The sequence below is a fragment of the Streptomyces broussonetiae genome (assembly GCF_009796285.1).
Classification (GTDB): Bacteria; Actinomycetota; Actinomycetes; order Streptomycetales; family Streptomycetaceae; genus Streptomyces; species Streptomyces broussonetiae.
This window is the reverse complement of the sequence record NZ_CP047020.1, coordinates 8,944,278-9,171,845: the sequence shown is the minus strand read 5'-3', so window position 1 is coordinate 9,171,845 and position 227,568 is coordinate 8,944,278. Positions and strand designations below refer to the sequence as shown.

General features: G+C 71.2%; 198 protein-coding genes, 19 pseudogenes and 1 riboswitch (2 of these 218 running past the window's edge). Of the genes and pseudogenes, 102 read left to right on the top strand and 115 right to left on the bottom strand.

Going from position 1 to position 227,568, the window contains the following annotated elements; translation table 11 throughout:
* From GQF42_RS41780 to GQF42_RS41765, 4 genes are all read left to right on the top strand, one after another.
* Nucleotides 1-749: the 3' portion of an ROK family transcriptional regulator gene (locus GQF42_RS41780; protein WP_199272981.1), read on the top strand. The gene continues 433 nt to the left of window position 1, outside the view; only the last 749 of its 1,182 coding nucleotides appear in the window; the start codon falls outside the window, past its left edge; it ends in the stop codon at nt 747-749.
* Nucleotides 750-1,006: 257 nt separating this feature from the next.
* Nucleotides 1,007-2,884 carry an alpha-galactosidase D gene (locus tag GQF42_RS41775; RefSeq protein ID WP_158928789.1) on the top strand — a complete coding sequence of 626 codons (1,878 nt, stop codon included), beginning with the start codon at nt 1,007-1,009 and terminating at the stop codon, nt 2,882-2,884.
* Between the two features lie 108 nt (nt 2,885-2,992).
* Nucleotides 2,993-5,410 (top strand): glycosyl hydrolase family 95 catalytic domain-containing protein, encoded by a 2,418-nt coding sequence (locus GQF42_RS41770; RefSeq protein WP_158928787.1) that lies wholly within the window; start codon nt 2,993-2,995, stop codon nt 5,408-5,410.
* Nucleotides 5,411-5,606: 196 nt separating this feature from the next.
* Entirely contained in the window at nt 5,607-6,818 is a 1,212-nt protein-coding gene (locus GQF42_RS41765; RefSeq protein ID WP_233273669.1) for an SGNH/GDSL hydrolase family protein, read from the top strand.
* Nucleotides 6,819-6,894: 76 nt separating this feature from the next.
* On the opposite strand, the gene GQF42_RS41760 is transcribed toward GQF42_RS41765, so the two are convergent.
* The 9 genes and pseudogenes from GQF42_RS41760 to GQF42_RS41720 all read right to left on the bottom strand — a co-directional run bounded on the left by GQF42_RS41760 (nt 6,895) and on the right by GQF42_RS41720 (nt 13,637).
* A complete protein-coding gene (locus GQF42_RS41760) occupies nt 6,895-7,893 on the bottom strand; it encodes a sugar kinase (protein ID WP_158928783.1) in 999 nt (332 codons plus the stop codon).
* A pseudogene (locus GQF42_RS41755) lies at nt 7,890-8,737 on the bottom strand (SMP-30/gluconolactonase/LRE family protein). The gene GQF42_RS41760 and the pseudogene GQF42_RS41755 overlap by 4 nt, the downstream one beginning before the upstream one ends.
* A complete protein-coding gene (locus GQF42_RS41750) occupies nt 8,734-9,366 on the bottom strand; it encodes a bifunctional 4-hydroxy-2-oxoglutarate aldolase/2-dehydro-3-deoxy-phosphogluconate aldolase (protein ID WP_158931231.1) in 633 nt (210 codons plus the stop codon). Before GQF42_RS41750 ends, GQF42_RS41755 begins: the two are co-directional and overlap by 4 nt.
* An 86-nt stretch (nt 9,367-9,452) precedes the next feature.
* Nucleotides 9,453-10,205: a hypothetical protein gene (locus GQF42_RS41745; protein ID WP_325100399.1), complete on the bottom strand. Its 753-nt coding sequence runs from the start codon at nt 10,203-10,205 to the stop codon at nt 9,453-9,455.
* A 1-nt stretch (nt 10,206) separates the two neighbouring features.
* Nucleotides 10,207-11,352: a galactonate dehydratase gene (dgoD, locus tag GQF42_RS41740; protein WP_158928781.1), complete on the bottom strand. Its 1,146-nt coding sequence runs from the start codon at nt 11,350-11,352 to the stop codon at nt 10,207-10,209.
* Nucleotides 11,349-11,570, bottom strand: a pseudogene (locus tag GQF42_RS41735) (FCD domain-containing protein); the annotation flags it as partial. The gene dgoD and the pseudogene GQF42_RS41735, both read right to left, overlap by 4 nt.
* Nucleotides 11,571-11,582: 12 nt before the next feature.
* Complete coding sequence (locus GQF42_RS41730; protein ID WP_158928779.1) at nt 11,583-11,993, bottom strand: nuclear transport factor 2 family protein; 411 nt, start codon at nt 11,991-11,993, stop codon at nt 11,583-11,585.
* 196 nt (nt 11,994-12,189) lie between these two features.
* Nucleotides 12,190-12,651: a winged helix-turn-helix transcriptional regulator gene (locus GQF42_RS41725; protein WP_158928777.1), complete on the bottom strand. Its 462-nt coding sequence runs from the start codon at nt 12,649-12,651 to the stop codon at nt 12,190-12,192.
* A 455-nt stretch (nt 12,652-13,106) separates the two neighbouring features.
* Complete coding sequence (locus GQF42_RS41720; protein ID WP_158928775.1) at nt 13,107-13,637, bottom strand: winged helix-turn-helix transcriptional regulator; 531 nt, start codon at nt 13,635-13,637, stop codon at nt 13,107-13,109.
* Between the two features lie 118 nt (nt 13,638-13,755).
* On the opposite strand from GQF42_RS41720, the gene GQF42_RS41715 reads away from it, so the two are divergent.
* From GQF42_RS41715 to GQF42_RS46510, 5 genes and pseudogenes are all read left to right on the top strand, one after another.
* Nucleotides 13,756-14,268, top strand: coding sequence for an SRPBCC family protein (locus GQF42_RS41715; protein ID WP_158928773.1), 513 nt, complete (start codon nt 13,756-13,758; stop codon nt 14,266-14,268).
* A complete protein-coding gene (locus GQF42_RS41710) occupies nt 14,268-15,314 on the top strand; it encodes an LLM class flavin-dependent oxidoreductase (protein WP_158928771.1) in 1,047 nt (348 codons plus the stop codon). Before GQF42_RS41715 ends, GQF42_RS41710 begins: the two co-directional genes overlap by 1 nt.
* 301 nt (nt 15,315-15,615) lie before the next feature.
* Nucleotides 15,616-16,338 (top strand): hypothetical protein, encoded by a 723-nt coding sequence (locus tag GQF42_RS41705; protein ID WP_158928769.1) that lies wholly within the window; start codon nt 15,616-15,618, stop codon nt 16,336-16,338.
* 83 nt (nt 16,339-16,421) lie between these two features.
* Nucleotides 16,422-16,645 (top strand): annotated as a pseudogene (locus tag GQF42_RS41700) (NAD(P)-binding domain-containing protein); the annotation flags it as partial.
* 382 nt (nt 16,646-17,027) lie between these two features.
* A complete protein-coding gene (locus tag GQF42_RS46510) occupies nt 17,028-17,201 on the top strand; it encodes a hypothetical protein (RefSeq protein WP_233273668.1) in 174 nt (57 codons plus the stop codon).
* A gap of 21 nt (nt 17,202-17,222) precedes the next feature.
* Here GQF42_RS46510 and GQF42_RS41685 read toward each other — a convergent pair whose 3' ends face one another.
* Nucleotides 17,223-18,590, bottom strand: coding sequence for a YhgE/Pip domain-containing protein (locus GQF42_RS41685; RefSeq protein WP_158928765.1), 1,368 nt, complete (start codon nt 18,588-18,590; stop codon nt 17,223-17,225).
* Between the two features lie 262 nt (nt 18,591-18,852).
* On the opposite strand from GQF42_RS41685, the gene GQF42_RS41680 reads away from it, so the two are divergent.
* Entirely contained in the window at nt 18,853-19,554 is a 702-nt protein-coding gene (locus GQF42_RS41680; protein WP_158928763.1) for an SDR family oxidoreductase, read from the top strand.
* A gap of 33 nt (nt 19,555-19,587) precedes the next feature.
* On the top strand, nt 19,588-20,985 hold the full coding sequence (gene lpdA, locus GQF42_RS41675) for a dihydrolipoyl dehydrogenase (RefSeq protein WP_158928761.1): 1,398 nt from the start codon (nt 19,588-19,590) through the stop codon (nt 20,983-20,985).
* A gap of 183 nt (nt 20,986-21,168) precedes the next feature.
* Here lpdA and GQF42_RS41670 read toward each other — a convergent pair whose 3' ends face one another.
* Nucleotides 21,169-21,834 carry a GntR family transcriptional regulator gene (locus GQF42_RS41670; protein ID WP_158931229.1) on the bottom strand — a complete coding sequence of 222 codons (666 nt, stop codon included), beginning with the start codon at nt 21,832-21,834 and terminating at the stop codon, nt 21,169-21,171.
* A gap of 96 nt (nt 21,835-21,930) precedes the next feature.
* Between GQF42_RS41670 and glyA the strand changes: the two genes are divergently transcribed.
* The 6 genes and pseudogenes from glyA to GQF42_RS41635 all read left to right on the top strand — a co-directional run.
* On the top strand, nt 21,931-23,247 hold the full coding sequence (gene glyA / locus GQF42_RS41665; protein WP_158928760.1) for a serine hydroxymethyltransferase: 1,317 nt from the start codon (nt 21,931-21,933) through the stop codon (nt 23,245-23,247).
* Nucleotides 23,244-24,464, top strand: coding sequence for a sarcosine oxidase subunit beta family protein (locus GQF42_RS41660; RefSeq protein WP_158928759.1), 1,221 nt, complete (start codon nt 23,244-23,246; stop codon nt 24,462-24,464). The genes glyA and GQF42_RS41660 overlap by 4 nt, the downstream gene beginning before the upstream one ends.
* Before the next feature lie 23 nt (nt 24,465-24,487).
* Nucleotides 24,488-24,784, top strand: coding sequence for a sarcosine oxidase subunit delta (locus GQF42_RS41655; protein WP_158928757.1), 297 nt, complete (start codon nt 24,488-24,490; stop codon nt 24,782-24,784).
* Nucleotides 24,781-27,678 (top strand): sarcosine oxidase subunit alpha family protein, encoded by a 2,898-nt coding sequence (locus GQF42_RS41650; protein WP_158928755.1) that lies wholly within the window; start codon nt 24,781-24,783, stop codon nt 27,676-27,678. The genes GQF42_RS41655 and GQF42_RS41650 overlap by 4 nt, the downstream gene beginning before the upstream one ends.
* Complete coding sequence (locus tag GQF42_RS41645; protein ID WP_158928753.1) at nt 27,671-28,330, top strand: sarcosine oxidase subunit gamma; 660 nt, start codon at nt 27,671-27,673, stop codon at nt 28,328-28,330. Before GQF42_RS41650 ends, GQF42_RS41645 begins: the two co-directional genes overlap by 8 nt.
* Nucleotides 28,331-28,488: 158 nt before the next feature.
* Nucleotides 28,489-29,373: pseudogene (locus GQF42_RS41635) on the top strand (MFS transporter); the annotation flags it as partial.
* Nucleotides 29,374-29,464: 91 nt separating this feature from the next.
* Here GQF42_RS41635 and denD read toward each other — a convergent pair.
* Together denD and GQF42_RS41625 are read right to left on the bottom strand one after the other, a co-directional pair.
* Entirely contained in the window at nt 29,465-30,505 is a 1,041-nt protein-coding gene (gene denD / locus GQF42_RS41630) for a D-erythronate dehydrogenase (protein ID WP_158928751.1), read from the bottom strand.
* 294 nt (nt 30,506-30,799) lie between these two features.
* Entirely contained in the window at nt 30,800-31,888 is a 1,089-nt protein-coding gene (locus GQF42_RS41625; RefSeq protein WP_158928749.1) for a protein phosphatase 2C domain-containing protein, read from the bottom strand.
* A gap of 224 nt (nt 31,889-32,112) precedes the next feature.
* On the opposite strand from GQF42_RS41625, the gene GQF42_RS41620 reads away from it, so the two are divergent.
* Both GQF42_RS41620 and GQF42_RS41615 read left to right on the top strand, forming a co-directional pair.
* Complete coding sequence (locus tag GQF42_RS41620; RefSeq protein ID WP_158928747.1) at nt 32,113-33,066, top strand: GNAT family N-acetyltransferase; 954 nt, start codon at nt 32,113-32,115, stop codon at nt 33,064-33,066.
* A 174-nt stretch (nt 33,067-33,240) separates the two neighbouring features.
* Nucleotides 33,241-35,763, top strand: a complete 2,523-nt coding sequence (locus GQF42_RS41615; RefSeq protein WP_158928745.1) for a DEAD/DEAH box helicase — start codon at nt 33,241-33,243, stop codon at nt 35,761-35,763.
* A 1-nt stretch (nt 35,764) separates the two neighbouring features.
* On the opposite strand, the gene GQF42_RS41610 is transcribed toward GQF42_RS41615, so the two are convergent.
* From GQF42_RS41610 to GQF42_RS41600, 3 genes are all read right to left on the bottom strand, one after another.
* The gene (locus tag GQF42_RS41610) at nt 35,765-36,715 is read right to left on the bottom strand and encodes a RimK family alpha-L-glutamate ligase (protein ID WP_233273667.1); all 951 of its coding nucleotides are present in this window, start codon (nt 36,713-36,715) and stop codon (nt 35,765-35,767) included.
* A 165-nt stretch (nt 36,716-36,880) separates the two neighbouring features.
* On the bottom strand, nt 36,881-38,002 hold the full coding sequence (locus GQF42_RS41605; RefSeq protein ID WP_158928743.1) for an acyl-CoA dehydrogenase family protein: 1,122 nt from the start codon (nt 38,000-38,002) through the stop codon (nt 36,881-36,883).
* Nucleotides 38,003-38,356: 354 nt separating this feature from the next.
* Nucleotides 38,357-38,944 carry a TetR/AcrR family transcriptional regulator gene (locus GQF42_RS41600; RefSeq protein WP_158928741.1) on the bottom strand — a complete coding sequence of 196 codons (588 nt, stop codon included), beginning with the start codon at nt 38,942-38,944 and terminating at the stop codon, nt 38,357-38,359.
* Nucleotides 38,945-39,044: 100 nt separating this feature from the next.
* On the opposite strand from GQF42_RS41600, the gene GQF42_RS41595 reads away from it, so the two are divergent.
* The 7 genes from GQF42_RS41595 (at nt 39,045) to GQF42_RS41565 (ending at nt 46,846) form a co-directional block, all read left to right on the top strand.
* Complete coding sequence (locus tag GQF42_RS41595) at nt 39,045-40,028, top strand: aldo/keto reductase (RefSeq protein WP_158931225.1); 984 nt, start codon at nt 39,045-39,047, stop codon at nt 40,026-40,028.
* A gap of 350 nt (nt 40,029-40,378) precedes the next feature.
* On the top strand, nt 40,379-41,356 hold the full coding sequence (locus GQF42_RS41590) for an SDR family NAD(P)-dependent oxidoreductase (RefSeq protein ID WP_158928739.1): 978 nt from the start codon (nt 40,379-40,381) through the stop codon (nt 41,354-41,356).
* Between the two features lie 427 nt (nt 41,357-41,783).
* Nucleotides 41,784-42,362, top strand: a complete 579-nt coding sequence (locus tag GQF42_RS41585; RefSeq protein ID WP_158928737.1) for a bacilysin biosynthesis protein BacA — start codon at nt 41,784-41,786, stop codon at nt 42,360-42,362.
* Nucleotides 42,359-43,657 (top strand): DUF6421 family protein, encoded by a 1,299-nt coding sequence (locus GQF42_RS41580; protein WP_233273666.1) that lies wholly within the window; start codon nt 42,359-42,361, stop codon nt 43,655-43,657. The genes GQF42_RS41585 and GQF42_RS41580 overlap by 4 nt, the downstream gene beginning before the upstream one ends.
* On the top strand, nt 43,651-44,658 hold the full coding sequence (locus tag GQF42_RS46500; protein ID WP_158928735.1) for a DMT family transporter: 1,008 nt from the start codon (nt 43,651-43,653) through the stop codon (nt 44,656-44,658). Before GQF42_RS41580 ends, GQF42_RS46500 begins: the two co-directional genes overlap by 7 nt.
* Nucleotides 44,659-44,675: 17 nt before the next feature.
* The gene (locus GQF42_RS41570; RefSeq protein ID WP_233273665.1) at nt 44,676-45,965 is read left to right on the top strand and encodes an ATP-grasp domain-containing protein; all 1,290 of its coding nucleotides are present in this window, start codon (nt 44,676-44,678) and stop codon (nt 45,963-45,965) included.
* Nucleotides 45,962-46,846, top strand: a complete 885-nt coding sequence (locus GQF42_RS41565) for a branched-chain amino acid aminotransferase (RefSeq protein WP_158928731.1) — start codon at nt 45,962-45,964, stop codon at nt 46,844-46,846. The genes GQF42_RS41570 and GQF42_RS41565 overlap by 4 nt, the downstream gene beginning before the upstream one ends.
* Before the next feature lie 56 nt (nt 46,847-46,902).
* Here the strand turns inward: GQF42_RS41565 and GQF42_RS41560 are convergent, their stop codons facing one another.
* Nucleotides 46,903-47,775 carry an oxidoreductase gene (locus GQF42_RS41560; protein WP_158928729.1) on the bottom strand — a complete coding sequence of 291 codons (873 nt, stop codon included), beginning with the start codon at nt 47,773-47,775 and terminating at the stop codon, nt 46,903-46,905.
* 155 nt (nt 47,776-47,930) lie between these two features.
* On the opposite strand from GQF42_RS41560, the gene GQF42_RS41555 reads away from it, so the two are divergent.
* Entirely contained in the window at nt 47,931-48,803 is an 873-nt protein-coding gene (locus tag GQF42_RS41555) for a helix-turn-helix transcriptional regulator (RefSeq protein ID WP_199272979.1), read from the top strand.
* Nucleotides 48,804-48,896: 93 nt separating this feature from the next.
* On the opposite strand, the gene GQF42_RS41550 is transcribed toward GQF42_RS41555, so the two are convergent.
* The 7 genes from GQF42_RS41550 to GQF42_RS46495 all read right to left on the bottom strand — a co-directional run bounded on the left by GQF42_RS41550 (nt 48,897) and on the right by GQF42_RS46495 (nt 55,345).
* Nucleotides 48,897-50,060: a DSD1 family PLP-dependent enzyme gene (locus tag GQF42_RS41550; RefSeq protein ID WP_158928727.1), complete on the bottom strand. Its 1,164-nt coding sequence runs from the start codon at nt 50,058-50,060 to the stop codon at nt 48,897-48,899.
* Between the two features lie 48 nt (nt 50,061-50,108).
* A complete protein-coding gene (locus GQF42_RS41545) occupies nt 50,109-50,795 on the bottom strand; it encodes a helix-turn-helix transcriptional regulator (RefSeq protein WP_233273664.1) in 687 nt (228 codons plus the stop codon).
* Nucleotides 50,796-50,896: 101 nt separating this feature from the next.
* On the bottom strand, nt 50,897-51,604 hold the full coding sequence (locus GQF42_RS41540) for a GNAT family N-acetyltransferase (protein ID WP_158928725.1): 708 nt from the start codon (nt 51,602-51,604) through the stop codon (nt 50,897-50,899).
* A 266-nt stretch (nt 51,605-51,870) separates the two neighbouring features.
* A complete protein-coding gene (locus GQF42_RS41535) occupies nt 51,871-52,473 on the bottom strand; it encodes a ClpP family protease (protein WP_158928723.1) in 603 nt (200 codons plus the stop codon).
* Nucleotide 52,474: 1 nt separating this feature from the next.
* Complete coding sequence (locus GQF42_RS41530) at nt 52,475-53,113, bottom strand: ClpP family protease (RefSeq protein WP_158928721.1); 639 nt, start codon at nt 53,111-53,113, stop codon at nt 52,475-52,477.
* Nucleotides 53,114-53,369: 256 nt separating this feature from the next.
* Nucleotides 53,370-54,269 carry a DUF998 domain-containing protein gene (locus GQF42_RS41525; RefSeq protein WP_233273663.1) on the bottom strand — a complete coding sequence of 300 codons (900 nt, stop codon included), beginning with the start codon at nt 54,267-54,269 and terminating at the stop codon, nt 53,370-53,372.
* A gap of 125 nt (nt 54,270-54,394) precedes the next feature.
* Nucleotides 54,395-55,345 (bottom strand): SMI1/KNR4 family protein, encoded by a 951-nt coding sequence (locus tag GQF42_RS46495; protein WP_233273662.1) that lies wholly within the window; start codon nt 55,343-55,345, stop codon nt 54,395-54,397.
* Nucleotides 55,346-55,547: 202 nt separating this feature from the next.
* Here GQF42_RS46495 and GQF42_RS41515 point away from each other — a divergent pair, with 202 nt between their 5' ends.
* Both GQF42_RS41515 and GQF42_RS41510 read left to right on the top strand, forming a co-directional pair.
* Complete coding sequence (locus GQF42_RS41515) at nt 55,548-56,792, top strand: LmeA family phospholipid-binding protein (protein WP_158928719.1); 1,245 nt, start codon at nt 55,548-55,550, stop codon at nt 56,790-56,792.
* Nucleotides 56,793-57,215: 423 nt separating this feature from the next.
* Nucleotides 57,216-58,808: a glycoside hydrolase family 30 protein gene (locus GQF42_RS41510; RefSeq protein ID WP_158928717.1), complete on the top strand. Its 1,593-nt coding sequence runs from the start codon at nt 57,216-57,218 to the stop codon at nt 58,806-58,808.
* Nucleotides 58,809-58,994: 186 nt separating this feature from the next.
* Here GQF42_RS41510 and GQF42_RS46490 read toward each other — a convergent pair.
* Nucleotides 58,995-59,075: pseudogene (locus GQF42_RS46490) on the bottom strand (SAM-dependent methyltransferase); the annotation flags it as partial.
* Nucleotides 59,076-59,168: 93 nt separating this feature from the next.
* The gene (locus GQF42_RS41500) at nt 59,169-60,386 is read right to left on the bottom strand and encodes a PucR family transcriptional regulator (protein WP_199272978.1); all 1,218 of its coding nucleotides are present in this window, start codon (nt 60,384-60,386) and stop codon (nt 59,169-59,171) included.
* Between the two features lie 142 nt (nt 60,387-60,528).
* Here GQF42_RS41500 and GQF42_RS41495 point away from each other — a divergent pair, with 142 nt between their 5' ends.
* The 6 genes and pseudogenes from GQF42_RS41495 (at nt 60,529) to GQF42_RS41465 (ending at nt 66,546) form a co-directional block, all read left to right on the top strand.
* Nucleotides 60,529-62,052 (top strand): flavin-containing monooxygenase, encoded by a 1,524-nt coding sequence (locus tag GQF42_RS41495; protein WP_158928713.1) that lies wholly within the window; start codon nt 60,529-60,531, stop codon nt 62,050-62,052.
* A 109-nt stretch (nt 62,053-62,161) separates the two neighbouring features.
* Entirely contained in the window at nt 62,162-63,178 is a 1,017-nt protein-coding gene (locus tag GQF42_RS41490; RefSeq protein WP_158928711.1) for an alpha/beta hydrolase, read from the top strand.
* A gap of 71 nt (nt 63,179-63,249) precedes the next feature.
* Nucleotides 63,250-63,497 (top strand): annotated as a pseudogene (locus tag GQF42_RS47865) (FAD-dependent oxidoreductase); the annotation flags it as partial.
* Nucleotides 63,498-63,526: 29 nt separating this feature from the next.
* Nucleotides 63,527-63,637, top strand: a pseudogene (locus tag GQF42_RS41480) (sigma factor); the annotation flags it as partial.
* Between the two features lie 42 nt (nt 63,638-63,679).
* Nucleotides 63,680-65,863, top strand: a complete 2,184-nt coding sequence (locus tag GQF42_RS46485; RefSeq protein WP_233273661.1) for a hypothetical protein — start codon at nt 63,680-63,682, stop codon at nt 65,861-65,863.
* 206 nt (nt 65,864-66,069) lie between these two features.
* A complete protein-coding gene (locus GQF42_RS41465) occupies nt 66,070-66,546 on the top strand; it encodes a hypothetical protein (RefSeq protein WP_158928709.1) in 477 nt (158 codons plus the stop codon).
* A gap of 199 nt (nt 66,547-66,745) precedes the next feature.
* Here the strand turns inward: GQF42_RS41465 and GQF42_RS41460 are convergent, their stop codons facing one another.
* Genes GQF42_RS41460 through GQF42_RS41450 form a run of 3 tightly spaced genes read right to left on the bottom strand, consistent with a single transcriptional unit; the run spans nt 66,746 to nt 69,145 of the window.
* Entirely contained in the window at nt 66,746-67,963 is a 1,218-nt protein-coding gene (locus GQF42_RS41460; protein WP_158928707.1) for an alpha/beta hydrolase, read from the bottom strand.
* Nucleotides 67,953-68,840, bottom strand: coding sequence for a hypothetical protein (locus GQF42_RS41455; protein ID WP_158928705.1), 888 nt, complete (start codon nt 68,838-68,840; stop codon nt 67,953-67,955). The genes GQF42_RS41460 and GQF42_RS41455 overlap by 11 nt, the downstream gene beginning before the upstream one ends.
* Complete coding sequence (locus tag GQF42_RS41450; protein WP_158928703.1) at nt 68,837-69,145, bottom strand: PadR family transcriptional regulator; 309 nt, start codon at nt 69,143-69,145, stop codon at nt 68,837-68,839. The genes GQF42_RS41455 and GQF42_RS41450 overlap by 4 nt, the downstream gene beginning before the upstream one ends.
* 113 nt (nt 69,146-69,258) lie before the next feature.
* On the opposite strand from GQF42_RS41450, the gene GQF42_RS41445 reads away from it, so the two are divergent.
* The gene (locus GQF42_RS41445; protein ID WP_158928701.1) at nt 69,259-69,417 is read left to right on the top strand and encodes a hypothetical protein; all 159 of its coding nucleotides are present in this window, start codon (nt 69,259-69,261) and stop codon (nt 69,415-69,417) included.
* 55 nt (nt 69,418-69,472) lie between these two features.
* On the opposite strand, the gene GQF42_RS41440 is transcribed toward GQF42_RS41445, so the two are convergent.
* Entirely contained in the window at nt 69,473-69,910 is a 438-nt protein-coding gene (locus tag GQF42_RS41440; protein ID WP_158928699.1) for a DUF3307 domain-containing protein, read from the bottom strand.
* Between the two features lie 159 nt (nt 69,911-70,069).
* Here GQF42_RS41440 and GQF42_RS41435 point away from each other — a divergent pair.
* Nucleotides 70,070-70,947 (top strand): annotated as a pseudogene (locus GQF42_RS41435) (sigma factor-like helix-turn-helix DNA-binding protein); the annotation flags it as partial.
* Between the two features lie 69 nt (nt 70,948-71,016).
* Here GQF42_RS41435 and GQF42_RS41430 read toward each other — a convergent pair.
* From GQF42_RS41430 to GQF42_RS41410, 6 genes are all read right to left on the bottom strand, one after another.
* On the bottom strand, nt 71,017-71,604 hold the full coding sequence (locus tag GQF42_RS41430) for a TetR/AcrR family transcriptional regulator (protein ID WP_158928697.1): 588 nt from the start codon (nt 71,602-71,604) through the stop codon (nt 71,017-71,019).
* 254 nt (nt 71,605-71,858) lie between these two features.
* Complete coding sequence (locus GQF42_RS41425; RefSeq protein WP_158931212.1) at nt 71,859-73,004, bottom strand: RNA polymerase sigma factor; 1,146 nt, start codon at nt 73,002-73,004, stop codon at nt 71,859-71,861.
* Between the two features lie 5 nt (nt 73,005-73,009).
* Nucleotides 73,010-73,429 (bottom strand): YciI family protein, encoded by a 420-nt coding sequence (locus GQF42_RS41420; protein WP_158928695.1) that lies wholly within the window; start codon nt 73,427-73,429, stop codon nt 73,010-73,012.
* A gap of 463 nt (nt 73,430-73,892) precedes the next feature.
* Complete coding sequence (locus GQF42_RS41415; RefSeq protein ID WP_233273660.1) at nt 73,893-75,707, bottom strand: ABC transporter ATP-binding protein; 1,815 nt, start codon at nt 75,705-75,707, stop codon at nt 73,893-73,895.
* Between the two features lie 120 nt (nt 75,708-75,827).
* The gene (locus GQF42_RS47060; RefSeq protein ID WP_267906161.1) at nt 75,828-75,950 is read right to left on the bottom strand and encodes a hypothetical protein; all 123 of its coding nucleotides are present in this window, start codon (nt 75,948-75,950) and stop codon (nt 75,828-75,830) included.
* A 288-nt stretch (nt 75,951-76,238) separates the two neighbouring features.
* The gene (locus GQF42_RS41410; RefSeq protein WP_158928693.1) at nt 76,239-76,676 is read right to left on the bottom strand and encodes a PPOX class F420-dependent oxidoreductase; all 438 of its coding nucleotides are present in this window, start codon (nt 76,674-76,676) and stop codon (nt 76,239-76,241) included.
* 327 nt (nt 76,677-77,003) lie between these two features.
* Between GQF42_RS41410 and GQF42_RS41405 the strand changes: the two genes are divergently transcribed.
* Nucleotides 77,004-77,576, top strand: coding sequence for a dihydrofolate reductase family protein (locus tag GQF42_RS41405; RefSeq protein ID WP_158928691.1), 573 nt, complete (start codon nt 77,004-77,006; stop codon nt 77,574-77,576).
* Between the two features lie 158 nt (nt 77,577-77,734).
* On the opposite strand, the gene GQF42_RS41400 is transcribed toward GQF42_RS41405, so the two are convergent.
* Nucleotides 77,735-78,238 carry an LURP-one-related/scramblase family protein gene (locus GQF42_RS41400; RefSeq protein WP_158928689.1) on the bottom strand — a complete coding sequence of 168 codons (504 nt, stop codon included), beginning with the start codon at nt 78,236-78,238 and terminating at the stop codon, nt 77,735-77,737.
* A 111-nt stretch (nt 78,239-78,349) separates the two neighbouring features.
* Here GQF42_RS41400 and GQF42_RS41395 point away from each other — a divergent pair, with 111 nt between their 5' ends.
* Nucleotides 78,350-78,733, top strand: a complete 384-nt coding sequence (locus tag GQF42_RS41395; protein WP_158928687.1) for a hypothetical protein — start codon at nt 78,350-78,352, stop codon at nt 78,731-78,733.
* 112 nt (nt 78,734-78,845) lie between these two features.
* Here GQF42_RS41395 and GQF42_RS41390 read toward each other — a convergent pair whose 3' ends face one another.
* Together GQF42_RS41390 and GQF42_RS41385 are read right to left on the bottom strand one after the other, a co-directional pair.
* Nucleotides 78,846-79,928 carry a S1 family peptidase gene (locus tag GQF42_RS41390; protein ID WP_158928685.1) on the bottom strand — a complete coding sequence of 361 codons (1,083 nt, stop codon included), beginning with the start codon at nt 79,926-79,928 and terminating at the stop codon, nt 78,846-78,848.
* A gap of 501 nt (nt 79,929-80,429) precedes the next feature.
* A complete protein-coding gene (locus tag GQF42_RS41385) occupies nt 80,430-81,071 on the bottom strand; it encodes a methyltransferase family protein (RefSeq protein ID WP_158928683.1) in 642 nt (213 codons plus the stop codon).
* A gap of 76 nt (nt 81,072-81,147) precedes the next feature.
* Between GQF42_RS41385 and GQF42_RS46480 the strand changes: the two are divergent.
* Nucleotides 81,148-81,373, top strand: a pseudogene (locus GQF42_RS46480) (mobilization protein); the annotation flags it as partial.
* Nucleotides 81,374-81,611: 238 nt separating this feature from the next.
* On the opposite strand, the gene GQF42_RS41375 reads toward GQF42_RS46480, so the two are convergent.
* Nucleotides 81,612-82,184, bottom strand: a complete 573-nt coding sequence (locus tag GQF42_RS41375; protein WP_158928681.1) for a TetR/AcrR family transcriptional regulator — start codon at nt 82,182-82,184, stop codon at nt 81,612-81,614.
* A gap of 239 nt (nt 82,185-82,423) precedes the next feature.
* Here GQF42_RS41375 and GQF42_RS41370 point away from each other — a divergent pair, with 239 nt between their 5' ends.
* Both GQF42_RS41370 and GQF42_RS41365 read left to right on the top strand, forming a co-directional pair.
* The gene (locus GQF42_RS41370) at nt 82,424-83,440 is read left to right on the top strand and encodes an alcohol dehydrogenase catalytic domain-containing protein (RefSeq protein WP_158928679.1); all 1,017 of its coding nucleotides are present in this window, start codon (nt 82,424-82,426) and stop codon (nt 83,438-83,440) included.
* Between the two features lie 73 nt (nt 83,441-83,513).
* Nucleotides 83,514-84,557: an SLAC1 family transporter gene (locus GQF42_RS41365; RefSeq protein ID WP_158928677.1), complete on the top strand. Its 1,044-nt coding sequence runs from the start codon at nt 83,514-83,516 to the stop codon at nt 84,555-84,557.
* A gap of 455 nt (nt 84,558-85,012) precedes the next feature.
* On the opposite strand, the gene GQF42_RS41360 is transcribed toward GQF42_RS41365, so the two are convergent.
* Nucleotides 85,013-85,582 carry a helix-turn-helix domain-containing protein gene (locus GQF42_RS41360; RefSeq protein WP_158928675.1) on the bottom strand — a complete coding sequence of 190 codons (570 nt, stop codon included), beginning with the start codon at nt 85,580-85,582 and terminating at the stop codon, nt 85,013-85,015.
* 49 nt (nt 85,583-85,631) lie between these two features.
* On the opposite strand from GQF42_RS41360, the gene GQF42_RS41355 reads away from it, so the two are divergent.
* Nucleotides 85,632-86,165 carry a GNAT family N-acetyltransferase gene (locus tag GQF42_RS41355; RefSeq protein ID WP_158928673.1) on the top strand — a complete coding sequence of 178 codons (534 nt, stop codon included), beginning with the start codon at nt 85,632-85,634 and terminating at the stop codon, nt 86,163-86,165.
* A 71-nt stretch (nt 86,166-86,236) separates the two neighbouring features.
* Nucleotides 86,237-86,746 carry a GNAT family N-acetyltransferase gene (locus GQF42_RS41350; protein WP_158928671.1) on the top strand — a complete coding sequence of 170 codons (510 nt, stop codon included), beginning with the start codon at nt 86,237-86,239 and terminating at the stop codon, nt 86,744-86,746.
* A gap of 45 nt (nt 86,747-86,791) precedes the next feature.
* On the opposite strand, the gene GQF42_RS41345 is transcribed toward GQF42_RS41350, so the two are convergent.
* Nucleotides 86,792-87,847, bottom strand: coding sequence for an alpha/beta hydrolase (locus GQF42_RS41345; protein WP_158928669.1), 1,056 nt, complete (start codon nt 87,845-87,847; stop codon nt 86,792-86,794).
* A gap of 457 nt (nt 87,848-88,304) precedes the next feature.
* On the opposite strand from GQF42_RS41345, the gene GQF42_RS41340 reads away from it, so the two are divergent.
* Nucleotides 88,305-88,862 (top strand): pyridoxamine 5'-phosphate oxidase family protein, encoded by a 558-nt coding sequence (locus GQF42_RS41340; protein ID WP_158928667.1) that lies wholly within the window; start codon nt 88,305-88,307, stop codon nt 88,860-88,862.
* A gap of 32 nt (nt 88,863-88,894) precedes the next feature.
* Here the strand turns inward: GQF42_RS41340 and GQF42_RS41335 are convergent, their stop codons facing one another.
* The 3 genes from GQF42_RS41335 to GQF42_RS41325 form a co-directional block, all read right to left on the bottom strand.
* A complete protein-coding gene (locus GQF42_RS41335; protein ID WP_158928665.1) occupies nt 88,895-89,443 on the bottom strand; it encodes a hypothetical protein in 549 nt (182 codons plus the stop codon).
* Between the two features lie 66 nt (nt 89,444-89,509).
* Nucleotides 89,510-90,409, bottom strand: coding sequence for a DUF3566 domain-containing protein (locus tag GQF42_RS46475; protein WP_233273659.1), 900 nt, complete (start codon nt 90,407-90,409; stop codon nt 89,510-89,512).
* 343 nt (nt 90,410-90,752) lie between these two features.
* A complete protein-coding gene (locus tag GQF42_RS41325) occupies nt 90,753-91,634 on the bottom strand; it encodes an SDR family NAD(P)-dependent oxidoreductase (protein WP_158928663.1) in 882 nt (293 codons plus the stop codon).
* 69 nt (nt 91,635-91,703) lie between these two features.
* Between GQF42_RS41325 and GQF42_RS41320 the strand changes: the two genes are divergently transcribed.
* Nucleotides 91,704-92,372, top strand: coding sequence for a TetR/AcrR family transcriptional regulator (locus GQF42_RS41320; RefSeq protein WP_158928661.1), 669 nt, complete (start codon nt 91,704-91,706; stop codon nt 92,370-92,372).
* Between the two features lie 20 nt (nt 92,373-92,392).
* Here the strand turns inward: GQF42_RS41320 and GQF42_RS41315 are convergent, their stop codons facing one another.
* Nucleotides 92,393-93,058 carry a TetR/AcrR family transcriptional regulator gene (locus GQF42_RS41315; RefSeq protein WP_325100397.1) on the bottom strand — a complete coding sequence of 222 codons (666 nt, stop codon included), beginning with the start codon at nt 93,056-93,058 and terminating at the stop codon, nt 92,393-92,395.
* Nucleotides 93,059-93,194: 136 nt separating this feature from the next.
* Here GQF42_RS41315 and GQF42_RS41310 point away from each other — a divergent pair, with 136 nt between their 5' ends.
* Both GQF42_RS41310 and GQF42_RS41305 read left to right on the top strand, forming a co-directional pair.
* The gene (locus GQF42_RS41310) at nt 93,195-94,382 is read left to right on the top strand and encodes a cytochrome P450 (RefSeq protein ID WP_158928659.1); all 1,188 of its coding nucleotides are present in this window, start codon (nt 93,195-93,197) and stop codon (nt 94,380-94,382) included.
* A 7-nt stretch (nt 94,383-94,389) separates the two neighbouring features.
* Nucleotides 94,390-94,611 (top strand): ferredoxin, encoded by a 222-nt coding sequence (locus GQF42_RS41305; protein ID WP_158928657.1) that lies wholly within the window; start codon nt 94,390-94,392, stop codon nt 94,609-94,611.
* A gap of 178 nt (nt 94,612-94,789) precedes the next feature.
* On the opposite strand, the gene GQF42_RS41300 is transcribed toward GQF42_RS41305, so the two are convergent.
* From GQF42_RS41300 to GQF42_RS41290, 3 genes are all read right to left on the bottom strand, one after another.
* Nucleotides 94,790-96,319, bottom strand: a complete 1,530-nt coding sequence (locus tag GQF42_RS41300) for a CoA transferase (protein WP_158928655.1) — start codon at nt 96,317-96,319, stop codon at nt 94,790-94,792.
* An 87-nt stretch (nt 96,320-96,406) separates the two neighbouring features.
* Nucleotides 96,407-97,360 carry a 3-hydroxyacyl-CoA dehydrogenase NAD-binding domain-containing protein gene (locus GQF42_RS41295; RefSeq protein ID WP_158928653.1) on the bottom strand — a complete coding sequence of 318 codons (954 nt, stop codon included), beginning with the start codon at nt 97,358-97,360 and terminating at the stop codon, nt 96,407-96,409.
* A gap of 70 nt (nt 97,361-97,430) precedes the next feature.
* The gene (locus tag GQF42_RS41290) at nt 97,431-98,165 is read right to left on the bottom strand and encodes an acetoacetate decarboxylase (protein ID WP_158928651.1); all 735 of its coding nucleotides are present in this window, start codon (nt 98,163-98,165) and stop codon (nt 97,431-97,433) included.
* 135 nt (nt 98,166-98,300) lie between these two features.
* Here GQF42_RS41290 and GQF42_RS47860 point away from each other — a divergent pair.
* From GQF42_RS47860 to GQF42_RS41275, 4 genes and pseudogenes are all read left to right on the top strand, one after another.
* A pseudogene (locus GQF42_RS47860) lies at nt 98,301-98,690 on the top strand (MarR family winged helix-turn-helix transcriptional regulator); the annotation flags it as partial.
* A 17-nt stretch (nt 98,691-98,707) separates the two neighbouring features.
* The gene (locus tag GQF42_RS46470) at nt 98,708-98,878 is read left to right on the top strand and encodes a hypothetical protein (protein ID WP_233273658.1); all 171 of its coding nucleotides are present in this window, start codon (nt 98,708-98,710) and stop codon (nt 98,876-98,878) included.
* Between the two features lie 659 nt (nt 98,879-99,537).
* On the top strand, nt 99,538-99,756 hold the full coding sequence (locus GQF42_RS41280) for a hypothetical protein (RefSeq protein ID WP_158928647.1): 219 nt from the start codon (nt 99,538-99,540) through the stop codon (nt 99,754-99,756).
* Between the two features lie 578 nt (nt 99,757-100,334).
* Entirely contained in the window at nt 100,335-100,793 is a 459-nt protein-coding gene (locus GQF42_RS41275; RefSeq protein ID WP_158928645.1) for an archease, read from the top strand.
* A gap of 30 nt (nt 100,794-100,823) precedes the next feature.
* On the opposite strand, the gene GQF42_RS41270 is transcribed toward GQF42_RS41275, so the two are convergent.
* On the bottom strand, nt 100,824-102,236 hold the full coding sequence (locus GQF42_RS41270; protein ID WP_158928643.1) for an RtcB family protein: 1,413 nt from the start codon (nt 102,234-102,236) through the stop codon (nt 100,824-100,826).
* Between the two features lie 185 nt (nt 102,237-102,421).
* Between GQF42_RS41270 and GQF42_RS41265 the strand changes: the two genes are divergently transcribed.
* The 3 genes from GQF42_RS41265 (at nt 102,422) to grpE (ending at nt 105,945) form a co-directional block, all read left to right on the top strand.
* Nucleotides 102,422-103,264, top strand: coding sequence for a hypothetical protein (locus GQF42_RS41265; protein WP_158928641.1), 843 nt, complete (start codon nt 102,422-102,424; stop codon nt 103,262-103,264).
* A gap of 255 nt (nt 103,265-103,519) precedes the next feature.
* Nucleotides 103,520-105,388: a molecular chaperone DnaK gene (dnaK, locus tag GQF42_RS41260; protein ID WP_158928639.1), complete on the top strand. Its 1,869-nt coding sequence runs from the start codon at nt 103,520-103,522 to the stop codon at nt 105,386-105,388.
* A 2-nt stretch (nt 105,389-105,390) separates the two neighbouring features.
* Nucleotides 105,391-105,945: a nucleotide exchange factor GrpE gene (grpE, locus tag GQF42_RS41255; protein WP_158928637.1), complete on the top strand. Its 555-nt coding sequence runs from the start codon at nt 105,391-105,393 to the stop codon at nt 105,943-105,945.
* Here the strand turns inward: grpE and GQF42_RS41250 are convergent.
* Nucleotides 105,911-106,402 carry a hypothetical protein gene (locus tag GQF42_RS41250; protein ID WP_158928635.1) on the bottom strand — a complete coding sequence of 164 codons (492 nt, stop codon included), beginning with the start codon at nt 106,400-106,402 and terminating at the stop codon, nt 105,911-105,913. The two genes, grpE and GQF42_RS41250, sit on opposite strands and share 35 nt — an antisense overlap.
* Nucleotides 106,403-106,534: 132 nt before the next feature.
* Between GQF42_RS41250 and GQF42_RS41245 the strand changes: the two genes are divergently transcribed.
* The 5 genes from GQF42_RS41245 to GQF42_RS41225 all read left to right on the top strand — a co-directional run bounded on the left by GQF42_RS41245 (nt 106,535) and on the right by GQF42_RS41225 (nt 115,153).
* Nucleotides 106,535-106,972 (top strand): VOC family protein, encoded by a 438-nt coding sequence (locus GQF42_RS41245; RefSeq protein WP_158928633.1) that lies wholly within the window; start codon nt 106,535-106,537, stop codon nt 106,970-106,972.
* A gap of 199 nt (nt 106,973-107,171) precedes the next feature.
* Nucleotides 107,172-108,119, top strand: a complete 948-nt coding sequence (locus GQF42_RS41240; protein ID WP_158931204.1) for an alpha/beta fold hydrolase — start codon at nt 107,172-107,174, stop codon at nt 108,117-108,119.
* An 89-nt stretch (nt 108,120-108,208) separates the two neighbouring features.
* The gene (locus GQF42_RS41235; RefSeq protein WP_158928631.1) at nt 108,209-108,712 is read left to right on the top strand and encodes an AAA family ATPase; all 504 of its coding nucleotides are present in this window, start codon (nt 108,209-108,211) and stop codon (nt 108,710-108,712) included.
* Between the two features lie 1,006 nt (nt 108,713-109,718).
* Complete coding sequence (locus GQF42_RS41230; protein WP_158928629.1) at nt 109,719-113,732, top strand: Pls/PosA family non-ribosomal peptide synthetase; 4,014 nt, start codon at nt 109,719-109,721, stop codon at nt 113,730-113,732.
* Nucleotides 113,729-115,153 (top strand): M1 family metallopeptidase, encoded by a 1,425-nt coding sequence (locus GQF42_RS41225; RefSeq protein WP_158928627.1) that lies wholly within the window; start codon nt 113,729-113,731, stop codon nt 115,151-115,153. The genes GQF42_RS41230 and GQF42_RS41225 overlap by 4 nt, the downstream gene beginning before the upstream one ends.
* A gap of 131 nt (nt 115,154-115,284) precedes the next feature.
* Here the strand turns inward: GQF42_RS41225 and GQF42_RS41220 are convergent, their stop codons facing one another.
* Nucleotides 115,285-116,451, bottom strand: a complete 1,167-nt coding sequence (locus GQF42_RS41220; RefSeq protein ID WP_158928625.1) for an FAD-dependent oxidoreductase — start codon at nt 116,449-116,451, stop codon at nt 115,285-115,287.
* Nucleotides 116,452-116,577: 126 nt separating this feature from the next.
* On the opposite strand from GQF42_RS41220, the gene GQF42_RS41215 reads away from it, so the two are divergent.
* Nucleotides 116,578-117,171, top strand: a complete 594-nt coding sequence (locus tag GQF42_RS41215) for a PadR family transcriptional regulator (RefSeq protein ID WP_158928623.1) — start codon at nt 116,578-116,580, stop codon at nt 117,169-117,171.
* Nucleotides 117,172-117,265: 94 nt separating this feature from the next.
* Here the strand turns inward: GQF42_RS41215 and GQF42_RS41210 are convergent, their stop codons facing one another.
* The 5 genes from GQF42_RS41210 to GQF42_RS41190 form a co-directional block, all read right to left on the bottom strand.
* On the bottom strand, nt 117,266-118,834 hold the full coding sequence (locus GQF42_RS41210; RefSeq protein ID WP_158928621.1) for an alpha/beta hydrolase: 1,569 nt from the start codon (nt 118,832-118,834) through the stop codon (nt 117,266-117,268).
* 198 nt (nt 118,835-119,032) lie between these two features.
* Entirely contained in the window at nt 119,033-119,287 is a 255-nt protein-coding gene (locus GQF42_RS41205) for a hypothetical protein (protein WP_158928619.1), read from the bottom strand.
* Between the two features lie 191 nt (nt 119,288-119,478).
* A complete protein-coding gene (locus GQF42_RS41200) occupies nt 119,479-121,944 on the bottom strand; it encodes an FAD-dependent oxidoreductase (protein ID WP_158928617.1) in 2,466 nt (821 codons plus the stop codon).
* Nucleotides 121,941-123,038, bottom strand: coding sequence for an alpha/beta hydrolase (locus tag GQF42_RS41195; protein ID WP_158928615.1), 1,098 nt, complete (start codon nt 123,036-123,038; stop codon nt 121,941-121,943). The genes GQF42_RS41200 and GQF42_RS41195 overlap by 4 nt, the downstream gene beginning before the upstream one ends.
* 170 nt (nt 123,039-123,208) lie before the next feature.
* Nucleotides 123,209-123,673 carry an SRPBCC family protein gene (locus GQF42_RS41190; protein WP_158928613.1) on the bottom strand — a complete coding sequence of 155 codons (465 nt, stop codon included), beginning with the start codon at nt 123,671-123,673 and terminating at the stop codon, nt 123,209-123,211.
* Between the two features lie 46 nt (nt 123,674-123,719).
* On the opposite strand from GQF42_RS41190, the gene GQF42_RS41185 reads away from it, so the two are divergent.
* Entirely contained in the window at nt 123,720-124,340 is a 621-nt protein-coding gene (locus tag GQF42_RS41185) for a TetR/AcrR family transcriptional regulator (RefSeq protein WP_233273656.1), read from the top strand.
* A 377-nt stretch (nt 124,341-124,717) separates the two neighbouring features.
* On the opposite strand, the gene GQF42_RS41180 is transcribed toward GQF42_RS41185, so the two are convergent.
* Nucleotides 124,718-124,984: a hypothetical protein gene (locus GQF42_RS41180; RefSeq protein ID WP_407699521.1), complete on the bottom strand. Its 267-nt coding sequence runs from the start codon at nt 124,982-124,984 to the stop codon at nt 124,718-124,720.
* Between the two features lie 64 nt (nt 124,985-125,048).
* Here GQF42_RS41180 and GQF42_RS41175 point away from each other — a divergent pair, with 64 nt between their 5' ends.
* The gene (locus GQF42_RS41175; protein ID WP_158928609.1) at nt 125,049-125,858 is read left to right on the top strand and encodes an IclR family transcriptional regulator; all 810 of its coding nucleotides are present in this window, start codon (nt 125,049-125,051) and stop codon (nt 125,856-125,858) included.
* 123 nt (nt 125,859-125,981) lie between these two features.
* The gene (locus GQF42_RS41170) at nt 125,982-127,526 is read left to right on the top strand and encodes an AMP-binding protein (protein WP_158928607.1); all 1,545 of its coding nucleotides are present in this window, start codon (nt 125,982-125,984) and stop codon (nt 127,524-127,526) included.
* Between the two features lie 103 nt (nt 127,527-127,629).
* On the opposite strand, the gene GQF42_RS41165 is transcribed toward GQF42_RS41170, so the two are convergent.
* The 6 genes from GQF42_RS41165 to betA form a co-directional block, all read right to left on the bottom strand.
* Nucleotides 127,630-130,068, bottom strand: a complete 2,439-nt coding sequence (locus GQF42_RS41165) for a GcvT family protein (RefSeq protein ID WP_158928605.1) — start codon at nt 130,066-130,068, stop codon at nt 127,630-127,632.
* A gap of 208 nt (nt 130,069-130,276) precedes the next feature.
* The gene (locus tag GQF42_RS41160; RefSeq protein ID WP_158928603.1) at nt 130,277-131,242 is read right to left on the bottom strand and encodes an ABC transporter substrate-binding protein; all 966 of its coding nucleotides are present in this window, start codon (nt 131,240-131,242) and stop codon (nt 130,277-130,279) included.
* A 13-nt stretch (nt 131,243-131,255) separates the two neighbouring features.
* Nucleotides 131,256-133,232, bottom strand: a complete 1,977-nt coding sequence (locus GQF42_RS41155; RefSeq protein ID WP_158928601.1) for an ABC transporter permease — start codon at nt 133,230-133,232, stop codon at nt 131,256-131,258.
* Complete coding sequence (locus tag GQF42_RS41150) at nt 133,232-134,323, bottom strand: quaternary amine ABC transporter ATP-binding protein (protein ID WP_158928599.1); 1,092 nt, start codon at nt 134,321-134,323, stop codon at nt 133,232-133,234. The genes GQF42_RS41155 and GQF42_RS41150 overlap by 1 nt, the downstream gene beginning before the upstream one ends.
* Nucleotides 134,324-134,343: 20 nt before the next feature.
* Nucleotides 134,344-135,813: an aldehyde dehydrogenase family protein gene (locus GQF42_RS41145; RefSeq protein WP_158928597.1), complete on the bottom strand. Its 1,470-nt coding sequence runs from the start codon at nt 135,811-135,813 to the stop codon at nt 134,344-134,346.
* Between the two features lie 114 nt (nt 135,814-135,927).
* On the bottom strand, nt 135,928-137,598 hold the full coding sequence (gene betA / locus GQF42_RS41140; RefSeq protein WP_158928595.1) for a choline dehydrogenase: 1,671 nt from the start codon (nt 137,596-137,598) through the stop codon (nt 135,928-135,930).
* Nucleotides 137,599-137,751: 153 nt separating this feature from the next.
* Here betA and GQF42_RS41135 point away from each other — a divergent pair, with 153 nt between their 5' ends.
* Nucleotides 137,752-138,549 carry an IclR family transcriptional regulator gene (locus GQF42_RS41135; RefSeq protein WP_158928593.1) on the top strand — a complete coding sequence of 266 codons (798 nt, stop codon included), beginning with the start codon at nt 137,752-137,754 and terminating at the stop codon, nt 138,547-138,549.
* Nucleotides 138,550-138,620: 71 nt separating this feature from the next.
* Here the strand turns inward: GQF42_RS41135 and GQF42_RS41130 are convergent, their stop codons facing one another.
* From GQF42_RS41130 to GQF42_RS41110, 5 genes are all read right to left on the bottom strand, one after another.
* Entirely contained in the window at nt 138,621-139,754 is a 1,134-nt protein-coding gene (locus tag GQF42_RS41130; protein WP_158928591.1) for an aromatic ring-hydroxylating oxygenase subunit alpha, read from the bottom strand.
* A 60-nt stretch (nt 139,755-139,814) separates the two neighbouring features.
* A complete protein-coding gene (locus GQF42_RS41125; RefSeq protein WP_158928589.1) occupies nt 139,815-140,981 on the bottom strand; it encodes an NAD(P)/FAD-dependent oxidoreductase in 1,167 nt (388 codons plus the stop codon).
* Nucleotides 140,978-141,340 carry a bifunctional 3-phenylpropionate/cinnamic acid dioxygenase ferredoxin subunit gene (locus GQF42_RS41120; protein ID WP_158928587.1) on the bottom strand — a complete coding sequence of 121 codons (363 nt, stop codon included), beginning with the start codon at nt 141,338-141,340 and terminating at the stop codon, nt 140,978-140,980. The genes GQF42_RS41125 and GQF42_RS41120 overlap by 4 nt, the downstream gene beginning before the upstream one ends.
* Before the next feature lie 255 nt (nt 141,341-141,595).
* Nucleotides 141,596-142,231: an MBL fold metallo-hydrolase gene (locus GQF42_RS41115; RefSeq protein ID WP_158928585.1), complete on the bottom strand. Its 636-nt coding sequence runs from the start codon at nt 142,229-142,231 to the stop codon at nt 141,596-141,598.
* The gene (locus GQF42_RS41110; protein WP_158928583.1) at nt 142,228-143,313 is read right to left on the bottom strand and encodes an S-(hydroxymethyl)mycothiol dehydrogenase; all 1,086 of its coding nucleotides are present in this window, start codon (nt 143,311-143,313) and stop codon (nt 142,228-142,230) included. Before GQF42_RS41110 ends, GQF42_RS41115 begins: the two co-directional genes overlap by 4 nt.
* 426 nt (nt 143,314-143,739) lie before the next feature.
* Between GQF42_RS41110 and GQF42_RS41105 the strand changes: the two genes are divergently transcribed.
* From GQF42_RS41105 to GQF42_RS41095, 3 genes are all read left to right on the top strand, one after another.
* Nucleotides 143,740-144,729, top strand: a complete 990-nt coding sequence (locus GQF42_RS41105) for a hypothetical protein (protein WP_158928581.1) — start codon at nt 143,740-143,742, stop codon at nt 144,727-144,729.
* 273 nt (nt 144,730-145,002) lie between these two features.
* Nucleotides 145,003-145,785, top strand: coding sequence for a hypothetical protein (locus tag GQF42_RS41100; RefSeq protein WP_158928578.1), 783 nt, complete (start codon nt 145,003-145,005; stop codon nt 145,783-145,785).
* An 86-nt stretch (nt 145,786-145,871) separates the two neighbouring features.
* Nucleotides 145,872-146,330 carry a PPOX class F420-dependent oxidoreductase gene (locus tag GQF42_RS41095; RefSeq protein ID WP_158928576.1) on the top strand — a complete coding sequence of 153 codons (459 nt, stop codon included), beginning with the start codon at nt 145,872-145,874 and terminating at the stop codon, nt 146,328-146,330.
* Between the two features lie 41 nt (nt 146,331-146,371).
* On the opposite strand, the pseudogene GQF42_RS41090 reads toward GQF42_RS41095, so the two are convergent.
* Nucleotides 146,372-146,696: pseudogene (locus GQF42_RS41090) on the bottom strand (acyl-CoA dehydrogenase family protein); the annotation flags it as partial.
* Between the two features lie 639 nt (nt 146,697-147,335).
* Between GQF42_RS41090 and GQF42_RS41085 the strand changes: the two are divergent.
* The gene (locus tag GQF42_RS41085) at nt 147,336-149,048 is read left to right on the top strand and encodes an ABC transporter permease (RefSeq protein ID WP_158931202.1); all 1,713 of its coding nucleotides are present in this window, start codon (nt 147,336-147,338) and stop codon (nt 149,046-149,048) included.
* Between the two features lie 46 nt (nt 149,049-149,094).
* Nucleotides 149,095-150,525: an ABC transporter ATP-binding protein gene (locus GQF42_RS41080; protein WP_158928574.1), complete on the top strand. Its 1,431-nt coding sequence runs from the start codon at nt 149,095-149,097 to the stop codon at nt 150,523-150,525.
* Nucleotides 150,526-150,541: 16 nt separating this feature from the next.
* Here the strand turns inward: GQF42_RS41080 and GQF42_RS41075 are convergent, their stop codons facing one another.
* Nucleotides 150,542-150,955 (bottom strand): ArsR/SmtB family transcription factor, encoded by a 414-nt coding sequence (locus GQF42_RS41075; RefSeq protein WP_158928572.1) that lies wholly within the window; start codon nt 150,953-150,955, stop codon nt 150,542-150,544.
* A gap of 283 nt (nt 150,956-151,238) precedes the next feature.
* Between GQF42_RS41075 and GQF42_RS41070 the strand changes: the two genes are divergently transcribed.
* Nucleotides 151,239-151,967 (top strand): MgtC/SapB family protein, encoded by a 729-nt coding sequence (locus tag GQF42_RS41070; protein WP_158928570.1) that lies wholly within the window; start codon nt 151,239-151,241, stop codon nt 151,965-151,967.
* On the top strand, nt 151,964-152,242 hold the full coding sequence (locus GQF42_RS41065; protein ID WP_158928568.1) for a hypothetical protein: 279 nt from the start codon (nt 151,964-151,966) through the stop codon (nt 152,240-152,242). Before GQF42_RS41070 ends, GQF42_RS41065 begins: the two co-directional genes overlap by 4 nt.
* A gap of 65 nt (nt 152,243-152,307) precedes the next feature.
* Here GQF42_RS41065 and GQF42_RS41060 read toward each other — a convergent pair whose 3' ends face one another.
* The 3 genes from GQF42_RS41060 to GQF42_RS41050 all read right to left on the bottom strand — a co-directional run bounded on the left by GQF42_RS41060 (nt 152,308) and on the right by GQF42_RS41050 (nt 156,038).
* Nucleotides 152,308-153,678 (bottom strand): FAD-dependent monooxygenase, encoded by a 1,371-nt coding sequence (locus GQF42_RS41060; protein ID WP_158928566.1) that lies wholly within the window; start codon nt 153,676-153,678, stop codon nt 152,308-152,310.
* Between the two features lie 105 nt (nt 153,679-153,783).
* Nucleotides 153,784-155,874 (bottom strand): glycosyltransferase, encoded by a 2,091-nt coding sequence (locus tag GQF42_RS41055; RefSeq protein ID WP_158928564.1) that lies wholly within the window; start codon nt 155,872-155,874, stop codon nt 153,784-153,786.
* 20 nt (nt 155,875-155,894) lie between these two features.
* A complete protein-coding gene (locus tag GQF42_RS41050; RefSeq protein ID WP_158928562.1) occupies nt 155,895-156,038 on the bottom strand; it encodes a hypothetical protein in 144 nt (47 codons plus the stop codon).
* Nucleotides 156,039-156,255: 217 nt separating this feature from the next.
* Between GQF42_RS41050 and GQF42_RS41045 the strand changes: the two genes are divergently transcribed.
* Nucleotides 156,256-156,927 (top strand): response regulator, encoded by a 672-nt coding sequence (locus GQF42_RS41045; protein ID WP_158928560.1) that lies wholly within the window; start codon nt 156,256-156,258, stop codon nt 156,925-156,927.
* The gene (locus GQF42_RS41040) at nt 156,924-158,042 is read left to right on the top strand and encodes a sensor histidine kinase (protein ID WP_158928558.1); all 1,119 of its coding nucleotides are present in this window, start codon (nt 156,924-156,926) and stop codon (nt 158,040-158,042) included. Before GQF42_RS41045 ends, GQF42_RS41040 begins: the two co-directional genes overlap by 4 nt.
* Nucleotides 158,043-158,385: 343 nt before the next feature.
* Here GQF42_RS41040 and GQF42_RS41035 read toward each other — a convergent pair whose 3' ends face one another.
* Nucleotides 158,386-158,907, bottom strand: a complete 522-nt coding sequence (locus tag GQF42_RS41035; protein WP_158928556.1) for a GNAT family N-acetyltransferase — start codon at nt 158,905-158,907, stop codon at nt 158,386-158,388.
* On the opposite strand from GQF42_RS41035, the gene GQF42_RS41030 reads away from it, so the two are divergent.
* The 3 genes and pseudogenes from GQF42_RS41030 (at nt 158,906) to GQF42_RS41020 (ending at nt 160,457) form a co-directional block, all read left to right on the top strand.
* Nucleotides 158,906-159,496 (top strand): helix-turn-helix domain-containing protein, encoded by a 591-nt coding sequence (locus tag GQF42_RS41030; protein ID WP_158928554.1) that lies wholly within the window; start codon nt 158,906-158,908, stop codon nt 159,494-159,496. The two genes, GQF42_RS41035 and GQF42_RS41030, sit on opposite strands and share 2 nt — an antisense overlap.
* 167 nt (nt 159,497-159,663) lie before the next feature.
* Nucleotides 159,664-159,978: pseudogene (locus GQF42_RS41025) on the top strand (MFS transporter); the annotation flags it as partial.
* 263 nt (nt 159,979-160,241) lie between these two features.
* Nucleotides 160,242-160,457 (top strand): hypothetical protein, encoded by a 216-nt coding sequence (locus GQF42_RS41020; RefSeq protein ID WP_158928550.1) that lies wholly within the window; start codon nt 160,242-160,244, stop codon nt 160,455-160,457.
* An 11-nt stretch (nt 160,458-160,468) separates the two neighbouring features.
* Here the strand turns inward: GQF42_RS41020 and GQF42_RS41015 are convergent, their stop codons facing one another.
* From GQF42_RS41015 to GQF42_RS41005, 3 genes are all read right to left on the bottom strand, one after another.
* The gene (locus GQF42_RS41015) at nt 160,469-161,341 is read right to left on the bottom strand and encodes an SDR family oxidoreductase (protein ID WP_158928548.1); all 873 of its coding nucleotides are present in this window, start codon (nt 161,339-161,341) and stop codon (nt 160,469-160,471) included.
* 134 nt (nt 161,342-161,475) lie between these two features.
* Entirely contained in the window at nt 161,476-161,910 is a 435-nt protein-coding gene (locus GQF42_RS41010; protein WP_158928546.1) for a nuclear transport factor 2 family protein, read from the bottom strand.
* Between the two features lie 50 nt (nt 161,911-161,960).
* Nucleotides 161,961-162,881 carry a zinc-binding dehydrogenase gene (locus tag GQF42_RS41005; protein WP_158928544.1) on the bottom strand — a complete coding sequence of 307 codons (921 nt, stop codon included), beginning with the start codon at nt 162,879-162,881 and terminating at the stop codon, nt 161,961-161,963.
* A gap of 140 nt (nt 162,882-163,021) precedes the next feature.
* On the opposite strand from GQF42_RS41005, the gene GQF42_RS41000 reads away from it, so the two are divergent.
* Nucleotides 163,022-163,972 (top strand): LysR family transcriptional regulator, encoded by a 951-nt coding sequence (locus tag GQF42_RS41000; protein ID WP_158928542.1) that lies wholly within the window; start codon nt 163,022-163,024, stop codon nt 163,970-163,972.
* Between the two features lie 424 nt (nt 163,973-164,396).
* Here the strand turns inward: GQF42_RS41000 and GQF42_RS40995 are convergent, their stop codons facing one another.
* From GQF42_RS40995 to GQF42_RS40985, 3 genes are all read right to left on the bottom strand, one after another.
* Nucleotides 164,397-165,422 carry a cytochrome c oxidase assembly protein gene (locus GQF42_RS40995; RefSeq protein ID WP_158928540.1) on the bottom strand — a complete coding sequence of 342 codons (1,026 nt, stop codon included), beginning with the start codon at nt 165,420-165,422 and terminating at the stop codon, nt 164,397-164,399.
* Nucleotides 165,423-165,557: 135 nt separating this feature from the next.
* Complete coding sequence (locus GQF42_RS40990; protein ID WP_233273653.1) at nt 165,558-166,850, bottom strand: NRAMP family divalent metal transporter; 1,293 nt, start codon at nt 166,848-166,850, stop codon at nt 165,558-165,560.
* Nucleotides 166,847-168,193 (bottom strand): magnesium transporter MgtE N-terminal domain-containing protein, encoded by a 1,347-nt coding sequence (locus GQF42_RS40985; RefSeq protein WP_233273652.1) that lies wholly within the window; start codon nt 168,191-168,193, stop codon nt 166,847-166,849. The genes GQF42_RS40990 and GQF42_RS40985 overlap by 4 nt, the downstream gene beginning before the upstream one ends.
* A 335-nt stretch (nt 168,194-168,528) precedes the next feature.
* Nucleotides 168,529-168,701: riboswitch (M-box (ykoK) riboswitch) on the bottom strand.
* Nucleotides 168,702-168,940: 239 nt separating this feature from the next.
* Here GQF42_RS40985 and GQF42_RS40980 point away from each other — a divergent pair.
* Nucleotides 168,941-169,756: an SAM-dependent methyltransferase gene (locus GQF42_RS40980; protein WP_158928535.1), complete on the top strand. Its 816-nt coding sequence runs from the start codon at nt 168,941-168,943 to the stop codon at nt 169,754-169,756.
* A 60-nt stretch (nt 169,757-169,816) separates the two neighbouring features.
* On the opposite strand, the gene GQF42_RS40975 is transcribed toward GQF42_RS40980, so the two are convergent.
* The 7 genes and pseudogenes from GQF42_RS40975 to GQF42_RS40945 form a co-directional block, all read right to left on the bottom strand.
* The gene (locus GQF42_RS40975) at nt 169,817-173,878 is read right to left on the bottom strand and encodes a molybdopterin-dependent oxidoreductase (protein ID WP_407699540.1); all 4,062 of its coding nucleotides are present in this window, start codon (nt 173,876-173,878) and stop codon (nt 169,817-169,819) included.
* Nucleotides 173,879-174,290: 412 nt separating this feature from the next.
* Nucleotides 174,291-174,821 (bottom strand): lamin tail domain-containing protein, encoded by a 531-nt coding sequence (locus GQF42_RS40970; protein WP_375997750.1) that lies wholly within the window; start codon nt 174,819-174,821, stop codon nt 174,291-174,293.
* A gap of 272 nt (nt 174,822-175,093) precedes the next feature.
* A complete protein-coding gene (locus GQF42_RS40965) occupies nt 175,094-175,939 on the bottom strand; it encodes an isocitrate lyase/PEP mutase family protein (RefSeq protein ID WP_158931196.1) in 846 nt (281 codons plus the stop codon).
* Between the two features lie 68 nt (nt 175,940-176,007).
* Nucleotides 176,008-177,360: a bifunctional transcriptional activator/DNA repair enzyme AdaA gene (locus GQF42_RS40960; RefSeq protein ID WP_158928531.1), complete on the bottom strand. Its 1,353-nt coding sequence runs from the start codon at nt 177,358-177,360 to the stop codon at nt 176,008-176,010.
* Between the two features lie 245 nt (nt 177,361-177,605).
* A pseudogene (locus tag GQF42_RS40955) lies at nt 177,606-178,293 on the bottom strand (response regulator transcription factor).
* Nucleotides 178,290-178,421, bottom strand: coding sequence for an ATP-binding protein (locus GQF42_RS40950; RefSeq protein ID WP_407699520.1), 132 nt, complete (start codon nt 178,419-178,421; stop codon nt 178,290-178,292). Before GQF42_RS40950 ends, GQF42_RS40955 begins: the two are co-directional and overlap by 4 nt.
* A 46-nt stretch (nt 178,422-178,467) precedes the next feature.
* Complete coding sequence (locus GQF42_RS40945; protein ID WP_158928529.1) at nt 178,468-178,815, bottom strand: ArsR/SmtB family transcription factor; 348 nt, start codon at nt 178,813-178,815, stop codon at nt 178,468-178,470.
* A 159-nt stretch (nt 178,816-178,974) separates the two neighbouring features.
* Between GQF42_RS40945 and GQF42_RS40940 the strand changes: the two genes are divergently transcribed.
* The 5 genes and pseudogenes from GQF42_RS40940 to GQF42_RS40920 all read left to right on the top strand — a co-directional run.
* Complete coding sequence (locus GQF42_RS40940; RefSeq protein WP_158928527.1) at nt 178,975-179,952, top strand: quinone oxidoreductase family protein; 978 nt, start codon at nt 178,975-178,977, stop codon at nt 179,950-179,952.
* Between the two features lie 51 nt (nt 179,953-180,003).
* Entirely contained in the window at nt 180,004-180,183 is a 180-nt protein-coding gene (locus tag GQF42_RS40935; RefSeq protein ID WP_158928525.1) for a hypothetical protein, read from the top strand.
* Between the two features lie 494 nt (nt 180,184-180,677).
* Nucleotides 180,678-180,921 (top strand): annotated as a pseudogene (locus GQF42_RS46460) (NPP1 family protein); the annotation flags it as partial.
* Between the two features lie 124 nt (nt 180,922-181,045).
* On the top strand, nt 181,046-181,504 hold the full coding sequence (locus GQF42_RS40925; protein ID WP_158928523.1) for a pyridoxamine 5'-phosphate oxidase family protein: 459 nt from the start codon (nt 181,046-181,048) through the stop codon (nt 181,502-181,504).
* 140 nt (nt 181,505-181,644) lie between these two features.
* Nucleotides 181,645-181,803, top strand: a pseudogene (locus tag GQF42_RS40920) (RidA family protein); the annotation flags it as partial.
* A gap of 158 nt (nt 181,804-181,961) precedes the next feature.
* Here the strand turns inward: GQF42_RS40920 and GQF42_RS40915 are convergent.
* The 4 genes from GQF42_RS40915 to GQF42_RS40900 form a co-directional block, all read right to left on the bottom strand.
* Complete coding sequence (locus tag GQF42_RS40915; RefSeq protein WP_158928521.1) at nt 181,962-182,543, bottom strand: NADPH-dependent FMN reductase; 582 nt, start codon at nt 182,541-182,543, stop codon at nt 181,962-181,964.
* Nucleotides 182,544-182,611: 68 nt separating this feature from the next.
* The gene (locus GQF42_RS40910; RefSeq protein WP_158928519.1) at nt 182,612-183,535 is read right to left on the bottom strand and encodes an RNA polymerase sigma-70 factor; all 924 of its coding nucleotides are present in this window, start codon (nt 183,533-183,535) and stop codon (nt 182,612-182,614) included.
* Nucleotides 183,532-184,470: an NAD-dependent epimerase/dehydratase family protein gene (locus tag GQF42_RS40905; protein ID WP_158928517.1), complete on the bottom strand. Its 939-nt coding sequence runs from the start codon at nt 184,468-184,470 to the stop codon at nt 183,532-183,534. The genes GQF42_RS40910 and GQF42_RS40905 overlap by 4 nt, the downstream gene beginning before the upstream one ends.
* Nucleotides 184,471-184,578: 108 nt before the next feature.
* Nucleotides 184,579-185,007, bottom strand: coding sequence for an ester cyclase (locus tag GQF42_RS40900; RefSeq protein ID WP_158928515.1), 429 nt, complete (start codon nt 185,005-185,007; stop codon nt 184,579-184,581).
* A gap of 182 nt (nt 185,008-185,189) precedes the next feature.
* Between GQF42_RS40900 and GQF42_RS46455 the strand changes: the two are divergent.
* The 3 genes and pseudogenes from GQF42_RS46455 to GQF42_RS40885 all read left to right on the top strand — a co-directional run.
* Nucleotides 185,190-185,424 (top strand): annotated as a pseudogene (locus GQF42_RS46455) (serine/threonine-protein kinase); the annotation flags it as partial.
* 285 nt (nt 185,425-185,709) lie between these two features.
* Nucleotides 185,710-186,243: a chloramphenicol phosphotransferase CPT gene (cpt, locus tag GQF42_RS40890; RefSeq protein WP_158931194.1), complete on the top strand. Its 534-nt coding sequence runs from the start codon at nt 185,710-185,712 to the stop codon at nt 186,241-186,243.
* 505 nt (nt 186,244-186,748) lie between these two features.
* Nucleotides 186,749-188,157, top strand: a protein-coding gene (locus GQF42_RS40885) for an IS3 family transposase (protein WP_407699472.1) whose coding sequence is annotated in 2 segments (ribosomal slippage) — nt 186,749-187,115 and nt 187,115-188,157 — 1,410 coding nt in all. Because the reading frame shifts where the segments join, the coding sequence is not laid out codon by codon here.
* 138 nt (nt 188,158-188,295) lie between these two features.
* On the opposite strand, the gene GQF42_RS40880 is transcribed toward GQF42_RS40885, so the two are convergent.
* Complete coding sequence (locus GQF42_RS40880; protein WP_158928513.1) at nt 188,296-189,033, bottom strand: DUF1345 domain-containing protein; 738 nt, start codon at nt 189,031-189,033, stop codon at nt 188,296-188,298.
* Here GQF42_RS40880 and GQF42_RS40875 point away from each other — a divergent pair.
* On the top strand, nt 189,032-189,181 hold the full coding sequence (locus GQF42_RS40875) for a hypothetical protein (protein ID WP_158928511.1): 150 nt from the start codon (nt 189,032-189,034) through the stop codon (nt 189,179-189,181). The two genes, GQF42_RS40880 and GQF42_RS40875, sit on opposite strands and share 2 nt — an antisense overlap.
* A gap of 83 nt (nt 189,182-189,264) precedes the next feature.
* Here the strand turns inward: GQF42_RS40875 and GQF42_RS40870 are convergent, their stop codons facing one another.
* From GQF42_RS40870 to GQF42_RS40860, 3 genes are all read right to left on the bottom strand, one after another.
* Nucleotides 189,265-189,951 carry an acetate uptake transporter gene (locus GQF42_RS40870; protein WP_158928509.1) on the bottom strand — a complete coding sequence of 229 codons (687 nt, stop codon included), beginning with the start codon at nt 189,949-189,951 and terminating at the stop codon, nt 189,265-189,267.
* Nucleotides 189,952-190,260: 309 nt separating this feature from the next.
* A complete protein-coding gene (locus GQF42_RS40865; protein WP_199272977.1) occupies nt 190,261-191,712 on the bottom strand; it encodes a purine-cytosine permease family protein in 1,452 nt (483 codons plus the stop codon).
* A gap of 99 nt (nt 191,713-191,811) precedes the next feature.
* A complete protein-coding gene (locus GQF42_RS40860; RefSeq protein WP_158928506.1) occupies nt 191,812-192,690 on the bottom strand; it encodes a polysaccharide deacetylase family protein in 879 nt (292 codons plus the stop codon).
* 267 nt (nt 192,691-192,957) lie between these two features.
* Here GQF42_RS40860 and GQF42_RS40855 point away from each other — a divergent pair, with 267 nt between their 5' ends.
* Together GQF42_RS40855 and GQF42_RS46450 are read left to right on the top strand one after the other, a co-directional pair.
* Nucleotides 192,958-193,509, top strand: coding sequence for a YciI family protein (locus GQF42_RS40855; RefSeq protein WP_158928504.1), 552 nt, complete (start codon nt 192,958-192,960; stop codon nt 193,507-193,509).
* Between the two features lie 83 nt (nt 193,510-193,592).
* Nucleotides 193,593-193,754, top strand: a pseudogene (locus GQF42_RS46450) (50S ribosomal protein L31); the annotation flags it as partial.
* Nucleotides 193,755-193,819: 65 nt separating this feature from the next.
* Here GQF42_RS46450 and rpmG read toward each other — a convergent pair.
* Nucleotides 193,820-193,984, bottom strand: coding sequence for a 50S ribosomal protein L33 (gene rpmG / locus GQF42_RS46445; RefSeq protein ID WP_153537563.1), 165 nt, complete (start codon nt 193,982-193,984; stop codon nt 193,820-193,822).
* Between the two features lie 353 nt (nt 193,985-194,337).
* Between rpmG and GQF42_RS40840 the strand changes: the two genes are divergently transcribed.
* The gene (locus tag GQF42_RS40840) at nt 194,338-195,618 is read left to right on the top strand and encodes a serine hydrolase domain-containing protein (protein ID WP_158928502.1); all 1,281 of its coding nucleotides are present in this window, start codon (nt 194,338-194,340) and stop codon (nt 195,616-195,618) included.
* 30 nt (nt 195,619-195,648) lie between these two features.
* Here the strand turns inward: GQF42_RS40840 and GQF42_RS40835 are convergent, their stop codons facing one another.
* Together GQF42_RS40835 and GQF42_RS40830 are read right to left on the bottom strand one after the other, a co-directional pair.
* Nucleotides 195,649-196,560, bottom strand: coding sequence for an ABC transporter permease (locus tag GQF42_RS40835; protein ID WP_158928500.1), 912 nt, complete (start codon nt 196,558-196,560; stop codon nt 195,649-195,651).
* A gap of 8 nt (nt 196,561-196,568) precedes the next feature.
* Nucleotides 196,569-197,489, bottom strand: coding sequence for an ABC transporter ATP-binding protein (locus tag GQF42_RS40830; RefSeq protein WP_199272975.1), 921 nt, complete (start codon nt 197,487-197,489; stop codon nt 196,569-196,571).
* A 131-nt stretch (nt 197,490-197,620) separates the two neighbouring features.
* Between GQF42_RS40830 and GQF42_RS47055 the strand changes: the two genes are divergently transcribed.
* The 5 genes from GQF42_RS47055 to GQF42_RS40805 all read left to right on the top strand — a co-directional run bounded on the left by GQF42_RS47055 (nt 197,621) and on the right by GQF42_RS40805 (nt 203,024).
* The gene (locus GQF42_RS47055; RefSeq protein WP_158928496.1) at nt 197,621-198,799 is read left to right on the top strand and encodes a sensor histidine kinase; all 1,179 of its coding nucleotides are present in this window, start codon (nt 197,621-197,623) and stop codon (nt 198,797-198,799) included.
* Nucleotides 198,796-199,455 carry a response regulator gene (locus GQF42_RS40820; protein WP_158928494.1) on the top strand — a complete coding sequence of 220 codons (660 nt, stop codon included), beginning with the start codon at nt 198,796-198,798 and terminating at the stop codon, nt 199,453-199,455. The genes GQF42_RS47055 and GQF42_RS40820 overlap by 4 nt, the downstream gene beginning before the upstream one ends.
* Nucleotides 199,456-199,731: 276 nt before the next feature.
* A complete protein-coding gene (locus tag GQF42_RS40815) occupies nt 199,732-200,646 on the top strand; it encodes a dioxygenase family protein (protein WP_158928492.1) in 915 nt (304 codons plus the stop codon).
* Between the two features lie 82 nt (nt 200,647-200,728).
* Nucleotides 200,729-201,784 (top strand): maleylacetate reductase, encoded by a 1,056-nt coding sequence (locus tag GQF42_RS40810; protein ID WP_158928490.1) that lies wholly within the window; start codon nt 200,729-200,731, stop codon nt 201,782-201,784.
* A 148-nt stretch (nt 201,785-201,932) separates the two neighbouring features.
* Nucleotides 201,933-203,024: a fatty acid desaturase family protein gene (locus tag GQF42_RS40805; RefSeq protein ID WP_158928488.1), complete on the top strand. Its 1,092-nt coding sequence runs from the start codon at nt 201,933-201,935 to the stop codon at nt 203,022-203,024.
* A 156-nt stretch (nt 203,025-203,180) separates the two neighbouring features.
* Here GQF42_RS40805 and GQF42_RS40800 read toward each other — a convergent pair whose 3' ends face one another.
* Complete coding sequence (locus tag GQF42_RS40800; RefSeq protein ID WP_158928486.1) at nt 203,181-203,963, bottom strand: AraC family transcriptional regulator; 783 nt, start codon at nt 203,961-203,963, stop codon at nt 203,181-203,183.
* Between the two features lie 85 nt (nt 203,964-204,048).
* On the opposite strand from GQF42_RS40800, the gene GQF42_RS40795 reads away from it, so the two are divergent.
* Nucleotides 204,049-204,852 (top strand): sulfite exporter TauE/SafE family protein, encoded by an 804-nt coding sequence (locus GQF42_RS40795; RefSeq protein WP_199272974.1) that lies wholly within the window; start codon nt 204,049-204,051, stop codon nt 204,850-204,852.
* A gap of 25 nt (nt 204,853-204,877) precedes the next feature.
* On the opposite strand, the gene gap is transcribed toward GQF42_RS40795, so the two are convergent.
* The 8 genes and pseudogenes from gap to GQF42_RS40755 all read right to left on the bottom strand — a co-directional run bounded on the left by gap (nt 204,878) and on the right by GQF42_RS40755 (nt 213,364).
* A complete protein-coding gene (gap, locus tag GQF42_RS40790) occupies nt 204,878-205,876 on the bottom strand; it encodes a type I glyceraldehyde-3-phosphate dehydrogenase (RefSeq protein WP_158928482.1) in 999 nt (332 codons plus the stop codon).
* 117 nt (nt 205,877-205,993) lie between these two features.
* The gene (locus GQF42_RS40785) at nt 205,994-206,950 is read right to left on the bottom strand and encodes a GlxA family transcriptional regulator (protein WP_158928480.1); all 957 of its coding nucleotides are present in this window, start codon (nt 206,948-206,950) and stop codon (nt 205,994-205,996) included.
* A 54-nt stretch (nt 206,951-207,004) separates the two neighbouring features.
* A complete protein-coding gene (locus GQF42_RS40780; protein WP_158928478.1) occupies nt 207,005-207,742 on the bottom strand; it encodes an SAM-dependent methyltransferase in 738 nt (245 codons plus the stop codon).
* Nucleotides 207,743-207,896: 154 nt separating this feature from the next.
* Complete coding sequence (argG, locus tag GQF42_RS40775; RefSeq protein WP_158928477.1) at nt 207,897-209,348, bottom strand: argininosuccinate synthase; 1,452 nt, start codon at nt 209,346-209,348, stop codon at nt 207,897-207,899.
* 90 nt (nt 209,349-209,438) lie between these two features.
* Nucleotides 209,439-209,956, bottom strand: a pseudogene (locus GQF42_RS40770) (LLM class flavin-dependent oxidoreductase); the annotation flags it as partial.
* Nucleotides 209,957-210,262: 306 nt separating this feature from the next.
* Entirely contained in the window at nt 210,263-210,436 is a 174-nt protein-coding gene (locus GQF42_RS40765; protein ID WP_158928475.1) for a hypothetical protein, read from the bottom strand.
* A gap of 211 nt (nt 210,437-210,647) precedes the next feature.
* On the bottom strand, nt 210,648-211,283 hold the full coding sequence (locus tag GQF42_RS40760) for a DUF7019 family protein (RefSeq protein WP_158928473.1): 636 nt from the start codon (nt 211,281-211,283) through the stop codon (nt 210,648-210,650).
* Between the two features lie 422 nt (nt 211,284-211,705).
* The gene (locus tag GQF42_RS40755) at nt 211,706-213,364 is read right to left on the bottom strand and encodes a penicillin-binding transpeptidase domain-containing protein (RefSeq protein WP_158928471.1); all 1,659 of its coding nucleotides are present in this window, start codon (nt 213,362-213,364) and stop codon (nt 211,706-211,708) included.
* A gap of 366 nt (nt 213,365-213,730) precedes the next feature.
* Here GQF42_RS40755 and GQF42_RS40750 point away from each other — a divergent pair, with 366 nt between their 5' ends.
* Entirely contained in the window at nt 213,731-216,073 is a 2,343-nt protein-coding gene (locus GQF42_RS40750; protein ID WP_199272973.1) for a glycosyl hydrolase family 95 catalytic domain-containing protein, read from the top strand.
* Between the two features lie 647 nt (nt 216,074-216,720).
* Here GQF42_RS40750 and GQF42_RS40745 read toward each other — a convergent pair.
* A complete protein-coding gene (locus GQF42_RS40745) occupies nt 216,721-217,299 on the bottom strand; it encodes a TetR/AcrR family transcriptional regulator (protein ID WP_158928469.1) in 579 nt (192 codons plus the stop codon).
* 83 nt (nt 217,300-217,382) lie between these two features.
* Between GQF42_RS40745 and GQF42_RS40740 the strand changes: the two genes are divergently transcribed.
* Complete coding sequence (locus GQF42_RS40740) at nt 217,383-218,306, top strand: SDR family oxidoreductase (protein WP_158931186.1); 924 nt, start codon at nt 217,383-217,385, stop codon at nt 218,304-218,306.
* A 464-nt stretch (nt 218,307-218,770) separates the two neighbouring features.
* Here the strand turns inward: GQF42_RS40740 and GQF42_RS40735 are convergent, their stop codons facing one another.
* Nucleotides 218,771-219,307: an AAA family ATPase gene (locus tag GQF42_RS40735; protein WP_376000192.1), complete on the bottom strand. Its 537-nt coding sequence runs from the start codon at nt 219,305-219,307 to the stop codon at nt 218,771-218,773.
* Nucleotides 219,308-219,467: 160 nt separating this feature from the next.
* Between GQF42_RS40735 and GQF42_RS40730 the strand changes: the two genes are divergently transcribed.
* On the top strand, nt 219,468-220,208 hold the full coding sequence (locus tag GQF42_RS40730; RefSeq protein ID WP_158928467.1) for a hypothetical protein: 741 nt from the start codon (nt 219,468-219,470) through the stop codon (nt 220,206-220,208).
* Nucleotides 220,209-220,216: 8 nt separating this feature from the next.
* On the opposite strand, the gene GQF42_RS40725 is transcribed toward GQF42_RS40730, so the two are convergent.
* Nucleotides 220,217-220,963, bottom strand: a complete 747-nt coding sequence (locus GQF42_RS40725; protein ID WP_199272972.1) for a TioE family transcriptional regulator — start codon at nt 220,961-220,963, stop codon at nt 220,217-220,219.
* Between the two features lie 100 nt (nt 220,964-221,063).
* Here GQF42_RS40725 and GQF42_RS40720 point away from each other — a divergent pair, with 100 nt between their 5' ends.
* Both GQF42_RS40720 and GQF42_RS46435 read left to right on the top strand, forming a co-directional pair.
* A complete protein-coding gene (locus tag GQF42_RS40720; protein WP_158928463.1) occupies nt 221,064-222,215 on the top strand; it encodes an erythromycin esterase family protein in 1,152 nt (383 codons plus the stop codon).
* A gap of 125 nt (nt 222,216-222,340) precedes the next feature.
* Nucleotides 222,341-222,592 (top strand): annotated as a pseudogene (locus tag GQF42_RS46435) (ACT domain-containing protein); the annotation flags it as partial.
* Here GQF42_RS46435 and GQF42_RS40710 read toward each other — a convergent pair.
* The 4 genes from GQF42_RS40710 to GQF42_RS40700 all read right to left on the bottom strand — a co-directional run.
* The gene (locus tag GQF42_RS40710; protein ID WP_158928461.1) at nt 222,557-223,771 is read right to left on the bottom strand and encodes a lanthionine synthetase LanC family protein; all 1,215 of its coding nucleotides are present in this window, start codon (nt 223,769-223,771) and stop codon (nt 222,557-222,559) included. The pseudogene GQF42_RS46435 and the gene GQF42_RS40710 overlap by 36 nt on opposite strands.
* A gap of 223 nt (nt 223,772-223,994) precedes the next feature.
* Complete coding sequence (locus GQF42_RS45200) at nt 223,995-224,165, bottom strand: hypothetical protein (RefSeq protein ID WP_199272971.1); 171 nt, start codon at nt 224,163-224,165, stop codon at nt 223,995-223,997.
* A complete protein-coding gene (locus GQF42_RS40705) occupies nt 224,119-227,037 on the bottom strand; it encodes a lantibiotic dehydratase (RefSeq protein ID WP_158928459.1) in 2,919 nt (972 codons plus the stop codon). The genes GQF42_RS45200 and GQF42_RS40705 overlap by 47 nt, the downstream gene beginning before the upstream one ends.
* Nucleotide 227,038: 1 nt before the next feature.
* Nucleotides 227,039-227,568 carry the 3' portion of a thiopeptide-type bacteriocin biosynthesis protein gene (locus tag GQF42_RS40700; protein ID WP_158928457.1) on the bottom strand. It continues 433 nt past the right edge of the window, so the window shows 530 of its 963 coding nt (coding positions 434-963); its start codon lies off the right edge, out of view; it ends in the stop codon at nt 227,039-227,041.

Genomic DNA, 227,568 nt, shown 5'->3' with positions numbered 1-227,568 from the left:
GGGTGCGGGGGCTGGGCATCGCCATCTCGGGGGACGTGGACCGCTCGGACGGACTGGTCCGCTACTCGCCCTTCCTGGAGTGGCGGGACGTGCCGCTCGCCGAGATCGCCGGGACCGCGACCGGCCTGCCGGTCACGGTCGACAACGACGTGCGGGCACTCACCGTCGCCGAGCACTGGTTCGGGGCCGGAGTCGGACTCTCGGACTTCGCCCTGGTGACCGTGGGCGCCGGTATCGGCTGCGGCCTGGTGGTGAACGGGCGGGTGGTGTCGGGCGCGCACGGTGTGGCCGGCGAGATCGGGCATGTGTCCCTCGACCCGCTCGGACCGCTCTGCCACTGCGGCAACCGGGGATGCGCGGAGGCGATCGCGGCGGACCCCGCGATACTCCGCGCGGTGCGCGCGGCCACGGGCCGGCAGGTGCGGGACGCGGCCGAGGCACTGGACCTGGCCCACGGCAACGACCCCGGTGTCAGGGCGGTCTACGCACGGGCCGGTGAAGCCATCGGCAGGGCCATCGGCTTTCTGGTGAACCTCCTCGGTTCCGAACGGGTGATCATCTCCGGAGAGGGCCTGGCCGCCTACGACCTGGTCGCCGAGGGCGTCCAGGACGCGTTCGCCGCCTCCGCCTACGGAACCGCCGCGCAGTGCGACGTCATGACACGTCCCCTGCCGTTCGAGGAGTGGGCGCGGGGGGCCGCGGCCACCGCCATCCAGTCCTTCATGGGATCAGACATGTACGAGGAGTGACCATGCCGCGCGCTCTCATCACCGCGCCCCCCCGGTTGCCGGTGCACCGCACGCTCCGGCGACGGTTCACCGGCCGGCTCACCATCGGCTCGGGCAGCTGAGCCCCGGACCCGATGTCCCGGCCGCCGGGCTCACCCGGCACCTCGCTCGGGCGCCCCGCCCGGTGTCCCGCCTCCCGCTGCCCCGAACACCGCCCGTCCCGCACCGGACACCACCGCACGACACCGCTCATCTCACCCCGCCCCAGGAGGCGACCCATGCGGTCATCCCCGTACCGAGCCCTGCGCAGACACTTCTCCGGCCTTTCCCGTCGTAGCCTCGCGGCGGCGCTGGTTCTGGCCGTCACGACCGGGCTCGCCGCAGCCGTCCCGGCCGCCGCCACCCGGGCCGTGGCCGTCGGCTCCCCGTCCACCGATGCGGCCACCACCTCGGTCTCGACCACCCAGGACGCCGCCTCGGGCCTGGCAGCCAAGCCCTACATGGGCTGGTCCAGCTGGAGCATGCAGTCCTCCCAGTACCCGGGCCTGAACCCGAACGGCAACTACAGCTATCTCACCGAGGCGAACGTCCTGAAGCAGACGGACGCCCTCGCCACCACGCTGAAGAAGTACGGCTACGACCACGTCAACATCGACGCCGGCTGGTGGATGGACGGCAACTGGACGTCCGAGTTCGACCAGTACGGCAGGCAGACGCCCGACGCGGTCCGGTTCCCCCACGGGATGAAGTCGGTCGCCGACCACATCCACTCCCAGGGCCTCAAGGCCGGCATCTACCTGCCCGTCGGCCTGGAGAAGGGGGCGTACGGCGACGGCAAGGTGCCGATCCGGAACGCCCCCGGGTGCACCACCGCGGACGTCGTCTACCCGGATCTGCGCACCACCAACGGCTGGGACAGCGCCTACAAGCTCGACTTCGACAACCCGTGTGCACAGAAGTACGTCGACTCACAGGCGCAGATGCTCGCCGACTGGGGCTACGACTTCCTCAAGCTGGACGGTGTGGGCCCCGGCTCGTCCAAGTCCGGTGACAACTACAACAACGTCGCGGACGTCGCCGCCTGGCACCGGGCCATCGCCGCCGCCGGCCGCGCGATCCACCTGGAACTCTCCTGGTCGCTCGACATCGGCCATGCCGCCGACTGGAGGAAGTACTCCAACGGCTGGCGCATCGACACCGATGTCGAGTGCTACTGCAACACCCTGGTGACCTGGGAGAACTCGGTCAACGACCGTTGGAACGACGCCCCGGCGTGGAGCCGTCAGGCAGGCCCGGGCGGCTGGAACGACCTTGACGCGCTCGACGTCGGCAACGGGGCCATGGACGGCCTCACCAACGCCGAGCGGCAGAGCTACATGACCCTGTGGGCCATCAACAAATCGCCTCTGTTCACCGGTGACGATCTCACGAAGCTCGACAGCTACGGTCTCTCCCTGCTGACGAACGAGGAAGTCATCGCCGTCGACCAGAACACCTCGCCCGTCGCACGTCCCGTCACCCCGATGGGCGACCAGCAGGTCTGGGGGACCAAGAACCCCAACGGCACCTACACCGTCGCCCTGTTCAACCTCGCCGACGCGCCGGCCTCCGTCACCGCCGACTGGGCGTCCTTCGGCTTCGCCGGGTCGGCCTCCGTACGCGACCTGTGGAACCACCAGAACCTCAGGACGTACAAGAACAAGATCACCGAGACCCTGCCCGCCCACGGCTCCCGCCTGTTCATCGTCAAGCCCGGCGGCACCCCGTCGGCGACCACCAGTTACGAGGCCGAGTCCGCGAACAACACCCTGACCGGCAACGCCACCGTGGCCACCTGTGACGCGTGCTCCGGCGGCAAGAAGGTCGGCAACCTGTACCTCGACAGCAAGCTGCAGTTCAACGACGTCACGGTGAAGAAGGACGGCATCTACACCGTCAACGTCGCCTACGTCAGCGGCGACTCCCGCTCGGTGACCGTCTATTCCAACAGCGGCAACGGCACCAGTCTGAGGTTCCCCTCCACGGGCGACTGGGACACCGCCGACACCGTCAGCGTCCAGTTGGCCCTGAAGGCGGGCACCAACACCATCACGTTCGACAGCGGGTGGGACTACTCACCCGACATCGACAGGATCGACGTACCCAAGTCCGCCTGATCCCTGCCGCGGGTCCCGGGAACCGGCACCACCCGGGCCCGCACCGCATCCGCCGTTCCCGCATCCGCCGTTCCGCATGCGCCGTTCCCCGGACATGGAGTGCACACCGTGGACATCCAGCACACCGAATCGCGCGACAACCACCCGAGCCGCAGGGGCTTCCTCGCCCTCGCCGCCGCGGCCGGCACAGCCGCCGCCCTCGGCGGCCTGCCCACCTTCACCGCCTCGGCGGCTCCCCTGCGCCCCACCTCCTCACCCCTGCTGTCCACGGCAGCCGCCGCGAAGAACCAACTGTGGTGGCAGGCTCCCGCATCCTCCGGCTCGATGATCCGGCAGGGGCTGCCGGTCGGGAACGGGCGCCTCGGAGCACTCGCGGGCAACGACCCCTCCGGCGAACTGCTGATGATCACCGACGCCACCCTCTGGACCGGTGGCCTCAACGACACCCTGCAGGACGACGGCCAATTCCCCTACGGCCGCGACGACTTCGGCTCGCTGACCCTGCTCGCCGAACTCGGCGTCGACATCCCCGAGCACGACCTGGGCTCCGTCGACAACTACCGTCGCACCCTCGACCTGGCCCAGGGAGTCGTCAGCGCGTCGTACGACCTGTCCGGTGTCACCTACCACCGGCAGATCTTCGCCAGCCGCCCGGACGACGTCGTCGTCGCGTACTTCACCCAGCAGGGCGGTGGTACCTACACCGGCACCGTCTCCCTCACCGGCACACACGGCGAGTCCATCACCACGGACGGTGCCGGGCGCTGCGCCTCCTTCGGTGCCTCCCTCGCCAACGGGCTGAAGTACGGCGCCGCTGTCACGGTCCGCAGCAGCACCGGCAGGGTTGCCGTGAACGGGACGTCCATCTCCTTCAGCGGCTGCAAGGACCTCACCGTCGTGGTCAGCGGCGGCACCGACTACGCGCCGGATGCGGCCACCGGGTTCCGTGACCCGGCGCTGGACCCGCAGGGCCTGGCGCGGACCAAGGTCCTCGACGCGGCCGGTCACTCCGCCACCGCTCTGCTGCACACACATGTCGCCGACTTCCGGCCCGTGTTCGAGCAGTTGGGCGTCGACCTCGGCCCGTCGTCCGCCGCCCAGCGCAAGCTGGACACCTGGCAACGGGTGCAGGCACGCGACCGGGACAACGTCCCGGACCCGGAACTCGAAGCGGCCTACCTGCAGTTCGGCCGCTACCTGATGATCTCCGGATCACGGGGCAGCCTGCCGATGGGACTGCAGGGTCCCTGGCTGGACGGCAACGATCCGGACTGGATGGGCGACTACCACACCGACATCAACGTACAGATGAACTACTGGATGGCCGGCCGGGCGGGCCTGTCCGACTGCTTCGACGCCTTCGCGGACTACTGCCTCGCCCAGCTGCCGTGCTGGACGGACGTGACCCGGCGGCTGTTCAACAGTACGACCAACAGATACCGCAACTCCAGTGGAAAGATTGCCGGTTGGACCGTCGCCATCTCCACCAACCCCTACGGCGGTGGCGGCTGGTGGTGGCACCCGGCCGGCAACGCCTGGCTCTGCCACAGCCTGTTCGAGCACTACGAGTACACCCAGGACCGCGCCTACCTCGACAAGATCTATCCGCTCCTCAAAGGCGCCGTGGAGTTCTGGGAGGCCCGTCTCCTCACCACGACCGTCACCGACGCCTCCGGATCCTCGCGCGAGGTCCTCATCGCGGACAGCGACTGGTCCCCCGAGCAGGGGCCACTGGACGCCAAGGGCATCACCTACGCCCAGGAACTGGTGTGGAACCTCTTCGGCAACTACCACACCGCAACCCAGGTGCTCGGCAGGGACACCTCCTACAGCGCGACCGTCGACGGCCTGCGTGAGCGCCTGTACCTGCCCGTGGTCAGCCCTGAGACCGGCTGGCTGGAGGAGTGGATGTCGCCCGAGAACCTCGGCGACACCACCCACCGGCACCTCTCCCCGCTCTTCGGCCTCTTCCCCGGCGACCGCATCCGCCCGGACGACTCCACCCCGAAGGACATCCTCGCCGGCGCGACTGCCCTGCTGACCGCACGCGGCATGAACAGCTACGGCTGGGCCAACGCCTGGCGCAGCCTGTGCTGGGCGCGGCTGAAGAACCCGGAGAAGGCCTACCAGCTCGTTGTCAACAACCTGAAGCCGTCGGTGAACGGCAGCAACGGCAGCGCGTCGAACCTCTTCGACATCATGGACATGGGCCAGGGCCGCGGCATCTTCCAGATCGACGCGAACTTCGGCACCCCTTCCGCGATGATCGAGATGCTGCTCTACTCGCGGCCGGGCCATGTCGAATTGCTGCCCGCGTTGCCCGCCGCGTGGGCCGCGTCCGGCTCGGTGTCCGGCGTCGGCGTCCGCGGCGGCTTCGTCGCCGACCTCAGGTGGAGGAACGGCAAGGTCACGCAGGTGACGCTGAAGAGCGTCGGCGGCCGTGACACGACCGTCTTCGCGGGCAGCAGGTCACGCAGGATCAGCCTCAGGCCGGGTGAGTCCGTCACCTTGGCCAACCTCGGCTGAGACCGACGGCAGACGCGACCGTACGGCCCGTCCGGCCCACGCGACACTTCGAGCGGTGCCGGACGGGCCAAACCTCCCCGCCCCGTGGGGGATTCGGACGACGAGCAGAGTGGAGAGATCGACCATGTCCCGGGACAAGAGAAGAACGGCGGCGGATCGCCAACCGCGTCACAGGTCCTTGCTGACCGTGTGCGGCGTGCTGACCGGCATGGCCCTCGCGGTCGTTCCGTTGAGCACCGCGCACGTGGCACACGCCGCCACGTCTTCGCCGCAGGGCAGGGGCACACGGGTCAGTGCCTGGTCGCCCGGTATGACGACCGGTGGCCCGTCCTTCGCCAACCAGACCATCCGTATGGTGGTGCACAGCAGCGTCGCGGGCTCCGGCGCCCGCATCACCCTGTCCAACCGGTACAGCACCACCCCGCTCGACGTCGGCGCCGTGGACGTGGCTGTCCAGGCGAGCGGTGGACAGGCGACGCGCGGCACCATACGCAACGTCACCTTCGGCGCCTCGCGCCATGTCACGATCCCCGCCGGCGACGAGGCCGTCAGCGACGTCGTCCCGATCCCGGTCAGCGCGGGTGAGAACCTGCTCGTCAGCATGTACGTGCCCGGCACCACGGGAATGTCGACGTGGCACTCCGACGCATTCGACACCACCTACATCGCCTCCGGCAACCACACCGGGGACGACAGCGCCGCCGCGTTCGGCACCACCACGACCTCCTGGTACTACCTGGCGGGGCTGGACGTCGTGTCGCCGACCGCCAGGGGCTCCGTCGTCGCCTTCGGGGACTCCATCACCGACGGCTACCACTCCTCGACCGGCACCTACAGCCGCTGGCCGGACTTCCTCGCGCGCCGACTGCTCGCCGAACCGGGCCCGCAGAGGCTGAGCGTCGTCGACTCCGGCATCGGCGGCAACCGGGTCCTCACGGACGTGCCCAACCCGTGGCAGGGCGTCAGCGCCCTCAAGCGCTTCGGGCACGACGCCCTCGGCCAGGCGGGCGTTCGGGATGTCATCCTCTTCGAGGGAATCAACGACATCGGCAACAACGCCGGTCCCGAGGGCCGGCCGCTGACCGCCCAGGACCTCATCGACGGCTACCGCACCCTGATCGACGAGGCACACTCCGCCCACGTCCGCGTCATCGGTGCCACCCTGATGCCCGACGAGGGCAACGGCTACTACACACCCGCCGCCGAGGCCATCCGGCAGAACGTCAACCGGTGGATCCGCACCAGCGGCGCCTTCGACGGCGTCATCGACTTCGACCGGGCCATGCGTGACCCCTCGAAGCCCGCCGCCCTCGACCCCGCCTATGACTCGGGCGACCACCTCCACCCCGATGACGACGGCATGAAGGCCATGGCCGACGCGATCGACCTGCGGCTCCTGCGCACCTGACGCACACGGGTACCCGCACGCCCCCGCCGAGTGGCTGCCCCACGGGGGCGATCGAGCGGCCCGGGCCGACGGCGCTTCACACCGCCGTCGGCTCGAGTCCCGCCCAGCCCTCGTCCGTCAGCTCCAGCAGCCGCTCAATCGTGTCCGTGTCGGGCAGCGGCCCGTGGTCCGCGCTCGCCTTGAGCGCGGACGACGCCGTGATGTGGCCGAGCCGCAGGGCACGCCGCAGGTCCCCGCCGTCCAGCAGTCCGGCGAGGAAGCCTGCGGCGAAGGCGTCGCCCGCGCCGACGGGCTCCACGACCTTCGTACGCAACGCCGGTACCGTGCACGCGCCCTCGCCGCCGAAGGCGGTGGCGGACCGAGCACCGTCCTTGACGACAAGGATGCGAGGACGAGGCAACAGCCCCCGAACGCCGGTCGTTCGGAGGTCGGATCCCCACAGGCCCTGTGCCTCGTCGAGTCCGACGAACACGATGTCGGCGCGGTCGGCCAGGTCACGCAGCACGGTGGCGGCCGTGCCGTCGGGCCAGAGCACGGGGCGGTGGTTGACGTCGAAGCTGACCGCGTACGGCCGTGCGCGCTGCGGGCTGCCCAGGGCGCGTTCCACCAGGTTCCGGCAGGAGGCGGACAACGCCGGAGTCACCCCGGTCAGGTGCAGCAGGGAGGCGGACCGCATCCGTTCGTCGTCCAGGACGCCGGGACCGAGGGCCGAGGCCGCCGAGCCGGACCGGTAGTAGTGCACGCGGGTGCGGTCCGGGCCCGGGTCCTTCACCAGCAGGCCCGTGGGACGCTCGGGGTCGGTGCGTACGCCGGTGACGTCGACGCCCGTGGCGGCGATGGCGGCACGCACCCGCCGGCCGAACGCGTCGTCGCCGAGCGCCGACAGCCAGGAGACCGGACGCCCCAGTTCGGCCAGGTACATCGCCACGTTCGACTCCGCACCGGCGACCGACACACGCAGGTCCCGGGCGCCCTCGAGGGGCCCGGGCGGCGTGGGGGCCAGGGCCGCCATGGTCTCGCCGACACACACCACGGGCCCGTCGGCCGGACGCCACACAAGTGTCCCGTGCGTCATACGGCCTCCCCCGCCGGACGGAAGCCGACAGCGGGCGGACCCGGCACGTCGACCCGCGTGGTGAACAGGGCACCGTCCTCGGGGCCGGGGTGGGTCAGGCCCACGCGGGCCGAGGTGATGTGCAAGAGGTCCCCCTGCAGGCAGACTCCGGCGGGCTGCCGGGCGGGCAGCCGCAGGGTGCCGTCCGGCAGGTAGCGGCGTACGGTGCCGGTTCCCCACACCGCTGCCCACACGGCGCCCTCGAGATCGACCACCATGCCGTCCGGGCTGCCGTCGGCCACGGTGGCGAAGGTCCGTGCTGCGCCGAGTTCACCGGTGGCAGGGTCGACCTCGTGGCGGCGGAGGACGCCCCGGGCACTGTCGGCGAGGTACAGGGCGGTGCCGTCGGACGTGAAAGCCGGCCCGTTGGGCACGGTGATGCCCTCGAGCACCCGGGTCACCGTGCCGTCCTGGTCGACCCGGTCGAGCGCACCGGCCCCCTCGTGAGCCGTGCAGGCCATGCTGCCCGCCCAGAACCGGCCCGCGGGGTCGGCGGTGGCGTCGTTCATGCGCATCGGCAGGGGGGCGTCCGCCTCGGGCCGGGCCGGCCAGGAGACGGATCCGTCGGGGGCAAGGAGGCAGATCCCGGTTCCCGCGGCGGCGATCCAGGTGCCGGGGCGGCCGGCCACCTGGGCCACCGCGCCCAGGAGGATGGGCAGTTCGGCCAGTTGTCGCAGGGGCGCGGCAGGCTCGTCGGGCACGGCGAGCGCCGGCCGGCGAGGATGTCGACGAGCACGAGCCCTTCGCCGGTCCAGCGGATGCCTTCGCCGAGTTCCAGCCGGTCCGGACGCACAGGCTCGCTCACGGCGTGAACTCCTCGGCGAGGGCGCGGAAGGCACGGGCGCGGGCGCGCAGGTCGGTGAGGCTTCCACCGTCGGCGGCATCGCCGACCAGCGGGGAGCCGACGCCGACGGCGGTCGCCCCGGCGGCCAGGTAGGCGCGGGCGGCGTCCTCGTCCACCCCGCCCACGGGCACGAACGGCTCGTGCGGGAAGGGTCCGCGCAGGGCTTTGAGGTAGCCGGGCCCGCCGGCCTGGGCGGCCGGGAAGATCTTCAGCGCGGCGGCACCGAGACCGCGTGCGGCCACGATCTCGGTCGGGGTCATCACACCGGCCAGGACCGGCATGCCCGCCTCGATCGCCGCGCCGATGCCCTCGCCCAGCGCGGGAGTGACGGCGAAGTCGGCGCCGGCCTCACGGGCGGCCCGGGCGTCGGAGGCGGTCAGTACGGTGCCGGCGCCGAGGGGGCGGCCGGGGCCGAGCGCCTGCCGGGCCCGCTCGATGACGGTCAGGGCGCTCTTGCCGGTGAGCGACACCTCGACGAGTTCGATGCCCTCCTCGGTCAGGGTCAGTACGGTGCGCAGCGCGGCGTCGGGGTCGTCACCGCGCACGATCGCGACGAGACGGTGCGCGGTCAGAGCCGCTCGCAGGTCCATGAAGCCGGGGTTTCCAATCGTTGCGGGTTCGGTTCGTTGCGGGTTCGGTTGGACGGGTCGGAGGCAGGCACAGCCGTCGCTCAGGGTCAACCGCCGGCGCACCTCGCCGGTCGCGGGTACGACGGCCGCATCGCCGGCACCGGCTTCGGCGAGGTCGAAGACGCGGCCGAGCATCGGCTCCACACCGGTGCTGCGGTAGGGGCGGGAGGCGGGAAAGCCGCCGAGATTGCGCCACGGGGCGACGAGAGCGGCTGTCCGTCGGCCGCCACGGTCGGGGACAGCCGGTGCCGGCCGTCGTGCACGCAGCAGCGGGCGGTGTCCACGACCGCTCCGACCGCGGTGCCGTCGTCGGGCCCCAGGTGGTCCAGCCGGACTCCGCCGGGCGCGGGCCAACTGCCCTGCACGCACGGCTCCGGGTCGGGGTAGAGGCGGGTCCGCGCTCCTGCGCGCAGGTGCAGGGTGGCCCGCTCGGAGAGGTCGAGCAGGCCATGTGCCGCCCGGACGAGGCGGTAGCCGGGATCGGCCGTGAGGACGTAGTCGGCCTCGGCGCCACCGGCCGTGGAGCGGATGGCCCGGGTCAGCGCGAACCGCTCGCACCGCACGCTCTGTGTGCCGTTGCCGTCGTCCGTCCAGGTACGTGACCAGGCGTCGCCGTGGTCCGGTGTACCGCGGACGGTGGGCACGCACTCCTCCAGTCCGCCGGCGTCCACGAAGGCGTCACCCGGTGCCACGTCCGCGCGCAGGGGGTCCGCGCGCCGCCACAGCCACTCCCGCGAACCCGCGCGCAACGAGGTCCACCGGCCACCGTGCGCGGGGCCGGTGAGGATCTCGAGCGGCATCTCACCACTCCGCGAAGGAGCCGTCGGAGTGCCGCCACACGGGGTTGCGCCAGGCGTGCCCACTGCGGGCGGCGGCGCGTACGGCGGCCTCGTCGACCGTGACGCCCAGGCCGGGGGCGTCGCAGCGGGGCGCGTGTCCGGCCACGAAGCGGAAGGGCTCGGGGTCGACCACGTACGACAGCAGGTCGGCGTCCTTGTTGTAGTGAATGCCGCGGCTCTGCTCCTGGATCAGGAAGTTGGGGGTGGCGAAGGCGACTTGGAGACTGGCCGCCAGGGCGATGGGGCCGAGGGGGCAGTGCGGGGCGAGCTGGGCGCCGTAGGTCTCGGCGAGCGAGGCGATGCGGTGGACCTCGGAGATCCCGCCGGCGTGCGAGAGGTCGGGCTGGGCGACGGCGACGCCCGCGGCCAGGACCGGCAGGAACTCGGCGCGTCCGTAGAGGCGTTCGCCGGTGGCGAGGGGCACGGTACCGGCGGCGACGAGGCCCGGCAGCAGATGGCTGTGTTCGGGCAGGATCGGCTCTTCGACGAACAGGGGGTGGAGCGGGGCGAGTTCGGCCAGGACACGACGGGCGGTGGCGGCGGTGAAGCGGCCGTGGAAGTCGACGGCGACATCGCGGTCCGGGCCCAGGGCCTCGCGGGCGGCTGCCACGCGGGCGACGACGGCCGCGGTCTCGGAGGCGGTGGCGACCGGCGCGGTGGGGCCGGCCGCGTTCATCTTCACCGCGGTGAAGCCGGCCTCGACCTGGGCGGCTATCTGCTCGGTGAGTGCGGCGGGCTCGTCGCCGCCGACCCAGGCGTAGACCCGGACCCGGTCACGTACGGGGCCGCCGAGCAGGGCGTGCACGGGGGCGCCGTAGGTCTTGCCTGCGATGTCCCACAGGGCCTGGTCGAGGCCGGCGACGGCGCTCGACAGGACCGGGCCGCCGCGGTAGAAGCCGCCCTTGGTGAGCACCTGCCAGTGGTCCTGGATGCGCAACGGGTCCTGGCCGACGAGGTGTTCGGCGAGTACGTGCACGGCGGCCCGGACCACTTCGGCCCGGCCTTCGACCACGGGTTCGCCCCAGCCGACGACACCCTCGTCGGTCTCGACTCGGCAGAACAGCCAGCGCGGGGGGACGAGGAAGGTTTCTATGCGGGTGATCTTCACGGGGTGCGGGAGCCTTCCGTCTCGTCGTGATGACCGGTCTCGTCGTGCCGGCCGATGCGGTCCAGGTCGCGTCCGGCCTTGTCGAGCAGGGCCCGCATGGCGGCCTCGGCGGCATGCGGGTCGCGGGCGCGCACCGCGTCGAGGACGGCGCGGTGGGCCGACACGGGGTCTGGGCTGTACGGGGAGCTGTGCACGATGCGGTCGCGGTGGGCCAGGCCCCACGGCCCGTGTCACATGACGGCGTCGGTCCGCAAGGGACCGGCGGTGATGCGCCAGGTCTTGATGTACGCCGGCGCTCCGGACTTCGTACCGTCCGCGCCGAGTTGGAAGATATGCATGAACGGGGCGCGTACGACGACGTCGGGCCGGGTCTTCTTCGCCATGGTGGCCTCCCCGCGCAGGAGGTGGACGCCGTCGGCAGCGGTCCAGCACTCGAGTACGCGGTGCGTGATGTTCAGTGGCGCGTCGATCCGGACGAAGAAGGCCTTGATGGCCTCGACGCCGACCACATGCTCGGTTCCGAAGTACATCTCCGTGTCGTCCGTCATGCGCGCGAAGCCGTCGCCGAAGCGGAGCGTGTCGATCTCATTCATGATCCGCAGCACCCATTCCGGTGCCGCAGCGGGAGTTGCGATGCCCATGGTCGTCACCCTCGGCTCTCGTCAGGACGCGGCGGACACACGGTGGCGAGAAAGGCGTCGACCTCGCCGGGGTTCCCGGCGCGACTGCGGCAGTACCAGTACGGGTTGCCCAACGAGTCGGCCGTCACCGCGATCCACTCCTCTCACGCCAGCACATCCGTACTAGTAGCGTATCGCTACTAGTCAGTGGAGAACACTAGGAGTCCTCGCCATGCTGCGACGCCAGGGGCACGAGAGCGGAGGCCTCGATGGGCTGGTGACAGTTGCTGCACGCGAGATACGGATCGGTCTCTCGGCCGCAGGCGGTGTGCAACAGAGGTCGGGCGTCGGCGTCCTGGACGTCGGCCCGGCTCTCCGCCCAGCGGGTGACAGCGACGATCGCGGGAACGACCAGTTCGCGTGCGGCGTCGGTGAGTTGGTACTCGTACCACGCCTTGTCGGGCCGGTACGCCCGCTTCTGCAGCAATCCCATCTCGGTGAGGTCGCCCAGCCGTGCGGTCAGCATGGTCGCCGAGATCCCCAGGGCACGCTTGAGTTCACCGAACCGGCTGACACCGAAGAAGACCTCTCTGAGGATCTGATAGTTCCAGCGCTCCGAGATCGAGGCGAGGAAGGCCTGCCCGTGCTCATAGGTGACGTGTTGCGTTCGCCCGGTCATGACGGCCCCTCGATCGACGGCATCCGGTAACAACCCGAAACTACTCTTCACTCGGTACCGGCCGACACCGGGGCCGATACCGATACAGCCAGGTCGGCGACCGCAGCGTCCACCCCCCCCCCGATGCCCGCCGATTCCCGGGGCTGCGGAGTCGGGCGTCGTGGCCGACTCGTCCCGACGGGCGCGGGCCCTGCTCGACGAAGCCGTTGCCTCTCGCACCGAGCGCCTTTGCAACCGGCCGGTAGAGCGCATGCCGGCACGGATCCGCCGACCTGCGGGCACACCGGAGGCCACGACCTGTGCTCTGCGTTCCGGGAGCACGCCGTCCGCACCGGACAGGGCCATCAGCTCGCGCTCCGCGACCAGGCCCACTGCGCTCCGGCCGGGCGGCCGGACCTCACCGCCTCCACTCAGGGGGCCGGTGGTGCGCCGGACTCCACCCGGGCGAGACGGGATCAGGGGCCGGTCGGCGCCGGGTCCTCCTCGGTGTCGAGCTTGAACCTCCGTCGGACGTCCGGGCGGCCGAGCAGTCTGGGCGGGTATCCCGGACCGGGCCGTGGGGTGACGCCCCCCCAGGAGAGGGGCTCCTTGCAGTGTGAGCAGACAACCTCGGCGCGAGTGTCATGGCCGCACGCGTCATGGCGGGTGGTGACCGGCTCTCCCGCCTCCTCGGCGAGCCAGCGGTCGCCCCAGGCCGTGATGGCCAGGATCACGGGGTAGAAGTCGCGGCCCGACTCGGTGAGCAGGTACTCGTGCCTGACCGGCTGGGTCTCGTAGACGTGCCTCTCCATCAGGCCCGCGTCCACCAGCCGACGAAGGCGTTCGGCCAGGGTGTTGCGGGCGATGCCGAGTTCCTGCTGGAAGTCGTCGAACCTGCGGATGCCGTAGAACGCCTCGCGCAGCACCAGGGGGGTCCAGCGGTCCCCGAGCAGATCCATGCTCCTGGCCACGGAGCAGGGCCAGTTCGCGAACGTCGTGCGCCTCATGACCCGATCATACGAGTCTTTCTTCGAAACTCAGCAGACAGATGCGGTGCAGGGTCTTGCCAGGGTAAGTCTTAATGCGCAACTATGCAGGTCGCGAGCGAGGGAGGGGTCACGCACTATGGAATGGACGGGACAGGTCTACGCGGACATCCCGACGGTGTCCGTGAGCACGTACATCGACGCTTCCGCGGAACAGGTGTGGGCGCTGGTGAGCGATATCCACCTCATGCCGCGGCTGAGTTCCGAGCTCCAGGAGGTGGAGTGGCTCGACGGAGCGAGCGCCCCTCGGCCGGGGGGCCGCTTCATCGGGCGTAGCGCCCATCCCGACCTGGGGACCTGGGAGACGACCAGTACCGTCGTGGAATGCAAGGCCCCGCAGTCCTTCGGCTGGGCGGTCGGCGACCCCGACCATCCCTCCAGCGTGTGGCGCTTCACGCTGACCCGGCAGGGATCGGGGACCGCGCTGGAGCAGTGGGCCCAGATGGGACCGGCCCGGTCCGGACTGACCTTCGCCATCGAGGCCATGCCCGACAAGGAACAGAAGATCGTGTTCGTCAGGCTCCGCGAGTTCGAGACCGGGATGAAGGCCAACCTCGCCGCCCTCAAAGATCTCGTGGAACAGGAGCAGTGATGCGCACCGCGACCACCATCGAGGCCTCGAGCGGCCCTTGGCGCGAGACCGTCGACTTCGTCCTCGAGGCCGAGAGGCTGGGGCTGGACATCTGCTGGGTGGCCGAGGCCTGGGGCAGTGACGCCCCCTCGCCGCTGGGCTATCTCGCCGCACGCACCGAGCGGATACTGCTGGGATCCGGCGTCATCCAGCTCGGCACCCGCTCCCCCGTGACCGTCGCACAGACCGCCATGACCCTCGCCGAGCTGTCCGAGGGCCGCTTCCTGCTCGGTCTCGGCGCGTCCGGACCCCAGGTCATCGAAGGACTGCACGGCGTACCGTTCAGCCGCCCGCTGACCCGGATGCGGGAGACGGTCGAGATCATCCGCAGCGCCTTCACCGGGGAGAAGATCTCCTACCAGGGCCGCCGGTTCACCATCCCGCTCCCCCACGGCGAGGGCCGCCCCATGCGCCTCAGCCTCGCGGCGGTGCCCGTTGCGGTGTATCTCGCCAGCCTCTCCCCGAAAATGCTGGAACTCACCGGCGAGATCGCCGACGGCTGGCTGGGCACGAGTTTCGTCCCCGAGGGGGCCGGTGCCTACTTCACGCACCTCGACACGGGGCTCGCCCGGGCCGGCCGCACGCGAGCGCAGCTCGACGTCTGCCAGGGAGCCGAGATCAACATCGTCACCGACGAGGGCGCCCTGGCCGACATCATCGGCAGCCGCAAGAGGGAACTGGCCTTCTCCCTCGGCGGCATGGGTTCCGGCTCCACCAACTTCTACAACGACGCCTACAGCCGCCAGGGGTGGGCGGACATCGCGGCCCAGGTGCGTGAACGCTGGCAGGCGGGCGACCGCGCCGGCGCGGCCGCGCTGGTCACCGACGACATGGTCCTGGCCACCACGCTGATCGGCACCGAGAGCATGGTCCGCGAGCGCCTCGAAGTCTGGCAGAAGGCGGGTGTGGACACCGTGCGCCTGTACCCGGCCGGGGACACGCTCGAGGCCCGTGTCGCCAATCTCGGCCGAGGCATAGACCTCATCCGCTCGATCGCACCGCACTGACGACCGGCGGGCGTGCACCTGACGGAACCCGCCTCGAGGCGTACATGCCGAACGCCTGCGGCAGGCCGGAGGGGCCGAGCCCAACGACACGCAGTCGCGTCGGCTGCCGTGCAGAAGGTGCCGCCCATACCCTGGCCGGGGTCGCACCCAAGGCCTGGGGCACCGAGATCGCCGGTGGCTCTGACGCGATCGCTCTCTGCCACGCGGGCGAAGCGGCTCAGGTCATCGTCGATGCGCTCGGCGAGCGCTGGAGCACACCTGGGGACCAGGCGCCGTCGGCCGTGGAGGACATGGAGGACATGTGAACGACCTACTCACGGAAGTTCTCGAGGCCCACGGCGGCACGAAGCGGTGGGCCCGCCTCACGACCGCGACCGCCACTCTGGTCAGCGACGGAGAACTCTTCGCGGCCAAGGGCTTGCCCCAGGATCTGCAGCCGCGCCGGATGACCGTGAGCCTGCACGAGGAACACGCCTCGGTGTGTCCTTTCGGGGCCCCCGAGCAGCGATCGGACTTCACGCCCGGACGCATCGCGATCGAACGCACCGACGGCACCGTCGTGGCCGAGCGCCTCAACCCGCGCCAGGCATTCACCGGCCACACCCTGGAAACACCCTGGGACCCGCTGGACCGCGCCTACTTCAACGGCTACGCCCTGTGGACGTACCTGACCACGCCGTTCTTCGCGGTCATGAACGGTATGGGCGTGGAGGAGGCGGAACCCTGGGACGAGTCGCCGACGGAACGATGGCGCTGCCTGCGGGTCACCTTCCCGGACGACATCGCGTCCCACAGCACGGTCCAGGACTTCTACTTCGGGGACGACCGTCTCCTCAGGCGCCACGACTACCACGTCGACATCGCCGGAGGTTTCGCGGCAGCACAGTATGTCTACGACTTCGAGGAAGCAGACGGAATCAGGTTCCCCACCAAGCGCCGTGCCCACCTCCGCCGGGCCGACGGGCGGCCCGACCACGATCACCTCTTGATCAGTATCGACCTGAGCGACGTCCACTACTTCTGACGGCAACAGCCACCGGTCGTCGGCGTCCCCGAACCGGGGCATCCATCACGTGCACACGATCAAGGACGTCAAGGACGAACACCATGACGACGCACAGCAGCATCGGCGTTCTCGGTGCGGGCGAGGTGGGCCGGGCGGTCGCCGACAAGGCCGTGCGGCACGGCCATGAGGTGGTCATCGGCAACAGCCGGGGCCCGGAGACCCCCCACACGCTCGTCGGCGAGCTGGGACCCTGGCCCACGCCGGGACGGCCGAGGAAGCGGCGAAACCGGAGCTCGTGTTCCTCTCGGTCCCGTTCTTCACCGTCCCGAACCTGACGGACCTCACCGCCTGGTCCGGAAAGATCGTCGTCGACACGACCAACCAGTTCGCGGCGGCCCTGGCGGGGCCGGTACGACGTCGGCGACCTCACGGGCAGCGAGTGGGTCGCCCGGCACCGAGGTGGCAGCGGGCCGTCCGGTGGCTGTGGCGTTCGACCCGATCGGCGGAAAGCTCGCGGAAAGCCTCGGACCTGCTGACGCCGGGTGGGAGGCTGGTCAGCTACGGGCAGATGGCCCACGAGCCGATCTCGCCGCACACGTCCACGCTGCTGCACAAGGCGCTGACGATGCAGGGCAAGAACATCGGCCGCTGGCTGTCCGAGGTCTCCGCCGAGCGGCGGGGCGTCCGACGTCGCCGCAGCCAAGCCGATGGCTCTGGCGCTCAGTGTCCACTTCGACGTGGCCGCCCCCTACGGCCTCGGCGAACTGGCCGACGCCGTGGCACACGCGGTACGGCCCGGCAAGGCCGGCACCGTACTCGTGCGCCCCTGGCAGCTCCCGCCGACCGGCGTGCCGCACGGCAGTGCCGCGCCGGCAGCATGAGGTCTCCGTTCGCCCGCGACGTCAGTCAGTGGCCCCGGGTACCGGCGCGGGCGTCAGACGCTGCAGGCCCTTGTGGTCGTAGTAGTGGGTCATGCCGAAACCGAACGCGAAGGCGAGGGCCCAGCCGACCGCGATCATGGTCCAGGCCCGGGTCAGGCCTGCGTCGGCCCGGGCGTCGAAGAAGAGGATGGCCCGCGTTCCGTCGCTGAGCTGCCGCATCGGCTCGAACTCGCCCAGGAAGCGGTAGAAGCCGGGGACGGCCTGCAGCGGAACGGCTCCTCCGGACGAGGGCAGTGCCAGGGCGATGAACACGAACATGGCCACGATCTGCCCGATGCCGCCGAACGCCGCGTTGATGGCCTGCACGCCCAGGCCCACCGCCAGGCTGGCGCAGTAGGAGAAGGCCCACAGCAGCGGCAGGTGCGAGGCGTCCATACGGAGGACGGCGATGGTGGCCACCATGACGAGGCTGGTGGTGAGCACGATGATGCCCGCGGTCATGGCCATCTTGAGCAGCAGCGTCTGCGTGCGGTTGATCGCGACGGTGGGGCGACGGGTGTGCCAGGGGCCGATTTCGTTGTCGGCGTAGCCGAGGGCCGCGTCCACGCCGTTGTGAACGATGTTGGCTCCGACGAAGGCCGAGAGTACGAGCAGCAGCGTGTAGTAGAAGGCCGTGAGTCCCAGGCCGCTGTGCCGGCCGATGGGGTGGCCGACCGCTGTGGCGACGGTGACGGGATCTGCGAGGAAAAGCCGGGTCCGGGCGTCGGCTCCCTTGCCGGCGTTGCTCTCCAGCAGATACCGACCGACCTCCAGCGAGGCCTGGTGGGCGGCGTTTTGAGTGATCTGACTGGCCAACGAGGAGCCCAGGCTGCCGACTCCCGGATTGGTCAGTGCGGTGAGCGTCGGCTTCCTGGCGGCGTGCGCCGTCGTCAACGCGGCTACGGAGTCGGTGAAGTCGGCCGGGACGACCAGGGCCCCGTAGAGCCTTCCCGAGGACAGCTGATCCTGTGCCTGTGCGCTGGTGAGCCGCTGCCACTCCACACGCTCACCAGTGGCCGATGCGGTGATCGCGCCAGTCACCTGGGCGCCCAGGTTCTGCCGCTGACCGGGCAGCGGCCGGCCGGTGTCGGTATCCACGACGGCGATCGGCAGCCGGTGCAGGTTGCCGTTCGGGTCGACCGTGCCACCCATGTAGAGCAGCGACAACGCCACGGCGACCAGCGCGCTCAGGACCGTGGGAAACAACCACAGCCTGCCGCGTCGTACGAGAGTCCCGGCGCGCGCCTGCCGCGGCTCGGGCGGCGGCGGCGCGTCCTGCGAACCCTCGTCGGAGCCGCCGGGTTCGGAGCCGGGCGCCTGCGGCTTCTTCGCGCTGTCCCAGGAATTCATCGCATCCCGCGTTCGAGGTTGTTGTGGCGATTCACCAGAAATGTGCCGTGTGCTGATTGTGTTGCCCGCTGTTCCGGCTGTCATCCGGTGAAGCGCCGGGGCCGCCACCGGCTGTGACTCGTCCGGGTTCGAGTCCCCGGTTGCAGGTCGGCCGGCGAGCGGCCAGCGTTCAAGCTGTGCCGGCCGTGCGCGGTCTCCCCCGGGAGGGGGCCATGGCTTCGTGTGGGCATCGGCGGCAACGGACGAATCGAGGTTTGCGGCCATGGAGATCAAGGGAGCGGTCGCGGTGGTGACCGGCGCGAACAGGGGCATCGGACTCACGTTCACCCGGGCTCTGCTCGACCGGGGCGCCGCCAAGGTCTATGCGGGCGTCCGCAATCCCGACGCCGAGGTCCGGGAGCCGGGAGTCCGGACGCTGCACCTCGATGTCACCGACTCGGCCCAGATCACGGCCGCGGCGGCTACGGCGTCGGACGCCACCATCGTGATCAACAATGCCGGTATCCAGGCCGGTCCGGGCCTGCTCGAGGGTTCCCTGGAGGGCGCTCGGCGCGAGTTGGAGGTGAACTACCTGGGCACCTGGGCGGTCTCGCGGGCCTTCGCTCCGGTCCTCGCTTCCAACGGCGGCGGAGCCCTGGTGAACAGGCTGTCGGTGGCGTCCTGGCGGGTGAACAACCGGTGGCCGAGCTACGCGGCGTCGAAGGCTGCCGAGTGGTCGCTGACCAATGCCCGGCGCGCCGGTCTGCGCCGGCAGGGGACCCTGGTCGTCGGGGTGCATGTGGGCCCCGTGGACACCGAGGCCACGGCGGGTGCCGACGTCCCCAAGGTGGCGGCCGCCGAGGTGGCGGCCCAGACCATGGACGCGATCGGGCGCGGCGGGCCCGAGGTGTTGGTGGACGAGGTGTCCCACCGGGTGCGCGCGGCGCTGTCCGGTCCCGTGGAACTCCTGGAACCGGCGCCGTGAACGGTGCCGACGGACAGCGTGGGAGATATGGACATGGACACTGACTTCGACGTCGTCGTCCTCGGAGCGGGCCCCGGCGGCTACGTGGCGGCCATCCGCTGCGCGCAGCTGGGGCTTCGCACGGCCGTCGTGGAGGGCCGTTTCTGGGGCGGCGTCTGCCTGAACATCGGCTGCATTCCGGCGAAGGCGCTGCTGCGCAACGCCGAGGTCGCACAGCTGATCCTGCACGACGCGGACAAGTTCGGCGTGAAGATCAGCGGGGATGTGCGCCTGGACTACCGCAGCGCCTACGAGCGGAGCCGGACGGTGGCCGACGGCCGCGTCAAAGGCGTCGGCTATCTCATGCGCAAGAACAAGATCGCCCAGTTCGAGGGCCAGGGCACCTTCATCGACCCGTACACGATGCAGGTACGCCTGCGCGACGGCGAGACGACGCTCTCCTTCCGCTCCTGCATCATCGCCACCGGCGCGACCGTGAAGCTGCTCCCCGGCACGGCGCTGGGCAGGCGCGTCGTGACATTCGAGGACCAGATCCTCGCCGACACCCTTCCGTCGAGTCTGATCATCGCCGGGGCGGGCGCCATCGGGGTCGAGTTCGCGTATCTGCTGCGTTCCTACGGCGTCGAGGTGACGCTGGTCGAGTTCCTCGACCGGATCGCGCCGCTGGAGGACGAGGAGGTGTCGGCCGAGCTGGCCAGGCGGTTCAAGAAGCAGGGGATCAACGTGCTGACCTCCGCCCGCGTGGAGTCCATCGAGGAGGGCACGGACCGTGTCCGTGTGACGGTCCGGCAAGGTGGCGCACAGCAGGTCCTGGAGGCCGAGAGGGTTCTGCAGGCCACGGGGTTCCAGCCGCGCACCGCCGGCTACGGGCTGGGCTCCACGGGAGTACGGCTGACCGACCGCGGTGCGATCGACGTGGACGGACACTGCCGCACCAGCCGGCCGCACATCTATGCCATCGGCGACGTCACGGCGAAGCTGATGCTGGCCCACGCCGCCGAGGCGATGGGAGTCGTCGCCGCCGAGAGCATCGCCGGCGCGGAGACGATGGAGCTGGACTACCGGATGATCCCGCGTGCGACGTTCTGCCGGCCCCAGATCGCCAGCTTCGGCTGGACCGAGGCCGAGGCGCGCGCGCAGGGCTTCGACGTCCGGGCGGCGAAGTTCCCCTTCACGGCCAACGCCAAGGCGCACGGGCTCGGCGACACGACCGGTTTCGTGAAGCTGGTGAGCGACGCCCGCCACGGCGAACTGCTCGGCGCCCACCTGATCGGCCCGGACGTGACCGAACTGCTCCCGGAGCTGACCCTCGCCCAGAAATGGGACCTCACGGTGACCGAGCTGATCAGGAACGTCCATGCCCACCCCACCCTGAGCGAAGCGGTACAGGACGCCCTCCACGGCCTCGCCGGCCACATGATCAACCTCTGAGCGCGCTCTCGCCCGCAGCAGCGCACTGCGCGGACGCGGCGTTCGATCGCGTCACCCGCCACAGGTGGGGTGTTCGGCGGGGGGGCCATGCAGCGACGCGGAGCAGCAACGGCCGCGCCGGGCACATCGCAAAGCCACCGGCGGGACCGCGCGTAGGTGGCCGCACAGCCGGACGGCGCCGTCTCAGATGGCGTCGCGGATGGCCCGTTCGAAGCCCTCGACGTGGCCGCGGGCGAGTCGGGCGGCCCTGTCCGGATCACCGGCGACGATCGCCTCGATCAACGGTCCGTGCTCCGCGACGTGGCCGGCCATGTCGGACAGACGGTCGACGAACAGGCACCAGATGCGGGTGGCCAGGTTGTCGTGGCGGACGAGGGTGTCCTCCAGGTACGGATTGTGCGTGGCGGCGTAGATGGCGCGGTGCACCCGAAGGTCCAGATGCATCAGCTCGGCGGCGGCGTGCCGGCCGGGATCCACGCTCCCGAGTTCCCGCCGCACCGCCGTCAAAGCCGCCCGGTCGGTGGCCGTGGCGCGCCGTGCGGCCTGGGCGGCGGCCAGGGGCTCCAGTTCCAGGCGCACTTCGGAGATGTGGGCCAGGTCGGTGATGTTGACCTCGGTCGCGAAGGTGCCACGGCGCGGGTAGGTGGTGATGAGGCGCTCGTACTGCAGCCGTTTGAGGGCCTCGCGCACCGGCGTACGGCCCACGCCGAGGGACTGCGCCAGCTGGTCCTCGTTGATCGGCGCGCCCGGGCGGATCTCGAGCATGACGAGCCGGTCACGGATGGCGCGGTAAGCGCGCTCGGCGAGGGACAGCTCCTCGCCTGTGGGCTCGGTCGCCACCTGCTGCATCAATGCCCCCTTGACCTGTCCGGCCAGCTCCCATACCGTACCGCACACGTCTGATATATCAGTTGCGCATTAGTTGGCCCCCAGGATGGTGGACAGATGGCAACGACCCCGTCGACCAGCACATTCGACTCCCCCCTCACCCTCCCGCTCGGCCGGCTCGACCCGGAAGTCGCCACCGCGGTGAACGCCGAGCTGCACCGCCAGCAGTCGACGCTCGAGATGATCGCCTCGGAGAACTTCGCCCCGGCGGCCGTCATGGAGGCCCAGGGCTCGGTGCTGACGAACAAGTACGCCGAGGGCTACCCGGGCCGCCGCTACTACGGCGGCTGCGAACACGTCGATGTCATCGAGCAGTTGGCCATGGACCGGGTCAAGGAGCTGTTCGGCGCCGAGGCCGCGAACGTGCAGCCGCACTCGGGTGCCCAGGCCAACGCGGCCGCGATGTTCGCGCTGCTCGAGCCCGGCGACACGATCCTGGGCCTCGACCTGGCACACGGTGGGCACCTCACCCACGGCATGCGCATCAACTACTCCGGCAAGCTGTACAACGTCGTGCCGTACCACGTGCGCGAGTCCGACATGCGCATCGACATGGACGAGGTCGAGCAGCTCGCTCTGGCCCACCGGCCCAGGATGATCGTCGCGGGGTGGTCGGCCTACCCCCGCCGCCTGGACTTCGCCGCGTTCCGCCGGATCGCCGACGAGGTGGGGGCCTACCTCATGGTGGACATGGCCCACTTCGCCGGGCTGGTGGCCGCCGGTCTGCACCCGAGCCCGGTGCCGTACGCCGATGTCGTCACGACGACCACGCACAAGACCCTCGGCGGCCCGCGCGGAGGCGTGATCCTCAGGTGGGCCGGCCTGGCCAAGAAGATCAACTCCGCGGTCTTCCCCGGCCAGCAGGGCGGACCGCTCGAGCACGTTGTCGCGGCGAAGGCCGTGGCCTTCAAGGTGGCGGCGAGCGAGGAGTTCAGGGAGCGCCAGCGGCGCACCCTGAACGGCGCCCGGACGCTCGCCGGCCGGCTGCTGGCCGACGACGTGGCCGAGTCCGGGATCACGGTACTGACCGGCGGCACCGAGGTCCATCTGGTCCTGGTCGACCTGCGCGGTTCCGCACTGGACGGGAAGCAGGCCGAGGACCGGCTGCACCGCATCGGAATCACCGTCAACCGCAACGCCGTACCGTTCGATCCCCGCCCGCCGATGGTCTCCTCGGGCCTGCGCATCGGCACCCCGGCCCTGGCCACCCGGGGCTTCGGCGAGGCGGAGTTCCGGGAGGTCGCCGACATCGTCGCCCAGGCCTTGAAGGAGGAGCGGATCGGCGACGAGCGCGCGGACCTGCTGCGCGACCGCGTCGAGAAGCTCGCCTCCGCGTTCCCCCTCTACCCCCACCTGCAGGGGGACGCGGCATGACCGCCGAGCCGCTGCCGGAGCATCCGGACTTCCTGTGGCGCACCCCCGAGCCGCGCGCCTCGTACGACGTCGTCGTCGTCGGCGCCGGAGGCCACGGCCTGGCCACCGCCTACTACCTCGCCAGGAACCACGGCATCACCAACGTCGCCGTCCTCGAGAAGGGCTGGCTGGCCGGCGGCAACATGGCACGCAACACCACCATCATCCGCTCGAACTACCTGTGGGACCAGAGCGCGGCGATCTACGAGCACGCGCTCAAGCTGTGGGAGCGGCTCCCCGAGGAGCTGGACTACGACTTCCTGTTCAGCCAGCGCGGCGTCCTCAACCTCGCCCACACCCTGCAGGACGTCCGCGAGGGCGTGCGGCGCGTGGGCGCCAACCGCCTCAACGGTGTCGACGCCCAGTGGCTGGAGCCGGACGAGGTCGCCGACGTCTGCCCCATCCTCAACATCTCGCCCCGCACCCGGTATCCGGTCCTCGGCGCCACCTTCCAGCCGCGGGCCGGCATCGCCAAACACGACCATGTCGCCTGGGCCCTGGCCCGCCGTGCCGACGACATGGGCGTGGACCTGATCCAGGGCTGTGAGGTCACCGGCTTCCTCAAGGACGGCGACCGGGTCGTGGGCGTCGAGACCAGCCGCGGCCGCATCCTCGCCGGCCGGGTCGGCCTCGCGGCCGCCGGGCACAGCAGCGTGCTGGCGCAGCGCGCCGGTTTCCGGCTGCCGGTGCAGTCCCATCCGCTGCAGGCGCTGGTCTCGGAGCTGCACGAACCGGTGCACCCCACCGTCGTGATGTCGAACCACGTGCACGTCTACGTCTCCCAGGCGCACAAGGGCGAGCTGGTGATGGGCGCGGGCGTGGACGCGTACAACGGCTACGGACAGCGCGGCTCCTTCCATGTGATCGAGCAGCAGATGGCCGCCGCCGTCGAGCTGTTCCCCGTCTTCGCCCGCGCGCACGTGCTGCGGACCTGGGGCGGCATCGTCGACGTCACCCCGGACGCCTCCCCGATCATCGGCACCACCCCCGTCGAGAACCTCTACGTCAACTGCGGCTGGGGCACCGGCGGTTTCAAGGCCACCCCGGCGGCCGGCTGGACCTTCGCCCACACCATCGCGACGGGGGAACCACATCCGCTGAACGCCCCCTTCGCCCTGGAACGGTTCGCGACGGGCGCGTTGATCGACGAACACGGCGCAGCAGCCGTGGCCCACTGAGAGCCCGTTGAGAGAAGGACACCGTGCTGCTGATCACCTGCCCCTGGTGCGGTCCGCGGGACGAGACCGAGTACCACTACGGCGGACAGGCCCACGTCCCCTACCCCGCCGACCCCGCGGATCTCACCGACGAACAGTGGGCCGAGTACGTCTTCTACCGCGACAACCCCAAGGGCCCCTTTGCGGAGCGCTGGTTGCACAGCATCGGCTGCCGCCGCTGGTTCAACGTCCTGCGCGACACCGTCACTTACCGGGTGCTGGCCTCCTACCGGCCCGGCGAACCCCGTCCCGAACTGCCCCAGGCCGGAGGGAACCGATGACCGACCAGCATTTCCGGCTCCGGCACGGCGGGCGTGTCGACCGCGGCACGCTGCTGCGATTCACTCTCGACGGACGGGAGTTGACCGGGTACCGCGGTGACACCGTCGCCTCGGCGATGCTGGCGAACGGGCTCGCCGAGGTCGCGCCGTCGATCTACCGCGGGCGTGCACGCGGCATCGTCTCCGCGGGCGCCGAGGAGCCCAACGCCCTGCTGCAGATCGACGGCGCCCACGCGGAGGGCATGCTGCCCGCGACGACGACGGAGCTGTACGACGGCCTGTGCGCCACCACCCTGTCCGGGAGAGGCCGGCTCGACCCGCGTCCCGATCCCGCCGTGTACGACAAGAAGTACGTCCACACCGACGTCCTGGTCGTCGGCGCCGGGCCCGCCGGGCTCGCCGCCGCCACCGCAGCAGCCGGCTCCGGCGCGCGTGTGATCCTCGTCGACGACCAGCCCGAGCCCGGCGGTTCGCTGCTCTGCGGGCGCACCGAGAAGGTCGGTGCGCAGGGCGCCCTGGAGTGGGTGGCCGACGCGCACGCGGCTCTCGGCGCCGCCCCCGACGTGGTCGTCCTGCACCGCACCACGGCGTTCGGCAGTTACGACGACAACTACGTGCTGGCCCTGCAGCGACGCACCGACCACCTCGGAGCCGACGCCCCCGACCCGTCCGAAGGCGTCTCGCGCCAGCGACTGTGGCACATCCGGGCCCGTCAGGTCGTTCTGGCGACCGGCGCGCACGAGCGCCCGCTGGTCTTCGCGGGCAACGACCGGCCCGGGGTGATGCTCGCCGGCGCCGTGCGTGCGTACGTCAACCGATATGCCGTGGCGCCGGGCTCGCGAGCCATCGTGACCACGACCAATGACAGCGCCTACGACACGGTCGCCGATCTCCGTGCGGCCGGGATCGAGATCGCCGCCGTGGTGGACGCCCGCCCCGAGCTGTCCCGCCGGGCCACCGAGGTGGCCGCGGCGACCGGGGTGCGGGTACTGACGGGCAGTGCCGTGGTCGACACCGCGGGCGACGCCCGCCTCACCGGCGTCACCGTCCAGGCCCTGGACGACGGCGGTCGGCTCACCGGTGAGGCGGTGTCCTTCGCCTGCGATCTGCTCGCCGTCTCCGGCGGCTGGAGCCCGGTCGTGCACCTGCACAGCCAGCGACAGGGAGGGCTGCGCTGGGACGAGGACCTGGTCGCCTTCGTTCCCGACGCACCCGTACGGGACCAGCACGTCGTCGGTGCGGCCCGCGGCACGTACGACCTCGACGGCTGTCTGGCGGAAGGGACACGGGCAGGTGCGCGGGCCGCGACGGACGCGGGTTTCCCGGTCCCCGTGCCGGCCCTCCCCTCCGGTGCGGCACGGGGCCCGGGCCCGGTGCGCGCCGTGTGGCTGGTACCGGGCCGCGACGGCGAACCGGGCGGCTGGGACACCCACTTCGTCGACCTGCAGCGGGACGTCACCGTCGCCGATGTCCGGCGGTCCACCGGCGCCGGCATGCGCAGCGTCGAGCACGTCAAGCGCTACACCTCGCTGGGCACGGCGAACGACCAGGGGAAGACCTCCGCCGTCAACGCGATCGGTGTGATCGCCGAGGCCCTCGGTGCGGGGGCGTCGCCCGGAGAGATCGGCACCACGGCCTACCGCGCGCCGTACACTCCGGTGGCCTTCGCCGCCCTGGCCGGGCGTGAGCGCGGCGAGTTGTTCGATCCGCAGCGCCGGACCTCCCTCCACAGCCGGCACGTCGCGCACGGAGCGGTGTTCGAGGACGTCGGGCAGTGGAAGCGTCCCCGGTACTACCCCGGACCCGGTGAGGACATGGACACGGCCGTGGCCCGCGAGTGCCGTGCGGCCCGTGAGGGGGTGGCGTTCATGGATGCCTCCACCCTCGGCAAGATCGAGATCTGGGGCACGGACGCCGGCGAGTTCCTCAACCGCATCTACACCAACGCCTTCAAGAAGCTCATGCCCGGCATGGCCCGCTACGGCGTGATGTGCAAGCCCGACGGCATGATCTTCGACGACGGCGTGACGCTGCGTCTGGAGGAGAACCGCTACTTCATGACCACCACGACCGGCGGCGCCGCCGCGGTTCTGGACTGGCTGGAGGAGTGGCTGCAGACCGAGTGGCCCGAACTCGACGTCCACTGCACCTCGGTGACCGAGCAGTGGGCGACGATCGCTGTGGTCGGTCCGCGCTCGCGCGAGGTCGTCGCCCGACTCGCCCCCGACGTCGACCTGTCGAACGAGGCCTTCCCGTTCATGGCCTTCCGCGAGACCGCCCTCGCCTCCGGCGTCCCCGCCCGTATCTGCCGGATCTCCTTCTCCGGCGAACTCGCCTACGAGGTCAACGTGGCCGCGTGGTACGGAGCGGCGGTCTGGGAGGAGGTGCACACGATCGGCCGGCCGTACGGCATCACCCCGTACGGCACCGAGACCATGCACGTCCTGCGGGCCGAGAAGGGCTACATCATCGTCGGCCAGGACACCGACGGTACCGTCACCCCGCAGGACGCCGGCATGTCCTGGGTGGTCTCGAAGCACAAGGACTTCATCGGCAAGCGGTCGTACTCCCGCGCCGACACCGCCCGCACCGACCGCAAGCAGCTGGTCGGCCTGCTGCCCGTCGACCGCACGACCCGGCTGCCCGAGGGCACCCAGCTCGTCGACGCGAACGTGCCCATCACGCCCGAGGCAGGGCCGGTGCCGATGCTCGGCCACGTCACCTCGAGCTACCACAGCCCGGCCCTAGGCCGCCCCTTCGCCCTCGGCCTCGTCGCCGACGGACGGGCAAGGATCGGCCAGACCCTGATCGCGCCGGTGGACGAGGGCCTGGTGCCCGTCGAGGTGGCCGATCCCGTCCTCTACGACCCCGAAGGGACCAAGCGAGATGGCTGAGCCGACGATCGGGGCAGGCGCAGGTCCGGTGGCCCTGCGCACCAGTGCCCTGGCGCATTTGGAGCAACGGATGCGGGCCGCCGCCGTCAGCGGTGACCGTGGTGTCACGCTGGCCGAGCGGCCGTTCATCACCATGGTGAACCTGCGCGTCGAGCCCGGCTCCGAGGCAGCCTCCCGCGTCGAGAAGGCCCTCGGGACACCGCTTCCACAGCGGTGCGGCGAAACGACGGCGGCCGGTCCCCATTCGCTCGTCTGGCTCGGGCCCGACGAATGGCTCGTACTGTCGGAGGCCGAAGGCGCCACCGTGGCAGCCGAGTTGCGGGAGGCACTCGCAGGGGCCCCGGGCTCGGTCGTGGACGTCTCGGCCAACCGCACCACGCTGGAACTGAGCGGTCCGGCCGCTCGGCAGGTACTGGAGAAGGGCTGCCCGCTGGATCTGCACCCCCGTGCGTTCGGCGCCGGCCAGGCGGTGTCGACGACGCTGGGACCTGTGCCGGTGCTGCTCTGGCAGACCGACGCGGTACCGACGTACCGGCTGTTGCCCCGGTCCTCCTTCGCCGACTACCTGGCGCGCTGGCTCATCGACGCGATGACCGAGTTCCGCGGCCCCGCGCTGTCGGCAGCGACCGTTGGACCGGCTGCCGCCGATTGACACATGAGACGCGGAGGCCGCTCAGCGCAGTACGGCCGCCAAGGTCGGTCCCCAGGGTCGCCAGATCGGGCAGATTGAGGGTGTAGCGGACGTAACGGCCGTGCCGCTGGGCCGTGAGCAGGCTCGCGCGGCGCAGGACGGCGAGGTGGCGGGAGACCGGCAAACAGGCGTGGCCTGCCGCCCATGCAGCTGTGGTGGCCACGGTCGCCCACGGCCGGGACCACGACGCCGCTCTCGCGGCAGGCCGCGCCCTGCGCAACGCCGGCCTGGGCGCGGGCGCCCTGCTCGCCACCGCCTGCCTGGCCGGCGGCACCACCGCATTGCGGGCGCTGGCAGCCGTCACCGGGCTCGCCTGTCTCGCCGCGGCGGCACTCGCGTGGTCGGTCCGCCTGCACGCGCATCCGGCCGCTGCCCCGGCCGAGGACAGGGGCAACGGCCCCGCGCCCCGGATGCGCGCGCTGCTGGCCGCCAACGTGGTCCACGTCTTCTGCCTCAACGTCCCCGAAATTGCGCTGCCCATGGTGCTGGTGACCCAGTTGCACGCGTCCCCGGTGTGGTCGGCGGCCATCTTCGTGGCCAACACGGTGCTGGTGGTCACCCTGCAGGTTCCGGTCACCGTCCTGATGTCCCGCTTCTCCCGGCGGACCGTGCTGGTTCTCGCCGGCGTGGTCCTCGCCGTGTCCTACCTCGGCTTCCTCGCGGCCACCGCACCGGGACACGGCTGGGGCGCTCCGGCCGTCGCCGCGGTGTCCGTGGTCTGCACCGTCGGCGAGATCATCTACGCCGGCAGCGCCACCGCGCTCGTCACCGCTCTCGCCCCGGCCCATGTCCTGGGACGTGCGCTCGCCCGCTTCCAGCTCTCCACGGGCTTCGGTCTCGCCGTCTCGCCGGCCGTCATCACCGCTCTCGCCCCCCACGGCTCGGCCGCCCTGTGGGGCGGCCTCGCCGCCGCGACGCTGCTGTCCGCCTCCGCCGTCGCCCTCGAGAAGGATCAACAAACGCGGCTCAGCGGTCCCTTCCGCAGGGCGCGAGCAGGCTCGTGATCTCCGCTCTCGCCCCTGACGACGGTGTGGGGCCGCCGCGGGCGTTGTCCTGCCGCGTCGCCCCGCGGGTCCGGGAACGGGCGGGACCCGGTCACGGGGTGCGCCGTGCCGGCTGTGCGGGTGCGGTGCCGTGGACCGCGTCGGGGTGATCGGTGAGGTAGTCCTGGACGACCGACCGGAAGTCCGGGTCGGGCCGCAGGCCGAGTGCGGCGGCTCGCCTGTTGTCGAAGACGGCGGGCCAGGAGGCCACGATGGCCTCGACGGCGGGGTCCGCGGACATGGTCACCAGGTCGGCGACGGCATCACCGGCCACCTGCCGCAGCGTGGCGAGCATGTCGGCGACGGAGACCGTGAGGGCGGGGAGGTTGACCGGCAGCCGGCCTTCGAGGCGGCCGGGCCCCGTACCGCGCTCGGCCTGCGCGACACACAGCAGTCCGTCGACGGCGCGTCGTGGTGAGGACAGGGCCACGGCCAGGTCGGGGCGCACCGGGCAGGTCGCGGGGAGTCCGGCGAGCGGTTCGCGAATGATGCCGGACAGGAACCCGGAGGCGGCCGCGTTCGGTCTGCCCGGCCGCACCGTGACGGTCATCAGGCGGGCGACACGCCCGTCGATGAAGCCGCGACGGGTGCAGTCCGCGATCAGCTGCTCGCAGATGAGCTTCTGAGTGCCGTAACTCGACTGCGGCACGGGCAGGGTCGCCTCGCTGATCGCGGCGGGCGGGGGCAGGCCGGGGCCGGCACCGTAGACGGCGAGGCTGCTGGCGAACAGCACCCGCGGCACCGGCCCACCGGCGGCCGTCTGCGCGCGGGCGGCCTCCAGCAGGGCGCGGGTGGTGTCCAGGTTGGCGCGCATGCCCAGGTCGAAGTCGGCCTCGCACTCGGCCGACACCGCGGCGGCGAGGTGGAACAGCACGTCGACGGGGTGCGCGAAGATGTCGGCGAGCCGGTCGGTCAGGTCACCGTGTACGAGGTCCACGAGCGGGTCGGTGGCCACCGGTGGGCCCGGCGCCACGACCCGGTCGGCCAGCACCAGCCGTTCGATCGGTACGCCGCCGAAGGTCCGCGTCTGCAGCAAAGTGGTGGCGAGGCGGTGTCCCAGGAAGCCGAACGCGCCGGTGATGACGACCCTCACGTGTGCCCTCTCTCGGGTGGCGGCCCGGCCGGTCCGGACTGGCTCACGGTGATGGGCCGGGATGGCACCACCGCCGCCGGAGAACAGCGTGGCTCGTGCCGGGGGCGTGAACGCCTTCGGCACGGCGTCACCGGTGTCTCTTCCCGGTCTCGCCCCGCCGTAAAGACACCCTGCACCGATCGTGCGGCTCGGCCTGCCCGGTAGGGCCGGATTCGGGCCCGTCTCGGCCATCACTTCTCCGGTTCAGCGCGGCATGGGGGCGCGCACCGGCGCCCGCAGGCCCGGGACTTCTTCTCAGGCGGGTGTCTCCCCGGCTGCCGGCACGTCGGCCACGACGCAGCTGACGTTGTCGGGACCGCCGCAGGCGTTGGCGAGGGCGATCAACTGCCGTACGGCCTGCTCGGGTTCCCTGGTGCCGGAGAGCACCTGGCGGATCTCGTCGGTCGCGACGACGGTGGACAGGCCGTCTGAGCACAGCAGGTACCGGTCCGCCGGCCGGGCATCATGCAACCGCAGGTCGGGGGTGCCGTCGGCGCCGGAGCCCAGCGCGCGCACCAGCAGGGACCGCTGCGGGTGGGACAGGGCCTCCTCCGGGCTGATCCGCCCTTCGTCGACCATCGACTGGACCACGGTGTGATCGTGGGTGATCTGGAAGAGTCTCCCGTCGCGCAGGAGGTGGACCCGGCAGTCACCGATGTGGACCAGGGCCATCTGCGAGCCCGTCCACAGCATCGCGGTCAGGGTCGTGCCCGCCTCCTCGGGTCGGGGACCGGCCGCCGCAACGCCGTGCACGGCCTGCCGGGCCTGATCGACGGCGTCTTCCAGGACGTTGAGGAGGCTGCCGGCCGGGATGCCGTCGGTTTCCAGGTGTTTGAGCGCCTCGACGGCGGCGGCGCTCGCGAGGGCTCCGGTGCTGCCGCAGCCGTCGGCGACGGCGAGCAGCCGGGAGCCGGCGTAGGCGGTGTCCTGGTTGCGGTCGCGGGCAAGTCCCGTGTCGGACAGCGCGGCGTAGCGGATGTGCAGGGGCTGGCCGGTGGGGGCCATGACGGGGTCCTTCCGTGACAGGTGGTCGATGAGGAAGCCGGCCAGGTCCCGCCGTGCGGCGGTGTCCGCCTCCACCTGGGCCCAGAACGCGCGGATCTCCCGGGCCGCCGGGCCCGCCTGCAGCGTGCAGACGTACTGGATCCGGGCCAGGGGCATCCCCAGCCGCCGCAGCCAGGCGACCAGCCGGGCTTGCTCCAACTGCTGCGGGGCGTACCGGCGGTAGCCGGTCAGCGGGTCGACGCGAGCGGGAGTGAGCAGGCCCAGCTCGTCGTACAGACGCAGTGCCTTCGGTGACAGCCGGGTCGCCTTCGCGAACGCCCCGATGGTCAGCAACTCCATCCCCGCTCCTCCTCACGCCGGGCATCGCGCCCGGCCCCACCGATGCTGCGGCCTGCCCCAAGGTGAAGGTCAACAAGGGCAGGCCACGATGACGGCGCTGGGGGTCGGGCGGGCTGCCCCGGCACTTCCGAGACACAACCGACCCGCATGACGCCGCGGTCACTGCTGCCACGTCGCGTCCGACCACCCGCTCAGGTCCATGACAACGTGGCTAGGGTGATCAGGTGACGGAATTCAGCGAACTCGGTGACAACACGCAATGGCGGAAGGACTTCGAGCGGCGGCTGCGTGCCTCCTACGCGGCGGCCGGACTCGGTGTGGACGCCGCGGAGCGCATGCTGCAGCGCACATGCGCCGGCGTCGACGACTGGACGGTCGCCGAGATCACGGACACCGGCACCGAAGTGGGCCACGTCGCCGTGGTCGTGACCGTCGACAACGGCACGCTCGTGGGCCGTATCGGCGACCTCCGCATCAGCGCGCCCCACACCGGCCGCGGACACGAGCGGGCCGCCCGGGACTGGGCCGAGCGCTGGTGCGCCGAGCGCGGTGCGCGCCGACTGTACACACGGATCACCGAGCCCGCCGTGGGGCTGTTCGACACGTACTCCGTCCTCGGCCAGCTCAGGACGCGGCGCGTCGCTCCTCCGCCGGACCGGCTCGACGGCATCACCGCACGACCGATGACACAGGCCGAATACCCCGAGTGGCTCGCCTCCGAGAAGGCCTCGTACATCGCCGACATCGTCCGGTCGGGAGCCCTGAGCCCCGAGGAGGCCGTACGCAAGTCCGACCGCGACTTCGCCGACCTGATCTCCGAGGGCCTGGACACGCCCGACAACACGTTCCTCGTGTTCGAGGCGGCCGGCGAGCGGATGGGCAGCGGCTGGCTGAAGCACGGATACCTCCCGGGGGTCACCTACGGCTTCTCACTGCACGTCCACGAGCAGCACCGCGGCAAGGGGTACGGGCGGGCCGCGATGGTGGCCGGCGAACGGGCGACCCTCGCCGCCGGTGACTCGTCGCTGATGTTCACGGTATGGGGCGGCAACGAGGTGGCCATGAACCTCTACACGAGCACCGGCTACCACGTCATTGGGGAATCCCGCTCCCTCGGCCTTTCCCCGTACCCCGGCCTGAGCGCGGCGGCGCACCCCGGGCACCGGCGCAGTCCGTGATCGTCGTGGTGACGGAGCACGTTGGACTAGGCTGCCTGGCATCAGAGGGGACGCCGCAGGGAACCGGGCGCGGGTCCGGACGGACGCGGACGGACGCGTGGCGGTGGCGTGGGTCCCGCCGGTGTCCGGTCGTGCGGCGGCGGTGGAAGTCGCCTCGAGCAGAGGGCCCTTGGCATGGCAGCACGGGAGCTTCGTCCGCACCAGCGCGAGGCGGTGGACGCGGTCCTGCGCGCCCTTCAGGTGCCGGCGGGGGCGACGGTGCCGGAGCGGGGGCTGCGGACCCAGGTGGTCATGGCGACCGGGTCGGGCAAGACCCTGGTGGCGGTGCGCGGTGCGGAGGAGCTGCGGGCCGGCCGGGTACTGGTGCTCGTCCCCTCGCTGGACCTGCTCGCGCAGACCGAGGCGGCATGGCGTGCGGGCGGGCGCCGGGGGCCCGTGATCGGGGTGTCCTCGCTGCGCGGCGACCAGGCGTCCTTCCCGAACACGACGGACGTCGGTGAGCTGGTCGCCCGGGTCGGGCCGTTCGAGAAGGTGACGGTGTTCGCGACGTACGCGTCGCTGGGGCTGGGGACGCTGGAACGGGCCCACGCCGCCGGGCTGCCCGGGTGGGACCTGATCGTGGTGGACGAGGCCCACCGCACCTCCGGGCGGATCGGCAAACCGTGGGCGGTGGTGCACGACAACACCCGGATCCCGGCGTTGCGGCGGCTGTACATGACGGCCACGCCCCGCCTGTGGCAGCCTGACGACGACAGCGCCGGTACGGAGCGGGGGGTACCGGGAGAACTGGTGGCCTCCATGGACGACGACCCGGACGGGCCGTTCGGCAGCCGCTGTTTCACGCTCACGCTGTCGGCCGCCATCGACCGGGGCATCTGCGCGCCGTACCAGGTGGTGTGCGTCGACGTCACCGACACCCGCCTCCAAGCCGCCCAGCTCCTCGGGATCGAAGGTTATTCCGACGCCGTCCGCGGGGCCCGGCTCGCGGCCCTGCAGACCGCGCTCGTGAAGGCCTGCACCGAGGAGGACTTCCACCGCACCCTGGTCTTCCACCACATGGTCAAGGAGGCGGAGGCGTTCGCGGCCGGACTCCCCGAGGTCGCCCGGCGCCTGCATGCGGCCGAACCGGACCGCTATCCGCAGCGGGTCTGGGCGCAGTGGCTGTGCGGCGACCACACGCCCCCGCACCGTCGACGCGTCCTCGACCAGTTCGCCCGTGGAGCCGCCGAGGACGGGACCGCTGTGGACAAGAGCGTCCTGGGCTCGGTGAAGGTGCTGGGCGAGGGCGTCGACACCCACGCCTGCGACAGCGTCTACTTCGCCGACGTCCGCGGCTCCATGCCCGACCTCGTCCAGGCCGTCGGCCGCGCCCTGCGCACCCGGCCCGGCCACGGCAAACTCGCCTCTCTCGTCGTGCCGGTCTTCCTCGGCCCCGGCGAAACACCCGACAACCTGCTCACCTCCCGCGCCTACGACGGACTCGCCAGACTCCTCGCAGCCCTGCGGGCACACGACGCGCGCATCGTCGAACGCCTCGCCGAACCACAGGCCCAGAGCCGTGCCAAAGGCGTCCAGACCCGTACCGGTGATCACGACAACGGCCGTGCCGCGGACGACGGTCACCTGTCGGCGCCGGCACGGGCTCTGCTCAAGTTCTCCACCCCGCGCGACCCCGAACACCTCGCTGCCTTCATCAACCTCCGTGTTCTCCACCCGGAGCGCACCCACTGGCGCCGCGGCATCCAAGCAGCCGTCCACTACACCCGGCTCCACGGCGACCTCGACGTGCCCTTCACCTACCGTGTGCCCGGACAGCCCGACGCGGAGGAAGCGGGATGGCCGGGCGCGCTGGCCGGATACCCGCTGGGGCAGTGGACCGCCGACGCCCGACGAGCCCACGCCCGTGGCCGGCTGGACGCCGAGCGCGTCGCGCAGCTCGAGAAACTCGGCATGATCTGGTCCCACCACGACACCTCCTGGGAACAGGGCCTCGCCGCCGTCCGTGGCTGGGCCGCCGAACACGGCCATGCCCTCGCTCCCCTGGACGCCACGCACCAGGGCTACAAGGTCGGGATCTTCCTGAAGAACGCGAGGGCCGCCGCGCGCAAGGCCGCCGAACTCGAGCGGCGGCGGGCCGAAGGGCTCCCCGTCCGGTCCACGGCCGGTGCCCTGCCGGAAGACCGACGCGAGCAGCTCGACGACATCGACCCCTCCTGGTGCCCCACCTGGTCACTGGACTGGCAACGCGCCTTCCATCTCACCCGCCGGCACCTCGAAGCCGGTGGCGCATTGCCGGTGTCGTCGGGCGTGGTCGTGCACCAGGGCGAGGACCTCGGGCGCTGGGTGCACCAGCAACACCTCGGCCACGACAAACTCACCACCGTCCAGCAGTGGATGCTCGAGCACATCCTCGGCATCCAGCCGGCCGACGAGGACGAGAAGCCGAGGGCACGCCGTAGTCAGGGCGACAGGTGGACGATGAACTACACCGCCGCCCGGCAGTTCTACCAACGCGAAGGGCACCTGCTCGTCCCACGCAAGCACATCGAGACCATCGCCGTGGCCCGGGGCGACGGCCGGTGGGAGGAGCAGGAGGTCAAGCTGGGAACGTGGATCAGCAATCAGCGCTCCCGGGCCGCGACCCTGGCGCCCGAACGCGTCCAGCGGCTCTCCGCGATCGGGATGCGGTGGACGTGAGTCAGCGTGTCCTCCCGCCGCGGGCGGCCATACGGCGGGCGATGCAGGCGGTGATCGCGGCAGTGACCGTTGTCATCTCCGGGCGCCAGCCCGGGACGGCGTTCACCTCACAGACGGTGAAGGCGCCGTCGGGGGCGAACAGCAGGTCCACCCCGGCGACGTCCAGGCCGAGGGCACGAGCCGCACGCACCGCCAGCTCCGCCGCCTGCGGATAGCGGCCCGGGCATCGTGTGGCGGAGCCGCCCTTGGCGATGTTCGCGGTGAGGGCTCCGTGGTGGGAGGTGTGCTCGACGGCGTCCACCGGTTCCCCGTCGACCACGACCACGCGCAGGGCGCGGCCGTGCGAATGGGGCACGTGCTCCTGGAAGAGAAATGGTGCCGTCTGTGTCAGGCTGCCGGACAGCTCGCGCAGCAGACCCGGATCAGGGGCGAGGAAGACCTGTCGCCCCTTGGCTCCGCTGACGGACTTCACCACACACGGCGTCTGCAGGTGCGGGCTGTGGACGACGCCTTCCAGCGGCGCGGTGGCATAGGAGAGGGTGTCGGGCACCGGCAGCCCGGCCAGGGCGAGTTCCTGCAACTGCCATACCTTGTTGCGGGCCCTGAGCTGGGCGTCGACGGGGCTGATGAGGGTGCTGCCCATGCGCTCGAGGTGGCGCAGCAGGGTCACTTCCCGGTCGTAGTGCATGGGGCCGGGCACCTGGCGTACGCACACCACTTCGGGAGCGGGCAGGTCCACACCGCCCAGGGTGTGCAGGACCAGTCGCCCGTCCCGGACGCCGAAGAGCAACTCGTCCGTGTGCCAGAGGGCGAAACGGGTGCCGTGGGCTTCGGCGAGCGCTGCCGCCAGTTCACGAGTGGACCGGCGTAACTCGGCCGGCCGCGCCCGCACCAGCAGCCACACGTCGGCCGGTACCGCAGGCTCCGACAGGGTGCGGTCCTGTGCGTCCACTCCGACTCCTTTCCCGTTCGCCGCCCGTCCACGGGCCGTCGACGGGCAGCGTCGCAGCTTGCCATCGCCACGTCACGGAACGCAACGCGGGACGGCTGCGCCCGGCCGCTCGGTCGACGAGAGAGCGGCCCGTGCGCAGCACGATGACGACAGGGGTCGTGGCACTCAGAGGTAGCCGGGGAAGGGCGGCACGCCCATCAGGACCGCGCCTGCCCCGTCGTACATGCCCTCCTGGAGGAAGGCGTGCTGTGGCACCACCGAGGCGTCGCGCAGGTAGCGCTGCATGGGACTGTCGTCGGCGATGGCGGCAATGCCGGCGAGTTGGTAGGCGGCCCGTACGACCTCGCAGGAGGTCTTGGCGAGATGGGCGGAGGCGAGCCGCAGCAGGCTGGCCTGTTCGGGTGTCGCCGGGTCGCCCGCCTCGACCGTGGACCACACTTCTTCGGTGATCTCGTAGAAGAAGGCACGCACGGACCGGATTCGAGCCTCGGCCTGGCCGACCGCGATGCGGTACGTGGCCCGCTCGGCGGGCTTCGGGGCACCGGTGTAGCCGGAGTGGCCGCCCTGCGCGATCACATGATCGAGGGCGGCGCGCGCGACACCGAGGCCGACGACGGCCAGGACCTGGGCCGCGTACGGCACGCTCGGGTAGCGGTACAGCGGTTCGTCGACGGTGGGCTCGCCGCCGCGCAGGAACGTCCACTGCTCGGGTACGACCGCGTCGTGGACGACGAGGTCATGGCTGCCGGTTCCGCGCAGGCCGATGACGTCCCAGTTCTCGGCGATCTCCACCCGGTCGGGCCGCAGCAGCGCGGTGCGCGGACGTCCGGCCCTGTCCTCACCGGCCTTGATGCCGACGCCGAGGATGTCCGCGCTCTTGCACCCGCTCGCGAACCTCCAACGGCCCGAGAAACGGTAGCCGTTGCCGGCACGCTCCGCGGCCTGGACCGGGAACAGCCCGCCGGCGAAGACCACGTCGGGTCCGTTCTCGTACAACTCGGCCTGGGTGTCGCGTGGGAGTGCCGCGAGATAGATCAGGGAGGAGCCGAAGCTGGCGACCCAGCCGGCCGAACCGTCGACGACCGAGATCCGCTCGATGCGGCGGAGGAACTCCGCCGGGGGCAGGGGGTCGCCGCCGAACTGCTTCGGGGCGCTCGCCCGGTAGATACCGGCCTTCTTGAACTCGGCGACGACATCGTGCGGTATGTGCCGCTTCTCCTCGAATTCGGCCCGCCGCTGCGCCACCACGGCGAGCACGCGGTCGAGTCCCGACGACGTCTGCGTCATGCGACATTCTCCTCGCGCTGCCAGGCGGATTCCGTCTCCGCCCCGACTTCACGCTAGGGCTCCGCAGGCGCTGCGACAATTGCGAGTCGTCCGGCCCCTGTTGGGGATTTTCGCCACCAGCCGCGGCCCGACCGGGGCGGCCGGCGCCGCCTCCCCTGCTCCCCCTCCCCTCCTCGCCCTCTCCTGCGCCCCCTGATGGCCGAGGAGCGGCCTTCGACCTGCGTGTCGGCGCCCTCAACGAACGACTCGCTCCGCTGTTCCGGGTCCGGTTCCGGGCGCACCCGGAGGCGGCGCCTGCCCATGCGGCTGTCGCGCGACCCGTACGAGCGTCATGCCCCTGCCCGGAAGCCGGGACTACGCGCCGGTGTTCCTCGGCTCGCTGAGACGGCGGGCGGCCTCGACGACGACAGCGCGGTGCTCGGCCAGCCGCTCCGACGACCATGCCGACCCGCCCTCCTGCGCGTCGCCTCCTTCCGCGGCCCAGAACCATGCCTGCGCCGCCGCGAGAACCATGGTGAGGAGGTCGCCGGGCGGCATGTCCCGGGCAAGCTCGCCGCGGTGTTGCGCGTCCGCCACTGCGGCGGTCTTGCGCTGAAACGCCTCGGGTTCGAGCCCGGTGACGGAGGGGCGTTCCAGGAGCTTCCATAGGCGCAGGCGCATGAGGTCCGGCCGGGCCACCAGGTGGTCGAAGATCGCGCCCGCGTATCCGGGCAGGTCATCGGCATCGAACGGCACCGATTCGGCGCCCGCCGCCAGTGCGCGTCGCAGCACCTCGTCGAACAACTGCTCCTTGTTGCCGAAGTAGGCGTAGATCAGCCGCTTGTTCGCCCCCGCGGCCTCGGCGATCCGGTCCACCCGCGCCCCGGCGATGCCGTAGGCGGCGAATTCACTGAAGGCGGCGTCGAGCAGCCGGGCCTTGGTGGCACTGGAGTCGCGTGGCATGTCCGCCACCCTAGCAAGTAACTATCTAGTTATTGACAGCGGCGGCCGACGGGTCTACGGTGGCATATCTATCCAGTTAGTTACCGAGAGCGAGAAACTCATGGAAGACCGCGCACTGGGCAGCCAGGGCCTGACCGTCGCAGCCCAGGGCCTGGGCTGCATGGGCATGAGCGCCTTCTACGGCACCACCGACGAGACGGAGTCACTGGCCACCATCGACCGCGCGCTGGAGCTGGGCGTCACCCTGCTCGACACCGCCGAGAGCTACGGACCGTTCCGCAACGAGCAGCTCCTCGGCAAGGCGCTGGCCGGGCGCCGTGATGCCGCCGTCGTCGCCACCAAGACCGGTGTCGAGATCAGCGACGACGGCCGGGCGCTCGGCCTCAACGGCCGGCCCGAGTACGTACGCCGGGCGCTCGACCGCTCTCTGCGGCACCTGGCCACCGACCATGTCGACCTCTACTACCTGCACCGCATCGACCCCGGCGTGCCGATCGAGGAGACCATCGGCGCCCTGTCCGAGCTGGTCGCCGCGGGCAAGGTCCGCCACATCGGGGTGTGCGAGGCGTCCGCCCGGACGATCCGGCGCGCGCACGCCGTGCACCCGCTCACCGCCGTCCAGACCGAGTACTCGCTCTTCGAGCGCGGGATCGAACACGACGGGGTGCTCGACACCCTGCGCGAACTGGGGATCGGCCTGGTCGCCTACTCCCCGCTGGGGCGCGGCTTCCTGTCCGGTGCCATCACCAGCCCCGACGACCTCGCACAGGACGACTGGCGGCGCACCGACCCCCGGTTCCAGGGCGAGAGCTTCGACCGGAACCTCGACGTAGTCCGCGAGGTCCGCCGTATCGCTTCCGCCAAGGGCGTGACCCCGTCCCAGCTGGCACTCGCCTGGGTCCAGTACCAGGGCGCCATCGCCATCCCCGGCACCAAGCGCCGCCGCTACCTCGAGGAGAACATCGCCGCGACGGAGGTGGCCCTCAGCGCGGCGGAACTCGCCGCGATCGAGGCGGTCGCCCCTCATGGCGTGGTCACCGGCGACCGCTACGCGCCCGAATTCATGGGGACGCTCAACGGCTGACAGCCGCCGGCGCTCTCCCTGCGCCCCGGGGACCGCTCCCCCCGCTCCCCCAAGAGACGGACGGTCCCACGCCCCGGCGTCCGGAGGGGCCGTCCTCCCCGGCCTCGCGGACCCGGCCCCGGCCCCGAGGACCCGGCAGCGGAGATGTGCGTTGCGCACCCGCCACGGCGACACGTCGGGCGGTCGTCGGCAGACAGGACGCCGAGGCGGTGCTCGTGCCGCCCGTCGGCGCCGTCGCGTTCGTCACCAGCCGCGACAGCCTCCTGCCGGCCGCCCCTCCACCCCTGCCGTACCCACGGAGCGGGCCGACTCCCGCCCCGCACCTCACCCCGCATCAGGAGATCAATCCCATGTCCGACACTGAGACGCCCCGCACGTCCGGGCCGACCACAACCGCCGCCGAGGTGATCGACGGTGTGGACCTGCACGGCCGCCGGGCCGTGGTCACCGGAGCCGGCTCCGGTATCGGGGTGGAGACCGCCCGGACGCTCGCAGCGGCGGGCGCCGACGTCACCCTGGCCGTACGCAACACCGAAGCGGGCGCCCGTGTGGCGGCGCAGCTGGAGGAACGACTCCCCTTCGGTGCGGGCAAGTTGACGGTGGCGCGGCTCGACCTGGCCGACCGTTCGACGGTGGCGGCGTTCGTGGCCGAGTGGCACGGCCCGTTGCACATACTGGTCGGTAACGCCGGGGTGATGGCCCTGCCGGAACTCACCCGCACATCCGACGGCCGCGAGATGCAGTTCGCCGTCAACCACCTCGGTCACTTCGCCCTCGCTGTCGGCCTGCGCCCGGCTCTCGCGGCGGCGAACGGTGCGCGGATCGTCTCGGTGAGTTCCATCGGCCACCTCTTCTCGCCGGTCGTCTTCGACGACCTCGACTACCGCTTCCGCCCCTACGACCCGTGGACCTCCTACGGGCAGTCGAAGACCGCCAACGTCCTGTTCGCCGTGGGTGCCGCCGAGCGATGGGCCGACGACGGCATCAGCGCCAACGCGCTGATGCCGGGCAACATCGCCGACACGGCCCTGGCCCGGCACGTGGCCCCGCAGGCGGTGACCGACTTCATCGCCTCGGGTGAACTCGCGCTGCCGCCGCAGAAGACGGTGCCGCAGGGCGCCGCGACCTCGGTGCTGCTGGCCGCCTCACCGACCGTGGAAGGCATCACCGGCCGCTATTTCGAGGACTGTGCGCAGGCGGAGCCGGTCACCGAGCGGGCCGGTGCCGTCGCCGGCGTCGCGCCGTACGCCCTGGATCGGGAGAACGCGGCGCGGTTGTGGGCCGTGTCCGAGGCTCTCGTCGGTTCGCACTCCACGCCCCGGGCCTGACCTCACGACAGGAGCGGCGGGCCCGACTGCGCCTGATACTGGAAGGGAGCCGATTTCACCGGCGGGACGGACTGGGCCGTATTCCCCTCCGCCAGGACGGAAGTCTCGCCGCCATCCACCCCGCGCCACCTGATCTGCGCCTCAAGTTTCCCGGGAATTCGGCGTTTCCGGTGCCACGCCGATTCCCGCGCAGTGCACGGAAAGCGCTGACCTTCGCCCCACTTCGCGGTCAAGTCCGCTGCAGAGGCCACGATATGGAGTGTGTCATTCCGAATCGCTCGAAGGTGTGAGACGCACGTGAAATATCTCATCATCCGAGATCACATTTTGAAAACCTTGATCGTTTTCCTGAAGCGTGTTTGCCTGTCCGGGGCCTCCAGGAGACACCTGATGCGGCCGTTCCTGTTCTGTTTATTAGGGGGAGCCCATGAGGCATGCAATGAATGGGCCGGACCGCGTCCGGCACCTGCACACGCTCGGCCCCGACGGCACCAATCTGCAGGCCGCGTCCCACGAATGGCTGCGCCGGCGCGGCATCGAGGGGACGGTGGAGCTGCACTCTTCCATCGAGTCCGCGCTCGAGGCCGTTCCGGACGACGGACAGCATGCGCTGGTCGCCTGCGCGGTCTATCCGGCGCTGCACACCCTGGTGTTCGGCAACCTGCACCGCCTGCACATGGTCGACAGCTTCATCATGCCGACGCACAACATGGTGCTCGCCACCAAGGGTGTCGCCGTGCCCGCCACCGTCGCTTCGCACCCGGCGCCCACGGGGCTCGTGCCCGCCGGGACGGAGATCCGGGAGGTGCTCAGCAACTCCCAGGCGGCCATCGAGTGTGCCGAGGGGCGCGTCGAGGGCTGTATCACCACCATCGTCGCGGCCCAGAACCACAACCTGCGTGTCGTACGGGACTTCGGCGCCGTACCCATGGTGTTCACGGTGCATCAGGTTCTGGCGGTCGGCGTCGAGGACAAGCAGCTCGTGGCGGCGGGAGCAGCCCTGTGACCACGGCCTTCGCCACCGCTCCCGTCCCCGCCCACCTGCTGGCCGAAGCCGGCGAACTGGCCGGGTCCCTCATCCCCAAGGTCGACCGGTTCCGCGGGCGTCAGGCGGACGACGGCACCGTCCCCGGCGCGACCGAGGAGGACCGGGTTCTGCTCGGCCGGATCCGTGACGAGGCGTGTGCCTGGTACGAGCGGCAGGGATGGGGCGGCCAGGCGACCGCGCTGGCCGCGGACATCGACGGCTGGCTCGCGGCCGGCCTCGACACCCGGCCGCACTTCGCACGCTCGCGAGACGCCCTGCAGGTGCCGGCCGACGGCTCCGCCGTCTTCTTCCTCGCACCGCTCCAGAGCACCAACAGCGCGCCGCCCGTGGGCAGGCGACTGGACTGCTTCTTCGCCCTGCGCAAGGAACCGGCCGCGCTGCCGGAGCTGGCCGCCTCCTATCCGCACCCCAAGAACAACTGCCAGTCGCTGATCCTGATCACCGGCAGCGCCGGGTTCAGGCAGGGCAACTGCCTGGTGTTCTTCCCGGAGAACGTGGCCGCTCACGACAAGATCACCGAGCAGCCGTACGCCATGTTCTTCTACAACAAGATGCGGAAGATCCACGAGACCTACGCCCTTCCCGGAGCCGCGGCCGTCCTGACCCCGGAGTCGCTGCCCCGGGCGTCCACGGGCCTGGACGCGGACGTGTGCTTCGAAGCGCGCGCCATCTGGGGCTATCTGCACGACTCGATGCACTACCAGGGACTCTGGCCGTTCGACGAGCACATCTCGCTGAAGATGAACTGGTTCGTCGGCCTGCTGGAGGAGATCAAGGTCGACGCCAAGACCGTACTCGCCTGCGCGGACAGCGGTGTCGTCCCGTTCGCCGCGGAGCAGATCGACATGATCCTGCTGGAGCGGGTCTTCCGCTATCCGCAGGCGGACGACGCCACCCGCAACTTCGACTCGGGCACCGGGGTCTTCCTCTACTCCTGGCTGCGCGAGCACGGTGCGCTGGCCGGTTCCCCGGCCGACGGCGGCCTGCTGCGCTTCGACCGGGCCAAGGCCCTCGACGCCCTGCGGGATTTCGTCGCCACGGTCGAAAAGCTGGAGGCGGACGTCACGAACGACGACGAGTACCGCACGGCGGCCAGGGAACTGGTCCGCCGTCACCTCCCCGCTCCCGCTCCCGCTCCCGCCGGAGCTCCACGGCAGCGGTACGTCTTCACCGAGGACCAGCAGGCCCTGCTGCGGGCCAAGCAGGGGCTGGACCGGATGCCCGCATTGGAGTTCGAGCGGGCCGAATGGTGACGGACACATCCCCGCACGCCCGCGGGGGCGGGCCTCTGGTGGTGCCCGCCCTGTCGGTGCTGATGGTCGCCCTGCTGGCCGTCGGCTGGCTGCTGGCCGGCCATCTGGTCGACGGCGCTCCCCCCTTGGCGGTGGCGGCGGGGCGGACCACGGCCAGCTTCGTCGTCATCACGGTCGTCGCCCTGCTGTACCCGCGGTCGCGGTCCGAGGTCCGGGTCGCGACCGCCCGCGGCGGGAGTGTGGCGCTGCTGGCCTTCCTCGGCTTCTTCGCCTACTACTCCGGGACACTGCTCGGAACCGGCTTCATCGGAGCCTCCCGGGTCGGCCTGATCGTTTCCCTGCTGCCCTGCATCACCTTTGTGATCGGAGTCGTCGCGTTCCGCGAGCCCTCCACGCGTCGCAAGGTGCTGGGCACGGTGCTGGCCGTGGTGGCGGCCTGCGGGTACGCGCTGGCCGACGCCTCCGCGGGCGACGGCGCGGGCTCCGGAGCCGGCTCGGGCGCCCTGGTGAGCGGAGGGCTGCTGGCCCTCGGCGGCACGTTCACCTACGCGGTGTACGGCTATGTCTACCGGCGGCGGATGCCGGACCTCACGCCGGTCGCGGCCCTGCCCGCCATCACCGGAGCGGGCACGGTCATGCTCGGGCTGACGGTCGTCCTGTTCGTCCCGCTCGGCGGTGTCTCCGCGGCCGACTGGGGCGGCATCGCAATCCTCGGTGCGGTCCTCACCGCTCCGGTCTTCCTCATCTCGCACGAACTCATCCTGCGCAAGGGGCCGTTGTTCACCTCTGCGCTGGCACTCGTCGTGCCGTTCCTGGTGCGACTGGGAGAGTGGGCCCTGGGCCGGGAGGCCGCGCCCGGACCGCTCGTGCTCCTGCTGCTCCTGCTCTGCGCGGGCGGAGTGTGGCTCACCATCGGCGGCGCCCGGCCTGCCGAGCGGGCCCCGGCACAGGTACACACCCGGCCGGGAACCGAGGTTCACACCAGACAAGGAACATCGTGACGGCAAAGGACCTCGTGATGACCACGAACACCCCCACCCTGGTACTGGTCTACCAACGCACCTCGCTCCCCTGGGTCTTCGAGAGCGCACAGCGGGCCGGGATCGGCCTCGTACTGATTCCCCGGCCCGACGAAGCCGTGTCCGAGGACCGGTTGCCGCCCGCCGTCGTGGACGTGCTGCGCCTGGACATCGAAGCCGACCCGGCCGGCGCGCTGGACGCCCTGCGGCGACGGCACGAGGAGAACGCCTTCCAGGGCATCGCCACGCTCTACGACCCTGCCGTGCCGTTCGTCGCCGAGGCCGCCGAACTGCTCGGACTGCCCGGTATCGGCCGCGACGCGGCGCTCGGCGCGCAGGACAAGCGCGTCATGAGGGAGCGTCTGGCGGCGGCGGGGCTCCATGTGCCCGGTTTCGTCCGGCTGGACGACACGGACGACTGGACGAAGGCGGCCCACCTGGCCTTCCCCGTCGTGGTGAAGCCTGCACATGGCTTCTCCAGCCTCGGCGTCACCAAGGCCGAGTCCCCGCAGAGCCTGCGCAGCGTCGTGGACGAGGTCAGGGAAACCTGCCGCAGCAAGCTCGGCCGAGTGGACGGCCTGGTCGTCGAGGAGTACCTGGACGGTCCCGAGTTCGCCGTCGAGTCCCTCGCGCACGCCGGTGACGTGCAGATCCTGACCATCGGCTACAAGGGCGACCCCCAGGGACCGCACTTCGAGGAGGGTGTCTACCGCGCGCCCGCCCGCCTGCCCGAGGCCGTTCAGGAGGACATCCGGCGTGAGGTGACCGCCGCGCACAAGGCCCTAGGCATCACGGACGGGCCCACCCACACGGAACTGCGGCTGCGCGGCGGAGTGACGCCGTATCTGCTGGAGATGGGAGCCAGGATCGGAGGCTCCGGGGTGTCCCAGTACATCGCCTCCCGGGTGACCGGCATCGACTTCGCGGCGCAGGCACTCAGGATCGCCGTCGGCATCGCGCCCGAGTCCCTGAGCGCCGGCCCACTGCCCACGGCTGTGGCAGCCGCGGCCAACTACATCGTTCCCTGCGGCGGGTCCGGCCGGATCACCGCGATCCACGGCCTGGACGAGCTGCGTGACGACCCGAGGGTCGACCACGTCGTGCAGATGCTCTTTCCCGGCGATGTCGTACGGCCCTACCCGGACTTCACCGGCTATCCGGCGTTCGTGCTGTCCCGGCACGCCAACACCGCCGAGGCCGAGGAGTTCCACCAGTTCCTGGAACGGGCCATTCGCATCGACTACGCCGCCGACGACACCGACCACCGCGACGAGGAGCAGCAGGCATGACCCCCGTTCCGTTCGACGACCGTGACGGCGTGATCTGGCTGGACGGCGGTTTCGTGCCCTGGCGCGATGCCCGCCTCCATGTCCTGTCGCACGGGATGCACTACGGCGGTGGCATCTTCGAGGGAATCCGCGTGTACGACGGCCGTCCCTTCAAGTCCGTCGAACACTTCGAGCGTTTCCATGTCTCGGCACGGGAACTGAACTTCCGCGTCCCGTTCACTGTCGCGCAGCTGGATGCCGCCATGCACGAGACCATCGAGCACCAGGGCATCGTCGACGGTTACGTCAGGCCGGTGGCCTGGCGTGGCAGTGAGCAGATCAGCGTGTCCGGGGCGGGGACGTCGGTCCACGTCGCCGTCGCCGCATGGGAGTGGCCGCACGTCTTCTCCGGCGACGCGCACAGCCGTGGCATCCGGCTGCGCACCTCCCGTTGGCGGCGTCCCTCCCCCGACACCGCCCCGGTACGGGCCAAAGCGGCGTCGCTGTACAACATCTGCACCCTCGCCCGCGACGAAGCGGAGGCGCACGGCTACGACGACGCCCTTCTGCTGGACCATCGCGGATTCCTGGCGGAGGCCACCGGGGCCAATCTCTTCCTGGTGATCGACGGCGCCCTGCACACGCCGACCGCCGACACCTTCCTCGACGGCATCACCCGGCAGACGGTCCTCTCCCTCGCCCAGGACCTGGGGATTGCCGTCCACGAGCGGCACGTCCTGCCCGGGGAACTGGCGAGGGCCGACGAGGTCTTCCTCACCGGCACGGCCTACGAGGTACAGCTGGTGAGCGCCGTGGACGACCGGTCCTATGCGGTCGGCGGCGTCACCTCGAAGCTTTCCGAGGCCTACACCGTTGTGACGCGTCGCGTCCCGGTGCCGTAGCCGTACCGCCTGCTCCTGCTCCTGCTCCCGACCGGTCTGCCTCGGCGGTCGCCGCACTACCCTTCGTTTCCGATGGCGTTCAGTTCGGCGAGCGCGTCGGCGGGCAGATCCAGGGCGGCGCCGTCGATGTTCTCGCGCAGATGCCGCACGGACGACGTGCCGGCAATGAGGAGCAGGTTCGGCGAGCGTTGCAGCAGCCAGGCCAGCGCCACGGCCATGGGGGTGGACCCCAGGCGGGTCGCCACTCTGTGCAGGGTCTGCGACTGCAGCGGCGACATGCCGCCCAGCGGCCAGTACGGCACGTAGGCGATGCCCTGCCGTGCCGTACTGTCGATCAGTTCGTCGTCCTGCCGGTTGGCGATGTTGTAGAAGTTCTGCACGCAGACGACGGGAGCGATCGTCTGTGCCTCCGTGAGTTGCTCCGCGTTGACCGTGCTCAGCCCGAGGTGCCGGATCAGCCCCTGCTCGCGCAGTTCGGCGAGCGCGCCGAAGGGCTCGGCGACGGAGCCCGGTTCCGGCGAGTCCAAGCCGCCGACGCGCAGGTTCACCAGGTCGAGTGCTTCGCGCCCGAGGCGCTGGAGGTTGTCGTGGACCTGCTGCACCAGTTCGGCGGGGGTGCGGGCGTGCGGCCAGCCGCCCCGCTCGTCGCGGCGGGCTCCAACCTTGGTGACGATGTGCAGGTCGTCCGGGTACGGCGCGAGCGCCTCGCGGATGATCTCGTTGGTGACGTGCGGGCCGTAGAAGTCGGCCGTGTCGATGTGCCGGATACCCAGGTCCACGGCCTTACGCAGCACGGCGAGGGCGGCGTCGCGGTCCTTGGGCGGGCCGAAGACACCCGGCCCCCCCAGCTGCATGGCGCCGTAGCCGAACCGGGTGAGGGTGAGGTCGCCGACGCGGTAGGTGCCACCGGGAAGCTCGTTGCCTGTCATCGTGCCCTTGCCTCTTTCGCCTGCCGCTCGCCGGCCGTTCCGGGAGCGCCGTCACGATCACGGTAGGAAGCGCGCACCGGGACAGCCTGTGCCCCGCTCATCCTGGGAGTGACAGGGCCAGGCAGGCCGCTGCCCGGGCTCGTACGATCGAGGGCATGAGCAGGCCGAACGCGCTCGGGGAGTACCTGCGGGCCCGCCGTGAGCTGACCGATCCTGCGGACGCGGGGCTGCCGGTCGTGGGCGTGCGCCGTACCCCTGGGCTGCGCCGCGAGGAGGTCGCCACCCTGGCAGGGATCAGCGCCGACTACTACCTGCGCCTGGAGCAGGGGCGCGACCGCAACCCGTCCCCGCAGGTGCTGGAGGCATTGGCACGGGTGTTCCGGCTGGACACGACCGCCACGCAGCACCTGCTGAGCCTGTCCACCGGCCGCCCGGCGGCGCCCCGGCGGCAACGCCGCGAGGTGGTGCCGGCCGGGATCCTGCAGCTGCTCGACGTGATCAATCTGCCGGCGTTCGTGGAGAGCCGGACGTTCGAGGTGCTTGCCGCGAACCGGATGGCCGGAGCCGTCTCACCCAATATCCGGCCCGGCGTGAACCGGCTGCGGGCGATCTTCCTCGACCCGGTAGAGCAGGATCTCTACATGGACTGGGAACAGGCGGCCCGTGGCATGGTCGCCGGATTCCGCGCGTCGGTGGGCAGTGACGTCAACGACCCTCGGATCGTCCAGCTCGTCGGCGAACTGTCGCTGGCCAGCGCCACGTTCCGGCGGCTGTGGGCCCGGCACGACGTCACCGCACTGACCGGCGGTTCGATGCGGCTGCGCCACCCGCGCCTCGGCGTGCTCGACCTGCGCCGGGAGAAACTGCCGATCAGCGACTCCGGCGGCCAGATCCTGGCGATCTATCACGCCGAGTCGGGCTCGGAGAGCGCCCGCCTGCTCGGCTCACTCGGTGCGCCGACGGTTGCCGAGGCGCCCCGCACGTCGGTGTCCGGAACAGGAACCGGAACCGGAACCGGCCGAGCCTGAGCGGGAGGCCTCAGCCGTCCGCGTCCGGACGGCATGCCGTGGCTGCAGGTGACGCAAGGAGTACGTCCCCTCAGCCCTGGGTGGCCCGGGCGGTCACCAGCCGCTGACGCGGCTCCAGGCGGCCTGGACTACCGGTGCGGTGGTGATGGGACGGCTGCTGTCGATGACGTGGTACCCATGGTGCTGTGCCGCGGTGGCGCAGGCGTGGTTGGGCAGGATCCGCAGCCGGGTACCGACGGGGAGGTCGGGCAGGACGGCGCCGTCGCGGGCGGTGAGGGTGCCGTGTTCCTGGCTCGCGGCGCTCATCACCAGGCCGGGGATGAGGGTGCCGTCGAGGTCGGCGACCAGGCCGTAGCCCTGGTCCTGGGGCTGCGCGGAGGTGCCGCGGTCGCGGGACATGGCCATCCAGCCGCCGTCGGTGACGATCCAGCCGTACTCGGGCCGGTGCCCGATGACGGTGACGACGACGCAGAGCGCGAGGTCGTCGATCCGGCAGACTCCGAGACCGGCCATGACCAGGTCGAAGAAGACGTAGTTGCCGGCGCGCAGTTCGGTGACGCCGGTGAGGTCTTCGGCTGCGTGGGCGGTGGGGGTGGAGCCGACGCTGACGGTGTGCACGGGCAGGCCGGCGGCACGCAGCCGCTCGGCCGCCGCGACGGCGGCGTCCCGTTCGTTCTTCGCGGCCTGGCGCTGCTCTTGTGCACTGTAGGCGAAGTAGGACTCGCCCGCGTGGGTCAGCACGCCGTCCAGGCAGCCGGCGTCGTGCAGGATCCGACCGATGCGGGTGAGGGCGGGCGCGTCGGTTCGCAGTCCGCCGCGGTGGCCGTCGCAGTCGATCTCGATCTGGGTGGGAATGCCGACTCCGGCCCGGCGGGCGGCTTCCGCCACGGCGGTGGCCTGTTCGGTGCTGTCCAGCAGGATGCGCAGCGTGACGCCGCGGCGCAACAGGGCGGTCACGCGGGGCAGTTTGTGGGGATCGACACCGACGGCGTAGGTGATGTCGGTGTAGCCACCGTCGGCAAAGGCCTCCGCCTCGGCGAGGGTGGACACGGTGACGGGGCACGGGGTGCCGGTGTGCAGGAGGGCCGCGACGTCGAGGCTCTTGGCCGTCTTGACGTGCGGGCGCAGCATGACGCCGAGCCGGTCCGCCCTGGCCGCGAGCCGTTCGATGTTGCGCAGCATCCGGTGTACGTCGACGGCGGCGAACGGGGTGTCGGGGTCGGCCAGCGTCCGGGCGATGACGGGGGTGGTGCTCATAGGGTGACGTCCAGTTTCTTCACACCGGCGATCGCCATGAGTGCCCTTTCACTTCGTGTAGTTGTAGACGGTCGCCCGGGACACACCGAGCAGGTCGGCAATGGTCTGGGCGGCGTCGCGCGAGTCGAAGTAGCCGTCGCCGTGCAGCTGGCGTACGAGCGCCTTCTTGTCGGCCCGGCTCAGTGACCTCGGGGTGCCCGCGCGCTCCGCCGCCAAAGTCTCGACCGTCTGGCGCAGTTCGCGTGCGTTGCGGTCCCGCAGGGTTTCCAGGGGCTGGCCGGGGTGCTCGCTGTCCGTGGCGACGAGGTTGGCCAGGGCGAGCGTGACCGAGGAGAGCACCGACACGTCGAGGTTCAGGCACAGCGCCGCGATGAACTCACCCTGGGTGTTCTTGATGCCGATGGAGGTGCTCTTCGCGGGCCGGCCGTCGGGAAACTGGTTGGGGTAGTTCTGCAGGACGCTCGGGTATTCGGGGTCGGCGATGCGCGCCAGGCCCAGCTCGGTCGCGGAGTCCCCCACCCGGCGACCGGAGAGGTTGTTCTCGATCGCGCGGATCGCGTGCCGCGGGTCACGCAGATCGTGCAGGACCACCTCGCACAGCCCGGGGAACATCCGGCCCAGCGCCACGGCGATCTTCTCGGCCTCGCCGATGAGGTGCTCGTCCGAGTCGGCCTGCGCGCTCGTGACGGCGTCGCTGCGCCGGCCCTGTCCCGGGGTGTCTGCCGCGTCGTTCATGGTTCCTTCATCGCAGAAGCTTGCCGAACAGGCAGACTACCCACACCTAGCTAGATTGTCTAGATCTATATTCACCGTCTAAACCAGCGGCGGGGCGGCGGTCACGGAGTGCGGTACCCGCGAAAGGTGACGTGCTTGCGGAGGGTGAAGCCGAGCCGTTCGTAGAGCGCGATCGCCCCGGTGTTCGCTTCGGCCACGTGCAGGAAGGGCCGTTCGTCGCGGGACAGGATGCCTGCCACGAGTGCAGTGACCAGGCGGGTGGCGTGGCCTTGCCCGCGTGCTTCGGGGGCCGTGCTGACGGCGCTGATCTCGGTCCATCCCTCAGGCCGGAGCCGTTCACCCGCCATGGCCACCAGCCTGCCGTTGTCACGGATGCCGAGATAGGTGCCGAGTTGGTGGGTGCGTGGCCACAGCGGCCCCGGCTTGGCCCGTGCGACGAGATCGAGCATCTCGGGCACGTCGTCCGCGCCCAGTTCAACCATGTCGGTATGGACCGCGCCAGGGGCCTGATCCGGTCGGCTGCTGTCGGCCCGGATCATCTGCCGGCCGTCGAGGACGAAGACCGGCTCCCAGTCGGACGGCGGGTGCGCCGGGCAGCTGAACATGTCGGCGAACGCGCCGCGTCCGAGCAACCGGGCGAGGTCGGCCCAGTCCACCGCGTCCGCGTCCGCGTCGGCGGATACCGCCGAGAAGGTCGCGACATCGGTCCGGTAGGTGACGGCCCGGCCAAGCCGGCGGGCGAGATGTGCGTGGTGCCCGCGGAGCGACTCGCCCACCGGGTCGTCCAGCACCGCGTCACTGCTCGACATCCTGCCCGCCCTTCTCCACGCACGTGATGAGCCGGCCGGGCGTGCCCGCACCGCCGGCGCCTGTCGCGCCGATCATCGCATTCACGGCCGACCGACAGCCATGCCGCCTGTGCCGGAGACGTTCACGGCCGTCGCGTACGGCTTCTACGGCTTCTACGGCTACGGCTACGGCTACGGCTTCTGCAACTCGCCAGTCGGGGTGGGCAGATGCGGACGACCAGGACCGACAACATCGTGCGGGCCGTCGTCGGTCACGGCCGCGCGGGTCAGACGAGCGCGAGCCGCCGGCTCAGCACCTCGTCGGCGAGCCCGTAGGCGACGGCCTCCTCGGCGGTGAGCACCTTGTCCCGGTCCATGTCCGCGCGCAGCGTCGCCACGTCGTGATGCGTGTGCCGGGACAGGACCTCCTCCGCCTGCGAGCGGATGCGGACCATCTCCTTGGCCGCGAGGCTGAGGTCGGAGACCGTCCCCTGCCGGCCGCCGCTGGCCGGCTGGCCGAGCAGCACCCGCGCATGCTGGAGCACGAACCGCCGCCCGGGGTCTCCGCCGGCCAGCAGCACCGCCGCCGTAGACGCCGCCTGACCGACGCAGAACGTGGAGATCGGCGACTGCACGAAGGTCATCGTGTCGTAGATCGCCATCAGCGAAGTGAACGATCCACCGGGCGAGTTGAGGTAGATCGAGATCTCGTGCTCCGGGTTCGCCGACTCCAGATGCAGGAGTTGCGCGATGACCACGTTGGCGACCCCGTCGTCGATCTCGGTGCCGAGGAAGATGATCCGCTCGTTCAGCAGCCGGCTGAAGACGTCGTAGGACCGCTCACCCTGCGCGGTCCGCTCGATGACGTACGGAACCGTGTACGACCCCATGTCACAACCCCATCCGTCGGCGCGACGCGGCCGGGCGGATGTCGGCGAGCGACTCCACCACCCGGTCCACGATCCCGTACTCCCTGGCCTGCTCGGCCGTGAACCAGCGGTCCCGGTCGCCGTCCCGCGTGATCGTCTCCTCGCTCTGCCCGGTGTGCTCGGCGGTGATCCGCTCGATGGCCTTCTTGGTGAACTGGAGGTTCTCCGCCTGGATCTCGATGTCCGCGGCGGTGCCACCGATGCCCGCCGAGGGCTGGTGCATCATGATCCGCGCGTTCGGCAGCGCGAACCGCTTGCCGGGCGCACCCACGGTGAGCAGGAACTGGCCCATGCTGGCGGCGAACCCCATCGCCAGCGTCGAGACGTCGTTCGGGATGAGCCGCATGGTGTCGTAGATGGCGAGGCCCGCGGTGACCGACCCGCCGGGGCTGTTGATGTACAGGCTGATGTCGGTGCGCGGGTCCTCCGCCGACAGCAGCAGCAGTTGCGCGCACACCCGGTTGGCCGACACGTCGTCGACCTGTGTGCCGAGGAGGACGATCCGCTGGGCGAGCAGCTGTGCAGCGAGATGGTCGTCGAAGCGGCTGGGCGGTGTCTCGCCCTCCTCCGCGCGAGGCGGGAGCGTACTGAGTGAACTCATCTGGTCTCCTTGTCGAGGCAGGAATGCCGTCGACACCACTCTTGACCTCGAAGGGCTCCCGGATGCGGTTTCTCTGCCCGCCGCAGATTCGCCACAGGCAGAGAGGACGGCTCGGCCCATCTCGTGCGACTGCCCGAAGAACACCTGTACGCCCCCACCGGCAGGTGCGGGTCGCTGGGCCAGGACGCCGAGTCGAAGGCGGCCCGCGACAGCCAGACGACAGCCCGAGGGCAGCCCGACAGCAGCCCGGAGGCGGCTACTCTCCGTCCGGGAGCCGGCCGTGCCGATCGTCGGGGTGGGCGTCCGGGAGCGGGCTGAGTCGGCGGATGGCGGCGGAGACTTCCTGCACACCGTCTCGGCCCTGGCCGCTTGCCCCGTCCTGACGCCGCGACAGCGGGCGTGCGTAACGGGCCTCGACGGCGAGGAGGATGAACCATGCCGCGACGCTCACCAGATGGATGCGCTGGGCGATGCCCTGGCCGCCGGGGTGTCCCAGGTAGGGGCCGACGGTGGCGATCGCCGATGCCATCGAGACCGGCATCAGGAACGGTGCCCAGCGGCCTGCGGCCGAACCCGGAGGGCCGTGACCGGAACGGCGCGCCGCGAGGCCGAACAGTGCCATGGAGGCGAACAGTATGAATTCCACCAGGCCGCTGGTGGTGGTGTGCTGGATGTTGTCGGGCGGGCAACCGTGCTCCACGGAGGGCGCGCATGCCATCGGCAGGAGCACGTCCAGCACGGAGCAGCCACCGAACGCTGCGACGGCGCCCCAGCCTGCCAGGGCCGGACCCCACGACGCGGAGCGCGCGGCCAGCGTCGCACCGGCGATCACCATCGCGGCGCAGGCCAGTTCCACGGTGCCGAACAGCAGCCGGTACGGCTGATCCGCCGCGAAGGTCTCGCTGACGTAGGAGCTGGTTTGCGGCAGGCCGGTGGTCACGAAGAACTGCAGCAACCAGTCGTTGTACAGGACGGCGGCGACGCACAGCAGCACCGACGCGGCCGTCGCAGCCGCGCCCCGCGCCAGACATCTTCGCAAGAGAACCAATTCCGTCCAGCTCGCACCGGTGCCGTTGCCGTCCAAAAATATGCCGTCACTACGGTACGCGACATCATGGTGCAGATGAGGCATCTCGTACGCTTTGTGGCGCAGCACGGCTCAGCCGTGCCCGATGTCGGCCCGGACGCGGAGGTCACCGCAGGATTGGACGGAGGCCTCCTCGACCAGCCCGGGCGGCCGGGCGGCCGACGATCTCGGTCTTCGCCGACCCGTCCGGCGCCTCACCCGGTGAACGGTTCCCATCCGTCGTCCGGATCGCCTGTCGGACCCCACATCAACGCGCCACGGAGCAGCCCCGGCTTCGCGGGCCCGGCGAGCAAGGGCACTTCCAGGGCATCGGCGATCTCCTCCAGGTAGGTGGTCAGGGAATCGTGCTCGGGCCGGCATTCACCGAACCGGGTCCACGCGTACAGGTGCCCCGTACCCATGTCCATGTACAGGCCGCAGGTGGTGTCATGGGTGTTGAACGAGCACACCGGAATCCACTCCGGTCGCCACAACTCCTCATCGGCGAAGCCGAGTTGTCGCTGCTGAACCCTGACCGACTCCCCGATCGGCAGCAACGACCGGTTCTCCGCCAGGAAACCCGCGCCCGGCTCGTCCCGTACACCGGCGCACAGCCGCCACAACGCCTTGAGATCTTCGCGCAGTTCGACCCCGAAGGCCTCCTCGGCCCGTCCGATCTCCTCCTCTCCGGCCCCGGGCAGGAGCGTCCGGTACGAACCCGGAGCATGCTCGGCCAGCCACCCCGCCATCCGCTGCCAGGCCTCTGTCACCTGTCGTGCCGCGATCGCCTCCATGGCCGGATCCCGCACCAGTGGCGACTGCGGCGGCTCCGGCACCTCGGGCAGCGCGATGCCGGGCACCTCGTAGTCGAAGGCGACGGGACGCTCGACGGGGCGCACCGCGTTGATGCGCACGGTTCCCTCCGGCAGCGTCGGCGGACCATAGGCATAGGCCACCTCCAGTAACGGCCCCCGCCCGCCCTCGGCCGCCGATATCCGCAGGTGGTACAGGGACGGAAGGGGCCCGTCCGTACCCAGCCGGGGATTCACCGCCAGTTCCCTGCACAAGTGCTCCAGGGTCTGCCGGGCGCCGGTGACCGTATCGGCCTCGTCCTGCCACGCGCCGTCCGCCATCTCCACCATGACCGGCACCACTTCGCTGCCCACAGGCTTCCTCCCGTTCTGCTCGTGCTCCGAGAAAACCTAGCCGCTGGGTCTGACAACGGTGCCGACTGCCGAAACACAGGCCCGTGCGACGCCGGTGCCCGCCCTGCCGCCGTGCCGAGTACCGGCCGCCAGGTGACCGATTTCGCGCCTTACTTCAGGTAGCACTTGCAAAACAGGACCGACTATATGATCAAATCTACCGATGCGTACCCCCCACATACCGACGCATCAAGCTGCTCAGTCCGACGGACCTCCCACCCGGACGGTTCCGCCCAGCCGCAATCCGTACGACGAGCTGGCCGCACTGGCAGACCATCCACTGGACGACTTCCTGACCGAGGACGGTGCCGCACCCGAGCAGAAGGAGGACCCGGAGGAGGCCTGGGCGCCGCCCAACCACAGGCGTGGCAGCCGCCGTCGCAACCGTGCCACCGGCCTGTCCACCCTGGCCCGGGTCCTCGTCTGGACCCTCACCTTCGGCTGCACCGTCGTCCTGGCCGACCGCTGGGCACTGCTCTACGCCGAGCACAAGGCCTCCGAACAGCTCAAGGACAAGCTGCATCTCGCGGCCGCCCCCGAGGTAGACATCGGCGGTTTTCCCTTTCTCACCCAGCTGGCCGCCGGGCGTCTGGACTCGGTCCGGGTGACCGTGCCCGACATCCCGGCCCATCGGGTCACGCTCACCCAGGTCACCGCCACCGCCGACGACATCCGCATCGACGGCGACGGGCCCACCACGGTGCGCGGCGCGCTCGTCCGGCAGGCGCACGGTCAGGTCCTGCTGTCCTTCGCGGACATGAACCGCGAACTGGGCGCCTCGCAGCTGGCGTTCACGGCCGCCGGCCCCGGCCGCATACGAGCGCAGGGCAACCTGCACATCGAGGGCCGCGACCTGAGCGTTCGGGCCGACGCCCGCGTACGGCGTGACGGGGAGCGCGGCATCGCCACCTCCGTGGACGGCATACGGGTCGACATCGACGACCTCGCGACGTACCAGCCCGGCACCCGGTCCACCGAAGGTCTCCACCTGACCCCGGCCACAGCGCGCCGCCTCACCCAAGAGGCGGACAAGATCAGGGCGTTGTTCGCCCTCCCGGAGATCGTGCACCGCCTCGGCGTCCCGGACAGCGTGGTGAGCGCCGCGCTCCACGACGAGGACAGACTCCGTCAGCTCACCGGCACACCGCGTTTCCTGCACGATCTGACCGGCATCAATCTCGTGGACGTGGCGCTCTCCCACCCGTGGTTGCTCAAGAGGCTGGGCCTGGACCCGTCCCTGCTCCCCGCACTGACCAAGCTCACCCGCCCGCAGATCGCCGACCGCTTCTCCTTCGCCTTCCAGCTCCCGAAACCGCCTTCGGGCGCGCTGCACCTCGAGCGTGTGACGGTCGGCAAGGACGGCATCCGCGCCGATGTCGCGGGGGCAGGCCTGCTCCTGGGCCACTGAACCCTCAGGCCGGGTGAGGGCGAGCCACAGGCGCGCCGGGGCAGGGTGACGGCCGTACCACGATCGCGCCGCGCCGGCCGAACAGGTGCGGGGCGCGCCACCCTGACGGGCACGAGCCGCGCCACCCGAACTGGTACGGGTGGCGCGGCGCCGACGGATACCCACCGCACACCGCCTCACTTTATTCACGCCTTGACTTAACACCCGGGATATTGCTTGGATCCCACCCATCGGTGCGTCGGGAGGAGCCGGTGGTGGTGGCTGTCGCAACGTCAAGTCCTTTTGTTTCCAGTCCTGTTGACCGTATTGCGACCACGGCCCCCCACCTCGGACGCCGGAATCCGGCGGGCGCTGTCACCCCGTGCCCCTCGCACCGAACGCCGCCCCTGGCCAGTCCCCATCCCCCAGACATCAGGAGAAGCCGTGAGACGTTCTCTCACCGCGACCGCCGCCGTCGCGGCCACCACGCTGACCGCGCTGCTCGGCACGGGCCCGGCCGCGCACGCGGACAGGGCGGAGAGCCTGTCCGCCGGGCACGGCCCGCTCGTGTCCGGCACCTACTCCACGGGCGGAGCCCAGGCCTGGAAGCCGCTGGAGAGTACCTGGGCGGGCAGTGCTGCAGGCCGTTCCGTCGATGCCACCGTGACGGTCGATCCCAGCCAGACCCGGCAGAAATACACCGGCATAGGCTTCTCCCTGGACGAGACCAGCGTGTCCAATCTGTGGAAGCTCACCCCGGCCAGGCGCGAGCAGGTCATCCGGCTGCTGGTCGACCCCAGGCACGGCGCCGGCCTGGACCGGTTCCGGCTGACGATCGGCAGCCCCGACGTGATCGAGCACCTTCCGTTCTGGTCGGAGGACGACCTGCCGAGCGGAGCCGGCGAGGACTTCGGCCTGAAGCACTTCTCCATCCAGCGGGACCTCGACCTGCACATCATCGACACGATCAAGCTCATCCAGCGCTACAACCCGAAGGCCACCTTCTTCGCCTCCGCGTGGAGCGCGCCCGCGTGGATGAAGACGAACAACCGCTTCACCGGCGAGGTCGCGCTCAAGCCCGGAAGCACCACGGACTACTACCAGGTCGGCAAGTTGCGTGACGACTGCATCGACGTCTTCGCGCGCTACTACGTCAAGTTCGTCCAGGCCTATGCCCGGCACGGCATCCGCGTCGACGCCCTGACCCTGCTCAACGAGCCGGGCATGGACGTGGTCTACCCGGCCATGGACATCAGCATCGCCCAGCAGCAGAAGCTCGCCCTGGCGATCAAACGCGAGTTCCGGGCTGCCCGTCTGAACACCCAGTTGTACATGCATGACTTCAACTTCTGGGACTGGCGCAACCCCAACAGCACGGCGACCAAGAACTACTACCGCATCTTCGAGGACGCGCCCGACGGTTCGGTCAGCGGCCGGCAGGTCCGCGACGCCGCCGATGCCATCGCCTTCCATCCCTACTGGGGTGATCCACAGGTGATGCGCGACGCGTACGAGGAGACCGGAAAGCCGGTCCAGCTCACGGAGACGAGTGACCTTTCGCCGTCGACGATCCTGGACGACTTCCGCCTGGACGCCGGCTCGTACATTCTGTGGGCCCAGACCACGGACCAGGACGGCGGGACGCTGCACTGGACGCCCTCCCGGGACAACAACATCGACTGGGACAAGGTGGGCGCCACCACCAAGTGGCCGGACCGGATGGTCACGGTGAACACGCTCACGAAGGACTTCACCGTCCGCGACGAGCTGTACGAGATCGGGCAGTTCGCCAAGTACCTCTCCCCCGGCGATGTACGCCTCGAGTCCAGCGCCGCGCAGAACGGCGTCAGCAACGTGGTCTACCGCTCGGGCGACGACAGGTTCGTCGCCGTCCTCGGCAACAGCGCCGCCACCGACCGCACAGTCCGTATCACCCTCGCCGGACAGTCGTTCGTCGTGACCGTCCCGGCGGGCTCCTTCGCCACCTACCGGTGGCAGAGCCATGTCCCCTCGGACCACCAGAACGCCGCCCGCTGAACCGTCGTCGCACGGTCCAGCCACTCCTTGCCGCTCAGTCACCGGCCGAGCGGCAAGGAGAGCCCGGCCCCTGCGGTCAGCGACACATGAACGCGAACACGCCCCAGCCCAGGTACTCGCGTTCATGGCGCGTACAGCGGACAACGTGACCCGGTCGACCCCGCCGAGTTCCAGCGCCCGGGCTCAAGCGCAGGCGGTGAACACCGTGCTGATGTCCACCCCGGCCCCGATGATCCGGTGGTCGCGGGCCCAGGTGCACAGCATCTCGCTGCACCGCACACTTCCGTAAGATCATCAGCGCGGTCACGCTATGCGAGGGCACATCCCCTGTCGCCCGACCTTTCGCCGTCCTCCCCCGCTTCAGCCCGCCCCGCGCCAGCGCAGGATCTCCAGCGCGGTACCGACGCCGACGACGTCTTCGGCGAGTGGGCGGGGCAGCAACCGGCCGGCTTGGGCGAGGCGTCGTAGCAGAGTGTTGCGGTGGATGTAGAGACGGTCGGCCGCGTGCGAGGCGTTGCACTGGGCGGCGATGAAGACCCGGGCCGCCTCGCGGATCTCCGGTTCGGCGTGGGCGAGTTCACCGAGGACACGCCGGACGAAGCCGTCGGCGGCCTCCACGTCGGAGGTGGCCAGGGCGACCAGTTCCACCTCGTCGTGAGTGGCCAGTTGCTGGGGTGAGGCGAGGCGGGCGAGCATCCGCTGGGCGGTGAGGGCGTCGATGTGGCTGCGCCGGAAACCCGCCAGGTCCTCGCCGCTCGAGCCGACCGCGACCCGCACGCTCGGCTCGGCGGCGAGTTCGTCGCGCAGTGAGACCCGGTCGGGGTGGCCGTGCAGCCACATCCAGCGGGTCGCGTCTGCGGCGAGCACGGTGAGCGGCTGGGGATCTGCGGCACTGGCCGCGACCAGATCGGTGACCCGGGCGAGAGCGGCGGGATCGGCGTGCGCCTCCTCGCTCCAGACGATGGCCGCGGTATGACGGCCCGTCAGCCGGTAGCCGAGGCGCTGCTCCGCCCGGGCCGGCGGGATCGGGGCCCCGTACAGCAGCAGACCGACGGTTTCCCGCCGTTCTGCGTGGGTGCCCTGGGCGAGTTCGTCGCGTTGCCGGGCGATCAGCTCGGTGACGGCCGCGATGGTGTCGTCGACGAAGGTCGTGATCGAACGACAGGAGACGTCCAGGAGTTCGCGCAGTTCGTCGACGTCGGCGGTGAGGGAGAGACAGATCCCGATCCACCGTCGGATGGCGACGCCCTGACCGGCCCGGTAGGCGTCCAGGGCGCTCTCGTTGAGCCCGCGGCGCACAAGGTCGCGGGCGACGGCCACCGGGACGTCGCCGACGTTCGGCGGGACCCGAGCACCGGGACGGTCGATGTTGGCGGAGGCCCAGAAGAGCAGATTCGACCGGTTGGCGCGGCGGGTTGCGGCGGCGAGTACCGGGTCTTCGCTGATGTGGACGCGCTGCGGACCCGAGAGGGTCGCCTCGTCCAGCTCGCGCAGCCAGTCCTGCGGAGGGTCGAGCGCTCTGCGCGCTCCCTGCCGGATCAGTTCGCACACACGCGGCGACGGCGGCTCCCAGGACACCTCGGCAGCGTACCCGTATGCAGGACATTGTGCTCCACGCAGCGCCAAATCCGGTGCACTCTGCATCTGGCAGGCGTGCCCTTGAGGGCCGGAGAATGACCACGGTCCGGCCCATGTCCTGCTACGCCCGGGAGCTGACCCCATGTCTTCGAACGCCTCCGTCGCCCCCACCGCGCTCGACGTGCTGATCGTGGGCGCCGGGATCTCCGGGATCGGTGCCGCCCACTACCTCCAGCGCGACCATCCGGGACGCAGCTACGCGATCCTCGAGTCACGCGGGACCCTGGGCGGCACCTGGGACCTGTTCCGTTACCCCGGCATCCGCTCCGACTCCGACCTGCACACCTTCGGCTATGCCTTCAAGCCCTGGCGCGACGAGGACGCGATCGCCGACGGCGGCAAGATCCTGGCGTACCTCCGCGAGACCGCGACGGAGTACGGCATCGACCGGCACATCCGGTTCCACACCAGGGTGCTCAGCGCCGACTGGTCCTCGGAGCAGGCCCGGTGGACCGTCGTGGTCGAACGGTCCGACACCGGGGAGCGGTCCACCCTCACCTGCTCCTGGCTGTTCTGCGCCGCCGGCTACTACCGCTACGACGAGGGCTTCGCTCCGCACTTCGCCGGGCGCGAGCGGTTCCGCGGTCGGATCGTCCACCCACAGCACTGGCCGGAGGACCTCGACCACTCGGGCAAGCGCGTCGTCGTCATCGGCAGCGGCGCCACCGCGGTCACCCTCGTACCGGCGCTCGCCGAGACCGCCGGGCACGTCGTCATGCTCCAGCGCACACCGAGCTACATCCTGCCGGTGCCCGCCGGGGACAGGATCGCCGACGGTCTCAAGGCGGTCTTCGGCGAGGAACGCGGCCACGCACTGGCCCGGCACAAGAACATCCTGCGGCAGGCCGCTGTCTGGGGCCTGTGCCGGCGGTTCCCCAAGACGGCACGGCGGATCATCCGGCGTGTCAACATCAAGGCGCTGCCCGCGGGATATCCCGTCGACGAACACTTCAACCCGCCCTACGACCCGTGGGACCAGCGGCTGTGCGCCGCGCCCGACGGCGACTTCTTCCGTGCGATCCGGCGCGGCGCCGCCTCGATGGTGACCGACAGCATCGAGACTTTCACCGAGACCGGCCTGCGTCTGGCCTCGGGCCGCGAGCTGGCCGCGGACATCGTGGTCACCGCCACCGGCCTCAACGTCCAGGCCATGGGTGGGATCACGCTGAACGTCGACGGCCGGCCCGTGGAACTCGGCGACACGGTCGCCTACAAGGGGATGATGCTCTCCGGGGTGCCGAACTTCGCCTACACGATCGGCTACACCAACGCCTCCTGGACACTGAAGGTCGGCCTGCTGTGCGAGCACTTCTGCCGCTTGCTGACACGTATGGACGAGGGCGGGTTCGACATCGCCTGCCCGGTGGTCGCCGAAGCGGACATGCCGCTGCGCCCGTTCCTCGACTTCCAGGCCGGGTACATCCGCCGCGCCATGGACCGGCTGCCCCGGCAGGGCAACCGCGCACCGTGGCTGACCTCCTTGCAGTACACCGGGGACGTCAAGCTGCTGCGCAAGCTTCCGGTGGACGATCCGGAGCTGCGACTGACCCCCAGCCCCGCGGCCCGGTCCGCGCACTCCACCACCACGGCACCGACCGCGGTGTGACCGGCGTGGCATAGAGCCGCCTGCACCTTCGCCCCCGCCGCCACCGCGCTCGTCACCGGCGCGGTGAGCGGCATCGCGCCTGGCCACCCCATGACCCACGGAGATCCGGATGCCCGCACTGGACTGGAAGCCCGACCTGCTGGAGGGCTACCGCCGGCACACCTTCGAACTCGGCACGGATCCCGACGGCGAGGGCGCCGCCGCCGCGGTACTGGTCCGCCGGGATCCGGACGGTGAGGGCAGCGAGGACGGCGGCCCGGTCCCCGTGCGGGGAGCCGTCCTGTATGTCCACGGTTTCTCCGACTACTTCTTCCAGACCGATCTGGCCGACTTCTTCGCCGCGCGCGGGCTCGCCTTCTACGCCCTCGACCTGCGCAAGTGCGGCCGCGCCCGCCGCCCCGGACAGACCGCGCACTACGTCAGCGACCTCGCCCTGTACGACCGGGAACTCGACCTCGCGCTGGAAGCGGTCGTACAGGAGCACCCTGGCCTGCCCGTTCTCCTGGTCGCCCACTCCACCGGCGGCCTGATCCTGCCGCTGTGGCTCGACCGGCGCCGCGCGGCCGGCCGGACCGAGCCGGTTGCCGGTCTGGTGCTCAACAGCCCCTGGTTCGATCTTCAGGGCAGCAGGACGCGACGGGGCCTGCTCACCCAGGTGCTGCGTGTGGCCGCCAAGGCGGCCCCGATGCGCCCGCTCGCCGTCCCCACCGGCGTCTACGGCGACACGCTGCACCAGAGCCGTGGCGGCGAGTGGGAGTTCGACCTCGACCTCAAGCCGCTCGCGGGCTTCCCGGTCACCGTCGGCTGGCTCAACGCCGTCCGTCGCGCCCATGCCGCCCTGCACCAGGGGCTGGACATCGGCGTGCCCTCGCTGATCCTGCGTTCCGACCGGAGCCATTTCTCCAGCCGATACTCGGAGTTGAGCGACCGCGCCGACCTGATCCTCGACGTCACGCACATCGCCCGCTGGGCCGGCTGCCTGGGCGACGAGACCACGGTCGTCCCGATACCCGGCGCCCGCCATGACATCTTCCTCTCCCGGCCCACAGTCCGAGCGCACGCGTACCGCGTGGTCGGCACCTGGCTGGACCACCATCCGCGTGTGACAGGAACTCAGAGTCGGTGACACATCCGGACTGGAAGGCATCGTCGCCGACGCGGTCCTGTGGACGAGCGGTACGCGGGTGTCGCCGCTGGCAGCCGCCGTTCCGCTTCGGTTACTACCGCACGCCGGTGAGCCTGGGACCCGGTGACGCCATGGTGCAGTTCACGCGGCCCGACGACAGCCCGCGCCGGATCTGCCTGACCGGCGGCATCGCGGTCCGGTACAAGGAGACGGTGACCGCCTCCCCCTGGCCGACGTACGGCCGTATGAAGAAGATGCCGGCCTCGGGCACGATCTGGCCCCGCGGGGCCGCTTCACCCGGGTCCGGAGGGCAAAGTGACCGACCCGGCCGTCCACGCCGACCAGCGGATCTTCCATGCGCACCGGCCGCTCCTGTTCTCCGTGGCCTACCGTCTCCTCGGTAGCGCGGCCAATGCCGAGGACGCGGTCCAGGACGCCTGGATCAAGTTTGTCGCTGCTTTCTTGGCGTGTCTCACATTCCTCAACTCCCGTTGATCGGGCATGGGGTTAGCAGTTGATGAGGGTCATGTCGCGGAGCTACCGTCCCGGCCTGCCGAGGGCTGGCAGTCCTGGGGGCTCGATGGCGAGCCGTTGATCCCCGAGCGGATGCCGGTGCTGTTCGACGACGACTTCCTGTTCGAGGACGAGAGCGGCCCGCGGGCGACACGGGCGGTGAACGCCTGGCTTCGTACGCTGCCGTCGAGCGGGGCGCCGTCGCCGAATTCGTGGCGGGCGTACGCGCTGGCGGCCCGGGACTGGCTGATGCATCTGCGGCGGCACCGTGTCGCAGTGTTCGGTACGAGGCAGGAGCTGGTGGCCGCACTCGGTACGTACGCGGACCGTCGCCTGTCAGGGCCGTTGGACGAGCGGCTGGAGCCTGCGTCGGGGGAGTTGCAGGTCACCGCGCTGAGCCGGTTCTACGACTGGGCCGAGAGCGAGGGCCTGGCCGCGGCGGTGCCTTTCACGGTGACCACCGGCAAGCGGATGGAGCAGGGCCGGCTGGTGGAGACCCGGCACAACCGGGCCCGGCTGCGGCGGCCGAAGCCGCACGTGAAGGTGCAGTATCTGGAGTCGGACTTCGCCGTTCTGTTCCGCTACGGCCTGGCCATGCCCGGGGTCCGCTGGGCCGGAAGGCAGGCGACGCTGCTGTCCTACACCAAGGGCCGCACAGCGGAGGAGAGTCTGGTGTTGTCGCTGCGGGCGTCGCGGCTGCTGGAGCAGTGGTTGCGGCACGGTGCCCAGCTGCGCAGGCATGCCCCGGCCGAGCTGGCCGAGCATGTGTGGCTCGTGACGCGGCAGGGCAAGCTGGCCCGCGCGGCCTTCGAGGAGTACATGATGCGCGCGTGGGTCAAAGCCCACGATCTGCGCGGGGACGACGGCCAGCTGTTGCGCATCGACCGCCGGCGGCTGCGGACGACGTTCATCGCGCAGCGCGGCCAGCGGCAGTGGTCGCCGCGGGCGACCATCGACCCGAACCACTCGCCAGAGGCCGAGCTGCTGTCCGCCGACCGGCACCGGCCCGGGTTTCGGCCCTGGGGCAAGCGATCGCCCCGCGTCGTCAGCGGGGCGCCGGCCCGGCCTCAAGTGGTGATCAAGACCAAACCCTTGGACGACGATGTGCTGCGGCCGCTGCTGACGGCGTACTTGCACCTGGTCGATGTCCTCGGACCACACATCGTGCCCCTGCGCACGACGTTGCAGGCCGAGCGCGAGGCCCGGCGGAACGTCGACTGGTCCCGGAATCTGCGGGACGCCGAACGGCTGGCCTCCCTCGTCGACGCGCACTTGCGGACGGACCAGCCGCTCCCGCGGCTGGAGGGCGGGCAGGTGACAAAACGCCTCCGGTCCGGATGGGATCCCAAAGATCCGCTGCTGGACGTCAACTTCCAGCAGCTGCTGCGGCCGACCGGGCACCGCGACATCAGCAAGGCTCTCCTGGTTCAGGCCCGTACGCTGCTGGAAGAGGCGGTCGCCGCGGTCGGCACCGAATACGTGTGGTGTCGCAACGCACCCGATGCCCCGCGGGCTGACACCGGCGAGCTGATCCCGTGGTCATTGCCTTTGTCGAACACGGGCGTCGACTCTCTGATCCGGGTCGCCAGGCACGCCTGCACGGTCGCCACGTCCGCGCTGACCGGGATGCGGTCCAGCGAGCTGATGGAGCTGACGGTCGGCTGCCGTCGCACGGACGACGCCGACGGCACCGGTCTGGCCCGGCACCGGCTGGTCAGCAAGGTCGTCAAAGGTCGGCTCTGGGGCGGCGAGATGGACGCGTGGGTGGTCATCGAGGAAGTCGTGCGCGTCATCGCCCTGGCCGAGCAGCTCACCGACGCCCGGCCCGGGAAGCCGTTGTTCGGCCCGTTCAACGGCTTCGAGTCCAACGGGGCCATGACCTGGCTGCGGCAGTGGGTCGCCTCGGCCGCCGGGCGCCGCATGGGCCTGGACCCGATCCCCGACGAACCGGTGCACCCACGCCGCCTGCGGCGGACGCTGTCTGTCGAGATGGCCGCCCGCCCCGGTGGCCTGCTGGCCACCAAGGTCCACTTCAAGCACCTCCAGGTGGCCACCAGCGAGGGATACCTCCGTCTTCCACTCATGGTGGAAGACGGCCTGGGCGCCGCCCGGACGGCCAGAAGGCGCTGTGTCTCAAACTCAGCGGCACCAGGTCCGCGGCAGCTCCTCTGACCGGGCTGTGTGACAGCTCCCGCTGCCCGCAGGCAACCCACCACCTCGTTCACCGTCCTGTCTGGCAGACCTCGGCCGACAACGGCGCCGTCCTGCTGGCCAACCCCCGCGTCCCGGCCGGGGAGAAGAAGCGTCTGCGAGCCGAGCACGAACGCTCGGTGCGCGTCTTTGAAGAGACGACGAAGCAGCGGGAAAGGCCGGATGACATGGCACTCAGCGCCGAACAGCGTGATCAGGTCGAGCGGCGGATCCGTGCCGCCATCGACCGGCTGCTGACCGGGCAGATCCCGCCCGGCGGGGCCTGCGACGTCAAGACGCTCGCCCGTGAGGCCGGCATCTCCCGGGCGTCCCTCTACCGCACCTGGGGCTATCTCAAGGACGAGTTCGAGAAGCGGCGGGCGGCCGCTTGGGCAGTAGGCCAGCAGCCCGATCCACGTGAGACCCGCATCGCCCGGCTGCGTGAACTCAACCAGCGGCTCACCAGCAAACTCGCCCGCATCCACACCGAGTTCAACCAGCTCAAAGAGCGTCACCGACTCCTCCTGTCCGTCCTGGCCGCCAAGGACGACGAGCTCCAGCGGCTCCGCCGCGAGCTGAGCACGGCCAGCAGGACGCCCCTGGCTCCCGTCCCGGAACAGCGGGAGGACCGCCCCGCTGACATCCTGCCCATCCGCCGGTTCTGACAAGGCTTGAGAACCTGGAAATGCCAGAGGTCCACGCCGAATTCGCTGCCCTCCAGACCGGCGAAGTCCCCGGCCCCCGCTTTCGCTCTCCCTGACCGAGCGTCACTCTGATTACGGAGAGCTACTTGGCACTTCACCGTAGCTTCGGGAGAACAGGGCCGAGTCGGCTGCACGGATATCCAAACTCCTGTGCACGTGCTCACGACGCGGTGCGCTGTACCTCGACCTGGGGGTACGGCGATGACCGGCCGGCCAGCAGCGGTTCCGGCAGGCCGCGGGCCACATGGTCGACGAACGCGGCCAGGTAGGCGTTGGTGATGGTCAGCGCGTCGTCGCTGTCGATCGACCCGAGCCCGACCACAGACCGGATCGGCGCGGCCAGGTAGTAGGCGCCGTAGTCGCTGAAGTTGAAGTGCTCGGCCCCGTTGAGCCGGTAACTCCAGACGGGCCCGGTGCTGGCTGCCAGCAAGGCGCGGGCGGCGTCGCGTTCGGATTGCTCGTCGGCATTGCTCGGCCGGCAGGTTCCGGTGATGCAGGAGCTCTGGCTGGCCAGCAGCATCATCGGTTTGCCGAGTCCGGAGTGGACGACCGTGCCGAACTGGGTTCCGTCCAGGTCGGCTGCTCCGGCGCAGTGCGGGTCGTCGTGGCAGGCTTGCAGCGCGGCGGCTCCGCCGAAGGAGTGGCCAAGGTACATGGTGGTGGCCGCGTCGACGTGCCCGGCGAACCGGCCGGTGGCGTCCAGCGCGGCGGCCCGGGTTGCGGCGAAGCGGTCGTCGGCCGCCCATACGCTGACCAGCCGGTCGTTGGCCGGGCGCATGGCGGCCGTGTCGGAGTCCTGCGGGTTGCCGGCGGGTGTCGCGCTTACCGGCCGTCCGTTCAGCACGGTCAGGTTCGCGCTGTAGGTGGGGGTGATCCCGGCGACCAGGTATCCGTGACTGGCCAGGTTCTCCGCGAGCGCGGTGTACTGCGGCGCGGCCAGACCCAACCCGGGTTCGAGCACCACCACGGGGAACCGGCCGGCGGCGACGGGGGCGTCGGCGACGGCGTGCACCCGGATGTCGTCGAAACTGGTCTCGCCCAGCCCGGGCAGGCCGCCCATGTGCAGTCCCGACCAGGCGCCCGGGGCGTAGGGCGCGGGTGGCGTGCCGGGGGCGGGTGCGGCCGGGTACCACAGCCACGCGGACAGCTCCCGCGGCATGCCCGGGTGCGGGGCGAGTGGATCGGTGCGGGCGTGGTCGGTCCAGTCGGCGGTGGTCCGGCCGACTGGATATCGGCCGGTCGGGGCGGGCAGGGTGACCTGCTGCCCCTGCCGGACCGCCACATAGCCGATGTAGCCGCCGAGCGTCACCACCAGCACGGTCGCCAGGACGAGCAGGGTCTTCAGGGTTCGGCGTGGCCACCGACGGTCAGTGCGCATCGACGCTGCCCCGGGTACGTGCGATGGCGGCCCGCAGGCCGCGTGCGGAGGAGGTCGCCGCGACCACCAGCGTGACCGCCATGACCGTGCCGTAGCCGGTCAGTGCCGTAAACCCGGGCCGGTCGGCGAAGGTGACCAGGCCCCAGCCGACGCTGGCGGCAACGGCCACCGCCATGAGTGTCGTGGCGACCGCGCCGGCCACGGTGGCGACGCGTAGTCCCGCACCGCTCGGCGTGACGTGCCGCAGCGCGGCGGCCGGTCCGGCGGCGAAAGCGGCACCGGCGAACAGGCCGAGCCCGACCAGGACCAGAAACCCGGTGGGGCCGACACCCACCCCGTGGGTGATCAGCCGGAGAACCGCCGCAGCGCCCAGGAAGGCCGATACGGCGACCGGTGGGGCGAGCAACAGCAGGCGGGCGCGGCGGCGTCCGGGATGGCCTTGCGGGGCGCGGAGGACGGCGGCCACCGGGGGCAGCCAGCCGACCGCGATGGCCAGCGCCGACGTGGCCGAGGCCAGCGCGTAGACGTTGTACCACCCTGCGGCCGGGTCGGTGTGCCCGGTGACGTACCAGGCCCCGTCCCGAGTGGTCTTGGCGAACACGACGGCGCCGGCCGCCAGCGCCGTCCACGCGCACAGGGTCACCGCGACGGTGGTGCACATCCGTCCGGTCCGGTCGTGCAGATGCGTGCTGGGACGGGCCCAGACGCGCACCGCCGCGGCCGCGACGTCGACCACCTGCCGAACCCCGACGCCACTGTCTTCCAGCAGGGCCGCGAACTCCGTGGCGTAGCGGTGGCGCCACACGGGCGGATACAACCCGACCAGCACGCGCACCCGCCAGTCGGGCCTGTCCTCCGCGGCGTTCGGGATTTTCACAGTGTTGCCCCTGCGGCCCGGAGCCGGCGTAGCCCCAGATCGGCCACCCGCTGCATCTGCTCCGCCTGCTCGGCCAGCGTGCGCTGGCCGAGAGCGGTGATCCGGTAGGGGCGGCGACGCCCTTGCGCGGGCAGCGCCTCGATCAGCCCATCAGCTTCCAAACGGGCCAGCACCCCGTACAGAGTGCCGGGGCCGAGGACAACACCGACCGAGTTCGCGATGTCCTGGGTGATCGCGTAACCGTGCCTGGGTTCGCCGGCCAGGCTCGCCAACACGAGTACGGCCGGATCGGTCTCGGACGCCATGGTGCCCCTCTCCGTCGACCTACGCGGGAGGATATAACGTGTCACGATGTATCGCCAAGCATGGTAAGCGATCCTTGGTCGCAGGCTTCTGGAGCGAGTCCCACGCTGTGGTGTTGGGGTACACCCTGCGCGTCACCGCCTTCCCCGCCGTACACCGCGGGCTCCTCGCCCGCTGCCAGCCGTTCGACGGCGGCCAGGGCGCCCCGGCGGTCCCGGCCCAGCGCAAGGCCCACCGCGAGTACGAGAACCGAGTCAGCACCCTCACGTCCTGACCATGATCGTTCTCGGCGTCAACCGCTGTACCAGTCCCGAGGCCGAAGAGCCTGATCACACGAGAGGGATCAGCAGCGCAGAGACCCACAGGCAGAAGACGTGCTGGGCTTGGTCGACCGAATATCGGCCCTGCGGGTTCTTGGCGAACTCGCGGCTGCCTGTCAGGACCATCCACGCCTTCACCAGCCACCGACGGTCCCAGCATCCGTGGGTGACAGCCGAGAACGCGATCCCCGCAGCGGCCCCGGCCCAACTGATCGGGAGGTCGAGCAGAGCCGTGGTCACCGCAAGCATCACGGCCATGACCAGGTGATAGACCACCACGTGAGCAATCAGCGCCCGCCAGGACTCCCTGGCCTTCATCGCACCGGCACCCGGCTCCGGGCGTCCCTTCTCGGCAGCCTGCTTGTCCGTCTGCCAGCAATGGTCCGCCCAGACATGAGAGGCGAACAGCGCCGTGAACACCGCGGCGAAAACGGCTCCCGAGGTCACGCGACCGTCACTCCCAGGGATGCACTCCGGGTCGAGGCATTGACGCTGGACAACCGAGACACCACCGAACGACAGCAAACACGGCTCGGCAGATGGTGCCAGCCCCTGACCGAGACACGATGGAAAGTGGACACGGCCTTCGCCGCGTTAACCCAGAGGTCCGCCGCAGAGCGCTCGCAGGTGGCGGACCCCAGGGCCTGTGTGACGCGCATCGTCTCGAACCTGGCGCTGGAGCGGCTGCGCTCCACCCGGCGCAAGAGGGAGACATATGCCGGGCCGTGGCTGCCGGAGCCCATCCTGACCGGTGGGGACGCCTCCGAGTCGTCACGGACACCGAGTCGGTGTCGATGGCCATGCTGGTGGTGCTCGAGACGCTCAGCCCGCTGGAGCGTGCGGTGTTCGTGCTCAAGGAGGTCTTCGACTTCAGCCACGCCGAGATCGCCGAGGCGGTGGAGCGTTCGGAATCGGCGGTACGGCAGGCCGCGCACCGGACTCGCGAGCACGTGCGGGCCCGACGGCCGCGCTTCGCCGCGGACCGGTCGCGGCAGCGCGAGGCCACCGAGCGGTTCCTCGCCGCCGTGACCGGCGGGGACGTCAACGCCCTGCTGGAACTGCTGTCCCCGGACGTCACGCTGTGGACCGACGGCGGCGGCAAGGTCCGCCAGGCCCTGCGTCCGGTCGTGGGCGCGACCACCGTGGCCGCCTGGTTCGCGACCATCGGCACCATCGCCTACCAGGGTGTCGAGCCCGCCGACATGAAGGCCGAACTCCTGGAGGTCAACGGCGCGCCGGCCATGGTGTTCAGCGCTCCGGGACGCGTGATCGCCACCGTCACCTTCGACTTCGCCGCCGACGGCCTTATCACGGCCATCCACAACGTGGCCAACCCGGACAAGCTCCAGGCGATCGCCGACGGCACCACGTACGACATGGGCACATCTGAGGCGCCCCCAATTCCCCGCAGGAGCACGCGCGTTCGCTCCCGCCTGCCGTGCACACGGCCCGCGCGCCCGTGCACGTCACGTACGGGATCCTGAGCCCGGCCGCCTTCTGCCGCACGAGTCCACGCACCTCCGCAGCCCACCGAAGGAGCGACAGGCGCCCGGCTAGCCCGCGGTCGCGGAAACCGACAAGAGGGAGAGGACCGCCGCACGCACCCGCTCGGCGACCGCCTCCGGCACGGAGGAGTCGAGCTTGCCGTCGAGATGCAGGAAGGCCAGGCCGTGCACCAGAGCCCACACCGCGGTCGACAGTGCGGTGGGCTCGGCGCCGGGAAAGGCACTCCGCACCAGAGCGTCGACATATCCGGACACAACGGCCGCGGCAGCGACTCGTTCGTCACTGTCCGGATCGCATGGTTCGACGAACATCGCCCGGAACATGGCCGGGTGATCCAGGGCGAATCCGACGTAGGCGACAGCGACGGCGGCAAGGTCGTCGGGCGTCGACGGCGAGGGGTGTACGGCGGCCAGCGCGGCGGCGAGTTCACGGTAACCTTCCGCGGCGACCGCGGAGACGAGGGCGTCGCGGTCGGCGTAATGGCGGTACGGAGCCGTGGGGGAAACACCGGCGCGGCGCGCCACCGCCCGCAGCGACAGCCCGGAGCCGCCGCCTTCCTCCAGCAGCTCGATCGCGGCACGCAGGCATGCCGCACGCAGATCGCCGTGATGGTAGGAGCTACCCGACTTCGGCACTGATCACCCTCACCCGTATTGACGCCGCGCGCCCATTCCGCATCGCGCTCATGTGAGCGTCGCACACACCTTACCCGGCCGGCATGGCGTCCTCCATGAGCTGCCACGCGGCGGCCGAGCCCGACGGCCGAAACTCAGCAGCGCGTCGATCATCAACCTCGCCCGGATGCCGCCAACACCGGTAGACCGACGTCCCGCGCACACCCGACCGCGTCGTCGCCTCCCCCACGCTCACCGCGTCAGGGAAGAGTCGTTCAGTGGGGCCGCCGGGAGTTGAGCCGGGCGGCCTGGCGCGTCAGGTGGTCGCGTTCGGCGAGGTTGGGCGCCTTGCGGGCCGCCTCGGCGTACAGCCGTGCCGCCGTCGTCAGGTCGCCGTCGCATTCATGGAGGTACGCCGCCACCGCGGTGTAGCGGGGCAGCGAGGCGTCCAGCGCCGCGAGAGCCGCCAGACCGGCCCGCGGTCCGTCGGCCTCGCCGACGGCCACTGCGCGGTTGAGGCGGGCGACCGGGCTGTCGGTCAGGCGCACAAGCTCGTCGTACCACTCGACGATCTGCACCCAGTCGGTCTCCTCGGCAGTGGGCGCGTCGGCGTGGAGTGCCGCGATGGCGGCCTGGGCCTGGAACCCGCCCAGCCGGTCACGGACGAGGGCCGCCTGCAGTATCTCGACGCCCTCGGCGATCAGTTCGGTGTCCCACCGACCGCGGTCCTGCTCGGCGAGCGGTACCAGACTGCCGTCGGGCGCGGTCCGGGCGGCGCGCCGGGCATGGTGGAGCAGCATCAAAGCGAGCAGCCCCGCCACCTCGGGGTGGTCGACCACGGCCGCGAGCTGCCGGGTGAGCCGGATGGCCTCGGCGGCGAGGTCCACGTCGCCGGAGTACCCCTCGTTGAACACCAGGTAGAGGACGCGCAGCACGGTGGCGACATCGCCCGGCCGGTCGAACCGCACGCCGGAGACGGTGCGCTTGGCCCGGCTGATGCGCTGCGCCATGGTCGCCTCGGGCACCAGGTAGGCCTGGGCGATCTGGCGGGTGGTCAGCCCGCCGACGGCGCGCAGCGTGAGCGCGACCGCGGACGCCGGCGTGAGCGACGGGTGGGCGCACAGGAAGTAGAGCCGGAGCGTGTCGTCCACCGCGGGCGCGGGCCCGGGCGCCGGTTCCTCGTCGATGCGGTCCTCCCGCCGGCGGCGGGCGGCGTCCGCCCGGGTCGCGTCGAGGAACCGTCGCCAGGCGACGGTGACCAGCCAGCCCTTGGGATCCCGTGGCGGGTCGGCCGGCCAGACGCGAACCGCCTCGACGAGCGCGTCCTGCACGGCGTCCTCGGCCGCCGCGAAGTCGGCTCCGCGGCGGACGAGGACGCCGAGCACGCCCGGCGTGAGGCTCCTGATCAGGGCCTCGTTCATCTGCGTCACTTGAAAGTGCACTCCGTGATGCCGGGCTCGGCGGCCAGGAACGGGCGCAGCTCGAGCCACTCGTGGATCGGTTTCCCGCCGGCCCCGGGAGCGGCCGACAGTTCCCCGGCCAGCTCGACGGCGCGCTCGTAGCTGTGGACGTCGATCACCATCCAGCCGGCGATGAGGTCCTTGGTCTCGGCGAACGGGCCGTCGGTGACCGGCGGGCGCCCCTCTCCGTCGTAGCGGACGAAGGTGCCCTCGGGAGCGAGCGCCTGCCCGTCGACGAACTCGCCGGTCTTCTCCAGCCGGGCGGCGAAGTCGTTCATGTACTGGATGTGGGCCGAGATCTCCTCCGGCGTCCACTGAGCCATCGGCACGTCGTTGACCGCAGCCGGAGCGCCACGGTAGTGCTTGAGCAGCAGGTACTTGGCCATCGTGCTTCTCCTTGGTGCTGGTGCGACCCATTGTCGTCGCGTTCACCTCGGGGACGGAGCCGGCCACGGGTTCTCGACATTGCCGGGCGACTTTTAGCTGGCGCCACGTCTTGCGCCGCACACCCGGCCGTATCACCCGGCACACCATGGATACGATCCGTGACAGATCAACTGTGCAGAGCCACCGGATCGTGTCGTCATCCGGAAGGAACCGCAGCCGAGGGCACCCCGGAGAGCATTCGGGCCTGCTACTTCGAACTGCGTCGGGATCACTTCCCCGCGGCCATCGCTCTTGAAGCCTGCAGGCGCTCGGCCGAGGAGTGACGACGGGCCCGACCGGTGCGCCCGGTTGCGAGGTCCGTCCGAGGTACGTCGGAGGTACGTCGGAGGTACTTCCGAGGTACTTCCGAGGTACGTTCGCAGCCGGGCACGGCACACCCACGACGGCCGTCCGGTATCTGCCTCAAGCCGCCTCGTGCCCAGGTGTCCCGCCCATGGCCACCGTCCGGCCCGGGACCGTGGTGGAAGCGGTCCCGTCGGTGAGGTGAAGGACGAGGTCGGCCTGGGCGGTCAGACGCAGGTCATGAGTGATGAGGAAGGTCGTGCGCCCGGCGGTGAGGCGGCGCAGCGGTGCCATGATGCGGGCCGTGGAGTCGTCGTCGAGTCCGGCCGTGGGCTCGTCGAGGATCAGCACCGGTGCCGTACGGAGCATGGCCCGGGCGAGGGCTATCCTGCGGCGTTGCCCACCGGAGAGGTTGTTGCCCCGTTTGCCGACGGGGCTGTCGTAGCCGTCGGGCAGCGCGCTGACGAAGCCGTGCGCATCGGCCGCGGCGGCGGCGGCGAGCACGTCCGCGTCGGCGGCGTCGGGACGACCGTAGACGATGTTCTCGCGAATGGTGCCGTCGAAGAGCATGCTGTCCTGCGGGAGCAGAGTGACGTGCCGGCGCACCTCGTCCACCGGGAGTTCGGCGATGTCCCGGCCGTCGAGCAGGATGCGGCCCCGGGACGGCTCGTGGAACCGCAACAGCAGTTTGCCGAGGGTGGACTTGCCGGTGCCGCTGGGCCCGGTGACCGCGACGAGCAGACCGGGGGCGATGTCCAGGTGTACCCGGTCGAGGACGGGCTGACCGCTGCCGGGGTAGGAGAAGCCGACGTCCTCGAAGGTGACGGCGCCGCGCACCGGCTCGGTGAGTGGTGGGACGTCCGGCCGCGGGGCCGTCTCGTGGACCGTGCCGGTGCGCAGCACCTCGATGAGGCGTTCGCAGGCTGCGGTCGCGGACGAGGCGCTGACGACGAGTTCGCCGAGTTCCTGGAGCTTGGGATGGAGATAGCCGAGGAAGGCGGCGAAGGAGAGCAGACCGCCGACGCTGAGGTGGTGTTCGGAGATCTGCCAGGCACCGGCGCCGATCACCGCCAGCACACTGAGGGTCTCGACCAGTTCGCCCATCGGTCCGTACACCGACGACAGCCGGATCTGCCGCAGTCCCGCACGCATCCAACTGCGTCCCTCGCGGTGCACCTTGCTGTGCTCGGCCTGCTGCCGGCCGTAGGCCTGCACCAGGGGCATGTTGGCAAGGCTCTCCTCCAGCAGGGAAGCCAGCCGGCCGTTGCTGTCCCGTTCGGCGCGGGTGGCGGAGCGCATCAGGGTGCCGAACCACCGGGCGCCGAACCAGATCAGCGGGGCGGCAGCCAGGGTGATCAGGGCCAGTTGCCAGCTGGTCCAGAAGGCGGCCACGGCGAACACGACGGCCCCCACAGCGGAGGTGATCAGTTCGACGGGTGCGGAGGCCACCAGTGACTCGACGGTCTCGATGTCGCCGGTCAGCCGGGAGACCAGATCGCCGGTGCCGAAGCGGTCCAGGGCGTCCGGAGGCACGCGCTGCAGGTGCTGGAAGACCCGGTCGCGCAGGCCGAGCAGGAAGTGCTCGCTGGTCCAGCCCGCCAGATATCCTCCCGCCGCGGACGCGACCGCGCCGGTGGCGGCGAGCCCCAGCCAGAGGCTGGCCGGCCCCCAGAAGGCAGCCAGGTCGCCGGGGGTGAGCACATCGTCGGTGAGGACGCCGACGATGCCGATCGCACCCGCGTCGCATCCGGCGGAGATCACCAACAGCACGGCGGACACCAGCACGGTCACGCGATTGACGCTGACCAGTGGCCAGAACGTACGGAATGCCGCCAACGGCGAGATACGCGCGTGGCGCATCCGGGACGAGGCACCGGCAGTGGCTTCCGCCCCGGATCCGGCCGCGGACATGGTGAGGGGAGCTGCGGTGTACATGGCCGGCGCTTCCTGGGCACTGCCCGATCCGACGGCGTGCCGGGATCCGTCGCGCGGCTGTGTCGCGCGACGGATCCCGGCACGGTCTCTGCCTGTGTGGACGCGTTCCGCAATGCCTCGCTACTTGGCGGCGGCCTTCTTGTGCTTGCGGTGGTGGTGCTTCTTGTGGTGCTTGGCCTTGGCGGCGGCGCCACAATCCTTCTTCTTGGCCTTCTTGGCCAGCGTGATCTTGGCGAAGGACATGCTGGTATCCCTTCCCGATAGGCCGTCAACCGGCGTTGTTCGCCGCTGACTTCTCCTTCTGTCGCACCTGTGAATACGGGGGCGGCCGATGCCTCATTCAAGAAGGAAGGTGAGCGTCGGGCTATATTTCCTTACCGAATCCACATGTGGGAATACGAACCGAAGCCGGGCGAGGGCGACGCACTCCCAGGCGCCGGGCTCACGGCCACACCGCAGTCGCCGCCCCCGCCTTCATGACAGTTCCGGATCACTGCCAGGCCAGGAGAGGAAAACTCAGGAGGGGGAAGCTCAAGAAGGGATGACTCCCGGCCGGAACGGTTCGACGCCGACGATGTGGCGCACGCGCTCCGGCTCGACCAGGACATGCACCCGCTGCTCGCCTTCGATCAGCCAGGGGTACCCGTCCAGGCCCAGGTACTTGTGGGCCAGCCGGTCCATGCCACGCTCGGCCTCCTCGCCCTGCACCAGACGCACCGCACGGCCGGAGATCTGCACACGGTCGTAGGGGTTCTCGGCGTCGGCGTGCGAGAGATGGACGCGGGCGTCGTTGCGGAGGTTCTCCTCCTTGATCCGGCCGACCGAGGTGTTGAAGACGATCAGCCCGTCTTCCAGCCCCACCCACATCGGCGTGACATGCGGCGCCCCGTCCGGCGTCACCGTGGCCACGTACCAGAAGTTCGGCTGCTCCAGCCGCGCGCGCACCAGCTCGTTCAACTCCGCAGCCATGGACACTCCTTGATCTTGATCATCGCTTGCAGGACCACCCTGTCACACCCGTTCACTCCCGGATCAGACGCCGAACGCGGTGGTTCGCGACCCGTTTCGAAGGCCACACAGGGAGGCGACGACATCACCACGCCCGAGACGACTCGGCGCCCGGCGCCGCACTGCGCCCGTGCTCGGCGCCGTACCGCGCCCGACGACTTCATTTTTCTTGACAATTTTTTTTGTCGGTACGATGCTGGGGCCACGCTCACCGCCCTGGTCGAGCGGACCGCGGAGCGGCCTCACGGGCACTGCCGCCTGAGGACACAAGACATCAAAGGAACCAGAATGCGTACCCTGATCAGCACTGCCTTCATCTCGCTCGACGGCGTTGTGGAGGCTCCTGGTGGCGAGCCCGGATACCGGAACTCCGGCTGGACCTTCAAGGACGTCGAGTTCGTTCCCGAAGCCTTCGAGATCAAGGGGCGGGAGCAGGAGGAAGCCTCCGCGGTTCTGATGGGCCGGGTCAGCTACCAGGCGTTCAGCCCGGTGTGGCCGGACATGGTGGAATTCGCCGACTACAAGTCGATGCCCAAGTACGTCGTCTCCACCACTCTCACCGCGGACGACCTGGTCTCGAACTGGGGCGAGACCACGATCCTGCGCTCGCTCGACCAGGTCGCCGCCCTCAAGGAGACAGATGGCGGACCGATCATCGTCCACGGCAGCGCCGCGCTGAACCACGGCCTCGCGGACGCCGGCCTGATCGACCGCTACCACCTGCTGGTGTTCCCGCTGCTGCTCGGCGCAGGCAAGCGTCTGTTCAGCACCACGGACAAGGATGCCCAGAAGCTGAAGCTGGTCGAGCACGACGTCTACGCCAACGGACTGCAGAAGCAGGTCTTCGATGTCGTCCGCTGACAGGGCCTGCGGCGTCAAGCTGTTGCTCGCGCATCGCCCGGATGCGACCCTGTGGCCGCGCCCGGACCGCGGCCGGTCGGCCACTCCGGTCCACAGCCGGCGCCACGATGGTGCCCCAGGCATGGAAACCGTCTGCGCCCGCGAGACGGGCGCGACCGTCAGAGGTTGGTGAGCTGTTCTCCCTCCCGGTCCTCGATGATGTGGTCCACGCACACCGCGAGGATGATCAGCAGCAACCAGTCCGGTTCGCTCATCACGTCGACCGCGTAGGCGTCACGGACGGTGAACCAGCGACGCGAGATGTGTGCCAGGGTGCCGCTGTCGTCCGCCATGTCGAACTCGCGATCCCAGATGTTGCCCGCGATGCGCAGCCGGCGCCCGCCGCTCAGGGTCACCTTGAAGCGGTCCGCGAAGATCCGGAACGTCCGCTTGCTGATGCGGCCGACGGTCTCGCCGTTCTGCTTGATGAGGATCGTGTGGTGGAAGGTGAGCGCCTTCCTGACGATGCTCGCCACCTGGTTGCCCTGGGTGTCGACGAAGTCGAACGTGGTGCGCAGCCGCAGCAGTTTGCGGTTGACCTTGAACAGCTTCTCCCGGTGTTCCGTCTCGACCCACGCCTCCTCGTGGAAAGCCAGCATGCGGTCGCGTACCAGGTAGCGCATGAGAACCCCGTCCAGATCCGCCGATAGGAAGAATCACCGTCCGTCGCGATAATAGTTGCGACGTTGCGCAAGACAGCAACCGCATCGGCACATGACACGGGGAGGGCATGAATGACCATCACACACCGGCAGGGCCGTAAGGGCCGTGCCGCAGCCGTACTTCTGACGCTGCTGCTCGGCCTCGGTCTGGCGGCGACACCGGCCGTCGCAATACCGGCCGCCACTCAGCGAGCCACGGCCACCACCGGCACCGTACGCGCCGTCACGGCGTTTCCGGGCGCCGTATCCACCATCCGCCTAAGGCACACCACTTCCACACATCACGCGTCGGCGGTCCATCTCCGCAGGACGAAGACCAAGAAGAAGAGCTTCCTCAAGAAGCTCGGTATCTTCCTCCTCGTCCTCGTGATCCTCGTGATCCTCTTCGTCGTCCTGGCCATCTGGCTGCTGATCCACCTCATCCGCCGGGCCTTCCGCGGGAGGCGCGAACGCTGAGAGCCGGTCACGGCGCTTTCGACATGAAGAAATGAGGAGCCTCAACCGGCCCTGGACGGGGGACGGTTGAGGCTTTTTCCGCGACGGTTGCAGAATCACGGACAACCAACGGTTACGGAAGCGTGGCACCCTCGGCGCTCAGTGCCGCCGGCACCGGCTGGAAGAAGGTCTCCCCGCCGGACGTGCAGTCACCACTGCCGCCCGAGGTCAGACCGATGGCCGCGTCGGCGTCGAAGAGTGCGCCGCCGCTGTCGCCGGGCTCGGCGCAGACATCGGTGTCGATGAGCCCGGAGACCGTCCCCTCCTCGTAGTTCACGGTCGCGTCGAGACCGTTGACCGTTCCGCCGTGGACCCCCGAGGTGCTGCCGCTGCGCTGGACCGATTCCCCCACGTAGGCGTCGGCGGCGTGGGTGATCTGCTGGCTGCCGCCGTCGTAGAGGTCGACGACGCTGGCGTGGTCGCTGCTCGAGTCGTCGTACTGAACCAGGGCGTAGTCGGTTCCGGGGAACTGCGAGTCGACCGTCTGGCCGACCTCCCCGCCGCCCTGCGAGTCGGACCACGTCGAGGAGGCGTTGCCGCAGTGCCCGGCGGTCAGGAAGTACGGGGCTCCGTTCACCGTCACGTTGAACCCCAGGGAGCAGCGCACGGTGCTGCCCCAGATGGCGTCGCCGCCCGCGATGAACGGCTTGAACTCGGAGGCGGCCCGGCGCACGACGACCCTGTCACCGAGCGAGTTGATCACCGTGTTCAGCCGGGTGCGCTTCGCTCCGGTGACTGTCGGGTCGACGGTCACGACCACCTTGTCCTGGCGCGGGTCGATCGACCATGCGGTGCCCGCGATCCGGGCTCGCTGCGTCAACGCCGCCAACACACCGTGCAGTTGACCGGTGGAGTAGCGCACGGTTCTGGGGACGGCGCCGGTGCTGCGGACCTGGCTCGCCGCGGACGGGTCCGTGATGTTGACGACGAGCTGGTGGGCCACGGCGTCGTAGTAGGAACCGGCGGCGCGGTCGCCCAGCCGCGCGGCCAGGGCCGCGGCGGACGCGGCACGGGCCGCGGACGGGATCGCCTGCGCGGATGCGGGGGCGGCCGCGGCCGAACCGGCACCGGGGAGCAGGGCCGCGCCGGCTGTGAGGACCACGACGCTCGCTGCGGTGAGCGCGCGGGTGGTGGGAGTCGTTCGGCGTTGCGTCATGTGGAGCCTCCAGTGGGGGTTGCCCCGCCCGCTCGACGGGACGGGGCCGGAGGAACGCGAGGCACGGGAACGCTCCGACCTTACGGGCGTGCCCATGCCAAACGCCGACGAGTATGACGATGTGCTCCCGCCGCAACAAGGAAGGATTCCGGCCGGATGTCCGGTGCCGGCGGCGCGTCTCAGCCTCTCCCGTCCCTGCACTCCCCACCCCCGGCCCACCGCCCGGCATCACGCACCGTGGCCGCCACCACGCCCGCCGCCCACGCTCGGTTCACCCACAGCTGGCCGGTACACACCGATTCCGTCCGGAATCCGAAACAGCTGTCCTTGATTTAGAGCACTCTTGGCTCATCGATGACCTGACGCCGCCGCACCGGCGATTCCCTGCGGGTTGCGGAGTGCTCGTGCTTGAGCGTGGTGACGGATGAGCGGGCGCCGTGCGTGTGGGCGGGAGGCGCGCCCCGGACAGCCTCTGGTCGCCGCGATGCCGGGCCTGTGGCTCTACTGCTTCGCGCGGTCGCCGCGGCTCACGCCCTCCCGGGCGGGCCGTATCCAGGGGACCAGCGCCGGCACCCGCTCGCGGTAGGCCTCGTAGGCCGCGCCGAACCGGGCGGCCATCAGACGGTCCTCTGCCCGGACCCGCAGCAGCAGCCAGGGGACGACGACTATGAGGACAGCGACCCACACGCCGAAGCCACAGGCCAGCATGGCGCCGATGACGAGCCCGAGCAGTCCTGTGTAGATGGGGTGACGCACCAGCCCGTAGGGGCCGTCCGTGCGCAGTTCGTGGTGTTCCCGGACCGTCGGGACGCTGGCCCACATCGTGCCCAGCACCCAGCGGGCCCAGAGCAGCAGGGCGGTGGAGGCGACGGCGATCGCAGCGCCCAGTAGGGCCAACTCGGGTTGCCAGTAGCGCAGATGCCGCCAGAAGCCTCCCGAGTGGTTGAGCAGAACGGAGAACACGTAGGCACCCGCGATCAGGAAAACCCTGCGAGGCAACGTGCGCCGTTGTCCGCGCCACCAGCCGCGCACACCGGCGTGACTCTTCACGCCGAAGTAGATGGCGCCGACGATCCAGGCCGCGTAAAAGACCAGGACGCAGATTCCGATGAGCACGACGAGCGCCGAATGAAGCGATCCCATGTCTCAAGAGTGCTCGGCGTAGCCGGTGAATGACCACCACCCACGGGTCGATGGACAGCCCCCCTCCATCTCCACCCATACCGTCGGTCGCCCCGGCGACCTCTGCAAGAACGGCGAACAGATCTTCCACCCCGGCGGAAAGATCGCCCCCGACCTCACCCTGCCCAAGCTGAAGGACCGACTCGAAGCCAGGTGGCCGGAGGAGGACCCCACCGGCCGCCGCAACCGCCCCCACCACCCCCTGGCACCAGGCCACCGACACCCTCCAGCCCGGCATGGCCGACGACGCCCACGCCGAGGCCCGGCGCCCCTCTTACCGTTCACCGGTCCACCGGCATCACGCACCCGGGCGGTGATCCCGGGGACGTTGTCAGCCCGGTCGGAACCGGCGTGGAACGGTCTGGACCGAGCAAGCTCTCCCCCCCCCACAGCACCCATAGGCCCCTGCGACAACGAGTCGCGCACCGAGGCGCCGGACTCGGCGAAGCCTTGGTGTGTGTTGGGGAGCGGCGCCTGCGAGTCGTCAGCAGCCGGCCGCGATCAGCGCAGGAGGACGCCGAAGACCATGCGGAAGAAGGCGTCCAGGGGAGCGGAGGACTTGTCGGCCCGGACCGCGATCAGCGTGCCCTCCCAGGCGCTGAGGATGAACAGCGCGGCCTCCTCGACGTCGAGAGCGGCGTCCAGCTCACCTGCTTCCTGGGCTTCGGTGAGCACGCGCCGGATCTGCGCGGCCCACCGCTGGAAGCCGCCCCTGACGGCGGAGCGGATCTCCTCGGAGTGGTCCGCCACCTCGGCGCCGAGATTGCCCACCAGGCAGCCGCGGGCGAAGCCGCCGGCAACCGTGTCCGCACCCAGGAACTCGAAGTGCGCCCGGAGCCGCTCCAGCGCTGGACGTCCGGGCGTGTCGAGCAGGTCGAACCGCAACCCGGCGGCATAGCGGCGCAGCGCCTCGAGGGCGCTCTCCTCCTTGCTGGCGAAGTGGTTGTAGAACGAGCCCTTGGGAGCCCCGGCCGCCGAGGTGATGTCGCTGATCCCAGTGGCGTTGAAGCCCCGCGTGCGGAACTGCTCCAGGGCTGCCTGCGCGATCTCCTCGCGCTTGGACGCGCGTGCCATCCTCACCACCACCTCGGGATCAATATGTCCGGTCGCCTTGCCGCAGGTCAACCCGAGGTTCCCGGGGAAGTGCTCCCACCCACTACGACATCGTGGCCCACGGCCCGGCCCTCGGACCCGCTTGACTAAGTTTAAAGCGACCGGTCATATTGAAGCGACCGGTCATATTGAATGCCGGTCTCCGCCCCAGCCCTCGGCCCTCACACATGTCGGCAGAGGCAGCACCGAGGAGAAGCGTCATGTCCGCGTACCGAGCCTTCGAGGCCACCGGTGTCCACCAGCTCCGGCTCGTCGAGCGCGAACTGGTCGACCCGGAGCCCGGACACGTCCGGCTCAGGGTGGAGGCATGCGGTGTCTGCCACTCCGACGTACTGGCCGTGGAGGGACTGCGCCCCGACCCCTCACGCCCCGTCGTCCCCGGCCACGAGATCGTCGGCGTGATCGACGCCGTGGGCGCGGGCGTCACCGCCTGGCGCCCCGGCGACCGCGTCGGCGTCGGCTTCCTGAACGGGCACTGCTGGCAGTGCGAACCGTGCCGCCGCGGCGACTTCGTCAACTGCCTCGACCAGGAACAGACCGGCACCACCATCGACGGCGGATACGCGGAGGTGACCTACGCCCGCGCGAGCGGACTGGTACGCATCCCCGACGGCATGCCCGCCGTCGAGGCGGCCCCGCTGCTGTGCGCCGGACTGACCACCCTCACCGCGCTCCAGCAGGCCCCCACCCGCGCCGGCGCCCTGGTCGCCGTACAGGGAATCGGCGGGCTCGGCCACCTGGCCCTGCAGTACGCACGCAGCCTCGGACACCGGGTCGCCGCCATCGCCCGCGGCCAGGAGAAGGAGACACTCGCCAGGCAGCTGGGCGCCCACGAGTACATCGACAGCACCCTCACCGACCCCGGCACGGCGCTGGCCGACCTGGGCGGCGCATCGGTCATCGTCGCCACCGCATCAAGCGGTACGTCCATGAACCCCCTGGTCCACGGACTGGCCCCGGCCGGCACGCTGGTGGTCGTCGGCGCCGCCCCCGACCCGCTGACGGTCGCCACGGCCGACCTGATCTTCGGCACCCGCCGCATCGTCGGCAGCCTGACCGGATCGTCGATCCAGAACGAGGACAACCTCACCTTCAGCCTCGCCCACGGCATCCGCCCCACCACCGAGACCATGCCCTTCGCCCAGGCCATGGACGCCTACGAGCGGATGCTCTCGGGCCAGGCACGCTTCCGCGTCGTCCTGAACATGGACGCCTGACCACGCCACGACCCACGCCGCCGGGCAGCCGCGTTATGGCCCGCGCCCTTGGCCGTCCCCTCGAGGTTCCCCCATGACCGACATGGTCGACACGACAGAGCACACCAGCACGGCTCCGCGCGCCAGCGGGCCCGTGCGTCCAGCCGCCGACATCGCCTCCGACGTCAATGGCCCCCATGCGACCCGCGCCGCACGGATCAGGCTGCTGTCCGTCTCCCTCGGCACCGCCGGCCTCGGCGGAGCCTGGCAGGCGGCGGTGACCGCCTTTCCGCCGGCTCTGCAGGTCAGCGACGCGCTGTTCATCGTCAGCGGACTGATCTGGCTGGTGCTGCTGGCCCAGTACCTGCGCCATGGCGGGGCCCGATGGCGCAACCTGCGCCACGACCTGCGCCATCCCGGCGACGGCTTCGCCCTCGGGTACGTCCCCATCATCGGCATGCTGATCACAGGACACTTCTCCCGTTTCGAACTCACCGGGGCACGCTGGGTCTACGCGGTGTTCCTCACTCTGGCCGCCTTCATCGCTGCACGTCTGCTCGCCCACTGGCTCACGGGCACCCTGAGCGCCACCGCCCTGCACCCGGGCTATCTGCTGCCCGTCTCCTCCGCACCCTTCGTCGCCAGCGCCGTCGCCTCCACCCTCAGACTGCCCGGTGTCGCCGACGCCGCCTTCGCCGTGGGGCTGTTGTACTGGCTCGCCTTCGGCACCGTCATCCTCGGCGGCCTCGTCACCGGCGGCCCCCTGCCCGGGCCCGCCCGCCCGGCCCTCACCGTCCTGACCATCCCACCCGCGACCGGCGGAATCGCCTGGACCGCCGCCCACAGGGGTGTCTTCGATGCCGTCGGCTACGGCTTCGCCGGGACCCTGCTCTTCACCGTCCTCCTCGTCCTCTTCCTCCTGCCCGAACTGCGCCAGCCCGCGTTCCATCCGGGCCTGTGGATCTACAGCTTCCCGGTGGCGGCATCCACCAACTTCGCCATCCGCTGGATCCGTGCGTCCGCACCTCCCGGAGGGCCGGCCCTCACCGGCATCCTCCTTGCCGGTGCGACCTTGGCCCTGTGCCTGCTGGCCACGGCCACCCTGCGCCACCGGGCCCGGCGAGTACTTCCCGGCTGACTTCCGCTCCGGCGGCAGAGAGAGGCCTGCCAGAGGCATCAGCGAGCGCCGACCGCCCGCTTCAGTGCTCGTGCGTGGCCGCTCCATCGGCTTGGGTGTACGCGCTGCCGGTGGTCCAGCCGGCGAGCGTACGCAGCGCGCTCTCGGACGGTGACCCGGGTTCGACAGTGCTCAGAGTTCGACGTCGAACCGACCGGCTGGGCTCGCGGCGTCGGCGGCCTGCTCCACAAGGCGTTCGTGCGGCGGCCGCATGCGGACCGGCTGACCCACGGCGTGCTGGAGCGCTGGGACGCCAGCGCGCGGGCGCAGGCGTTCTTCGCCCGGCACGGCCGGCGTCCGGACGGCTTCCACCGCCCCGGCCCACTCGGCCACGACCACGCGCGGCTGCGGTTGACGGTCCCCCTTTGCCCCGTTGGCGCATTGACGCGTTGGCCCACCCGCGGTTTCCAGGTTCTCTATCTCGCACCGCGGGGACGCATGATGAGCGCCGCGACGTAGTACGTACACGGTGCCGGTCCGGGATTGGCATAGCCGTGGACGACATCGGCGGCGAAGTACACCGAGTCTCCGGCACCGAGATCCACGGCGCGGTCGGCGAGCGTGAGGTGCAGGGTGCCGGATTCCACCGCGATGAACTCGTGCGAGCCCGACGCGTAGGCGGGGAACTCCCCGGCGTCGCAGCCCGAGGGCAGGACCGTACGGATCCATTCGAAGTTCACGCCGGGCACCACCGGTGTCAGGATCGTCCGATGCCAGCCACCCGGCTCCTCGACGGTGTCCTGCTCGGCGGCGCGGCGCACGATCACGTGCAGATCGTCCGGCTCTGTGACCAGTTCGGCAAGAGGGACACCCAAGCCGTCGGCGATGCGTGCGAGGACGACGACGGTGGGCGCCTTCTGGCCGCGCTCGACCGACGACAGCATGCTCACACTCACCTCGGCCGCGTCCGCCAGCTGTTGCAGGGTCAGGCCGAGTCCGTGCCTCAGCTTCTGCACACGGCCGCCCAGGGTCACGAGATCCAGCATTCCTCTATAATAGCTATGCATTTCACTATAGAGAAATGAGTGCCCGAACATGACAGCTCCGCAAGCGGTCATCCGCCCGGCGACCCCCTGTGACCTCAAGGCTGTGGCCTGCATCTGCGCGCACTACGTCCGCCACAGCGTGGCCACCTTCGAGGAGATCCCGCCGACCGTCGCCCACTGGGAGGGACGACTGGAGGAGCTGACCGAACGGAATCTGCCCTTTCTCGTCGCCGAGTCGGACGGCGCGGCGGTCGGCTTCGCTCATGCATCTCCCTGGCGAGCCAAGCCGGCGTACCGGCACACGGTGGAGGACACCATCTACCTCGCCCCCGACGCCACCGGCCGGGGGCTCGGTGCGGCCCTGCTCGAGGCGGTCATCGCCGAGTCCGCCCGGGCGGGCATGCGCCAGATGATCGCCGTCATCGCCGACACCGGCAGCGACGCCTCCCGCTCCCTGCACCGCCGCTTCGGCTTCACCGACTCCGGCCGCCTGAGGGAGGTCGGCCACAAACACGGCCGCTGGATCGACACCTTCCTCATGCAGCGCGCACTGACCACGGGGCAAGGCCGCACGGTACTGTGACGACTCTTCGCGTGTGGCGTGGAGCCGAGACGACCGCACGAACATCACCAGGGAAGGAACGTCAGTCCCCCGTGCCCAGCGCCTGGATCACACGTGCCGAGACACCCGGCGACGTCTCCGCCATCCGCGAGATCGACCTCGCGGCCTTCGACACTCCCCTGGAGGCCGGCCTCGTCGACGCACTGCGCGCCGACACCTCCTGGATCGAGGGTCTGTCCGTCGTCAGCACGGACGCGAACGGCACGGTCGTCGGTCACGCCCTGCTCACCCGCTGCCACATCGCGGACGCTCCGGCGCTGTGCCTCGCACCCGTGGCCGTAGGCCCCGAGCATCAGCGCACCGGCGCCGGATCCGCCGCGGTCCGAGCCGTTCTCCAGGCCGCCAAGGACCGGGGCGAGTGCCACGTCGTCGTCCTCGGACACCCTTCGTACTACCCGCGCTTCGGCTTCGGCCGGGCCTCGGAGCACGGCATCCGCGTGAGCTTCGACGTCCCCGACGAGGCCCTGATGGCCCTCACTCTGGACGAGGGCCGTCCTCTGCCCAGCGGCGTCATCCGCTACGCCGCGCCGTTCGGCATCTGATCGGACTCGCTGCGCGCGGATGCCGTCAGGGCCGTACGGGCCCGGTCATCCCTTCGGCGCGCTGGTGTGGTGGCTGAGGAAGCTGAAGGCCGGCGGGTACAGCCGTGTCCAGGTGTTGTAGTTGTGGCCTCCGTTGGGCAGCACCATGGTCTGCGTCCGGACCTTGGTGTTGGCGGCGGCCTTGGCGAACTGCTCGATGTAGTGCGGCGGGCTGAGCCGGTCCTCCGCCGATGTGGCCAGGAACAGGCTCACCGATGCGGTGGCGTGCTTGACCATGTACGTGGGGCTGGTGCGTTCCCGCGACGCCGGGTCCGTGATGACGCTCGTGTCACCGGTCAGCGGATCGGGATCGAGTGCGGCGCCGGCGCCGAAGACCTTCGGGTAGGCGAGGGGAAGCCGCGCGGCGCAGAACCCTCCGGTGGAGAAGCCCATGACGCCCCAGCCCTTGGGACCGGGCAGGGTGCGGAACTTGTGGCTGATCAGCTCCGGCACGTCACGCGCCATCCAGGTGGCGACCTTCCGGTTCGGCTGATCGGTGCAGTCGGTGTCCACACCGCCCGGGTCGACCACCGGCATCACCAGGATGAACGGGTGCGAGGTGCCCTCCTTCATCAGGCGCTCGAAGTCTCCGGGCATGCCGCCGTGTTCCAGCCAGGATGCGGGGCTGCCCGGCACTCCGTGCAGGAGCAGCACGACCGGGAAGCGCGTGTGGCGGTACTGCGGCTGTCCGTACTCCGGTGGCGTCCATACGATGACCTGCCCGGACAGTTGTGAGTGCTGGCCACGGAAGTAGGTGTCCAGCATTCCCGTGTCGCTGTGGGTGAACTTCGCACGGTCGGCCGGCGGACCGGGCATGGCGACGGTCCCGTTGTCCCTGCCCAGCAGGTCGTCCCAGGAGGCGTACAGACCGTAGCCGTTGTTGATCCAGGTGGCGACCACGGCGATCGCGGTGAGCTGGCACAGGCCGATCATCACCAGCCGCAGCAGCCAGCGCAGCGACTGCGGTCCCCGCATCCGTGACCAGAGCACCATGGTGCCGGCCACGCACAGTACGGTGGCCGCGATCAGCAGGACCAAGAACGGCGTCCCCGTCAGACTCATGGGCAGTCTCCCAGCAGGTCGATGTTGCACCGTGTTAGACGTGCGCTCGCGGATCACGGTTGGGCGCGTCAACAAAACCGTGATCCAAACGCCCGTACCCTCCGCCTGCGGGCGGCCGGTGCCCCGCTTCACTTCACCGTCTGAAGCCGTCGGGGCTTTCGACGGCGCTGCGGCAGGACCGGGGACACGGCGCACCAAGACCCGGGGGGACGGGCTACGGCTGCGGAGCCACTCGAACAGCGGATTCCGGACGGCGGAGAGCGCCCTGCGCGCGGTAGTGCCTTCTCGCACCCTTCTGCGGCATCGGACACCCGGCTCGGAAGAACCGGCCTGAACCCGGTGTCGTGTCGGACCCGGGACCAAAGCCGGCGTCACCCACATGATGCGGCTGCTTGGCGTGCCGATGACTTTCGCTCGGGCAAGCGGTCTTCATGGACGAGAGGAAAGGAGTTCCGCCATGCCGAAGCAAGGGCCCGCCGAACAGCCCACCCCCGAGCTGGACGCCCGCTACAGCTCCGCGGTCAATCCCCGGCCGGGTGCCGCGGACGTCACCGCCACCGACTGGGCCGAGGCCCAGCGCGTACTGACCGCCGCCGAGATCTTCTGGGTGTCCACGGTCCGTCCCGACGGCCGACTGCACGTCACCCCCGTGATCGCCGCCTGGCACGACGGGGTGCTGTACTTCGCCACCGGCCCGCAGGAGCAGAAAGCGAGGAACCTCGCTCAGGACAGCCACTGCGCGCTGACCACCGGCGGCAACTCCCTCGGCGAAGGCCTCGACCTCGTGGTCGCGGGCAAGGCCGAGCCGGTCGCCGAGCCGGCCGTACTGGAGGAGGTCATCGCCGCATACGAGGCGAAGTACGGCGCGCACATCACCTCGCCCGAGGGCACCTTCCACGGAATCGGGGACGCGTTCCGCAAGGGAGACGCGACGGTGTTCGCGGTGGTCCCGGACGCGGCATACGGCTTCGGCCGGCGCGACGGCGTCTTCAGCCACACCCGGTGGACATTCTGAGCGGCGGAGAACACCGTCACCTCGTACGTGCTCTACGGGCGCGGATACTCACGTACGGGGATGCCCGGCGCGAAGTGGTTCACGGCGCTGATCAACCGCTCGTTGTCCAGGCGCCACCCGGTCACCGCCCGGGAGGAGATCGCGACATCGGCGGGCACGGAAGCGAGGTGTCCCAGGACGGCACGGGACTTGGGGCCGTCCCCGGGCAGCGCAGGCGCGCCTTCGCGCCGGGTGACCCCTGCGTACGGCACGGTGGCCCTGCCCGCGGCCTGGTACCACAGGACAACGCCGGTGATGTCACCCCAGGGCACATGGGCGGTGGTGGCCTCGTACCGCGCCGGGCTTCCGCCGAGGAGCACCCCTGTCTCGTCCACGCGGAAAGCGACCTTGCCGCTCATCGCCACGTACACCATGAACAGCCCTCCCCCGCCGAACAGCGGCAGCCCCAGAATCCGTGCGTACAGCGGCATGCCCGGGATCAGCAGGCAGACGGTGAAGAGGGCGCTGACAGCCACGACCGCGGTGGTCCTGCGGTCCCAGCCGTACTGCGCCTGGTAGATGGGTGAAACATTCTCGGCCATGGCTGGATCATGACAACGACTTCCCCGCCGGGGAAGCCTCTGTTGGTTACGATCCGGCGGCCCTGCTCACTCTCCTCGTCCGCCACGTGGCGGACGCAGCGGAAGTCGCCGCCCGGGGCGGCACACGACAGGCAGGCGCCCTACGGCATGGGCGGCCCGGACCGGGGTGTGCGTACGCAGGTAGCGGCGGGTACGGAGCCGGGCTCGGGCCATGTGCCGCAGGGCCCGGGCCGCGGCCGGGGTCGGCCCCAGGTCGTTGGTCACGACCACTTCGAGGCCGCCGTTGTACTGCACCGACAGGTTGTAGATGAAGGTGCCCAGCGTCGCCAGGCACGTGCCCAGGACGACTTCCAGGCAGACGACACCGATCCCGACCCCCAGGACGGTGCTCAGTTTCGGCAGCACATCCGGGGCCATCGCCTCCATCATGTACCAGACGACGACCGCGGTGACCACCGCGATCACACCGAGCCCGGCCAGGAGCAGGAAGCTCGTCAGCATCACCGACCAGGGGCCTCCCTCGGATATGCGCAGCCGGATCGTCCACAGGCCGGCCGGTGCCGGGCGCCGCGAGGGACCAGTTGCCGGTGCGGCGGACCGTGGCAGGCGGACCTGTCCTTGGTCGGGTCCGACCGGCAGAAGGGACCCCGGCGCGGATCCGACCAGGGCAGCGGACACTCGCGCGGGTCCGACCGGGGCGGACGGCTCCGGCGCGGGCCCGAACGGGACGGACGGCGTCGACGGGGATCCATCGTGGTCCAGGACGCCGGCCGGTTCGTCCTGTGGCGCCGACCGCTCCTCGAGGCGAGCCCCGGGTGCCGTCCGCTCCTCGGCCGCGTCGGGGCGCACCGTGCTCTGCCGCTCGGCAGCGGACCCGTTCTCCAGGGGGATGCGCAGACCACCGTCCCGCTCGGGTGTCAGCCGTCCGGGTGTGGTGCCGCGGGGGCTGCGCCTGGCTCGGCTCATGCCTGTCTCCCTGACCGGCCTGCAGCCTCACCGTGCTCTACCCATCGAACGGGCCGCATCGACCGCCCGGCGGCCTCTGGGGCCTGCTGGTCCGTGCCTTTGACGGTATGGCCCCATGGGCGACCGTGCACGTCAGGTCTCGCCTGATGCGAGGCCCGCGGGCCGGCGGTGGTGGCGCGGGGCCCCGTCCCGCCCCGGCCGGTCCGCACGCGCAGGGCGGCACTGTGCCGCTGCGGGCCACCGGCGCCGTTGGGCATACGAGTGAGCGCGCCGAGCCATGCGACCCGAAGGCAGCCGCCACCTGTCGAGACGGCTGCGGAACCCGGCCTTCACGTGCCTGCTGTCACGCTCGCTCTTCCGAGGGGAGCTGTACCGGGTAGGGCTCGCTGAAGTCGGCCGAGCGGCTCACCTTCTCCCACTCGGTCGCCTGCGCGAGCTGACGGCCGGAGTAGTCCTGCGCCATGGTCACGGCGTTCACGCCCAGGAGGAGATGGCTCGGGACCTGATCCTGCCGCACGCTGCGGACGATGATCTCGGCCGCCCGGCGCGGGTCGCCGGCCGCACCGGCCGTGTTCTGTCGCACGAGCCGGTTCATTGCGCCCACGGTCTCGTCGTAGGCCTCGGGGATCGCGTGGACCGTCATGGAGGACCCGGCCCAGTCCGTGGCGAAGCCGCTCGGTTCCACGACCATGACCCGCACGCCGAAGGGCGCGGTCTCTGCCGCGAGGACGCGGCTGAAGCCGTCCACGGCGAACTTGGCCGCCTGGTACGAGGCGATGCCCGGCGATCCGCCGACCCGGCCGCCGACGGAGGAGAACTGCACGACGGTGCCCGCACCCTGCCGGCGCAGGGTGGGCAGCGCGGCCTTCGTGACGTTGTAGACGCCCCAGAAGTTCGTCTCGAACTGGGCGCGGAAGTCGTCGTCGTCCGCCGTCTCGACGGGCGACACGTTCGCGTAGCCCGCGTTGTTCACGAGCACGTCGATGCGTCCTGAGCGGGCGACGGCCTCCTCGACGGCCTGCCGGGCGGCGTCCGGGCTGGTGACGTCCAGGGCGAGGGGAAGGATCCGGTCGCCGTACTCACCGAACGCTTCGGCGAGCGCCTCGGGGCGGCGGGCGGTGGCGACGACACGGTCTCCGGCCTCGAGGGCGGCGGTGACCAGGGCACGGCCGAAGCCGCGCGACGAACCGGTGATGAACCAGACCTGGGAATCCTGTTGAGTCATCCCGTTAGTGCAACACCGTTCTCTTAATAATGCAACACTGTTGCATTACGCGTTCCTATGATGTCCCGCATGAACGAGCCCGCCTTTCGACGTGCGCGCAGCGCCCAGGCCAAACAGGCACGAGAAGAGGCGATCCTGGACGCGGCTCGCGCCCTCGGCCGTCTGCGCGGCGTACGCGACGTCACCCTCACCGACATCGCCGCCGAGGTGGGCATGCACAAGTCGGCGCTGCTGCGTTACTTCGAGACCCGGGAGCAGATCTTCCTCGAGCTGACCGCGGAGGGCTGGCGGCAGTGGTCCGCCGAGCTGCGCGGCGACCTGGAGGGCAGGACACAGGCCACACCCGCCGAGGTCGCCGCCGTCGTCGCCCGCTCACTCGCCGCACGCCCCATGTTCTGCGACCTGCTCGCCCAGGCGCCCCTGAACCTCGAACGCAACGTGTCGATCGAATCGGTGCGATGCTTCAAGCTCGTCACCCTCGACGAGGTCGGGCTGATCGGCGCGGAGTTCCGTCGCCTCCTCGGGCTGACCGAGTCGCAGTGCATCGACACGATCTCCACGGCGACCGGCATGGCCGGGGCACTGTGGCAGATGGCCTCGCCCGGCCCACGTCTGCGCGAGCTGTACACGAGCGACCCCCGCCTGGGCCATGCCGTCGTCGAGGTGGAACCCCGGCTGACCCGCGTCCTCACCGCGCTGCTCACCGGGCTCGGCGCCACGTCCGCCACGAGGGCCTGAGGATTCTCCGTTCCCCGCCCCTACTCACTCCCGTGCTCGGGACCGGGCACTTCCCCGTCCTGCAGGAGCCCTTCGAGTGCCGTGAGCACATGGCTGCAGATCTCGTCCGGTGCCGCGCTCGCCAGGGGTTCCTGGCCGACCACGACGCGCATCAGGCCGATGCCGAGCAGCCAGGCCATGGCGAGCTGGGCGCGCAGCTCGCTGTCGTCGGCCGAGGACAGGCCGGCGAGCGCGGCGGCGTACTCCTCCCCCAGCGCGCGCACGGTGTCCGGCGCGGCGTCGGCGCTGCCGATGGAGCGCAGATAGACGGCCAGCAACCGGTCCGAGTCGGGTTTGCCGCCCTCCTCCAGGACACCGCGCAGCGCGGTCTCGAACAGCCGGTCCGGCGGGGTATGGCTCAGCTGCTCCTTGCCTCCCTCTGCCATGACCTCGGTGAGCAGGGCTTTCTTGGATCCGAAGTAGCGGAATATGAGTGCCTGGTTGACCCCGGCACGGCTCGCGATGTCCCGTACGGTCGCCGCCTCGTATCCGCGCTCGGCGAAGACCGCACCGGCCGCGTGGAGGATGCGCGTACGAGTGCTCCGGGCGTCGCGCGGGCGGTGGTCGCGCGGGCGGTGCGGAAGGTCCCCGTTCACCGGACCGCCGCCGGTCCGCTCCTGATGCCGCGTGTGCTCGCTGGTGTCCACCCTGTGCCCCTTCTGCCGCCGTGAGCCCGCTCGCGCCTGCCGAGGAGCCGTCAGCGTAACGGCCGATTAGCGTCGTTGACCGCCTGGTAAGCACCTCCTAGCGTTGTAAGCGTGTGCTTACACAAGGGAGGCAGCAGTGACAGCGATCCACACCCCCCTCGCCTACCCCTTCAACTCCAGCCAGGACCTGTCCCTGTCCGAGGCGTACGAACGAGCCCGTGACACCCCGGGACTGCTGCGCGTCCAGCTGCCGTACGGGGAACCGGCCTGGCTCGCGACCCGGTACGCGGACGCCCGGCTGGTCCTCGGCGACCAGCGCTTCAGCCGGGCCCTGGCCCTCGAACACGACGAGCCACGCTCCTCCGAGGGCCGACGGGACAGCGGGATCCTCAGCATGGATCCGCCGGACCACACCCGGCTGCGCTCCCTGGTCGCCAAGGCCTTCACCGTCCGCCAGGTGGAGAAGCTCCGCCCGCAGATCAGGGAGCTGACGGCCACGCTGCTGGACAGGATGGAGGCGGCGGGTCCGCCGGTCGATCTGGTCGACCGCTACGCCCTGCCCATTCCGGTCGCGGTGATCTGCCGGCTCCTGGGAGTGCCCGAGGAGGACCGCCCGAGGTTCCGTACGTGGAGCGACGCGGCACTGTCCACCAGCTCGCTGACCGCCGAGGAGTTCGACCGCAACCGCGACGAGCTGCGCGCGTACATGGCCCAGCTGATCACCGCACACCGTGCGCGGCCGCGGGACGATCTGATGACGGCGCTGATCGAGGCACGCGATCACGACGACCGGCTGTCCGAGCTGGAGCTGGTCGACCTGTGCGTCGGCATCCTCGTCGCCGGCCACGAGACCACCGCCACCCAGATCCCCAACTTCGTCCTCACCCTTCTCGACCATCCCGAGGCACTGTCCCGACTGCGCGCCGAGCCCACGCTCATCACCAGCGCCATCGAGGAGCTGCTGCGCTTCGTGCCGCTGGGCAGCGGCGCGGGACAGCCTCGCTACGCCAAGGAGGACATCGAGGTCGGCGGCACCCTGGTGCGGGCCGGAGAACCGGTACTGGTCGCCGTCGGCGCGGCCAACCGCGACGCGCTGCGCTTCACCGCCGCCGGCACCCTCGACGTCTCCCGCAGCGGCAACGCCCATCTGGGCTTCGGCCACGGTGTCCACCACTGCCTCGGCGCTCCCCTGGCCCGCCTCGAACTCCAGGAGGCCATCGGCGCGCTGGTGTCCCGGTTCCCCGGGCTGCATGTCGCCGCCGACATCACATGGAAGACCGAGATGCTGGTACGCGGCCCCCGCGTCATGCCGGTGGGCTGGTGAGGCGGCCATGAGCTGGCAGTTGCACATCGACTCCGACCGCTGCATCGGCTCCGGGATGTGCGCAGGCGCCGCACCCGACCTGTTCGCACTCGACGTCGCCCACGCGCGGCCCGTGAACGAGCACATCGCGGAGAACGACGACCGCGCCCTGGAGGCCGCCGACATCTGCCCGATGCTGGCGATCACCGTCCGGGACACGGACGGAAAGGAGATCGGCCCCCGCGAATAGCCCACAGCCCAGGTCGTCGACCACTCGTGGCAGTGCGTGGAGTCCGGCGCCCGCGCCGCCCGCGAACTCCTGCGTGATCGCAGCCGCACGGCCACGTGTGGGCACGCGTTGCCTGACCGGGCTGTGTGTCGATGCCACGGCCTGATCATCAGGACCTGCATCCCCCTTGTTGCGACGGTCAGCTGTAGCGGGGCAGCCAGACCGGGGCGCTGCTGCCGCGCGGGAGGAGGATGTAGCGGAAGCGGCCCGGGGTCCTGGACATGATCACCTGGTCGGTGACGCCCTGGTAGTGGCCCAGGGGGGTCTCGGCCGTGAAGGTGTCCGGGTCGAGGTAGGCGTGCGGGGAGTCGGGGTCGGGGTTCAGGGCGACCTCGTGGGCGTAGTCGCGGTCGAAGACGCCGAGGCTGAGGATCCAGGTGGCGATGCGGCTGAGGTTGAGGGTGACGCGATAGCTGCCGCCGTCGGTGGCCCGCCGCATCAGTGCGGCGAGGGTGCCGGTGGTGGCCAGCCAGGACAGGACGTAGTCGTTGACGACGCTGATGTACGGCAGAGCCGGTGTGCTGGTCGGCCGGGCGGCGATACCGTCCGCGCCCTCCATCAGCATGATGCCGCTGAGCGCGCCGGCGGTCTGGTCGAAGCCGACGCGGTGGGCCCACGGGCCGCTCTCGCCGGCGAGTGTGACGCTGACGTGGATGATGCCGGGGCGGATGGCCGCGGCCTCCTCTGCGCTCAGCCCGATCTTCTCCAGGTATCCGGGGCGGCGGTTGGCGTAGAAGATGTCGGCGTCGCGCAGCAGCGCGCGGATCTTCGCCCGGCCTTCGGGGCCGTAGGGGTCGATGGTGGTGGAGCGGACACCGACGTTGGCGGTGTTGTACGTGGAGTCGTGCTCCAGCTCGTTGGGGCGCCAGATGTTCAGCACGTCGGCGCCGTGCTGGGCCAGGTCCCGGCCGATGCCCGCGCCCGCGATGATGTGGCCCATGCCCAGCGCGCGTACACCCGAGAGCGGCTGGTCGACGGCGCTGGACAGGGGTTCGGGTGCGCTGTCGCCGATCTTCTCGATCTTGATGAGCGGTTCCTGGGCGATGTACTCGTACGCCGGTTCCCGCAGGAACTCCTCGGTGGTGCGCAGCATCGGCATGACCACACCGACCTCTTCGCCTGCCTGTTCCAGATCGGCCGCGTTCCATTTGGCGATGGCGTCCGCGACGGCCTCCCTCTCGGGCCAGGTGCGCAGCAGCCTGTAGACGTTGCTCTTGATCTTCGGGTAGGGGTTGAGCGGCATGACCCAGCGGTCGTCGCGCGCCTGGTAGAAGTCGAAGCCGAGGGGGTTGGCCGGGTCCGAGGGCGTGCCGCCTGGATAGCCGCCCAGCAGTTCCCACTTCTTGTCGTAGAAGGGGCACAGCCGGTGCGGGGCCTTGCGCAGATCCATGGTGATGTCCTGGCCCTCGCCGCCGCGGTGCCGCCAGAGTGCGGCCAGGGCAACGGACTTGGCGGTCATCCCCAGGGCGGGGACGGCGCCCAGGCGCATGATGCTCGGGACGATCGGGTCGCTGCCGATGAAGGTGATCTTCCCGCCGCTGTCGGCGGGGCGCAGGCCGGCCGAGGCGAGGACTTCGCGCAGGGCCACGTGGATGTCGAAGCCGTCGTCGTGGGCGATGGGGTTGGCGATGGCCTTCTGGACGCGGTCGGTGAGTTCGTCAGCGCTCATGGGAGGGGAAAGCCTTTGCGATGTCGGGGGTTCCGGTGGCAGGACGGGACTGGACTGGGCGGCCGGCGGTCCGGTCGCGGGACCGGGTCAGTCGGCGAAACTCTCTCCGAGGGCGCGCATGAGGGCGATCTGCTTGCGGTCGCGTTCGGCGGCGAGTTCGTCGACTGTGCCGCCGAAGTCCTTGGCCTGCTCGGTCAGCAGCCGCTTGGTGGGCTCGTCGAAGGCGACCTTCTCCTGGAGCATGGCGGCCCAGCGGCGCTCCATTCCGATACCGAAATGGTCCATGAAGTGGGGCATGCCGCCCTCTCCGCCGCCGAGGTGGAAGGAGCGGAAGGGGCCGGCGACGGCCCACCGCTGTCCGATGGACGAGGTGACGATGTCGTCCAGCTCCTGCATGGTGACGACGCCCTCGCTCACGAGGTGCACGCACTCGCGAAAGAGCGCGGACTGCAGCCGGTTGGCCACGAATCCGGGTACCTCCTTGCGCAGCACCTGCGGACGCTTGCCGAGTGCCCGGTAGAAGGCGCGGGCGCGCTCGACCGTCTCGTCCGAGGTCCGCTCCCCCGGTACGACCTCCACCAGCGGCACCAGGTGCGGAGGGTTGAAGGGGTGACCGACGACGAGGCGTCCCGGGTCCTTGAGGGCGGTGGCGATCTCGGTGGCGGGGATGCCGGAGGTGGAGGTGGCGAGCAGGGCGGTGGCGGGCGCGTTCTCCTCGATGGTGCGCCACATCTCGTGCTTGAGCTCCAGCCGCTCCGGGCCGTTCTCCTGCACCAGGTCCGCGGCGCGGACGGCGGTGGCCAGGTCCGGTTCGAAGGCGAGCCGGTCGGTGAGCCGCGAGGTGTCCAGCCCGAGCGCCTTGAGCGAGGGCGCGGCCTCGGCGATCTGTCCGAGCGCGGCCTCGTCGATGCCGGGCTGCGGGTCGCTGACGATGACGGACAGGCCGCGGGCGAGGAACAGCGCCGTCCAGGAGGCACCGATGACGCCTCCCCCGACCACGGTGACGTTGCGGATTCCGGCGATGCTGCCGTGCTCTGGCATACGGGATCACTTCTCTTCTCGGCGTGGGGGCTATCGGCGTGGGGAGGGCGGCTTTCGGCGTGGGGCGTGGTCAGGCCAGGTAGTCGTGGACGAGCTGGGCGCGGCCCAGGGTGAGATCGGTGAGGATGTGGGAGGCGGAGACGATCTCCAGGACGGGCAGGTCGGCGAGCGGGGCCAGCGCGTGGGCGAAGAGCTGCAGCCGTGCGGGACCGCTCCAGGAACCCTTGACGGTGAGGTCGCTGATCTGTGTGCGGACGAGTTCGCAGATGCGCGGGGAACCGTCGTAGTGCGGCAGCTTCTTGAGCATGAACGTCGGCTGGGTCAGCTCCTCGCGGGCCTGCTCTGCGGGGAGCTGCTGGTGCTTGTAGCCCATCGTCGCGCGGGCGACGGGCAGTGAGCCGTGGTCGAGCGTGCCGACGAGGGTGTCGTGGTCGACGTACAGCCGGGGCCGGCCGGCCTTCTTCGGGAAGGCGCCGATCTCGCGTCCGCTCGCGATGGCGGGGAAGTTGTCCACGTGCATGGACAAGCAGTACTCGCCTGCCTCGCCCTCGTACTCGACGACGGCCAGCTGGCCCGCCTCCGTGTAGTCGCCGAGGCCCGTGACGTCCGGCATCCGCATGACCTCGAAGCGGACCAGTGGCTCCACCACGCGCAGCGGCTCCGGTACGACCCGCTCCAGGGCCGCGGGATCCGTCCGGTAGGTGATGTTCAGGTACTCGCGGTCGGTGAACCGGTACGGACCGACCGGAAAGGCCGGGGCACCCAGCGGTGTCGTCGGTGCGCCGACGACGTCCTCGGCTCGCATGACTCTCGCCCGCCTTCCATGGCCCCTCAACCCAAAGTGGTCGATAACGGCTAAAACGTTGCATACATCTCGCCGGGGCGCCTCGGCGGACACTCGGCGGGACGTGCACGACCCCATTGAGTTGCAAAATGCAACATGTCGAGTGTAGATCCGGGCGCCTGGTGTTGCAAAATGCAACCCGTCACCGCTCGACGCGCGTGTGATCATGCAGGGGGCCGCGCTCGGCGGAGGCGCCGGGACCGCCGGGGACCGCCGGGAAAGGACAGGAACTTGACCGAGGACGAAAGAGAGCTTCCGGGGCTCGTACGCGAGCTGGTGACCCTCTCCCGGCGCTTCCGTTCCAACGCCGATCGGCTCCACCCCGACCTGAGCTTCGTCGACTACTCCCTGCTGTCCGAGATGGCCGAACGGGGCGGGGTCCGTGCGGGTGACCTGGTCGGCCTCTACAGCCTCAACAAGTCGACGATCAGCCGGCAGGTCACCGCTCTGCAGCGGGACGGCCTGGTGGTGCGCGAGACCGACCCCGACAACCCGCGCGCCAGTTGCTGCACCCCAGCGACCGCGGCCGGGAACTGCTCGCCCTCGCCGACGCCCGGATGCGCCGCGAGGTCGACGCCCGCACCGACGGCTGGTCCCCGGACGAGGTCAGGGCCCTGCGCACCCTTCTCACCCGCTACAACGCCGCCCCCTCCCTCGCCGCCGAGGACACATGACGCACCCGCACCGGCACCGGACACCTCAGGAGCTGCGGCTCGTGCGCAAGAGGCGGATCAGGGAGCGCAGCCATGCAGTGCGCCACGTGTCACGGCTGAACCACCCCCCAGAGTACGGCGATTGCGTGTGGGGCAGCCGGGCGGGCCAACACCCCCTGATCCGCCGGGGTCAACCGACCGGGGTCCGGCCGGTGTGCGGGAAGGAGACGAGGCAGGGCGATCCCGGCAAGGCCGTGCGGTACTGCCCCATTCCTTTCGGGCAAGGCCCGGCGGCTCCTTTCGGGGCAAGGCCCGGCGGCCACGCGGCTTCGAGGACCCCGCGCCCACGCAGCCGCCGCCGCGCGCCGACCAACTCGCACGGCCGCGCCCGGCATCGGGCGGTGGCCCGCACGAGGAGCCGGCCGCCCGTACGCTGCCCACGGGAGCCGTTCCGTCGCGCTCCCGGCGACCGTCACGGTGAGCGTCCCGTGGCTGCCGCGGCAGCGTCGGGTGCGGGCCGGACGGGGCCTCCACGGCCCACGGGGTACTGCACCGGCACGGCACCCGGACCAGCGTTTGGTCTGTCATGGACCTGGCGGGACACGGGATGCTCCCGGCCGCCGCCGCCCGCCCCGTTCCCAGCTGCCGCCCAGTGGCCTGTTTCCGGGCATACTGGTGTCATGGACGGGCAAGCTCCGGTGGTGGTGGACCCGCCCGCGCAGGACGGCGGACGGCGGGTGACGGTCCGCGGTGAGCTGATGGGCACCGCGTACACCCTGTTCGACGTCCTCGAGTTCCTGCACCGCACGGACCTGCCGCCCGCCGACACCGCGATCGACGATCCCGATCTGATCGACTGGCGCGGCGGTGGACCGTACGACTGGCCCACCAACGCCTGAGCCACCCCAAGAGCGGCTCCGCCCCGGCACCCGTCAGCAGCGCGGCCGGGAGAGGGTGGGCACACGGCCATAGCGGTCGGACGGCAGCCCCACCCACCGCACCGCTACGGCTCACGTCCATGCCCGCGCGTAGCCGGGTTGAAGGACCGCACGGCTTCGGCCGGGGGCTGTTCGCGACGCGACGCCGTCGAGCGACGGCCGTGCGGTGTCCGGGAGTTCGGGCGGCAGGGGCGGTACGTCGTCCGGGTAGGGCTTGACGGGGACCGGGGCGGCGGCGTCCGGCAGCGTGAACTCCTTCTTCTCCCATGTCCAGTTGGCGGCAATCGCGGTGCGCCCTGGCCTGGTCCGCGGCGCGCTCGCCCCGCGCCACGAGTTCGCCCGTGGACGGCACAGGTCCGGACGGGGTCCGGCCGCCGACTCCCGCGGGTGGCCGCCCAGTTCACCGAGCTTGCGGTGTCACGGCTGACGACGCACCAGGGCGCAGCCCCACGAGCCCAGTGCTCGAGCATGCACGGTCGCGCGTTGCGGTGACAGGACGTGCAGGGCAGGCAGGCCCGGAGCGGCGTACTGTGGTGGTCATGGTCGGCGACATCGGCGACGAGCTGCAGGCGCGGCGCGAGGGCGAGAACGGCCACTGCGTGATGCCGCACACCGCCGACATCCGCCTGCACGCCTGGGGCACCACCCGTGAGCACTGCCTCACCGAGGCCGTGCGCGCCCTCGTGGAGGCCTTCGCCGAGGTGTCGCACGCCCGTCCCAGCACCGTCGAACGAGTCCGCCTGGCCCCCGGCGGCGACGAGGAACTGCTGGTAGCGCTGCTGGACGAGGTCGTCTTCCGGCTCGAGGTCGCGGGCCGGATCCCGGTCGACGTGGAAGCGGAGCCCACCGACGACGGCGGACTGGAGGTACGGCTCTCGCTCGCCGACCTCACCGACGTCGCCGTCATCGGCGCCGCTCCCAAGGGTGTCTCCTGGCAGGAGCTGCACATCGGTCCGGACCCTTACGGATGGAGCTGCACGGTGATCGTGGACGTGTGAGCGCTCACGGGCATCCGGCGCCCCCTCGTGTCACCCTTTGACCACCCCGAGCGGCACGAGCCGGGCGACCTTCCGGCACAACCCCGCACCCTCGCTCGCGGCAACCACGGCGTCCACGTCCTTGTACGCCTCCGGTGTCTCCTCGGTCAGACCGCGCCAGGACTTGGGGCGTGCGGCGATCCCGGCCTGGCGCAGGCGCACCCGCAGCTCACTGCCGGTGACGGTGCGCGCGGCCTGGTGCCGGCTCATGGTGCGGCCCGCACCATGGCAGGTCGAGTGGAAGGCATCACCCACGGGCACTCCGGCCAGCACGTACGACGCCGTCCCGAGCGTGCCGGGGATCAGCACCGGCTGCCCGAACTCCCTTATGTCCTCGGGTAGTTCAGGGTGTCCGGGCGGAAAGGCCCGAGTGGCGCCCTTGCGGTGGACGCACAGCCGGCGGCACCGGCCCGCCACCGGATGGGTCTCGATCTTGGCGAGGTTGTGAGAGACGTCGTACACCAGCGACAGCCGGGCACCCACGGCGCGCCGGAAGACGGCCCGGGCCGCGTCGGACAGCAGCTGGCGGTTCGCCCGGCCGTAGTTGGCGGCCGCGGCCATCGCCCCGAGGTACGCCCGCCCCTCGGGTGAGTCCACCGGCGTACAGGCCAGCTGCCGGTCGGGCACGGTGATGCCGTAGCGGGTCATGGCACGGTCCATGACCCGCACATGATCGGTACAGATCTGGTGCCCGAGTCCGCGGGACCCGCAGTGGATCATCACGCACACCTGGCCCGGTTCGATCCCGAATGCGGTCGCGGCGGGGACGTCGTACACCTCGGTGACCTGCTGCACCTCCAGGAAGTGGTTGGCGGACCCCAGGCTGCCCACCTGGCCGAGACCCCGCTCGCGGGCCCGCTGGCCGACCTGTGTCACATCCGCGTCGGCGACCGCGCCACCGTCCTCGCAGCGCAGCAGGTCGCGCTCCTCCCCATGGCCCCGTTCCACGGCGTACCGGGAGCCCCCGGCCAGCAGCCGCTCCAGCTCGCCGGGGCCGTCGGGCCGCCACACCCCGCCCGGCCCGGCCCCGCGCGGGATCGCCCGGTCCAGGCCGTCCATCACCGCGGTCAGGGCGGGCCGGAACTCGTCACCGTCGCGGTCGGCGGCCAGCAGCCGGACACCGCAGGAGATGTCGAAACCGACCCCGCCCGGCGAGACCACCCCTCCGGCGTCGACGTCCGTGGCCGCGACACCGCCGATGGGGAAGCCGTACCCCCAGTGGATGTCCGGCATGGCGTACGAAGCGGCGACGATCCCCGGCAGTGCCGCCACATGGATCACCTGCTCCAGGGACTGCTCGGCGTCCGTGAGCAGGTCCCGGGTGGCGAACACGATCCCGGGCACCCGCATGCCACCGCTCGGCTCGATGCGGTAGCGGAAGGAACGTTCTTCGACCCATTCCATCGCTGTCTCCGCCCCGGCCCGGCGCGTCCGGGATCACCGCCCGTGCGGCGCGGCGCGCACCGATGCCTCTCCCTTCCATGCTCCGGCCGGGTGCAACACCCCGCGACACCGGCCATGCCGGTCCCGGGACAGGGGAGGCAGGACATGATGGAGGCGGGGATGCGTTCCGCGAGGAGGAGTACGGCATGGCCGGGTCGGGCACTGGCGGCGCCGAAGGCGCGGCAGGCGGCAAGGCGCGGTTCGACGACATCTACGACCGGCCGGACCCCCGCACATACTTCACTAGGCTGGCCCCGCTGGAGTACGAGATCCCGCACCGTGCCCAGCCGTTCTTCCGGCAGGCCGCCGCAGCACGGGCCGCACTCGACGACGGCCGCCCCCACGGGCCGACGGTGCTGGACGTGTGCTGCTCGTACGGGATCAACGCCGCACTGCTCAACCATGACGTGACGCTGGCGGAGATGTACGAGCGGTACACCTCGCCGGCCAGTCGGGAGATGTCGACGGCACAACTCATGGCGTGGGACAAGGAGTTCTATGCCGAGCGGCGCAGACCCGGCGCGGTGCCGGTGTTCGGCCTGGACGTCTCGGGCCCCGCGGTGCGCTACGCGCTCGAGGTGGGACTCCTGGACGCCGCCTTCACCGACGACCTGGAGCAGGGCCCGCCCGGCCCCCCGCTCAGGCGCGCCCTCACCGAGGTCGGCCTGGTCACGCTGACGGGTGGCGGCAGCTACGTCACCGCCCGGACGTTCACGGCACTGCTGGACGGCGCCCGCAGACCGGTGTGGGTCAGTGCGTTCGTGCTGCGGACGGTGTCGTACGACCCGATCGTGCGGGCACTGGCCGCACACGGTCTGCGCACCACACTCGATGCCTCCGGCACCTATCCCCAGCGCCTGTTCACCGACGAGCGAGAGCAGCAGTACGCGGTCGCGGCGGTACGGGCCCTGGGCCTTGATCCTGCCGGGCGCGAGGAGGGTGGCCGCTTCCACTGCCTGCACTACGAGTCACGCCCCGGTATGCGGTGAGTCACTGGCCGGAACGGTGTCCGGCGCCTGTCCCCGTCCGTCGGCGTTCCTGGCCGGATCCGCGGCGGGCCGCGTCGTAGGGCCTGCTCGGCTCGCTCCGAAAACAGCGTCCGGAAACAGCAGCTCGCAGTGGTCGGCCAGGTGACCGAAAATGGAAGTGCTGCACCGACACGAGCGCGAGCGCGAGCGTCACCTCGGCCGCCGCCCACGCAGCTCGTTCTCGGGGCCGGGCACGGACGAGGAGGATGAGTCCAGATGGCGCGTCCAGTCGGAATTGACCTGGGAACGACGAATTCCGTGGTCTCGGTCCTCGAGGGCGGCGAGCCCACCGTGGTCACCAACGCGGAGGGGGCCCGGACGACACCTTCGGTCGTGGCGTTCGCGAAGAACGGCGAGGTGCTGGTCGGGGAGGTCGCCAAGCGGCAGGCGGTCACCAACGTCGACCGCACCGCACGCTCCGTGAAGCGGTACATGGGCGATCACGGCTGGCACTTCCCCGACCACGGTGACATCGACGGCAGGCGCTACACGGCGCAGGAGATCTCCGCGCGCGTGCTGCAGAAGCTCAAGCGGGACGCGGAGGCGCACCTGGGCGAGGACGTCACCGACGCCGTCGTCACCGTCCCCGCCTACTTCGACGACGCCCAGCGGCAGGCGACCAAGGAGGCCGGGGAGATCGCCGGCCTGAACGTGCTGCGGATCATCAACGAGCCGACGGCGGCGGCGCTGGCGTACGGGCTGGACAAGGAGAACGACCAGACGGTCCTCGTCTTCGACCTGGGCGGCGGTACCTTCGACGTGTCCCTGCTGGAGATCGGCGAGGGCGTCATCGAGGTCAAGGCCACCAACGGCGACACGCACCTCGGCGGCGACGACTGGGACCAGCGGATCGTCGACCACCTGGTCACGACCTTCAAGAACAACTACGGCCTCGATCTCGCCAAGGACAAGATGGCCGTGCAGCGGCTGCGGGAGGCCGCGGAGCGGGCCAAGGTCGAGTTGTCCAGCTCGTCGGAGACGAACGTCAACCTCCCCTACATCACGGCCTCTCCGGAGGGCCCGCTGCACCTGGACGAGAAGCTCACCCGCGCCCAGTTCCAGCAACTGACGGCGGACCTGCTGGAGCGCTGCAAGGCCCCGTTCCACAACGCGATCAAGGACGCCGGCATCAAGGTCTCCGACATCGACCATGTCATCCTGGTCGGCGGTTCGACCCGTATGCCGGCGGTGACGGACCTGGTGCGGGAACTGACCGGCAAGGACCCGCACAAGGGCGTGAACCCGGACGAGGTGGTGGCCGTCGGCGCCTCGCTCCAGGCCGGTGTCCTCAAGGGCGAGGTCAAGGACATCCTGCTGCTCGACGTCACCCCGCTGTCCCTGGGCATCGAGACCAAGGGCGGCATCATGACCAAGCTGATCGACCGCAACACCACGATCCCGACCCGGCGTTCGGAGATCTTCACCACCGCCGAGGACAACCAACCCTCGGTGAGCGTGCAGGTGTACCAGGGCGAGCGGGAGATAGCCGCCTACAACAAGAAACTCGGCATGTTCGAACTCACCGGCCTCGCGCCTGCGCCGCGCGGAGTGCCGCAGATCGAGGTCGCCTTCGACATCGACGCCAACGGCATCATGCACGTCTCCGCCAAGGACCTCGGCACCGGCAAGGAACAGAAGATGACCGTCACCGGCGGCTCGGCGCTCCCCAAGGACGACATCGACCGTATGGTGCGCGAGGCGGAGCAGCATGCCGAGGAGGACCGCAGGCGCCGGGAGGACGCGGAGACCCGCAACCAGGCCGAACAGCTCGTCTACTCCACCGAGAAGCTCATCAGGGAGAACCCCGAGAAGATCCCGGCGGACGCGAGGAGCGAGACGGAGAGCGCCCTCACGGAGCTGAAGGAGAAGCTCAAGGGCGAGGACACGGCCGCGATCCGGCAGGCCTTCGAGCGTGCGGCCGAGACGGCACAGAAGATCGGCACGGCCCTGTACGAGAAGTCCCGTACCGAGAGCCAGGCGTCCTCCGGCGCGGGCCCGTCGTCCGCCGGCTCCGCTGCCCCATCCTCGGACGAGGAAGTGGTGGACGCCGAGATCGTCGACGACGACAAACCGCAGGCGGGCTGACGATGGACAAGGGCCGGGCGGGTACCAGGGACCCCGCCCAGTTGCAACGGCTGCTGGAGGAACGCACGGCCGATCTGCAGCGGGTGAAGGCCGAGTACGACAACTACCGCAAGCGGGTGCGCCGGGACCGCATCGCCGTGCGCGAGATCGCCGTCGCCAACGTCCTGCGCGCCCTGCTGCCCGTCCTCGACTCCGTCGACCGCGTGTGCGCGCACGAACCCATGACCACAGGTCTGAAGGACATCGCCGACACCCTTCGAACCCAGGCGGGATCCCTGGGACTTGAGGCGTTCGCGAAGGAGGGCGACCCCTTCGACCCCTCCTGTCACGACGCCCTCACCCATCACGTCTGCCCCGACGCCGAGCAGTTGATCTGCACGAAGATCCTGCGCCCCGGCTACCGGCTCGGTCCCGGGCTGCTGCGTCCGGCCCATGTGGAGGTCACGGGGCCGGCGCCACCCGCGAGGAACCCCCTCGGCCACGATCGACCTCGCCACGGCGCGGCACACGGCAGCGCCGGCCTCACGCGGGCAGGGCACGGTGAGCGACGCGGGTGACGGCCGCCGGTTCCGGGGCAGGCGTTGCGGCGGGACCGTCCTCCGCCTCCTCGGGCACGGGCAGCGGCTGCCGACAGGGCGTGGAGGTGTCAGTCTTGGGTGCGCTGCGTCGCAGCTCGCGAGCCACGGCCCGGGCTTCCCGATCACTCCTCCCGGCCACGGCGAGCAGCCGGAAGGGAGCGGACGCCCACAGTTCGACACAGACCACGGATCTGCCGGGCCGTACCGCCACGAAGTCCTTCCCGCCCTGGTGGCCGCGCGCACCCAGGCACAGGACACCGGGGATGCGGATGCCACGTTCCTGACTTCCGCGCAGGGCACGCCACCAGTCCGGTTCGACCGTCACCCGGCGCACCGCCGCCAGCGGCACCCGTACGTCACCGCGCCGTACGACCGCCCGCTCCCACCGGGCCAGGCGTACGACCAGGTCATCGCCCCTGATCAGGATGCGTGCCATCGTCAGCGCCTCCCTGCCGTCGTCTCTCGGGGACACGTCCGCCGGGTACCCGGATGCCGAGCGGACCCGCTCCTGCGGTCGTAGGTCCACAGCCCGATTTGCCCGCCGGTGGGCCCGTGTCAGCATCGAGCCATGTCGCACTCCTGGCCCAGCCACCTCGACGTAGGAGCGGTCCGCTTCGTCCGGCCGACCGCGAGTTACGACGACGTCCTGGTCTTCTACCATGACGTCCTCGGCCTGCCGGTACTCGCCCAGTGGCACGGCCACCAGGGCTACGACGGCATCGTCCTCGGGCTGCCAGGCACCCCTGTGCACATGGAACTGCTGCAGCACGGCGAGCCGCCCCGCATTCCCGAACCGCACCCGGAGAACCAGCTGGTGCTGTACCTGCGCGGCCCCGAAGCCGTTGCGGTCGCCGCCCGACGGCTCACCGAGCACGGGCACAGCCCCGTCCCCTCCGCGAACCCCTACTGGCCCGAACACGGCGCCGTACTCTTCGAGGACCCGGACGGCTGGCTGGTCGTCCTCGCGCCCTGGGTCTTCGGCGAAGAGCCTCCACCGGCCGGGTGAGTGCCGGCGGGCCGCCCCGAGAAGCCGGGGTTGCCGAACAGGAGGGCCGAACCGAGTCGGCCCGGGCCTGGGGTCGGTGCCGTGGCGGAACTGCTGACAGGCAAGCCTTCGATCAGCGCAACCTCACGGCTGGGCCCAGGGTCTGCACCGCAGAGCGACGATCACGGCGCGTACGCTCATGCACATGGTTGAGCATCGCATGATCGACGTGAACGGCATTCGGCTGCACATCGCCGAGCAGGGCAGCGGCCCCCTCGTCGTGCTGCTGCACGGCTTCCCCGAGTCCTGGCACTCCTGGCACCACCAGTTCGGCCCCCTGGCCGACGCCGGCTTCCGGGTAGTCGCTCCCGACCAGCGCGGATACGGCCGCAGCGACCACCCCGAGGACGTCGGCGCCTACACCATCTTCCACCTGGTCGGGGACGTCGTCGGACTGATCCGTGCCCTGGGCGAGGAGAAGGCGTTCGTCGTCGGGCACGACTGGGGCGCCCCGGTCGCCTGGCACACCGCGCTGCTGCGACCGGACATGGTGCGCGCGGTGGCCGGCCTGAGCGTGCCGCCGCCCTTCCGTGGGGCGCATCCGCCCCTGGAGACCATGGACAAGCGGTTCGACGGCCGCTTCTACTGGAACTACTTCAACCGCCCCGGTGTGGCCGACGCCGAGTTCGCCAGGGACACACGCACGACCCTCCGGAAGTTCTTCTATGGAGCATCCGGCTCCGCTCGCCCCAGCGGCGCACTCATGCAGCCGCTGATCGAACCCGGCCAGGGCTGGCTCGACAGCATGGTGGATCCTGATGTGCTGCCGGACTGGTTCACCGAAGACGATCTCGACGCGCTCACCGAGAGCTTCTCCGGCGGCTTCACCGGGCCCCTCAACTGGTACCGCAACCTCGACCGCAACTGGGAACTGACCGCTCCGTGGCAGGGCGCCGCCGTCACCCGGCCCGCGCTGTACATCTACGGCGACCGAGACCTGGTCCCGGCCTTCCCGGGCACGCCCGAACTCATCGAGAAGCTCCCCGACCTGATGCCGAGTCTGTGGCGCAAGCCGATCAAGCTGACCGGCTGCGGTCACTGGACGCAGCAGGAACGCCCGAACGAGGTGAACGCGGCCCTCATCGAGTTCCTCGAGGCCCACGTCTGACAACGGCCCGTCCGGCCGCCTGCACGCATACGTTCGCCGTCCCCGACCGGGTCGTCGTCCCGGCGGAGCTGCGCCGCTACCCTGGCCCCATGACGGGGCAGGTGAGCACGGTGGTGCTGATGTGTGGTCTTCCGGGAGCTGGCAAGACCACCTGGGCGAGGGAACTGGTCCTTCGCGGTTACGTACGTCTCTCGATCGACGAGGCCGTCTGGCAACGGCTCGGGCAGCAGGACGCCGGCGTGGTGCTTGAGGCGGAGGCCTTCGACCGGCTCAAGGAAGAGGTCCGCCGCGAGCAGCGGCGGGAGTTGGTCGAGTTGATGCTGGCCGGGCGCGACGTGGTGGTGGACTACAGCTTCTGGAGCCGGGCCGCCCGTGACGACTACAAGGCGCTGGTGGAGAGCCACGGGTGCCGTTGGGAGCTGGTCCACCTCAAGGCCGACCGGACGACGCTGGAGCGTCGTCTCGAGGCGCGCAACGGCGAGCGGGGGGCCAACTCCGTCACCGTGGACGAGGAGTTGCTCAACCACTACCTGGCCAAGTTCGAGGAACCGTCGGGTGAGGGTGAGCAGGTCTTCGTCCAATCCCCGGCCTGACCTGCTGCGGCCGTGCGGTGAGCGGGCCGGGGTCCGGACGGGAATTGCCAGGTCGGTCAGTCGGCGGGGGCCGGTCTCGGTGATGGTGAGCGCGCGGTCGTCGGGACAGCGGGTCAGGCACTGGCGGGCGAGCACGGCGGTGGGCAGGGTGGCGCCGAGGCGCCCGGCCAGGTGCGGTACGCGTTCGGCGCAGTCGGGGCAGCCGCGCACGGGCGGGCCGGAGCCCGCGGTCAACCGGGGAAAGCCGAGTACGGCGAGCAGTCGACGAGCTGCGGTGGGAGGTGCCGGTGCGGCCGGGTGACCGCCTGCGTCTTCCTACTGTCACCCTGCAGGCTTGGCCGTCGCGGTCCAGGCCGGACCGAGGCCTCGCAACACCGGTACGAACCAGCCCAGTTCCGGTGTCCTTGGCCTGTCGGCCTTCTCCCGGGTCACGTGACCGCACGCGTCCGGTCCGTTCCGGCCCCGCGCGGTGGGCCCGCGGTGCCGGCGCTTCACAAGTGGGAGCGATTGAGACCGTTTCGGCAGGGACGCTGAACAGTCCCTGTCCGGTTCCAACTCCCTTTCGAAAAAGCCCGTTTCTCCGGACCTCTTCGTGCACATCCGGCAACCTCATCGTCACCTACCACCTGGAACCCGGCCACGAGCACCAAGGCAGCAACGAGTTCGCCTGGACCTCGAGCATCCAGGTAACCCCCGCGTAGCGTAAAGCCGGCAGGGCAGCATCCGTGCTGTCCCCCTCGTCAGCCAGGAGCTGGACCTGCCCGGCCCAGGCCGCCCTGCTCCCACCCCTGCAGGCGCACATGACAGTGCGTCACACCATAACCACGCACAAATCAAACCATACTCACGCCGCCTTCTTTCCGAAATCGAAAGGAATTGATGCACGTCAATCCCGATGGTCGAATCGCGGTTTTTAATTCCTCAATTTCACCCCATGGGCCGGTCGTGTATAAATTGCATTGAGTTGGTGAACGTCCCGCCACACGAGTACATCTGACAAGCCGTAATGGACTTCGCGACTTCGCATCCATCGGCACCGCACACCAGAGGCACCACTTTGTCATCGCCCGCATTCGATGCGCCCCATCAGTCCCTCACGTCACCTGACGGCCGGGCTCTCTTCCGTTCCGCGGCGGCTTCACCGCCACGTACTCTCATCGACGTCCTGCAGGCCACCGTCGCCCGCCGTCCGGATGCACCCGCCCTGGACACGGGCGCCGACATACTGACCTACCGTGAGCTGTGGGCCGAGGTGCTGCGTCGCGCCCAGCGCCTCACGGGCCGGGGCATCGGCCCCGGTGACCGCGTGGGGATCCGGGTTCCCTCCGGTAGCGCGGACCTGTATCTGTCGATCCTCTCCGTACTGCACTGCGGGGCGGCCTACGTACCGGTCGACGCGGACGACCCCGAGGAGCGTGCCGCCACCGTCTTCCGTGAAGCCGGGGTGTGTCTCGTCCTCGGGCCCCATCCGCAGCCCGCCGGTCTCGCCGTACCGTCGAACGCGGCGGCGGATCGCTGCACGCCCGTCCCGCAGGACGACGCCTGGATCATCTTCACGTCCGGCTCGACCGGCGCGCCCAAGGGCGTGGCCGTCACGCATCGGTCCGCCGCCGCCTTCGTGGACGCCGAGGCACGCCTGTTCCTGCGCGAGCGCCCGCTCGGTCCCGGCGACCGTGTCCTCGCGGGGCTGTCCGTCGCCTTCGACGCCTCCTGCGAGGAGATGTGGCTGGCCTGGCGCTCGGGCGCCTGTCTGGTGCCGGCCGAGCGCTCACTCGTCCGGGCCGGTCATGAACTCGGCGCCTGGCTGGACGACCGTGGCATCACCGTCGTCTCCACCGTCCCGACGCTGCTGGCCATGTGGCCCGAAGAGGCGGTGCGACGGGTGCGGTTGCTGATCCTGGGCGGCGAGGCGTGCCCGCCCGGCCTGGTCGAACGGTTCGCCGGTCCCGGGCGGGAGATGTGGAACACCTACGGCCCGACGGAGACCACCGTCGTGGCGTGCGCCGCCCGGCTCGAGCCCGGCCGCACCGTGCGCATCGGACTGCCGCTCGCGGGCTGGGAGTTGGCGGTCGTCGACGCGACGGGAGAACCTGTGGCGTACGGCGAGGAGGGCGAGTTGGTGATCGCCGGCGCCGGCACCGCGCGCTATCTCGACCCCATGAAGGACGCCGAGCGCTTCCGGCCGTGTCCCGCGCTGGACTCGCCGCGCGCCTACCGCTCGGGCGACCTCGTGCGCGCCGACGCCCAGGGGCTGGTGTTCCTGGGGCGCGCCGACGACCAGGTCAAGCTGGGCGGGCGACGCGTCGAACTGGGCGAGATCGACGCGGCCCTGCTCGCGCTGCCGGGGGTGCGCGGCGCCGCCGCGGCCGTGCAGTCGACGGCGGTCGGCGCCCCGGTGCTGGTCGGTTACGTCATTGCGGAACAGGGCGTCGGCGGGCGGTCGGCGTTCGAGGCCGGCAAGGCCAGGGAGCTGCTGAGCGAGCAGCTGCCCGCGCCGCTGGTGCCGGTGCTGGCCGAGGTGACGACTCTGCCCACGCGCGCCTCCGGGAAGGTCGACCGCAGGGCGCTGCCCTGGCCGGTGCCCCTGGCCGGCGGCGGGGGCGACGACGGTGACACGGCGCACCGGCTGTCCGGGACGGCGGCCCGACTGGCGGACGTCTGGGAGCAGTTGCTGGGTCTGCGGCCCGGCCCGGACAGCGACTTCGTCGCTCTCGGCGGCACCAGCCTGACCGCCGCCCGGATGGCCTCGATGCTGCGCGCGGAGTATCCGGGCCTGTCGGTCGCCGATCTCTACCGGCACCCGGTGCTGCACCGCATGGCCGCCCATCTCGACTCCCTGGCCGGTCCCGCGCAGGAGGTGCGCCCTGCCCGGCCGATACCCCGACGGACGGCCGTCGTGCAGTTCTTCGTCCAGCTGGCCGGGTACGGGATCACGGGCCTGCGCGGGCTGGTGGGACTGGCCGCGGCGGACAACGTGCTCGGCTGGATCGCCCCGCACCGCTGGGCTCCGCACACGTCGTGGTGGCTGGTCCTGGTCGGCTGGGCCGTGCTGTTCAGCGCACCGCTGCGCTGCCTGATCGGAGCGGGCCTCGCCCGCACGCTGGCCGGCTCGATCGCTCCGGGTGCCCATCCGCGCGGTGGTGCCGTGCATCTGCGGCTGTGGAGCGCGGAGCGGGCGGTCGCGTCGTTCGGCGTGCCGTCCCTGGTCGGCACCCCGTGGGCCGCCTGGTACGCCCGGCTCCTCGGCTGCCGCACCGGGCGCGACGTACGGCTGCACACGATGCCCCCGGTGACGGGCCTGGCCGAACTGGGCGACGGATGCAGTGTCGAACCCGAGGCGGACATCGCGGGCTGGTGGCTCGACGGTGACACGCTGCACGTCGGGCCGGTCTCCGTCGGAGCGGGTGCCCGGCTGGGTCACCGCAGCACGCTGCTCCCCGGTGCCGTCGTCGGGCGTGGTGCGGAGCTGACCGCCGGCAGCTGTCTGGACGGGCGGATCCCGGACGGCACCGTGTGGACCGGTTCGCCGGCCCGGCCGGCCGAGCCCGCCGAGCGTCTCGCGGGTGCCGGGTGGCCGGCGCCCCTGGCGGACCGCCGACGGCGCTGGCACCTGGCCTACGCGCTCTCCCTGGCCGGGCTGCCTCTGCTGTCCCTGCTGGCGGCGGCCCCGGCACTGTTCGCCACCTGGCTGCTGGTCCGCTCCACACCGACACTGTCCGGCGCGGCCGGCCATCTGCTCGCCGCCGCACCGCTGTTCGCGGTCATGACCACGATCTTCGGAATGCTGGTCACCGTGCTCGCCGTACGCCTGCTGAACCGGTCGATCAAGCCCGGAACGCACCGCGCGGACGGGGGCGTGGCCTGGCGTGCCTGGCTGGTGACGCGGCTGCTCGACGGTGCCCGAGCCGGCTTCTTCCCCCTGTACGCGAGCCTGGCGACGCCGTACTGGCTGCGGTTGCTCGGCGCTCGCGTCGGCCGTGGCGCCGAGATCTCGACGGTGCTTCCGCTGCCGTCGCTGCTCCGGGTGGACGACGGCGCGTTCCTCGCCGACGACACGCTGGTCGCGCCGTTCGAACTGCGCGGCGGATGGATGCGGTTGGGGCACGTACGGATCGGCACGCGCGCGTTCGTCGGCAACTCGGGCATCGTCGGCCCCGACCGTGAGGTCGGCGACCACGCACTGGTCGGCGTGCTGTCCGACGCCCCGGCACAGGGCGAGCCCGGCATGTCCTGGATCGGGCGGCCGGCGATGCCGCTGCCCCGTCTGCCGGAAAGCGGCGACCCGGCACGCACGTTCGCCCCGCCCCGGCGGCTGGTGGCGGCCCGCGCGGCCGTGGAACTGTGCCGCGTGCTGCCCGTGATCATCGGCACGGTGCTCGCGGAGAGCCTGCTGCTCACCGAGCAGGAGGCCCTGGACCTCGGCGGGCTGCCCCTGGCCGCGCTCGCCGGCATTCCGCTGCTGATGGCCGCGTCCCTGCTGGCCTGCCTGACCACGACCGGCGCCAAATGGCTGCTCGTGGGCCGTTTCCGGTCCGGTGAGCGCCCGTTGTGGTCGTCGTTCGTGTGGCGCAACGAGCTGTTCGACACCTTCGTGGAGGTCCTGGCCGTGCCGTGGGGTGCGGGGGCGCACCTGGGCACGCCCGTGCTGAACTGGTGGCTGCGCAGCCTCGGCGCGCGCATCGGACGGGGCGTGTGGTGCGACACCTACTGGCTGCCGGAGACCGACCTGATCAGCCTCGGCGACGGCGTCAGCGTCAACCGCGGATGTGTGCTCCAGACCCACCTGTTCCACGACCGGATCATGCGGATGGACACCGTACGGCTGGCGGCCGGGGCCTCCCTGGGACCGCACAGCATCACCCTGCCGGGCACCACGATCGGCGCGGGGGCGTCCATCGCCGCCGCCTCGCTCGTGATGCGAGGTGAGACGGTGCCGGACGGCACCCGCTGGGCCGGCAACCCCATCGCCGGTGTCGGCGCCACCACCACCGCCTCGCTCGCCGGAGGGGAGGCGGCATGACCTGGTGCAGCCGGCGCGCGCTGATCCGCGGCGCGGCGCTCGCCCCGCTCGCGGCGACGGCCACGGACCACACGCCGTCGCAGGGGGCACGCTACTTCGCAAGCCATGGGACGTACGCTCACCGCACCCTCTCCTACGACCTGCACCTCGCGTACGACCCGGCCGTCGGCACGCTCGACGGGCGGGCGCACATCCGGGCGGTCGCGGAGCGGACCCTGCCTCGGGTCGAGCTGGACCTCGCCCGGTTCGCCGTGCACGAGGCCCGGATCGACGGGACCGCCGTCCGCCCCGGCAGGCGACGCAACAAGCTGATCCTGCCCGCGCCGTGCCCGATCGGCGCCGGTACCGCCTTCAGCGTGGAGATCGGCTACGGCGGCCGACCGGGCCCGCTGCGCACGCCGTTCGGGCAGATCGGCTGGGACCGTACCGGCGACGCGCACGGCGGCACACTGGTCGCCTCCCAGCCGCTCGGCGCCCCGTCGTGGTTCCCGTGCAACGACCGCCCGGACGACAAGGCCGAGTTCACCTTCCGGGTGAGCGTGCCCCACGGGCACCACGTGCTGGCCAACGGGACGCTGCTGGAGCAGACCGCGACCGGGTCCGCGGAGCGCTGGACGTACCATCACCCGGGCCCGATGGCTCCCTATCTCGCCTCGCTGTACACGGGCCGGTTCGCCTACGAGACCTGGGAGGCCGAGGACACCGCGGCCGGCCGGCGCATCGCCGGGCGCAATGCCTTCCCCGTACGGCTGTCCCGTCCGGCTCGGTACGACCTGGGCCGCCAGCCCGCCATGCTGAGCGCGTTCACCGGCTGGTTCGGGCCGTATCCCTTCGAGACGTACGGCGCGGTCGTCGTGGACGCCGACCTCGACCAGCCGGTGGAGAACCAGACGGTGTCCGTCTTCGGCCGCAACCACATCGACGGCAGCCGCACCTGGGAGACCCTCGTCGCCCACGAACTCGTCCACCAGTGGTACGGCAACAGCGTGAGCCTGCGCAACTGGCGCGACATCTGGCTCAACGAGGGCTTCGCCACCTACGGCGAGTGGCTGTGGTCGGAGCACATCGGCGAGGACCCCGCGGACAGCATCGCCCGGCAGGCCTGGCACACGCTCGCGAAGGGCGAGCAGAACCTGCGGATCGCCGACCCGGGACCGCACCGCATCTTCGACGACCGTGTCTACAACCGGGGCGCGTGCGCTCTGCATGCCCTGCGCCTGACGCTGGGCGACGGGGACTTCTTCGCGATGCTGCGCGGCTGGCACCGGGCGCACCGCGGCAAGAGCGCCGAAACCGCCGCCTTCATCGCCCACGCCGGACGATCACATCCGGCACGGATCGAGCCGCTGCTGCGGGCCTGGCTCTACGAAAAGCGGCTCCCGCCCTTGCCGCATCCGGGTCCGGACCGCGTACGGATCTGAGCCCGCGGTCGGCGCCGGCACCCGGTCCGAGCCGCCCGTCCACCGGCGCACTGCCCCGGGCGGGCGGCTCGCTCCTTGCGGCAGCGCAGCGGAGTATCCCGGCCGGAAGGAGCGCGGTCACCGCTTCGCCCTCACGCGGCGACGGGGGCGTCCCAGGAGATCCGGTGGTCGTATTGCCAGGCCATCTTCTCGGGGGTGGCGAGGCGCGCGAACAGGGGCAGGAGAGCGTCCCGCACCACCCGCCCCACCGGCCCGGCGGCCTTGCCGCTGTTGGTGCGGGCGCCCTGGGCGATGACTCGCTCGACCCGGGCGCGGCGGGCGTGTTCATAGGCGGCGAAGGCCTGGGGATGCGGCAGGTCCCGTAGCGCGCGGGCAAGTTCCACGGCACTCTCCGCGGCGAGTGAGGCGCCCTGGCCGGAGCTGGGGGACGTGGCGTGGGCCGAGTCGCCCACCAGCACCATGCGGCCGCGATGCCAGTGCGGGACGTGCGGGAGGTCCTCCATGGGACCGGTGGTGATCAGATCCTCGGGTGGGGTCAGCCGCAGCAGGTCCAGGGCGGGAAGCGTGTCCTCGGCGAACGCCTCGGCCAGCCGGTGCAGCCACTGCTCGTTCGAGGTCTGCCGCGCCTGCTGCCACGTCCGGTAGGCGTACGGAAGGTTGGCGAACCAGACGCCGGAGCCGTCCTCGAAGGTCTGGTACCCGAAGAAGGCCCGGCGCCCGAACGCCATGTACATCCGGTCGCCGGTGGGGGGCAGTCCGGCGCCTTCGACGCGCGCGCCGAAGCCGAGCAGTCCCGAGTAGCGCGGCTCTGGAGCCTGGGGGTCGATCAGCCGGCGCACGGTGGAGCGCAGACCGTCCGCGCCGATCAGGACGTCGGCCTCCTCGCTGGTGGAGCCGTCGGCGAAGACGGCCCGGATGCCACTGCCGCTCTCGCGGACGTCGACCAGTTCGTGGCCGTGGTGGACTTCGACGCCCTGCTGCAGGGCCAGGTCGTAGAGCCGTCGGTACAGGTCGGCGCGCCAGCTGAACTGCGCCGGCTGGCGGATCTCGGTGATGGTCCGGCCCTTGTGGTTCTGCAGCACGATGGCGTTCATCGGGGTGCCGATCCGGTCCAGCCCGACCAGGCCGAGGGCGGCCCGGCCGTTGGGCGCGATGCCCAGCGCTCCGCCGACGCCGTCGGCGGTCGTCGTATAGGCCTCGTGCACGGTGGCCTCGATGCCGGCCCGGCGCAGCGCGAGGGCTGCAACCGGGCCGGCGATGCCGCCGCCCACCACGATCGCTGTGCGCGTGTGGGTCATGTCAGTGGGTCCTCTCGCGGGTGGGGTCGTCGACGGCGGGGGCCGCCTCCACGCCATCGATAGTTGCAGTGAAACTAGTTCTCCGTCAACTAGTCACTTTGAGATCGACTCCGGTAAGCTCGGCGCATGCGCAGCTCCCCCCTCGGCCTCACCGTCCTCTCGCTGCTGCACCTGCAGCCGCTGCACCCGTACGGCATCCAGCGGCTGATCAAGCAGTGGGGGAAGGACCAGGTCGTCAATGTCAGCCAGCGGGCGAGCCTGTACCGGACCATCGACCGGCTGCTCGAGGCGGGGCTGATCACGGTGCGCGAGACCAGCCGGGATCAGCAGTACCCGGAACGCACCGTCTACGACGTGACGGACGCGGGCCGTACCACGACGCGTGAGTGGCTGCGCGAGATGCTGGTCGCCCCGCGGGCGGAGTACCCGGAGTTCCCGGCCGCGCTCTCCTTCACCATGATGCTGCTGCCGCACGAGGTGGCGGCCGATCTGTCCGCGCGCGCCTCCCAAGTACGGTCACAACTGGCCGAGTTGGAGGCTTCCGCCGAGGGAGCCCGGCAGCTGGCACTGCCCCGGGTCACCATGCTGGAGGACGAGTACCGTCGCGCCGTGCTGACCGCGGAGCTCGACTGGCTCGACGCGGTCACATCGGATCTCCGCTCGGGCGCGCTCACCTGGGACTTCGAAAGCCTGGCGGCGCTCGCCAGGTCCGCGTCCTGAGGCCGGACGGATGCGCGGGCCGCCGGAGTCGCATGACCCGACGGCCCGCGCCGTCCCTCCCTCGTTTACCGTCCGCTTCGGCCGACGGGGCCCGTCAGAAGCGGGGCCCTGCCGGTGTGTGCTGCGGCGCCGGGACGAGGGGCTGAGCCACGCCGGGGCGCTGAGCGGCGGACGGTGTGCAGGTGACGTCCCGTGCCGGGAGTTTCCCGCTGCTCAGGTAGGCGTTGACGGTGCGGTTCGCGCAGGCCTTCGGGTCCGCGGAGTACACGCCGTGGCCCTCGCCGCCCCTGACGAACACCATGCGCGAGCCCTTGAGAGCGTGGTGCATCCCGAGGCCGCTGACCAGGGGCGTCTGGGAGTCCCACTGGTTCTGGACCGTGAGCACGCCGACCTTGTTCTGCACAGTGGTGACGGGTTCGGCCGGCTTGTTCCAGAACGCGCACGGCAGAATGTTGGAGGCGATGTCACCGTAGAGCGGGTACGTGGCCTTGTCGCGGATCGCGTCCCGCCGGTACTGCTGGGGGTCGCGCGGCCAGGCCGCGGTGTCGCCGCAGACCACGGCCCAGAAGGCGGCCGTACCGTTGTCGTCCGGTGCCTGCGCGGCCGAAGCCGTGAACCCGGGCGGTCCCTGCTGCTCGCCCGGCACGAGAGAACCGCGGGAGGTCACATGCCCGTCGGCGGCCTTCTTGAGGTTCATGACCGCCTCGGCCGCGTACTTGGGGGTGAAGAACTCGGAGCGCAGGGCGGCGCGGATGTCGTCGCCGGTGAGTTTGCGCCCACCGTCGTCGACGGGAGAGCGGTCGGCGCGGGCGATCAGATCCCAGAACGTCTTCCTGACCTTGGCCGGAGTGGTGCCGAGCCGGTAGGTGCGGTCGCGCCGCGCCGTCCACTCGGTCCAGCGGGTGAACGCCGGCTCGGTGCCCTCCGCCCAGACCTGGATCATGCCCCGCCAGACCCGTGCCGGGTCGACCGCGCTGTCCAGCACCCAGCGGTCGGTCCGCCGGGGGAACATCTGCGCATAGACAGCGCCCAGGTACGTACCGTAGGAGTAGCCCAGGTACGAGATCTTCTTCTGACCCAGCACGGCACGGATGACGTCCATGTCGCGGGCGGTGTTGCGGGTGGTGATGTACGGCAGCCTGGCGCCGTTCCTGGCACGGCACTTGTCGGCGACGGTCCGCGCCCATGCGACGTCACGGCTGAACGTCTCGGGCCGGTAGGCACGTTCGAAGTTCTGCTCCGTCGTCGTGAGACCGCAGGTGACCGGGCTGCTACGGCCCACGCCGCGCGGATCGAACCCGATGAGGTCGTACTGGTCGAGGACCTTCCTGGGCATTGCCTCCTTCATCATGACCGGCATGTCCAGCCCTTCGCCGCCCGGACCGCCGGGGTTGAAGAGGATCACCCCGTGCCGCTTGCCGGGCACGCTGGTCCTCATCCGGGAGATGGCCAGGTCGATCGTCTTGGCACCGGGACGGTCGTAGTCGAGCGGGACCTTGATCGTCGCGCACTGCAGGGCGGCGGGCTGCGACGCGTCGCATCGCTGCCAGGCCGGCTTCTGGTTCTCGAATCTTCTCAGCGGGTCTGCCGCGGATGCCTGCGCCGCCGGGGCGAGGGCGGCGAGCAGCGTCGCCGTGATGCCCGCGGTGAACAAGGGCGCCATGCGTCCTATCCGCACGATGGCCGATCCTTTCCGTCAACTTCCAGGACAGGATGACGATTTCGTGGCCGAGGGGGTGGGCGAATCCCTCTGCGGGGCGGTCTTGCGGTCCTGCTACGACTCGCGGCGTAGCAAGAAAGGGACGTGCGGAGGAGAACCCTGAGGGAAGGATCCACGTCCGCCCGGCCGTCCGCGGTCGGTTCACTGCCTCCGGACCGACAGCCGCCGCCCGGTCGTCTCGTCGGTCACCGTCCTCAAGCCGAGCACGGTGTGCAGGGTCACCCGGGCCGGCCCTAGGCGGGCGACGGCCGGGCAGACGACGCCCGCTCCCGTGCGGCCGGCGATCCGCACGGTGAGCAGGACGGCCTTGGGTGTCTCGGTCGCACGCAGATGCGGGAGGGAGTCGCAGCCGCCCCACTCGGCCATGACGGTGAGGGTGCGATCGTCGCCGCTCACGGTGACCGGTCGTGTGACGGCGACGTTTCTCGTGACGGTTTTCGCACCGCCTGCCAACGATCCCGAGCATCCTGTCAGGACCGTCAGGGCCGCGACGGCCAGCGGTACAACGCGACTGCCGAATGTAGGACTCTTCACAGGAGATCGACGCCGACAGGGGTGGATTGGTTCGCCGCAGGCGAAGTCGGCGCTCACGGGGACGGTGTGCCCCCGCCCGGTGGCCGGGCGTACGGGGAGTAGCTCGCCCAGAGCCGGCCGAGGAAGAACTCGCCGAAGCGGGCCAGTGCGGCCGTACCGTCCGGGCCGGTGGTACGGAAGGTGCTGAGCTGGTGGGCGAGGTCACGAAGGCCCAGACGGAGTCGGCCCGCACCGAGCACCGCGGCTTCGGGGTCCAGCGGGTCGGCGGAATGCCCGGCGAGCACGCGGAAGGGCAGCACGGTCGTGTCGGGCCACAGGCGCAAGGTGGCTGCGTGGGTGATCTGCTTGTGGCCGGCGAAGGTGCAGGGCCGCTCCTGCGAGTCGGTGAAGTGGAGCCGGTAGCGCAGCACGCGACGGACGTCGGCACCGGCCGGATCCGTGCCGCCGGCTTCCTGGCCGCCGCCGGCCGAGGCCGGCGCGAAGAGGTGGAACCGGCCGTGCAGGACCGGCCGCCGGCCGCCGCAGCCGGGGGACTCCACCCAGCCGTCGGCACGCGCCTGGTGTTCCGGGTCGTCCAGGAAGGCGTCGAGGTCGTCGGCCGTGACGGTGAGCCGGAAGGCGAAGTGCTCGCGCTGTGCGCCGCCCCGCTCGGCGCACTCGGGATCGGTTGCGCCCGGTACGTAGTAGCCGCGCATCCGCTCCGTGAAGACCAGCGAGGTGCGCCGGGCGTAGGCCGGCCGGGGCACGGCACCGTTTCCCCCGCCGGCACGGGCCTCCAGCAGCCGGGTGCACATGCGGTCGGCGAGGGCGGCGATGGTGAGGGAAGGATTGGCGCCGACCGGGCCGGGCAGCGCCGAACCGTCCGCGATGTACAGGCCCGGGTGCCCGTGCACCTCGCCGAACGGATCGCACACCCCCGTCTCGGGCCGACTGCTCATCGGGACGCCGCCGAGCGGGTGCACGGTGACGGTCCGGCCCAGGTGCCACAGGGGGTTGTCGGCGTAGCCTGCGTCCAGGACGTCCGCGATCCGGCGCATCGTCGCGTGGATGCGCCGGAGTTCGTCCGCGCTGTGCGCCGGTGTCCAGCCGACGTCGAGCCGACCGCCGCGCAGGCGCAGCTCGCCGTCCGGGATGTCCCGGCCCATGCCGAGCAGCGGCAGGGAGGTGCTGGTCAGCAGGCCGTCGCCCAGCAGGTCCGAGAGGTCCTTCGACAGATGCCGACCGGAGGTGAGGCCGAGCCGGCCGGTCAGTCGGCGGGTGAGGAACCGGGCCGCGCGGGACAGCTGTTGCGGTCCCCGGGCGCCTTCCGCCAGCCACTGGACGAACTGGGGGTATCCGCCGTCCTCGATGTAGCCTCCGCGCCCGGCTCCCGGGTGGCCGTCGAGTTCGTCGGGAAGCCGCAGGGCCCCGGTGATCACCGGTCCCTGACTGGGATTCAGCGGCCTGCTCCCGCCGGTGCGTCGGTCCTTGGCCCTGAGCAGGAAGGAGAGCGTGTCGCCGTTGGTGGAGAAACGCGTGCCGAGCGCCGGGCCCAGTCCGGGAAGCCGGTTGCGCGAGCGCAGCAGCAGTTGCGTCGTACCAAGGGTCCCCGCGGCCAGCACCAGCCGGTCGCAGGTGAGGGTTCCGGTCGGTGGGCGGCGGCCCGGCTCGCGGCTGCCCGGCTCACCGGCGTCCGGCCCGGTGCCGGTGTACCGGACGTAGTCCACCTGGTAGCCGCCGCGCGGGCCGGGTCGTACGGCCTGGACGTCGTGACCGGTGCGCAGGTCGGCGCCGTGCCTGCGGGCAGCCGACAGATAGGTGAAGTCGAGGCTGTTCTTGGCCCCTTCGTTGCAGCCGATGTTGCACTCTCCGCACAGCCTGCAGGTACGGCGGTCGCTACCGTGCAGGTTGCCTTCCCGCGGGCCGTCGACGGGCAGGCCGGGCTGGGGTTCGGCATCGGGTGAGGGTGCGAAGGCGACGGCGAGCGGGGGCAGTTGGAACTCCAGCCCCAGCGCGGCGGCGGCTTCGCGCAGCGCCCGGGTCTTGGGGGTGTCCGCGTAACCGGGCCGGTGCAGCGGGTACGGCACGGCGCCCATCATCCGTTCCACCGCGTCGTAGTGCGGCTCCAGATCGGCGCGGCCGACCGGCCAGGACTCGTGGCCCCCGCCGGGCAGCGGCTGCTCCGTCACGAACCAGCGCTCGTCCTTGCGCAGCAGCACATTGGCGAAGATGAGCGAGCCGCCGCCGAGGCCACTGGCCACCACCGCGTCGCAGCCACGGAACGACCAGACGTCGAACAGCCCGTACAGGCCGGAGCCGGGGTCCCAGAAAGCGCGGCCGGTCTCGGCGGGCGTGCGGGCGAAGCTGCCCGGCGGATAGGCGCGGCCGCGTTCCAGCACGACCACCGACAGCCCGGCCTCGGCCAGCCGGTAGGCCGCGACGGAACCACCGAAGCCGGAGCCGACCACCACGACATCCGCGTGCCCGACGCCCGCGCCGGACCGTCGTGGTGACGCCTGCGACGTCGTACGCACGGTCATGCTGCCGCCCGCCGTCGCAGGAAGTCGAGGATCTGCGGGAAGACGTCCCGGTGGGCGTCCTTGCCGATGATGGGGTCGATGTGTCCGTAGCCGGGCAGGACTGCCAGTTCGTGACGGTCGGGGGTGCGCCGGGACAGCTCACGGTGACAGATCACGTTCGAGTCGCCGAAGACGTGGTTCTGGTCACCGGTCAGGAAGAGGATCGGTGTGTCGATCTCGGTGACGTCCGTCAGGTAGTCGTCGGGCAGTGCGGTGTGACGCGGGTCGCGGGGGTCGTTCTTCACCGCGTGCCCTGCCCGGACCATCTTCCGCACATGCCGCACGTAGCCCAGCCCACTGGGGCCCAGCAGGTCGGCGATGCGGTCGTGGGTGAGCGGGTGCAGGTTCTCGTGGCTGTAGAGGGCGGGCCAGCCGCTCCCCCACATGAAACTGATCATGTGGCAGGCCGGGTTGTCGCACTCCTGGTGCGCCAGCGAGACCACCCGGGACAGCGCCCAGCCGGGAGTGAACCGGCGACCGGTCCGCGCGCGCGGATCCAGGACGGAGAGCCCCAGGGCGTGTTCGAACAGCTCGGGCCCGTACTCCAGCTTCCAGCGCGACCACCGGGTCAGCCGCGGGGTCAGCGCCACGCTGTTCGCCGCGAGGCTCGCGATGCCGTCCACGGAGCCGGCCGAGAGGCTCATGGCGAAGGCCAGCGAACCGAGGCAGTGCGCGATGACGTGCACGGGCCGTGGCGCGGCATGACGGCGCACCTCTGCGAGCGCCGCCGGGTAGTCGAACCGGGCCAGGTCGTCCAGGCTGTGGCGGCCCGGCTCCGTGTTGTAGGGGAAGCGGTTGCTCATCCGCGAGTCCAGCGCCCACACGTCGGTGAAACCGTGGTCGAGCAGGTAGCTCGTCAGGTTGCGGTGCTCCGGCATGATGAACATGTCGCTTCCGGAACTCAGTCCGTGGACCAGCAGCACGGGATCGTCACACGGACCACGGCGGAACCGTGTCAGGCTCAGACTCAGGCCGTCCTCGGTGATGAAGGGATGATGCGAGATCTCGGCGTCCGGTACGCCCTCGAGCGAGAACCGCGGAATGCGCTGCGCCATGTGTCCCCCGTGCGTCCCCCTCCGGCAAACCCTGGTCCCCTGTGGTCTGCTGTGGGCTTGCCGGTGGTGACCAGCTTCGCAGGCAACGGTGCCCCGGGGCGTCAGACCAGGGATGGAGATGTGGTGTAAACCTGCGCGGCCAAGGGCGGGTTCCCGGTCGTACGACGCTGTCAGGAGCCGGCGGTGGACACGTGGCGGGCCAGTTCCTCGGCCAGGCGTTGCAGCACCGTGTGGTTGGCGCTGCGCATGATGGCCCGGACGAGGGGGGCCACCACTCGGTCGGCGAGCGGGGCGCGCGTCCAGGCGTACGTGAACGAGACCCGGCTCCCACCGGTGGGCAGCGGTTCGATGGTGTAGGTGCCGTGGGCCAGACGCCGGCCGGCCGCACTGACGTTGCGCTCGACGAGGCGCCGCGGCCTGTCGGCCTCGACGACCTCGACGTCGACGTCGCTCTTCGTGCCGGCCAGCACGGCGGTGACGGTGGCGCCCGATCCGATGCCACGACCGGGGCCGCTGTGGCGCCAGTTGGTCAGGTAGTGGTCGGTGAAGCGCTCGTGATGAGCCATGACATCGAGGAAGTCGTAGACCTGCTCGGGCGTCTGCGGTACGGCGATCGACACGGTGACAGGCTTCATGTACCACACGGTACATGCGGAGTGTACCAATCGGTACACTCATGCTGTGACGAATACGGGCGACTCGCATCCCAGGACCGGGACCGCGCGCGGCACCGACGGGGACCGGCGTGCCCAACTGGTGGACGCGGCCGCCGATCACGTGGCGGAACACGGCATCTCGGACCTGAGTCTGCGCCGCCTGGGCACCGCGATCGGCGTCAGTCACCGCATGTTGATCCACTACTTCGGCTCCAAGGAGCAGTTGCTCGTCGAGATCGTCCGGACGTCGGAGCGGCGCCAGCGCGAGCTGCTGGCCCGGCTCCGCGCGGAGCCGGGCCTCTCACCCGCCGATGCCGCGCGCCGGCTGTGGCAACAGCTGGCCGACCCCGAACTGGCCGGCCAGGAACGGCTCTTCTTCGAGATCTGCGGGCAGGCGCTACGGGGCCGCCCCGAGGCCCTCCCGGTCCTGGAAGGGCTCGTGACGGACTGGCTGGAGCCGCACGTGGCCGCCGAGGTGGCAGCAGGAGCGGATCCTGCTGCGGCCCGCAACCGCGCCAGACTGGGGCTCGCCACCATCCGCGGCCTGCTCCTCGACCTGCTCGCCACCGGTGACCGTGCCGGTGTCGACGCGGCGATGGAGGAGTTCCTCGGGCTGTACTACGGCACGGAGGGCGGGAGTTCCTGAATCGGGCCGCGCAGGAGGGACGTCACCGACCGGCGAGCGCATCGACGCCACGCCGGCGATCCCATGCCGGCACGTGGAGTACGAACCCGCCGAGGATCTGCCGCGCTTCCTCGCCCCGCTCGCCGAGGGGATCAGGGAGCAGTTGGGCCTGCCGGAGCACGGCGTCGTGACCGCCGCCAGGGTGGTACCGCGGCACGCCCGGGCCGACACGTTCGGCTCCAGTGAGGCGGCGTTCAAAACCGCCGGCCGTCTCGTGGCACGGAAGGCTTTGGAGCACACTGCGGTGGCCCGCCCCCGAAGGCCTCCGCGCCACGGTGTCCGCCGCCCGCACCTTCTGCCCGGCGGCTGTTGGGTGACACCGGTGTGCGGACACCGGTTCACTGAACGTGCCGGGCCGTGGCCCCCGAGCAGCCGCTCCGGGCCCACGGCGGTACCCAGGTCGGCTCGTCGGTGCGGTTCGGCCGTACGGCCGCCAGGTAGGTGCGCAGGGCGGCTAGCGCGGGGTGGGAGTTGTCCGCGCGCCAGAGCAGGGAGTGGGGGTAGACCGGCGTCGGGTTGTGCACCGGAATGCGCCGCAGGTCCCTGCCGGCGGGCCAGACGAGCGGCGTCCGCTCGCCTGGCGAACGGGCCGGCAGGCTGCGCACGCTGTCGCACCGTGGTATACCGGCCTGGCCGGGTTTCGGACACGCCAGTGCGTATAGTTGCGCCATGAGCAACAACGTTGCAGATGGCGAAACAGCAGGCTCGTCGGCCGGCGGGGTGCAGTCCGTCGACCGTGCCGTCAGTGTCCTGGAGATCCTCGCCCAGCGCGGCGAGGCGGGCGTCAGCGAGGTCGCCGCCGAGATCGACGTCCACAAGTCGACCGCGTTCCGCCTGCTCGGCGCGCTCGAGGCACGTGGCCTGGTCGAGCAGACGGCCGAGCGGGGCAAGTACCGGCTGGGGTTCGGGATCGTACGCCTCGCGGGCGCCGTCACCGGCCGACTCGACGTCACCCAGCAGGGCCGGGTGGTGTGCGAGCGGCTGATAGAGGAGATCGGCGAGACCGTCAACATCGCGGTCCTGCAGGAGCATTACGCGGTCAACCTCTACCAGGTGCGCGGTCCCGGCGCGGTCGGCACACACAACTGGGTCGGGCAGCTCACCCCGGTGCACGCCACGTCCAGCGGCAAGATCCTGCTGGCCCACCTGACGACGAAGCAGCGGGCCCGTGTGCTGGCGGCCTCCGGGCTGCGGAAGCTGACCCCGCACACCCTGACCGCCAGGACGAAGCTCGAGAAGAACCTCTCCGAGGCCCGCGAGCGCGGCTACGCGGTGACGCTGGAGGAACTGGAGATCGGGCTGCACGCCGTGGCCGCCCCGATCCGTTCCCGTGACGGCGAGGTCATCGCCGCCCTGAGCGCGTCCGGGCCGGCGTACCGCTTCACCGAGGAGCGCCTCCACGAACTGGCGCCCGTACTGATCAAGGGCGCGGAGGAGATCAGCCACCGGATGGGTTACCTGGGCCGGACCCCCACCTGACCCGGCCGCGGCAGGGCTCATGCTCCACAGGTCATGAGCACATGGCCTATCAGGTCGTGGAAGGTATGAACGGTCGGAACTAGCGTCGAGGGCGTCCACCGGTTCCGACACGGGAGAAGAGACATGAGTCGGCAACACGCCACCGCGGGCGGCGGTTTCCTCGGCTATGTGGAGACCATCCTCGACGTGCTCTCCGCCGAACCGTCACGGGCGGCCGTCACGACCGCCGAGGGGCTCGTGATCAGCGCGGGCGAGTTCCGGGACCGGGTGCACCGGCTCGGCGGGGAGCTGACGGAGCGCGGGGTGGGCCGCGGCGCCACGGTCACCCTGCTCACCGGCAACACCGCCGAGGCGCTCGTCGCCCGCTATGCCGCCAATCTGGCCGGGGCCCGGGTGGTCTGCCTCTACGAGGGCACGAGCCCGCCCGTCATGGCCCGCGTGATGGCGAGCGTGGACTCCTCCCTGCTGCTCGTGGACGGCCAACGGATCGACGCTGCACAGGAGTTGTCACAGCTCCCCGGCGTCCCTCCGGCGCTTTCCCTGGGACCGGGCGGCTTCGCCGAGGACGTCCTGGCCGCGGCCGCCCGGCGCCCGGCGCGGCCGATGGCCGCTCCCGTGGGCCCGGACGACGACTGGTGCATCCGGCACACCGGCGGAACCACCGGCATCCCCAAGGGCATCCGGATGACCCACGGCCCCTACCGGCGAAGCCTGGACCACCCGCTCACCGGCGCCGGTGACCCGCCCCGCTTTCTGGCCTGCACCTCGCTCGCCCACCTCGCCGGCATCTTCGCCGACCGGGCGCTCCACCAGGGCGGCTCGGTGGTCCTGCGGCACGCTTTCGAGCCCGCGGACGTGCTGGCCGCGATCGAGCGCGAACGCATCACCCACATCTGGCTGTTGCCGCCCCTGCTCTACCAGTTGCTGGACCACCCGGAGCTGCCCCGCACCGATCTGTCCAGCCTGTCCCGGATCAGCTACGGCGGCACCGCCGCCTCACCGGCCAGGCTGCGCCGGGCGGCCGAGGTCCTGGGGCCCGTGCTCTACGGCCTGTACGGGCAGTCCGAGGCGCAGATGATCACCGAGGCTCGCCCCGAGGACCACGAGGTGACCGGCCCCGGCGGACAGCTGACGGTCGGCAGGGCCCTGCCCGGCGTGGAGATCGCCGTCCGGGACGCCGACGGCACCATGCTGCCCACCGGGGAACGCGGCGAAGTGCAGGTGCGCTCGCCCTATGTGATGCAGGGCTACTGGAGGCAGCCTGAGCTGACCGCCGAGGTGCTGCGGGACGGCTGGGTGCGCACCGGTGACGTCGGCCTGCTCGACGAGCACGGCTACCTCTACATCGTGGACCGGATCAAGGAGATGATCGTGGTCGTAGGGGGCCATGTCTATCCGGCGGAGCTGGAGGACCTGCTGTTGGGCCACCCGGCCGTCGCCCGGTGCGCGGTCTACGGCAGCCGGGACGAGGAGTCGGTGGAACACGTCCACGCCGCTGTCGTGCCCGTCGACGGACAGCGGCCCACCCTGCAGGAGATCCGCGACTTCGTCACCGCGCGCAAGGGCCGCCTCTGCGCTCCCGACGCCCTGCACCTGGTGCCCGCCATCCCGCTGACGGCGGCGGGCAAGCCGGACAAGCGGCTGCTGCGCTCCCGGTTGTCCGGCTGAGTACGGCGGCCCGCCCGGGCCGGCTGCCGTCATCGGCGAGGGCCGTCAACTGTGCCGTTTGCCCGGCGAGTTCGCCTCGGACCGCCGTGTTCCTTCCTCTCCGCTAGCCGCGCAGGCGGGACATGGACGGGTCGAACAGCGGCTCCTCGGCGACGACGGCCTCGATGCGCTGGTCGAAGTAGCCGATGTGCACGGCGGTGCCGGGGGTGGCCAGCTCCGCCGGGAGCCAGGCGTAGGCGATGCCCTTGCCGACGGTGTAGCCGTAGGCGGCGCTGGTGACGTAGCCGACGGCGCGGTCGCCGTCGTACACCGGCTCCTTGCCCATGACGACCGCCTGCGGGTCCTCGATGGTGAGGCAGGACAGCCTGCGCCGTACGTCCGCCTTGCGGCGCACCAGCGCGTTCCTGCCGATGAAGTCGCCCTTGTCGAGCCTGACGGCGAAGCCGACGCCGGCCTCGTAGGGGTCGTGCGCGTAGGTCATGTCGGTGCCGAAGGACCGGTAGCCCTTCTCCAGGCGGAGGCTGTTGAAGGCGCCGCGGCCGGCGACGATGCCGCCGAGCGGTTCGGCCGCGGCCCACAGGGTGTCCCACAGCTTCTGGCCCAGGTCGGCGGTGGTGTACAGCTCCCAGCCCAGCTCGCCGACGTACGACAGACGCATGGCCGTCACCGGGACGCTGCCGATGTGGGCGTGCCGGGCGCGGAAGTACTTGAGGCCGTCGTTGGAGAAGTCCTGGTCGGTGAGGGGCTGCAGCACCTCGCGGGCGAGCGGGCCCCACAGGCCGATGCAGCAGGTGCCGGCGGTGATGTCGCGGACCTGGACCGTGCCGTCGGCGGGCAGGTGGCGGGTGAACCAGTCGAGGTCGAGGTTGCCGTTGGCTCCGACCTGGAAGCGGTCAGGGGCGAGACGGGCGACCGTGATGTCACTGCGGATCCCGCCGTCGTGGTCCAGGAGCAGGGTGTACGTCACCGAGCCGACGGACTTGGCGACCTTGCCGGTGACCAGCCGCTCCAGGAAGCCGCCGGCACCGGGGCCGCTCACCTCCAGGCGCTTGAGAGCGGTCATGTCGTAGAGGGCGACCTTCTCACGGGTGACCTGGGCCTCGGCGCCGACGACGCGCGACCAGTAGCGTGCGGCCCAGTCGTTGGGGGCGGGGATGTCGCGGCCCTCGGCCAGGGGCGCGTTGGCCTCGTACCACTGGGGGCGCTCCCAGCCGTTCGCCTCCAGGAAGAACGCACCGTGTTCCTGCTGGCGGGCGTAGAAGGGGCTGGTGCGGATCGGACGCGGCTTCCCGGACGGCTGGAGGGGGTGGAGGATGTCGTAGACCTCGACGAAGTTCTGGCAGTCGCGGGCCAGGACGTACTCCGGGGACAGCTGGTGCGGCTCGAAGCGGTTGACGTCGCACTCGTGCAGGTCGAAGGAGGAGCAGTGGCCGTCGACCAGCCATTCGGCGACGGCCCGGCCGACGCCCGCCGAGTGGGTGACCCACACGGCCTCGGCGACCCAGAAGCCCTTGACGTCCGGGGACTCGCCGAGCAGCGGGTAGCCGTCGGTCGTGAAGGAGAACAGGCCGTTGATGCCCTCCTCCACCTTGGCTTCGCGGGTCGCGGGCAGCAGGGACTTCGTCTCGGTCCAGGCGTCCTCGAAGTCCTCCTCGGTGAACTTCAGGACCGAGGGCATGTCCTCGGCCTCGTCCACGGAGAGGATGTCGTCCGCGCAGACCGGCATGGGCCGGTGGCCGTAGTAGCCGATGCCGAGGCCGTCGAAGCGGTCGCGGTAGTAGAGGTCGGCGTCCTGGTGGCGCAGGATCGGGCGGACCGCCTCCTCGGTCTGGCCGGCGAGGGCGGGGACCGGGCCGGTCCAGGCGAGCTGGTGGGCGAGCGGGGTGAGCGGCAGGTTCATCCCGGCCATGCGGGCGATCTTGGGGCCCCAGATGCCGGCGCAGCACACGACGATGTCGGCGGGGATCTCGCCCTGGTCGGTCAGCACGCCGGTGACGCGGCCCTCGTCGTGCCGCACGTCGAGGACCTCGTGGCGGGCCAGGAAGCGCACTCCGCGCCCGGTGGCCCGGCGGATCTGTGCCTCGACGGCGAGGACGGCCTTGGCGAGACCGTCGGTGGGGACGAGCAGACCGCCAAGGACCCTGTCCCGGTTGACCAGCGGGTGCTGCTCCACGCATTCGTCGGGGGTGAGCAGGCGTGCCTCGATGCCCCAGGCAGTGATCCAGCCGTGGCGGCGGTGGAGTTCGGCGAGGCGCTCGGGACCGGTGGCCACCTCGAGCCCGCCGACCTGGAGGAAGCAGGGCTCGCCGTCGACCTCGAGTGAGCAGAACTTCTCCACGGTGTAGCGGGCCAGCTCGGTCATGGTCTTCGAGGGGTTCGTCTGGAAGACCAGGCCGGGGGCGTGCGAGGAGGATCCCCCGGTGGCCGGGAGGGGGCCCTGATCGACCACGGTCACTTCGGTCCAGCCGCGTGCGGAGATCTCGTCCGCCAGGGCCGCTCCCACGACACCCGCTCCGATGATCACCACTCGGGGTCCCGCCATCGCCCAACCTCCGAACTTGAGACCGGTCAAGTTGCTGTGTGCGCAACGCGATTCAGGCTGCGCAACTCAATGTGCCCGTCGCCGGGGAGGGGTGTCAAGGGGGCGGTGACGTCGCAGAACAGGCCGGAACACGGCAACGCCCGGCAGGCGGTGCGCACATGGGTGCACCGCCTGCCGGGCGTGTTCGACCGGCAGCCTCCGGCCCCTGCTACTTCAGCCAGGCCTTGACCTTGTCGGGGTTCGCGTCGACCCACTTCTTGGCCGCGGCGTCGTCCGACATCTTGTCCACCGCGATGTACTTGGCCACCGTGTTCTGGTCGTCGTTCGTCCAGTTGAAGTTCTTCACCAGGTTGTACGCCGAACCGCCCGACCTGGCGAAGCTCGAGCTGACGATCTTGTCGAGGTTGTACACCGGATAGTCGCAGGCGACCTTGGCCGCGTCGGCGTCGCATCCCGCCTTGTACGTCGGCAGGTTCACCTTGACCAGCGGCACCTCGGACATGAACCACTGCGGCTCGTAGAAGTAGCCGATCACCCACTGCTTGTTCTTCTCGGCTGTCCGGTACGCCTGGATGAGCGCGGTCTCGCTGCCCGCGTACACCACCTTGAAGTCGAGCTTCAGGTTCTTCACCAGCGCCGCGTCGTTGGTGACGTACGACGGGTCGCCGTCGAGGAGCTGGCCCTTGCCGCCCGATTCGGAGGTCTTGAACTCGGCCGCGTACTTGTCGAGGTTGTGCCAGTCGGTGATGTCCGGGTGGGCCTTGGCCAGCCACGGCGGCACGAACCAGCCGATGACGCCCTTGTTGCCGGTCTGGCCCGCCTCGACGGCGGTCTTCTGGCCAGTGATGTACTTCTTCTTCAGATCGTCATGGCCCCAGTTCTCCAGGACGGCGTCGACCTCACCGGTCCCGAAGCCCTGCCAGGCGATCTCCTCCTTCAGGTCCTTCTTGTTGACCGTACAGCCGAGGTCGTGCTGCGCGACGTACGCGACGACCGCCGCGTCCGCCTCGTAGCCCACCCACGGGTTGACGGCCAGGTTGAAGGTGCCGCACTTGCCGCCCGAGGCCTTCGAGCCCGCGGCGGTGCTGTCGCCGACCTTCGCCCCCGAGCAGGCCGTGAGGGTGAGGCCGAGGACGGCCAGGCCGGCCGCGCCGGCTCGCCAGTGTCTTGCCATGGTGTCGTGCTCCTTATGCCCTGGTGCGTCGCGCCGCAGCCTGAGTGATCCGGTCGAACATGACTCCGAGCAGTACGATGGCGAGCCCCGCCGCCAGCCCCTTGCCGTACAGCTCTCCCTGCGAGAACCCGGCCACCACGTCGTAGCCGAGTGCTCCGGCCCCTACCAGGCCGCCCACCACCACCATCGACAGCACGTAGATCAGGCCCTGGTTGGTCGCGAGGGTCAGGGCGCTGCGTGTCATCGGCAGCTGGACCTTGGTGACGATCTGCCAGGTGTTGCATCCGGCCGAGGTGGCCGCCTCCACGGTGGACTCGGGCACGTTCCGCACACCGTCCGCGATGATCTTGATCGCGACGGGTGCCGCGTAGACGACGGCCGCGACGATCGCGGTGAACCGGGTGGCACCGAACAGCGCCAGGAACGGCACGAGATACACGAAGGGCGGCATGACCTGCGCGGCGTCCAGGGTGGGCCGCACCAGCCGGTCCACGAGCGGGCTGCGTCCCATCCACACCCCGAAGACGACACCGAGCAGCATCACCAGCACCGTGGCCACAGCGGTCGAGGCGAGGGTGGTCATGCTGTCCGACCACACGCCCGTACCGACCAGCAGCCCGACGCACACGGCGGCCGTCACCGCAGCCCACCGGCCGCCGAGCACCGCGCCGAGCGCGACCAGGGTGACGCCGACGAGCCACCACGGGGACTCGGTGAGCAACGTCTGGAAAGGATTGAGCAGGCCGTTGGTCAGGGCGTCCCGGATGGCGTTGGTCAGGCCGGAGAGGTGGTCCTGCAGCCAGGTGGTCGCGGTGTCGGCCGCGCTCGCGATGTGACTGCCGGTGCTGCCGTTGCCGGGGAACTCGGCCGCCCAGACGTAGGTGTGGGACAGGTAGACCAGGACGGCCGCCGTGATCCCGCCGGCCACCAGCAGCGGCCGGCGCCACTTCAGGAGCCGGCCGCCGGCGCGGCGGGCCGCGTCGGCGCGCCCGGCCGCCGCCGTGGTGACCCGGTCGAGCACGATGGCCATGACGACGATGGCGAGGCCGGCGTTGAAGGCGGTGCCGACATCGAGGGACTGCAGGGCCTGGACGACGGTCTTGCCGAGGCCGGGCGCGTCGATCAGGGCGGCGATGGTCACCATGGCGAGGGCGGCCATGATGGTCTGGTTGACGCCCATGACCACGGTGCGCTTCGACAACGGCAGCAGCACTTTCAGTAGTTGCTGCGTTCGTGTCGTGCCGAGCGAGTCCGCCGCCTCGACGGTGGTCTCGGGCACCGACCGGATGGCGTGTGCGGTGATGCGGATGGCGGGCGGTGCCGCGTAGATCACCGTGGTGATCACGGCGGAGGCCCCGCCGATGAGGAAGATCAGGGTCAGCGGGGCGAGATAGACGAAGGTCGGCATCGTCTGCATGAAGTCCAGGAAGGGCGTCATGATCCGGTTGAACCGGTCGGAGAGACCGGCCCACACGCCGAGCGGGATGCCGATGAGCAGCGCCACGAGGACCGCCGACAGGGTCAGCGCCAGGGTGTCCATGCTCTCCTGCCACAGCCCCTGCAGCCCGAAGAAGGTGAAGCCGGCCACGGCCAGCAGGGCGACCCGCCAGTTGCCGACGGCCCAGGAGACGTAGCCGGTGATGCCGACCACGCCGAGCCAGCCGACCTGCGGGACCGGGCGGTTGCCGGTGGGCTGCGAGATCAGGGACTGCACGAAGGTGACCAGGTGGTCGATGGCCAGCCGGATCTCGTTGAAGAAGTACAGGAAGAGCGGGTTGGAGTTGCGGTTGGCGCCGATCGTGTCGTTGACGTCGTTCAGCCAGTGGTGCAGGCCGGTGAGGTCGGCAGCCGCGAGGGTCAGCGTCTGCCGGCCCCGCAGCACGGCGAAGAGCACCAGCCACAGGACGAGGATCCCCGCGACCGCCATGGGGCGGCTGACCTTCTGGCGCAGGGTCGCGACCGGCGTGGTCACGTCGGCGGCGACGGCCATCACGCACCGCCTTCCCGACCGGCGACGACGGAGAGGATCTCCTCGTCGCCGACGACTCCGAGCAGCTTGCCGCCCTCGACGACCTTGACCGGTCTGTCGGCGGCCAGTACAGCCCGGGTGGCCTCGCGGACCACGACGTCGGGGCCCAACTCGGGCCCGTCGAGGGCGTCTTCCGGTTCGGCCGGGCGCATGATCCAGCGCAGGGTCAGGACGTCGCCGCGGGGTACGTCCTTGACGAAGTCGCGTACGTAGGCGTCGGCGGGTGCGCCGACCAGTTCGTCTCCGGTGCCGCACTGGACCATCTTGCCGTCGCGCATGATCAGGATGCGGTCGCCCAGCTTGAGCGCCTCGGAGAGGTCGTGGGTGATGAACACCATGGTCTTGCCGACCTCGTGGTGCAGGCGGATGACCTCGCTCTGCATGTCGCGGCGGATCAGCGGGTCGAGTGCGGAGAACGGCTCGTCGAAGAAGAGGACGTCGGGGTCGCCGGCCAGGGCGCGGGCGAGTCCGACGCGCTGCTGCATACCGCCGGAGAGCTGGTCGGGATAGGCGTTCTCGTATCCGGCCAGGCCCACCAGTTCGACGACCTCCAAGGCCTTCTTGGTGCGCTCGGCCTTGCCCATGCCCCGGATCTCCAGGCCGAACGCCACGTTGTCCACGACCTTGCGGTGCGGCAGCAGGCCGAAATGCTGGAAGACCATGGAGAACTTGCTGCGCCGCAGTTCGCGCAGCCGCCCCGGGTCGGCGTCCCGGATGTCCTCGCCCTCGAAGACGACCTCCCCGGCCGTCGGTTCGATCAGCCGGGTCAGACATCGCACCAGGGTGGACTTGCCGGAGCCGGACAGGCCCATCACGACGAACACCTCGCCGGGCGAGACCTCGAAGCTCACGTCCCGTACGGCGGCGGTGCAGCCGGTGCGGTCCATCAGCTCGCGGCGGGTGAGACCGCACAACTCCGTGGAGCCCGGCACCGCGTCGGCCTTCGGCCCGAACACCTTCCACAGCCGGCGCACGGAGATGACCGGGGTGCGCTCCTGCGGGTCCTGGGACGTGTCGCGCCGCCGCGACACCTCGGTCTGTGCTGGGGTCACGATCGACCTCTTTTCGGCGTTCAGCCGCGGAACCAGTGCTGCGGCCGGGGTTGGATGTTCTGCCAGACGTGCTTGGGCTCCCGGTATTCGTCCAGGCCGGTCGGCCCCAGTTCACGGCCCACGCCCGAGTGCCCGAATCCACCCCACTCCGCCTGCGGCACATAGGGGTGGTAGTCGTTGATCCACACGGTGCCGTGGCGCAGCCGGCGGGCGACCCGCTGGGCCCTGCCCGCGTCCTGCGTCCAGACGGCACCGGCGAGGCCGTACTCCGTGTCATTGGCGATGCGCACGGCGTCGTCCTCGTCGTGGAAGCGCTCGACGGTGAGCACGGGGCCGAAGGACTCCTCGTGCACCACGCGCATGTCCTGCCTGCACTCGTCGAGGACGGTGGGCGGGTAGTAGAAGCCGTTCGCCAGGACCGGGTTGCCGGGACGCGCGCCGCCGCAGCGCAGCACGGCACCCTCGGCGAGGCCTGCCGCGACATACGCCTCGACCTTCTCCCGGTGCTGCGCGGAGATCAGCGGGCCGGTCTCGGCGCCGGGGTCGAAGGGCCCGCCGAGGCGGATGTGCTTCGCGCGGCGTACCACCTCGTCCACGAAGGCGTCGTGGAACGAGTCCTCGACGATCAGGCGGGCGCCGGCCGAGCAGACCTGCCCGGAGTGCAGGAAGACGGCCGTGAGCGCGAAGTCGACAGCGGTGGCGAAGTCGGCGTCGGCGAAGACGACGTTGGGATTCTTGCCGCCGAGTTCCAACGCGACCTTCTTCACCGTCGCCGCGGCGGTGGCCATGATGTGCCGCCCGGTCTCCAGGCCTCCGGTGAACGACACCATGTCGACGGCCGGGTGCTCGGCCAGGGGCGCCCCCGCCTCGGCTCCGGCGCCCAGGACGAGGTTGGCGGCGCCCGCGGGTAGTCCGGCTTCCTCCAGTGCCTTCATCAGCAGGATCGAGGTGGAGGGCGTCAGCTCGCTGGGCTTGAGGACGAGGGTGTTTCCCGCGAGCAGGGCCGGGGCGACCTTCCACGAGGCCTGCAGCAGCGGGTAGTTCCAGGGGGTGATCAGTGCGCAGACCCCGACGGGCTCGTGGGTGACGCGGCTGAGCGCGTCGGCGCGGCCGGTGTCGATCACCCGGCCGGCGCTGGTGCCGGCGATGCCGCCGTAGTAGCGGAAGCAGGAAGCGACGTCGGCGATGTCGTACTCGCTCTCGACCAGACGCTTGCCGGTGTCGAGGGACTCGGCGCGGGCGAACTCCTTGGCGTCGCGCTCGAGGATGTCGGCGGTACGCAGCAGCAGTGCGCCGCGCTCACGCTCGGGGGTCCGGGGCCAGGGGCCGAGGTCGAAGGCCCGCCGGGCCGCGGCGATCGCCGCTTCGGTGTCGGGGCGTGTGGCCTCCGAGACCGTCGCAACGAGCGTGCCGTCCGCGGGACAGCGGATCTCCCGGTGACCGCCGGCCACCGGATCACACCACTGCCCGTCCACATAGAGATCTGCCATGCGCCGCGCCCTTCGAACAGAATTCGTTGCGCATTGTGCACTGCATTGCTTGTGGTGGAACACCCTGGCCGAATGGGCCGACACCCGTCAAGGGGTCGGCCGATCCCGGCAGGGCTACCCGGCCTGCTTCTGGGCGTCGCGGTGCCGGTAGTACACCGCCTTGGAGGGCGGCAGCGGCTCGTTGCCGAGGATGAGGTCGGCCGCCTTCTCGGCGGTCATCATCACCGGGGCGTAGATGTTGCCGTTGGTGACGTACGGCATCACCGACGCGTCCACCACGCGCAGCCCGTCGAGTCCGTGCACCCGCATGCTCAGCGGGTCGACGACGGCCATCTCGTCCGTTCCCATCTTGCAGGTGCACGAGGGGTGCAGGGCGGTCTCGCCCTCCCTGGCGACCCAGGCGAGGATCTCCTCGTCGGTCTCGACGGAGGGTCCGGGCGAGATCTCGCCGCCGTTGTAGGGGGCGAGGGCGGGTCGGCCGAGGATCCTGCGGGCGACGCGGATCGCCTCGACCCACTCGCGGCGGTCCTGCTCGGTGGAGAGGTAGTTGAAGCGCAGGGCGGGCTTGTGCCGCGGGTCCCGGCTCTTGATCTTCACCGATCCGGTCGCGTCGGAGTACATGGGCCCGACGTGCACCTGGTACCCGTGGCCACCGGCGGGCGAGGAGCCGTCGTAGCGGACGGCGACCGGCAGGAAGTGGAACATCAGGTTGGGATAGTCCACGTCCTCGTTGCTGCGGGCGAAGCCTCCGGCCTCGAAGTGGTTGGTGGCCGCGGGCCCCTTCCCGAACAGCCACTGCAGGCCGATGAACGGAGCCCGCCACTTCGCCATGTATGGCTGCACGGACACCGGTTGCTTACAGGCGTACTGGACGTACACCTCCAGGTGGTCCTGCATGTTCTCGCCGACACCCGGCAGGTCCTCGACGACGTCGACCCCGAGGGCGGACAACTCGGCGGCGTTGCCGACGCCGGAGAGCTGGAGCAGCTGCGGCGAGTTGACGGCGCCGCCGCACAGGATGACTTCACCGGCGCGGACCTGCTGGGGTGCGCCCCGGCCGCGTCGGAACTCGACACCGACCGCCCGCCTGCCCTCGAAGAGCACCCGGGTGACGAGCGCCCGCGTCGTCACGGTGAGGTTCGGCCGCTTCATCGCGGGCTTGAGGTACGCCTTCGAGGCCGAGAGCCGACGCCCGCGGTGGACGTTGCGGTCGAACTTGGCGAAGCCTTCCTGCCGGTAGCCGTTGACGTCGTCGGTGGGGGCGTAGCCCGCCTCCGCGGTGGCCTCGAGGAAGGCGCTGAAGAGCGGGTTCGTGGCCGGGCCGCGTTCGAGGACGAGAGGGCCGTCATGACCGCGGAACTCGTCGTCCGGGTCGGCCGCCAGGCAGTTCTCCATGCGGCGGAAGTAGGGCAGACAGTGGGCGTAGTCCCAGCTCTCCATGCCGGGGTCGGCGGCCCAGCGCTCGTAGTCCATCGGGTTGCCGCGCTGGAAGATCATGCCGTTGATGCTGCTGGAGCCGCCGAGTACCTTGCCCCGGGCGTGGTAGATGCGCCGGCCGCCCATGTGGGGCTCGGGCTCGGACTCGTACTTCCAGTCGTAGAAGCGGCTGCCTATGGGATAGGTCAGTGCCGCGGGCATGTGGATGAAGACGTCCCAGGGGTAGTCGGAGCGGCCCGCTTCCAGCACGAGCACACGGTTTGCGGGGTCGGCCGAGAGCCGGTTCGCCAGTGCGCTGCCGGCCGATCCGCCCCCGACGATGACGAAGTCGTAGTGCAGGGGAGCCATGGAGCCTCGCCTTCGCTCGCGCCGTCGATGACGCGCGGCATGCTAGTACGGGTATCGCTATATGCACCAGGTTGCGAACAACGCAACTTGTAAGATCTCTGCTCCCTCCGCGTTACTTGCAGGAGTGTTGTTTACTGCGCGTATAGTTCCGTTATGAGCAACTACAGTCCGGATACCGAAACCAGCGGGGCACCGTCGGGCGGGGTGCAGTCCGTCGACCGGGCCATCAGCGTCCTCGAGATCCTGGCCCAGCGCGGCGAGGCGGGCGTGAGCGAGGTGGCCGCCGAGATCGACGTCCACAAGTCGACCGCGTTCCGGCTGCTCGGTGCTCTGGAGGCGCGCGGCCTCGTGGAGCAGTCGGGCGAGCGGGGCAAGTACGCGCTCGGCTTCGGGATCGTCCGCCTGGCGGGCGCCGTCACGGGGCGTATCGACATCACCCAGCAGGGCAGGCCGGTGTGCGAGCGGCTGGCCGAGGAGATCGGCGAGACGGTCAACATCGCCGTGATGCAGGAGCACTACGCGATCAACCTGTACCAGGTGCGCGGCCAAGCCGCCGTCACCGCGCACAACTGGGTCGGCCAGCTGACCCCGTTGCACGCCACCTCCAGCGGCAAGATCATGCTGGCCCATCTGCCCGCCAAGAAGCGCGCCGCGCTGCTGGCGGAGGCGGGCCTGAAGAAACTGACCCCGCACACGATCTCCGCGAAGACGAAGATCGAGAAGAACCTCGCCGAGGCCCGCGAGCGCGGGTACGCCTGGACGCTGGAAGAGCTGGAGATCGGGCTGCATGCCGTGGCCGCGCCTATCCGGGACCGGGAGGGCCGGGTCATCGCGTCCATCAGCGCCTCCGGGCCGGGGTACCGGTTCACCGAGGAGCGGATGCACGAGCTGGCTCCGGTGCTCGTCAGGGGCGCGGTGGAGATCAGCCACCGCATGGGATACCTGGGCTGAGCCCGCAGAGCACGACCGCCGCGCGGCTCGCGCCAGCCGCTCACGCGGGCCAGGGGCGGCCCTTTTTCATCTCACTCCGGCCGGCGCGTACCGAGTCGCTCGTTCACCCATGCGTGGAAGGCGCCGATGTGGTGCTCGCTGGGCACGAGCACGCCGCCCTTGGCGTACAGCCGTGAACTCATCCCCGGCTGGGTGCGCTCGCAGGCCTCGAAGTCCTGGCGGTTGACCCGGTCGAACAGCTCCACGGAGCGGCGGACGTCCTTGCCGCTCGCCACGACGTGCGGCAGGTAGAGCCAGTCGCACTCCACCACCGTGCGGTCGTGCGCCATCGGGTACATGCGGTGGAAGATGACGTGGTCGGGCACGAGGTTGACGAAGACCTGCGGTTTGACGGTGATCGCGTAGTACCGGCGGTCCTGGTCCTCGGAGACTCCCGGTATGCGGTCCAGGCCCGCGGAGCCGTCGACGGTGAACCCCCGGACCTCCGCGCCGAACTGCGCACCGTGGCCGACGTAGTACTGCGCCGCGTAACCGTCGGCGAACTCCGGCAGGACCTCGGTCAGTTCGGGGTGGATCGTGGCACAGTGGTAGCACTCCATGAAGTTCTCGACGATGAGCTTCCAGTTGGCCTTCACGTCGTAGACGATCCGCCGGCCCACCGAGAGGTTCGCGATGTCGTAGTGCTCGATCGACTCCACGTCGCCCAGCCGCTCGACGACGGCCCCGATCACGTCCTTCTCGAAGGACGGCGGGTTCTCCGCCAGACACACCCAGACATAGCCCAGCCACTCCCGTGCGGCCACGCCCACCAGGCCGTACTCGGTGCGTCCGACGTCGGGCATCCTGGTGAGGTTGGGCGCCGCGACGAGCTTGCCGTCCAGGTCGTACGTCCAGGCGTGGTACGGGCATTGGAAGGCGCGCCTGACCTCGCCGGCCTCGTCGGTGCAGAGCCTGGCCCCACGGTGTCGGCAGACATTGAAGTAGGCGCGGATCGAGGTGTCCCGGGCGCGGGTGACGAGGATGCTCTCGCGGCCCACGTCGACGGTCCGGAAGGCCCCGGGTGTGGCCAGGTCGGACGAGCGCGCGACACAGAACCACATCATCTCGAAGATGTGCTCCTGCTCCTGGGCGAAGATGCCGGGGTCCGTGTAGGCGGAGCCGGGAAGCGTGGGGATCAGGCTGTCCGGCAGTCTGGTCGAGGTCACGGTGCACTCCTCGGGAAACGTCGTGGCGTCAATACGTCGGTACGTCGATCCATGGACGAGTCAGGACCCGGCCGCCGCGGTGAGTTGTCTGCGCCAGCGGGTGAACAACCGCGGCTGGTTCATCCCGAGCACGGCGAGGGGCCGGCCCGCCCGCCGGTAGACGGCGAGGAAGCTGCGCTCGTCGGCCGAGCCTTCCTCGACCGTGACGCTGTCCGCCCCGGCCGCATGGCCGGCGAACTGGATCTTCACTCCGTACTGGTCCGACCAGAAGTACGCGGGCCGGGGCGTGCCCGGCTGGGCGGCATCACCCGCGAGCAGGGCGGCGACGGCGGCATCCGGCCGTTCCAGCGCGCCGGTCCAGTGCTCGACCCTGCGGTGGGCTCCGGTGTGCGGGTCGTACCAGTTGGCGCAGTCACCGACGGCGACCACCCCGGGCACGTTCGTGCGGCCGTCCGCACCGCACTTCACGCCGTTGTCGAGCGCGACGCCGGATCCCTCGAGCCAGTCGACACAGGGGCGCGCACCCACGCCGACGACGACGGTGTCGGCGGGAATGGTGCGGCCGTCCTCCAGCAGTACGGCATCGACGAGGTGCTCCCCGCTCAGCCCCTTGACGCCCACGCCGCACAGCAGCCGTACGCCGTGGTCCGTGTGCAGGGCGGAGACGACCTCGCCCATGTCCGGGCCGAGCGGACCGGCCAGCGGGGTCGGGGCCGCCTCGACCACGGTGACGTCGAGGCCGAGGGCGTACGCCGTGGAGGCGACCTCGGCGCCGATGAACCCGCCGCCGATCACCACCACCCGGCCGCCCCGGGCCAGTTCGTCCCGCAGGGCACGGGCGTCGTCCAGCGTACGCAGCACATGGACTCCGGCCAGTCCCTCGCTGCCGGGCAGGGTGCGGGCGGCGGCGCCGGTGGCGATGACCACGCCGTCGGCCCGTACCGTCCGGCCGTCGGCGAGGCGGATCGCCCGCGCGGTGCGGTCGAGTCCGATGGCACGGGCGCCGAGCAGCCACTGCGCCTCGAGGTCCTCGTCGTCCCGCTCCAGAGCCAGTTCCGCCTCGCCGATGGCCCCGGCCAGGAACTCCTTGGACAACGGCGGCCTGTCGTACGGACGGTGCAGTTCCTCGCCGACGAGGACAAGCCGGCCGTCGTAGCCCCGCTTGCGCAACGAGCGCGCGGCCGACAGTCCGGCCAGGGAGGCGCCCACGACGGCCACGGTCCTCACGCGGGGCCTCCGGCCAGGCGGGCGGCGATGCACGGCGGCAGGTTGGGGGCCTGCGTGGACAGCCGTACGTGGATCATGCCGTCCTCGACGACGACCTCGTGGGTGCGGACCGGGAGCTTGGCCGGGGGTGCGTCCACGGCTCCGGTCCTCAGGTCGAACGTCGAGGCGTGCAGGGGACATTCCACCTCGCAGCCCTCCAGCCAGCCGTCGGCGAGCGACGCATCCTGGTGGGTGCAGGTGTCGTCGATGGCGAAAAGCTTGCCGTCGTCGGTGTGGAAGACCGACACCGGCGGGTCGATGTCGAGCCGGTGAGCCTCACCTCGCGGCAGATCCGCGAGACGGCACGCGGGAATCATCATGACACCTCGGTGCGTATAGCGAAACGGATTGCGATGAGCGCAACGTCAGTGTGCTGGCGGCCCTGAAGGGTTGTCAAGGCGTCGACAGGCCGGGGTGTGCGGGGTTCGACGGCGGTTTTCGGGCATCTCGAAACGACCTCGAAAGCGCAGGTCAGCAAGGGAGACAGACGCCTCGCAGGGCGCACCGGCGGTCCCGCCGCCGGTGCCGTCCGCGCAGGTACGGCACCGGGGTGGGGCCGCTCGTCGGCCGGGCGGTCAGAAGCCGCGGTCGATCCACTCCTGAAGGTGCGGCGCCTCGGCGCCGACGGTGGTGGTGTCGCCGTGACCGGTGTGCACGACGGTGTCGCCCGGCAGGGTCAGGAGGCGATCGCCGATCGAACGGATGATGGTCGGGAAGTCGCTGTACGACCGCCCCGTCGCCCCCGGCCCGCCGGCGAACAGCGTGTCCCCGCTGAAGAGCGCGGACAGCCGCGGGGCATGCAGGCACACGGCTCCGGGGGCGTGGCCCGGGGTGTGCAGCACGGTCAGTTCCACTCCCGCGACCGTGAGGGACTGCCCGTCGGTCAGCTCGGCGTCGGGCGCCCGGTCGGGATGGGTCTGTTTCCACAGCTCCAGATCGCCGGCGTGCAGCAGGACCGGCGCTCCGGTCCGGGCCGCGAGTTCGGGCGCGGCGGCGATGTGGTCGTTGTGCGCGTGCGTGCACACGATCGCCCGCAGGGCGCGTGCGCCGAGGGCCCGCACCACGGCCTCGGCGTCGTGCGCGGCGTCGACGACGATCGCCTCGGTGTCGTCGCCCACGATCCACACGTTGTTGTCGACGTCCCAGCAGCCACCGTCCAGTGTGAACGTCCCCGAGGTGACGAGGCGTTCGATGCGGGCGCCGGCCGTCACAGGACCACCACCGAGCGGAGCACATCACCGCCGCGCATCCGCTCGAACGCCTTCTCCACGTCCTCCGGCGCGATGGTCTCGGTGACGAAGGCGTCCAGGTCGAGGCGGCCGCGGAGGTAGAGGTCGATGAGCATCGGAAAGTCGCGGGAGGGCAGGCAGTCGCCGTACCAGGACGACTTGAGCGCCCCGCCCCGGCCGAAGACGTCGAGCAGGGGCAGCTCCAGCCTCATCTCGGGCGTGGGCACGCCGACCAGCACGACCGTCCCGGCGAGGTCACGGGCGTAGAAGGCCTGCCGGTAGGTCTCCGGGCGCCCGACCGCGTCGATCACGACATCGGCGCCGAAGCCCGCGGTCAGCTCGCGCACCGCGTCGACCGCGTCCGTCCTGCTCGAGTTGACGGTGTGGGTCGCGCCCAGCCTCGTCGCCGTGGCCAGTTTGCGGTCGTCGATGTCCACGGCGATGATCTTCGCCGCTCCGGCCAGGTTCGACCCGGCGATCGCCGCGGCTCCCACGCCGCCGCAGCCGATCACGGCGACGGTGTCACCGCGGCCGACGTTGCCGGTGTTGACGGCCGCGCCGATGCCGGCCATCACACCGCAGCCGAGCAGTCCCGCGGCGGCGGCCGAAGCCGCCCGGTCGATCCTGGTGCACTGCCCGGCCGCCACGAGTGTCTTCTCGGCGAAGGCGCCTATCCCCAGGGCGGGCGACAGCTCCGTGCCGTCGGTCAGGGTCATCTTCTGCCTGGCGTTGTGGGTGTTGAAGCAGTACCAGGGCCGGCCGCGCAGACAGGCCCGGCACTGGCCGCACACCGCACGCCAGTTGAGGATCACGAAGTCGCCCGGCGTCACGTCCGTGACGCCCTCGCCCACCGCCTCCACCACACCCGCCGCCTCGTGGCCCAGCAGGAAGGGGAAGTCGTCGCTGATGCCACCGTCGCGATAGTGCAGATCGGTGTGGCAGACCCCGCAGGCCTCGATCCTGACCAGCGCCTCCCCCGGGCCCGGGTCGGGCACGACGATCGTCTCCAGACCGACAGGTGCGCCCTTGCTTCGCGCGACGACAGCACGGACCTGCTGAGTCATGGCCACTCCTCGGCTCACAGCGGGCGGGATGTTGCCTATAGCGGCACACATCTCGCGTGTCGCAACACAGCATCGCGGAGGCCGAAGCGGCGGTCAAGAATCGCGCCCCCGGCACGCGTACCTGCTCCGGGCCGGCATCCGAACTTCCGGAAGAGCTGCGCGGTGAACGTCGTCAGTTGGGTCCGTGATCGCAAAGGCTCATCAGATCTCGCCTCCCGCCTGTCCGGGGTGATCGCCGTCATGGGAGGGGGACGACGACCCTACGTCCGCTCAGCTCGACCGGTGCACGGGCCTCACGGTTCCTCAAATTCCCCTGCCTGTCGGCGCCGACGGGCAGCCTCGCGGGCTCCTGCATGGCACAGTGCTGTGGTGGCGGAGCGTCACTGCGCCGCGCCGGACCACACGGCTCATTGGGGGGCGTGGATCGTGAAGTGGATCAGCGGCCGGAGAGGATCGGGGTCGGACGAGCGCGGGGGGCACGACTTTCACTACCGTCTGCAGATCGAACGGCGCCACGGCGGCTGGGTGGACCCGGTCCACCGAGGCAGCGGCGCCCTCGTCGACGGGTGCCACGGGGTCGTTCGCGCGTCCGAGGAGGAACTGGCGGCCGTCGCCGTGCAGATCATGGAGCGCTCCGGCGGAAGTTGGCGCAACTGCCGTGTCGTCTTCGTCTCCGGACAGCGAGGCACGGGCGAAGTCCTGCGCGACGAGGACGTGTTCGGGGTCGTCGCACAGAAGGAGAGCGTGTTCGTCCCCGGTCCGGCCCACCCCGGCTTCGTCCCGTCGGACCAGCCCCCGTTCGAGCCGCAGCCGCAACCTCAACCGCGGACGCTCGACGGCGCGCCACGACAGCACCACGGTCTCGCCGACCGCCAGATCGTCGAGTGCGGCTCCTGCCGCACCGACATCACCGTGCGCCTGGCGGAGCGGGGCGCCGTACTGGTGCCGGCCCCGGAGAACCTGCGCGGCACGGCCCTGATGTGCGGGTTGTGCTGCCGGCTCCTCTGCGTGGACTGTCTGGTCCCCGTCGTGGACCTGCCCTTCGATCCGCGGTACTCGACGTGCGATCGCTGCGGAGGCGTCGTGGGACCGGTGCCGGAGGCCGCCGCGCAGGCTGCCGGCACGGACACGCCGCCCCTGCCCTCCAGGACGTTCGCCGACCACTCGGCCACCGAGGTGATCGACTGCGTCGTCGCGTGCCGGCGCACCGGTCTGCGTGCGGACCGGACCGTGCAGTACGTCCTCGACGAGCTGCGCCGCGAACACGGCGATCCCGCGCACCCGTTCGCCGCCTCACTGGAACGGCTGGCCTATGGCACGGCCGGCCCCGCGCTGTACCAGGAGTCGATGGAGTCCGACGAGGTGGCGATCGTGGACGCGATCCTGCGGCGCCTCGCCGACGCGCTCAGGAACTAGCCGACCGCACGGGCCGAGTCCATCGAGCCGAGAGCGCCTATTTGTCTGCTTCGTCCAACTCGCCCGACCAAGACTGCTGGAGGATCTGCGGTGTCAGGACTGGAGGGTCATGGAACGGATTCGGCTGCCGGACAGCGCGCGAACTGTCCGCATGCCCCACACGATTTCTCGTGCGGCCCCGCCCACCGTGGTCTCTGCGCACTGGCGCACCGGGGCGCCTGCGAGGCGGTGCATCCGATCTGCCCGGCGTGCCACACCGCCCATCCCGATGTCGTGGTCCCCTCCATCGCCCGCGCCGTGGCGCAGGACGGCGAGCGCGTCGCGAGCTGCAGCAAGTGCGAGCAGCGTGTGTTCCACTACGACGCCGAGCTGTTCTGCTCCGTGTGCAGGTGGCTCGTGCCGGACGTCAACGACCGGTTGGCGGAGCGCTATGCGGCCACCGGCGGTGCCTGTGCCCCGGATGAGGGAGCATGCCCGGGCTGCCGCCAGTCGGGGGCAGGGCCCGCGGTCGTCTTCCCGGTCATGTGTCCGGAGTGCGGCGCAAGCCATCGGATCAGTCAGCGCGACGTCAGCCTGACGACCGGAGCGACCCTGCGCTGCGACTGCCACTTCCCGATCACCATCCCCACCGACGTGTGGTGCCCTGGGTGTCGCCTCAACCTGCGCGGCCTCCAGAAGATCTCGGCCCTGATCAAGAAGGCGAACGAGCCGGACAGCCGGGTCGGGGACAGCGTCAAACAGCCGCCCCTGGACCGGACGGCCCGGCGGGTGATCGGGCTCGCCTGCGCGGGCGAGCGCTGGTCCCGCACCGTCTGCCCCGCCCGGCAGGGCCAGCTGCTCGACGGCGACCACCTCGACATGCTCCTGTTCAACGACGGCCAGATCGCGGACTGGATCCTCGACCAGGTCAAGCTCCGTTCGCTGGGGCACCGCCTGCACCGGGACGGCGGGATGGCCCTGATGGCGGCCGTGGCCCAGCGGGTCGGCGCGCTGGACCACGGGGTGCTGCGGCTCGTGGACATGGTGTGGGACGGCATCGGCGACTGGCAGGGCTGACCCGGCGGGCACGGTGGATCAGGCCCGTGGTGCCATGTCGTGGACGTGCGTGGAATGAAGGGGCAGCCATGGAAGTTGATCAGATCATGACTGGAAACCCGGGGCCTCGCACCTTGTCCGACGAGGCACTCTCCGACCTCCTCGGCAAGCAGCAGTTCGGCACCCTCGCGAGCGTCAAGCGCAGCGGCCACCCCCATCTGACCACCATGCTCTACCACTGGGACGCCGAGGCGCGCATCGTGCGCTTCTCCACGACGGCCGACCGCGTCAAGGTCCAGCACCTGCGACGCGACCCGCGTGCCGCGCTGCACGTACAGGGCGACGACGTGTGGTCGTTCGCCGTCGCGGAGGGCGAAGCCGAGATCTCGGAGACCACGACGGTCCCTGGCGACCCCGTGGGACGAGAACTGCTCGGAATGATCCCTGAGGCCGCGAAGCCCGAGGATGAGGACGCGTTCCTGCAGCAGCTCGTCGCCGAGCGTCGGGTGGTCATCCGATTGAAGGTGGACCGCCTGTACGGCACGGCGTTGGACATCAACGGCTAGAGGGCGCACAGGGTGTCATGGATGACGGCTGACGGCGTTGTTCACGCGTCGAGTCCGCCGCGCTCGCCCAGCCGGCCGGCGATGACGTGTCGCTGGATCTCGTTGGTGCCCTCGCCGACGATCATCAGCGGTGCGTCGCGGAAGTAGTGCTCGACGTCGAACTCGGTCGAGTAGCCGTAACCGCCGTGTATGCGAACCGCGTTGAGGGCGATCCGCATGGCCGTTTCGGAGGCGAAGAGCTTGGCCATGCCCGCCTCCATGTCCACTCGGCGTCCGGCGTCCGCCTCCCGGGCCGCGTTGAGCGTCGGGCGGCGGGCGGCAGGCGGCGGTGAGTGAAGTGGCCATGTCGGCCAGACAGGTGCCGATCCTCGGCAGCCGGCGGCGCTTCTGCTCCCCGGTGCCGAAGTACACCAGCATGTTGGCGACGACGGCGTGGCCGCCCCTCGCCCCGGCGAGGTGGTGCAGTGTCACTCGGGCCGCTGGGCTGCTGGGCTGCTGAAGCGTCCGGCTCGGACCCACCGTCTTCCGCCGTCACGAGCGGGATCTCACCCACACCGGGTTGGCGGTGTCGCGCCGGCGGTGAAGCCGGAGCCGTATTTGCACATCGACGCAACAAGGGGCACACTCTGGGAGTCGGGCCCCGTGTGTGCTGAGTGCGGGCGGGGCGTAGCCGCATCACGGAACGGAGGCAGCCATGGGTGCAGACCCTCCCAGTCCGCGCTGCCTCCAGGGCATTCGCTGACTCTCACCAGCCGGGGCCGTGCGCCCCAGCTTTCCGCGCCGGGTACGGCCTCAGTCTCGATGAGGCGACGGTGGACGCCTGGGCGGGCCTTTCTTCCTTATCTGTAATTCCCATGCTGCCTGGGTGACCCCTGTCCTGCCGTCGGTGCGTTGGCCACGGCCGGGCATGCCGGCCTGCCCAGAGTGGGGGCGGAGGTCTTCGTGATGTCGATCCGTACGGACAACAAGCCGACCGAGACGGTGGAGGTGGAGCGTACGCCGCTGATGGCGCGGCTGCCAGGGCGCCTGTCCCGGTTCTCCTGGGTGGACGCGGCGGTGGCCGCCGGCGTGCTGGTGATCCTGTATGTGGTGCTGCGCGTGGGGCACGGCACCACCGTCGCCTTCAGCACCCACCACAACGTCCACGTCGACACCGATCCGGCGCGGCTGCCGTACGACGCGGCCCGTTCACTGTTGCGGATGTTCGCCGCGCTCGCCCTGTCGATCGCGTTCACCTTCGCCTACGCCTACGCCGCCGCCAAGAGCCGCAGACTGGAACGGATCCTCATCCCGGCCCTGGACATCCTGCAGTCGGTACCGGTGCTGGGCTTCCTGACGGTCGCGGTGACGGGGTTCATCGCGCTGTTTCCCGGCTCGATGCTGGGCCTGGAGTGCGCGTCGATCTTCGCGATCTTCACCTCGCAGGCGTGGAACATGACGTTCGGCTTCTACTCCTCCCTCACTTCCCTCCCGCGTGAACTCGACGAGCTGTCACGGTCGTTCGGCTTCACCCGCTGGATGCGGTTCTGGAAGGTGGAGGTCCCGGCCGGCATGATCGGCCTGGTCTGGAACGGCATGATGAGCTTCGGCGGCGGCTGGTTCTTCCTGGTGGCCTCCGAGGCGATCAGCGTAGACAACCAGCGGTACGCACTTCCCGGCGTCGGCTCCTACGCCGGTGCCGCGATCACCGACGGCGACCTCGGCAAGGTCGGCTGGGCCATCCTCACCATGGCCGTAATGGTGATCGGCGTGAACTTCCTGTTCTGGCGGCCACTGACCGCGTGGGCGGAGAAGTTCAAGAACGAGCAGTCCGAGGCGAGCGAGATCCAGCGGTCCGTCGTGCTCGACTTCCTTCGCCGCTCGCACTGGCCGCAGTTGCTCGGCCGGGCGCTGCGCCCGGTGGGACGTGCGCTGAGCACCGCCGGCCGGGTCCTCGGGCGCGACGACCGCCCGCTCGTCGTCGACCGCACGCGACAGCGCACCGGCGACTTCGTCTTCACCGTGGTCGCCGGCGGGCTGATCGTGTGGGGTCTGATCAACCTCGGTCATTACCTGCACGACCGCACCGGCCTCGGCGTCTTCGGCGAGCCGCTGCTGCTGGGTCTGGCCACCCTCGCCCGGGTGGTGGTCCTGGTCGCCCTGGCCACCGTCGTCTGGGTACCGGTCGGCGTGAGGATCGGCTTCTCGCCCCGGCTGACCCGGATCGCCCAGCCGGTCGTCCAGGTGCTGGCGTCCTTCCCTGCCAACTTCCTCTTCCCGCTGGCCGTGTGGTTCTTCCTGAGGTCCGGCCTGTCCATCAACATCGGCGGCACGCTGCTGATGGCGCTCGGCGCCCAGTGGTACATCCTGTTCAACACCATCGCCGGCGCCATGGCCATCCCGAGCGACCTGCGCGAGGCCATGGACGACCTGGGCGTGAGCGGCCGGCAGCGGTGGCGGCGGCTGATCATTCCGGGGATCTTCCCCTCGTACGTCACCGGCGGGATCACCGCCTCCGGCGGCGCCTGGAACGCCTCGATCGTCTCCGAGGTGGTCACCTTCGGCGGCACCACCCTGACGGCCACGGGCCTCGGCGCGTACATCGCGAAGGCCACCGAGAGCGGCGACTACCCGCACCTGATCGCCGGGGTCGCGGTGATGAGCCTGTACGTCGTCGGGTTGAACCGGCTGCTGTGGCGGCGCCTGTACCGGCTGGCCGAGACCCGCTACTCCCTCTGAAATCCCCTGTGAACTTCCCTTACCCGACAAGCATTTGGAGCACGTCATGGTGCTGAACACCCTGCGTCGGCTGCGCGCCGACCGCCAGGCCCGCGCCGGCCTCGCCCACCTGACCGCCGACAGGCCCCGCCGTCCCGCCGACGGCGAGCTGCTGCTGGAGACCGTCGGCCTGACCAAGTCCTATGCCGGCGCCGACGGCGAACTGCCCGTCCTGTCCGGCATCAACCTCCAGGTGCGCGCCGGTGAGGTCGTCGCGCTGCTCGGCAAGTCGGGCTCCGGCAAGTCCACCCTGCTGCGCTGCCTGGCCGGACTCGTGCCCGCCAGTTCGGGCACCGTCGCCTACCGGGGAACCTCGCTCACCGGAGCGAACCCGGGCACGGCCATGGTGTTCCAGACCTTTGCGCTGCTGCCCTGGCTGACCGTGCAGCAGAACGTCGAACTGGGCTTGGAAGCCAAGGGAGTTCCGGCCGCCGAACGCGCGGACGCCGCCCGGCAGGCCATCGACCTGATCGGCCTGGACGGCTTCGAGTCCGCGTACCCCAAGGAGCTGTCCGGCGGCATGCGCCAGCGCGTCGGCTTCGCCCGCGCCCTCGTCGTGGAGCCGGACGTACTGATGATGGACGAGCCGTTCTCCGCCCTCGACGTGCTGACCGCCGAGAACCTGCGCGGCGAGCTGATGGAGCTGTGGGAGTCCGGCCAGTTCCCGACCCGCGCCATCGTCCTGGTCACTCACAACATCGAGGAGGCCGTGCTGATGGCCGACCGGATCGTCGTCCTGGGCGCCCGCCCCTACGGCACGGTCCGCGAGGTCTTCGAGGTCGGTCTCGACCGCCCCCGCGACCGTGACTCGGCCGCCTTCGGCGACCTGATCGACCGCGTCTACCGCACCATGACCGGGCGCCAGAAGGAGGGCCGGGTCCCCGGCCGGCACGAGTCGGTGGAACTGGAGAAGCGCACCCCGGCGAACACCCCGCTGCCCCCGGCGAGCGTCGACGGACTGTCGGGGCTCGCGGAGATGGTGCTGAACCGCGGCGGACGCTGCGACCTGGCCGACCTCGCCGACGAACTCGGCCTGGCGGTGGACGACCTGCTGCCCCAGGTCGACGCGCTCGACCTGCTTGGCTTCACGACACTCAGCGGGGACGACCTGCTGCTGTCCGACACAGGTACGGCCTTCGCGGGCGCCGACGTGCAGGAGTCGAAGAAGATCTTCGCCGAGGCCGTCCAGCGTGCCCCGCTGGTCACGCTGATCACCAGGAGTCTGCGCAGCAACTCGGGCGCCACCTTGCGCGCCGGCTTCTTCCGCGACCTGCTGGCCCACCACTTCACCGCCGAGCAGGTCGCCCGTCAGCTGGAGACGGCCACCGACTGGGGTCGCTACGCCGAGCTGTACTCCTACGACGCCGAGCCGCAGGAGTACCGCCTCGACGAGAGCGACGACGTGCACGTGGCCGTCACCGTGGCCGGGCGGGGCTGAGCCGGTGCCGGGGGCGTCAGTGTTCCGTGGCCGGCCGCCGGAGACCGGCGGCCCGTGCGGGCGCGCTCCGCTCCTGCGCGGCGGCCGCCTGTACGGCTTCCGCCGCCGCAGCGTCCCCCGCGGCGACGGCCTCGTCCGTGGCCAGCACCGCGCTCTCCAGCAGCGCACGCACCTGCGGGCCGGTGACCCGGTAGAAGATGCGCGTACCTTCCCGCCGCGATGCGACCAGTCCGGCCGCGCGCAGTTTCGCCAGGTGCTGGGAGGTGGCGGCGACATGTGCCTCGATCAGCTCGGCAAGGCGGCTGACCGGCAGTTCCCGTTCGCTGAGCGCCCACAGCAGCCGGTAGCGCGAGGGGTCCGCGACGGCCTTGAGCACCGCCACCGACCGCTCGGCCCGCTCCTCGTCCCACGACGCTACTTGCGCTTCCATGCAAGTATGGTAGCCGGTCATGCGCACAGCACCCCGCGCCGCCAGGCACCGACACCAATTGCGTCGATGCGCAAATATGGAGAGAGGTTCCGAAGGCATCGCGGACGACGAGGAGGAGGTGAGCGACATGGATCGCAGCAGTAGTCCGGGCCACGACCGGCCCTGCAGTCCCGTGTCCCCCGACTCCTCGGGCATCGGGTAGCCCTCGCCGGCCCCACGGCCGGGCCGGTGCTCGCCCTGCCCTCGACCTGTCCCGCTCCGGCGGGGCGAGGGGAGGTTCCCCATGGCGAACCTGACCACCTTCGACTTCGTACTCCGCCTCACGGTCGGCGTCTCCTGCGGTGCCCTGATCGGCGTCGAGCGCCAGTGGCGCGCCCGCATGGCCGGACTGCGCACCAACGCCCTGGTGGCGGTCGGCGCCACGCTCTTCGTCCTCTACAGCGAGGCCGTCGGCGACACCGGCAGCCCCACCCGGGTCGCCTCCTACGTGGTCTCCGGCATCGGATTCCTCGGCGGTGGTGTCATCCTCCGCGAGGGCGGAGGCGTACGCGGCCTCAACACCGCGGCCACACTGTGGTGTTCGGCCGCGGTCGGCGTGCTCGCCGCCTCCGGCCGGCTGACGCTGTGCTTCATAGGCACCGCCACCGTGCTCACCGTACACATGCTGCTGCGCCCCGCCGGGCGGCTCATCGACCGCGTTCCGCAGCGCGACCCGGACCACGAGGGCGTGCATGCCACCGTCCACCTGATCTGCGAGCGCGGCGACGAGACTCATGTCCGGGCGCTGCTGTCCCAGGCCCTGGCGAGCGACGGGCTGGCACCCACCGCTCTGCGGGTACGGCGTGACGACGAGGGCACCACCAGCCTGCGGGCCGCCGTCGCCCTGAACGGCGACCCGGCCCGCGCCCTGGAACAGCTCATCGCCCGCCTGTCCCTGGAACCGGGCGTACACGACCTGCACTGGCACCTGGACGACACGCCCCTCGGTACCGACCGGGAGGCGGTGGCATGAGCGACCTCGACACCCGGCGCGCCCGCCGCGCCGTCCGCCAGGCCGCCCGGCACCTGGCGCAGGACGCCCCGAGCCTGACCGCCGCCTCCGCGGGCGCGTTGCGTGCCGGCCTGGCCGCCCGCGCAACCCGCCTGCGCCGGGCCGCGCTCGCCGCCTGGCTCACCGGCGTGCCCGAGCATGTGATCGCCGTCGACGCGCGGGTGCCCGTACGGGTGGTCCACGGCTGGATCACGCAGAGGCACGCGCCGGAGCATGCCGACAACGGGAGCGGGTGACGAACCGGGCCACGGGGACCGTGCCGATCAGCCGGACCACATCGAAGCGGGCATGCTGATCGCGCTCATCGCCGGCGGCCTCCCGGGCTCGGGGCGGCGCCGGTGGGACTCCACAGGACCTTCAGCGCAACAGTGGGACGGAACAGCACGGCCGGAGAGTTCAGCATGTTCACCACGCGGACGAACCTCGCCCATACGGCCGGGTCCCGCACCGCCACCTGGAAGAGGCGTGCGTTGTACCAGTGGGCGAAGCGGACGGCGAGGGGCCTGCCGTGCGGGTTCCACATCAGGTCGGAGTTGGTGGACAGCATCCACGGGCTGCGCAGCAGTCGGCCCACCTTCTTCTGGAAGCCGGCGGCGAGGCCGTCCAACCGGCCGGACGGTCCACGCCGTTCCAACATGGCCTGCAGGAGTTCCGCCTCCATTGCGGCCACCGTCTGACCCTGGGCGTAGACGGGGTTGAGGGCGCAGACCGCGTCCCCGACGGCGATCAGCCGGTCCGGCCAGTCCTTGACGGCGTGGTACGGCCGCCACTGGTTGTCGGCGCTGGAGTGGCGGCGGGTGGGCTCCTGGACGGTGCGGCGGTCGATCTGCGTGGCCAGATGGGGATTGTCCAGGCTCCGGGCGAACGCCAGGTAGCCCTCGTCGTCGGTCGGTGGCGGGTCCTCGAATCCGAACAGCGAACAGGTCCACCGGTTGCGCTCGACCGCGAACAGGACCCCGCCCCGGCGCACCCGGGGAGCGAAGAGCATCTGGTAGGCGACCTTGAAGTCCGGGTGCCGGGGGTCGCTCTCCTGCGGCCGGTCGAAGTTCATCGACGTGTAGGTGACCTTCGCCTTCACGGTCCGTTTGGGCGGCACGGTGATCCCGAGCGCCCTCAGCCAGCGGGCCAGGGAGCTGGCCCGTCCGGAGGCGTCGACGACCAGGTCGGCGGCCAGTTCGAAGGGATCCGTGTCCTGTGTCCGGCACGTCACGCCGCTGACCCGGCCGGAGGAGTCCAGGATCAGGCCCGCGCACCGGGTGGCCGGGATCAGCGTGACCTGCGGGCGTGCGAGCACCCTGCGGCGCAGCCGGCGCTCCAGCTCGTCGCGGGTGAAGGTCTGCATCCGCACGCCCGTGCGCTGTCGCGGCGCGCGTCCGCAGGGCAGCAGGAAGTCGCTGCCCTCTCCGTAGTCGAATTCCGGCGCCCCCGCGTTCCTCAACTCCTCGCGGATTCCCGGGAACAGCCGCTCCAGGATCTCCCCGCCCCTGGCCAGCATCGCGTGCGCGTGGTACCCCTGCGGGGCTCCCGGGTGGATGCCGGTGTCCTCGTCGACGGCATCACGTTCCACGACGACGACCTCGGCGAAGAAGTCGCTCAGGACGCGCGCGGTCACCAGTCCCGCGTAGCTGCCGCCGATGACAACGGCTGTGCCCCAGGGGCGATCTGCACTCAAGTCGTCTCCCACGCGTGACCGGGCCAGGGGGTCCGGCAAGGTCAACGGCGCGGGCGGCGGGCCCGGCACGGGGCTCGGGAAGCACTCGGGGAGCGCATTGCGGGCTCACGCGTCGGTGGTTCTGAGCGCGAGGTCGTGGTCGGGTGTCAGGTACGGCTGGAATGTGAGGCGGCTCCGTGGCCTCGAGAGGTGGGCCGTCGGGAACGTGGTGATGTCCCGGCGGTCCGCGATGTCACCGGTGAGCATGCCGAGGCGGAGTTCGGGGCCGCCGTACGCGCTCAGTCGCAGGTCCCAGTGGGCGTCTGCGCCGGGATGGTGCTCGGCCGCGGTAGCCAGGGGGATGCCGATGTCGAAGTCGCCGTACGCGTCGATGTAGCAGTGTCCGTCGAAGGAGGGGTCGCGGTGTCCCTGGAGGCGGGCCCGGAACCGGTAGTGGTGGGAGCGGGCGGCGCTGCCGTGGAGCGAGCCGGTGATCCGGATCGCGCTGTCGCCGACGGTGACCGTCGACACCTCGGCGTGGGCCGGTCTGTGCCAGGTGCGCAGGGCCAGGCCGCCGTCCGGTGCCGGACAGGGGATCCATGCGGTGCATCCAGCGTCGGACGGGCGGCGCGCGGCGGGGTCGAGGAGCCGTGCCGTTTCCACCGGCCCGGCCAGGACGGGGCGTGAGGTGTTGCCGCTGACGTGCTGGACGAAGGCGTCCCAGTGTCCTTCGGCGAGCGAGTACGAAGCCTTGTCCAGCGTTGCCTGCAGCGACCGGCCGGCGCCCGTCCCCCGCTGCTCCAGCCGCAGTCGCACGGGGTCACCCGCCGCCGTGGTCTCCCGGGGGCGCAGGACCAGGTTCCAGGCGTCGGGGGTGAGGGCCGGACTGGGGACGTGGAAGGTGACCGAGCCGTCGGGCAGCACACGGCAGCCGACCCGGACCGGTGCCCCGAGCCCGGCCAGGCCGATGAGTTCCAGCGCCCGGCGCCACAGCGGGAAGCCGCCGTCGGTGTCCGGGCGTGCTGCGCGCAGCGCGGTACCGCCTCCGCCGCGGCCGGCGAGTTGCGGCTTGAGGTCGGCGAAGAGGGCGTCGTACTGCGCGGCGATGTGCCGGGGACGGAAGCGCAGGGACGTCAGGTGGGCCGCGGCGGCCATGCGCCGGCGCTCGGCGTCGTTCTCGATCAGGCGGCACAGCGCGTCGGCGAGTGTGTCCTCGACGGCTCCGTGCGCCGGGACGAGCAGGCCGTCCTCGCCGTGTGTGATGATCTCGCGGGGCGCGTGGTCGCAGTCGGTGCTCACCACGGGCACCCCGCAGCTCATGGCTTCCAGCAGGGTCGTGCCGGACGGTTCGGCGCTGCTCGGCAGGACCGCGATGGCGCCCTTGGCCCACTCCGGGTCCAGGGGAGTGCGCACTCCCATCAGCTGGACGTTGTCGTGCAGCCCGAGGTCGTCGACACGGCGGCGCAGGCTGCTGCGCTCGTGGCCGCGGCCGTAGATGCGCAGCGTCCAGTCCGGATGTACCGCCACGACCTTGGCGAAGGCGTCGACGAGCCGGTCGTACCGCTTGGCCGCCGTCAGCCGCCCGGCTGTCACCACGGTCCTCGAGTTCCCGGTCGAGGGCTGCACACAGGGCGCGGGAGCGCAGACGGGGATGCTGGTGAGGCGCGTCGGTGCGGAGTGCAGGGCCCGGCGGTAGGCGCGTGTGTCCGCCGCGGACACGCTCACGTAGGCGTCGAGGAGGGACACGGCCACGTCGAGGTCGTCCCTGAGCGCCTCCGGGTGGAGGGCGCGGGTGGCGTACTCCTGGCCGATGCGCAGCTGGTCCGGGCGGCCGTGCTCGGCCAGGAAGCAGGTCAGGTACGGCCGGGTCGCGATCACCACGTCGGCGTCGGTGTCCTTCAGGTACTGCGCGAGCCGCGCCTCGCCGAGTCCGCTGGGCGGCGTAGGGCCGTGGTGCACGGTGTCGTGGGGGCACACGGTGCCGGATCTGCGCTGCTCGGCGGTGTTTCCCGCGTAGTGCCGGGAGGTGGGCCGCAGGTCCACCAGGGTGCGCATCCGCACCTGGGGCGCCGCTGCCAGGCGGGGCTGGTCGGCGGTGCGGTAGTAGGAGACGATCTCGACGTCGTGGTGGTCGGCGAGTGCCCCGGCGAGGTTGGCCGTGGCGCGGACGGTGCCGCTGATGCCGTAGGCGTTGTGGAGCAGAAACGTGATCTTCATCGGGACTCTTCGAGGCACGGTCAGCCGATCAGCCGGGCGAAGGCCGAGGCGGCACGGTGGGCGAGACCGGCGTACAGGTCGGGCCGCAGGACCGCCAGGACCGCGGCCGACGCCGTGATGATCAGGAAGGCGGTCTCCCTGCCGCCGCCGAGCTGTCCGTTCACCGGGCCCCCGCGTCTGTGCTGTGCGTCATGCGTCCAGCCTGGGATCGGACCTGGTGGGCGGGGTATCCGCCGCCCGGCCGGACCTGCCCCGCCGGGTGGCGGGAGGTCACCCCCCGATCGGCTGGATCCACTTCCTGGGGCAACCCTCGCGACGGCCGAGCCCTCTTAATGTCGTAGGCGCACAGACAGGACCGGACAAGAGCGGGACGCCATGCACATGATCCGGGTGGTAGTGGTGGACGACGAGGCGCTCGTCCGCTCCGGCTTCCAGCTCATCCTGAACGCCGCCGACGACATCGAGGTGGTGGCGACGGTGAGCGGCGCCGGAGCTGTGGCCCGCATCCGCGCGGCGCGCCCGGACGTCGTGCTGCTGGACATCCGTATGCCCGATGTCGACGGGCTCACCGTGCTGCGCGAGGTGCGTACGCTGCCGGACGGGCCCGTCGTGGCGATGCTCACGACGTTCGACACCGACGAGTACGTCCTCGCGGCGCTGCGTCACGGTGCGGCCGGGTTCCTGCTCAAGGACACCGAGCCGGAACAGCTGGCCCAGATGGTCCGCACGCTCGCCGCGGGCGGCATCGTCATGTCGCCCAAGGCGTCCCGGGCCCTGCTGGTCAGCCACCAGGGCACCGAAACGGTGGACGCCGAAGTGGCGGCCCGGGTGGAGCGACTGACCGCGCGGGAACGCGACGTGCTCACGCTCGTCGCGGAGGGGCTGTCGAATGCCGAGATAGGAACGCGTCTGCATCTGAGCGCGGGCACCGTCAAGGACCACCTGAGCGTGATCTTCACCAAGCTGCGGGTGACCAGCCGTATACAGGCGGCGCTGCTCGCCCAGCGGGCCCGGCTCCTGGACGAGCAGGGGCGGCCGGAGGCCGGTCGGTGAGGGGCCTTCGCGCGAGCCGGGCACGGGTTCCGGCAGCCCTGGCCGACGCGGGGCTCGTCGCCGTCGCGACCGGGGACGCCTGGCTCGCGGTCTGGGACACCTCGTGGTCGGCGGTGGCCCTCGCCGGTCTGGCGTGTGCCGCCCTCACGCTTCGACGCCACCTCCCGTTCGTCGTGGTCCTGCTCACGGTGCCGGGCACGCTGGTGGCGGACCTCGTCGTCGCCCCGCTCGCGGCCCTGTTCGCGCTGGCCGAACGGTCGCGCGACCGCCGCCTGCTTGCCGCGTGCGCCGTGCTGGTGGCGGCCGCCTCCGCCGCGCCCTGGCCGTGGCACGACCCCGAATCCCGCGACCGTACCTGGACGCTGATCCAGTTCGTCTACACGCTGGCGGGCACGGCCGCCCCTGTGCTGCTCGGACAACTGGTCCAGGTGCGGCGGGACTTGTCGCAGCGCCTGGCCGAGATCGAGGAGGCGAGGGAGCACGAGCGGGCACTGCACGCCCAGGCCGTCCTGGCCCGCGAACGCGCGCAGCTCGCCCGGGAGATGCACGACGTCGTGTCGCATCAGGTCAGCCTGATCGCCGTCCAGGCCGGCGCGCTTCAGGTGGCGGCGAAGGACACCGAGGCCCGCCAGGCCGCACGCACCATCCGTTCGCTGAGCGTCTCCACGCTCGACGAACTGCGGAACATGGTCACCCTGCTGCGCGCTTCCGGCGGCCGTGCCACGGAGCTGACACCACAGCCCACGCTGGCCGACATCCGCAGGCTGGTCGCGACGAGCGGCATCGACGCGGAGCTGACCGGCCGGCTGCCCGACGCGATCAGCACGCCGGCCCAGCGGGCGATCTACCGCACCGTGCAGGAGGCCCTGACGAACGTGCGCAAGCACGCCCCCGGAGCCGGCGCGACCGTGGAGCTGTGGCGGGACGGCGACGACGTCGGCGTCACGATCACCAACAGCCGACCCACCCGGCCCTCCCTGCCGTTGCCCGGGTCACAACAGGGCCTGGTCGGGCTGAGGGAACGCTCCGAGATCCTGCACGGCACGTTCTCCTCCGGCCCGACCTCCGACGGCGGCTACCGGGTGAGCACCCGGATCCCGGCACAGCCCAAGTAGGCAATGCCGGCGGCGGGCCTGAAGGAAGGGGCGGCGGGGCGCACCTCGGCAAGGAGCACCGTTCGACCGTATGGCAGGTGAGCTGCGCACGGGCACGAAAAGCGAACGGGCGAGCTTCCTGCGGGCCCGCCGCGCACGAGTCGCCCTCTCCGCCGTGGGCCTGCCGGGGGCCGGGCTGCGCCGTACCCCGCGGCTGTGGCGGGAGGAGCCGGCCACTCGGCCGTCGACGCCCGCCGTGCTCGCGCGGGCCGTGGCCCCAGGCACTCAGCTGCTGTTGAACGCCCGGCCACCACCTGGCGACCGGCACGGCTGCCGGTGCGACGGGCGGGTGGTGCGGCCCGGTTCAGGTCAGGGGCAGGCGCATGAGCGTCAGGTCGAGCCAGCGGCCGAACTTGGTGCCGACCTCCGCCACCGTACCCACGTGCTGGAACCCGAACCGTTCGTGCAGCCGGACCGAGGAGGCGTTCTCGGCCTCGATACCGGCGATCATCACGTGATGACCCGATTCGCGCGCCGCGCTGATCAGGGCGCCCAGCAGCGCGGAGCCGATGCCGAGTCCGTGCCGCCCCTCGCGGACGTAGACCGAGTCCTCCACCGTGTGCCGGTATCCGTCCAGCGCCCGCCACGGACCGTAGACCGCGAATCCGGCCACCTCGCCGTCGGCCTCGGCCACGAACGCCGAGCCGCGCTCCAGATGTCCGGCCAGCCAGCCGGCGGCCTCGTCGGGGGACTGCGGGGTCCCGGTCCACAGGGCCGTCGAGTGCTCGATCGCGTGGTTGCGGATCGCGCGGACGGCCGCCACGTCAGCGGGCCGGGCGCGGCGCACCTTCACGACAACAGGGTCTCTTGCGTATATTGAAGCCATGTCCAACATAGTAGATCCCCTGGTGGGGCAGATCGCCGCCCGCATCCGCACCGAACGGGAGCGGCGCCGGTGGACCCTGGCCCAGCTCGCCAACGCCTCCGGCGTGTCGCAGGCGATGATCAGCCGGATCGAACGCGCCGAGAGCAGCCCCACCGCCGTCGTCCTCGGCAAGCTGTCCGCGGCGTTCCGGCTCAGCGTCGCCTCCCTGCTCGCACTGGCCGAAGGGGCTCAGGAGGACACCGAGGGCGGGCAGGGTGTGCGCCGCCCCGCGGACACGCCCGAGTGGCGCGACCCCGCGACCGGTTACCGGCGCCGCCAGATCACCGGCCCGCACTTCCCCGCGGAGATCGCCGAGATCCGCCTGCCCGCCGGCGCCCGGGTGCCGTACCCGGCCGCCACCTTCGCCTTCGTGCGGCAGGTCGTCTGGGTCCTGGACGGCCGCCTGACCTTCCATGACGGCGACACGGTCCACGAACTCACCGCGGGCGACAGCCTCGAACTGGGCGAGCCCGCCGAGCGCGTCTTCGCCAACACCACCGACACCGAATGCCGGTACGCCGTCGTCCTCACCCGCGTCATCACACCGTGACGCGCCCGCTTCCCCGCGGCGACACGCTCCTGCTTGCCTCCATAGCCGGCTCGGCGATCGCGAACAACTACGCCATCCAGCCCGAACTCACCTCGGTCGCGGCCGACTTGGGTGTCCCGCTCGGCGTGATCGGCCTCGTACCGACGGCCGCGCTCGCCGGCTCCATGACCGTATTCGGACTGCTGGCCCGCAGCGCCATCGCGTCGGTGATCCTCGTGTTCCTGCTGGGCCTGTCCGGGTTCGCCGGCGTCCCCGGCATGATCACTCGCGTCACCGACTTCGCCCACGGCGCGGCCCTGGCCGCCAGCGCCAACGTGTCCGCTTCCAACGTCGGCAACGCCCTCGGCGCCTGGCTCGGCGGCCTGGCCATCACCGCCGGGTTCGGCTGCACCGCCCCGCTCTACGTCGGCGCCGGAATCACCCTGACCTCCGTCCTCGTCATGGCCGTAGCGGCACGCCGAGCCGGTCGGACGGCCTCGTAGCGGGCACAGCTGCTGTGTCAGCCCTGCTGGGTTCGTGTCGTTTCATCTCGATTCACCTCGGTTCTTCCCGGGCCTTCCCGCGTCTTGTCAGGCCAATGGCGTTTTGCCCCACTGGAGTTGAAGGGGTGCGGACGGCCTCGGCGGCGAGGTGAGGGGCGGGGCCAACAGGGTGTTTCCAGGTGGTGTCGGGCCCTCGGCGCGGGTCTGAGTGGCCATGCTGGGCCAGGAGTGGCAGTCACTTTCCCCACGACAAGGAGCACGGTATGGCGGCGGACTCGGTCGAACGATTCCTGACGGCCCTGGACCCGGGACACCGGGAGGCGATCGACGCCAAGCCGCGCCAGGAGCAGGAACGGCTGGCGGCGGCCTGGGAACGCGAACTGGAGGCGGACGACGAGCTGGACACCCTCGACGAGCTGTCCCCACCGGCGGCGGAGGCCGAGGCGGCCCGGCGCGTGCTGGAGCGCGAAGCCGACTAGCGAACGGCTTCCTACGCCTCGGGCACCGGGGCGGTCCCGTCCCGCAGCAGTACCTGCTCCAGTGCGGTTGCCGGGTGACCGGTCAGATCCTCGACGGCGGTGCTCACCCCGGCGAGCGAGCCGTCCGCGATCGCCGTGTACGTGGAGACCCAGGCGTCGAGTTGCCAGTCGGGGGCGCCGTAGCCCGCGCGCGAGGCGTAGGCCTCCTCGATCGTCTCCGGCACATACGTGACGGGGCGCCCGGTGATCTCGGTGATCGTGGCCGCCACGTCGGTGAGGGTGAGTGCCTGGGGACCGGTCAGCTCGTAGGCGCGACCGTCGTGCGGGCCCGGATCGCGCAGCACCGCGACGGCGGCGTCCGCGATGTCGTCCTGGGCGACCACGGCGGCCCGGCCGTCCCCGGCGGGGCCGCGGATGGCACCGTCGTCGCCCACGAGGCCGGTCATGAAGTCGGCGTAGAGGTTGTCCCGGAGAAAGGTGAACGGTACGCCACTGGCCCGGATGTGCTGTTCGGTGTGCCAGTGGTCGCGGGCCAGGGTGAAGGTCGCATCGGGCGCGGCACCGCAGAAGGAGATGTACACCAGATGTGCGACGCCTGACCGGGCCGCGGCGTCGATGAAGGTGCGGTGCTGCTGGACGCGGTCGGGCGACTCCGAGGCGGAGACCATCAGGACACGGTCGGTGCCGCGCAGGGACCGCGCGAGGGCGTCGTGGTCGCCGTAGGCGCCGGGTACGGCGGTGGCGCCGGGCAGTTCGGGGGCGCGGGCCGGGGTGCGGGCCAGGAGGGTCTGCGGAATTCCGGCGGCGGCCAGGCGGCGGGCGATGCGTCCGCCCAGGCGGCCGGTTGCACCGGTGACGGCGTAGGTGACCTGGGCGGAAGCCATCGTGGTTCTCCTTGCTGGGGTGCCGGTTCTGCTGCTGGGTGCCTGTCGGAACGGTAGTCGCCCGGTACGCGCACACCTTCCCGGCGGCGGTCGACTCCTGCGATCGTGCAGGTCGCCCGGCGTCGAGGGCGGACTCACTCGGCGTCGGTCCGTCGGCCGGTGCCGTGGCCGGGGAAGAGGGTGGTGGCCACGTGGTGGGTGTCGGCGTACTCGACGACGGAGGTGATCCTGCCGTCACGGACGGTGTAGATGCCGAGGCAGCGGTTGTCGTAGGTGCCGCCGTACACGGTCCTGGCCCTGGAGGTCCATTCGGCCACCACGCGGTCGTCCTCGGCGAGTGTGCTCACCAGCTCTATCTCGAGGGTGCCCGGCACGAGGACCGGGCCCATGCTGCCGAGGAACTCGTCGATGACCCGGTCCCGGCCGCGCCACACCTTGGAGATGGGCAGGTCGCCCGGGTAGTGCCAGGTGACGTCCTCGGCGAAGCTGTCGTGGATGACGTCCACGTCGCCGTCACGAACGGCCTCGACGTAGCGGATGACGACGGCCCTGGGGTCGGTGGTGGTCATGGTCGTACTCCCTTGGTGCGGTTGTCGTTGTGTGTGCGTGGTCAGGTGGTTCAGGACAGGGTGAGGACAGCCTTGCCGCGGATACGCCGCTCGCGCAGGTCGGTGAGAGCAGTTGCGGTGCCGGCCCAGTCCGTGACGCGGCCCATCTCCGGATGCAGTCGGCCCTCGGCGGTCAGCCGGACCAGCGTGGCCAGGTCGTCGTCCAGGCGGGTGTCGGCGTCGAGGTAGTGGAAGTGCCGGACGACGGCCGATTCGGGGCCGGCGAAGAAGTCGAAGAAGTCGAGCGTGGCCGGTGTGCGGCTGGCCTGCCCGAACCAGACGAGTGTGCCGCGCCGGGCGAGCCGGGCCAGGGCGGTGGCGAGCGCCTGGCCACCGGTCGACTCCAGCACGATGTCGTAAGGGCCTTGGGCGTCGGCGACGTCGTGGACGATGTCGGCGGCGCCGAGTTCGGCGAGCCGGGCGCCGCGTTCGGCGTCCCGGGTCACCGCGGTGACCTCGGCCCCGGCGGCCGCCGCGAGTTCGGTGACGTAGTGGCCCACTCCCCCGGACGCGCCCGTCAGCAGGATCCGGCGTCCCAGGACGGGCCCGGCCGTGCGCAGCAACCGCAGCGCGGTGAGCCCGGCCAGGGGCAGCGCCGCGCCCTGATGGGTGCTGACGCTGTCGGGCAGCTCGGCGAGCGCGCCGGTCGGCACGGCCACGTACTCGGCCCAGCCACCCGACATGGGGTGGCCGACCACCCGGGTGATCCCCGACGGTCCGCTCCCGTCCGCGGCCGGCTGCACCACCAGTCCGGCGATGTCCTTTCCGGGCCGTTCACCCGGGACGGGCTGTTCCAGCCTGAAGGTCTCGCCCCGGTTGACGGAGAACGCCTCGACCTTCACGAGCGCTTCGTCGGGGCCGGGCGTCGGCTCGGCGACATCGGCGAGCACGACCGGCTCTGCGGGGTCCCCGGTCGGTACGAAGGCCTTCATCGTTGTCGTCCTCCTTGTCGGCCCCTGGGGGCCGTCGGTCGGTGTGGCGTCGAAGACCATCTGACCGGCAGGGGCGTAGGCCCGGCCAACAACCGGACCGCCGGGCCGACAACCCTGTGTTGTCGCATAAGGTCAGCGGCATGGATCTCGACCTCGCCCTGGTCCGCACCTTCGTCACCACCGCCGACACCCTGCACTTCGGGCGGGCCGCCGAAGAGTTGGGCACCAGCCAGCAGGCACTGTCCAAACGCATTGTCCGGCTGGAGGGGTTGCTCGCCGTCCGGCTCTTCGAGCGGCAGGGCGGTGTGCGGTTGAGCGAGGCGGGCGAGCGGTTCCTGCCGGCCGCGCGGGAGGCGCTCGCGGCGGGGGAACGTGCGGTCGCGGCGGTGACGGGCGCCGGAGCGGCCGTACGGATCGACACCTGGGGGCATCTGTACGCGCCGATGCGCACCGTCGCCGCGGCCGTTCAGGCGTCCGGCCCGGTGCGCTGGGAGCCGGGCCCGGGCCGCGACTGGCCGTCCGTCGCACAGGCGCTGTCGCGCGGCGGGACCGACCTGGGATTCGGCCGTGTGCATCCGCTGCCGGACGGACGGGACGCGGGGCTGACCCAGCGGCTGGTACGGCTGGAACCCGTCGACGTGCTGCTCGGCCCGTCCCATCCGCTGGCGGGCGCCGACGCGCTCACCCCGGCAGATCTGCGCGACAGCGTGCTGTGGAGCCCGGCCGCACTGAGCCGCCTGGACTTCCTGCGCCGCTTCGCCGACGAGTTCCGCATCACACGTCGGCACGACGGCCCCAACCTGGGCCTGGACCATCTCCTGCAGCACGTCCGCGCCGACGGCGAAGGTTTCACCCTCTTCCCCGCCGACGCTCCGCTGCCCGACCACGCGGGCCTGCGCAGTGTGCCGTTGGTCGATCCCACCCCGCTGTACGCGTGGTCGCTGGCCTGGCACGACTCCTACCGCCACCCGCTGCTCGACGCCCTGCTGCGCGGCTTCGCCGAGACCGGCCGCACCCGCCGCTGGCTCGAGTACTCCCCCCGGCGCGACTGGCTGCCGGACACCGACCACGCGAAACTGACGATGCGCTAGACGATCGGTGCCGGCGAGGTCGACGATCAGGAAGTCGCCGTGTGCGACGGCTGTGCCCGCAAGCCGGTTTCCGTGCAGCTGTCCGGCTGGTGGCGGGCGTAGCGGGGGCCGCGGCCGGACGCAGCGGGCCTCCCGGTCGGCTCACCCAGGTGCTCGTCGGCCGACCAGTGGCCGGGGTCGGGCAGGATGATGACCAGGTCCGGCCGGTGAGCCAGATGTGCGACGGTCCGGCCCGCTGCCCGCCCAGGCCTTTCCCCACGGCGACCGTAGGGTGCCGGCTCTTCGGCGGGGCCTGCGCGCTCGTATGTGATCATGCCCGCCCGGCGGGCGACGGCCCGGGCCGGACAAGGGCGTGGGGCCGGTCGGGGTCTGTGCCCCGACCGCCCCACGGCCGCGATCCGGTTCCTCCTGTGTCCGTGGCCGGTCACTGGTCCCGGTGCTGCCCCCGGATCCTGGCGGCCACGTCGTTCTGTTCGGTCTCCCACCAGGGCCGTACACGCTCGGCGGACGGGGCCTGCGCTGCGTGGTCCGCGGCGGGCGCGGGCACGACGGCGGGAGCGAGTTCCGCGTCCAGGCGGCGGTCGAGGGCGGCGTTCTGGACCCGTTCCGCGCGCGCCCACTGGACCAGGAGGGCCAGCAGGAAGGGCAGGGCGACCAGCTCCGCGATGCTGAGCATCGCGCCGCCGCCGATCTGCTGGTCGTGCTGGACGTCCGGGGACCAGGTCGGCGCGTGGTGCAGGTACCAGGCGCCGGCGATCAGGGTGCCGTGTGTCATCACCACCACGCCGGGGACCGCGTCGACGATGCCGTCCAGGAAGACCAGGGCCGCCCGGACGGGGTGGGTGCACCAGCGGGGCAGCGCCTGCTCGTGGGTCAGCATCGGTACGACGAAGAGGCAGCCTGCCACGAGCAGGTGCAGATACATCAGCTCGTGCAGCCAGCCCACACGCAGCGCGGTGGCGAAGTACGGCGTGAAGTACACCGTCAGCTCCGTGGTCAGCACCAGCGCCGTGCTGACCAGGGGGTACGTCAGCGCGCGCACCACGCGGCCGGACATCGCACGGCGCACCCGCCCGCCGGAGTTCTCCGGCAGGGCCTCGATGGCGAGCCGCAGCGGGTCACCGAGGGCCAGGCCCAGGGGTGCGACGAGGTCCAGCAGGACGTTCTGCACGGCAGCCGGCCAGAACAGCACATGGTCGTAGACGGCCAGGGCGGACATGGTGGCCACGACCAGCCCGCCCAGGCCGAGCAGCGTGAAGGCGGCGACGCGGACGGGCGGCCAGGGCTCGCCCCGCCGGCGCAGCCGCGCGACGCCCCAGCCGTAGAGCGCGCCCAGGGCGATGACCAGGAGCAGCGCGGGGACGTCCAGCTGCCAGGTGGACAGCAGGCGTCCCGTGGTCAGCTCGGGCAGCTGGCCGGCCGACAGCGCGGTCGGCGTGAGGCCATCCATGGGGATTGTCCTCCTTTGGCTTGGTTCGGGGGCCTCGGCGCGGAAGGGTCCGGCTCGGCTCCATCACGGGACGGTAGTCCCTGGCGGCCCGGCGCCGGGCATCGGGGTACGGCACGCCGGGGTGAAAGGGGTGGATCAGCCGAGGCCGAACCAGCCCAGGACGGTCTGGACGAGCAGGATCGTCGACATGGCGGCGACGCCGACGACCACGGCGGTGGCGGCGATGCGGTAGCGCGGGCCGTTGGCGGCCGGGCCGAGGACCGAGCGGCGGTTGGTCAGCACCAGGAGGTAGACCAGGACGATCGGGCTGATCAGGCCCTGGAGGACCTGGGTGCCGATCAGCAGTTGGATGACGTCGACCGGGGTCATCGCGACCACCGCGCCCAGCACGATCTGGGCGGTGAACAGACCGAGGAAGAGCGGGGCGTCCCGGAAGCTGCGGGAGACGGAGCGTTCCACGCCGGCGGCCTCTCCTATGGCGTAGCTGGCCGAGAGCGGGACGACGGCGCCGGCCAGGGCGGAGGCGCCGAGCAGACCGAGCGCGAACAGCAGCTCGGCGTTGCGGCCCGCGACCGGCTTGAGGGCCTCGGCGGCCTGGGCGGCGGAGTCCAGCGGGCCGGTGCCGCCGATGGCGGAGGCCGTGGCGATGATGATGGTCAGGCTGATGACGCAGGCGAAGACCGCGCCGAGGATGGCGTCGGCGCGGATCAGCGGGTAGTCGGCGGGCTTGGCGCCCCGGTCCACGACGCCCGCGGCGGCGTAGAACTGCATGTACGGGCTGACGGTCGTGCCGATCAGGGCGACCGCCAGCAGGATGAAGGCCTTGTTCGGCTCCATGTGCGGCACGACGAGGTGGTGGCCGACCGCTCCCCAGTCGGGGTGGCCGAGGATCATGGCGACCGGGTAGGCGAAGAAGGCCAGCGACATGATCAGGAAGATGCGTTCGGCCCAGTGGTAGGAGCCGAACAGCACCAGCGCCCACAGCAGCACCGCGGCCGGCGGGATGACCGCCCACTTGGGGATGCCGAGGAGTTCGAAGGCGGCACCGATGCCCGCGAACTCGCTCACCACCAGGCCGGTGTTGGCGAGCAGCAGGCAGAACACGGCGAGCGCGGTCAGGCGGAGGCTGAACTGCTCACGGATCAGGGCGCCGAGGCCCTTGCCCGTGTAGGCGCCGAGGCGGACGGCCATCTCCTGCACCATCACCAGGGCGACGGTGACGAGCACCATGAAGAACAGGGTGCCGTAGGTGAACTGGGAGCCCGCCGAGGCGTAGGTGGCGATGCCGGCGGCGTCGTTGCCGGCGTTCGCGGCGACCAGTCCGGGTCCGGCGACCGCCGCGATCATGGTGATGCGCCGCCAGCCGGTCCGGCGCGCGGGCGCGGGGGCCTGCGGTGCCGCGGTGGCGGTGTCGAGGTCGCGGGTCACTGCAGGAACCTCCGGAAGTGCAGCCGCCCGCGTTCGGGCAGCATCGCGTCGAGCAGGTCGTCGGCCAGGATCCGGCCGAGCGGGCGGTCGCTGTCGTCGACCACCAGGAGTGAGGAGGCACGGGCCGCGACCAGTTGGTCGGCGGCCTCGGCCAGGGAGGTGTCGGCGCCGACGGTGTCCGGCGGCCCGAACTGGGCACGCCAGGTGACGAGGTCGGAGATGGGGGTGGTGTCCTCGGCCACCGCGACGTCGAACAGCGGGATGTCGCACAGCACCCGGTCCGCGCCGTCCACGACGGCGACCGCGTCGATCTCGGTCCGGTGCTCGTGCTGCTCGGCCAGCCGACCGCGTACCTCGGCGACGGTCTCGTCCGGCCGGGCGGTGATCAGCAGCGTGGTCATGGCACCGCCCGCCGTGCCCTCCCGGTGGGTGAGCAGCCGGCGCAGCTCGGCCGCCTCGCCCTTGGGCATCCGGGTGAGCAGTGCCTCACGCTCCTCACGGGTGAGGTCGCGCAGGGCGTCGGTGGCCTCGTCGGGCTCCATCTCGTCGACCAGGCGGGCTGCGTGTTCCGGCTGGGCCTCGCGCAGCAGGTTCTGCAGCTCGGCCGGCTCCATCTCCTCCAGGGCGTCGGCGGCCTGCTCCGGCTCGAGCCAGCCCAGCAGTTGCTGGCGTTCGGCGCGGCCGAGGTCTTCGAGGATGTCGGCGAGGTCGGCCGGGCGTAGCCGGTGCAGTGCCGTCCGGGAAGCACGCAGCCGCACCTCGGCCGGGCCCTCGGTGGCCTGTTCGGCGAAGGGCGCGACGGCCTGCCAGTCCAGCACCCGCTCGGGGGTGGGGCGGGCCTGCCAGCGGCGCGGGCCGAGCCGGCGCAGCAGCGTGGGCAGTGAGACGTCGACCCCGACCAGCACGACCTGGTCGACCAGGGGTGCCAGGTACAGGTCGGCGGCGCGGGTGACCTGGACGCCGTCGACGTCGACCAGCTGGTGGTCGAGCACGTCCTTGGCGAGCAGGACCTCACCGGGGCGGCGCACGAAGTCCCGCAGGTCGACCCGGGCGGTGCGCAGCCGTACGTGCCCGGCGTGCACCTTGCCGACCGCGTGGGCCGGCAGGAAGGTGTGGCGGCGGCCGATGCGCAGGATGAGCCCGGTGACGGGCGGGTAGGAGTCGGTGCCGTAGAGCCGCGCGACGACGTCGACGACGCGGCCGACCTCGTCCCCGGACTGGTTGGTGGCAGGGCCGCCGATCAGTCCGGCGAGAGAGACCAGCGAGGTGCGGACCGCCCTGGAGGCGGTGGCGCGGCGCTCCAGATTGACCCGGCGGTCACGCAACCGGGCCGAAGTGGACATGAACAGAGTGTGGGCAGCCAAGATGAACACCCCCTTGCCCCGGTATGGCGGGGCGACGGGCGGCCCATGGCAGCGCGCATCCTCCCCGGGCCGGGGCACCGGGCCCACCGGGCGCGCACAGGGCACGGCCCGGCACCCGGCTGTCGGGCCGGGCCGGTGGCTGGGTGGGATTCAGGGAAGAAGAGGCTGCTGGAGGCCGCGGAAGGACGGCGCGGACAACACGAAGAGGGGCCGACTATGGCCCGGACTACTGTCCATGTCGCCTCCTCCCGGTCACGGCCGCGCAGAGAGTGTCGCGGTCCTGTGGCGGAGGGCAGCCGGACCCGGCACGGCCCGGCACACCCCTACTCGTCAGAGCTTTGGCACTCCACGGCGTGATCCCCTGTGCGGGGAAGCCACCTGGGGTCACCCCTTGGGCCGGGGAGACCTGTCCTGATCCGGAGCGTCTCTCGACGGGTGGGATCAGTGGCCTGTGTCCGTGAAGACGCCTCACCGAACGAGGTGCCTTTCTTTTTCCGATCCAACAATACGCCCGCCGCGAGCCACCTTTGCCCGCCATGACCGGCCCTTGACCTGCGCGCTACGCAACGGAGACCGAGTCACACCCGGATCCGCCCACTGCCGCGGACGGCCCGCCCGGTGTCCTCGGGCCGGTCGCGATCGCCAACCGCTTGGTGCGAAAAGGGTGTTCGGACGTAGGTTGTGCCGTGACCGATACATGACTTGGCCGAAAGATGGACTCGACTCATGACCGACCCCGTGACGTCGCCCGAAGCAGCGCTGCGCCAGAAGATCGACACGTCGGTGCCGCACTCCGCCCGGATCTGGAACTACTGGCTCGGCGGCAAGGACAACTACCCCGTCGACGAGGAGGCGGGCAACGCGTACACCGCCGTCTTCCCCGGCATCGTCACGATCGCCCGCGGCAGCCGTGCCTTCCTGCGCCGCAGCATCACGTATCTGGTGGCCGAGGCGGGGATCCGGCAGTTCCTCGACATCGGCACCGGTCTGCCGACGGCACAGAACACCCATGAGGTCGCGCAGGGGATCGCTCCCGAGACACGGATCGTCTACGTCGACAACGACCCGATGGTCCTGGCCCACGCCCGCGCCCTGCTCTACTCGACCCCCGAGGGTGCGACCGCCTACATCGACGCCGATGTGACGGACCCGGAGCGCATCCTCGCGGCCGCCGCCGAGACGCTGGACCTCAGCCGTCCCACCGGGCTCATCCTCAGCAACATCCTGGGCCACGTCGCCGACCACGACCAGGCCCGCTCGATCGTCACCCGGCTGATGGACGCCCTGCCGGCGGGCAGCCACCTCGCCGTCAACGACGGCTCGCGCGGCATCGACCCCGTCTTCGAGCAGGCTCAGGACGCGTACAACAGCAGCGGTGCCGTGCCGTACAACCTGCGTACCGTGGCCGAGATCACCACGTTCTTCGACGGCCTCGAACTCATCGAGCCCGGCGTGGTCCCGGTCACGCAGTGGCGTCCGGAGCCGGGCTCGCCCGCCCAGGAGATCGTCGCCGAGCACGGCGGCGTCGCCCGTAAGCGCTGACTGGGCACGGGCACCGCGACGCCCCGCCGTGCCTGTCTGCCCGGGCGCGGCGGGGCGTGGTCAGTACACGTCTCTCACATAGCGCTTGTCGGCGGCGAGTTGCTTGACGTACGCCGCCGCCTCCGCCTCGTCCAGGCCACCGTGTACGACGGCGGTCTCGCGCAGGGCCCGGTCGACGTCCTCGGCCATGCGGGAGCCGTCGCCGCAGACGTAGAAGTGTGCGCCGTCCTGGAGCCAGGTCCACAGCAGAGAGCCGTGTTCGCGCATCCGGTCCTGGACGTAGACCTTGGCACGCTGGTCGCGGGAGAAGGCGGTGTCCAGGCGGGTGAGCGTACCCCCGGCCAGGAACTCGGACAGCTCCTCCTCGTAGTAGAAGTCGGTCGCCCGGTGCTGCTCGCCGAAGAACAGCCAGTTCGGGGCGCGGTGGCCGCGGGCCCGGCGTTCCTCCAGGAAGCCGATGAAGGGGGCGACACCCGTGCCGGGGCCCACCATCACCGCCGCGGTGGCGGGGTCGGCCGGCGGGCGGAAGTGCGGCGCCCGCCGGACCCGGACCGGGACCGGGGTGCCGGGCTCGGCGTCGGCGAGGAAGGGGGAGCACACGCCCTGGCGGGCGCGGCCGGCCAGGTTCTCGTACCGGACGACGGAGACCGTCAGGGACACCAGGTGGGAGTCGGTCAAAGGGCTGGACGATATGGAGTACAGCCGGGGTTGCAGCCGTCCCAGCACCTCGACCCACTCCTGCGCGCCGGCCCGGATGCCGAACTCGGCGACGACGTCGACGGCCTGGCGTCCCCAGGACCACTGCGCCAACTCTCCCTTGTTGTCCGGCCTGAGCAGCTTGCGCAGCTCGCGCGGGTCGCGGGTACGGTCGGCGGCGAAGCGCAGCAGGTCGGGTGTGACCCGCGTGATGTCCAGGTGCCGGAGCAGGGCTTCGGCGAACGGCACTTCCTCGGCGCTCCTCATCCGTACGGTCGCATCCGCGTCGGCGCCGGTGACGGCCAGCCACTCCGTCACCAGCTCGGGCCGGTTGACCGGGTGGACGGCCAGGGCGTCCCCCACCTCGTAGACCAGCGGGGTCTGGCCGTCCCTGCTGTCGAAGGTGAAGCGCCGGACCTCCTTGCCGGCGCCGGGCCGGCTCAGCAGGCGGTTGCCGGTGAGGCGGGCGGTGACGGGGGCGGGACGGCTCGGCCGCGCAGCCGACGGGGACGCCGCAAGCGCGGAGGCCGGGGCGGGGGCTGCGGCGCGCGCCGTCCGGCCGGTGGGGCGCAGCGCGGTGAGGACCTGGTCGAGCCAGACTCCGGCCGCGCTCTCGTAGTCCGGTTCGCAGTCGGTGCGCGGGGTCAGCGGTGTCGCGTCCAGCTCCTCCAGACGCCGGTCCAGGCGGCGGCCGTGGCCGCAGAAGTCGTCGTAGGAGGAGTCGCCGAAGGCCAGGACGGCGTAGCGCCTGCCGTGCAGGCGCGGGGCGTCGGGCGAGGCGAGGGCGTCCCAGAATCCGGCGCCGTTGTCGGGGGCCTCGCCGTCCCCGAAGGTGCTCGTGATCAGCAGCAGGTCGGCGTCGGACGGCAGGGTCGCGGGATCCGCCTGCTCCATGGGTACGAGGGAGGCGGCATGCCCGTCCGCGGTGAGCCGCTCTGCCACGGCGCCCGCGAACTCCTCGGCGTTCCCGGTCTGCGACGCCCACAGGATCAGGACCTGGCGGCGGGGAGCGTCCGCGGACGGGGCCGAAGACTGCGGAGAGCCGCCCGTGCCGGGCGGGGGCGGCGTCTCGGTCCTGGAGTACATCCCGGCCAGGGCGCCGTTGACCCACAGGGCGTGTTCGGGGCTGAACGGGGCGTCCGGCGGCAGGACCGGCACACCCGGGGCGCCGGACGGGATGCCGGCGAGGAACCCGGTCAGATACCGGCGTTCGTGGTCGGCCAGGACCGGCGGCGGCGCGGGTTCCAGTCCGAACGGGGCCGGCACGGTCACCGTGGGCAGGCCCTCGGCTGCCGGATCCGTGACCGGTGCGGCGGCCGGAGCCGGGGCCTGCACCGTGACGGGAGCGGCCACCTTGGTCAGCGACACGGCGCACATCTTGAACTCGGGCTGGAAGGACAGCGGGTCGACGGCGTCGCTGGTCACGGCGTTGACGCTCAGGTACTCCCCGAACAGGTCGTTCCAGTGGAAGGGCGCGAAGCAGCAGCCCGGCCGCACCCGGTCGGTGACGACCGCAGGGAGTACGGCCCGCCCGCGCCGCGAGGCGACCTCCACCGAATCGCCGTCGGCGACGCCCAGTTGGGCCGCGTCCTGCGGGTGGACCTCCACGAAGGGGCCGGGGTTCAGCTTGTTCAGCTTGGCCACCTTGGCCGTCTTGGTGAGCGTGTGCCACTGGTGCTGGAGCCGGCCGGTGTTGAGGACGAACGGGTAGTCGTCGTCGGGCATCTCCGCCGCGGGTATGTGCGGGCGGGCGTGGAACACCGCTCGCCCGCTCGCGGTCGGGAAGGTCGGCGTGCCGTCCTCGCCGAGGTACCGGATCGGATTGCGGTCGGGGCCGTCGGCACCGGCCGCGGGCCACTGCACAGGCGTCTGCCGCAGCCGCTCGTAGCCGACCCCGCGCAGGTCCCAGCCGGTGACCGGGTTCCAGGCGCGCCTGATCTCCTCGAAGACCTCCTCGGCGCTGTCGTACGCGAAACCCTTCTCGTACCCCATCTCACGGGCCACGGCAGCGATGATCCGCCAGTCCGCACTCGCCTCACCGGGCGGATCAGCGGCCTGGCGGGCGAGGGTCAGGGTGCGCTCGCTGTTGATCAGGACGCCCTCGGTCTCGGTCCACAGCGCGCCGGGCAGCACGACATCGGCGTACGCGTTCGTCTCCGTGTCGGCGAACACGTCCTGGGTGACGACGAACTCGGCCGCCTCCAGGCCCTCGATGACCGTTTTGCGGTTGGCGACGGAGGCGACGGGGTTGGTGCAGATGATCCAGCACGCCTTGATGTCCCCGTCGGCCATCTTCCGGAACATCTCGACCGTGCCCCTGCCGACTCCGTCGGCGCGCAGGGCGCCAGGTTCCAGCTCCCACAGTTCCTCGACGAAGGCCCGGTCGGCGTCGGCGAGTACGGAGCGCTGCCCGGGCAGGCCCGGCCCCATGTAGCCCATCTCCCGGCCGCCCATGGCGTTGGGCTGGCCGGTCAGCGAGAAGGGGCCGGAGCCCGGGCGGCAGATGGCACCGGTGGCGAGATGCAGGTTGACCAGTGCGTTGGTGTTCCAGGTGCCGTGCGTGGACTGGTTCAGGCCCATCGTCCAGCAGCTCGTCCACTCCCCCGCCTCGCCGATCAGCCGGGCCGCCTCGTGCAGCTGGTCCTGCGGAATGCCGGTGATCTCGGCGACGGTGTCGGGCGGATAGTCGGCGAGGAACCCGGGCATCGACTCCCAGCCCTCGGTGTGCGCGGCGATGAAGCCGGGGTCGGTGTGACCGTTCGTGTGCAGCAGGTGCAACAGCCCGTTGAGCAGGGCGAGATCGGTGCCGGGGTTGATCTGCAGGAACAGGTCGGCCTTGGCGGCGGTGGCGGTGCGCCGCGGGTCGACGACGATCAGCTTGGCGCCTGCCGACTTCACCCGGTCCATCATGCGCAGGAAGAGGATGGGGTGGCAGTCGGCCATGTTGGACCCGATGACGAGAAAGACGTCGGCCCTGTCCAGGTCCTGGTAGGACCCGGGTGGCCCGTCCGCGCCCAGCGACAGCTTGTAGCCGGTTGCGGCGCCGGCCATGCACAGCCGGGAGTTCGACTCGATCTGGTTGGTGCGGATGAATCCCTTGGCCAGCTTGTTCGCCAGGTACTGCGCCTCCAGGCTCATCTGCCCGGAGACGTAGAGAGCGACGGCGTCGGGGCCGTGCTCGTCGATGACCGTGCGCAGGCGGCGGGCTGTCTCGGCGACGGCGGTCGACAGCGGAACGGGGTGCGGTTCCTCGCCGCGCTCCGGCCGAACGAGGGCAGTGCTCAGGCGGCCCGGGGCGGCCAGCATGTCGGCGGTGGTCGCGCCCTTGGTGCACAGCCGTCCGAAGTTCGCCGGATGCTCCTTGTCCCCGCTCGCCCTGCGGACGCTGCGGCGCCCGTCCGGTCCCGTGCCGATGTCGAGGACCATGCCGCAGCCCACTCCGCAGTACGAGCAGACCGTCCGCACCCTCGTCGTGCCCTCGCTGTGCGAGCCCGGCGCGGCCACGGGCGCCTCCCTCTCCTGTGCTCGTCCTGGTCTCACTCTTCGTGAGCGTAGGAACCGCTCATTACGCCGGTGTCTCGCCACCTGATCATCAGGAGTTACGCACACCGCACAGGGGCTGGGAGGCAGGTGTGAGCCCAGGTGCCGGCACGGTCACCGGCCTGAGGCGCGCGCCGGCCCCGGCTCGCTGGGGCGCGTGCCAATCTGCTACGGGCTGCTGGAGCCGTGACGGAGGAATGCTCACCGGGTCGTACGGCGCGTCCTGCCCGGGACCGCGGGCCAGGACGTGCGACGGCCCCGGACGGCGAGGAGGCCGTCCGGGGCCGGGGGAAGAGGGTCAGCGGCGGTGGTCGCCGTGGTGCCGTCCGGCCCCTTCGTGGCGGCCCGCGCCGTCACGGCGGTGGTCACGGACACCCCAGGACACGGCGTCCATCACGCGGCCGCGGTCGTCGCGCAGGGTCGCGGTGTCGCTGTTGTGGTTCCACACGCGCAGGCGGCGGTCCTGGTACAGGTCGGTCCGGCTGTCATGGCCGACACCGGTGTGGACGCGGACGGTGGCCCGGCCCGCGAGCCGTACGTGGCGGAAGGTGTAGGTGTGACCTTCCGCGTCGGACAGCGTCCAGTGGTCCAGGTTCACCACCCGGCGCGAGCCGTTCGTGACGGCCACCCACTGCTTGTTCAGCGTGCTGTTGGAGTGGTCGACCCGGCTCAGCCCGTCGTTCCGCACACCACTGATGTACACCACGCCGTGGTGCAGCCGGCCCTGGTGCTGACCGGCGGCCGCCGCCGGGAGCGCCGTGGCACCCACCATGACGGCGGCCACGGCAGCGGCGGCGGTCACACGACGGACGGAAGAAGAATCGGACACGAAGTCCCCCTTCGCGAGGAAACGCGTTGGTGCGGTGTGCGGCCGATTGGCCGCACATCCACACCTTGCAACCTTCGCCCGGCTTTGTACGGGAAACCCGCATCGCATTACAGATCCAGCAGCAATCCATGACTCTCGGATGCAATGACCATTTATGTTCTGAAAACGGCATTTCGGTGCTCTTTCGGGCCCGTACGCCGTGCAGCCCCCACTCGGCCACCCGAAAGTGGGTAACAAGCCGGTACTCCCATCGGGGCAATGCGGAGAGCGCCTCAGCGCTCCGTGGCGACAGCGCCGTTGACCGTGCCGAAGTCCGCCGCGCCCGCCATCGCGTCGTACGTGCCCGCGTCCAGCAACTCTGCGGCGGCGCGCTGGAGGGCCCCGTACGCGGTCTGGGCGAGTGCGGTGCCCACGCTGACGCGGCGGACGCCGACTGCCTCGAAAGCGGTCACCGACGGTGCGCCCGGCCCTGTCATGACGTTGACCGGCAGCGGGCTGCGGCGGACCAGCTCGGCCACGGTGTCCAGGTCCACCAGGCCGGGGACGAACAGGCTGTCGGCGCCCGCCTCGGCATAGGCCTTGGCCCGGCGGAGCACGGCGTCCAGGCGGTCCTGCGGAGCGCCGATGCCGAACAGGAACACATCCGTGCGCGCGTTGATCCACACGTCCGCCAACCCTGCCTCCTCGGTGGCGGAGCGGGCCGCGCGCAGGCGTACGGCCTGGGCGGGCACGTCGTGGAGCGGGCCGCCCGGTGCGAGCGAGTCCTCGAGGTTGACGCCGACCGCACCGGCCGCGATCACCGCGCGGACGGTGACGGCGACGTCGTCGGCGCCGGGGCCGTAGCCGCCTTCGATGTCGGCGCTCACCGGTACGTCGACCACGTCGACGATCCGGCGCACGGCCTGAGCCGTCTCCTCCCGGGTCAGGCCGTGGCCGTCGGGCCGGCCGGCCGACCAGGAGACGCCTGCGCTGGTCGTCGCGATCGCGCGGGCGCCCGCCCGTGCGATCAGCGCCGCGCTCGCGGCGTCCCAGGCATTGGGCAGCACCAGTGCCCGGCCGTCGCAGGGGGTGTGCAACGAGCGCAGGGCGGCGGCCAGTTCTCGCTGGGCGGAGTTCATCATCGATCCCTTCGGTGGAGAGGGTGTTGGTGTTGGTGTTGGTGGCGGCGCTGGGGGTCCCGGCGCGATCAGGCCGTCACCGCGGAGAGTTCCGCCACCGCCAGGTGGGTCGCGGCGAAGGCACGCCAGGGCCGCCACGCGGCGACGGCCGCGTCCGCGTGCGCCGCGGTCGTCGCGGCCGGGAAGGCGTCGCCGTGGCCCAGGCGCAGCGCGATCCGTTGGGCGGTGTCCTCGGTCACTCCCGGGACGGCTCCCAGGGCGGGTACGAGGTCCGCCAGGGCCGAGCCGCCGTCGAGGAGCGTGTCGTCCGCTGCGACGGCGAGGGCCAGTGCCCTGAGCGCGCGCGCCGGCTGCGCCGACAGGCCGACGCCCTCCAGGTCGGTCACGGCGACCGTCTCGGCGGACGGGAAGAGGCGGGTCAGGCCGTGTCCGATCCCGGGAACCGGCTGTCCGGCGACCTCGGCCAGCGCGGCCATCTGCTGCCGGACCCGCGGCCCTGCGGCGTACTGGCGCAGTACGGCGTCTGCGGCGATCTCGAAGGCTCCCCAGGCGCCCGGCACCCGGAGCCCGGGGCGGGCCGCGATCAGGGGGCCGATCACCGGATCAGCGGCCAGGGCGGTCTCGGCCGGGGCTACGTCCGCGTCCACGCCGAAGATCCGGCCGATGCGTTCGACCACGTGGATCAGCCCTTCCCAGAACGGCAGATGGGCCCGCAGCAGCAGGTGGTCCGCGCCGCCCGCGCGTACTTCCAGCAGGCCGGCCTCGCCGTCCAGGCTGATCGTGCGCCGATACACGCCCTGCGCCACCGACTCCACGCCCGGTACGGCCCGCTCCGCGAGGAGCGCCAGGAGCCCCGGCCAGTGCAGCGGCGGTGCGAACGGCAGCCGCATCTCCAGCCCGCCGTCCGCCACGAGCCGGTCCGTACGCCGGCGCCGGCTGCGCAGTTCCAGCGGCGAGGCCAGGAACACCAGCCGCATGTCCCGGTTGAACTGCCGTACGCTGCCGAAGCCGGACGCGAACGCCACATCGGCCACCGTCAGGTCCGTGTCGTCCAGCAGCCGGCGCGCGAAGTGGGCGCGCCGCGAGCGGGCGAGCTGGTCCGGGGTGACTCCCAGGTGCTGGGTGAACAGCCGCCGCAGGTGTCGGGGCGACAGGGCGAGTCGGGCGCCGAGCGCGGCCTCGGTGTCCGCGTCAAGCGCCCCGGCGATGATCAACTGCACGGCCCTGCACAGCAGTTCGGGCACATCGGCGGCGATCGGCCCGGCCACCCGGTACGGCCGGCAGCGCAGACACGCCCGGAACCCGTTCGCCTCGGCCGCCGCCGGCAGCTCGAAGGTGCGCACGTTCTCCGCGAGCGGCCTGGCACCGCAGCCCGGACGGCAGTAGATACCGGTGGTCACCACAGCCGAGTAGGTTGTCATGCCCCCGTTCTAAGCGATCAGTCGTCGTGACGCTGGCCAGATTCGGACATGATGACGAGCGCCCCGCTCCGGCCCGGCGCAGCGAAGGGGCCTTCCCCGGCTGAAGGGCCTACGGACAAGACGCCGTACGCCGTGACCGTGCAGCGTGTCGGCACCCGCACCCACAGCGTCCGCGAGATGCCCGCTGCCGGCCCTGCGGGCGGCCCGGGCCTCCACTCGGCCACTGTGGCCCCTCCGCCATGGAGTCACGCCCGCCCGCCGGGCCGGGCGTGCGGTTTCACCGGGCCGCCCTGACAGGCGACGACGAGCTGGGCGCGGTCCCGGGCGTCGAGCTTGGTCATGGCTCCCTGGATGTGGCTGCGCACGGTGAGGGGGCCCACGACGAGTTGCTCGGCGATGTCGACGTTGGACCTGCCGTGCGCGGCCAGAGCCGTGACTTCGCGTTCGCGGTCGGCCAGGGTCCTGACGGCGTCGGGCAGGGCGTGGAAGTCGTCGGTGGCAGGGGCCGCCGGGAAACCGGGTGATGAGGGCCCGGGTGGCGCTGGGCGAGAGCAGGGCGTCACCGGGGGCGAGCGTGCGGATGCCGGACAGCAGGTCGTCGGGGCTGACGCCCTTGCCGAGGAAACCGCTCGCGCCGGCGCGCAGGGCCCTGGCGACGTTCTCGTCGTTCCCGAAGGCGGTGAGGACGAGGATGTGCGTGCCCGTCAGTTCCGGCCGGGAGCAGATGGCGGCGGTGGCGGACACGCCGTCGGCGTTCGGCATGCGGGTGTCCATGAGGACGACGTCGGGCCGGTGGGCAGCCGTGCGGCCGACGGCCTCCTGCCCGTCGGCGGCCTCCGCCACCACGGTCAGGTCCTCGGCCGAGTCGACGAGGATACGGAAGGTCGCGCGCGGCAGGGCCTGGTCGTCGGCGAGCAGGACGCGGACCGTCACGGGGCGGGGCTTTCGTCGTGGTCGTCGTCGGGGCTGTCGAACGGAAGGGTGCAGGCGACCTCGAATCCGCCCCGCGGGCGGTGGCCCGCGCGGAACGTACCGCCCGCGAAGATGGCGCGCTCGCGCATGCCGAGCAGACCGAACCCGCCGCCGAAACCCGCGCGGGTCGGTCGCTCAGCCCGCGTCGCCGTCGCCGTGGATCAGGAGATCGAGCAGCCCGGGAAAGCGCGCCTCGAACTCCTCGCGACGCAGCCGGTTGACCCGCCTCGGCCCCTCGTCACGCTGTTCGACCACACCGGCGTCGCGCAGCACCGAGAAGTGGTGGCTGAGCGCGGCCTTGCCGACGGGTACGTCGAAACTGCCGCAGCTGCGCGTCCAGTCGGCGGAGCCCGCCAGCTCGCGGACCAGTTGCAGGCGCACGGGGTCGGCGAGCGCGGACAGCACGGTCAGGACGGAGACGTCCTTGGGATCCGTGTGGATGGGCGCCGCACGGTGACGTGCGCCCGCGGTCTGCTTCGGCATGCCTCTCCCCTCCCGTGCGCTCTCTCGCGGGTCACTCCGCCGGCAGCCCGGACCCCTTGCCGAGTGTTCGATGAGTATCTTACAGTCCAAGTGTTCGCTTTCCGTTGAACACTGGCCCTGGCACACAGGGCGCACCCTGCAGAAAGGCGGTCACCGCTGATGCGCGCGGTCGAATTCCAGGAGTACGGCGGCCCCGAGGTACTCAAGGTCGTGGAGGCCCAGGTCCCCGAACCGGGGCCGGGCCAGGTGACCATCGACGCCGCCTACACCGGCGTGAACTTCGCGGACCTCAAGGCGCGCGCCGAGGGGTACCGGGTGCCGTCGCTGCCGTTCCGTCCCGGCCTGGACGTCTCCGGCCGGGTCCGGGCCGTCGGCCCGGGCGTCGAAGGACTGCGGCCTGGTCAGGAAGTCGTCGCGTTCGTCAACGGCGGCGCGTACGCGGAGGTGGTGGCCGCCGAGGCCGCCACCGTCCTCCCGCTGCCCGAGGGCCTGGACCTGCGCACCGCGGCCACGCTGCCCACCGTCCTGCCGACCGCGCACGCCCTGCTGCACGAGGTGGGGCGGCTGCGCGCCGGGGAGAGTGTGCTGGTGCACGGCGCGGCGGGAGGCGTCGGCACGGCGGTCGGACAGCTGGCCCGGGCGGCCGGCGCCGACGCCGTGTACGGCGTGGTGTCCTGCCTCGACAAGGCCGAATACGCCCTCAAGTACGGCTACGACGAGGTGTTCAGCGCCGACACCTTCGCCGACGACGTCCGCCGCGCCACCGGCGGCCGGGGGGTCGACCTGATCCTCGACGCGGTGGGAGGCGACACCCTGCGCCGCGGCCTCGACATCCTGGCCGTCTTCGGCCGACTGGTGTCCTTCGGCAACGCGAGCGGCGCGCAGCCGTGGCACGCCGGGCAGGCGGAACTCTCCGCGCAGGGTCGTGCGGTTGCCGGCCTCTCCGTCCTGGGCCTCGCACAGACCGCACCCGAGGCGCTGCGCGCGCTCGCCGAGCGCGCCTTCCGCAAGGTCGTCGACGGCACCGTGACCCTGCCCGTCACCGCGGAGTTCGCGCTGTCGGACGCCGCCGAGGCGCACCGGCTGATGGGCGGACGCACATCGACGGGCAAGCTGCTGCTGCGCACGGCGCAGTAAGCAACGGCGGTTCGCAGAACAGGACTTGGGCAGGCACTGAGCAGGGGCGGCATGAGCCGGGCGTACGCACGGGTCGTCAGGAAGACACCCGCGCCGGGTCCGGTGCTGGGCGCCGTGCGTGGCATCCGGTTCGGCGCGGCCTTCGCCCCCCGGGTCCATCCGCAGGTCGGTGCCGCCGGCGTGGTGATCCTGCGGCTGCTGATCGCGGGCGTCCCGCTGTGCCTGGCGTGACGCCCGCACCGACGGGCATCAGGTTCGATGCGGGGGTCCCGGGGTACGGTGCCCGGCGCCGGAGCCCTGCTCGCGGGACACCATCTCGCCTGCTACGAGGCCCTCGAGCGCATCCCGCTGGGTGCCGTGGCCACGATCGAGTCCCTCGGCCCCTTCGTCATCGCACTGACCCGGATCGCGACGGGTGGTCGACCTGCTGCCCGCCTGCCCCAGGTGCTGGGCGTCGCGGCGGTGGCGGCAGTGGCGTCCAGCGTGCTGCCGTACTCCCTCGATCTGGAGGCGCTGCGCCGGATCCCGCCGCGCGTGTTCGGCGTGCCGACGAGCCTGGAACAGTTTCAACTCCCGCCCCAGTCTCCTCACTTCACCTCTTGCCGAAAGTTGGTCCACACCTCTGGGTTCGCGGCGCTGCCACTCCCAGAGGAGTTTGAGGTGCGAACCCACCTGTCCCCCACGCCCGGTCCGGGCTCCACGGAATCCGCGGGCCGTCGCCGGCTGCGGCTGCTCCGGTCAACCCCGGCCTCAAGCTCGGCGGCGACGTCAACGGCCACTGCCACGACTACGCCCAGCTCGCCAACGCCTACTCGCGCGAGAAGTGCAACAACGGCGGGTGCGCCGTGATGTACGCCAGCTACTTCGAGAAGGACCAGGCGACCTACGGTCCGCCGGCCATCGGCCACACCCACCGACTGGGAGCACGTCGTGGTGTGGATCAACAACGACGAGATCCAGTACGTGTCGACCCGAACGCCTGACGTCCTCCACTGGCGGCCCGCCCCGGGCGTCGGCCGTCGGCGGGCCGGTACGGCGGGTCGGGAGCTGCACTGCCCGCCGTGCGCCCGCCCGCTGACTAGGGTGCGAACCCATGGGGACCGAGGACCTGGTCAGCCGTGAGCTGCCGGAGCGCAGGCGCGACACACTGCGACGCCTGGCCACCGAGCGGGACGTGTGGGTGTCGACGGCTCATCCCGAGCACGGGCCGCACCAGGTGCCATTGTGGTTCCTGTGGGACGGGCGGGCGATGTGGATGTGCACCGGCGCCGCCTCCGCGACGGCGCGGAACATCCGTGCCGAACCACGCGTCCACCTGGCCCTGCCGGACAGCTTCGACGTGGTGCTGCTCCAGGGCGAGGCCGAACCCTTCCCCGCCCCGCAGGTGCCGGCCGAGGCGGCAGGGGCGTACGCCCGGAAGTTCGGGTGGGACCCCCGCGCCGAGGAGGGTGCCTTCGTGTATGTGCGCGTGGCGCCCAAGACGGTACGCGCCTGGCGCGGCGAGCCGGAGCTGCGCGGCAGAGTCGTCATGCGCGACGGAGCGTGGCTGTAGTTCCTCGACTCACCGGACAACCGGTGGAGAGCTGGTCATGGCGGTGACAGGGTGATCCTCATGCCGTCGACCACAACCGAACAGATGCTGCGCGAACTGCACGCCAACCGGACGATTTCGCCACCCAGGTCCGGCAGGTTCTGCACAACCTCGTCACGGTCGTCGTCGCTGCAGGCAGCCGGAAGGACCTGATCGTCAAGTGCACCTGCCACCTGAGCGACATGCGCGATTTCGCGGCCTTCAACAGCGCGTACCGCGACTTCTGCGCGGACTGCCCGCTGGTGCCCGCCCGGACGACGGTCGTCGCCCAACTCGTGCGCGACGGTGTGCGCGTCGAGATCGACGGCGTCGCCGCGGTCGCCTGCGCTCAGCGACGTCCCTCCGCACGGCACAGGGGGTGTGGTACGGGCGGCTGGTCCGCACCCCGGACCGACGTCGGGGTGCGGACCAGCCGCGGTCAGAGAGCGGCCGAGGAGGCCGCGCGCAGCGGGGCGAGGGCCTGGGTCCACGCCAGCAGTTCGTCGACCAGCCGGTGCACCTCGGGCACGCGCAGTTCCAGCGGCTTGAAGTCGGTGAAGTTCACGAAGTCCTCACGCAGCGTCAGCGCGACCTGCGGACCGATGTCGGCCATCCTCAGCACGCCCGCCTGCGCGCGCAGCTTGTGCACCGCCATGACCGCGCCGTGGACGCCGTAACCGACATAGGCGACCGCCTTGCCGCCCCACTCCCGGTGCAGGTAGTCGATGGCGTTGGTCAGGGAGGCGGGCGCGGCGGTGTTGTACTCGGGCGTCACGAAGATGTAGGCGTCGTACGAGCCGATCCGCTCGGCCCAGCGTCGGGTGTGCGGCTGCTTGCCCGGCATCCGGGCCGCCGGGACCGCCTCGTCGAGCAGCGGCAGGTCGAAGTCCTCGAGGTCTACCAGTTCGAAGTCCACTGTGTCGCCCGCGTGTTCGGCGGCCAGGTCCCGAACCCATTGGGCCACCTGGTCGCCCTTGCGGCCCGGGCGGGTGCTGCCGATGATGATGCCGATCCTGATCACTTGCGAATCCCCTGTTCCCGTACGGGTTTTGGTGGTGGGTTGCTGATCACTGGTCGCGGTTGCGGCGGTCAGTCCTCGTCCCTGCGTGCCTGGTGCGTCTCGCGCAGCACCGCCCAGGCGTCCGCCACGGGGCCCATGTGCCCGAGCTTGTCGGGGTTGCTGACCGTGCGGATCGTCTGGATGCGGCCCTCGAGGATGTCGAGTGTCCAGGTGTTGATGACCTTGCCGTCCCGGTCGCGGAAGATGGCGCCCGGCTGACCGTTCACCTGATGGGGTTCCACGACACCGCCGATCCGGGTGAAGGGCAGGACCACCGACGTGAGCACCCGGGCTACGTTTTCGGCGCCGAAAACGCCCCTGGCCCACTGCGGGGCGTTGCCGCCGGTGTCCGCCGTCATCGTCGCATCGGCGGCCAGCAGTTCGCGAAGCGCGTGCGGGTCTCCCTTCTCCAGGACGTCGAAGAAGCGCTCGGCGAGTTCCTCGCGTTCCTTGCGGTCGGCCTCGAACCGGGGCCGGGCCGCCTCCATGTGGTGCCGTGCCCGTGACACGAGCTGTCGGCACGCGGCCTCGGGCCGGCCCACCGCTTCGGCGATCTCCGGGAAGTCGAAGCCGAACACCTCCCGCAGCACGAAGACCGCCCGTTCCAGGGGCCTGAGCCCCTCCAGCAGGAGCAGCGAGGCCATGGACAGTGAGTCGGCCAACTCCGCGGACTGCTCGGGGTTTTCATAGGGATCGGCGAGCAGGGGCTCGGGGTACCAGGGGCCGACGTAGGTCTTTCGCCGGGCGCGGGCCGAGCGCAGCGCGTCGATCGCCGTCCGGGTCACCGTGGCGGACAGGAACGCCCTGGCCGATCCGGCCCGGGCCGGAGACAACTCGTAGTGCAGCCAGGTCCTCTGTACGGCGGCCTCGGCCTCGCTCACGCTGCCCAGCAGTCGGTAGGCGATGGAGAACAGCAGTGGCCGCAGCGTCTCGAACTCCTCGACGCGGTTCATGCCAGCCCCTCCTGGAAGCCCTGCCGCCAGGACGGATAGCGCGGCTGCCAGCCAAGCTCCCGCTTGGCCTTGGCGTTGGAGAAGCCGCGCCCCTCGGTCATGATCGTCACCATGACCTCTCCGGCCAGCAGCCGGACCAGCCACTTGGGCAACCGCATCGGCGGTTTCGCGCCCGCGCACCGCGCCAGGTGCGGCAACCACTCGCTCGCCGGGGCCGGTTCGTCGTCGACGATGTTGAACACCCCCCGGGCCTTCTGCTCCACGGCCAGCACAGTGGCGCTCGCCGCGTCGTCGACATGCACCCACGAGCCGTAGCCGGTGCCGTTCCCGACGATCGGGAACTGCCGCTTGCGGACGAGTGCGAGGGCGTCGTCGGTGGCGCCGGGGCCGTAGAACCCGCCGTAACGCAGCACCACGCCGTCGGCCCTGCCGACCGCTTCCTCGAGGTAGCGCAGCGCCGCCAACAGCTTGTGCGCCGCCGTTCCCTCGTGCAGGTCCAGCGGGTCCTCCTCGGTCGTCACCCAGCCGCCGGCACGGCTCCCGTTCCAGTGGGCGAACCCCTGCGCGACGAAGTGCGGCACACCGCCCGCCCGGGCGGCGGCCAGCAGATGGTCCGTCCCCTCGGTGCGCAGCCTGGTGGTCGGCAGGAACCACCGGTCCATGTGCTTCGGGTCGGGTTTGCCGGAGTGGGCCGGGCTGATCGCGGTCATCTGGTGCACGATCACGTCCGGCCGGGCGGCGGCCACCGCTGCATTGACGGACATGGCGTCGAGTCCATCCATCACGACGCCGTCCGCGCCCAGGTGCGCCAACATCGCGAGCTTGGCCTCGCTCGTCGTCGTGGCCGTCACCTGGTGGCCACGGGCCACGAGCTGCGGCACCAGCCGCCGGCCCACCATGCCGGCGCCGCCCGCCACGAACACCCGCACGGCCATCACCTCCCTGGTCCCGAAGTCCGATTCCTAGACCTAGACGAGAGAGCCCCGCCGTTTGTGACATCGCGGGGCCGGTGCGGCCGCATGAGAGATTCGGGACAACTGCCGTCAGTGCGCGCCGAGTTGCCGTAGCTGAGTCAGTACGTCCACGACTCCCCAGATCTCGACGATCCGGCCGTGCGCGCAGCGGAAGACGAAGATCTCGTGGTAGGCGACCTTCCGGCCGGTCGGCGGCAGTCCCCGGTAGTCGCCCTGGTGGGTCCCGGTCACCGTGTTGCGGACGACGACCTTGTCCCCCTCGGCGATCACGTCCTCGACGGCGACGTGCAGGTCGGGGAACGCGCTCAGGAGGACCGTCCAGATGTCCTTGAGAGCCTGCGGCCCCGTCCGGCCCGTCCTCACGGGCGCGTGGAACAGCACGTCGGGCTGGACGAGATCGTCGACGGTCTGCGAGACGACCTGAACGTCCCGGGTGTTCACGGCCTCGTGGAACACACCGACCACGGCCTTGTTCCGCGCTTCCTGTTCCGCTGTCATACGAGTCCTCCTCGAGCCGTCGGTCACCCCACACCACGACGAATCTCCCCACAGCGATGTGACACTCCCGTGTCCATGCCCGACTCCCCCAAGGCTCGTATCCGGCCACCGTGAACTGACCGGTGATCAATTCGTCGGATCGGGGGATCAGCCGCATCGGGCGATCAGGGGGACATACGGCGATGGACAAGGCGACTGAGGTGTTTCAGCCACTGCAGGCGGACGATCCGCCGACGGTGGCCGGCTGTCGCCTCGCCGCACGGCTCGGCGCGGGCGGGACGGGCCGGGCCGGGCCGGGAGTATCTGTCGCACACAGGCCGCCCGGTGGAGATCAAGGTGGTGCCGCCCCAGCCTGCGGACGATCCGGCGTTCCGGCGGCGTTTCGGCCGGGAGATCAGGGCCGCTCGGCGGGTTCGGGAGGCGTCCCCGCTGCCCGAGCCCTTGCGTCCGCTGATCGCCCGGTGTCTGGCCGCCGATCCGGCGCGGCGGCCCACTCCGGCACAGGTCGTCGCATGGTGCCGACGGCAGCTGGGCGGCCGCGGCGGCGGCCGGCAGCGAGATCTGCGTCAAGAACCCCTCCGGGGACATCGCGCTGCTGGTGATCCAGGTGAAGTCGACCGCGTTGCCGACGAGCGGGGTGAGCTTCGTGACCGCGGACATGACGATCTGGCGCAAGGGGCGGGAGCTGTCTACTGTGGCGCGGTGACGACGCAGGTGATCGTGCTCAACGGTGGTTCCAGCTCGGGCAAGTCCGGGATCGTCCGGTGCCTGCAGGCGCTCCTGCCGGATCCGTGGCTGGCGCTCGGGACGGACACGCTGGTCGAGGCGATGCCCGTGTCCCTGCGGGCGTCGGTTGCCGGAATCGAGTTCGCGCCGGACGGCGAGGTGACCGTCGGGCCGCAGTTCCGGACGCTGGAAGCGGCCTGGATCGAGGGAGTCGCCGCGATGGCCCGCGCGGGCGCGCGGGTGATCGTGGACGAGGTCTTCCTCGGCGGAACGTACTCGCAGCAGCGATGGCAGAAGGCGCTGGGCGACCTGCCGGTGCTGTGGGTCGGCGTCCGGTGCGACGGCGCGATCGCCGCCGGCCGGGAGGTCGCCCGGGGCGACCGGACCATCGGAATGGCCGCCGGCCAGGCGGAACTCGTCCACCACGGGGTCACCTACGACCTCGAGGTGGACACCACCCATACCGAGTCGATGGAGTGCGCACGGGCCATCGCCGCACAGGTCACATGAGCGACGGGTGCGGCGATCCCCGAGATCGGAGGCAAAGCCCGACCCGCTCGGGGATGCCGGCCGTCCGGTCCGCCGCCCGGCTGCCCGCAGAAGGGATCCACGCGTGCGAGCACACTGCGGCCGCACCGACTGCCCCGAGGCCGCCCTGGCCCGCACTTCCCGAGCAGAGGTCCACGGCGTGGAGGCCACCGAGGTCATCACGCATGGGCAAGCTGCCGGTCGGAATGCGGCCCAGTACCCAGCCGCTGGACCGCACGGCGGCACCACTCCGGGCACTGGTCATGGCCGCGGTCAAGGGGTGACCGGGCCGGTGCGCACCCCCTCGCCGAGGCGGCCTGCACCGCTGACTCCCACGGACCTGCCGGCCGCCACGACGGCTCGGGCGCGCTCGCGCTGTCACGGGTGTACCCCTCGGACTTCCGGCGCGGCCGTCTCTGACATCGTCGGGTGAGACGCCCCGAAATGATCAGATATTGTGGGCGGGTACGACAGGAGCACCTCCCGCATGACCAGCACCAAGCCCTCCGGGCAAGATCCCGCGCCAAAGCCGAAGCGCCGCCGTTTCACCCCCGAGTACAAGCTGCGCATCGTCGCCGAATACGACGCGGCCCCCACCGGGGACAAAGGCGCGGTCCTGCGCCGGGAGCGGCTGTACCACTCCCACATCATCGAGTGGCGCCAGGCCAGGGACGCCGGCGCGCTGGAGAGGCTGACCGACCACCGCACCAGCCCCGCACGGCCGAAGAAGCACCCCGCCGAGGCGGAGAACGACAAGCTTCGGCGGCAGGTGGAGCGGCTGGAGAAGGAGGTCGCGAAGCGGGACGCCGCACTGGAGGTGCTGGGAAAAACACACGCGCTCTTGGAAGCACTCTCCAAGAGCGCGGACTGAAGGACGCCCTGGAGCCGCTTCTCCACGAGGCCGTCGATCGCCTGGCCCCGCACGTGGGCATCGTGGCCGCGTGCCGCCTGACCGGCCGTTCCCGAGCCACCCACCACCGGCGGCTGAACCCCCTCCCGGCCAGGCCCAGAGCCCCACGTCCCGCGCCGGTCAACGCCCTGACACCGGCCGAGCGGCAGGCCGTGCTGGCGTTGATGAACCGGCCCGAATACGTGGACCTGCCGCCCGCGCAGATCTACGCACGTGAGCTGGACGAGGGCCGCTACCACTGTTCCGAGCGCACCATGTACCGGATCCTGAAGGAGGCCGGGCAAGACGGTGAACGCCGCCGTCAGGCCACCCACCCGCCCCGCACGGTCCCCGAGCTCGTGGCCGACGGCCCATCCGAGGTGTGGAGTTGGGACATCACGCATCTGGCGGGTCCGGCGAAGGGCGTCTGGTTTCACGGGTACGTGATCCTGGACATCTACTCCCGCTACGTTGTCGGCCACACCGTCGAGGCGGCCGAATCCGCCGCCCGTGCCGAGGAGTTGATCCGTGAGGCGATCGACCGCAACGGCATCGTGCCGCACACCGTGCACGCCGACCGCGGCACCTCGATGACCAGCAAGCAAGTCTCCCAGATGCTCCTCGATCTCGGCGTGACCCGCAGCCACTCCAGGCCCAGAGTCAGCAACGACAACCCGTTCAGCGAGAGCCAGTTCCGCACCACGAAATACCAGCCCGACTACCCAGAACGCTTCGATTCCCTCACCCACGCACGGGAGTGGATGGAGGCGTTCATCTCGCACTACAACCACGTCCACCGGCATTCCGGGATCGGCTACCACACCCCCGCCAGTGTCCACTTCGGCACCGCCGAACTCGTCCGCGAGCAACGGGCGGCCACCCTCATCACCGCCTACGAGCAGCACCCCGAACGCTTCAACAGCCGGCCGGTGCCGCCGAAGATTCCCCAACAGGCGTGGATCAACGACCCCGCCCGACGACGCGAACCACAGCAACACAGTTCATAGCCGCACATTCGTTTCATTTGACTTGACAGCTACCGCGGCGACTCCGGCGTGGCGGCGAGCGCCTGGCCGCCCGGTGCGCACCGTACGGCCACTGCGCGACGAGTGCCGGGCACGGACGGCGTCCAGCCTCCCAGCGCGCTACTTCAGGATGTTGACGGCTCGGGCGACCACGAGGACCACGGTCACCAGGGAGACCGACGACTGGAGCATCATCAGCATCTTCGACCAGCGCGACAGCGGCATGACGTCGGTCGGGCTGAAGGCGGTGGCGTTGGTGAAGGACAGGTACAGGTAGTCCAGGAAAGCCGGTTCCCACTCCGGCGGAGCGATCTCCGGGCTCTGCATCTGGACGAACAGGAAGTCGGCGAACTCCTTTTGTCCCTGGACCCGGGCCATCGGGCCGCCCCGGTCCCACTCCCAGTACCACAGAGCGAACACGATGACGTTCGTGACCCAGATGACGCCGCCGGTGAGCAGCAGCGATACCGCCTGGTCTCCCCCGGTGCCGTTCACCAGGTCCGCCACCAGCCGGACCGCGGACCAGCCGTTGGCCAGGCTGATGACACAGATCAGGACCAGGCCGAGCAGGCGCAGCCGGCGGGTGTGGGGCTCCACTCGGCGGGGGTTGGCTGCGACCAGGCCTGCCAGCAGGAACAACTCCAGCGCGGGCATGGCCCAGGCGGGGTGCAAGAGGATGAGCCGATGCGGCAGGGTGAGCTGCAGGGCGACGGCCGTGAGGATCACGACCGTCACCGTCCAGCGCGGCTCGCCGCGGGTCGCCCGGCGCCAGGCGGGGACCAGCTCCCGCCCCCCGCTCTCCAGCAAGCGCTCGATCCTGGCCAGGCGGCTTTCGGCGTCATCCATGTCGTCGTTCATGACGAGAATTGTCGCGGGTGATCGCCTCTCCGCGGGCACCGAGGCAGCGACGCGAGTGTGCCGTGGCAAGGCGGCCCGCAACAGGTCCGCCTCGCCCACCTCGGCCACCTGGGCCACCTGGGCCACCTGGACCGCCTGGACCGCCTGAACCGCCTGAACCGCCTGGTCCGCCTCGGACACGATGGCCACCACGGCCGCCCCGGTTGCCCCAGTCGCCCCCGTCGCCTCGTCCTACGGCCTGGAGTCGATCACCTCCGGCGGGATGCTCGACGCGCGAGCCCGGGCCGGGCCGGGATGACGCGGGCCCACGGGCAGGACCGTACGGCCGTATGTCCCATTGATGACGGTCGCCGCCGACGCGTACCAGGCGACGAGCCCCGTGGCGATACCGAACCACCCGCCCACCTGGGTCATGACGTGCGGTTCGGCACCGGTCTGGAACGCTCCGACGGCCAGGAAGACGTAGGTGAGGGCGAGCAGGACGAACACCGTCAGTACGGAGAGGCTGACCCGCAGCGCGGCTACGGCCATGTAGGCGGTGAAGATGCCCCACCCGAGCAGGTACAGGCCGAGCGCATTGTGCACGTCACCGGCGAATGCCAGACGCGGCACGATCCACCAGTAGGACAGCCAGAAGGCGGCGTACGAGACGAATGCCGTCGCACCGAACGTGTTGCCGCGCCGAAATTCGAACAGACCCGCGGCGAACTGGGCGAGGCCACCGTAGAACGCGGCGGTTCCCAGGACCGGGACGATGGCGCCGGTTTCCTTGAGCAGGTTGGTGTTGGCGATCGAGAGCAGCAGGGTGGTGAAGGCGAAGGCGGCCAGGCCCAGCGGCGCCGGGTCGCCCCAGGCCGTCTGGTGCGGGTTCTCCGCCACGGGCTGCTCCGGAGGAGGATTCCGAGTGTCCTCGTTCATGACCGGCATCCCTTCGAGCAGAGCCGGACCAGCAGTCGACGCCTGGGTAGCCCACGAACGTGCTGGTCGGAACCCCGAGGCGGGCTGACGGCACTGCTGTGCCGCCTGCGTCTACCGTTACAGAAAGTACCCGTTTGCCGTATTAGTTAGCCATGTTCCTGCCCAGTAATACGGCCGGCCGCGCTCGCGACGACGAGCGCGGGAGGAGGCACGGCCGACGCTCCCGGACCTTGACGCCCGGTGCAGGGTCCGCAGCCCGCCCCCGTGCCGGCCACCAGCGCCCGGCACGTCACGACGCGCACCCGTGGTTCAGGGCTCGCGGTGTTCGTGTGCCGCCTGTTCCAGCGCCACCGCCTCCGCCTGGGCCAGGCGGGTCTCGGCCGCCACGTCGATCGAGCGGGTCAGCCACCAGTACAGCAGCGCGGAGACCGGCAGCCCGATGAACAGGGAGATGTCGGCGCCTCCGAGGACCTTGGCGGCGGGGCCGACGTACAGGGTGCCGACGGAGAAGAAGGGGATCATGGCGGCGAAGCCGACGAGGTACGCGATGATGCCGTGCCAGCCCCAACGACCGTAGATCCCGCGGGGGTTGAAGATCTCGGCGATGGCGTAGTGGCCACGGCGCACGATGTAGTAGTCCATGAGGTTGACCGCGGTCCACGGGATGAAGAGGTACAGCACGAGCAGCAGGAAGTTGTTGAAGTTCTGCAGGAAGTTGGCGGTCGCGGCCAGCGCACCGACCAGGGAGAGGGCCGCGGTCAGGCCGATGGTCAGCAGCCGTACGCCCAGTGTCGGACGTACCCGTCTGAACGAGTCGATACCGCTGATGAGGGTGAGCGAGCCGCCGTACATGTTCAGGGCGGTGACGGACACCAGGCCCAGGGCGGCGAAGAGCAGTACGATCGCGCCGAAGCCGTTGAACACCTTGTCGCCCGCCGCGTTGATCGACTTGATCGTGTCGAAGTCCTTGCCCGCCCAGGCCGCCAGCAGGGTGCCGAGCACCATCAGCCAGATGCCGCCGAGCGCGGAACCGAAGTACGTCCAGTAGAAGGTCTTGCGGACCGTGACGTCGGGCGGGAGGTAGCGCGAGTAGTCGGATACGTAGATGGCCCAGCTGATCTGGTAACCGGCGACCACGCCGAACTGGGCCAGGAACGGCGTCCACTTGAAGGCGCCGAGGTCGAAGGAGCCCGCCGGGTAGTGCAGGGTGACGAGGATGCCGACGGTGAAGATCCCGAAGATCACCAGGAAGGCGTACGTGAGGATCCGCTCGGCCTTGTGGATGATGTCGTAGCCCACCAACGCGATGACGAGCGCGACCACGGTGACCACGACGACCCACAGCTTCACGCTGCCGTGCAGGGTGGTGTGCAGGGAGTCGGCGGCGAGGATGCTGTTGAAGACGTTGAACCCGGCGTACTGCACATAGGCGAAGAGCCACACCAGCAGGGCGCCGACGTAGCCGAACTGGGGGCGTGACTGGATCATCTGCGGCAGGCCCAGCTGCGGGCCCTGCGCCGAGTGGAAGGCCATGAAGAACGTGCCGACGGCGGTGCCGACGACGATGGCCAGCAGCGACCAGATCAGGTTGCCGCCCGAGGTGATGCTGATGAGCCCCACGGCCAGAGTGGCGATCTGGGCGTTGGACATGAACCACAAGGGGCCCAGATGCCAGAGTTTGCCGTGCCGCTCGTCCAGCGGGACGTAGTCGATGGACCGGACCTCAAGACCGGACACCCTGGGCTCTACTGATGTGCTCATGACGCCTCCCGCACCCGGACCGCCTCTGGGACACATTGTTCTCCCGCACGGGCGCGGTGACGAGTGGTGGGACGCAGGTCGGGGTTCACGCTCCCCGGGTCATGCGTGCAGGGAGTCCGAGAGGCGGACGAAGCGGTGGCCGGTGGCCAGCAGGTGCGGGACGGCGCTCGCGATGCCCTTGGCGGTGCCGCCCTCGGGGTGGTTCATGTGGCACAGCACGATGGAACCGCCCGGAGCCGCAGCGACGGTCTCGTGGACCTGCTCGTGGGTGAAGGTCGCACCGCCGTCACCGTTGACGGAGAAGCTGACGAAACGCTCCCCGAGGTCGCGGACGATCTGTGCCGCGACGTCGTCGCAGTAGGCGGTACCGGAACGGAAGTAGCGGGGCGGGGCGCCCAGCAGCCGGGTCAGCTCGGCGCGGTTCCCGGCGATCTCGTCGTACACCTCGCCGGCGCTGCGGGTGCCGGGGATGCCGTACGCGGAGCGGCCGCTGACCGACAGCGGACGGTGCCGGGTGCCGTGGTTGGCGATCTCGAACTGCGGCTCGGCGGCCAGTTGGTGGAACTGAGCGGGGTTGGCGTCGATCCAGCGGGAGTTGATGAACAGCGTCGCCGGGATGTGCCGTGTGCGCAGGAAATCGATCAGCGCACGGTCGTAACCGCTGCCGCCCGGGCCACCGCACGCGTCGAAGGTCAGCGCGATCTCCTTCTTCGCGCCCGGCAGGGAGTGGACCACTCCCGGCGCGTCGAAGCCCCAGGAATGCGGCACGCTGTGCCCGTAACGGGCCACGACCTGAGCGCGGGTGACGATCTGCCGGTTCGCGGCCGTCGTCGCCGAGGGGGTGGCGCCGGAGGCCTGCGGGGCGGGGGCCGTCTGCGACGGCCCGGTGGCGGCGGAGGCGTCCTTCTGCCGGCCCGCGCATCCGGCGAGCAGGCCCCCCGCCATGACAGCGAGCACCGCGCGACGACCGGCAGTCATCCGTCCGCTCCTCCACACCCGATCGAACACACCTGGTGACAGACCGCCGTATCCGACGACCGCCCACATCGGCAACCGTACGCAGCGGATCGGCCGCGACCGTGAAGACACCGGTAAGCGCGGGTAAGAGATCACCCAGAATCACCCGACGTGGTGGCGGACCCGGCACGGCATCGGCTCTGCACGGAGCCCTCGTACCGGGCGCCGGAACGGGTCTGTGCAAACCCGGTTGAGATCCCGCTCCGCGGTGCGGAAGGGTCTGCGGTCATGGAGTTCTTCTGCTACCACCGTGACCGGCCGGGCTCGCTGCCACTGCGTGAGGAGTTGCGCGAAGAGCACTGGTCCTACATGGACCGGTTCGCGAAGGAGATGATCGCCCGCGGCCCGACCTTCGCCACCGACGGCGAGACACCCACCGGCAGCGTGCATATCGTCGAGTTGCCGGATCCCGGCGCTGCCCGCGCCTTCGCCTTCGACGAGCCCGGCTACCAGGCCGGTGTCTACCGGGACGTGCTGCTGCGCCGTTGGCGCAATCTGCTGGGACGCACGATGTGGGACTTCCCCGGCGGCCGGACCGGCGGGAACAGGTTTCTGGTGCTCGGCCTCGGCGCGGAGCGCGCGGCCGGGCCTCCCCCGCCGGCCGGCCGGGACGAGTTGATCGCGTACGGGCCGCTGCTGTCGGACGACGGCACGGCCTGGCTGGGCACGGCGGCGCTGGTCCGGGCGCCGGACCCGGACACGGCACGGGCCGTCCTGACCGCGGGCCGGTACGCCGACATCGAGGTGCACGAGTGGGAGTTCGGCGGACGCCGGACGTGAACGCGCACCGACGGCCCGGCCCCGCGCAGGACGGGTACCGGGCCGGGCGCCTTCCGCCGGGAGGTCGTTCCACGAGGCCGGTCATCCGCCCCGCGTCCCGGCCGGCCTTCCTCGGCGACCGGGCCGCCGACGCGTTCTCGCCGACCCGTTCGACCGCAAGCGCCAGTCACCCGTTCTCCACCGGGACGGCGCGGGTCGTGGAGACCGCCGGCCGCGTCGGGCGCTTCGAGCGCCGCCACGGCCGCGCGGCGACCACCCCTCGCGGCCGACGTCGGCCCGGGCCGTCCGTCCGAGGGCGCGGCGGCGTGGTTCAGCGTTCCTCGCGGAAGGTGACGTGGCGGCCGGCGACCGGGTCGTACTTGCGCAGGACCAGTCGGTCGGGATCGCTCAGGCGGTTCTTCCGCGTCACGTAGGTGACGCCGGTGCCCGCCGTGGACTTCAGCCGGACGACGGGGCGCACGGTGCTGCGTGCCATGGTGTCTCTCCTTTCACCCACATACTCGATCTTGGCCCGAGCATGTCAGCCATCGTGCACAACAGCACGGGACGCCGTGCCATTCCCCTGCCCGGCGCGGGCGAGGGGCACGTGATCAAAAGCCGGGGTGTGACCCGGTCCCCTCGCCGTGCGGCTGTGCGGCGCCTCAAGGTCGACTCCGCGTACGGGTATGCGACGCACCCCGGCACCTCCTCCTGGAGCAGGAGTGGTTCCACCTCCGCCGGCCACACGCGCGTACCGCTGTTGATCATCCCTGCGGAGGAGGTGCGGCCCATCCATGACACACGAGGATGTTCGGGTCATGTTCGGCCGTCACGGAAGAGGTACCCGCCTTGCGCATCTCCCGGTTAGTCGCAACCGCCCTGAGCGCCACGCTGCTGCTGACCGTCGCGGCACCGGCCGCCTCCGCCGACGCGAGACCCACGGCCGGGCCGGCCGCGCTGGACAGGCCGGCGCTCGACCGGTCGCTCGCCGCCGTCCACGACGCGGGCATGTACGGCATCCAGTCCTCGGCGCGCGACGGCTCCGACCGGTGGACCGGCGCGGCCGGAGTCGCCGACGTGGACACGGGACGCCCGGTGCAGCCGGGCATGCGGCAGCGGATCGGCAGCATCAGCAAGACCTTCACCGCCGTGGCCGTGCTCCAGCAGGTCGAGCGCGGCCGGATCGACCTCGACGCGCCCATCGGCGACTACCTGCCGGACCTGATCCCGGGGGAGCGCGGCCGCGAGATCACCGTCCGCATGCTCCTCGACCACACCAGCGGCATCGGCGACTACGTCCTCGGCGCCTTCCCCTCGCTCGCGCACGGTTCGACCGCCAGCCTCGACGAGGACCGCTTCCGCTCCATCGCACCCGAGGAACTGGTCCGGCTCGGCCTGGCCGCGCCCACCACCGGACGCCCCGGCGAGAAGTGGTCGTACTCCAACACCAACTACGTCATCGCCGGGCTGCTGCTCGCCAGAGTCACCGGCCAGGACCCGGAGACGTACATCACCCGCCACGTCATCGACCGGGCCGGGCTGCGGCACACCTCCTACCCGCGCACCCCGTACATCCAGGGCCCGCACGCCCGTATGTACGAGAACTTCTACGGGCTGATCGATCCGCCGCGCGACTACAGCGTCTACGACATGTCCTGGGCCTACACGGCCGGGGCGGTCGTCTCCACCACCGAGGACCTGAACCGGTTCTACCGCGCCCTGCTCGGCGGACAGCTCGTCGGACCGGCCGCCCTCAAACAGATGCAGACCACGGTCCCCGCGACCGGAATGGACTACGGACTCGGCATCTACGCCCTCGACATTCCCGGCTGCGGCCGCTTCTGGGGACACGACGGCGCGGTCTTCGGCGCCGGCACCATCGCCCTGTCCAGCCCCGACGGCAGGCGCCAGGTCGCCGCGGGCTGGAACCTCATGAAGTACGAGCGCCTCAAGTCCGACGGCACCGGCTTCGAACCCAGCGCGATCGACGACGCCCTGAACCACCACGTCGTCACCGCCCTGTGCCCCTCGGCCACACCGGCTTCGGCCCGCTCGGCGACTGCCTCGCTCCAGCGGGCGCTGACCGGAACGGACCTCTCACCCACCTCCTGGGTCACGGTCCTGCGCTGACGGCACGTCACCGGGCCTCGCCCGCCGACGTCACACGTCCCGGCGCCTGACCGCCAGCACCGCGAGAACGACCGTGATCAGCGGCCACAGCCCGTACACGAGCCAGGAACCGGACACCGTGGCGCTGAACACGGGGGCGTGGGGATCCGGTTGCCAGTTCTGGACCAGGCGCCGCCAGGCGGTGGCGACCATGGCGTGGTTGACGTCTGCGGACCACCGCTTGCTCGGTGAGAAGACCGTGGGCAGCATCAGCAGCGTGAAGGCACAGACGGCCGTCGTCGCGGCGCTGTGCCGGATCAGGACGCCCAGGCCCAGACCGGTCAGCGCGCAGACGAGGGCCAGCAGCGCGGACGCCACCAGTGCGCGCGCCACTCCGGGATGGGTGAGCGCGACTCCGGCGTGCCGCCCGTCCAGGATGGCCTGGGAGACGAAGAAAGAGGCGAAGGAGACCGCCGTACCCACGACGGTCCACAGCAGCGCGGTGACGGTCGCCTTGGCCAGGACGACCGAGCCGCGGGCGGGTACGGCCACGGTGGTGGTGCGGATCAGACCGCTGCCGTACTCGCTCACCACGGTGATGGCGCCGACACCGCCGGCGACGAGCATCAGCGTCATGCAACCGGCCGGCGGATACGCGTCGAAGGGCAGGAAACCGGGCGGCTGGTGCGCTCCGGTGCCGACGCCCGCCAGGTTGCGGTAGTCCGCCAGGGCCGCCACCGCCGCGGATCCAAGGGCGAAGAGGGCGGCGAGGGCGACCGTCCACCATGTCGAGCGCAGCGAACGCGTCTTGATCCACTCGGAGGCGATCAAGTCGGCGAAGCGGGCGGGGGGTTCGGCGACACTCGAGTTCGGACCCGGCGTCGAGGCTTGAATCGAGGCCGGGGCCGGGGCCGGGGCCGGGGCCGGGGTCGGGGTCGGGGAGAGTGACGGCGGCGTGTTCATCGACCGTTTCATCGGCGCTGTCCCGCCAGATGTTCGACGCTGTCCGCGGTCAGTTCCATGAAGGCCTCCTCCAGCGAGGCGGTCTGTGGTGTCAGCTCGTTCAACTGGATCCGGTGCTGCAGCGCGAGCGCTCCGATCCGTTCCGCGGACAGGCCGGTGACGACGATTCCTCCGGCTTGCGCCCGGCCCCGCGGTGCGACCGACGCGCCTGCCCGGGTCAGGACCGCCGCCAGTTCCCCGGCACGCGGGCTGGCGACGACCACACCCGGACGGGTGCCGCGGGCGGCGAAGTCCGCCAGCGGCTCGGCGGCGATCAGCCGGCCCCGGCCGATGACAACGAGGTCGTCGGCGGTGTTCTCCATCTCCGACATCAGATGGCTGGAGAGGAAGACGGTGCGGCCCTCGGCCGCCAGGCGCCGGAACAGCAGTCGTACCCACAGAACGCCTTCCGGGTCCATGCCGTTGGTCGGCTCGTCGAACATCAGGACCGGCGGGTCGCCGAGCAGGGCGGTCGCGATGCCCAGCCGCTGTTTCATGCCGAGCGAGAACCCGCCGATACGGCGCTTCGCCGCAGCGGCCAGCCCCACTTCTTCGACCACCTCCGTCACCCGACGCGGCGGGATGCCGTTGCTGCGGGCGAGCGCGGACAGATGGGCCGTCGCGGTGCGTCCGCCGTGGACGTGGGTGGCGTCCAGGAGGGCGCCCACGTGCCGCAGTCCGCGCGCGTGGCCGCGGAAGGGCACACCGCCGACGGTGGCGGTGCCGGCCGTCGGTGTGTCCAGGCCGAGGATCATCCGCAAGGTGGTGGTTTTGCCGGCTCCGTTGGGTCCGAGGAATCCGGATACCCGGCCCGGTCGCACGGTGAAGGACAGGCCGTCGACGGCCGTACTGCCGCCGTAGCGCTTGGTGAGTTCGCTGACTTCGATCACGAGACCACCGTGCCGGGCGGCGCAGCGCCCGGGCATCGGGCCGTGGACGGCAATGGCCGCCGCCTCAGGGGCCCACAGGTGTACATCCCCGGGCCGATGCCGGGCGGGTGACGGCTGGTTAGTCTCGCCGCATGATCACCACACGAACGACGGTCGCGGACTGGGCGTGCGGCATGCTGTACGTCTTCCTGGTGCTGGTCCTGGTGGCGGGCGCGCCGCGGGCCTCGGGTGTCCTGCATGCCACGGGGGCGCTGCTGGCGGTGAGCGTGCTGGCCGGTGTGGTGCGGCGGCACCCGTCGGCGGCTCTGGCGCTGACACTGCTCGGGGCCACCGCTGTGGTGGTCGTCCCGCAACGCCCTCACGTCGGGACGCTGACCTTGTCGTACCAAGCTCCGTTCCTGTCGTTCCTGGCGGTGGACCTCGTCCTCGGATGCATCGTCGCCGCCCGCACCCGGCGGGTCGGCCTGTTCACCGTGGCCGTGGCGTTCACCGTGCAGGCGCTGGTGATCGGCACCTTCTCCCACGGGGACTATCTGACCCTCAACGGTGTCATCGGCCTGCTGGCGCTGGTCGCGTCCTGCACGGTCGCGCTGCTGATGCGCGAACGCCGTGAGCACGCGGTGGCACTGCGCGCCCAGGAGGTGGCGGAGGCCGTCACGGCCGAACGGCTGCGGATCGCAAGGGAGTTGCACGACATGGTCGCGCACAGCGTCGGCATCGTCACCATCCAGGCCGGGGTGGGCAGCCGGGTCATCGACACTCAGCCCGAGGAGGCGCGCGCGGCGTTGCGGGCCATTGAGGCCACCAGCCGGCAGAGCCTGACCGGCCTACGGCGCACCCTGGTGGCGCTGCGTCAGGCCGAGCCGGACATGACGGGCGCCGAGTGGGAGGCGCTCGCGCCCACGCCGGGTCTCGCGGACCTCGAACGGCTGGCGGCGGCCACCGCGGACGCGGGAGTGCTGGTCGAGGTTCGGGTCAGCGGGGAGCAGCGGCCCTTGCCGGCCGACCTGGATCTGGCCGCCTACCGTATCGTGCAGGAGGCGCTGACCAACGTGGTCCGCCACGCGGGCACCGGGCACTGCCGGGTGGCCGTCGGGTACGGGGGCGAGGAACTGACGGTGGAGATCGTCGACGACGGGCGCGGTACCGGTGTGCCCGGTCCGGGGCATGGCTTCGGCATCATCGGCATGCGGGAGCGGGTGGGGCTGTTGCGGGGCCGGCTCAGCGCCGGGCCGCGTCCGGAGGGCGGCTTCCGGGTGGTGGCGCGGCTGCCGCTGCCTGAGGGCGCCGACGTCGCGGCGGCCCGATGACGACCCGGGTCGTCATCGCCGACGACCAGCCGCTGGTGCGGTCCGGGCTGCGCGTGCTCATGACCGACCATCCCGACCTGGAGGTCGTCGGCGAGGCCGCCACCGGTGAAGAGGCCGTGCGCCTGGTCGAGGCCGTCGCGGCGGACGTCGTGGTGATGGACATCAGGATGCCCGGCATGGACGGTATCGAGGCCACCCGCCGGATCACGGCCGGCCCGACGGCGGCGCGTGTCCTCGTCCTGACCACCTTCGACGAGGACGACCACGTCTACGGCGCGCTGCGGGCCGGGGCGAGCGGCTTCGTCGTCAAGGACATGGCGCTGGACGACATCCTCGGCGCGATCCGCGTGGTTGCCGCCGGAGACGCGCTGATCGCCCCCGGGGTGACCCGCCGGCTGATCGCGGATTTCGCCGGCCGCACCACGGCCGCCCCGCAGCGCCCCGCCCGCGCCCTGGACGGCATCACCGAGCGGGAACGCGAGGTGCTGACCCTGGTCGGACGCGGCCGGTCCAACAGCGAGATCGCCGAGGACCTCTTCATCAGTGTCGCCACCGCCAAGTCGCATGTCTCACGCCTGTTCACCAAACTGGGTGCCCGGGACCGGGTGCAGCTGGTGATCGCCGCGTACGAGACCGGGCTGGTCAGGCCGCACTGAGCCTGCCGGGACCGGGCCGGCGGCTCCTCACCGGGCGCGCACCAAGCGGTCGCCGTCCGGACGGAGCCCGGCGGCGAGCGTCAGGCCGCTCTCCGCGTCGATCCCCGTGCAACGTCGCGCACGGTCACGCCGAGGTGCGTGTCGACGGGCCGTCGCGGCCGTCCTTCTCCTCCGCGGCTCGGCGTTTCATAATGCTCGGCACCGGTCCTGCCGTAATCCCCCACCATCAGGCCGGCTGCGGCGCCACCACGTCCCAGCGGGCCGGGAAGCCGAGAGATGACCGAAGACACCCAGGAAGCGCGCGCCGTCCCGCTGTCGGGGCTGTTCGAGGCGGAGCGCTCCGCGGAGATCGTCGCCGCGAGCCTCGCCGGCACGACCGACGAACGCCTCAAGGAGATCCTCTCCTCCCTGGTGCGGCACACGCACGCCTTCGTCAAGGAGGTCGGACTCAGCGCCGAGGAGTGGGCCGCGGGCATCCGCTTTCTCACCGAGACCGGGCAGAAGTGCGACGACACCCGGCAGGAGTTCATCCTGCTGTCCGATGTGCTGGGTGTGTCGATGCTGGTGGACGCGGTGAACCAGCCGGCCGACGGCCGGCTCACCGAGTCGACCGTGGAGGGCCCCTTCCACATGGTCGACTCGCCTGCGCGCAGCCTTGGCGACAGCACTGACGAGGCCGGCCGGGGCGGTGAACCGTGCCTGGTCACCGGCCGGGTCGTGGACACCGACGGCCGGCCCGTGGCGGGCGCGGGCATCGACGTGTGGCAGGCCGACGCGGACGGCTTCTACGACGTGCAGCGGCCCGGCGAGGTCCCGGAGCGCAATCTGCGCGGTCTGTTCACCGCCGACGCCGACGGCCGGTTCTGGTTCCGCACCATCGTGCCGCGCTACTACCCGGTCCCCACCGACGGACCGGTGGGCACCCTGCTCAAGGCCACCGGGCGGCACTCCTACCGGGCCGCGCACATCCACCTCGAGGTGTCCGCGCCCGGCATCCGTACCCTGACCACCCACCTGTTCGTGGACGGGTCGCCGTATCTGGACTCCGATGCCGTCTTCGGCGTCAAGGAGAGCCTGATCCGCACCTTCGCCCAGGTCGACGACCCGGCCCGGGCGGCCGGGCACGGGCTGCCCAACCCGTTCCGCCATGCCGACTTCCCCGTCACCGTCCGCCGAGAGGCCCGGCCCTGACCGAACCGGCGTAACCGACTGCGCCCGCACCACACTGTGTTGACGCTGCGTCAGGCACATCGAGATCACCGGAGGTTTGACCATGTCCGAGCGCGCCACCGGGCAGATCACCGTCCACGAGACCCTGCCCTCCCGGGTCCTCGTCGGTGCCGGTGCCCGCCGCGCCGTCCCCGAGGAGACCGAACGGCTCGGCTCCCGGCGGGTGTTGCTCATTGCGTCGGGCTCGGCCCGGGCGGTCGCCGACGACCTGGCAGGGGCCCTCGGTCCCCGCCTGGCGGGGCGCTTCGACCGGCCCGTGGTGCACACCCCGGTCGCCGTCACCGACGAGGCGCTCGAGCTGCTGCGCGAGGTGGACGCGGACAGTGTGGTGGCCCTCGGCGGCGGCTCGGCCATCGGCCTGGCCAAGGCGCTGTCGGTGCGCACCGGGCTGCCCCAGGTGGCCGTCCCCACCACGTACGCGGGCTCCGAGGTGACTCCGGTCCTCGGCGAGACGAAGGACGGCGTGAAGACGACCCGCCGCGACCCGGTCATCGCGCCCGGTACGGTTGTCTACGACCCGGAGCTGACCCTCGGCATGCCACCCGGCCTCACCCTGACCAGCGCGCTCAACGCCCTTGCGCACGCGGTCGAGGCACTCTGGGCGCCGAACGCGACCGCCGCGAGCGACGCCCTGGCTACCGAGGCCGCGGACGGCATCCTCACCACCCTTCCGGCGGTGCTCGCGGATCCCGCAAGACTCTCCGGGCGCGAGCGCCTCCAGCAGTCGGCCTGGCTCGCCGGTCTCTGCCTGGCCCAGACCCGGATGGGCCTGCACCACCAGCTCGCCCACGCCCTCGGCGGAACCTTCGAGCTGCCGCACGCCGAACTCCACGCCCTGCTGCTCCCGCACGTCCTCGCCTTCAACCTGCCCGCCGCCCCGAAAGCCGCCGCCAGACTGGCCCGCATCACCGGCGGCGACCCGGTGACGGTCGTCGCGGACCTGGCCCGCGGCCACACGGGCCCGACCACGCTCGAGGCCCTCGGCGTACCGCGCGACGGACTACGGGCCGTCGCGGAGCGGGTCGCGGCGCAGCCCTACCCCAACCCACGCACACCGGACGCGGCCGCGGTGACGCGGCTTCTCGAGAACGCCTGGTGACCGACAGGTCCCACCCCGACATCGAAAACGGCCAGGTCAACGGGTGCGGGGTGGGGGCACCACCCCGGGCTGTGTAGGGACAGCCCCAGGACGGGTCCGGTAACTGGCAGGCTGTTTCGGGCGGAGCGCCGTTCGCAGACTCGTCTGCATGACGATTTCCACCGACACCTCCGTCCCGGCCGCAGCGCCTGCCGCCCGCTCCCGTACGTCCGGCCCGGGAGTGCCCCGCCCCGACGCAGGCAGCGACTTCGCCCGGCTGTCCCGGCGTGTCAGCGAGGCTGGTCTGCTCGAGCGGCGCCCCGGCTACTACACGGCACGGCTCGGTCTGGTGGTCGCGCTGCTGGCCGCGGGCTGGGGTGCCTTCCTCGTCCTCGGCGACAGCTGGTGGCAGCTGGCGGTGGCCGCCTTCCTTGCGCTGATGTTCGGCCAAACCGCTTTGGTGGCACACGACTTGGCGCACCGACAGGTCTTCCGGAGCGCTCGCAGGAGCGAGATCTGGGGCCGGCTCTTCGGAAACCTCGGGATCGGCATGAGCTACGGCTGGTGGATGAACAAACACACCCGCCACCACGCCAACCCCAACCACGAGGAACTCGACCCCGATGTCTCTCCGGACATCCTCGTGTGGTCCACCGAACAGGCCCGCAACAGCCGGGGCCTGGCCCGGCTCGTCGGCGGTCACCAGGCCCTGCTGTTCTTCCCGCTGCTGACGCTCGAGGGGTTCAACCTGCATGTCGCGAGCGTCAGGGCACTGCGCTCGCCCTCGATGAAGAAGCGGCTGCTGGAGGGCGCACTGCTCTTCGTGCACATCGCGGCCTATGTGTCCGCGCTGTTCCTGGTGCTCTCCCCCGGCAAGGCGGTGGCGTTCCTCGCCGTGCACCAGTGCCTCTTCGGTGTCTACCTCGGCTGCACCTTCGCGCCGAACCACAAGGGCATGCCCACGCTCAGCGGTGACGAGCGGCCCGACTTCCTGCGCCGCCAGGTGCTCACCTCCCGCAACGTGCGCGGCGGCCTGCTCACCGACGTGCTGCTCGGCGGGCTCAACTACCAGATCGAGCACCACCTGTTCCCGAGCATGCCCACCCCCCATCTGCGGCGGGCCCAGGTGGTCGTGCGCGCGTACTGTGCGGAGATCGGTGTGCCCTACCACGAGACCGGGCTCGTCCAGTCGTACCGCGAGGCCCTGGTGCACATGCACCGCGTGGGGGAACCGATCAGGCGGCAACGCAAGGCAGTGTGACGCCCTGTCCCGGCGCGCCCGCATCCGGGGTGTTCCTGCGCTGCTGACGCTCTTCCTGTGGGTCCTCGCCGCCCTGCACAGCACGCCGGCATCCCGCTGGACGGACCCCCGCCCCCACCCCGATCCGGCCGCGACGGCTCTCGGACCGGGCCCGCCTCAGGAGGGCCCGGCGCCCAAGGGGGTTGTGGAGAAACGGGACGGCGGCAGGCCGAAGGCCCGGGTGAAGGCCGCGGTCAGGGCGGCGGGAGAGGCGTAGCCGAGGCGGCCGGAGACCTCGGTGACCGATGCCGTGCGCAGCAGCGGGACCGCGGCGAGCAGGCGCGCCCGGGTGCGCCAGGCCGCCGGGCTCTCGCCGGTCTGCGCGCGAAATCGCCGGGTGAAGGCCCGCTCGCTCATGGCCGTCCGCGCGGCCCAGTCGGCGTTGGTGATGCCGGCGTCCGGGGCGGCCAGATAGGCCCGGCAGATCACCGCAAGGTCGGGGGCAGCGGGGATCGCGACGTGGAACGGGAGCGGGGCGCGTGCCGCGATCTCGTGCAGCAAGAGCGCGACGACGCAGCCCGCGCGGCCGGAAAGGCTGTAGTCGGCCTCGAACTCGACGGCGGCCACGAGCAGTTCGCGCAGCAGCGGCGGAACGTCCACGACCGTGCAGGTGGCGGGCCACCAGGGCACGGCGTCCGGCTCGACGTAAAGGCTCCGGGTGCTCACGCCGTCCATGCGGACCCGGTGCCGGGTGGTGGCCGGGATCAGCACGGCCCGCTCGGGGGGCACGGTCCAGGTGCCCTCGGGGGTGTCAACGATCATGACGCCGGTGACGCCGTAGAGGAACTGTGCCCGCCGGTGCTCGTGCCAGTCGAGCAGCTGTCCGGGCGGGTAGTCGGTGCCGATCGGCAGGACGGCTCGGTCGACGTGGTCGTAGTCGGCCAGGGAGACGTTCTTCACCCGGTCCACTCTATGGCCGGGTCTCGAAGAAATGGTGCCGACCATCGCATGCGGGAAGCCCGGTCCGGCTGGTGAAGTGGCTGGCGTGAACATACTGGCACTGCTGGGAATCGGGCTGCTCACCGGAGCGACGACCGTGTTGTTCGGGTTCGGCGGCGGGTTCGTCGCGGTCCCGGTCGTGGTGTGGGCGGACGCCGCCCTCGGCGCGGAGGCGATCCGGGTGGCCACGGCCACCTCGGCCCTGGTCATGCTGGTCAACTCGGGGTTCGCCACGGCCGTCACTGCGCGCCGTGTGCTGTCCGCGCTGCGCGGCAGCGGGGCGCTGCTGCTCCTGCTGGCGGCCGGCGGCACGGTCGGTGCGCTCGCCACCCGCCATGTGCCGGCCGGTGACGCGCGCTGGGGGTTCGTGGCGTACGTCGCCCTCACCATCGCCGACCTGCTGCTGCGCCCCGGGTTCCTGCGTCCGCGTGCGCAGGCGCAGTCGGCCGGCGGTGCGCGGCGTCCGCTGCCGGCCGTGCTCGGGGTGCCGATCGGCGCGGTGGCCGCGTTCCTCGGTGTGGGCGGCAGTGTCATGACCGTCCCCGCGCTGCGCCGGGCCGGTCACCCGATGCGGGTGGCGACCGCGCTGGCCAACCCGCTCACCCTCGCCGTAGCACTGCCGGCCACGGCGCTCTCCCTGTACGGCGCCGCGGGCGTGGCCGCCGGGCGGACGTACCTTCGGCTCGTCGGCCTGGTCGATGTCCGCGCGGCGGCTGCGCTGCTCCTCGGCGCCCTGCCCGTCATCGCGCTCCTGCGCCGACGGCCGCCGCGCATCCCCGACCGCGCCCACGCCTGGGGGTACCTCGCGCTGCTCGGCGTCGTGGAGGCCGCGATGCTGCTGACGGGCTGAGGCGGCCGTTGCGCCGCTCGATCGGTCAGCCGGCGGCGAGGAGTTCGAGGGTGTCGATCACCCGGTTCGAGAAGCCCCACTCGTTGTCGTACCAGGCGACCACCTTGATGCGCCGGCCGTCGACGCGGGTGAGGGCCGAGTCGAAGATGGAGGAGGCGGGGTTGCCCGTGATGTCGGACGACACGAGCGGGTCGTCCGAGTACTCGAGGACGCCGGCCAACGGCCCCTGGGCTGCGGTGCGGTAGGCCTCCAGTACCTCGTCGCGGGTCACGTCCCGGCCGACGGTGGTGTTGAGTTCCACGATCGAACCCACCGGCACGGGCACCCGGATGGAGTCGCCGGACAGCTTGCCGTCGAGGTTCGGCAACACATGACCGATGGCCTTGGCGGCGCCCGTCGTGGTCGGCACGATGTTGACCGCCGCGGCGCGGGCGCGGCGGGCGTCGCGGTGCGGGCCGTCCTGGAGGTTCTGTTCCTGGGTGTACGCGTGCACCGTCGTCATGAACCCGTGCTCGATGCCGGCGAGTTCGTCCAGTACCGCGGCGAGGGGCGCAAGCGCGTTGGTGGTGCAGGAGGCGTTCGAGACGACCGTGTGCAGGGCCGGGTCGTAGGCGTCGGTGTTGACCCCGAAGGCCAGGGTGACGTCGGCGCCGTCCGAGGGGGCGCTCACGAGCACCTTGCGGGCGCCCGCGTCGAGGTGGGCGCGGGCGGCCTTGGCCGAGGTGAAGCGGCCGGTGGCCTCCAGCACGATCTCCACGCCGAGTTCGGCCCACGGCAGCCGCGCCGGGTCGCGCTCGGCGAGCACCCTGATCCGGCGGCCGTCCACGACGAGGTCGTCCCCGTCGGCGTTCACGGGACGGCCGAGCCGGCCGGCCGTGCTGTCGTAGGCGAGGAGCCGGGCCAGCGTGGCGGGCTCGGCGAGGTCGTTGACGGCGACGATCTCGAGGCCGCTGTCGCGTTCCAGCAACGCGCGCAGCACGTTGCGTCCGATGCGGCCGAATCCGTTGATGGCGATGCGCGTCACGGGTGGTGTCCCTCCGGGGTGTTCAGTGTGGGGCACCACCAGCGTCGCGTACCGTGTCCGGCCGTGACCGTGTCCGCAGCGCCATGGTTCGCAAGGATCGCGCCATGCGCTGTGGCGCTACTCGCCCCGGGTGAAGGTGCGCCGGTACTCGCTCGGGGTGGTTCCGAGAATCTGCTGGAAGTGCATCCGCAGGTTCGCGCCGGTGCCGAGGCCGACGTCGACGGCGATCTGCTCGACGCTGCGCTCCGAGCGCTCCAGCAGCTCGCGCGCCAGGTCGACGCGGGCGCGCATGACCCACTGCATCGGCGTGTATCCGGTGTCCTCGACGAAGCGCCGGGAGAACGTGCGCGGCGAGACCGCCGCGTGCCGGGCGAGCATGGCGAGGGTGAGGCGTTCGCCCAGCCGGTGCAGGGCCCACTCGCGGGTCGCGGCGAACCGTTCACCAAGCGGTTCGGGCACGCTGCGCGGCACGTACTGGGCCTGGCCGCCGCTGCGGTAGGGGGCGGCGACCAGACGCCGGGCGGCGTGGTTCGACGCGGCGACACCGAGGTCACCACGGAGGATGTGCAGGCACAGGTCGATGCCGGAGGCGGCGCCGGCCGAGGTCAGCACGCTGCCCTCGTCGACGAAGAGCACGTTCTCGTCCACCTGGATCAGCGGGTGCTTGGCCGCGAGCGCCCCTGTGTAGTGCCAGTGCGTCGTCGCGCGTCTGCCGTCGAGGAGGCCGGTGGCTGCGAGGGCGAAGGCGCCCGTGGAGATGGCGGCGAGCCGCGCCCCGCGCGCGTGGGCGGCAAGCAGCGCGTCGAGCACGATCCGCGGCGGGTCGTCGCGGTCCGGGGAGCGGTAGCCGGGGATGAAGACGATGTCGGCCCAGGCGAGGGCGTCCAGGCCGTGGGCGACGTGGTACGACAGGCCGTCGCCGCCGGTCACGAGCCCGGGCGCCGCGCCGCAGACCCGCACCTCGTACGGCATGCTGGCCCGGGTCGTGAAGACCTGCGCGGGGATGCCGACGTCGAGCGGCTTCGCACCGTCGAGGACGAGGACGGCGACGCGATGCAGGCGGGATGCGGGCACGGCGACCAGGGTACGAGAGGTGCGGGCGCGGTCGGTCGCCGCATCCGGGTGGGGTCAGTCGGCCGTCCGGCGCAGCACGAGACAGGCGAAGCCGAAGGCGTCGCGGTAGACGCGGAGCCACTCATCGCGGTGTTCCGCGGCTGTCGAGAGCGCCTCCTCGGCATCCGGGTCGTCCGGGTGGTCGAGGGCCCACGAGGCCAGTGATCCGGTCCAGGACCACTCGTAGTCGTCCAGCTCCTGACGTGTGCTCACATGTCCGTGGACGGGGGTCCAGCCGTCGGCGGCGACCCGGTCCACGGTCGTGCGCAGGTCGGCGAATTCGCCGAGCATCTTGATCGCCTCCTGGCTGGGTTCGCGCTCCCAGATGCCCTCGCCGACCAGGACACGGCCGCCGGGAGCCAGCAGGGGGCGCACCGCCGCCAGGGTGGGCAGCAGCCCGCCGAAGGCGTGTGTCGCACCCACGCTGAGCACCAGGTCGTAGGAGTGCGCGGAGCGGAAGACCGCGGCGTCCTTCCGGTGCAGGGTGAGACGGTCCTGTACGGCGAGCTGCGCGGCACGTTCACCGGCCCTTGCCAGGGCGCCCTCGGAGAGGTCCACTCCGTCGGCACGCACACCCGGATAGGCGCTCAGGGCGCGCACCAGCCACTCAGCGGTTCCGCAGCCGAGGTCGAGGAGGCGGGCGTCGGCGCGGTGGATGCCGCGCCGCAGCAGCCGGTGCACGGAGTCGTCGGAGACGGGGGCCGCGATCGGGTGGTCGGCATGGGCGAGGCGGGAGATCAGATCATGGTCCACCCTGTGAGCATGCCAGCCGGGCGGGCCGTTTCCGCGCTGCGGTTCCGGCGCGTCGGGTGACGTACGGCCGTCGCCGTGCCGGCCACGGCAGCGGGCCCCGCCGGTGGTGAACCGACGGGGCCCGCGGTGGTGGAGCGAGGACCGCTGAGCGGGGTCAGTCCGTGCCGGCCTCCATGGCGGCGCGGTCGAGCAGCACGTCCTCCTCCTCCGGGGCTTCGCCGCGCGAGGCGATCGCCTCGGCGCCGCCGTGGGCCATCGCGCCGATCAGACCGGTCGAGGCGGCCTGGGCCGCGCCGATCAGCGCCGGGTGTTCGCTGCCGACCATGCCCAGGCCCGCGTACTGCTCCAGGCGGGCGCGGGAGTCGGCGATGTCGAGGTTGCGCATGGTGAGCTGGCCGATGCGGTCGGACGGGCCGAACGCGGAGTCCTCGGTCCGCTCCATGGACAGCTTGTCCGGGTGGTAGCTGAACGCCGGGCCCGTGGTGTCCAGGATCGAGTAGTCCTCGCCGCGCCGCAGCCGCAGGGTCACCTCGCCGGTGACGGCGGCGCCGACCCAGCGCTGCAGCGACTCGCGGATCATCAGCGCCTGCGGGTCCAGCCAGCGGCCCTCGTACATGAGGCGGCCGAGCTTGCGGCCCTCGTTGTGGTACTGGGCGAGGGTGTCCTCGTTGTGGATCGCGTTGACCAGGCGCTCGTAGGCCGCGTGCAGCAGGGCCATGCCGGGGGCTTCGTAGATGCCGCGGCTCTTGGCCTCGATGATCCGGTTCTCGATCTGGTCCGACATGCCGAGACCGTGCCGGCCGCCGATGGCGTTGGCCTCCATGACCAGCTCGACCGGCGAGGCGAACTCCTTGCCGTTGACCGTCACGGGCCGGCCCTGCTCGAAGCCGATCGTCACGTCCTCGGCGAGGATCTCGACGGTCGGGTCCCAGAACCGCACGCCCATGATCGGCTCAACGGTCTCCACGCCGTTGTCCAGGTGCTCCAGGGTCTTCGCCTCGTGCGTCGCGCCCCAGATGTTGGCGTCCGTCGAGTACGCCTTCTCCGTGCTGTCGCGGTAGGGCAGACCGTGCGTGAGCAGCCACTCCGACATCTCCTTGCGGCCGCCCAGCTCGGTCACGAAGTCCGCGTCCAGCCAGGGCTTGTAGATCCGCAGATGCGGGTTGGCCAGCAGGCCGTAGCGGTAGAACCGCTCGATGTCGTTGCCCTTGAAGGTGGAGCCGTCGCCCCAGATCTGCACGTCGTCCTCGAGCATCGCCCGCACCAGCAGGGTGCCGGTGACGGCGCGGCCGAGGGGCGTGGTGTTGAAGTAGGCACGCCCGCCCGAGCGGACGTGGAACGCGCCGCACGCAAGGGCGGCCAGCCCCTCCTCGACCAGGGCCGCGCGGCAGTCGACCAGGCGCGCGATCTCGGCACCGTAGGTCGCCGCACGGCTCGGCACCGAGGCGATGTCGGGCTCGTCGTACTGGCCGATGTCGGCGGTGTAGGTGCACGGGACGGCACCCTTGTCGCGCATCCACGCGACGGCGACCGACGTGTCGAGGCCGCCGGAGAAGGCGATGCCGACGCGCTCGCCGACCGGAAGGGAGGTGAGGACCTTGGACATAGGAAGAGTATGCACTATTACGCATGGCCATGCATAGTCCGGTGTCGGCGAGTGTCGGCGCGGCCTCCGATCCACCGATCCGCCGCCCCTTCAGTCCTTCGCCGGCTCGCCGAGCAGCTGCCAGGTGCGGCGCCGGTCCGCCTCGCCGCCCAGGTCCGTCGCGACGAACGCCACCTCCGTCGCTCCGGCCTCCCGGTAGCGGCGCCCTGCGCGGCGACGGTCCCCTCATCGCCGATGGCGGCCAGGTCGGCGGCCCGGGTGCCGCCGGACAGCTCGATGACGCGCTGACAGGAGGGAAACCCCTCGTAGAGGGACAGCTCCTCGTAGAGGGACAGCTCCTCGGCCGCCCGCTCCCGTACCGCCTCGGTGTCGGCGGTCACCACGCCGGGGACGAAGGCCACGACCCGGGGCGCCGGCCGGCCCGCCGCCTCGGCCGCGGCGGTGACGGCGGGGACGATGTGCCCGGCCTGGGCACGCGGGCCGGCCAGCAGCGGAAGGATGCCGTCGGCCAGCTCGCCGGCGACCCGCAGGGCCTGCGGCCCCACGGCGGCCACCAGGAGCGGCACCGGCGGTACGGCACCCGGGACCGTCGCGGGCGGCGGTGTGGTGGGAGCGCGGGGATGACGAAGACGTTGTCGCAGCGGTGGGAGACCAGATCCGCGTCGGTCTCGCCGCCCCCGATCATGCAGAAGACACAGTCGTCGTCCCTCATCCTTGCTCCCCGCATCCGCCGGCAGGCCCGCACACCGGCGTCAGTATCGGATGCCTCCGCGTCCGGCGCACCGCGGTCTCCAGCTCCTGCGGTGGGAGGGACGGTTGAGTCCGCGGTGACTGAACCGGTGTGCTGCGGAGGTGGGCCGGTCGGCCGGGTGCCGGATCCGCGGTCGCCCGGCGGTCGCGGGGGAAGGTGAGGGTCATGCGGGCTCGGGCGTGACGAAGGCCAGTGTCTTCGCGGTCCGCTCCAGCGGGACGCCCGGCGCCGCCCAGACCTGCACGGCGCCGACCACGTCGGGATGCACATGCACGTGGAGCGGTGCCCCGAACACGGCGAGCACCTCGAGCGGGCCGGTGGCAGCGGGATCGTCCACGGGGCGGAGACTACCGCTACGGGCAGGGCAGTTGGCCTCGGTGGTGGCCGTTCGCCGGTCGGTGCGTGTGGACACGGTGACTTCGAGTCCCCTGGGCGTCGTCGTTGCGGACCGACAGGTCGATGCGCCGCGTGCGCAGGGTACGCAGGGTGCCCCTCGCCGCCTCGACAGGCCTGTCCGGGGCCGCCGCGGCGCCGCGCGGCCTGCCGCGTCATTCGGCAAGGGCGACATAGAGGGGGCTGCCCAGCAGGACCGTTCTCTCCTCCACGGGATACAACTCCGGGTAGGGACACGGCCCGTGGAGGATTCGCTGGGCGACGAACTCCAATCGCCGCGCCGGGCCGCGCAGTGCGGAGTTGGCCCGCACGACGGTGCCCAAGGCGTCCGGGCCGACGGTGTCCTCGGCGGCCAGTTCGGCCAGTTGGTGCAGCAGGGCGGGCATGAGGGAACCGGCCGGCCGGTGCGCGGGCTGCGTCTCGGCCCGGGCCGCGCTCAGGACATGGCCGGTCGAGCCGCCCAGCCCGACGATCGTGCGGTCGCTGTACCCGCCGAAGTACACGGTGTCCCCGTCACCCACGGGGCCCCACTGCATCGGCAGCACTCCGTGCACATACGGCGCAGGACCGTCCACCTCCCCGAGGTCACCGCGGTCCCCCAGGTGCCGCAGCACGCGCTGCAGGCGTGCGAACCGGTCCGCAGCGCCGTCGTGCACGTGGCGCCCGGCCTCGACCGCCGTCGGGTCGGGACTCGTCCCGGCGGTCCCCATGAGGGCCGACTCGGGGGCGATCCGGGACAGCAGCATGTCGACTTTGGCATCGCTGACGTACAGGTAATGGCGGAAGGACATGTCCGCCCCTCTCCCCCGCGCCGTACCCACGATGCTACCCATGCCTGTGGCACCGTCACATCGGTTCCGGCGGACCTGGATCGGTCATCCGCCAAGGCTCCCGGCGGCGACGGCGAGGGTGAGCGCCTGCGCCACGGCGGCGGGGATGTCGGTGATCGGGAAGAGGGCGGGCGCCCACCCTCCAGACGGTCGGCAGCAAGGGCTACGACGGCTTCACCCTCGCTCTCGTCACGGAGTGACCTCGCGAGGGAGTGACGTGGCGAGGGGCTGACCGCGTAGCGGCCGTGCGGCCGAGCCGTCGGATGGAGGCCGCCCGGCCGGGAGACCGGCCGGCCGTGCGAGCGGGCGGCCGTGCGAGCGGGCGGCCGTGCGAGCGGGCGGCCGTGGGACGGCATCACCCCGCCCCGCCCAGGCGCCCGGCGTCAGCTGCCGGTCAGCAGCCGTCGGACGACGTACCCGGCGGAGTCCACGCCGGAGCTGCCGCCTTCGACCAGCGCCGCGACCGAGATGCGGGACCCGTAGGCGGTCAGCCAGCCGTCGGTGTGGTCCCCTTCCTCCGCGGTGCCGGTCTTGGCGCCGACGCCCGCCAGTCCGGCGAGCCGCGGAGCCGCCGTACCGCTGGTGGCGACGTCGCGCATCATCACCTGGAGATATCCGGCCGTGCGGGCGGACAGCGACCGCGGCGCGGTGTCCTGGTGCTGTCCGGGCAGGATGACCGGCTGCTGGAAACCTCCGTTGCGCACGGTCGCCGCCACGGACGCCATGACCAGCGGGGTGGCCGTGACCTTGCCCTGCCCGATGAACTGGGCCGCCTGGTCACCGCCCTGGACGTCCGCCGGGATGCTCGGGTCGGTGGTGGCGACCCCGCCGCCGATGGACCAGCTGCCCATGCCGAAGACGTTCACGGCCTCGTCGTGCAGCGCGGAGGCGTCCCCACCGCGCACCAGGTAGTGGAACCCGTCCTTGATGAAGGCGGTGTTGCACGACACCGTGAACGCCTGGGCGAGGGAGGAGCCGGGGGCGGCCCGCACACCGGGGTCGTTGTGGAACAACTGGCTGTTGGCGATCAGCGAGTCCGTGCAGGGCGCCGGGCTGCTCGGGGTGAGACCCGCCCGGTCGAAGAGGGCCGCCGCGGTGATGATCTTCATCGTCGAGCCGGGCGACTTGATGCCGTCGATGGCGATGTCCCCGTCCCCGCCCGTGTGCGCGACGGCGAGGATGTGGCCGTTGCGCCAGTCGAGCGCGACGGTTCCGGCGGGCTTGCCCTGGAGGTGGGCGTCCTTCACCGCGCTCTCGGCCACCGTCTGGAGTCCGGCGTCGATGGTCGTCCGGATCACCGGAGCCCGTCCCTTGGTGAAGACCTGCAGCGTCTGCACGGCCGCGCCGCCGCCGTCCACCACCGCCACACCGGTGTCGGCGCCACCGCCCGTGGGCTGGGCGTTCTGGCGGATCGTCGCCGTGATGTCCTGCAGGGACGGGAACGCGGACAGATCGGTCGTGCCGTCGGCGGCGACCACCTTCACCGCGCCCGGGTCCGCGGGCAGCTTGCCCGCGATCAGCGACTGCCCGTCGCTCATGCCCGGATAGAGCACCGAGTTGTTCCAGTGCACCGCCAGCGGGCCGTGCGCGCCTTTGAGCACCGCGACCGCGCTGGAGTAGGTCCAGGTACCGCCCGCCACCTGGGCGGTGACGTCGAAGGTGACCTTCGTGGCGCCCGGCGTCACCGCCGACGGCCCTGCGGAGAGGATGTGACCGAACGACAGCTTCTTCAGGTGCAGGCCGCCGGTGTAGTCCCGCAGCGCCTGAACGGCGATGTCCGGCACGTCGGTGTCGCTCGCCGCGCCCTCGAAGTGCTGCCGGGACCAGCTGTCCAGGAACGCGCGGGCCAGCTTCACCGCCTCGGCGCCCGACGGTGGCGTGCTCGACAGCTCCGACGCGTCGAAGGTGCTCCCCGCCGAGGGCTTGACGTCACCCGCGGAACCTGAGGTCAGGCCTTGGACCAGGTTGTAGGTACCGATTCCCCCGAGAGCGAGCAGGGCGGTGCATGTACCGGCGAGGCCGATCTTCACGGCTCTGTTCATACTCCGGATCGTATGTACATTCCACGGAGATACGATCCGGTCATCGACAGATCGTTACCGGACCGCCAAGCGGCCGCTGCCCCGCCTTGGCCAACTCCACGCCCCTGTCGGTGAGTTCGGCGAGCTGGTCGCTCCGTTCCGCCGGGTCGCCGCGGCGCCGTGGACACCCGGGCTCCTCCAGGTGGACCAGCGCGCGGGCCGGGCTGCTGCGCACGAATGTCGGCTGCTCGGAGCCGACAGTCCCAGGGATACATCGGAGGTGTTTGAAAGCAGTCTTCGTCCAAGTCATTGACAGGCACTCAGAACATTCTTACGTTCCCCGATACACCCGATGTTTCGATGATCCGTCAGGTTTGGAGAGCGACGATGACCTCACAGCCGGAGAAGCGCTCACCAGTCCCCCGCAGATCCGTGCTCGGCACCGCACTCGGCGGAGCGGCGGTGGCGGCACTCCCCGGAACCGCCCACGCCGGCCAGCCGATTCACTCGGTGCAGTCGGTGCAGTCGGTGCAGTCGGGAGCGTCCGCGGTCGCGGGGCGTCCCTGGCGACTGCGCGACACCATGACCACCGACGGCTCGTGGCAGCGCTTCCTGCGCGGCCAGGACCTGCTGTGGACCAAGCTGCCGACGCTCTGGTACGAAGGCCCGTTCCTCGGGGACGGGCTGCTCGGCAGCATGGTCTACCAGGAACCCGGCGCCAACCGGATCCGTTTCACCGTGCAGCACGGCCGGGTCCAGGACCACCGGCCCGAGTTCGGCAGCGGCTGGGGCACCTGCCGGCTGCCGGTAGGGCATCTGACGCTCGATCCGGTCGGCACCATCACCGCCGTCGACTGGCGCCTGAGCCTGTTCGACGCCGAGCTGACCGGCACCGTCACCACGACCGCCGGCACGCTCACCCTCGCCGCCCTCATCCACGACGAGGTCCTGGCCGCCCGCGTGACGGCCACCGGCGGCGAGAAGGTCACCTGGACCTTCCACCCCGAGGAGGCGCTGAGCCCCCGGCACATCAGCGAGGCCCCGCCCACCGGTTACACCGCCAACCCGCCCTGGACCACGCGGAGCACGGCCGACGGCACCGCGCAGGTGCTGCAGCCCCTGACCGGCGGCGGGCAGACCGCGACCTCGTACCGCCGCCTCGGTGACGACCTCCTGCTCAGCGTCGGACACAGCTTCCCGTCCGGCACGGCCGCCGAGGCCGACTCGCTGCGCAACCTCCGGCGCGCCCCGTCGTACGGCGTGCTCCGGCGACGGCACACGCAGTGGTGGCACGCGTTCTACCGGAAGAGCTTCGTGTCGTTCCCCGACCAGCGGCTGCAGAGTTTCCACTGGATCCAGCTCTACAAGGTCGCCTCGGCCAGCCGCGCGGGCGGCCCCGTGATGGCCACCTCCGGCCCCTGGCTGGAGCCCACCCCGTGGCCCGCGGTGTGGTGGAACCTCAACGTCCAGCTGGAGTACTGGCTCATCCAGGGCTTCAACCACCCCGAACTCGACGCGCTCGCCACCACGTTGCGGCAGAACCAGGAACAGCTTGCCGCCAACGTGCCCGCCGCCTACCGCACGGACAGCTCCGGCATCGGCCGCAGCTCAGACATGTTCGCCGAGCGCGAGGTGGGGCAGCCGGGCACCGGCGCCGAGACCGGCGACCTCACCTGGGCGCTGCACAACGTGTGGCTGTCGTACCGGCACTCGATGGACACGTCCCTGCTGCGCGACACGATCTATCCGGTGCTGCGCCGGGCGATCGGCTACTACCTGCACTTCCTCGCTCCCGGCAGCGACGGCAAGCTGCACCTGCCGAGCACCCTCTCCCCCGAGTATCCCGTCGTACCGCCCCAGGACACCAACTACGACCTGGCACTGATCCGCTGGGGCTGTCAGACCCTCATCGACTCGGCCCGACTGCTCGGCATCAAGGACGAGTTGGTCCCGCGCTGGCAGGAGGTGCTGGCCAGGCTCACACCGTACCCGGTCGACGACAACGGCTTCATGATCGGTGCCGCAACCCCCTACGCGCAGTCCCACCGGCACTACTCGCACCTGCTGATGGTGTACCCGCTGTACCTCGTCAACTGGGACCAGCCCGAGAGCCGCGACCTGATCACCAAGTCGGTGGCGCACTGGCACGCGCTGACCGGCGCCCACCGGGGTTACAGCTACACCGGCGCGGCCTCGATGTACGCGATGACGGGAGACGGCGACACCGCGATCGCGTACCTGCGGAAGTTCTTCGATCCCACCACCCGCTATCCCTGCCGCGCCAACACGCACTACACGGAGGCGGGCCCGGTCATCGAGACACCGCTGTCCGCCTCGCAGTCCCTGCACGACATGTTCTGCCAGAGCTGGGGCGGCATCGTCCGCGTCTTCCCGGCCGTGCCGTCCGCGTGGGCGGACGTGACCCTGCACAACTTCCGTACGCAGGGCGCCTTTCTGGTCAGCGCCGTCAGGGCGGCCGGGGTCACCCGGTTCATCCGGGTCAAGAGCCTGGCGGGCGAGCCCCTCAAGCTGCGGCACGGCCTCGGCGGGACCGTCACGGCAGAACTGGACGACGGGACTCCCGCCCACACCCAGGACCTCGGCGACGGCACCCTCGCCATCGGCCTGCCCAAGGGCCGCGAGGTGCTGGTCCACTCCGGCTCCCGCCCCGACCTCGTCATCGCACCCGTGGCCCTCAGCGAGCCGGGCCCGGCGTGGGGCCTGCCGTAGTCCCTGCCGTCGCGTGGAAGGAGGGCCGTCCTTTCCGGTGGCCCGTGACGGCCGTACGGTCATCGAGCCGTCGCCCGTCGGCGTCATCGGCGAACGGGCCGATCCGTCACGGGGGTTGCGCCTGCCGAGCCGTACGGACCGGCCGCTCGAGGAGCGATACCGGACTAGGTCCGGCAGGCGCCCGGACCGCAGGGCGCACCTGCACAGGACCCCGGACCGTCGTTCGCGACTGCGGCGGGCGCCCGGCTCGGTGTGGTCGTACGCGCCGCCAGGTCCCCGCGGCCCGGGACGACTTCCGCCTGCGTGCCGGCCGCCCCGGGCAGGTGGCGGTGTTCGCCCGGCGCGGCGGTGACCGCCGGTTCCTCGGCGCTATCCGCGCGGGCGCCGCCCGTACGGCCGAGGCCCCACTGCCCTCAGGACCGGCCGTCGGCCGGCCGAGACGGCCCGGGACGGCTCAAGCAGCCGCGTCCAGGACCGGCCAGGTGGCGCGCGGCGGAGGCAGGCTCAGCGGCGGCATCCTCGCCGACGGCGGCTTCGCGGGGCTTGCCCGCGCCTGGCGTCCGGGCGTCAGCACCTGCTGCCGGTGAGCCCGCGGGTCGGTGCCGCCGTCCAGGTCCGACGGTGGCGCCGATACGGTCGGGCACGGCTCATCCGTGCGTCCGGTCGCCCGAGGCCACGGCTTTCAGCTCGGCGAGCGAGTCCCTGACCAGGTCCCTCAACGTGCGTTCCTCACCGTGCACGATCCAGCGCTCGAAGGCGATCTTGAAGACGGCGACGCCCACCTCGGCGGCCAGGCTCGCGGCCGGCTCCCCCACACCGCGGTGGCGCAGCGTGTCGGCGAGCGCAGCCGACAGCGAGGCGAGTTTGGTCAGCTCGCGTTCCATGAGGTCCGTGTGCGCCGTGATCACCGCGTGTCGCTTGCCCGCGAATTCACGCCGGTCGGCGAACATCCCGGCGACGGCGTCCAGACCGAGCGCGACCGCGTCGACGGGCGCCGCCGACTGCGGGGCTCCCGCGACCGCGCCGACGAACAGTTCCTCCAGCTCACCGGCGCCGGAGAACAGCACCTCGCGCTTGTCGGCGTAGTGCCGGAAGAACGTCCGTTCCGTGAGCCCGGCCCGCTTGGCGATCTCCGCCACGGTGGTCTGCTCGTACCCGCGCTCGCCGTACAGCTCCAGTGCGGCCTGCGCAAGGCGTCCGCGCGCGTCCGGCTTCCATCTCACCATGCGCAGATCCTACGTGATGACAGGTGCTGACATCAGGTGTACCGTCTATGACAGTCACTGACATCGACTCTTTGGGGCTTCCCATGCGCATCTTCGTGACCGGCGCCTCCGGCTGGATCGGATCCGCCGTCGTTCCCGAGCTTCTGGACGCCGGACACCACGTCGTCGGGCTCGCCCGCTCCGAAACCTCGGCCGCCGCGCTCGTCGAGGCCGGTGCCGAGGCGGTCCGCGGCACCGTCGACGACCTCGACGTCCTGCGCGAGGCGGCCGCCGCCTCGGACGGGGTGATCCACCTCGCCTTCAAGCACGACATCGCCTTCTCCGGCGACTTCCAGGGCGCTGCCGAGGCCGACCGCCGCGCCGTCGACACCTTCGGCGACGTGCTCGCCGGCACCGACCGTCCCTTCGTCATCGCCTCCGGCGTGGCCGGCCTCGCGCCCGGCCACCTGGCGACCGAGCGGGACATGCCGGCGATCGACGGTTCGCCGATCTCCGTCCGGGCGGCCACCTCCGTGGCCACGCTCGATCTCGCCTCGCGCGGTATCCGCTCCTGCGTGGTACGGCTCTCACCGACCTGCCACGGTGAGGGGGACAACGGATTCGTGCCGACCCTGATCGCCGTCGCCCGCGACAAGGGCGTCTCCGGCTACATCGGCGACGGCTCCAACCGCTGGCCCGCCGTCCACCGCCTGGACGCCGCCCGGCTGTTCCGCCTGGCGGTCGAGAAGGCGCCCGCCGGCTCGGTCCTGCACGGCGGCGCCGAGGAGGGCATCACCCTGCGCGAGGTCGCCGAGGTGATCGGCCGTCAGCTCGGGGTGCCGGTGGTATCGGTCGCCCCCGAGGCCGCGGGCGGGCACTTCGGGTGGCTGGGCGGCTTCGTCGGCCTCGACGCCCCGATGTCGAGCACCTTCACCCGCGAGCTGCTGGACTGGCAGCCGAGCCACCCCGGCCTGCTCGACGACCTGGACAAGGGCCACTACTTCCGCACACCCGCCACCGCCGCCTGACCGGCCCGGCGACACATCATCCCCTCCCGGTGATCACGGCCACCGAGCGGGCAGCCGGAACTCCGTCCGCTGGTGGCAGGGGCCCGCGCTCACCGGCACCGTGCGCCGCGGGCCGCCGGAGGCGGCGGCCCGCGGCCTCGCCGTCGACGAGGCCGCCGCCAAGATCCGCCCCGGCCTGTGGCTGATGGACGTACGAACTGAGCCACGGCGCCGCCGAGTTCCGGAACACGGCCGTCCCGCCCGAGCCGGATCCGGCTCGGGCGGGACGGCCGCGGGTGTGCTCCGGGGCAGACGCGGGCGGGCGGCTCGGGCCGGGCTCGCGGGCTCCGATTGCCAAAGGCCCACCGCCACGACGGGGGGCCCAGCCGTCGCCGACACGCCTGTTCTCGGACTCGGTGCGGCTCCGGTCCGCTTCGCTGCCGGGCGTCGTCGGCCACTCGGCCCGCGGCCTTTCGCCGAGGGTCTCAGATGTCCAGGGGCGGCAGCGAGGACAAGCCCGTGTCGCACATGATGTGGTCGATCGTCTCCGCGAGGGAACTCCCGGCTCCGATGACGGTCTCCACTCTCCCGGGCAGCACATCGCACGCCCGGTACCAGTTCCGCAGGTCGGCCTCGCCGACCTGGCCGGCGATCGGCTTGGTCGCGTGGCGGGCGAGGGTGTCCTGGAACGGCACATCGAGGTAGTACCCGTGGGTCGGCCCCCGGTGGTCGGCGCGCAGCCGGGCGAGCATCGCGCCGTAGCGGTCGGCGCTCAGGATGCCTTCCACGATCACGTGATAGCCCGCGTCCAGGGCGTAGCGGGCGACGGTGTCGATCAGGCCGATGTTCGCCGCGTCCGGCCGGTCCCGTTCGCGCAGCACGATCCGGCGCAGGTTGTCCTGCCCGACCAGGGCCAGACCGCGACCGAACCGGTCTCGGACGCCTTCCGCGACGGACGACTTGCCCGAGGCGCTGTTGCCACGCAGCACGATCAGCCGGGTGTGTTCGGTACCGACTCGCATGCGCCGCAGGCTACCGCTGCGCACGGACCCGGCCCATGACGTCCGCGACGGCGCTGTTGACGCAAGGCCAACACCCGCCGATATTCAGGAAGTTGGCAGGAAGCCGAGTCGGCCGCCGCGCCCTCGGCGCGGAGCGGGGCGGGTGGGAGGATCCGTGGGCGTGGTCGGACTGATGGTGGCGCTCGTGGTCGTCGGTGCGGTCGGCCTGGGGTGGCGGCTTGCCCGGTATCCCGGCGGCTTGCGTTACGCCTTCTCCGATGTCCATCGCGCCGACCGTCAGGACCTGAAGCGCACGCGCGCTGCCGTGCGTACGCTCCAAGGCACCGCGCGCCAGGAGGAGTCGCAGGCACAGATCCGGGCCACCCAGGCCGAGCGGGCGTACGACCGGAGGATCGACGCCCTGGAGCGGAAGCTGGAACAGCTCGAGCGGCCGGGCCGGGGAGCCTACGACACCGGCCTGGGCGACCTGTCCCTGTACCGGCACGTCCTGCTGTTCAAGGGGAAGGAGATCCCCCTGGCAGGACTGGGCGTGCGCTTCGACCTCGCGAGGAACACCGAGACGATGTACATCCACCTCAAGCGCCCCGAGGGGTGGGCGGACCTGTCCGAGTACGCGCACGAGACGTTCCCCGAGGACCAGGTCCGACGCTTCGGCGTCCGGATCGAGAACGCCGTCGCGGCGGAGAACGCGTTCCGCGACCTGCTCCCGGAGGCAATCCGCAAGACGGGGTCCGACCTGGCGGACGCCCGGGCCGACACCGCCGAGAAGGACGGTGCCCGTGCGGCACTGGAGCGGGTCAGGGCCCGGCACAGCGACGGCCCCCTGCTGGCGAAGGCCCTGGCGGAGCTGGAGGCGGCCCGCGACCGGTGGCAGCGCCTGACCGGGCGCCGTCCCCGCTGAGGTACGGCTCACTCGGGTCGCGGCCGATGCCCCGTGAACGGCTCTGGTGCGGTGGGGTCGAGCAGGCCCAGATAGGTGTCGAGGTGCGTGGCCGCGCGCAGCATGGCAAGGCCCTGTGCGGTGAGTCTGCGCTGCCAGGCGTCGAGGGAGGCGGCCAGCGCGTCCGTGCCTCCCGCGGTCCGGATCTGCCGGACGACCATGGCGATGTGGTCCAGGAGGTGTCCTCCGCGCCTGAGGAGGTGTGCCAGCTCGGCGTCGCGGATGTCGGCGGCGTCGTAGAGCCGGTATCCGGTGGCCGGATCCCGGGCGGGGTTGAGGATCCCGGCCTCTTCCCAGCTGCGTACGGTCGCCGGAGTGACACCGAGCCGGTGCGCGAGTTCGCCGACGGTCCGGGTGCCGGGCTCCCGTGAAGGCGGCGGAGCCGCCTTGGAGTCGGCTGTCAGGTGGCCCACGGCCGTGCGCACCGCGTCGAGGGTGTCCCGGTCGCGGAGCAACCGGCTGTGGCCCCGGTCGATGATCGTCAGGGCGTCGTCCAGTGCGTCCCGGTGCAGCGCGTTCATGATCCGGCCGGCGGTCGCGTGTCCGTACGCCGGGACGAGCGCGAGAAAGGCGCGGAGCGCGGCCGCGTGCGCCTCGGTGTAGATCCGGTAGCCGCTCGGTGTGCGTTCGGCGGGAGGGAGGAACCCGTCTCGCTCGTAGTTGCGGACGGCCTGGGTCGAGATGCCGTGCTCGACTGCGAGGTCGGTAGGTCGCATGATACTCACCGGTTGAGACTTTACAGAAGCACCTACCGCAGAACGGCCACTGTTCCGTCTCCAAGTCTCAATCGACATATCAAGGATACGATTGAGGTCCATGACTCAGGACATCCGCGACTTCCTCACTCCGTCATGCGACCTCCTGGCCCTGGGTGAGCCGACCCACCAGGAACCGGCCTTCGGGCGGGTGCGCAACGAACTGTTCGCCCAGCTGGTCGAGTGCGGTTTCCGGTCCGTGGCCCTGGAGACCGACCGCGTGGCCGCGCTCGCCGTGAACGACTACGTCCAGGGGGGATCCGGCGACCTCGACGCCGTGATGAGCGAGGGCTTCTCGCACGGCTGGGGGGCACTGGCACCCAACCGGCGACTGATCGCCTGGATGCGGGCCCACAACGAGCACCGGTCGGCGCGGGAACGGCTGACCTTCCACGGCTTCGACGCCCCGACGGAGAACTACAGCGCACCCAGCCCGCGCCACTGTCTCGAACACGCCCGCGCCTACCTGGGACTGGACGTGGACATCACCGGCCTCGCCGGCGACGACGAGCGGTGGAGCCGCACGGAGGCGGTCATGGACCCGGCCATGTCGCCCGGGGCCACGCCCGAGGCCGAGCAGCTGCGTCTGATCGCGAACGACATGCTCACCTCGCTCGACTCCCGCGCTCCCGAACTGATCGCTGCCACCTCGCGCGAGCGGTGGCGCAGAGCCAGGACACACCTCACCGCCGGCCTCGGCCTGCTGCGTTACCACCATCAGTCGGCGACGCAACCCGTCGACCCCGGACCCCGGATCACGGCTCTGATGGCCACCCGGGACGCCCTCATGGCCCAGAACCTGCTGGACGTCCGGGACATCGAGGCGGAGCGGGGCGCCACCCTGGTCTTCGCCCACAACGTCCATCTGCAAGGCGCCCCGAGCACATGGCGCCTGGGCGACGTGAGCGCCGACTGGCGGGGAGCCGGCGCCATCGTGGCGCCCCTGCTCGGCGAGCGGTACCGGTTCGTGGCCGGCAGCCTGGGACGCAGCGAGGCCCTCGGCCTCCAGGATCCGGGCCCGGACACCTATGAGGGTGCTCTCCAGGGCCGTTTTCCCACCTGGGGCCTGGCGGCGGTCGCCACACTCTCCCCCGCCCGCACGCGCACCGACACCACTGCGCAGCAGGGCTACTTCCCCCTCGACCAGGCGGCCCTGGACACGGCCCACGCCGTCCTGCACCTCGCGGACGGCACTGCTGCCGCATGCCCGTGACGCCCGCTCGGACCCGTACCGCGGGTCCGTGCCCGGCGGGACCGGTCTGCGCGGACTGCTCAGCGGCAGACCTCCGGAGCCGAATCCGGGCCGCTTTGTCTTGACGGTGGCGGAATCCGGGCCGCTTTGTCTTGACGGTGGCGGAGGGCGACGTACCGTCCGACGGCACTGCGGTGGTGACCGCCGCCGAGCAGGAGGGCCTCACCCCTGTGGTGCCACAGGCACAGGCGGACGCCACAGGGCCGGCGTACGGGCGCTCCGAACGGGCGCCCCCAACTTCCTGCGGCGGCCGGGGCAGGACACCTCCTGAGCCACACCGCCCTCCTGAGTCACGCCGTTCCTCAGCGCAGCCCGAGACAGGGCAGCCACGTCCGTGAGGCGCCCTGTCCCGCGGTGAGCAGGGCACACAGCGAGCCGGCCGCTCCGCCGAGGAGTCCCATGGCCTCCTCGCCGAGGCCGTGCAGTTCGGGCAGGCGCTGCAGCAGGTGGTCCAGCAGCCGCGCCTTCAGCGTATCTGCCCCGGGCAGGCCGGCGTGGCGACCGAAGGCGTCGGCCACCGCCAGCACGCCCGCCGCGCCGTGGCACAGGGCCAGGACATCGGCCGGGCGGTCACCGAAGAGGTGGAAGGTCTCGTCGTAGTGTTCGGCGAGCGTGGTGAAGGCGCCCGCGGCCCAGGCGGCCGCTCCCTGGTCGCCCAGTGCGTCCGCCGCGTCCCACAGCGCCCACGACACCCCGGGCGTCCCGTAGCACCAGGCCTGGCGGGCGCGTGGCCCGGTGGGCGGCGGGCCCTCGAGTCCGGCACCGTCCCAGGTGCGGATGGCGCGGGAGTCGTCGAAGGACTGCCGGGCCAGCCACCGCGTGGCGTGGCGCAGGGCGCGGGTCAGGTCGGGGCGTGGGCCCAGGCGGCGGACCGTGGCGGTGAGCGCGGCGACGACTCCGGCCACGCCATGTCCCATGCCGGTGTTGACGCGCCCGTCCAGCCAGTCCAGATGTGGATGGCCGGCATAGCCCGCCGTGCGCAGCCGTGGCAGGTCCTCGGCATCGCACAACGCCGCAACGTGTCCGGCGAACGGCTCGAGTTGGGCCGGCGTCGGACGGGCGTCGACGCACAGCGCGAGCAGGGTGCCGCAGGGCCCGATGATCAGGTCGTAGTCGGCGAAGGTCACGCCGTCACGGCGCGGGCCGCGCGTCGGCGCGATGCGCACCAGCCGGTCGCGCAACCGGTCGGCGGCCACGTGCAGTTGAGGGTGGAGCCGGGCGCCCAGACGCAGGCCCACCAGGGTTCCGGCCAGCCCTCCGTCGTACAGGGCGGGATGACCCGGGCCGCGGCCTGCCGAGCGGGCCCACACGGCCACCGCGCGGGCCGCCGTCGCGGCGCCTGCCTGCTCCCCCACGTCGTGCAGCAGGGCCGCCAGCGCGGGCACGCCGGGGTCGCAGGGGTGCTCGGCGGCCACGGCACCGTCACGCGCCCTGGCGGACCAGGCGTCCAGGAGCCGGCCCGCGAGTGCGGTGACGGCGGAACGGGTGTGCTCGGCGTGGTGGGTGCCCTGCGGCATGGCGCCTCCTCGGGAGTGCGGAACGACGGCTCCTTCGGGGCGCAGAGCCACAAGCCAAGAGCCGGTCGGCGTCCCGCCCGGGCGGGATCGGAGGGGTCGGGCGGGACGCCGGTACCGCGGTCCCGGGTCACGAGCGCTCGCAACCCAGGACCGTCACAAGGGGGTCGAGAGCCTCGCTCGGCATGACCCGAGGCCGTTGCGGGAGCGGTCTACTGACGGTTCGTCAGCACACGACGCCGCTGCAGACCACCACCGTGTCGCAGACGATGACCGTGCACACGCCGCTACAACCGCCGGTGTCGGCCTCCGCAGACGGCAGAGTGCTCTCGGTGATCCGTGTCTCCAGGTCACCGATGAGGGCGTCGAGGTCGCTGAGTTGCATGATTTCGGGCATTGCTGTCCTCCTTCAGGGGACGGGATGGATGTGCGCCGCCTCGGTGACGGCCCGCCGCCGACGGGCGCGCCCCGGGGACGTCTGTGGCGCCGCGCAGTGCGGCGGCGGCGAGCGCCGCGAGTTCTCCGGCGCTCTGCTCGTGCGGAAGTCTCAGCAGCAACTGGGCGGCCACGGCCGCACCTTCGTGCAGCGGGTCACGGAGCAGCAGTTGCCCGGGGGCGGGGAGCATCTCCTCCACCACCAGTTCCGGGCCTGGCTGGTGCGCGCAGATCCGCTCCAGTTGGTGCAGGGCGGTCAGCGACTCGAAGTCCACGGGGACCGGCTTCGCCCGGGGTACGGCTCGTACGAACGCGAAGCGGGGCAGCCCGGCGCCGAGTCGCAGGGCGCCGAGCGCACGCGCCTTGGCCAGGTCGCCGTCGCCCGGCCGCCACAGGCGGGTGCGCGGCACCCGCCACACGGCGGGGCTGACGACGAGGTCCCCGCCGACGGTCACCCGGGGCAGGCGCTCGGCGCCGGGAAGCGCCTCGATCGTGCCGTCCAGGCGCATCACTCGTGAGGCGGCCGGGTGGCCTGCGGCCATCAGCAGCCGCACCAGGACGTCGTAGGGAGGCAGCGGAGATCGGGTGGCGTGGTGGACGGGCAGGATGCGCCGGCCGTCGGCCTCGGCGATCACCTGCGCTCCGTGCCGGCGGAGCGTGATGCGGTCCAGGGCCAGGTAGCGGGCGGACGAGCCGGCCGGCCCCTGGTACGGGGCGGGGTCCGGGTCGCCGGTCCACCACTCGGTGACGACGGGGCGGCGTACGGCGTTGGCGGCACGCTCGGCCAGCGGGGGCACCAGCAGCTCCACGAACCGTGCGCCCGTCAGCCGCTCCACACCGCTGAGGAAGGCCCGGTAGCCGGTGGGGTTCGCATAGCCGCCGAACAGGGTGTGCAGTGCGTCCGCGAACCGGGCGTCGAGGATGCCCGCGGGCGAGGCCGTCTCCAGCACCGCGACCGGCCCGGGGCCCGGCAGCGGACGTAACAGGCAGTCCAGCGGCCAGGGCGGCAGCGCCGTCCGGGCCGGTGGCGCGCCGAGACCGTCCAGCAGTTCGTCGTCCAGGTCCACCTGTTCCTCGCCGGTGTGCGCGGCCAGGTGGGCCAGCAGCAGGGCGTAGCCGGAGTCCGTGGTCTCGGCGGGGTGCCAGCCGGTGTACCTGCGAGGGGTCTGCGGCGAGGGCGGCGGGCAGCTGCCGTCCGGCAGGTTGCGGGCGAGGATCTCGCCCAGGGGGCGCGGCCGTTCGTCCAGTGCCGCGAGTTCCGGGGCCGGCGCACGCGTGCGTGTGGCCGGGATCCGGTCCGCTTCCTGCAGCCGGGCCACGCGGGCGGCGATCCGCAGCCCCCGCTGCACCCGGTCGACCGCCTCGCGGGGCACGGCGGCCGAGACGGTGCGGTACGAGTCGATGAACCAGGCGCCGGAACCGCCGGTGTGCGCGGCGGCGGCGCAGTCGCCGCGCGGCACCGGCGCGTCGGCGCCATGGTCGTGGCCCGGTGGGGGCATGCGGGCCGCTGCGGCGGCGTCACGGTCGCGCCCCGGCGAGGGGGCTGAGCCGACTGCGGCGGACCGGCCGCCGCTCGGCGCTGCGGCGCCGGTGGCACCGCCGTGGCGGGCGACGACGTCACCGTCGTGAGCGCGCAGGGCGGCACCGCGTTGTGCGGCCGGTGTCGGGGCGGGGCGGGGAAGGACGTTGCGCTCCAGTACCTGCCGTGCGGGCAGCCATGCCGTGCTGCGGCGGCGCGGGGCCGCGCAGACCTGGAGTACGCCGAGTTCGACCAGGTGGGCGAGGAAGCCGCGCAGCACGGCCGGGCCCGGGTCGGCCGCGCGGATCGCGGCCGTGCCGAGCAGTGCCGCCTCGACGTCTCCCAACGTGCGTGGCCCATCGGCCAGTTGGGCGAGTACGGCGTCCAGTGGCCGGGTGCGCCGGAGGACGACCTGCCGCATTCTGCCGCGCTGGTGCTGGTCGATGACCCAGCACCGCAGCACGCCCGTGCCCGTCTGCGTGGCGTCGCCCGCGGGGTCGAGGAAGTGCAGCGGCGCGGGGGCCACGAGGGTCGCGGGGGCGGAGGCCCTCAGGTCCAGGGCACCGAGCCGGCCACGCAGCAGATGGACGTTCTCGACGGCTTCTGCGGCCAGCGCTCCGAGTGTCGCCCCGGCCGGAAGGAGCCGCGATCCGTGGCCGTGGTGCGCAGCCGTCGGGGCGACCGGCAGCGGGACGACCTGGCCGGCCCAGCCGCGCGGGGTGGTCTTCGCCGCGGCCCGGCCCAGGGCCCGCCACAGGTACGCCCCGCGCTTGCGCAGCCGCTGCCCCTCCCAGGACTCGCCCTCGGCCAGCCGCCGGACGACGTCCGCGGGCACGCCCGGTGCCGCCTCCTGCAGGAACGCCCTCATGACCGGGCTGGTGCACACCAGCGCCCAGCCGAGCGCGCCCACCCGCGCGCGCTCGGCCGCGACCGTCCGCTCCACCTCGCGCAGGGCCTTTTCCGCCGACTCTGCCTCAGCGCACAGCAGGACGGCCTCGGGAGTGAGGTCCCGGGCGGCGGGTAGGCGCTCCAGCAGCCGGCAGCCCGCCGGACCCGGAGCCGCGCCGGAGTGCAACCGCCTGCGCAGGGCCAGGACGGCACGCCGGTCGGCGGCGGTCAGGCCGGGATGCGGTACGACGGTGGCGCCCAGGCGTTCGGCCAGTGCGCGGGCGCGTTCGGCGCGCCGCTCGCGGTCGCGGGTGTGCTCGGCGAGGCGGGCGAACAGGTCCGGGCTGCCCGCCTGCGTCCAGGCGGCCAAGGGCATCCCGGCCACTCTCAGCAGCGCGGTGCCGCCCAGCGTCGGGTCCTGGGCCATGTCAGAACCTTCCGTCGCCGGCGAGGGCGTGGGTCAGCAGGCTCTGCCGGGCGAGGGACAGCCGGCCACGGTTCCAGTGGAAGATCACGTAGTGGGCCGCGGCGCGGCGCGGGCCGACGATCGCCTCGCCGGACTCGAAGTACCCGGTGCGCCACCGCTCGGCGCACCGGCGCACCGCCTCCGCATGCGCCCGCACCGCCGACCGCTGCTCGTCCGGAAGCGGGGCCAGCAGCGCCCGGGGGCCGGCCCGCCAGGCGTCGAGGATGCCGAGGGCCGCCCGGCGGGTGTCCTCGTCCGGGATCGTGCCCAGCCTGCGACCGGTGTCGTCGCGCACCACCTCCCACACCCCTCGGTGCTCCCAGCCGACGACGCCCAGACCGTCGAGGAGTTCCCCCAGGAGCACCAGGGACAGCCGCCAGTCCGCGAGCGGCCCCGGACCGCCGTCCGCCGGGGTGGTGGTGTGCTGGTCGAGCCAGGCAAGGGAGTCCGCCGTGAACAGCTCGTGCACGAGCCGCATCGACAGCGGCCCGC

Coding starts and splice junctions, on each gene's coding strand:
- GQF42_RS40905 (WP_158928517.1), bottom strand. CDS start 184,470: ATGGCCGTGCGGGTGTTCGTGGCGGGCGGCGCCGGCATGGTGGGCCGG.
- GQF42_RS40860 (WP_158928506.1), bottom strand. CDS start 192,690: ATGACTGCCGGTCGTCGCGCGGTGCTCGCTGTCATGGCGGGGGGCCTG.
- GQF42_RS41230 (WP_158928629.1), top strand. CDS start 109,719: ATGGACTTCGCGACTTCGCATCCATCGGCACCGCACACCAGAGGCACC.
- betA (WP_158928595.1), bottom strand. CDS start 137,598: ATGGCTCCCCTGCACTACGACTTCGTCATCGTCGGGGGCGGATCGGCC.
- GQF42_RS41450 (WP_158928703.1), bottom strand. CDS start 69,145: ATGGCGTCCGAGACCGATCCGGCCGTACTCGTGTTGGCGAGCCTGGCC.
- GQF42_RS41195 (WP_158928615.1), bottom strand. CDS start 123,038: ATGGCGCAGCGCATTCCGCGGTTCTCGCTCGAGGGCGTACCGGACGCC.
- grpE (WP_158928637.1), top strand. CDS start 105,391: ATGGACAAGGGCCGGGCGGGTACCAGGGACCCCGCCCAGTTGCAACGG.
- GQF42_RS47060 (WP_267906161.1), bottom strand. CDS start 75,950: ATGTCCTTCGCCAAGATCACGCTGGCCAAGAAGGCCAAGAAGAAGGAT.
- GQF42_RS41305 (WP_158928657.1), top strand. CDS start 94,390: ATGAGCTGGCAGTTGCACATCGACTCCGACCGCTGCATCGGCTCCGGG.
- glyA (WP_158928760.1), top strand. CDS start 21,931: ATGGCAACGACCCCGTCGACCAGCACATTCGACTCCCCCCTCACCCTC.
- GQF42_RS41015 (WP_158928548.1), bottom strand. CDS start 161,341: ATGGCTTCCGCCCAGGTCACCTACGCCGTCACCGGTGCAACCGGCCGC.
- GQF42_RS41730 (WP_158928779.1), bottom strand. CDS start 11,993: ATGGGCATCGCAACTCCCGCTGCGGCACCGGAATGGGTGCTGCGGATC.
- GQF42_RS41715 (WP_158928773.1), top strand. CDS start 13,756: ATGGAATGGACGGGACAGGTCTACGCGGACATCCCGACGGTGTCCGTG.
- GQF42_RS41515 (WP_158928719.1), top strand. CDS start 55,548: ATGCGTACCCCCCACATACCGACGCATCAAGCTGCTCAGTCCGACGGA.
- GQF42_RS40740 (WP_158931186.1), top strand. CDS start 217,383: ATGCGCATCTTCGTGACCGGCGCCTCCGGCTGGATCGGATCCGCCGTC.
- GQF42_RS41160 (WP_158928603.1), bottom strand. CDS start 131,242: ATGGCAAGACACTGGCGAGCCGGCGCGGCCGGCCTGGCCGTCCTCGGC.
- GQF42_RS41270 (WP_158928643.1), bottom strand. CDS start 102,236: ATGGAATGGGTCGAAGAACGTTCCTTCCGCTACCGCATCGAGCCGAGC.
- GQF42_RS41110 (WP_158928583.1), bottom strand. CDS start 143,313: ATGACTCAGCAGGTCCGTGCTGTCGTCGCGCGAAGCAAGGGCGCACCT.
- GQF42_RS40880 (WP_158928513.1), bottom strand. CDS start 189,033: ATGAACGACGACATGGATGACGCCGAAAGCCGCCTGGCCAGGATCGAG.
- GQF42_RS41685 (WP_158928765.1), bottom strand. CDS start 18,590: ATGAATTCCTGGGACAGCGCGAAGAAGCCGCAGGCGCCCGGCTCCGAA.
- GQF42_RS41355 (WP_158928673.1), top strand. CDS start 85,632: ATGACAGCTCCGCAAGCGGTCATCCGCCCGGCGACCCCCTGTGACCTC.
- GQF42_RS40755 (WP_158928471.1), bottom strand. CDS start 213,364: ATGAACAGAGCCGTGAAGATCGGCCTCGCCGGTACATGCACCGCCCTG.
- GQF42_RS41020 (WP_158928550.1), top strand. CDS start 160,242: ATGGCGGCGGACTCGGTCGAACGATTCCTGACGGCCCTGGACCCGGGA.
- lpdA (WP_158928761.1), top strand. CDS start 19,588: ATGGACACTGACTTCGACGTCGTCGTCCTCGGAGCGGGCCCCGGCGGC.
- argG (WP_158928477.1), bottom strand. CDS start 209,348: ATGTCCAAGGTCCTCACCTCCCTTCCGGTCGGCGAGCGCGTCGGCATC.
- GQF42_RS41710 (WP_158928771.1), top strand. CDS start 14,268: ATGCGCACCGCGACCACCATCGAGGCCTCGAGCGGCCCTTGGCGCGAG.
- GQF42_RS41540 (WP_158928725.1), bottom strand. CDS start 51,604: ATGTCGAGCAGTGACGCGGTGCTGGACGACCCGGTGGGCGAGTCGCTC.
- GQF42_RS40710 (WP_158928461.1), bottom strand. CDS start 223,771: ATGCCGCAGGGCACCCACCACGCCGAGCACACCCGTTCCGCCGTCACC.
- GQF42_RS40745 (WP_158928469.1), bottom strand. CDS start 217,299: ATGGTGAGATGGAAGCCGGACGCGCGCGGACGCCTTGCGCAGGCCGCA.
- GQF42_RS41280 (WP_158928647.1), top strand. CDS start 99,538: ATGGACGGGCAAGCTCCGGTGGTGGTGGACCCGCCCGCGCAGGACGGC.
- GQF42_RS41465 (WP_158928709.1), top strand. CDS start 66,070: ATGGCACTCAGCGCCGAACAGCGTGATCAGGTCGAGCGGCGGATCCGT.
- GQF42_RS41345 (WP_158928669.1), bottom strand. CDS start 87,847: ATGAGTCTGACGGGGACGCCGTTCTTGGTCCTGCTGATCGCGGCCACC.
- GQF42_RS41565 (WP_158928731.1), top strand. CDS start 45,962: ATGACCCCCGTTCCGTTCGACGACCGTGACGGCGTGATCTGGCTGGAC.
- GQF42_RS41005 (WP_158928544.1), bottom strand. CDS start 162,881: ATGAAGGCCTTCGTACCGACCGGGGACCCCGCAGAGCCGGTCGTGCTC.
- GQF42_RS40945 (WP_158928529.1), bottom strand. CDS start 178,815: ATGCCGAAGCAGACCGCGGGCGCACGTCACCGTGCGGCGCCCATCCAC.
- GQF42_RS40975 (WP_407699540.1), bottom strand. CDS start 173,878: ATGGTCCTCGACATCGGCACGGGACCGGACGGGCGCCGCAGCGTCCGC.
- GQF42_RS40980 (WP_158928535.1), top strand. CDS start 168,941: ATGACCGACCCCGTGACGTCGCCCGAAGCAGCGCTGCGCCAGAAGATC.
- GQF42_RS41775 (WP_158928789.1), top strand. CDS start 1,007: ATGCGGTCATCCCCGTACCGAGCCCTGCGCAGACACTTCTCCGGCCTT.
- GQF42_RS41545 (WP_233273664.1), bottom strand. CDS start 50,795: ATGAACGACGCGGCAGACACCCCGGGACAGGGCCGGCGCAGCGACGCC.
- GQF42_RS41190 (WP_158928613.1), bottom strand. CDS start 123,673: ATGAAGCCTGTCACCGTGTCGATCGCCGTACCGCAGACGCCCGAGCAG.
- GQF42_RS41625 (WP_158928749.1), bottom strand. CDS start 31,888: ATGGAGTTGCTGACCATCGGGGCGTTCGCGAAGGCGACCCGGCTGTCA.
- GQF42_RS40835 (WP_158928500.1), bottom strand. CDS start 196,560: ATGAACACGCCGCCGTCACTCTCCCCGACCCCGACCCCGGCCCCGGCC.
- GQF42_RS41240 (WP_158931204.1), top strand. CDS start 107,172: ATGATCGACGTGAACGGCATTCGGCTGCACATCGCCGAGCAGGGCAGC.
- GQF42_RS41400 (WP_158928689.1), bottom strand. CDS start 78,238: ATGCGCTACCTGGTACGCGACCGCATGCTGGCTTTCCACGAGGAGGCG.
- GQF42_RS41590 (WP_158928739.1), top strand. CDS start 40,379: ATGTCCGACACTGAGACGCCCCGCACGTCCGGGCCGACCACAACCGCC.
- GQF42_RS41290 (WP_158928651.1), bottom strand. CDS start 98,165: ATGCGAGCCGAGGACGTCGTCGGCGCACCGACGACACCGCTGGGTGCC.
- GQF42_RS40810 (WP_158928490.1), top strand. CDS start 200,729: ATGTCCGAGCGCGCCACCGGGCAGATCACCGTCCACGAGACCCTGCCC.
- GQF42_RS41165 (WP_158928605.1), bottom strand. CDS start 130,068: ATGGCGGGACCCCGAGTGGTGATCATCGGAGCGGGTGTCGTGGGAGCG.
- GQF42_RS41145 (WP_158928597.1), bottom strand. CDS start 135,813: ATGGCAGATCTCTATGTGGACGGGCAGTGGTGTGATCCGGTGGCCGGC.
- GQF42_RS40900 (WP_158928515.1), bottom strand. CDS start 185,007: ATGACAGCGGAACAGGAAGCGCGGAACAAGGCCGTGGTCGGTGTGTTC.
- GQF42_RS41295 (WP_158928653.1), bottom strand. CDS start 97,360: ATGCCAGAGCACGGCAGCATCGCCGGAATCCGCAACGTCACCGTGGTC.
- GQF42_RS40855 (WP_158928504.1), top strand. CDS start 192,958: ATGGAGTTCTTCTGCTACCACCGTGACCGGCCGGGCTCGCTGCCACTG.
- GQF42_RS46500 (WP_158928735.1), top strand. CDS start 43,651: ATGGTGACGGACACATCCCCGCACGCCCGCGGGGGCGGGCCTCTGGTG.
- GQF42_RS41760 (WP_158928783.1), bottom strand. CDS start 7,893: ATGACGCACGGGACACTTGTGTGGCGTCCGGCCGACGGGCCCGTGGTG.
- GQF42_RS41490 (WP_158928711.1), top strand. CDS start 62,162: ATGCCCGCACTGGACTGGAAGCCCGACCTGCTGGAGGGCTACCGCCGG.
- GQF42_RS41385 (WP_158928683.1), bottom strand. CDS start 81,071: ATGGGATCGCTTCATTCGGCGCTCGTCGTGCTCATCGGAATCTGCGTC.
- GQF42_RS41650 (WP_158928755.1), top strand. CDS start 24,781: ATGACCGACCAGCATTTCCGGCTCCGGCACGGCGGGCGTGTCGACCGC.
- GQF42_RS41595 (WP_158931225.1), top strand. CDS start 39,045: ATGGAAGACCGCGCACTGGGCAGCCAGGGCCTGACCGTCGCAGCCCAG.
- GQF42_RS41415 (WP_233273660.1), bottom strand. CDS start 75,707: ATGTACACCGCAGCTCCCCTCACCATGTCCGCGGCCGGATCCGGGGCG.
- GQF42_RS41215 (WP_158928623.1), top strand. CDS start 116,578: ATGCGCAGCTCCCCCCTCGGCCTCACCGTCCTCTCGCTGCTGCACCTG.
- GQF42_RS40760 (WP_158928473.1), bottom strand. CDS start 211,283: ATGTCCTTCCGCCATTACCTGTACGTCAGCGATGCCAAAGTCGACATG.
- GQF42_RS41210 (WP_158928621.1), bottom strand. CDS start 118,834: ATGGCGCCCTTGTTCACCGCGGGCATCACGGCGACGCTGCTCGCCGCC.
- GQF42_RS41680 (WP_158928763.1), top strand. CDS start 18,853: ATGGAGATCAAGGGAGCGGTCGCGGTGGTGACCGGCGCGAACAGGGGC.
- GQF42_RS41175 (WP_158928609.1), top strand. CDS start 125,049: ATGAGCAACAACGTTGCAGATGGCGAAACAGCAGGCTCGTCGGCCGGC.
- GQF42_RS41325 (WP_158928663.1), bottom strand. CDS start 91,634: ATGACTCAACAGGATTCCCAGGTCTGGTTCATCACCGGTTCGTCGCGC.
- GQF42_RS41120 (WP_158928587.1), bottom strand. CDS start 141,340: ATGATGATTCCCGCGTGCCGTCTCGCGGATCTGCCGCGAGGTGAGGCT.
- GQF42_RS40965 (WP_158931196.1), bottom strand. CDS start 175,939: ATGAACTCCGCCCAGCGAGAACTGGCCGCCGCCCTGCGCTCGTTGCAC.
- GQF42_RS41080 (WP_158928574.1), top strand. CDS start 149,095: ATGGTGCTGAACACCCTGCGTCGGCTGCGCGCCGACCGCCAGGCCCGC.
- GQF42_RS41070 (WP_158928570.1), top strand. CDS start 151,239: ATGGCGAACCTGACCACCTTCGACTTCGTACTCCGCCTCACGGTCGGC.
- GQF42_RS41055 (WP_158928564.1), bottom strand. CDS start 155,874: ATGAAGATCACGTTTCTGCTCCACAACGCCTACGGCATCAGCGGCACC.
- GQF42_RS40995 (WP_158928540.1), bottom strand. CDS start 165,422: ATGGATGGCCTCACGCCGACCGCGCTGTCGGCCGGCCAGCTGCCCGAG.
- GQF42_RS46485 (WP_233273661.1), top strand. CDS start 63,680: ATGGGGTTAGCAGTTGATGAGGGTCATGTCGCGGAGCTACCGTCCCGG.
- GQF42_RS41395 (WP_158928687.1), top strand. CDS start 78,350: ATGACCATCACACACCGGCAGGGCCGTAAGGGCCGTGCCGCAGCCGTA.
- dnaK (WP_158928639.1), top strand. CDS start 103,520: ATGGCGCGTCCAGTCGGAATTGACCTGGGAACGACGAATTCCGTGGTC.
- GQF42_RS41725 (WP_158928777.1), bottom strand. CDS start 12,651: ATGACCGGGCGAACGCAACACGTCACCTATGAGCACGGGCAGGCCTTC.
- GQF42_RS41045 (WP_158928560.1), top strand. CDS start 156,256: ATGATCCGGGTGGTAGTGGTGGACGACGAGGCGCTCGTCCGCTCCGGC.
- GQF42_RS41320 (WP_158928661.1), top strand. CDS start 91,704: ATGAACGAGCCCGCCTTTCGACGTGCGCGCAGCGCCCAGGCCAAACAG.
- GQF42_RS41585 (WP_158928737.1), top strand. CDS start 41,784: ATGAGGCATGCAATGAATGGGCCGGACCGCGTCCGGCACCTGCACACG.
- GQF42_RS41660 (WP_158928759.1), top strand. CDS start 23,244: ATGACCGCCGAGCCGCTGCCGGAGCATCCGGACTTCCTGTGGCGCACC.
- GQF42_RS47055 (WP_158928496.1), top strand. CDS start 197,621: ATGATCACCACACGAACGACGGTCGCGGACTGGGCGTGCGGCATGCTG.
- GQF42_RS41360 (WP_158928675.1), bottom strand. CDS start 85,582: ATGCTGGATCTCGTGACCCTGGGCGGCCGTGTGCAGAAGCTGAGGCAC.
- GQF42_RS40960 (WP_158928531.1), bottom strand. CDS start 177,360: ATGACAACCTACTCGGCTGTGGTGACCACCGGTATCTACTGCCGTCCG.
- GQF42_RS41405 (WP_158928691.1), top strand. CDS start 77,004: ATGCGTACCCTGATCAGCACTGCCTTCATCTCGCTCGACGGCGTTGTG.
- GQF42_RS46510 (WP_233273668.1), top strand. CDS start 17,028: ATGGCTCTGGCGCTCAGTGTCCACTTCGACGTGGCCGCCCCCTACGGC.
- GQF42_RS41365 (WP_158928677.1), top strand. CDS start 83,514: ATGACCGACATGGTCGACACGACAGAGCACACCAGCACGGCTCCGCGC.
- GQF42_RS41235 (WP_158928631.1), top strand. CDS start 108,209: ATGACGGGGCAGGTGAGCACGGTGGTGCTGATGTGTGGTCTTCCGGGA.
- GQF42_RS41300 (WP_158928655.1), bottom strand. CDS start 96,319: ATGAGCGCTGACGAACTCACCGACCGCGTCCAGAAGGCCATCGCCAAC.
- GQF42_RS40805 (WP_158928488.1), top strand. CDS start 201,933: ATGACGATTTCCACCGACACCTCCGTCCCGGCCGCAGCGCCTGCCGCC.
- GQF42_RS41250 (WP_158928635.1), bottom strand. CDS start 106,402: ATGGCACGCATCCTGATCAGGGGCGATGACCTGGTCGTACGCCTGGCC.
- rpmG (WP_153537563.1), bottom strand. CDS start 193,984: ATGGCACGCAGCACCGTGCGCCCCGTCGTCCGGCTGAAGTCCACGGCG.
- GQF42_RS41245 (WP_158928633.1), top strand. CDS start 106,535: ATGTCGCACTCCTGGCCCAGCCACCTCGACGTAGGAGCGGTCCGCTTC.
- GQF42_RS45200 (WP_199272971.1), bottom strand. CDS start 224,165: ATGCCCGAAATCATGCAACTCAGCGACCTCGACGCCCTCATCGGTGAC.
- GQF42_RS41425 (WP_158931212.1), bottom strand. CDS start 73,004: ATGAACGAGGCCCTGATCAGGAGCCTCACGCCGGGCGTGCTCGGCGTC.
- GQF42_RS40875 (WP_158928511.1), top strand. CDS start 189,032: ATGACGAGAATTGTCGCGGGTGATCGCCTCTCCGCGGGCACCGAGGCA.
- GQF42_RS40865 (WP_199272977.1), bottom strand. CDS start 191,712: ATGAGCACATCAGTAGAGCCCAGGGTGTCCGGTCTTGAGGTCCGGTCC.
- GQF42_RS41410 (WP_158928693.1), bottom strand. CDS start 76,676: ATGGCTGCGGAGTTGAACGAGCTGGTGCGCGCGCGGCTGGAGCAGCCG.
- GQF42_RS41645 (WP_158928753.1), top strand. CDS start 27,671: ATGGCTGAGCCGACGATCGGGGCAGGCGCAGGTCCGGTGGCCCTGCGC.
- GQF42_RS40725 (WP_199272972.1), bottom strand. CDS start 220,963: ATGCGACCTACCGACCTCGCAGTCGAGCACGGCATCTCGACCCAGGCC.
- GQF42_RS41750 (WP_158931231.1), bottom strand. CDS start 9,366: ATGGACCTGCGAGCGGCTCTGACCGCGCACCGTCTCGTCGCGATCGTG.
- GQF42_RS41555 (WP_199272979.1), top strand. CDS start 47,931: ATGAGCAGGCCGAACGCGCTCGGGGAGTACCTGCGGGCCCGCCGTGAG.
- GQF42_RS41335 (WP_158928665.1), bottom strand. CDS start 89,443: ATGGCCGAGAATGTTTCACCCATCTACCAGGCGCAGTACGGCTGGGAC.
- GQF42_RS41000 (WP_158928542.1), top strand. CDS start 163,022: ATGGATCTCGACCTCGCCCTGGTCCGCACCTTCGTCACCACCGCCGAC.
- GQF42_RS41030 (WP_158928554.1), top strand. CDS start 158,906: ATGTCCAACATAGTAGATCCCCTGGTGGGGCAGATCGCCGCCCGCATC.
- GQF42_RS41420 (WP_158928695.1), bottom strand. CDS start 73,429: ATGGCCAAGTACCTGCTGCTCAAGCACTACCGTGGCGCTCCGGCTGCG.
- GQF42_RS40910 (WP_158928519.1), bottom strand. CDS start 183,535: ATGAACCGCGTCGAGGAGTTCGAGACGCTGCGGCCACTGCTGTTCTCC.
- GQF42_RS41460 (WP_158928707.1), bottom strand. CDS start 67,963: ATGCGCACTGACCGTCGGTGGCCACGCCGAACCCTGAAGACCCTGCTC.
- GQF42_RS41370 (WP_158928679.1), top strand. CDS start 82,424: ATGTCCGCGTACCGAGCCTTCGAGGCCACCGGTGTCCACCAGCTCCGG.
- GQF42_RS41275 (WP_158928645.1), top strand. CDS start 100,335: ATGGTCGGCGACATCGGCGACGAGCTGCAGGCGCGGCGCGAGGGCGAG.
- GQF42_RS41010 (WP_158928546.1), bottom strand. CDS start 161,910: ATGACCACCACCGACCCCAGGGCCGTCGTCATCCGCTACGTCGAGGCC.
- GQF42_RS40870 (WP_158928509.1), bottom strand. CDS start 189,951: ATGAACGAGGACACTCGGAATCCTCCTCCGGAGCAGCCCGTGGCGGAG.
- GQF42_RS41550 (WP_158928727.1), bottom strand. CDS start 50,060: ATGAGCACCACCCCCGTCATCGCCCGGACGCTGGCCGACCCCGACACC.
- GQF42_RS41095 (WP_158928576.1), top strand. CDS start 145,872: ATGACTGGAAACCCGGGGCCTCGCACCTTGTCCGACGAGGCACTCTCC.
- GQF42_RS40950 (WP_407699520.1), bottom strand. CDS start 178,421: ATGCGCGAGCGCGCCATCTTCGCGGGCGGTACGTTCCGCGCGGGCCAC.
- GQF42_RS40940 (WP_158928527.1), top strand. CDS start 178,975: ATGCGCGCGGTCGAATTCCAGGAGTACGGCGGCCCCGAGGTACTCAAG.
- GQF42_RS41135 (WP_158928593.1), top strand. CDS start 137,752: ATGAGCAACTACAGTCCGGATACCGAAACCAGCGGGGCACCGTCGGGC.
- GQF42_RS40985 (WP_233273652.1), bottom strand. CDS start 168,193: ATGTCCACTTCGGCCCGGTTGCGTGACCGCCGGGTCAATCTGGAGCGC.
- GQF42_RS41600 (WP_158928741.1), bottom strand. CDS start 38,944: ATGCCACGCGACTCCAGTGCCACCAAGGCCCGGCTGCTCGACGCCGCC.
- GQF42_RS41340 (WP_158928667.1), top strand. CDS start 88,305: ATGCCGAAGCAAGGGCCCGCCGAACAGCCCACCCCCGAGCTGGACGCC.
- GQF42_RS41375 (WP_158928681.1), bottom strand. CDS start 82,184: ATGGCACGCGCGTCCAAGCGCGAGGAGATCGCGCAGGCAGCCCTGGAG.
- GQF42_RS41085 (WP_158931202.1), top strand. CDS start 147,336: ATGGCGCGGCTGCCAGGGCGCCTGTCCCGGTTCTCCTGGGTGGACGCG.
- GQF42_RS41720 (WP_158928775.1), bottom strand. CDS start 13,637: ATGAGGCGCACGACGTTCGCGAACTGGCCCTGCTCCGTGGCCAGGAGC.
- GQF42_RS41075 (WP_158928572.1), bottom strand. CDS start 150,955: ATGGAAGCGCAAGTAGCGTCGTGGGACGAGGAGCGGGCCGAGCGGTCG.
- GQF42_RS41220 (WP_158928625.1), bottom strand. CDS start 116,451: ATGACCCACACGCGCACAGCGATCGTGGTGGGCGGCGGCATCGCCGGC.
- GQF42_RS40820 (WP_158928494.1), top strand. CDS start 198,796: ATGACGACCCGGGTCGTCATCGCCGACGACCAGCCGCTGGTGCGGTCC.
- GQF42_RS41745 (WP_325100399.1), bottom strand. CDS start 10,205: ATGCCGCTCGAGATCCTCACCGGCCCCGCGCACGGTGGCCGGTGGACC.
- GQF42_RS41265 (WP_158928641.1), top strand. CDS start 102,422: ATGGCCGGGTCGGGCACTGGCGGCGCCGAAGGCGCGGCAGGCGGCAAG.
- GQF42_RS41615 (WP_158928745.1), top strand. CDS start 33,241: ATGGCAGCACGGGAGCTTCGTCCGCACCAGCGCGAGGCGGTGGACGCG.
- GQF42_RS41225 (WP_158928627.1), top strand. CDS start 113,729: ATGACCTGGTGCAGCCGGCGCGCGCTGATCCGCGGCGCGGCGCTCGCC.
- GQF42_RS40935 (WP_158928525.1), top strand. CDS start 180,004: ATGAGCCGGGCGTACGCACGGGTCGTCAGGAAGACACCCGCGCCGGGT.
- GQF42_RS41570 (WP_233273665.1), top strand. CDS start 44,676: ATGACCACGAACACCCCCACCCTGGTACTGGTCTACCAACGCACCTCG.
- GQF42_RS41065 (WP_158928568.1), top strand. CDS start 151,964: ATGAGCGACCTCGACACCCGGCGCGCCCGCCGCGCCGTCCGCCAGGCC.
- GQF42_RS46475 (WP_233273659.1), bottom strand. CDS start 90,409: ATGAGCCGAGCCAGGCGCAGCCCCCGCGGCACCACACCCGGACGGCTG.
- GQF42_RS41155 (WP_158928601.1), bottom strand. CDS start 133,232: ATGGCCGTCGCCGCCGACGTGACCACGCCGGTCGCGACCCTGCGCCAG.
- GQF42_RS40705 (WP_158928459.1), bottom strand. CDS start 227,037: ATGGCCCAGGACCCGACGCTGGGCGGCACCGCGCTGCTGAGAGTGGCC.
- GQF42_RS41495 (WP_158928713.1), top strand. CDS start 60,529: ATGTCTTCGAACGCCTCCGTCGCCCCCACCGCGCTCGACGTGCTGATC.
- GQF42_RS41200 (WP_158928617.1), bottom strand. CDS start 121,944: ATGACCGTGCGTACGACGTCGCAGGCGTCACCACGACGGTCCGGCGCG.
- GQF42_RS41560 (WP_158928729.1), bottom strand. CDS start 47,775: ATGACAGGCAACGAGCTTCCCGGTGGCACCTACCGCGTCGGCGACCTC.
- GQF42_RS41035 (WP_158928556.1), bottom strand. CDS start 158,907: ATGGCTTCAATATACGCAAGAGACCCTGTTGTCGTGAAGGTGCGCCGC.
- GQF42_RS40925 (WP_158928523.1), top strand. CDS start 181,046: ATGGGGACCGAGGACCTGGTCAGCCGTGAGCTGCCGGAGCGCAGGCGC.
- GQF42_RS41530 (WP_158928721.1), bottom strand. CDS start 53,113: ATGAGTTCACTCAGTACGCTCCCGCCTCGCGCGGAGGAGGGCGAGACA.
- GQF42_RS40735 (WP_376000192.1), bottom strand. CDS start 219,307: ATGCGAGTCGGTACCGAACACACCCGGCTGATCGTGCTGCGTGGCAAC.
- GQF42_RS40720 (WP_158928463.1), top strand. CDS start 221,064: ATGACTCAGGACATCCGCGACTTCCTCACTCCGTCATGCGACCTCCTG.
- GQF42_RS40815 (WP_158928492.1), top strand. CDS start 199,732: ATGACCGAAGACACCCAGGAAGCGCGCGCCGTCCCGCTGTCGGGGCTG.
- GQF42_RS40750 (WP_199272973.1), top strand. CDS start 213,731: ATGACCTCACAGCCGGAGAAGCGCTCACCAGTCCCCCGCAGATCCGTG.
- GQF42_RS41170 (WP_158928607.1), top strand. CDS start 125,982: ATGAGTCGGCAACACGCCACCGCGGGCGGCGGTTTCCTCGGCTATGTG.
- GQF42_RS41670 (WP_158931229.1), bottom strand. CDS start 21,834: ATGCAGCAGGTGGCGACCGAGCCCACAGGCGAGGAGCTGTCCCTCGCC.
- GQF42_RS41535 (WP_158928723.1), bottom strand. CDS start 52,473: ATGGGGTCGTACACGGTTCCGTACGTCATCGAGCGGACCGCGCAGGGT.
- GQF42_RS41605 (WP_158928743.1), bottom strand. CDS start 38,002: ATGACGCAGACGTCGTCGGGACTCGACCGCGTGCTCGCCGTGGTGGCG.
- GQF42_RS41390 (WP_158928685.1), bottom strand. CDS start 79,928: ATGACGCAACGCCGAACGACTCCCACCACCCGCGCGCTCACCGCAGCG.